The 221,026-nt window shown below is 53.5% G+C and carries 250 protein-coding genes, 3 tRNA genes and 7 pseudogenes (2 of these 260 running past the window's edge); 121 read left to right on the forward strand and 139 right to left on the reverse strand.

The genetic code is table 11. The features are described from left to right. Window positions 1-233, reverse strand: the 5' end (the start) of a protein-coding gene (gene glnA / locus SIB58_RS05990; protein WP_066906366.1) for a type I glutamate--ammonia ligase. 1,189 nt of this gene lie to the left of the window's left edge; only the first 233 of its 1,422 coding nucleotides appear in the window; the start codon lies at window positions 231-233; its stop codon lies beyond the left edge, outside the window. Between the two features lie 214 nt (window positions 234-447). On the opposite strand from glnA, the gene SIB58_RS05995 reads away from it, so the two are divergent. Both SIB58_RS05995 and SIB58_RS06000 read left to right on the forward strand, forming a co-directional pair. Then, window positions 448-972, forward strand: a complete 525-nt coding sequence (locus SIB58_RS05995; protein WP_066906617.1) for an allophycocyanin subunit beta — start codon at window positions 448-450, stop codon at window positions 970-972. A gap of 111 nt (window positions 973-1,083) precedes the next feature. Further along, the gene (locus SIB58_RS06000; RefSeq protein WP_067325683.1) at window positions 1,084-2,262 is read left to right on the forward strand and encodes a pyridoxal-phosphate-dependent aminotransferase family protein; all 1,179 of its coding nucleotides are present in this window, start codon (window positions 1,084-1,086) and stop codon (window positions 2,260-2,262) included. Here SIB58_RS06000 and SIB58_RS06005 read toward each other — a convergent pair. Next, window positions 2,204-2,677 (reverse strand): nucleoside deaminase, encoded by a 474-nt coding sequence (locus SIB58_RS06005; RefSeq protein ID WP_067325680.1) that lies wholly within the window; start codon window positions 2,675-2,677, stop codon window positions 2,204-2,206. The two genes, SIB58_RS06000 and SIB58_RS06005, sit on opposite strands and share 59 nt — an antisense overlap. A gap of 96 nt (window positions 2,678-2,773) precedes the next feature. On the opposite strand from SIB58_RS06005, the gene SIB58_RS06010 reads away from it, so the two are divergent. Then, window positions 2,774-4,222, forward strand: coding sequence for a pyridoxal phosphate-dependent decarboxylase family protein (locus tag SIB58_RS06010; RefSeq protein WP_066906615.1), 1,449 nt, complete (start codon window positions 2,774-2,776; stop codon window positions 4,220-4,222). A 90-nt stretch (window positions 4,223-4,312) separates the two neighbouring features. Here the strand turns inward: SIB58_RS06010 and SIB58_RS06015 are convergent, their stop codons facing one another. Genes SIB58_RS06015 through SIB58_RS06030 form a run of 4 tightly spaced genes read right to left on the reverse strand, consistent with a single transcriptional unit; the run spans window position 4,313 to window position 9,123 of the window. Continuing rightward, window positions 4,313-5,911, reverse strand: coding sequence for a YcjF family protein (locus SIB58_RS06015; RefSeq protein ID WP_066906359.1), 1,599 nt, complete (start codon window positions 5,909-5,911; stop codon window positions 4,313-4,315). Next, on the reverse strand, window positions 5,908-8,067 hold the full coding sequence (locus tag SIB58_RS06020; protein WP_066906357.1) for a transglycosylase domain-containing protein: 2,160 nt from the start codon (window positions 8,065-8,067) through the stop codon (window positions 5,908-5,910). The genes SIB58_RS06015 and SIB58_RS06020 overlap by 4 nt, the downstream gene beginning before the upstream one ends. Next, window positions 8,048-8,536 carry a signal peptidase II gene (gene lspA, locus SIB58_RS06025; RefSeq protein WP_066906613.1) on the reverse strand — a complete coding sequence of 163 codons (489 nt, stop codon included), beginning with the start codon at window positions 8,534-8,536 and terminating at the stop codon, window positions 8,048-8,050. The genes SIB58_RS06020 and lspA overlap by 20 nt, the downstream gene beginning before the upstream one ends. Window positions 8,537-8,550: 14 nt before the next feature. Then, window positions 8,551-9,123 (reverse strand): biotin transporter BioY, encoded by a 573-nt coding sequence (locus SIB58_RS06030; RefSeq protein WP_066906611.1) that lies wholly within the window; start codon window positions 9,121-9,123, stop codon window positions 8,551-8,553. Window positions 9,124-9,179: 56 nt separating this feature from the next. On the opposite strand from SIB58_RS06030, the gene SIB58_RS06035 reads away from it, so the two are divergent. After that, entirely contained in the window at window positions 9,180-9,479 is a 300-nt protein-coding gene (locus SIB58_RS06035) for a DUF3148 domain-containing protein (RefSeq protein WP_067325677.1), read from the forward strand. Here the strand turns inward: SIB58_RS06035 and SIB58_RS06040 are convergent, their stop codons facing one another. Then, a complete protein-coding gene (locus tag SIB58_RS06040; RefSeq protein WP_082823296.1) occupies window positions 9,480-10,760 on the reverse strand; it encodes a M16 family metallopeptidase in 1,281 nt (426 codons plus the stop codon). Next, window positions 10,757-12,046 (reverse strand): M16 family metallopeptidase, encoded by a 1,290-nt coding sequence (locus tag SIB58_RS06045; protein ID WP_067325671.1) that lies wholly within the window; start codon window positions 12,044-12,046, stop codon window positions 10,757-10,759. Before SIB58_RS06045 ends, SIB58_RS06040 begins: the two co-directional genes overlap by 4 nt. Before the next feature lie 24 nt (window positions 12,047-12,070). Between SIB58_RS06045 and SIB58_RS06050 the strand changes: the two genes are divergently transcribed. From SIB58_RS06050 to SIB58_RS06100, 11 genes are all read left to right on the forward strand, one after another. Beyond that, window positions 12,071-12,805 (forward strand): phycocyanobilin:ferredoxin oxidoreductase, encoded by a 735-nt coding sequence (locus SIB58_RS06050; protein WP_067325668.1) that lies wholly within the window; start codon window positions 12,071-12,073, stop codon window positions 12,803-12,805. 68 nt (window positions 12,806-12,873) lie between these two features. Continuing rightward, on the forward strand, window positions 12,874-13,713 hold the full coding sequence (locus SIB58_RS06055; protein ID WP_369818628.1) for an HlyD family efflux transporter periplasmic adaptor subunit: 840 nt from the start codon (window positions 12,874-12,876) through the stop codon (window positions 13,711-13,713). Next, window positions 13,710-14,882, forward strand: a complete 1,173-nt coding sequence (gene devC / locus SIB58_RS06060; RefSeq protein WP_066906347.1) for an ABC transporter permease DevC — start codon at window positions 13,710-13,712, stop codon at window positions 14,880-14,882. Before SIB58_RS06055 ends, devC begins: the two co-directional genes overlap by 4 nt. Before the next feature lie 4 nt (window positions 14,883-14,886). After that, entirely contained in the window at window positions 14,887-15,612 is a 726-nt protein-coding gene (locus tag SIB58_RS06065; RefSeq protein ID WP_066906345.1) for a DevA family ABC transporter ATP-binding protein, read from the forward strand. A 35-nt stretch (window positions 15,613-15,647) separates the two neighbouring features. Continuing rightward, window positions 15,648-15,803 (forward strand): hypothetical protein, encoded by a 156-nt coding sequence (locus tag SIB58_RS06070; protein WP_006850288.1) that lies wholly within the window; start codon window positions 15,648-15,650, stop codon window positions 15,801-15,803. Window positions 15,804-15,892: 89 nt separating this feature from the next. Next, on the forward strand, window positions 15,893-16,825 hold the full coding sequence (locus SIB58_RS06075; RefSeq protein WP_066906343.1) for a glycosyltransferase family 2 protein: 933 nt from the start codon (window positions 15,893-15,895) through the stop codon (window positions 16,823-16,825). 135 nt (window positions 16,826-16,960) lie between these two features. Then, a complete protein-coding gene (gene rpsB, locus SIB58_RS06080) occupies window positions 16,961-17,677 on the forward strand; it encodes a 30S ribosomal protein S2 (RefSeq protein ID WP_066906341.1) in 717 nt (238 codons plus the stop codon). Window positions 17,678-17,765: 88 nt separating this feature from the next. Beyond that, on the forward strand, window positions 17,766-18,425 hold the full coding sequence (gene tsf, locus SIB58_RS06085) for a translation elongation factor Ts (RefSeq protein WP_066906340.1): 660 nt from the start codon (window positions 17,766-17,768) through the stop codon (window positions 18,423-18,425). A gap of 44 nt (window positions 18,426-18,469) precedes the next feature. Continuing rightward, window positions 18,470-19,582 carry a hypothetical protein gene (locus SIB58_RS06090; protein ID WP_231857019.1) on the forward strand — a complete coding sequence of 371 codons (1,113 nt, stop codon included), beginning with the start codon at window positions 18,470-18,472 and terminating at the stop codon, window positions 19,580-19,582. Beyond that, window positions 19,543-22,077 carry an ATP-dependent DNA helicase RecG gene (gene recG / locus SIB58_RS06095; RefSeq protein WP_066906336.1) on the forward strand — a complete coding sequence of 845 codons (2,535 nt, stop codon included), beginning with the start codon at window positions 19,543-19,545 and terminating at the stop codon, window positions 22,075-22,077. The genes SIB58_RS06090 and recG overlap by 40 nt, the downstream gene beginning before the upstream one ends. Window positions 22,078-22,139: 62 nt before the next feature. Beyond that, window positions 22,140-22,868, forward strand: coding sequence for a M15 family metallopeptidase (locus SIB58_RS06100; protein ID WP_066906334.1), 729 nt, complete (start codon window positions 22,140-22,142; stop codon window positions 22,866-22,868). On the opposite strand, the gene SIB58_RS06105 is transcribed toward SIB58_RS06100, so the two are convergent. After that, window positions 22,841-24,610, reverse strand: coding sequence for an NADPH-dependent assimilatory sulfite reductase hemoprotein subunit (locus SIB58_RS06105; protein ID WP_066906607.1), 1,770 nt, complete (start codon window positions 24,608-24,610; stop codon window positions 22,841-22,843). The genes SIB58_RS06100 and SIB58_RS06105 overlap by 28 nt on opposite strands. 115 nt (window positions 24,611-24,725) lie before the next feature. On the opposite strand from SIB58_RS06105, the gene glyS reads away from it, so the two are divergent. Further along, complete coding sequence (gene glyS, locus SIB58_RS06110) at window positions 24,726-26,885, forward strand: glycine--tRNA ligase subunit beta (RefSeq protein ID WP_066906332.1); 2,160 nt, start codon at window positions 24,726-24,728, stop codon at window positions 26,883-26,885. Between the two features lie 46 nt (window positions 26,886-26,931). Here glyS and chlP read toward each other — a convergent pair whose 3' ends face one another. Then, on the reverse strand, window positions 26,932-28,305 hold the full coding sequence (chlP, locus tag SIB58_RS06115) for a geranylgeranyl reductase (protein WP_066906330.1): 1,374 nt from the start codon (window positions 28,303-28,305) through the stop codon (window positions 26,932-26,934). A gap of 107 nt (window positions 28,306-28,412) precedes the next feature. On the opposite strand from chlP, the gene SIB58_RS06120 reads away from it, so the two are divergent. From SIB58_RS06120 to SIB58_RS06160, 9 genes and pseudogenes are all read left to right on the forward strand, one after another. After that, complete coding sequence (locus SIB58_RS06120) at window positions 28,413-29,165, forward strand: M15 family metallopeptidase (protein WP_067325665.1); 753 nt, start codon at window positions 28,413-28,415, stop codon at window positions 29,163-29,165. Window positions 29,166-29,349: 184 nt separating this feature from the next. Further along, a pseudogene (gene typA, locus SIB58_RS06125) lies at window positions 29,350-31,151 on the forward strand (translational GTPase TypA). Continuing rightward, the gene (locus SIB58_RS06130; protein WP_066906324.1) at window positions 31,148-31,507 is read left to right on the forward strand and encodes a DUF309 domain-containing protein; all 360 of its coding nucleotides are present in this window, start codon (window positions 31,148-31,150) and stop codon (window positions 31,505-31,507) included. Before typA ends, SIB58_RS06130 begins: the two are co-directional and overlap by 4 nt. 120 nt (window positions 31,508-31,627) lie before the next feature. After that, window positions 31,628-32,017, forward strand: coding sequence for an LptA/OstA family protein (locus tag SIB58_RS06135; protein ID WP_066906322.1), 390 nt, complete (start codon window positions 31,628-31,630; stop codon window positions 32,015-32,017). Further along, on the forward strand, window positions 32,014-32,742 hold the full coding sequence (lptB, locus tag SIB58_RS06140) for an LPS export ABC transporter ATP-binding protein (protein WP_066906320.1): 729 nt from the start codon (window positions 32,014-32,016) through the stop codon (window positions 32,740-32,742). The genes SIB58_RS06135 and lptB overlap by 4 nt, the downstream gene beginning before the upstream one ends. Further along, complete coding sequence (locus SIB58_RS06145; protein ID WP_082823294.1) at window positions 32,739-33,905, forward strand: LptF/LptG family permease; 1,167 nt, start codon at window positions 32,739-32,741, stop codon at window positions 33,903-33,905. The genes lptB and SIB58_RS06145 overlap by 4 nt, the downstream gene beginning before the upstream one ends. Window positions 33,906-33,954: 49 nt before the next feature. Then, window positions 33,955-34,911, forward strand: a complete 957-nt coding sequence (gene ccsB, locus SIB58_RS06150) for a c-type cytochrome biogenesis protein CcsB (protein ID WP_066906318.1) — start codon at window positions 33,955-33,957, stop codon at window positions 34,909-34,911. Between the two features lie 465 nt (window positions 34,912-35,376). Further along, window positions 35,377-35,784 carry a nuclear transport factor 2 family protein gene (locus tag SIB58_RS06155; protein WP_066906315.1) on the forward strand — a complete coding sequence of 136 codons (408 nt, stop codon included), beginning with the start codon at window positions 35,377-35,379 and terminating at the stop codon, window positions 35,782-35,784. A 323-nt stretch (window positions 35,785-36,107) separates the two neighbouring features. Further along, window positions 36,108-36,347: a hypothetical protein gene (locus SIB58_RS06160; RefSeq protein ID WP_066906313.1), complete on the forward strand. Its 240-nt coding sequence runs from the start codon at window positions 36,108-36,110 to the stop codon at window positions 36,345-36,347. A gap of 822 nt (window positions 36,348-37,169) precedes the next feature. Here the strand turns inward: SIB58_RS06160 and SIB58_RS06165 are convergent. Beyond that, entirely contained in the window at window positions 37,170-37,328 is a 159-nt protein-coding gene (locus SIB58_RS06165) for a metallothionein (RefSeq protein ID WP_074159289.1), read from the reverse strand. A 184-nt stretch (window positions 37,329-37,512) separates the two neighbouring features. On the opposite strand from SIB58_RS06165, the gene SIB58_RS06170 reads away from it, so the two are divergent. Beyond that, a complete protein-coding gene (locus SIB58_RS06170) occupies window positions 37,513-37,737 on the forward strand; it encodes a DUF3104 domain-containing protein (RefSeq protein ID WP_414494903.1) in 225 nt (74 codons plus the stop codon). Between the two features lie 482 nt (window positions 37,738-38,219). On the opposite strand, the gene SIB58_RS06175 is transcribed toward SIB58_RS06170, so the two are convergent. Further along, complete coding sequence (locus SIB58_RS06175) at window positions 38,220-38,648, reverse strand: hypothetical protein (RefSeq protein WP_156486562.1); 429 nt, start codon at window positions 38,646-38,648, stop codon at window positions 38,220-38,222. Window positions 38,649-40,746: 2,098 nt separating this feature from the next. Between SIB58_RS06175 and SIB58_RS06180 the strand changes: the two genes are divergently transcribed. From SIB58_RS06180 to SIB58_RS06210, 7 genes are all read left to right on the forward strand, one after another. Then, the gene (locus SIB58_RS06180) at window positions 40,747-41,181 is read left to right on the forward strand and encodes a hypothetical protein (RefSeq protein ID WP_066906303.1); all 435 of its coding nucleotides are present in this window, start codon (window positions 40,747-40,749) and stop codon (window positions 41,179-41,181) included. Between the two features lie 230 nt (window positions 41,182-41,411). After that, window positions 41,412-41,768: a hypothetical protein gene (locus tag SIB58_RS06185; protein ID WP_156486561.1), complete on the forward strand. Its 357-nt coding sequence runs from the start codon at window positions 41,412-41,414 to the stop codon at window positions 41,766-41,768. Next, window positions 41,765-42,028, forward strand: coding sequence for a hypothetical protein (locus SIB58_RS06190; protein ID WP_067325662.1), 264 nt, complete (start codon window positions 41,765-41,767; stop codon window positions 42,026-42,028). The genes SIB58_RS06185 and SIB58_RS06190 overlap by 4 nt, the downstream gene beginning before the upstream one ends. Before the next feature lie 166 nt (window positions 42,029-42,194). Beyond that, window positions 42,195-42,509: a hypothetical protein gene (locus SIB58_RS06195; RefSeq protein WP_066906297.1), complete on the forward strand. Its 315-nt coding sequence runs from the start codon at window positions 42,195-42,197 to the stop codon at window positions 42,507-42,509. 1,254 nt (window positions 42,510-43,763) lie between these two features. After that, complete coding sequence (locus tag SIB58_RS06200) at window positions 43,764-44,195, forward strand: hypothetical protein (RefSeq protein ID WP_156486560.1); 432 nt, start codon at window positions 43,764-43,766, stop codon at window positions 44,193-44,195. Window positions 44,196-44,495: 300 nt separating this feature from the next. Then, a complete protein-coding gene (locus tag SIB58_RS06205) occupies window positions 44,496-45,197 on the forward strand; it encodes a prolyl hydroxylase family protein (protein WP_156486559.1) in 702 nt (233 codons plus the stop codon). Window positions 45,198-46,100: 903 nt separating this feature from the next. Then, the gene (locus SIB58_RS06210) at window positions 46,101-46,673 is read left to right on the forward strand and encodes a tetratricopeptide repeat protein (protein WP_067325659.1); all 573 of its coding nucleotides are present in this window, start codon (window positions 46,101-46,103) and stop codon (window positions 46,671-46,673) included. Between the two features lie 131 nt (window positions 46,674-46,804). Here the strand turns inward: SIB58_RS06210 and SIB58_RS06215 are convergent, their stop codons facing one another. The 6 genes from SIB58_RS06215 to SIB58_RS06240 all read right to left on the reverse strand — a co-directional run bounded on the left by SIB58_RS06215 (window position 46,805) and on the right by SIB58_RS06240 (window position 52,576). Then, window positions 46,805-47,347, reverse strand: coding sequence for a hypothetical protein (locus SIB58_RS06215; protein ID WP_067325656.1), 543 nt, complete (start codon window positions 47,345-47,347; stop codon window positions 46,805-46,807). A 631-nt stretch (window positions 47,348-47,978) separates the two neighbouring features. Continuing rightward, window positions 47,979-48,872: a homoserine O-succinyltransferase gene (locus SIB58_RS06220; RefSeq protein WP_066906285.1), complete on the reverse strand. Its 894-nt coding sequence runs from the start codon at window positions 48,870-48,872 to the stop codon at window positions 47,979-47,981. Window positions 48,873-48,888: 16 nt separating this feature from the next. Further along, window positions 48,889-50,217: an O-acetylhomoserine aminocarboxypropyltransferase/cysteine synthase family protein gene (locus tag SIB58_RS06225; protein WP_067325653.1), complete on the reverse strand. Its 1,329-nt coding sequence runs from the start codon at window positions 50,215-50,217 to the stop codon at window positions 48,889-48,891. A 52-nt stretch (window positions 50,218-50,269) separates the two neighbouring features. Next, window positions 50,270-50,947 (reverse strand): hypothetical protein, encoded by a 678-nt coding sequence (locus SIB58_RS06230; RefSeq protein ID WP_066906282.1) that lies wholly within the window; start codon window positions 50,945-50,947, stop codon window positions 50,270-50,272. Window positions 50,948-51,014: 67 nt separating this feature from the next. Next, window positions 51,015-51,959: a transglycosylase SLT domain-containing protein gene (locus SIB58_RS06235; RefSeq protein WP_369813415.1), complete on the reverse strand. Its 945-nt coding sequence runs from the start codon at window positions 51,957-51,959 to the stop codon at window positions 51,015-51,017. Window positions 51,960-52,000: 41 nt separating this feature from the next. After that, the gene (locus SIB58_RS06240) at window positions 52,001-52,576 is read right to left on the reverse strand and encodes a DOMON-like domain-containing protein (protein WP_066906280.1); all 576 of its coding nucleotides are present in this window, start codon (window positions 52,574-52,576) and stop codon (window positions 52,001-52,003) included. A gap of 1,164 nt (window positions 52,577-53,740) precedes the next feature. Between SIB58_RS06240 and SIB58_RS06245 the strand changes: the two genes are divergently transcribed. From SIB58_RS06245 to SIB58_RS06255, 3 genes are all read left to right on the forward strand, one after another. Further along, window positions 53,741-54,028, forward strand: coding sequence for a Nif11-like leader peptide family natural product precursor (locus SIB58_RS06245; RefSeq protein ID WP_082823292.1), 288 nt, complete (start codon window positions 53,741-53,743; stop codon window positions 54,026-54,028). A gap of 340 nt (window positions 54,029-54,368) precedes the next feature. After that, the gene (locus tag SIB58_RS06250) at window positions 54,369-54,899 is read left to right on the forward strand and encodes a hypothetical protein (protein WP_156486558.1); all 531 of its coding nucleotides are present in this window, start codon (window positions 54,369-54,371) and stop codon (window positions 54,897-54,899) included. Window positions 54,900-55,262: 363 nt separating this feature from the next. Beyond that, the gene (locus SIB58_RS06255; protein ID WP_066906274.1) at window positions 55,263-55,463 is read left to right on the forward strand and encodes a hypothetical protein; all 201 of its coding nucleotides are present in this window, start codon (window positions 55,263-55,265) and stop codon (window positions 55,461-55,463) included. Between the two features lie 21 nt (window positions 55,464-55,484). Here the strand turns inward: SIB58_RS06255 and SIB58_RS06260 are convergent, their stop codons facing one another. Then, entirely contained in the window at window positions 55,485-55,634 is a 150-nt protein-coding gene (locus tag SIB58_RS06260; RefSeq protein ID WP_197461105.1) for a hypothetical protein, read from the reverse strand. Between the two features lie 41 nt (window positions 55,635-55,675). On the opposite strand from SIB58_RS06260, the gene SIB58_RS06265 reads away from it, so the two are divergent. The 3 genes and pseudogenes from SIB58_RS06265 to SIB58_RS06275 all read left to right on the forward strand — a co-directional run. After that, window positions 55,676-55,735 carry a hypothetical protein gene (locus SIB58_RS06265; RefSeq protein WP_369813417.1) on the forward strand — a complete coding sequence of 20 codons (60 nt, stop codon included), beginning with the start codon at window positions 55,676-55,678 and terminating at the stop codon, window positions 55,733-55,735. 326 nt (window positions 55,736-56,061) lie between these two features. Next, entirely contained in the window at window positions 56,062-56,295 is a 234-nt protein-coding gene (locus SIB58_RS06270; RefSeq protein ID WP_066906272.1) for a Nif11-like leader peptide family natural product precursor, read from the forward strand. A gap of 229 nt (window positions 56,296-56,524) precedes the next feature. Further along, window positions 56,525-56,716, forward strand: a pseudogene (locus SIB58_RS06275) (Nif11-like leader peptide family RiPP precursor); the annotation flags it as partial. Between the two features lie 355 nt (window positions 56,717-57,071). Here SIB58_RS06275 and SIB58_RS06280 read toward each other — a convergent pair. Continuing rightward, window positions 57,072-57,275, reverse strand: coding sequence for a hypothetical protein (locus SIB58_RS06280; RefSeq protein WP_066906270.1), 204 nt, complete (start codon window positions 57,273-57,275; stop codon window positions 57,072-57,074). A gap of 186 nt (window positions 57,276-57,461) precedes the next feature. On the opposite strand from SIB58_RS06280, the gene SIB58_RS06285 reads away from it, so the two are divergent. After that, window positions 57,462-58,085: a hypothetical protein gene (locus tag SIB58_RS06285; protein ID WP_066906268.1), complete on the forward strand. Its 624-nt coding sequence runs from the start codon at window positions 57,462-57,464 to the stop codon at window positions 58,083-58,085. 121 nt (window positions 58,086-58,206) lie between these two features. Further along, window positions 58,207-58,515 (forward strand): hypothetical protein, encoded by a 309-nt coding sequence (locus tag SIB58_RS06290; protein ID WP_067325647.1) that lies wholly within the window; start codon window positions 58,207-58,209, stop codon window positions 58,513-58,515. A gap of 213 nt (window positions 58,516-58,728) precedes the next feature. Here SIB58_RS06290 and SIB58_RS06295 read toward each other — a convergent pair whose 3' ends face one another. Further along, entirely contained in the window at window positions 58,729-59,526 is a 798-nt protein-coding gene (locus tag SIB58_RS06295) for a hypothetical protein (protein WP_156486555.1), read from the reverse strand. 568 nt (window positions 59,527-60,094) lie between these two features. Between SIB58_RS06295 and SIB58_RS06300 the strand changes: the two genes are divergently transcribed. Further along, a complete protein-coding gene (locus SIB58_RS06300) occupies window positions 60,095-60,688 on the forward strand; it encodes an MAPEG family protein (RefSeq protein ID WP_414494715.1) in 594 nt (197 codons plus the stop codon). Between the two features lie 147 nt (window positions 60,689-60,835). Here the strand turns inward: SIB58_RS06300 and SIB58_RS06305 are convergent, their stop codons facing one another. Further along, window positions 60,836-61,984: a phosphotransferase enzyme family protein gene (locus tag SIB58_RS06305; protein WP_066906263.1), complete on the reverse strand. Its 1,149-nt coding sequence runs from the start codon at window positions 61,982-61,984 to the stop codon at window positions 60,836-60,838. A 108-nt stretch (window positions 61,985-62,092) separates the two neighbouring features. On the opposite strand from SIB58_RS06305, the gene SIB58_RS06310 reads away from it, so the two are divergent. Then, on the forward strand, window positions 62,093-63,283 hold the full coding sequence (locus SIB58_RS06310; protein WP_067325641.1) for a metallophosphoesterase family protein: 1,191 nt from the start codon (window positions 62,093-62,095) through the stop codon (window positions 63,281-63,283). Beyond that, a complete protein-coding gene (locus tag SIB58_RS06315; RefSeq protein ID WP_066906259.1) occupies window positions 63,274-65,937 on the forward strand; it encodes an AAA family ATPase in 2,664 nt (887 codons plus the stop codon). Before SIB58_RS06310 ends, SIB58_RS06315 begins: the two co-directional genes overlap by 10 nt. A 24-nt stretch (window positions 65,938-65,961) precedes the next feature. On the opposite strand, the gene SIB58_RS06320 is transcribed toward SIB58_RS06315, so the two are convergent. Next, the gene (locus SIB58_RS06320; protein WP_066906257.1) at window positions 65,962-67,503 is read right to left on the reverse strand and encodes a hypothetical protein; all 1,542 of its coding nucleotides are present in this window, start codon (window positions 67,501-67,503) and stop codon (window positions 65,962-65,964) included. Window positions 67,504-67,929: 426 nt separating this feature from the next. Between SIB58_RS06320 and SIB58_RS06325 the strand changes: the two genes are divergently transcribed. Next, a complete protein-coding gene (locus SIB58_RS06325; RefSeq protein ID WP_066906253.1) occupies window positions 67,930-68,187 on the forward strand; it encodes a hypothetical protein in 258 nt (85 codons plus the stop codon). On the opposite strand, the gene SIB58_RS06330 is transcribed toward SIB58_RS06325, so the two are convergent. Further along, a complete protein-coding gene (locus SIB58_RS06330) occupies window positions 68,184-68,480 on the reverse strand; it encodes a SemiSWEET family sugar transporter (protein ID WP_066906251.1) in 297 nt (98 codons plus the stop codon). The two genes, SIB58_RS06325 and SIB58_RS06330, sit on opposite strands and share 4 nt — an antisense overlap. A gap of 194 nt (window positions 68,481-68,674) precedes the next feature. On the opposite strand from SIB58_RS06330, the gene SIB58_RS06335 reads away from it, so the two are divergent. The 3 genes from SIB58_RS06335 to arsS all read left to right on the forward strand — a co-directional run bounded on the left by SIB58_RS06335 (window position 68,675) and on the right by arsS (window position 71,700). Next, entirely contained in the window at window positions 68,675-69,259 is a 585-nt protein-coding gene (locus SIB58_RS06335) for a glutathione S-transferase family protein (RefSeq protein WP_066906249.1), read from the forward strand. Window positions 69,260-69,348: 89 nt separating this feature from the next. Further along, the gene (gene stpA, locus SIB58_RS06340) at window positions 69,349-70,554 is read left to right on the forward strand and encodes a glucosylglycerol 3-phosphatase (protein ID WP_067325772.1); all 1,206 of its coding nucleotides are present in this window, start codon (window positions 69,349-69,351) and stop codon (window positions 70,552-70,554) included. 192 nt (window positions 70,555-70,746) lie between these two features. After that, a complete protein-coding gene (arsS, locus tag SIB58_RS06345; RefSeq protein WP_067325769.1) occupies window positions 70,747-71,700 on the forward strand; it encodes an arsenosugar biosynthesis radical SAM (seleno)protein ArsS in 954 nt (317 codons plus the stop codon). Here the strand turns inward: arsS and SIB58_RS06350 are convergent. Continuing rightward, window positions 71,693-71,992 carry a cell division protein SepF gene (locus tag SIB58_RS06350; RefSeq protein ID WP_414494718.1) on the reverse strand — a complete coding sequence of 100 codons (300 nt, stop codon included), beginning with the start codon at window positions 71,990-71,992 and terminating at the stop codon, window positions 71,693-71,695. The genes arsS and SIB58_RS06350 overlap by 8 nt on opposite strands. Window positions 71,993-72,008: 16 nt before the next feature. Between SIB58_RS06350 and SIB58_RS06355 the strand changes: the two genes are divergently transcribed. Further along, a complete protein-coding gene (locus SIB58_RS06355; protein ID WP_067325636.1) occupies window positions 72,009-72,503 on the forward strand; it encodes a hypothetical protein in 495 nt (164 codons plus the stop codon). A gap of 8 nt (window positions 72,504-72,511) precedes the next feature. Here SIB58_RS06355 and SIB58_RS06360 read toward each other — a convergent pair whose 3' ends face one another. Further along, complete coding sequence (locus tag SIB58_RS06360) at window positions 72,512-72,964, reverse strand: Fur family transcriptional regulator (RefSeq protein ID WP_066906243.1); 453 nt, start codon at window positions 72,962-72,964, stop codon at window positions 72,512-72,514. Between the two features lie 301 nt (window positions 72,965-73,265). Here SIB58_RS06360 and SIB58_RS06365 point away from each other — a divergent pair, with 301 nt between their 5' ends. Next, window positions 73,266-73,478 (forward strand): hypothetical protein, encoded by a 213-nt coding sequence (locus SIB58_RS06365; RefSeq protein WP_066906241.1) that lies wholly within the window; start codon window positions 73,266-73,268, stop codon window positions 73,476-73,478. Here the strand turns inward: SIB58_RS06365 and SIB58_RS06370 are convergent. From SIB58_RS06370 to SIB58_RS06405, 8 genes are all read right to left on the reverse strand, one after another. After that, the gene (locus SIB58_RS06370) at window positions 73,462-73,851 is read right to left on the reverse strand and encodes a hypothetical protein (protein ID WP_231884125.1); all 390 of its coding nucleotides are present in this window, start codon (window positions 73,849-73,851) and stop codon (window positions 73,462-73,464) included. The two genes, SIB58_RS06365 and SIB58_RS06370, sit on opposite strands and share 17 nt — an antisense overlap. A gap of 425 nt (window positions 73,852-74,276) precedes the next feature. After that, on the reverse strand, window positions 74,277-74,981 hold the full coding sequence (locus SIB58_RS06375; protein ID WP_067325767.1) for an ROK family protein: 705 nt from the start codon (window positions 74,979-74,981) through the stop codon (window positions 74,277-74,279). Window positions 74,982-75,341: 360 nt separating this feature from the next. After that, on the reverse strand, window positions 75,342-75,584 hold the full coding sequence (locus tag SIB58_RS06380; protein ID WP_156486554.1) for a hypothetical protein: 243 nt from the start codon (window positions 75,582-75,584) through the stop codon (window positions 75,342-75,344). Window positions 75,585-75,870: 286 nt separating this feature from the next. After that, entirely contained in the window at window positions 75,871-76,323 is a 453-nt protein-coding gene (locus tag SIB58_RS06385) for a hypothetical protein (RefSeq protein ID WP_066906237.1), read from the reverse strand. Window positions 76,324-77,755: 1,432 nt separating this feature from the next. Beyond that, the gene (locus SIB58_RS06390) at window positions 77,756-77,908 is read right to left on the reverse strand and encodes a Nif11-like leader peptide family RiPP precursor (RefSeq protein WP_231884124.1); all 153 of its coding nucleotides are present in this window, start codon (window positions 77,906-77,908) and stop codon (window positions 77,756-77,758) included. A gap of 2,707 nt (window positions 77,909-80,615) precedes the next feature. Then, a complete protein-coding gene (locus SIB58_RS06395) occupies window positions 80,616-81,011 on the reverse strand; it encodes a hypothetical protein (RefSeq protein WP_156486553.1) in 396 nt (131 codons plus the stop codon). Between the two features lie 515 nt (window positions 81,012-81,526). Continuing rightward, a complete protein-coding gene (locus SIB58_RS06400) occupies window positions 81,527-81,778 on the reverse strand; it encodes a hypothetical protein (RefSeq protein WP_156486552.1) in 252 nt (83 codons plus the stop codon). A 1,030-nt stretch (window positions 81,779-82,808) separates the two neighbouring features. Continuing rightward, window positions 82,809-83,060 carry a Nif11-like leader peptide family natural product precursor gene (locus SIB58_RS06405; RefSeq protein ID WP_067325619.1) on the reverse strand — a complete coding sequence of 84 codons (252 nt, stop codon included), beginning with the start codon at window positions 83,058-83,060 and terminating at the stop codon, window positions 82,809-82,811. Between the two features lie 61 nt (window positions 83,061-83,121). On the opposite strand from SIB58_RS06405, the gene SIB58_RS06410 reads away from it, so the two are divergent. Together SIB58_RS06410 and SIB58_RS06415 are read left to right on the forward strand one after the other, a co-directional pair. Further along, the gene (locus SIB58_RS06410) at window positions 83,122-83,262 is read left to right on the forward strand and encodes a hypothetical protein (protein ID WP_156486551.1); all 141 of its coding nucleotides are present in this window, start codon (window positions 83,122-83,124) and stop codon (window positions 83,260-83,262) included. Window positions 83,263-83,524: 262 nt separating this feature from the next. Continuing rightward, the gene (locus tag SIB58_RS06415; RefSeq protein ID WP_156486550.1) at window positions 83,525-83,752 is read left to right on the forward strand and encodes a hypothetical protein; all 228 of its coding nucleotides are present in this window, start codon (window positions 83,525-83,527) and stop codon (window positions 83,750-83,752) included. 379 nt (window positions 83,753-84,131) lie between these two features. Here the strand turns inward: SIB58_RS06415 and SIB58_RS06420 are convergent, their stop codons facing one another. The 9 genes from SIB58_RS06420 to SIB58_RS06460 all read right to left on the reverse strand — a co-directional run bounded on the left by SIB58_RS06420 (window position 84,132) and on the right by SIB58_RS06460 (window position 88,412). Then, a complete protein-coding gene (locus tag SIB58_RS06420) occupies window positions 84,132-84,323 on the reverse strand; it encodes a Nif11-like leader peptide family natural product precursor (RefSeq protein ID WP_067325610.1) in 192 nt (63 codons plus the stop codon). Window positions 84,324-84,558: 235 nt separating this feature from the next. After that, window positions 84,559-84,810 carry a Nif11-like leader peptide family RiPP precursor gene (locus SIB58_RS06425; protein WP_074162585.1) on the reverse strand — a complete coding sequence of 84 codons (252 nt, stop codon included), beginning with the start codon at window positions 84,808-84,810 and terminating at the stop codon, window positions 84,559-84,561. Between the two features lie 176 nt (window positions 84,811-84,986). Continuing rightward, window positions 84,987-85,259, reverse strand: a complete 273-nt coding sequence (locus SIB58_RS06430) for a Nif11-like leader peptide family RiPP precursor (RefSeq protein WP_067325607.1) — start codon at window positions 85,257-85,259, stop codon at window positions 84,987-84,989. A gap of 416 nt (window positions 85,260-85,675) precedes the next feature. After that, complete coding sequence (locus SIB58_RS06435) at window positions 85,676-85,825, reverse strand: Nif11-like leader peptide family natural product precursor (protein WP_082823287.1); 150 nt, start codon at window positions 85,823-85,825, stop codon at window positions 85,676-85,678. Window positions 85,826-85,992: 167 nt separating this feature from the next. Further along, entirely contained in the window at window positions 85,993-86,235 is a 243-nt protein-coding gene (locus SIB58_RS06440) for a Nif11-like leader peptide family natural product precursor (RefSeq protein ID WP_067325605.1), read from the reverse strand. A gap of 232 nt (window positions 86,236-86,467) precedes the next feature. After that, a complete protein-coding gene (locus tag SIB58_RS06445) occupies window positions 86,468-86,707 on the reverse strand; it encodes a Nif11-like leader peptide family natural product precursor (protein WP_414494905.1) in 240 nt (79 codons plus the stop codon). After that, window positions 86,673-86,894: a hypothetical protein gene (locus tag SIB58_RS06450; RefSeq protein ID WP_231884122.1), complete on the reverse strand. Its 222-nt coding sequence runs from the start codon at window positions 86,892-86,894 to the stop codon at window positions 86,673-86,675. The genes SIB58_RS06445 and SIB58_RS06450 overlap by 35 nt, the downstream gene beginning before the upstream one ends. Before the next feature lie 229 nt (window positions 86,895-87,123). Then, window positions 87,124-87,618 (reverse strand): hypothetical protein, encoded by a 495-nt coding sequence (locus SIB58_RS06455; RefSeq protein WP_067325600.1) that lies wholly within the window; start codon window positions 87,616-87,618, stop codon window positions 87,124-87,126. A gap of 272 nt (window positions 87,619-87,890) precedes the next feature. Next, window positions 87,891-88,412 (reverse strand): ferritin, encoded by a 522-nt coding sequence (locus tag SIB58_RS06460; RefSeq protein ID WP_414494907.1) that lies wholly within the window; start codon window positions 88,410-88,412, stop codon window positions 87,891-87,893. On the opposite strand from SIB58_RS06460, the gene SIB58_RS06465 reads away from it, so the two are divergent. The 5 genes from SIB58_RS06465 to SIB58_RS06485 all read left to right on the forward strand — a co-directional run bounded on the left by SIB58_RS06465 (window position 88,411) and on the right by SIB58_RS06485 (window position 91,919). Further along, window positions 88,411-88,791, forward strand: a complete 381-nt coding sequence (locus SIB58_RS06465) for a hypothetical protein (RefSeq protein ID WP_197461104.1) — start codon at window positions 88,411-88,413, stop codon at window positions 88,789-88,791. The two genes, SIB58_RS06460 and SIB58_RS06465, sit on opposite strands and share 2 nt — an antisense overlap. Further along, entirely contained in the window at window positions 88,739-88,942 is a 204-nt protein-coding gene (locus tag SIB58_RS06470) for a hypothetical protein (protein ID WP_074159389.1), read from the forward strand. The genes SIB58_RS06465 and SIB58_RS06470 overlap by 53 nt, the downstream gene beginning before the upstream one ends. Before the next feature lie 662 nt (window positions 88,943-89,604). Next, entirely contained in the window at window positions 89,605-89,799 is a 195-nt protein-coding gene (locus SIB58_RS06475; protein WP_156486549.1) for a hypothetical protein, read from the forward strand. 420 nt (window positions 89,800-90,219) lie between these two features. Continuing rightward, window positions 90,220-90,357: a hypothetical protein gene (locus SIB58_RS06480; protein ID WP_082823286.1), complete on the forward strand. Its 138-nt coding sequence runs from the start codon at window positions 90,220-90,222 to the stop codon at window positions 90,355-90,357. Window positions 90,358-91,721: 1,364 nt separating this feature from the next. Further along, window positions 91,722-91,919, forward strand: coding sequence for a DUF6998 domain-containing protein (locus SIB58_RS06485; RefSeq protein WP_066906200.1), 198 nt, complete (start codon window positions 91,722-91,724; stop codon window positions 91,917-91,919). 81 nt (window positions 91,920-92,000) lie between these two features. Here SIB58_RS06485 and SIB58_RS06490 read toward each other — a convergent pair whose 3' ends face one another. The 6 genes from SIB58_RS06490 to SIB58_RS06515 form a co-directional block, all read right to left on the reverse strand. Further along, a complete protein-coding gene (locus SIB58_RS06490) occupies window positions 92,001-92,345 on the reverse strand; it encodes a hypothetical protein (protein ID WP_156486548.1) in 345 nt (114 codons plus the stop codon). 322 nt (window positions 92,346-92,667) lie between these two features. Continuing rightward, a complete protein-coding gene (locus SIB58_RS06495) occupies window positions 92,668-92,841 on the reverse strand; it encodes a hypothetical protein (protein WP_197461090.1) in 174 nt (57 codons plus the stop codon). A gap of 88 nt (window positions 92,842-92,929) precedes the next feature. Continuing rightward, window positions 92,930-93,691, reverse strand: coding sequence for a pirin family protein (locus SIB58_RS06500; protein ID WP_067325592.1), 762 nt, complete (start codon window positions 93,689-93,691; stop codon window positions 92,930-92,932). 381 nt (window positions 93,692-94,072) lie between these two features. After that, a complete protein-coding gene (locus tag SIB58_RS06505; RefSeq protein ID WP_066906196.1) occupies window positions 94,073-94,276 on the reverse strand; it encodes a hypothetical protein in 204 nt (67 codons plus the stop codon). Between the two features lies 1 nt (window position 94,277). Continuing rightward, complete coding sequence (locus SIB58_RS06510) at window positions 94,278-94,490, reverse strand: hypothetical protein (RefSeq protein ID WP_066906194.1); 213 nt, start codon at window positions 94,488-94,490, stop codon at window positions 94,278-94,280. Between the two features lie 68 nt (window positions 94,491-94,558). Next, window positions 94,559-94,672 carry a hypothetical protein gene (locus SIB58_RS06515; protein ID WP_369818621.1) on the reverse strand — a complete coding sequence of 38 codons (114 nt, stop codon included), beginning with the start codon at window positions 94,670-94,672 and terminating at the stop codon, window positions 94,559-94,561. A gap of 256 nt (window positions 94,673-94,928) precedes the next feature. On the opposite strand from SIB58_RS06515, the gene SIB58_RS06520 reads away from it, so the two are divergent. Then, the gene (locus tag SIB58_RS06520; protein ID WP_066906190.1) at window positions 94,929-95,228 is read left to right on the forward strand and encodes a DUF3303 domain-containing protein; all 300 of its coding nucleotides are present in this window, start codon (window positions 94,929-94,931) and stop codon (window positions 95,226-95,228) included. Between the two features lie 632 nt (window positions 95,229-95,860). Continuing rightward, window positions 95,861-96,403, forward strand: coding sequence for a DUF4236 domain-containing protein (locus SIB58_RS06525; RefSeq protein WP_066906186.1), 543 nt, complete (start codon window positions 95,861-95,863; stop codon window positions 96,401-96,403). On the opposite strand, the gene SIB58_RS06530 is transcribed toward SIB58_RS06525, so the two are convergent. Further along, window positions 96,404-96,619 carry a hypothetical protein gene (locus tag SIB58_RS06530; protein ID WP_156486546.1) on the reverse strand — a complete coding sequence of 72 codons (216 nt, stop codon included), beginning with the start codon at window positions 96,617-96,619 and terminating at the stop codon, window positions 96,404-96,406. Between the two features lie 317 nt (window positions 96,620-96,936). Between SIB58_RS06530 and SIB58_RS06535 the strand changes: the two genes are divergently transcribed. The 11 genes and pseudogenes from SIB58_RS06535 (at window position 96,937) to SIB58_RS06585 (ending at window position 103,094) form a co-directional block, all read left to right on the forward strand. Further along, window positions 96,937-98,109 carry a site-specific integrase gene (locus tag SIB58_RS06535; RefSeq protein WP_067325589.1) on the forward strand — a complete coding sequence of 391 codons (1,173 nt, stop codon included), beginning with the start codon at window positions 96,937-96,939 and terminating at the stop codon, window positions 98,107-98,109. 54 nt (window positions 98,110-98,163) lie between these two features. Then, window positions 98,164-98,571, forward strand: coding sequence for a hypothetical protein (locus SIB58_RS06540; protein WP_231884118.1), 408 nt, complete (start codon window positions 98,164-98,166; stop codon window positions 98,569-98,571). A gap of 39 nt (window positions 98,572-98,610) precedes the next feature. Continuing rightward, window positions 98,611-99,735, forward strand: a complete 1,125-nt coding sequence (locus SIB58_RS06545) for a hypothetical protein (protein ID WP_414494724.1) — start codon at window positions 98,611-98,613, stop codon at window positions 99,733-99,735. Between the two features lie 110 nt (window positions 99,736-99,845). Beyond that, entirely contained in the window at window positions 99,846-100,082 is a 237-nt protein-coding gene (locus SIB58_RS06550) for a Nif11-like leader peptide family natural product precursor (RefSeq protein ID WP_066907236.1), read from the forward strand. Between the two features lie 201 nt (window positions 100,083-100,283). After that, on the forward strand, window positions 100,284-100,523 hold the full coding sequence (locus SIB58_RS06555; protein ID WP_067325525.1) for a Nif11-like leader peptide family natural product precursor: 240 nt from the start codon (window positions 100,284-100,286) through the stop codon (window positions 100,521-100,523). A gap of 222 nt (window positions 100,524-100,745) precedes the next feature. Continuing rightward, a complete protein-coding gene (locus tag SIB58_RS06560) occupies window positions 100,746-100,973 on the forward strand; it encodes a Nif11-like leader peptide family natural product precursor (RefSeq protein WP_066907713.1) in 228 nt (75 codons plus the stop codon). 186 nt (window positions 100,974-101,159) lie between these two features. After that, entirely contained in the window at window positions 101,160-101,429 is a 270-nt protein-coding gene (locus SIB58_RS06565; protein WP_066907241.1) for a Nif11-like leader peptide family natural product precursor, read from the forward strand. A 151-nt stretch (window positions 101,430-101,580) separates the two neighbouring features. Next, window positions 101,581-101,835, forward strand: a complete 255-nt coding sequence (locus SIB58_RS06570) for a Nif11-like leader peptide family natural product precursor (RefSeq protein WP_066907244.1) — start codon at window positions 101,581-101,583, stop codon at window positions 101,833-101,835. A 160-nt stretch (window positions 101,836-101,995) separates the two neighbouring features. Continuing rightward, a complete protein-coding gene (locus tag SIB58_RS06575) occupies window positions 101,996-102,274 on the forward strand; it encodes a Nif11-like leader peptide family natural product precursor (RefSeq protein ID WP_066907247.1) in 279 nt (92 codons plus the stop codon). Between the two features lie 285 nt (window positions 102,275-102,559). Then, window positions 102,560-102,643, forward strand: a pseudogene (locus SIB58_RS06580) (DUF4236 domain-containing protein); the annotation flags it as partial. A 4-nt stretch (window positions 102,644-102,647) separates the two neighbouring features. Then, window positions 102,648-103,094, forward strand: a complete 447-nt coding sequence (locus SIB58_RS06585; protein ID WP_066907250.1) for a hypothetical protein — start codon at window positions 102,648-102,650, stop codon at window positions 103,092-103,094. On the opposite strand, the gene SIB58_RS06590 is transcribed toward SIB58_RS06585, so the two are convergent. After that, entirely contained in the window at window positions 103,095-103,310 is a 216-nt protein-coding gene (locus tag SIB58_RS06590) for a hypothetical protein (protein WP_156486535.1), read from the reverse strand. It lies immediately after the preceding gene. An 85-nt stretch (window positions 103,311-103,395) separates the two neighbouring features. Between SIB58_RS06590 and SIB58_RS06595 the strand changes: the two genes are divergently transcribed. Further along, window positions 103,396-103,581: a hypothetical protein gene (locus SIB58_RS06595; protein WP_066907255.1), complete on the forward strand. Its 186-nt coding sequence runs from the start codon at window positions 103,396-103,398 to the stop codon at window positions 103,579-103,581. A 7-nt stretch (window positions 103,582-103,588) separates the two neighbouring features. After that, window positions 103,589-103,852: a DUF1651 domain-containing protein gene (locus tag SIB58_RS06600; protein WP_066907258.1), complete on the forward strand. Its 264-nt coding sequence runs from the start codon at window positions 103,589-103,591 to the stop codon at window positions 103,850-103,852. Between the two features lie 29 nt (window positions 103,853-103,881). Here SIB58_RS06600 and SIB58_RS06605 read toward each other — a convergent pair whose 3' ends face one another. The 12 genes from SIB58_RS06605 to SIB58_RS06660 form a co-directional block, all read right to left on the reverse strand. Continuing rightward, a complete protein-coding gene (locus SIB58_RS06605; RefSeq protein ID WP_066907261.1) occupies window positions 103,882-104,130 on the reverse strand; it encodes a hypothetical protein in 249 nt (82 codons plus the stop codon). Window positions 104,131-104,334: 204 nt separating this feature from the next. Next, complete coding sequence (locus SIB58_RS06610; RefSeq protein WP_066907265.1) at window positions 104,335-105,000, reverse strand: hypothetical protein; 666 nt, start codon at window positions 104,998-105,000, stop codon at window positions 104,335-104,337. Next, window positions 105,001-105,237 (reverse strand): hypothetical protein, encoded by a 237-nt coding sequence (locus tag SIB58_RS06615; protein ID WP_231857056.1) that lies wholly within the window; start codon window positions 105,235-105,237, stop codon window positions 105,001-105,003. 36 nt (window positions 105,238-105,273) lie between these two features. Next, window positions 105,274-105,528, reverse strand: a complete 255-nt coding sequence (locus SIB58_RS06620) for a hypothetical protein (protein WP_066907271.1) — start codon at window positions 105,526-105,528, stop codon at window positions 105,274-105,276. A 454-nt stretch (window positions 105,529-105,982) separates the two neighbouring features. Next, the gene (locus SIB58_RS06625) at window positions 105,983-107,071 is read right to left on the reverse strand and encodes an AAA family ATPase (protein WP_066907274.1); all 1,089 of its coding nucleotides are present in this window, start codon (window positions 107,069-107,071) and stop codon (window positions 105,983-105,985) included. After that, a complete protein-coding gene (locus SIB58_RS06630; RefSeq protein ID WP_066907277.1) occupies window positions 107,068-107,673 on the reverse strand; it encodes a hypothetical protein in 606 nt (201 codons plus the stop codon). Before SIB58_RS06630 ends, SIB58_RS06625 begins: the two co-directional genes overlap by 4 nt. Further along, complete coding sequence (locus tag SIB58_RS06635) at window positions 107,673-107,906, reverse strand: hypothetical protein (protein ID WP_156486534.1); 234 nt, start codon at window positions 107,904-107,906, stop codon at window positions 107,673-107,675. Before SIB58_RS06635 ends, SIB58_RS06630 begins: the two co-directional genes overlap by 1 nt. A 416-nt stretch (window positions 107,907-108,322) precedes the next feature. Beyond that, a complete protein-coding gene (locus tag SIB58_RS06640; protein ID WP_066907280.1) occupies window positions 108,323-108,553 on the reverse strand; it encodes a hypothetical protein in 231 nt (76 codons plus the stop codon). Window positions 108,554-108,608: 55 nt separating this feature from the next. Beyond that, complete coding sequence (locus tag SIB58_RS06645; protein ID WP_156486533.1) at window positions 108,609-108,764, reverse strand: hypothetical protein; 156 nt, start codon at window positions 108,762-108,764, stop codon at window positions 108,609-108,611. 187 nt (window positions 108,765-108,951) lie between these two features. After that, entirely contained in the window at window positions 108,952-109,212 is a 261-nt protein-coding gene (locus SIB58_RS06650) for a hypothetical protein (RefSeq protein WP_066907283.1), read from the reverse strand. Continuing rightward, window positions 109,209-109,445: a hypothetical protein gene (locus tag SIB58_RS06655; protein WP_231857057.1), complete on the reverse strand. Its 237-nt coding sequence runs from the start codon at window positions 109,443-109,445 to the stop codon at window positions 109,209-109,211. Before SIB58_RS06655 ends, SIB58_RS06650 begins: the two co-directional genes overlap by 4 nt. A gap of 418 nt (window positions 109,446-109,863) precedes the next feature. Continuing rightward, window positions 109,864-109,937 (reverse strand) — tRNA-Pro (locus SIB58_RS06660). A gap of 156 nt (window positions 109,938-110,093) precedes the next feature. Here SIB58_RS06660 and SIB58_RS06665 point away from each other — a divergent pair. The 4 genes from SIB58_RS06665 to SIB58_RS06680 all read left to right on the forward strand — a co-directional run bounded on the left by SIB58_RS06665 (window position 110,094) and on the right by SIB58_RS06680 (window position 113,451). Then, complete coding sequence (locus tag SIB58_RS06665; RefSeq protein ID WP_066907287.1) at window positions 110,094-110,516, forward strand: hypothetical protein; 423 nt, start codon at window positions 110,094-110,096, stop codon at window positions 110,514-110,516. A 96-nt stretch (window positions 110,517-110,612) separates the two neighbouring features. Beyond that, entirely contained in the window at window positions 110,613-111,296 is a 684-nt protein-coding gene (locus SIB58_RS06670; RefSeq protein ID WP_067325522.1) for a hypothetical protein, read from the forward strand. A gap of 365 nt (window positions 111,297-111,661) precedes the next feature. Continuing rightward, window positions 111,662-112,408, forward strand: coding sequence for a hypothetical protein (locus tag SIB58_RS06675; protein WP_066907293.1), 747 nt, complete (start codon window positions 111,662-111,664; stop codon window positions 112,406-112,408). Between the two features lie 203 nt (window positions 112,409-112,611). Next, complete coding sequence (locus tag SIB58_RS06680; RefSeq protein WP_066907296.1) at window positions 112,612-113,451, forward strand: mechanosensitive ion channel family protein; 840 nt, start codon at window positions 112,612-112,614, stop codon at window positions 113,449-113,451. A 236-nt stretch (window positions 113,452-113,687) separates the two neighbouring features. Here the strand turns inward: SIB58_RS06680 and SIB58_RS06685 are convergent, their stop codons facing one another. The 4 genes from SIB58_RS06685 to SIB58_RS06700 all read right to left on the reverse strand — a co-directional run bounded on the left by SIB58_RS06685 (window position 113,688) and on the right by SIB58_RS06700 (window position 115,138). Then, window positions 113,688-113,915, reverse strand: coding sequence for a Nif11-like leader peptide family natural product precursor (locus SIB58_RS06685; RefSeq protein WP_067325520.1), 228 nt, complete (start codon window positions 113,913-113,915; stop codon window positions 113,688-113,690). A gap of 173 nt (window positions 113,916-114,088) precedes the next feature. Then, a complete protein-coding gene (locus SIB58_RS06690; RefSeq protein ID WP_066907302.1) occupies window positions 114,089-114,352 on the reverse strand; it encodes a Nif11-like leader peptide family natural product precursor in 264 nt (87 codons plus the stop codon). 162 nt (window positions 114,353-114,514) lie between these two features. Then, the gene (locus SIB58_RS06695; protein ID WP_074159307.1) at window positions 114,515-114,802 is read right to left on the reverse strand and encodes a Nif11-like leader peptide family natural product precursor; all 288 of its coding nucleotides are present in this window, start codon (window positions 114,800-114,802) and stop codon (window positions 114,515-114,517) included. Window positions 114,803-114,907: 105 nt separating this feature from the next. Next, complete coding sequence (locus SIB58_RS06700; protein WP_066907305.1) at window positions 114,908-115,138, reverse strand: DUF1651 domain-containing protein; 231 nt, start codon at window positions 115,136-115,138, stop codon at window positions 114,908-114,910. Between the two features lie 287 nt (window positions 115,139-115,425). Between SIB58_RS06700 and SIB58_RS06705 the strand changes: the two are divergent. Both SIB58_RS06705 and SIB58_RS06710 read left to right on the forward strand, forming a co-directional pair. Further along, a pseudogene (locus tag SIB58_RS06705) lies at window positions 115,426-115,622 on the forward strand (DUF3104 domain-containing protein). Window positions 115,623-115,735: 113 nt separating this feature from the next. Next, a complete protein-coding gene (locus SIB58_RS06710; protein ID WP_156486532.1) occupies window positions 115,736-116,530 on the forward strand; it encodes a hypothetical protein in 795 nt (264 codons plus the stop codon). A 165-nt stretch (window positions 116,531-116,695) separates the two neighbouring features. Here the strand turns inward: SIB58_RS06710 and SIB58_RS06715 are convergent, their stop codons facing one another. Continuing rightward, window positions 116,696-116,923 carry a hypothetical protein gene (locus SIB58_RS06715; RefSeq protein ID WP_156486531.1) on the reverse strand — a complete coding sequence of 76 codons (228 nt, stop codon included), beginning with the start codon at window positions 116,921-116,923 and terminating at the stop codon, window positions 116,696-116,698. A gap of 515 nt (window positions 116,924-117,438) precedes the next feature. Here SIB58_RS06715 and SIB58_RS06720 point away from each other — a divergent pair. After that, on the forward strand, window positions 117,439-117,708 hold the full coding sequence (locus SIB58_RS06720; RefSeq protein WP_066907316.1) for a Nif11-like leader peptide family natural product precursor: 270 nt from the start codon (window positions 117,439-117,441) through the stop codon (window positions 117,706-117,708). A 187-nt stretch (window positions 117,709-117,895) separates the two neighbouring features. After that, the gene (locus SIB58_RS06725) at window positions 117,896-118,180 is read left to right on the forward strand and encodes a Nif11-like leader peptide family natural product precursor (RefSeq protein WP_066907319.1); all 285 of its coding nucleotides are present in this window, start codon (window positions 117,896-117,898) and stop codon (window positions 118,178-118,180) included. An 833-nt stretch (window positions 118,181-119,013) separates the two neighbouring features. On the opposite strand, the gene SIB58_RS06730 is transcribed toward SIB58_RS06725, so the two are convergent. Next, window positions 119,014-119,901 (reverse strand): ecdysteroid 22-kinase family protein, encoded by an 888-nt coding sequence (locus SIB58_RS06730; RefSeq protein ID WP_255355640.1) that lies wholly within the window; start codon window positions 119,899-119,901, stop codon window positions 119,014-119,016. Between the two features lie 811 nt (window positions 119,902-120,712). Here SIB58_RS06730 and SIB58_RS06735 point away from each other — a divergent pair. Both SIB58_RS06735 and SIB58_RS06740 read left to right on the forward strand, forming a co-directional pair. Beyond that, window positions 120,713-121,600 (forward strand): hypothetical protein, encoded by an 888-nt coding sequence (locus SIB58_RS06735; RefSeq protein WP_067325511.1) that lies wholly within the window; start codon window positions 120,713-120,715, stop codon window positions 121,598-121,600. 273 nt (window positions 121,601-121,873) lie between these two features. Next, a pseudogene (locus tag SIB58_RS06740) lies at window positions 121,874-122,659 on the forward strand (transposase). On the opposite strand, the gene SIB58_RS06745 reads toward SIB58_RS06740, so the two are convergent. From SIB58_RS06745 to SIB58_RS06765, 5 genes and pseudogenes are all read right to left on the reverse strand, one after another. Continuing rightward, entirely contained in the window at window positions 122,540-122,866 is a 327-nt protein-coding gene (locus tag SIB58_RS06745) for a hypothetical protein (protein ID WP_197461089.1), read from the reverse strand. The pseudogene SIB58_RS06740 and the gene SIB58_RS06745 sit on opposite strands and share 120 nt — an antisense overlap. 11 nt (window positions 122,867-122,877) lie before the next feature. Beyond that, the gene (locus tag SIB58_RS06750) at window positions 122,878-123,123 is read right to left on the reverse strand and encodes a Nif11-like leader peptide family natural product precursor (RefSeq protein WP_066907329.1); all 246 of its coding nucleotides are present in this window, start codon (window positions 123,121-123,123) and stop codon (window positions 122,878-122,880) included. 210 nt (window positions 123,124-123,333) lie between these two features. Then, the gene (locus tag SIB58_RS06755) at window positions 123,334-123,573 is read right to left on the reverse strand and encodes a Nif11-like leader peptide family natural product precursor (protein ID WP_066907331.1); all 240 of its coding nucleotides are present in this window, start codon (window positions 123,571-123,573) and stop codon (window positions 123,334-123,336) included. Between the two features lie 319 nt (window positions 123,574-123,892). After that, window positions 123,893-124,069 (reverse strand): annotated as a pseudogene (locus SIB58_RS06760) (Nif11-like leader peptide family natural product precursor); the annotation flags it as partial. 152 nt (window positions 124,070-124,221) lie between these two features. After that, window positions 124,222-124,479 carry a Nif11-like leader peptide family natural product precursor gene (locus SIB58_RS06765; RefSeq protein WP_066907334.1) on the reverse strand — a complete coding sequence of 86 codons (258 nt, stop codon included), beginning with the start codon at window positions 124,477-124,479 and terminating at the stop codon, window positions 124,222-124,224. A 138-nt stretch (window positions 124,480-124,617) separates the two neighbouring features. On the opposite strand from SIB58_RS06765, the gene SIB58_RS06770 reads away from it, so the two are divergent. After that, window positions 124,618-124,896 carry a DUF3104 domain-containing protein gene (locus SIB58_RS06770; protein ID WP_369818619.1) on the forward strand — a complete coding sequence of 93 codons (279 nt, stop codon included), beginning with the start codon at window positions 124,618-124,620 and terminating at the stop codon, window positions 124,894-124,896. A gap of 130 nt (window positions 124,897-125,026) precedes the next feature. Beyond that, a complete protein-coding gene (locus SIB58_RS06775) occupies window positions 125,027-125,332 on the forward strand; it encodes a hypothetical protein (RefSeq protein WP_156486528.1) in 306 nt (101 codons plus the stop codon). Between the two features lie 574 nt (window positions 125,333-125,906). Here SIB58_RS06775 and SIB58_RS06780 read toward each other — a convergent pair. From SIB58_RS06780 to SIB58_RS06800, 5 genes are all read right to left on the reverse strand, one after another. Then, window positions 125,907-126,182 (reverse strand): Nif11-like leader peptide family natural product precursor, encoded by a 276-nt coding sequence (locus SIB58_RS06780; RefSeq protein WP_066907340.1) that lies wholly within the window; start codon window positions 126,180-126,182, stop codon window positions 125,907-125,909. A 190-nt stretch (window positions 126,183-126,372) separates the two neighbouring features. Continuing rightward, window positions 126,373-126,621, reverse strand: a complete 249-nt coding sequence (locus tag SIB58_RS06785; protein ID WP_066907343.1) for a Nif11-like leader peptide family natural product precursor — start codon at window positions 126,619-126,621, stop codon at window positions 126,373-126,375. Between the two features lie 267 nt (window positions 126,622-126,888). Then, the gene (locus tag SIB58_RS06790) at window positions 126,889-127,134 is read right to left on the reverse strand and encodes a Nif11-like leader peptide family natural product precursor (RefSeq protein ID WP_066907346.1); all 246 of its coding nucleotides are present in this window, start codon (window positions 127,132-127,134) and stop codon (window positions 126,889-126,891) included. A 545-nt stretch (window positions 127,135-127,679) separates the two neighbouring features. Beyond that, window positions 127,680-128,063, reverse strand: a complete 384-nt coding sequence (locus SIB58_RS06795) for a response regulator (protein WP_066907349.1) — start codon at window positions 128,061-128,063, stop codon at window positions 127,680-127,682. Between the two features lie 57 nt (window positions 128,064-128,120). Continuing rightward, window positions 128,121-128,192 (reverse strand) — tRNA-Lys (locus SIB58_RS06800). A gap of 197 nt (window positions 128,193-128,389) precedes the next feature. Here SIB58_RS06800 and SIB58_RS06805 point away from each other — a divergent pair. The 7 genes from SIB58_RS06805 to SIB58_RS06835 are packed head-to-tail and all read left to right on the forward strand — an operon-like array spanning window position 128,390 to window position 133,959. Then, the gene (locus SIB58_RS06805; protein ID WP_067325508.1) at window positions 128,390-128,923 is read left to right on the forward strand and encodes a gamma carbonic anhydrase family protein; all 534 of its coding nucleotides are present in this window, start codon (window positions 128,390-128,392) and stop codon (window positions 128,921-128,923) included. 60 nt (window positions 128,924-128,983) lie between these two features. Further along, window positions 128,984-129,106 (forward strand): photosystem II protein Y, encoded by a 123-nt coding sequence (locus SIB58_RS06810; protein WP_066907355.1) that lies wholly within the window; start codon window positions 128,984-128,986, stop codon window positions 129,104-129,106. Window positions 129,107-129,163: 57 nt separating this feature from the next. After that, window positions 129,164-130,540, forward strand: coding sequence for an FADH(2)-oxidizing methylenetetrahydrofolate--tRNA-(uracil(54)-C(5))-methyltransferase TrmFO (gene trmFO, locus SIB58_RS06815; protein WP_067325505.1), 1,377 nt, complete (start codon window positions 129,164-129,166; stop codon window positions 130,538-130,540). After that, window positions 130,521-131,474, forward strand: coding sequence for a cation transporter (locus SIB58_RS06820; RefSeq protein ID WP_066907359.1), 954 nt, complete (start codon window positions 130,521-130,523; stop codon window positions 131,472-131,474). Before trmFO ends, SIB58_RS06820 begins: the two co-directional genes overlap by 20 nt. Before the next feature lie 28 nt (window positions 131,475-131,502). After that, complete coding sequence (gene crtH / locus SIB58_RS06825) at window positions 131,503-133,053, forward strand: carotenoid isomerase (RefSeq protein ID WP_231857058.1); 1,551 nt, start codon at window positions 131,503-131,505, stop codon at window positions 133,051-133,053. 57 nt (window positions 133,054-133,110) lie between these two features. Beyond that, complete coding sequence (locus tag SIB58_RS06830) at window positions 133,111-133,395, forward strand: hypothetical protein (RefSeq protein ID WP_066907361.1); 285 nt, start codon at window positions 133,111-133,113, stop codon at window positions 133,393-133,395. A gap of 3 nt (window positions 133,396-133,398) precedes the next feature. After that, on the forward strand, window positions 133,399-133,959 hold the full coding sequence (locus SIB58_RS06835) for a hypothetical protein (protein ID WP_066907722.1): 561 nt from the start codon (window positions 133,399-133,401) through the stop codon (window positions 133,957-133,959). Here the strand turns inward: SIB58_RS06835 and SIB58_RS06840 are convergent. Next, entirely contained in the window at window positions 133,934-134,698 is a 765-nt protein-coding gene (locus SIB58_RS06840) for a response regulator transcription factor (RefSeq protein WP_369813423.1), read from the reverse strand. The two genes, SIB58_RS06835 and SIB58_RS06840, sit on opposite strands and share 26 nt — an antisense overlap. Window positions 134,699-134,775: 77 nt before the next feature. Between SIB58_RS06840 and SIB58_RS06845 the strand changes: the two genes are divergently transcribed. Together SIB58_RS06845 and SIB58_RS06850 are read left to right on the forward strand one after the other, a co-directional pair. Then, window positions 134,776-135,045 (forward strand): DUF6761 family protein, encoded by a 270-nt coding sequence (locus tag SIB58_RS06845; RefSeq protein ID WP_066907364.1) that lies wholly within the window; start codon window positions 134,776-134,778, stop codon window positions 135,043-135,045. 12 nt (window positions 135,046-135,057) lie between these two features. Then, complete coding sequence (locus tag SIB58_RS06850; RefSeq protein ID WP_066907367.1) at window positions 135,058-135,924, forward strand: alpha/beta fold hydrolase; 867 nt, start codon at window positions 135,058-135,060, stop codon at window positions 135,922-135,924. Here the strand turns inward: SIB58_RS06850 and grxD are convergent, their stop codons facing one another. Genes grxD through SIB58_RS06870 form a run of 4 tightly spaced genes read right to left on the reverse strand, consistent with a single transcriptional unit; the run spans window position 135,925 to window position 137,823 of the window. After that, window positions 135,925-136,248, reverse strand: coding sequence for a Grx4 family monothiol glutaredoxin (grxD, locus tag SIB58_RS06855; RefSeq protein ID WP_066907371.1), 324 nt, complete (start codon window positions 136,246-136,248; stop codon window positions 135,925-135,927). A gap of 30 nt (window positions 136,249-136,278) precedes the next feature. Then, window positions 136,279-136,512 (reverse strand): BolA family protein, encoded by a 234-nt coding sequence (locus SIB58_RS06860; RefSeq protein ID WP_066907374.1) that lies wholly within the window; start codon window positions 136,510-136,512, stop codon window positions 136,279-136,281. A gap of 56 nt (window positions 136,513-136,568) precedes the next feature. Then, entirely contained in the window at window positions 136,569-137,102 is a 534-nt protein-coding gene (locus SIB58_RS06865) for a hypothetical protein (protein WP_066907376.1), read from the reverse strand. 25 nt (window positions 137,103-137,127) lie between these two features. Further along, window positions 137,128-137,823, reverse strand: coding sequence for a lysophospholipid acyltransferase family protein (locus tag SIB58_RS06870; protein ID WP_074159308.1), 696 nt, complete (start codon window positions 137,821-137,823; stop codon window positions 137,128-137,130). 134 nt (window positions 137,824-137,957) lie between these two features. On the opposite strand from SIB58_RS06870, the gene SIB58_RS06875 reads away from it, so the two are divergent. Both SIB58_RS06875 and SIB58_RS06880 read left to right on the forward strand, forming a co-directional pair. Further along, complete coding sequence (locus SIB58_RS06875) at window positions 137,958-138,704, forward strand: pyridoxine 5'-phosphate synthase (RefSeq protein WP_066907727.1); 747 nt, start codon at window positions 137,958-137,960, stop codon at window positions 138,702-138,704. Continuing rightward, window positions 138,704-139,024 carry an MgPME-cyclase complex family protein gene (locus tag SIB58_RS06880; protein WP_066907379.1) on the forward strand — a complete coding sequence of 107 codons (321 nt, stop codon included), beginning with the start codon at window positions 138,704-138,706 and terminating at the stop codon, window positions 139,022-139,024. Before SIB58_RS06875 ends, SIB58_RS06880 begins: the two co-directional genes overlap by 1 nt. Before the next feature lie 77 nt (window positions 139,025-139,101). On the opposite strand, the gene SIB58_RS06885 is transcribed toward SIB58_RS06880, so the two are convergent. Further along, window positions 139,102-139,902, reverse strand: a complete 801-nt coding sequence (locus tag SIB58_RS06885; RefSeq protein WP_066907382.1) for a hypothetical protein — start codon at window positions 139,900-139,902, stop codon at window positions 139,102-139,104. A gap of 37 nt (window positions 139,903-139,939) precedes the next feature. On the opposite strand from SIB58_RS06885, the gene SIB58_RS06890 reads away from it, so the two are divergent. Genes SIB58_RS06890 through SIB58_RS06900 form a run of 3 tightly spaced genes read left to right on the forward strand, consistent with a single transcriptional unit; the run spans window position 139,940 to window position 141,229 of the window. Further along, window positions 139,940-140,659 (forward strand): TerC family protein, encoded by a 720-nt coding sequence (locus tag SIB58_RS06890; protein WP_066907385.1) that lies wholly within the window; start codon window positions 139,940-139,942, stop codon window positions 140,657-140,659. 4 nt (window positions 140,660-140,663) lie between these two features. Continuing rightward, window positions 140,664-140,999: a DUF6464 family protein gene (locus tag SIB58_RS06895; RefSeq protein WP_066907388.1), complete on the forward strand. Its 336-nt coding sequence runs from the start codon at window positions 140,664-140,666 to the stop codon at window positions 140,997-140,999. Then, on the forward strand, window positions 140,996-141,229 hold the full coding sequence (locus SIB58_RS06900; RefSeq protein ID WP_369813424.1) for a hypothetical protein: 234 nt from the start codon (window positions 140,996-140,998) through the stop codon (window positions 141,227-141,229). Before SIB58_RS06895 ends, SIB58_RS06900 begins: the two co-directional genes overlap by 4 nt. Before the next feature lie 107 nt (window positions 141,230-141,336). Here SIB58_RS06900 and SIB58_RS06905 read toward each other — a convergent pair whose 3' ends face one another. Beyond that, window positions 141,337-141,537 (reverse strand): hypothetical protein, encoded by a 201-nt coding sequence (locus SIB58_RS06905; protein WP_231857079.1) that lies wholly within the window; start codon window positions 141,535-141,537, stop codon window positions 141,337-141,339. On the opposite strand from SIB58_RS06905, the gene SIB58_RS06910 reads away from it, so the two are divergent. Beyond that, window positions 141,445-142,587: a DEAD/DEAH box helicase gene (locus SIB58_RS06910; protein ID WP_231857059.1), complete on the forward strand. Its 1,143-nt coding sequence runs from the start codon at window positions 141,445-141,447 to the stop codon at window positions 142,585-142,587. The genes SIB58_RS06905 and SIB58_RS06910 overlap by 93 nt on opposite strands. Before the next feature lie 25 nt (window positions 142,588-142,612). On the opposite strand, the gene fmt is transcribed toward SIB58_RS06910, so the two are convergent. From fmt to SIB58_RS06965, 11 genes are all read right to left on the reverse strand, one after another. After that, window positions 142,613-143,620, reverse strand: a complete 1,008-nt coding sequence (gene fmt, locus SIB58_RS06915; RefSeq protein ID WP_067325503.1) for a methionyl-tRNA formyltransferase — start codon at window positions 143,618-143,620, stop codon at window positions 142,613-142,615. Window positions 143,621-143,644: 24 nt separating this feature from the next. After that, window positions 143,645-145,012: a TldD/PmbA family protein gene (locus SIB58_RS06920; RefSeq protein ID WP_067325500.1), complete on the reverse strand. Its 1,368-nt coding sequence runs from the start codon at window positions 145,010-145,012 to the stop codon at window positions 143,645-143,647. Window positions 145,013-145,014: 2 nt separating this feature from the next. Continuing rightward, complete coding sequence (locus tag SIB58_RS06925) at window positions 145,015-146,463, reverse strand: TldD/PmbA family protein (protein WP_067325497.1); 1,449 nt, start codon at window positions 146,461-146,463, stop codon at window positions 145,015-145,017. Further along, window positions 146,463-147,545, reverse strand: coding sequence for a magnesium-protoporphyrin IX monomethyl ester (oxidative) cyclase (gene acsF / locus SIB58_RS06930; RefSeq protein ID WP_067325586.1), 1,083 nt, complete (start codon window positions 147,543-147,545; stop codon window positions 146,463-146,465). Before acsF ends, SIB58_RS06925 begins: the two co-directional genes overlap by 1 nt. Window positions 147,546-147,617: 72 nt before the next feature. Further along, the gene (locus SIB58_RS06935; RefSeq protein ID WP_066907737.1) at window positions 147,618-148,136 is read right to left on the reverse strand and encodes a DUF2996 domain-containing protein; all 519 of its coding nucleotides are present in this window, start codon (window positions 148,134-148,136) and stop codon (window positions 147,618-147,620) included. 681 nt (window positions 148,137-148,817) lie between these two features. After that, window positions 148,818-149,321: a hypothetical protein gene (locus SIB58_RS06940; protein ID WP_066907400.1), complete on the reverse strand. Its 504-nt coding sequence runs from the start codon at window positions 149,319-149,321 to the stop codon at window positions 148,818-148,820. After that, on the reverse strand, window positions 149,318-149,926 hold the full coding sequence (locus SIB58_RS06945) for a flavin prenyltransferase UbiX (RefSeq protein WP_066907403.1): 609 nt from the start codon (window positions 149,924-149,926) through the stop codon (window positions 149,318-149,320). The genes SIB58_RS06940 and SIB58_RS06945 overlap by 4 nt, the downstream gene beginning before the upstream one ends. Beyond that, window positions 149,923-152,289, reverse strand: coding sequence for an RNB domain-containing ribonuclease (locus SIB58_RS06950; protein WP_066907406.1), 2,367 nt, complete (start codon window positions 152,287-152,289; stop codon window positions 149,923-149,925). Before SIB58_RS06950 ends, SIB58_RS06945 begins: the two co-directional genes overlap by 4 nt. Before the next feature lie 121 nt (window positions 152,290-152,410). Beyond that, the gene (locus SIB58_RS06955) at window positions 152,411-152,716 is read right to left on the reverse strand and encodes a TMEM165/GDT1 family protein (RefSeq protein ID WP_066907409.1); all 306 of its coding nucleotides are present in this window, start codon (window positions 152,714-152,716) and stop codon (window positions 152,411-152,413) included. Between the two features lie 42 nt (window positions 152,717-152,758). After that, the gene (locus SIB58_RS06960) at window positions 152,759-153,088 is read right to left on the reverse strand and encodes a TMEM165/GDT1 family protein (RefSeq protein WP_066907412.1); all 330 of its coding nucleotides are present in this window, start codon (window positions 153,086-153,088) and stop codon (window positions 152,759-152,761) included. After that, window positions 153,088-153,456, reverse strand: a complete 369-nt coding sequence (locus SIB58_RS06965) for a YkgJ family cysteine cluster protein (protein WP_066907415.1) — start codon at window positions 153,454-153,456, stop codon at window positions 153,088-153,090. The genes SIB58_RS06960 and SIB58_RS06965 overlap by 1 nt, the downstream gene beginning before the upstream one ends. Before the next feature lie 135 nt (window positions 153,457-153,591). Between SIB58_RS06965 and psb30 the strand changes: the two genes are divergently transcribed. Beyond that, window positions 153,592-153,699, forward strand: coding sequence for a photosystem II reaction center protein Ycf12/Psb30 (gene psb30 / locus SIB58_RS06970; RefSeq protein WP_074159310.1), 108 nt, complete (start codon window positions 153,592-153,594; stop codon window positions 153,697-153,699). On the opposite strand, the gene SIB58_RS06975 is transcribed toward psb30, so the two are convergent. Together SIB58_RS06975 and recJ are read right to left on the reverse strand one after the other, a co-directional pair. Continuing rightward, on the reverse strand, window positions 153,678-155,042 hold the full coding sequence (locus SIB58_RS06975) for a chloride channel protein (protein ID WP_066907418.1): 1,365 nt from the start codon (window positions 155,040-155,042) through the stop codon (window positions 153,678-153,680). The two genes, psb30 and SIB58_RS06975, sit on opposite strands and share 22 nt — an antisense overlap. After that, complete coding sequence (gene recJ / locus SIB58_RS06980; RefSeq protein WP_066907740.1) at window positions 155,039-156,934, reverse strand: single-stranded-DNA-specific exonuclease RecJ; 1,896 nt, start codon at window positions 156,932-156,934, stop codon at window positions 155,039-155,041. Before recJ ends, SIB58_RS06975 begins: the two co-directional genes overlap by 4 nt. Window positions 156,935-156,997: 63 nt before the next feature. On the opposite strand from recJ, the gene SIB58_RS06985 reads away from it, so the two are divergent. The 3 genes from SIB58_RS06985 to SIB58_RS06995 are packed head-to-tail and all read left to right on the forward strand — an operon-like array spanning window position 156,998 to window position 159,088. After that, window positions 156,998-157,777 carry an HAD-IA family hydrolase gene (locus tag SIB58_RS06985; RefSeq protein ID WP_369813425.1) on the forward strand — a complete coding sequence of 260 codons (780 nt, stop codon included), beginning with the start codon at window positions 156,998-157,000 and terminating at the stop codon, window positions 157,775-157,777. After that, window positions 157,774-158,112, forward strand: coding sequence for a DUF565 domain-containing protein (locus tag SIB58_RS06990; protein ID WP_066907421.1), 339 nt, complete (start codon window positions 157,774-157,776; stop codon window positions 158,110-158,112). The genes SIB58_RS06985 and SIB58_RS06990 overlap by 4 nt, the downstream gene beginning before the upstream one ends. Window positions 158,113-158,128: 16 nt before the next feature. Further along, window positions 158,129-159,088 carry a kinase gene (locus SIB58_RS06995; RefSeq protein ID WP_066907746.1) on the forward strand — a complete coding sequence of 320 codons (960 nt, stop codon included), beginning with the start codon at window positions 158,129-158,131 and terminating at the stop codon, window positions 159,086-159,088. Here SIB58_RS06995 and rpmF read toward each other — a convergent pair. After that, window positions 159,052-159,228 (reverse strand): 50S ribosomal protein L32, encoded by a 177-nt coding sequence (gene rpmF / locus SIB58_RS07000; RefSeq protein ID WP_066907424.1) that lies wholly within the window; start codon window positions 159,226-159,228, stop codon window positions 159,052-159,054. The two genes, SIB58_RS06995 and rpmF, sit on opposite strands and share 37 nt — an antisense overlap. Before the next feature lie 87 nt (window positions 159,229-159,315). Between rpmF and ftsH the strand changes: the two genes are divergently transcribed. After that, on the forward strand, window positions 159,316-161,178 hold the full coding sequence (ftsH, locus tag SIB58_RS07005) for an ATP-dependent zinc metalloprotease FtsH (protein WP_066907749.1): 1,863 nt from the start codon (window positions 159,316-159,318) through the stop codon (window positions 161,176-161,178). Continuing rightward, window positions 161,175-163,985, forward strand: coding sequence for a UPF0182 family protein (locus tag SIB58_RS07010; protein WP_231857060.1), 2,811 nt, complete (start codon window positions 161,175-161,177; stop codon window positions 163,983-163,985). The genes ftsH and SIB58_RS07010 overlap by 4 nt, the downstream gene beginning before the upstream one ends. Window positions 163,986-164,042: 57 nt before the next feature. Here the strand turns inward: SIB58_RS07010 and SIB58_RS07015 are convergent, their stop codons facing one another. After that, window positions 164,043-164,636, reverse strand: a complete 594-nt coding sequence (locus tag SIB58_RS07015; RefSeq protein WP_066907427.1) for a peroxiredoxin — start codon at window positions 164,634-164,636, stop codon at window positions 164,043-164,045. Window positions 164,637-164,788: 152 nt separating this feature from the next. On the opposite strand from SIB58_RS07015, the gene SIB58_RS07020 reads away from it, so the two are divergent. Both SIB58_RS07020 and SIB58_RS07025 read left to right on the forward strand, forming a co-directional pair. Beyond that, a complete protein-coding gene (locus SIB58_RS07020) occupies window positions 164,789-165,085 on the forward strand; it encodes a hypothetical protein (protein ID WP_066907430.1) in 297 nt (98 codons plus the stop codon). Between the two features lie 51 nt (window positions 165,086-165,136). Beyond that, window positions 165,137-165,210: transfer RNA gene (locus SIB58_RS07025), tRNA-Met, on the forward strand. A 103-nt stretch (window positions 165,211-165,313) separates the two neighbouring features. On the opposite strand, the gene SIB58_RS07030 is transcribed toward SIB58_RS07025, so the two are convergent. From SIB58_RS07030 to SIB58_RS07055, 6 genes are all read right to left on the reverse strand, one after another. Then, window positions 165,314-166,306 carry a peptidoglycan DD-metalloendopeptidase family protein gene (locus tag SIB58_RS07030; protein WP_066907433.1) on the reverse strand — a complete coding sequence of 331 codons (993 nt, stop codon included), beginning with the start codon at window positions 166,304-166,306 and terminating at the stop codon, window positions 165,314-165,316. A 108-nt stretch (window positions 166,307-166,414) separates the two neighbouring features. Then, window positions 166,415-166,909: a tRNA (cytidine(34)-2'-O)-methyltransferase gene (locus SIB58_RS07035; protein WP_066907436.1), complete on the reverse strand. Its 495-nt coding sequence runs from the start codon at window positions 166,907-166,909 to the stop codon at window positions 166,415-166,417. Then, window positions 166,906-167,457, reverse strand: a complete 552-nt coding sequence (gene cobU / locus SIB58_RS07040; protein WP_066907439.1) for a bifunctional adenosylcobinamide kinase/adenosylcobinamide-phosphate guanylyltransferase — start codon at window positions 167,455-167,457, stop codon at window positions 166,906-166,908. Before cobU ends, SIB58_RS07035 begins: the two co-directional genes overlap by 4 nt. Then, the gene (pxcA, locus tag SIB58_RS07045; RefSeq protein ID WP_066907442.1) at window positions 167,450-168,598 is read right to left on the reverse strand and encodes a proton extrusion protein PcxA; all 1,149 of its coding nucleotides are present in this window, start codon (window positions 168,596-168,598) and stop codon (window positions 167,450-167,452) included. The genes cobU and pxcA overlap by 8 nt, the downstream gene beginning before the upstream one ends. A gap of 7 nt (window positions 168,599-168,605) precedes the next feature. Further along, complete coding sequence (gene psb32, locus SIB58_RS07050) at window positions 168,606-169,283, reverse strand: photosystem II repair protein Psb32 (protein ID WP_156486544.1); 678 nt, start codon at window positions 169,281-169,283, stop codon at window positions 168,606-168,608. A 31-nt stretch (window positions 169,284-169,314) separates the two neighbouring features. After that, window positions 169,315-169,722: a tellurite resistance TerB family protein gene (locus SIB58_RS07055; protein WP_066907755.1), complete on the reverse strand. Its 408-nt coding sequence runs from the start codon at window positions 169,720-169,722 to the stop codon at window positions 169,315-169,317. A gap of 34 nt (window positions 169,723-169,756) precedes the next feature. Between SIB58_RS07055 and SIB58_RS07060 the strand changes: the two genes are divergently transcribed. Continuing rightward, a complete protein-coding gene (locus SIB58_RS07060; RefSeq protein WP_369813426.1) occupies window positions 169,757-170,455 on the forward strand; it encodes a cofactor assembly of complex C subunit B in 699 nt (232 codons plus the stop codon). Here the strand turns inward: SIB58_RS07060 and lptC are convergent. Continuing rightward, window positions 170,385-171,572, reverse strand: coding sequence for an LPS export ABC transporter periplasmic protein LptC (gene lptC / locus SIB58_RS07065; protein ID WP_066907451.1), 1,188 nt, complete (start codon window positions 171,570-171,572; stop codon window positions 170,385-170,387). The genes SIB58_RS07060 and lptC overlap by 71 nt on opposite strands. Continuing rightward, window positions 171,572-173,116 carry a methionine--tRNA ligase gene (metG, locus tag SIB58_RS07070; RefSeq protein ID WP_066907758.1) on the reverse strand — a complete coding sequence of 515 codons (1,545 nt, stop codon included), beginning with the start codon at window positions 173,114-173,116 and terminating at the stop codon, window positions 171,572-171,574. Before metG ends, lptC begins: the two co-directional genes overlap by 1 nt. A gap of 188 nt (window positions 173,117-173,304) precedes the next feature. On the opposite strand from metG, the gene SIB58_RS07075 reads away from it, so the two are divergent. Then, complete coding sequence (locus tag SIB58_RS07075) at window positions 173,305-175,071, forward strand: FAD-dependent oxidoreductase (RefSeq protein ID WP_066907454.1); 1,767 nt, start codon at window positions 173,305-173,307, stop codon at window positions 175,069-175,071. Here the strand turns inward: SIB58_RS07075 and SIB58_RS07080 are convergent, their stop codons facing one another. From SIB58_RS07080 to rpmG, 3 genes are all read right to left on the reverse strand, one after another. After that, a complete protein-coding gene (locus tag SIB58_RS07080) occupies window positions 175,072-176,955 on the reverse strand; it encodes a ribonuclease catalytic domain-containing protein (RefSeq protein WP_231857061.1) in 1,884 nt (627 codons plus the stop codon). It lies immediately after the preceding gene. A gap of 159 nt (window positions 176,956-177,114) precedes the next feature. Next, entirely contained in the window at window positions 177,115-177,336 is a 222-nt protein-coding gene (gene rpsR, locus SIB58_RS07085) for a 30S ribosomal protein S18 (protein ID WP_006041316.1), read from the reverse strand. Window positions 177,337-177,374: 38 nt separating this feature from the next. After that, window positions 177,375-177,575 (reverse strand): 50S ribosomal protein L33, encoded by a 201-nt coding sequence (gene rpmG, locus SIB58_RS07090; protein ID WP_066907761.1) that lies wholly within the window; start codon window positions 177,573-177,575, stop codon window positions 177,375-177,377. Window positions 177,576-177,703: 128 nt separating this feature from the next. Here rpmG and pheT point away from each other — a divergent pair, with 128 nt between their 5' ends. Continuing rightward, window positions 177,704-180,160: a phenylalanine--tRNA ligase subunit beta gene (gene pheT / locus SIB58_RS07095; RefSeq protein ID WP_066907460.1), complete on the forward strand. Its 2,457-nt coding sequence runs from the start codon at window positions 177,704-177,706 to the stop codon at window positions 180,158-180,160. On the opposite strand, the gene rlmD is transcribed toward pheT, so the two are convergent. After that, the gene (gene rlmD, locus SIB58_RS07100; protein WP_066907464.1) at window positions 180,129-181,529 is read right to left on the reverse strand and encodes a 23S rRNA (uracil(1939)-C(5))-methyltransferase RlmD; all 1,401 of its coding nucleotides are present in this window, start codon (window positions 181,527-181,529) and stop codon (window positions 180,129-180,131) included. The genes pheT and rlmD overlap by 32 nt on opposite strands. Before the next feature lie 80 nt (window positions 181,530-181,609). Here rlmD and SIB58_RS07105 point away from each other — a divergent pair, with 80 nt between their 5' ends. Beyond that, the gene (locus tag SIB58_RS07105) at window positions 181,610-182,104 is read left to right on the forward strand and encodes an allophycocyanin subunit alpha-B (RefSeq protein WP_066907466.1); all 495 of its coding nucleotides are present in this window, start codon (window positions 181,610-181,612) and stop codon (window positions 182,102-182,104) included. Between the two features lie 677 nt (window positions 182,105-182,781). On the opposite strand, the gene SIB58_RS07110 is transcribed toward SIB58_RS07105, so the two are convergent. Further along, window positions 182,782-183,864 carry a ribbon-helix-helix protein, CopG family gene (locus SIB58_RS07110; RefSeq protein WP_066907472.1) on the reverse strand — a complete coding sequence of 361 codons (1,083 nt, stop codon included), beginning with the start codon at window positions 183,862-183,864 and terminating at the stop codon, window positions 182,782-182,784. Window positions 183,865-183,899: 35 nt separating this feature from the next. Then, the gene (locus SIB58_RS07115; RefSeq protein WP_066907475.1) at window positions 183,900-185,543 is read right to left on the reverse strand and encodes a DUF3370 family protein; all 1,644 of its coding nucleotides are present in this window, start codon (window positions 185,541-185,543) and stop codon (window positions 183,900-183,902) included. A 111-nt stretch (window positions 185,544-185,654) separates the two neighbouring features. Here SIB58_RS07115 and SIB58_RS07120 point away from each other — a divergent pair, with 111 nt between their 5' ends. After that, entirely contained in the window at window positions 185,655-185,837 is a 183-nt protein-coding gene (locus SIB58_RS07120) for a hypothetical protein (RefSeq protein WP_066907764.1), read from the forward strand. Here SIB58_RS07120 and SIB58_RS07125 read toward each other — a convergent pair. Genes SIB58_RS07125 through SIB58_RS07135 form a run of 3 tightly spaced genes read right to left on the reverse strand, consistent with a single transcriptional unit; the run spans window position 185,819 to window position 188,295 of the window. Next, complete coding sequence (locus SIB58_RS07125; protein WP_067325494.1) at window positions 185,819-186,412, reverse strand: sigma-70 family RNA polymerase sigma factor; 594 nt, start codon at window positions 186,410-186,412, stop codon at window positions 185,819-185,821. The genes SIB58_RS07120 and SIB58_RS07125 overlap by 19 nt on opposite strands. A 49-nt stretch (window positions 186,413-186,461) precedes the next feature. After that, on the reverse strand, window positions 186,462-187,358 hold the full coding sequence (locus SIB58_RS07130; protein WP_066907481.1) for an ATP adenylyltransferase: 897 nt from the start codon (window positions 187,356-187,358) through the stop codon (window positions 186,462-186,464). Then, the gene (locus SIB58_RS07135; RefSeq protein ID WP_066907484.1) at window positions 187,351-188,295 is read right to left on the reverse strand and encodes a SpoIID/LytB domain-containing protein; all 945 of its coding nucleotides are present in this window, start codon (window positions 188,293-188,295) and stop codon (window positions 187,351-187,353) included. The genes SIB58_RS07130 and SIB58_RS07135 overlap by 8 nt, the downstream gene beginning before the upstream one ends. A gap of 24 nt (window positions 188,296-188,319) precedes the next feature. Here SIB58_RS07135 and SIB58_RS07140 point away from each other — a divergent pair, with 24 nt between their 5' ends. Then, entirely contained in the window at window positions 188,320-189,048 is a 729-nt protein-coding gene (locus tag SIB58_RS07140; protein WP_066907487.1) for an SDR family NAD(P)-dependent oxidoreductase, read from the forward strand. On the opposite strand, the gene SIB58_RS07145 is transcribed toward SIB58_RS07140, so the two are convergent. Next, the gene (locus tag SIB58_RS07145) at window positions 189,030-189,437 is read right to left on the reverse strand and encodes a DUF2237 family protein (RefSeq protein ID WP_066907490.1); all 408 of its coding nucleotides are present in this window, start codon (window positions 189,435-189,437) and stop codon (window positions 189,030-189,032) included. The two genes, SIB58_RS07140 and SIB58_RS07145, sit on opposite strands and share 19 nt — an antisense overlap. A 111-nt stretch (window positions 189,438-189,548) precedes the next feature. Here SIB58_RS07145 and SIB58_RS07150 point away from each other — a divergent pair, with 111 nt between their 5' ends. After that, entirely contained in the window at window positions 189,549-189,779 is a 231-nt protein-coding gene (locus SIB58_RS07150; RefSeq protein ID WP_066907493.1) for a hypothetical protein, read from the forward strand. A gap of 27 nt (window positions 189,780-189,806) precedes the next feature. On the opposite strand, the gene SIB58_RS07155 is transcribed toward SIB58_RS07150, so the two are convergent. The 3 genes from SIB58_RS07155 to SIB58_RS07165 form a co-directional block, all read right to left on the reverse strand. Next, window positions 189,807-190,079 (reverse strand): DUF4090 family protein, encoded by a 273-nt coding sequence (locus tag SIB58_RS07155; RefSeq protein WP_066907766.1) that lies wholly within the window; start codon window positions 190,077-190,079, stop codon window positions 189,807-189,809. Between the two features lie 45 nt (window positions 190,080-190,124). Then, window positions 190,125-193,751 carry a methionine synthase gene (gene metH, locus SIB58_RS07160; RefSeq protein WP_067325583.1) on the reverse strand — a complete coding sequence of 1,209 codons (3,627 nt, stop codon included), beginning with the start codon at window positions 193,749-193,751 and terminating at the stop codon, window positions 190,125-190,127. Between the two features lie 83 nt (window positions 193,752-193,834). After that, window positions 193,835-194,752, reverse strand: a complete 918-nt coding sequence (locus SIB58_RS07165) for a branched-chain amino acid transaminase (RefSeq protein WP_066907496.1) — start codon at window positions 194,750-194,752, stop codon at window positions 193,835-193,837. 72 nt (window positions 194,753-194,824) lie between these two features. Here SIB58_RS07165 and cobN point away from each other — a divergent pair, with 72 nt between their 5' ends. After that, window positions 194,825-198,598 (forward strand): cobaltochelatase subunit CobN, encoded by a 3,774-nt coding sequence (cobN, locus tag SIB58_RS07170; protein WP_066907499.1) that lies wholly within the window; start codon window positions 194,825-194,827, stop codon window positions 198,596-198,598. Between the two features lie 9 nt (window positions 198,599-198,607). Here the strand turns inward: cobN and SIB58_RS07175 are convergent, their stop codons facing one another. The 6 genes and pseudogenes from SIB58_RS07175 to uvrC all read right to left on the reverse strand — a co-directional run bounded on the left by SIB58_RS07175 (window position 198,608) and on the right by uvrC (window position 204,314). Continuing rightward, entirely contained in the window at window positions 198,608-199,171 is a 564-nt protein-coding gene (locus SIB58_RS07175; RefSeq protein WP_066907503.1) for a hypothetical protein, read from the reverse strand. Window positions 199,172-199,198: 27 nt separating this feature from the next. Further along, the gene (locus SIB58_RS07180; protein ID WP_067325580.1) at window positions 199,199-199,855 is read right to left on the reverse strand and encodes a PHP domain-containing protein; all 657 of its coding nucleotides are present in this window, start codon (window positions 199,853-199,855) and stop codon (window positions 199,199-199,201) included. Window positions 199,856-199,970: 115 nt separating this feature from the next. Beyond that, window positions 199,971-200,534, reverse strand: a pseudogene (hemJ, locus tag SIB58_RS07185) (protoporphyrinogen oxidase HemJ); the annotation flags it as partial. A gap of 35 nt (window positions 200,535-200,569) precedes the next feature. Next, window positions 200,570-202,084, reverse strand: a complete 1,515-nt coding sequence (locus SIB58_RS07190; protein WP_369813427.1) for a cryptochrome/photolyase family protein — start codon at window positions 202,082-202,084, stop codon at window positions 200,570-200,572. Continuing rightward, window positions 202,060-202,326 (reverse strand): hypothetical protein, encoded by a 267-nt coding sequence (locus SIB58_RS07195; RefSeq protein ID WP_156486543.1) that lies wholly within the window; start codon window positions 202,324-202,326, stop codon window positions 202,060-202,062. Before SIB58_RS07195 ends, SIB58_RS07190 begins: the two co-directional genes overlap by 25 nt. Before the next feature lie 29 nt (window positions 202,327-202,355). Further along, the gene (uvrC, locus tag SIB58_RS07200) at window positions 202,356-204,314 is read right to left on the reverse strand and encodes an excinuclease ABC subunit UvrC (protein ID WP_066907513.1); all 1,959 of its coding nucleotides are present in this window, start codon (window positions 204,312-204,314) and stop codon (window positions 202,356-202,358) included. Between the two features lie 62 nt (window positions 204,315-204,376). On the opposite strand from uvrC, the gene coaD reads away from it, so the two are divergent. Together coaD and SIB58_RS07210 are read left to right on the forward strand one after the other, a co-directional pair. Then, window positions 204,377-204,874, forward strand: a complete 498-nt coding sequence (coaD, locus tag SIB58_RS07205) for a pantetheine-phosphate adenylyltransferase (RefSeq protein WP_066907516.1) — start codon at window positions 204,377-204,379, stop codon at window positions 204,872-204,874. Further along, window positions 204,871-205,800, forward strand: a complete 930-nt coding sequence (locus SIB58_RS07210) for a hypothetical protein (protein ID WP_066907519.1) — start codon at window positions 204,871-204,873, stop codon at window positions 205,798-205,800. Before coaD ends, SIB58_RS07210 begins: the two co-directional genes overlap by 4 nt. On the opposite strand, the gene dacB is transcribed toward SIB58_RS07210, so the two are convergent. From dacB to SIB58_RS07245, 7 genes are all read right to left on the reverse strand, one after another. After that, complete coding sequence (gene dacB / locus SIB58_RS07215; protein WP_066907522.1) at window positions 205,745-207,043, reverse strand: D-alanyl-D-alanine carboxypeptidase/D-alanyl-D-alanine-endopeptidase; 1,299 nt, start codon at window positions 207,041-207,043, stop codon at window positions 205,745-205,747. The two genes, SIB58_RS07210 and dacB, sit on opposite strands and share 56 nt — an antisense overlap. Further along, window positions 207,040-207,555, reverse strand: a complete 516-nt coding sequence (locus tag SIB58_RS07220; RefSeq protein WP_066907525.1) for a DUF4330 domain-containing protein — start codon at window positions 207,553-207,555, stop codon at window positions 207,040-207,042. Before SIB58_RS07220 ends, dacB begins: the two co-directional genes overlap by 4 nt. A 46-nt stretch (window positions 207,556-207,601) precedes the next feature. Continuing rightward, window positions 207,602-208,297, reverse strand: coding sequence for a DUF1995 family protein (locus SIB58_RS07225; protein WP_066907528.1), 696 nt, complete (start codon window positions 208,295-208,297; stop codon window positions 207,602-207,604). 46 nt (window positions 208,298-208,343) lie between these two features. Continuing rightward, window positions 208,344-209,504, reverse strand: a complete 1,161-nt coding sequence (locus SIB58_RS07230; protein WP_066907531.1) for a cysteine desulfurase family protein — start codon at window positions 209,502-209,504, stop codon at window positions 208,344-208,346. Window positions 209,505-209,511: 7 nt separating this feature from the next. Further along, the gene (gene dapF / locus SIB58_RS07235; RefSeq protein WP_067325492.1) at window positions 209,512-210,612 is read right to left on the reverse strand and encodes a diaminopimelate epimerase; all 1,101 of its coding nucleotides are present in this window, start codon (window positions 210,610-210,612) and stop codon (window positions 209,512-209,514) included. A gap of 392 nt (window positions 210,613-211,004) precedes the next feature. Then, complete coding sequence (locus tag SIB58_RS07240) at window positions 211,005-211,322, reverse strand: hypothetical protein (RefSeq protein ID WP_231857063.1); 318 nt, start codon at window positions 211,320-211,322, stop codon at window positions 211,005-211,007. A 216-nt stretch (window positions 211,323-211,538) separates the two neighbouring features. Beyond that, complete coding sequence (locus SIB58_RS07245) at window positions 211,539-211,706, reverse strand: hypothetical protein (RefSeq protein ID WP_156487675.1); 168 nt, start codon at window positions 211,704-211,706, stop codon at window positions 211,539-211,541. Window positions 211,707-211,947: 241 nt separating this feature from the next. Here SIB58_RS07245 and SIB58_RS07250 point away from each other — a divergent pair, with 241 nt between their 5' ends. Together SIB58_RS07250 and leuS are read left to right on the forward strand one after the other, a co-directional pair. Continuing rightward, window positions 211,948-212,169, forward strand: coding sequence for an Hfq-related RNA-binding protein (locus tag SIB58_RS07250; RefSeq protein WP_066907536.1), 222 nt, complete (start codon window positions 211,948-211,950; stop codon window positions 212,167-212,169). Window positions 212,170-212,239: 70 nt separating this feature from the next. Then, window positions 212,240-214,876: a leucine--tRNA ligase gene (leuS, locus tag SIB58_RS07255; RefSeq protein ID WP_067325578.1), complete on the forward strand. Its 2,637-nt coding sequence runs from the start codon at window positions 212,240-212,242 to the stop codon at window positions 214,874-214,876. A 7-nt stretch (window positions 214,877-214,883) separates the two neighbouring features. On the opposite strand, the gene SIB58_RS07260 is transcribed toward leuS, so the two are convergent. Continuing rightward, window positions 214,884-216,482, reverse strand: a complete 1,599-nt coding sequence (locus SIB58_RS07260) for a glucose-6-phosphate isomerase (protein WP_067325490.1) — start codon at window positions 216,480-216,482, stop codon at window positions 214,884-214,886. Window positions 216,483-216,633: 151 nt separating this feature from the next. Here SIB58_RS07260 and SIB58_RS07265 point away from each other — a divergent pair, with 151 nt between their 5' ends. Next, window positions 216,634-217,389 (forward strand): helicase DnaB, encoded by a 756-nt coding sequence (locus SIB58_RS07265; protein WP_414494763.1) that lies wholly within the window; start codon window positions 216,634-216,636, stop codon window positions 217,387-217,389. Window positions 217,390-217,406: 17 nt separating this feature from the next. On the opposite strand, the gene SIB58_RS07270 is transcribed toward SIB58_RS07265, so the two are convergent. The 3 genes from SIB58_RS07270 to SIB58_RS07280 are packed head-to-tail and all read right to left on the reverse strand — an operon-like array spanning window position 217,407 to window position 220,344. Then, window positions 217,407-218,324, reverse strand: coding sequence for an N-acetylmuramoyl-L-alanine amidase (locus SIB58_RS07270; protein ID WP_066907545.1), 918 nt, complete (start codon window positions 218,322-218,324; stop codon window positions 217,407-217,409). After that, entirely contained in the window at window positions 218,306-220,003 is a 1,698-nt protein-coding gene (locus SIB58_RS07275) for a M61 family metallopeptidase (protein WP_067325488.1), read from the reverse strand. Before SIB58_RS07275 ends, SIB58_RS07270 begins: the two co-directional genes overlap by 19 nt. Beyond that, window positions 220,003-220,344, reverse strand: a complete 342-nt coding sequence (locus tag SIB58_RS07280) for a DUF1257 domain-containing protein (RefSeq protein ID WP_066907551.1) — start codon at window positions 220,342-220,344, stop codon at window positions 220,003-220,005. Before SIB58_RS07280 ends, SIB58_RS07275 begins: the two co-directional genes overlap by 1 nt. A gap of 9 nt (window positions 220,345-220,353) precedes the next feature. Here SIB58_RS07280 and purN point away from each other — a divergent pair, with 9 nt between their 5' ends. Further along, window positions 220,354-221,026: the 5' portion of a phosphoribosylglycinamide formyltransferase gene (gene purN, locus SIB58_RS07285; RefSeq protein ID WP_066907553.1), read on the forward strand. 14 nt of this gene lie beyond the right edge of the window; the window shows 673 of its 687 coding nt (coding positions 1-673); it begins with the start codon at window positions 220,354-220,356; its stop codon lies off the right edge, out of view.

Genomic DNA, 221,026 nt, shown 5'->3' on the forward strand with positions numbered 1-221,026 from the left:
CATGCTGTTTCGGGGTCGGGAACCATGGCCATGTCGGAAGCGTTGATCGCCTTCCAGCCACGGATGGACGAGCCATCGAAGGCCAGGCCCTCCGTGAAGGATTCAGGCTCGATCAGGTCCTGACAGACAGTGAGGTGCTGCCACTTGCCGTGCAGGTCCGTGAACTTAAGGTCGATCAGCTCGATGCCTTCATCTTTGATCTGACGAAGCACGTCCTGGGCGGTTTTGGCCATGGCGGGGTATGGAGCCCATAGAAATCGCATCGACCGTAGATATCGATCCGTAGCAGTTTTGTATCAACGAGCACCTTTTTGCCTTCCGTTTCCCTGGGTGGCTTCAGGGGCGCTCTTGGTAACCGTTTCTGTCAGATTGCTGTGATCGCCTTTGCTGGAGCAGGTTTCAACGCGTTGTCGGTGTTACCTTCCAACCAACGTGGACAGGGCTTGCATGCGCGATGCCATCACCGGACTGATCGGTCAGTACGACCAGCTGGGGCGCTATCTCGATCGCTCTGCGATCAATCGCATTGAGTCTTACCTCGATGAAGCGGATGTTCGTGTCCTCGCTGTTGAAATCATCAACCGTGAGGCCTCCGAGCTTGTGCGTGAAGCGAGCCAGAGACTTTTTCAGGCGGATCCCGAGCTGTTGCTTCCAGGCGGAAACGCTTATACAACCCGCCGCTTGGCTGCCTGCCTGAGGGACATGGATTATTTCCTGCGTTATGCCAGCTACTCCTTAATTGCCGGCGACAGCACCATTCTCAACGAGCGGGTTCTGAACGGACTGGATGACACCTACAAGAGTCTGGGCGTTCCAACCGGGCCGACCGTCAGAAGCATGGTGCTTCTGGCTGATGTTCTCTGTGAACGCCTTCTCAACGAGGGTGTTCGTCAGGATCGCTGCGCTCTTGTGCGTCAGCCTTTTGAGCACATGGCCTCCGGTCTTGCCGCCAGCGACGTGCGTCAGCGCTGATCGAAAGTCTCTGAATCATTTCAAGCGGCTTCGGAGTGTCCGTTCAGGCCCAATTTTTGACCGATTGATGCGTAGGCTTCTCGCCATTGATTTCCGGTTCCGGCTCCGCCGATGACGCACCCTCACCTGTCGGTTGACCCGTGCCATCGATGCTCCATCGGTCCGATTGACACACCCGACCGCTTGTTGCTGGGTCCCGGCCCCTCCAACGCTCATCCCACAGTTCTGCAGGCCCTGGCGCGTACGCCGATCGGTCACCTCGATCCGCTTTATGTGGAACTCATGGGTGAGGTTCAGGAGCTGTTGCGCTACGCCTGGCAGACCGACAACCGCCTGACGCTGCCGATGAGTGGTACGGGTAGTTCAGCCATGGAAGCCACGCTGGCCAACACGGTTGAACCCGGTGACACGGTTCTGGTAGCCGTGAAGGGTTATTTCGGCAATCGCCTCATGGATATGGCGGGTCGTTACCGCGCCGATGTTCAGGTGATTGAGAAGCCCTGGGGTGAGGCTTTCAGCCTTGAGGAGATCGAAGCGGGGATCAAGAAGCACAAGCCTGCGATCCTGGCGATGGTCCATGCCGAAACCTCAACTGGCATCTGCCAGCCGATGGAAGGGATCAGTGATCTGTGCCGTGAGCATGATTGCCTGTTGCTGCTCGACACGGTCACCTCCCTCGGAGGCGTGCCGCTCTACTTGGATGCCTGGAAGGTTGATCTGGCCTACAGCTGCAGTCAGAAGGGTCTTAGCTGCCCTCCGGGTCTTGGTCCCTTCACGATGGGACCGCGGGCAGAGGCCAAGCTGGCTGCCCGTCAAGACAAAGTTCCCAACTGGTATCTGGATGTCTCTCTGTTGAACCAGTACTGGGGCAGCGACCGTGTGTACCACCACACCGCTCCGGTGAACATGAACTTCGGCATGCGTGAAGCGCTTCGCCTGCTTTCCGAAGAAGGCTTAGACCAGGCCTGGGCGCGTCACCGTCGCAATGCCGAAGCCCTCTGGACTGGTCTTGAATCACTCGGACTGGAAATGCATGTGCCGGAAGAGCTGCGATTACCAACGCTCACCACGGTTCGCATTCCCGAAGATGTGGATGGCAAGGCTTTCTCCTCTCACCTCCTCAACACCCACGGCATCGAAGTTGGAGGAGGACTGGGTGTGCTCGCCGGCAAGATCTGGCGGATCGGTCTGATGGGTTACAACTCCACACCTGAAAATGTGGATCGTCTGCTCAATCTGTTCGAGACCGAGCTGCCCCGCTTCCGGCAGAACGCTGCCGTCGCTGCCTGAACCAGCGTCCCAAAAGAGCGGATGCTTCAAGCGCCATCACGCCTCCCGTCACCTGCATGTGATGGTGAGCGCTGGGGTGTTTGGAGAGATCAATCGTGCTTCCAAGACCACCCCGTTTCGGATCGTTTGCTCCGTAGATCACCCGACCAACGCGGGCCTGCACCAGAGCTCCCGCGCACATTGGGCATGGTTCCAGCGTCACGATCAGGGTGCACTGGTTCAGTCTCCAGTCGCCGAGAATCAAGGATGCCTGGCGCAAAGCCACGAGTTCCGCATGTCCGAGTGGATCTGAAGCCCACTCGCGCCGATTGCTGCCGTGGCCGATGCAGCGTCCTTTCGCATCCAGCACCACCGCGGTGACAGGAATCTCTCCCGACTCACCAAGCTGCTCAGCGCGTCGGAGCAAGCGTTCCATCCAGGCGTGGATCTGGGCGTTTTCCAGCTCGACCGGTGTCAGTCGCTCGTCCACCCCAATCGTGCAGAGGCGTCCAATGTGCCACCGCAGGTGAGAATGGCTGTTCCTTCCGCGCCCTCCTTGTTCGGATCCTCCAGGACTTCATCGGCGGCATCGACTGCGACCGAACTGTCCGCATTTGCCTCTTCAGATGCACTGGATCCGCAGTTGCAGCGGTTCCTGGAGGACGCCAGCGCTCGTCTGTGTGAATGGCTCGGGTCAGCTTCCCAGCGATCTCCGCTGCCGGCTTTGCGGTTGCTTCCAGAGGCTTTCCCCGAGCAACAGGGGGTGGGTGCGGATCGCCTGCTGGACGACCTTCAGCAGTTGATGGATGGTGCTTACCAGCCCAACCATCCAGGAGCCCTTGCGCATCTGGATCCTCCTCCCAACACAGCATCGATCGCTGCAGAACTGATCTGTGCCGGACTCAACAACAATCTGCTGGCGGAGGAGCTCTCACCGAGTCTCAGTCAACTGGAGCGTCAGCTCTGCAGCTGGTTCGCTGCCCGTTTCGAATTGCCTGATGGCGCTGGCGGTGTCGCCGCGAGCGGTGGCTCCCTCAGCAATCTCACCGCCCTGGTCACCGCTCGACATCGGATGGGGCTGGACCATGACCCCAATGCGGTGATTCTGATCAGTGATGACGCTCACGTGTCACTTGAGAAGGCTGCAAGGGTCATGGGGCTCAGGCCTGACGGCATTCGACGTGTGCCTGTTGATTCCCAGGGATGCATGCGGATTGCAGATCTGCAAGAGCATCTGCAGGGGCTGAAGCAGCACAACCGGCCCTGCATCGCCGTGGTGGCGACGGCGGGCACGACCGTGCGTGGAGCCATCGATCCAATTCCTTCCCTGGCTCAGCTCTGCAGGGACCAGGGTCTGTGGCTGCACGTGGATGGTGCGATTGGCGCTGTCTTTGCCCTCTGTCCTCACACTTCGCAGCTGATGGCAGGGCTTGGCCAGGCTGATTCCATCACGGTGAATCCTCAGAAGCTGCTCGGAATCGCCAAGACCTCCTCTCTGCTGTTGGTGCGTGATCAGTCAGCTCTCCAGGAGACATTTCATACTGGGCTTCCCTACATGGAGCCCGCCTTCGCTGTTGCCCATGGCGGTGAACTGGGCCTGCAGGGAAGTCGTCCCGCTGAGATCCTCAAGCTCTGGCTTGGGTTACGACAACTGGGTGAGCAGGGGATCAATGCTGTGATCGAGAAAGCTCTGTTGAGACGTCAGCGTCTGGAACAGGGTCTTGATCCTGCGGTCCTGGAGATCACCTCAGGCCCGCTGCATCTGCTCGCCTGCGCTCCGCTTGGAGCGGATCCAGCGCGTTGCGATCAATGGACAGCTGCCGTGCGAAAACGGCTGCTCGATCGGCAGATCATGGTGTCCAGACCAGTCCATCAAGGACGGCATCGCATCAAAGTTGTGCTGGGCAATCCCCACACCCCCAATACGCTCATCGACCAACTGGCTGCCGACCTGAACGACTGTTCACGGGAGCTGGTGTGATGCCTGCAGCTCAGAACAAGCGGGGTCGCTGGGTTGCAATCGTCACCGGGACCATGTCGGTGCTGATTGGTGTGTTGTACCTCGGTCTGATTACGGTGCTCGATAGCCGCGGTCCGATGCGTCCTCCGCCGCCCGAGGCCCTGGCCGGGGCGGAAGTCGTTTCTTGGCCTCCTGCTGCAGAGGCTCCACCACCCGTTGCAATGCCGCCTGCAGAAAGTCCTGAAGTGAGCGATCCCGTCGGTTGAGTTCGTAGTGGTGCTGAACCACGTCCTGCACTCCGCCATCGCCCCAGTCCTGGTCCTGCTGGAAATAGGTCATGAAACTGGCGCCCGCAATTCTGGTGAGCCAGCCTGCCGCCACACCCTGCACCGCCCGCCCGAGCAGCAGGGTCGGCAGGTTCACGCTCAGCGCGGTACCGATCAAAGCCACTCCGCCTTTGACCACCCCCAGTCCAGCAAGGGTTCTGCCCACCGAAACTGCCAGTTCCTGGGCCCTGCTGCGGGTCAGCTGGATGCCATACACCGCTCCCACCTCCATCACCATCTGGGCATTCACAGCAGCGGTGCCGAGTAAATCCACTCCGGGCAGTGGTGTTGCAGCGACGACACCAGCACTGATCCAGGTGTAGCGATCGATGATTCGCCGGGCTTCGTCCGAACGCTGACGGTCGAGCAGATCCCGACCAGCGGAACCAAGATCCCTGCATTGCAAAAGGATGTTGTCGGCCAGCAGTTCCTCTCCATCGGCATGAAGCACTGCGGCCAGCCGTCTCACCAGCAGCCCGATTTCGGCGGGTGGCTGAACGGGACGCTGCCCGGGTCGGGGCAGTGACTGGGGGCTTGCACTGGCGGGAATCACATCCTCGGGTTGAAGCCATTCCGAGCAGCGTCGCTTCAACAGCTGCAGAAGCCTGCGTTCCTCTTCTTCACCGCGCAAGTCACATTTATTGAGCACCAGCACTAGACGTTTGCCCAGTCCCGACAGGCTCTGGATCACCTCCAGCTCGCTCTTGCGCAGATCGCCATCAACCACAACGATCATCAGATCCGCTCTGCTGGCTCGGCGCCGTGCCTCCTGCTCGCGTCCCCGTCCTTCCTGGCCTGCTTCAAGGATTCCGGGTGTATCAACAAGAAGCACCCCTCTTTCCAGACCTTTGAGCCGGAGTCGGTAGCTGCGACTCTCGCCGGTGGAGCCCATGGCAGCACCGACATCGCCGACAATCTCCTTGAGCAGGGCGCGGATCAGAGACGTTTTTCCACTGGAGCCGGTGCCGAACACCACAAGCACGAGATCCCCGCGTTCGAGTTCCCTGGCGACCCGTTGCCGTTCCTGCAGGAGAGACTGACGAGCCACATCGTCCTGGAGTCGTTCCAGCAGGCGATCCACACTGGACAGGCTTTGTTCCGCTGCATCCCTGCTACTGGTTGGTGCCGGTCTGTCCTTGGGCGATGAGGTGTTCTGACGCTGACGCTGTGTGCGCCACTGACGCAGCCATGGCAGGCCGACCTGAATCACCACAGCCACGAGCAAAACGGTGCCGATCAGCAGCACAGGGCCGACCAGCCAGGGCGGCAGCCAGTAACTCAGATCCCAGAGCAGGTTTCGGATTCCCTGCAGCACCAGTCCAACCACCATCAGGGCGATCAGACCAGCGGCACCAAACAGAATCCAACGCGTCGATCCCCTCATCTTCCGTTGAGCCCACCTCGTCCCGCCGCGCGGATGATGTCAGCCCAGAGCGATGCCGCAAGGGCGCTGGAGCTGCTGGAGGGGCTGTTGTCGTCATTGCCGAGCCAGATTCCCAGCACCCAACGGCGCGAGGGTTCATAGCCCACGAACAGCAGATCCCGGCCTTCATTCGTTGTTCCGGTCTTGCCCCCTTCCTGTCCTCCTAGCGATGCAGCGGTGCCGGTGCCGTTGCGCACAACCGCGCGCAGCAAAGACTGCATCTGCTCTGCACTGTCGCCCCGGACAGCCTGGCGTCCAGGATTCAGACCCCGCTGATCGTCGCCGGCGAGGCTGCCGCAGCCTCGCAGCTTGTCATTGCGACAGGTTTCCGCATCAAGCAGCCGACGAATCGTATTGGGGGGCTTCCATTCACCCTTGTTGAGAATGGCCGCATAGGCTCCGGTCAGTTCGATCAGTCGCACTTCGCTCTGGCCCAGTGCAAGACCTGGCACCGGATCAAGCGTTGTGGTGATGCCAAGGGCCCTGGCCTGGCGAACAACCTGTTCAAGCCCAACCCGCTGGGCTAGGCGCAGAGTCGCTGTGTTACTGCTCGATGCGAAGGCTCTGGTGAGGCTGAGGCGACCTCTGCAGCTGCTTTCAAACCGCTGGCCTCTCCAGTACAGAGAACTGCAGTCGATCGTTTCGTTGGGTTTGATTCCCCGTTCCAGGGCGGCCAGATACGTCATCAGTTTGAACGTGCTCCCTGGCTGTCTCAGGGCCATGGATGCGCGGTTGAACTGACTGAACCGGTAGTCCCGTCCGCCGGCGATCGCCAGGACCCCTCCTGTGCTGCTGTCGATCACCACGGCGGCCCCCTCACTCACGCCGAGTCCGCCGGCATTGCCGATCAAATTGCGCAGTTGTCTCTCCACCACGGACTGCAGCACGGGGTCAAGGTGGGTTTCGATCAGAAAATTCCCTTCCGCGGCCACCTCCGGGCCCACCATTGCTGTTAGATCCCTGCGCACTTGATCGGTGTAGAAGGGGGCTGAGCGTGTCAGCGCAGTCCTGCTGCAGGCCGTGGGTGCCAGTTGGATGGGTTGACGTCTCGCCAGACGAGCAGCATCGAGTGATAAGCGACCGGAATCGGCCATCTTGTTGATCACGCGGTTGCGGGCTTCTAGGGCCCGCTGAGGATGACGGCAGGGGTCGTGGCCATTGGGTGATGGCAACAGTCCAACCAGCAGAGCGGCCTGTGCAATGCTCAGATCAGCTGCTGATTGATCAAAGAAGGTCTGTGCGGTGTCTTCAAATCCCCATCCCACCCCGAGGTACACCCTGTTGAGATAACTCAGCAGCAGCTCCCGTTTGCTGAAACGGCTTTCCAGCTGCAGCGCCACAAGCAGCTCACGCCATTTACGGCCCAGGGTGTCACCTTCACCGACCAGTTCCGGGTAGAGGCTTCGAGCCAGTTGCTGGGTGATGCTGCTGCCACCTTCGAGAACCTTTCCCCCGGTGAGGTTGACGGCGAAAGCACGCAAGCTGCCGACTGGGTCAACCCCTGGATGCCACCAGAAGCGGTTGTCCTCGCTGCTGAGCAAGGCATCGATTAACAGCGGAGAAAATTCGCCAAGGCTGTTCAGTTCGCGGTGGCGATTGGAATCCACCGATTTGAGCGGTTTGTTGTTGCCGTCGTAGATGGCGAGCGGTCCGCGAATGCTGGCCAGTCGTCCACTCACCGGCACGTTGAGCGAGGCATGGCCCAACAACAGTCCTGCTCCGCCCAGACAGCACAGGATTCCGATCCCCAGAGACCGCTTGATCCGCTGATGCCGTCGTTGACCAGGTCTCTCAAAGTCAATCCAGGGGCTATCGGCTTCATCGGTCGGGGCAAAACTGATGCGATCGCCGTCCTGGAGCTCCAGCTGTTGCACACGTCGGCCCTTCCACCAGAGTCCGTTGGTTGAGCCTTGATCCTTGAGAATCCAGTGCTGGCCTTGCTTTTGTAGAAGTGCATGCAGGCGGCTGACAGCCGCATGGTCAATGCAGATCTCCATGTCTGGATCACGTCCAATCCGATATCCCTCGCCATGCAGTTGCAGCGTGCGCTCAGCCCGACCCTGCTGATGAACCGTCAGCAGGGCCAATTTCCTTGGCTCAGCCGTCGCTCTGCTCATTTCTGTTGTTGAAGGCGTCGATGGCGAAGCAGAGCACTGCCAGGTTGATGGCGACATCAGCCCAGTTGAAGATTGGAAACTGGATTGGCACGAGTTCGAGGAAATCGGTCACATGACCGAGCCGCCAGCGGTCGATGCCATTGCCGATGGTTCCTCCCAGAAGAAAGCCGAGGGCCAGTCCCATCCAGAGACCTCTCCGAATCTTTCGCCAGATCCAGATGCTGACGCCGATGGCAACTGCCAGGCTGAGAATCCCCAGTACCAGGGAGGAATCTCTGAACAGACTGAATGCAGCCCCAGTGTTGCGCACAAGATTCAGTTGCAGCAATCCAGGAATGAAGGGCATCGTCTCTCCAGGAAGGAGGATGCCTCTGGCCCAATGCTTGCTGAGCTGATCCAGCACCACCATCACCACGCTGAGTGCGACGACGCTGCCGCGTCGCATGCTTCGGGCTGGACGGCTGTTCATGGCATGGTTCCGACTCATTCCATCCAGAGCACGCGACGGCTCACGCGAGCGATCAGTCCAGCAGCGCAACACAGGGCCAGCTGTGCAGCCAGGGGGCCGAGGCTGTAGCTGAAGACAAGGTCGATCAGGGGTTCATTCCAGCGATTCAGCGCTGCCCCAAGAGCAAGATTGAGCAGACCACAAACCTGGATGGTCAGCAGACCTGCCATGGCTGCGAGGGTGAGTCTGGCGATGTCATTCATGCCGTTCTGCTGGGCCAGTCGTCCGGTCAACCAGGCGGCGGGGACGAATCCCGCCAGGTAACCGAATCCAGGATTCAGCACATAGGCGAAACCGCCACCTCCGTGGAACACAGGCAAGTCAACCAATCCGATCGTCAGATAAGCCACTGAAGCGATGACTCCCGCTCTTGGGCCCGCGACAAGGGCGCAGACGAGCAGTGCCGGAACCTGCCAGGTGCTGGGCAGACCAAGCACGGCGGGAGGCAATTCGGGCAGAGGCAGCAGCAGAGCAGTCGGAATCAGGCTTCCGACGAGGATCAGAAGCAATCCGGCAAGAGCGCCGCTCCAGGTGGACAGTGCCCGCACGGGCAATCGTCAGCTCGCACCATCCTGCTGTAAGAGAGAGGCATTGCCCAGCAGAGATGTCCGTTTCAATCGGTGACCAGGTGCGACTGGTTCGCCCCCAGACCTTCCTCAAGACAGCTGATCCGATGCCGATGCTCAGGCCTCCCGATCTTGTGGCCCACGACGAGATCGGCAGGGTCATGGCACTACTACCGGCGGAAACGGCGTCAGTGCGCTTCGCCAGAGGAACTTTTCTGCTGTCGATCGAGCAACTCACGCTCGTCAACGAAGACTTGAACAATGCTTCGGATCAGGACGCTGCATCTGACTCAGATGCTCCATCTGAAGCCCGGGGTTCTTCAGATCCAGGCAACTGATCAAGGCTCGGCGCCCGCAGCAAAATCGCTCAGGCTCCACTGCTTCTCCAGTGATGCAAGCGTTACCTCGGGACCGCACAAGCTGAGCTGAGGACTCTGCAGATGGCGGCGTGCCGCTTCACGCAGATCAGTGCCTCGCAGTTGTTCCAGTTGGTTCAGGCAGCTCTGGTCATGGTCATCAGGTAGACGCAGACCACGCAGTTGCGCCCGCCGCTCGGCCCTCTGGCCTGTGGTCTGGGAGCCGTGAGCCAGTTGCCCCCTGAACTTGGCCTTGGCCAGATTGAGATCGAGCTCGGAAATGGTGAGCTCCATCAGCTCGGACCAGCTGCTGATCAGGAGTTCGAGTGACAGTTCTGCCCTGTCGACTCCGGTTGAGGCATGCATCACGAAGGGTGCCGCGCCAGCGCGCGCCGGGTGATGGACACCCACGTCGTAGGCGACGCCATGTTCCTCTCGAAGCCTGCGGAACAACAGGCTGGACATGCCTGATCCCAGGTGAGCCTGCAGCAGCCTCAGAGCCAGGTCGTCCGGGTGACCGTGGGGCAGAGCGGCTTGACCCAGCATCAGCACCACCTGTTCGGTGGCAAGGGCTTGGAGGCTTAATGACGAGCTCTTGCCAGGATCCAATTCAGGTGATTCTTGGATCGTGGTTCCGGGTTCTTCGCAGCTGAACCGGGTTTTGGTTGTGCCGAGCCACTCCTCCAGTCGCTCCTTGGCTCCCTCAGGAATGGTTCCGGACAGCGCCAGCACCGAACCCCGGCTCTCGAGATCTGCAGCAAGACAACTCAGCTCTGCTTTTTGAAGCTGTTCCAGATCGACACCGATCCCAAGGGGATCGTGTCCGTAGGGCCCCCTGCCATAGGCCAGCTGCCTCCAGCCATCAAAGGCGCGATGGAACGGATCCTCTTTCTGTCTCTGCAGGGCCTGCAAGCTCAGGTCTTTTTCCAATTCGATCTGTGCTTCGTCCAGGTGGGGCTGGCGCAGCATCCAGCCAAGAGCAGGCAACAGACGATCGGCATCAATGTCACGGCACTTGAGACTGATCAGAATCCCGTCCTCATGGGTGTCACAACGAAGACCGGCCCCGCAGCCTTCAACCAGATCCGCAAGCTGCAGATGATCGACAGGGCCACATCCACGGCTGAGTACCGAACCCAATAGCTGATGACCTCCCCTCTGCCCCCGAGGATCAGCACTGCTTCCGCGCCGGATCCAGAGTTTGGCGGAGAGCACCCCGGTCGTGGTTACAGGATCAAGAACAAGATCACAGCAGGAGCTCAAGCGTTGTCCTCCGATCGGGCAATCAGGGTGAAGCTGTGCTGGGGTTGCAGCAGGGGCATGACCCTTTCCCGCAAAGCTGATGCATTCCAGTGCAATAGATCCTGAAGCGGAGCCAGAAGGTCTCGGTGCCTTCCCCAGAGTGTTTGTGAACCGGCACTGGCGGCCACAGCTCCAGGGGCTTCAAGGCTGAAGCGATGACCGTTTCCAACCAGTTGCATGGCGCGATGCAATTCCTCATCGGTGATTGCAGTGGTCAAGCTGCTGTCCAGCTCTCGGTGGATCTCGGTCTCGACGCGCTCGATCTGATCTTCGGGGCAACAGGCCTCAAGCATCACCAGGCTGCCCTGTTCCAGCGTGGTGACATCCATGTCGATGGATTCAACGATCTGAAGCTCTTCCCGCAGCTTTTGCACCAGTCGGCTGCGACGACCCTCGGCGAGGATTGTGGTGGCCAGATCAGCTCCGGCGATCGCCAGCTGATCGTCTGCAGAGGCAACCGGCCAGATCATCATCAGCCGCGCAGCTTCCAGTCGAGGAAAGCTTCGGCATTCCCGACCGCTGCGAAAACTCAGCGATGGTCGTGTTGTCCTGTTCAGATCTGAGTCTCTGACCTTGTCAAGCGCTGCAAGGGGGCTATCGAGCACGTGGCTGACCAGATCCTTCTGAATGGTTCCGGCCACTGACAGGCAGCAGTTGGCTCCCTGGTAGCGGCGTTTGTGGTAGCAGCGCATTCCCCCCGGGTTCATCTCTCGCAGGCTGTTTTCCCAGCCGAGGATGGGTCTGCCGTAGCAGTGGGGAGCACAGCAGAGTTCCAGCAGGGTCAGCAGCACCTGATCATCGGGCTGATCCCGATACTGGGCGATCTCCTCGAGCACCACGTCGCGCTCCATCAAGAAACAGTCCTGCTCCAGAGCCGGATCCAGAACGAGATCCAGCAGTAGATCTAGTGCTTTGTTCGATTCCGCGCTGGGCACAAGCACGTGGTAGTGCACATCATCGAAGCCTGTGGCTGCATTACTACTGCCTCCCAGTGCCTCAATTCTTCGATCGAATTCCCCTGGCCCCATGCGTCGACTCCCCTTGAACACCATGTGCTCAAGGAAATGAGCGATGCCCTCCTCGCCGCTTCTCTCCCAGGCGCTTCCCCCCTGGCACCAGAAATCCAGACAGGTGAGGGCCGCGTCGGGGATGGCGGCTGTCACAAGGTTGCTGCCGTTGGCAAGTGTGCGGTGTTCGAGCACCGGACCGGATGGGATCGCAGTCAGGGTCCCGTGGCAAAGTCCCATTCTGTGCAATTACGGATCGGATTGATGCCTGCGTCCCCGAGCGGTCAGGAGTTGCATCCGCTGGTGATGGCTATGGCTGCTCGTATCCGTCAGTGCAGGAAAGGCTTCCCGGAGCTCAGTCCACTCGGTTTGTCGAGTGACCTCGAGGAGATCATCGGCACCCTCGACGGTGAGGATCTGTTTATCCGTAACGAGGTGCATTCCTGCCGAGGACTTCGCAAACTGCACCTGGAGATCGCACGACTTGGACTCGGGCTCCAGATTCTTCATTGTGTCTTCTTCCCCGATCCTCGCTTTGATCTGCCGGTGTTCGGTGCCGATATCGTCGCCAGCCCCGCAGGGATCTCCGCCGCCATCATCGATCTTTCCCCAGTCGGGGATCAGCTGCCAGAACGCATTCAATGTGGGCTTGAAGCCGCTGTGATTCCTGCCTTCCAACAGGTGCGAGAACTTCCCACCTGGGCGACGATTTTCTCGCCGTTCGTGCGATTCATCCGCCCTGTCAACCAACAGGAAGAGGATTGGTTTGTGGAACTGGTCGACGATTACCTCCAGGTTCTGGGTGATGCCGTGCAGGCCGCGGAGCCCGATGACCCCAGCGCTCCTTCTACTCTGGCCCGATATCACGGACAGGTGTCCTATTGCCGGCAACAGAAACGCAACGACAAAACGCGGCGGGTTCTGGAGAAAGCCTTCGGGACGGTATGGGCGGATCGGTACATCGAGGAGCTGCTTTTCGACGAGCCTCTGTGCCCCTGAGCGGATTGGGTCGGATCTGGCTCGGCGTTGGTGCTCTGGCGGTCCTTGCTGTTGCTGGTGGAATTCTGATGCTGCGCCGTCCGCAACCCCTCACCCCTGTCGCAGACGCGGAGCAGCTGGCGACCCGACAGCCGGAGTCTGTTGCAGCCCTTGGAAGTCTCAGGCCCGCAGGTGAGGTGCGTCGTCTGGCTGCGCCGGTGAGCGGTTTTGGTGGCTCACCGAGGGTGTCGTCGCTGCTGGTCAAGGAAGGCGATCCGGTTAGCAAAGGACAAGTCCTCGCTGTATTCGACAACAGGCCGAAGATCGAAGCGGATCTTGCCTCATTCAACGAGAAGATTCGCAGTACCGAGATAGAGATTCCTCTGAAGAAAAAGGAGGTGGCCCGTATTGCCCAGGCTGCCCGGCAGGGTGCGGCGAAAGTTGTTTTGCTCGAGGAAAAACAGAATGAACTCACCATGCTTGAGCGCAAAAAGGTGGAGTTGATCGCCGAGCGCAGAAAGCTTGAAGCTGATCTGAACGACAGCGAACTTCGTTCTCCAATCGATGGCACTGTTCTCAAGCTTCGTGCCCGGGTGGGTGAGCGTCCTGGGGCTGAAGGTGTCATGGAAGTTGGAGCCAGTCAGTCGATGGAGGCTCTAATCGAGGTCTATGAGTCGGACATCAATCGCATCAAGGCTGGAGAGCCCGTCATTCTGATCAGTGAGAACGGCGGTTTCGAGGGAGAGCTTCGGGGAACGGTTGAGCGCATCAGTCCTCAGGTTCGTCAGCGACAGGTGTTGTCCACGGATCCCACCGGCGATGCCGACGCCAGGATCGTTGAGGTCCTGGTCAGGTTGGATCCAGAATCCACTCAGCGCGTATCGAGGCTGTCGGGCCTGAAGGTGATCGCCCGATTCGGGTCCTCATGATCGGCCGCTTCCTGAGCGGCCGACGAATTCCACTGGCTTCACTGATGCTGGTGCGTCAGCCGGTTCGTCTGGCTGTTGCGCTGGCCGGAATCAGTTTCGCGGGAATTCTGATGTTCATGCAGCTGGGATTCCGCGACGGACTGTTCGATGCCAGCGTCACCGTTCATCGACTGTTCGATGCCGACATTGTTTTGATCAGTCCACGCTCGACCAGTTCAGTGAGCATGGCTGGTTTTCCTCGACGCCGTCTGGTGCAGGCCATGGCATTGCCTGAGGTCGAGGGCATCACGCCGGTGCATTGGAACCTGTTGCTCTGGCGTAATCCCAAGACACGCGGCACCCGTTCAATCCTTGCTCTCGGCTTCGAACCGGGGGATCCTCTGTTTATCGATCCGACCCTGGCTCCCAAGGCCCAGGTATTAACCCAGAAAGGTCGGGTTCTTTTCGACGAAAAGTCGAGGCCTGAGTTTGGTCCCGTCGCCGAATGGTTCCGCTCAGGACGAACAGTTGAGAGTGAGATTTCAGGGAAAAGGGTGCGTGTGGCCGGTCTGATCGAGCTCGGCAGCTCCTTCGGTGCCGATGGCAATCTGCTCACAAGCAGCGAAACATTCCTCGATCTTCTTCCCAACACTCCACCAGGAAGCATCGAGGTTGGACTGGTTCGTTTGCAGCCTGGCTCGGACCCCGAGGCAGTGGTGGAGAAACTCAACGCCCTGCTACCCGAAGACGTCACTGTCTTCACCAAGCAGGGTTTCATTGATTTCGAGCAGAACTACTGGCGCACCAGCACTTCCATCGGTTTCATCTTCACGCTTGGTGCTGCCATGGGCTTTGTTGTCGGCTGCGTGATCGTCTATCAAGTGCTGTACTCCGATGTCAGTGACCATCTTCCTGAGTACGCCACTCTGATGGCCATGGGCTACAAGCTCAGAACCCTTCTGGGTGTGGTTGTACGGGAGGGACTGCTGCTCGCTCTCTTCGGGTATTTGCCGGCTTACGCAGCCGGGCAGGGGCTTTATCTGTTGGTCAGAAGTGCCACGGCGCTCCCCGTGGCCATGGATTTCAGCCGTGCAATGACGGTGTTCAGCATGATTCTGGTCATGTGCATGGCATCGGCAGGTCTGGCGATGCGCCGTCTGGTAGATGCCGATCCGGCGGAGATTTTCTGAGGCCATGACGGTTCTTTCCCATCCAGCGCAACAGCAGGGAGCTGATCTGATCAGCACAGTGAGGATCGAAAACCTCAGCCACTGGTATGGGCGTGGGTCAACGCGACGACAGGTGCTTCAGTCGGTTGATCTTCAGATCGCAGCTGGTGAAGTGGTGCTGCTGACCGGTCCATCAGGGTGTGGCAAGACCACCCTTCTGACTTTGATCGGCGCTCTTCGTCAGGTTCAGCAGGGTGATGTGCGCGTGTTCGGTCAGCAGCTCCAGGGTGCCGGCCGGGGACAACGACAGCTGCTTCGCCGCAGGATCGGCATGATTTTTCAGGGTCATAACCTCCTGCGCTGCCTCACCGCCGAGCAGAACGTGCAGATGGGAGCCGATCTGCTCGAGGGTTTCAGTTACCGCGGTCGCCGTGATCAGGCCAGGGAGTGGCTCAGGGCCGTGGGACTGGAGGATCACCTCAGCAAGCTTCCTCAGGACCTTTCGGGAGGCCAGAAACAGCGCGTGGCCATTGCCCGGGCTCTGGCGGCCAGGCCCCAGCTGTTGCTTGCCGATGAACCCACGGCAGCGCTTGACAGCAGCACCGGTCGGGAGATCGTTGAATTACTGAAGCGTCTTGCTCGCGAGCAATCCTGTTCCGTGCTGATGGTGACTCACGACCCGCGCATTCTTGATGTTGCTGATCGGCTGGTGAAAATGGAGGATGGCCGTTTGCTTCAGGCCATTGAGTAAGTTGGGGTGAACATCAAGAAGTTCCGGATTCAAGAATGGCCAAGCGCAGAAACCTCAAGAAGGAAAAGCAGGAGCGCAACCGCGCTTATGCGCGCAAATTCAAGAAGCGCAAGATGCGCAACGATGGCCGTGGTGAAGGCGCCGGCAATGGTGTGACAGGAACTGCCAACAATGGTGGAGCCGCCGACTGATCGTTTTCCCATCAACCTGATCTGAGAGGGGCTGAGGCCCCTTTTTTCTTGCCTTTAGGCTGGCTCACTACGGCTCACCGAGCGGGCGGATGTTCATCAGCGTCGTCATTCCCACCTACAACCGACGCGACATCCTCGAGAAATGTCTGCGTGCTCTGCAATACCAGAACGCCTGTGACGAGATCGATGACTACGAAGTGGTCGTTGTGGATGACGGATCCACCGATGGCACGCCCGACTGGCTTCGAACATCTGCGGCGACTTTCGCCAGGGTGCGCTTGATCGAGCAAAGTCATGGGGGGCCGGCAGAGGGACGCAACCGTGGTGTTGCCCACTCCCGCGGCAACGTGATCGTGTTCATCGACAGTGATCTGGTCGTGACACCGACATTCCTGGCCAGTCATGCGCGAGCGCTTGCAAGGCAATGGCAGCGGTCCGGCAATCGTCTCTGTTTCACCTACGGCGCGGTGATCAACACCGCTGATTTCGAGAATCCAACCGGAGAGCGTCACAAGTTGCGTGATCTGTCCTGGGCTTATTTCGCAACCGGTAATGTTGCGATCGATCGACAGGTGCTGGAACGGTCCGGCCTGTTCGACACGGGATTCAGGTTGTACGGCTGGGAGGACCTCGAACTCGGTGAACGGTTACGTCAGATGGGAGTGCAGCTGGTGCGCTGTCCTGAAGCCGTTGGTTATCACTGGCATCCTGCCTTTCGCCTTGCGCAGATCCCCGACCTGATCAGGGTCGAACGCGAGCGCGCCCGCATGGGGCTTGTGTTCTACAGAAAGCATCCGAGTCGACGGGTGCGAATGATCATCCAGTTCACTTGGATGCATCGGCTGCTGTGGGGGCTGCTGACCTTGGGAGGTTTGCTTAACGAACGCACTCTGAGGCCCTTGCTGGCTTGGTTGATCCGCCTGGGTCAACCTTCCCTGGCACTCGAGCTGCTGAGACTTCCGCTCAACCGGATCGGTGTCGAGGCTTTGTATCGAGAAGCGCGTCAGGCAGGGCTGTCCTGAGCCGGTGCTTTGTTAAATTCGCCGGGTACCTTCAAACCACACACCTGTCTGTTTCGGGTGCTGGTTGTGATCTGAACCTCGGTTCATCACACCATCCCTGACAGGTGGAGGCGAACCCGAAACCTCTAAACAACCATGGCTGTCGTCACTCTCGCCGAGATGATGGAAGCTGGTGCCCATTTCGGTCACCAGACCCGTCGCTGGAATCCCAAGATGTCGCGCTACATCTATTGCGCGCGCAACGGAGTTCACATCATTGACCTCGTGCAGACCGCTGTCTGCATGAACAACGCCTACAAATGGACACGGACTGCGGCCAGGAGCGGCAAGCGGTTTCTGTTCGTCGGCACCAAGAAACAAGCTTCCGAAGTCGTGGCTCATGAAGCTGCACGTTGTGGCGCTTCCTATGTGAACCAACGTTGGCTGGGTGGAATGCTCACCAACTGGACCACGATGAAGGCCCGGATTGACCGCCTCAAGGATCTGGAGCGGATGGAGTCCAGCGGTGCGATCGCCATGCGCCCGAAGAAGGAAGCAGCTGTGCTTCGCCGGGAGCTGGATCGTCTTCAGAAGTACCTCGGCGGTCTGAAGAACATGCGCAGACTCCCAGATGTGGTGGTCCTGGTGGATCAGCGTCGCGAGACCAATGCTGTGCTCGAGGCCCGCAAGCTCGACATCCCTCTGGTGTCGATGCTTGATACCAACTGCGACCCCGATCTCTGCGAGGTGCCAATCCCTTGCAATGACGATGCTGTGCGTTCAGTGCAGCTGGTGCTGAGCCGCCTCGCTGATGCCATCAACGAAGGTCGTCATGGTTCCAACGAGCAGCGTGGCTCCGACAACCAAGGTTGAGTCGCATTAGCCGCTAAGTTCACGCCGCCCTCCCGTCCGAGCGGGAAGGCGGATCTTTTTGTCCCAACGTCCTTCACCAACACATCCGATGGCTGCTGCCGTATCCGCCAAGCTCGTCAAGGAACTCCGCGACAAGACCGGCGCTGGAATGATGGACTGCAAGAAAGCTCTTGCAGCAACCGATGGTGATGCCGACAAAGCTGTTGAGTGGCTTCGTCAGAAAGGTATCGCCAGCGCTGAAAAGAAATCTGGTCGTACTGCTGCTGAGGGAGCCATCGGCAGCTACATCCACACGGGTGCCCGTGTCGGTGTGCTGATCGAAATCAACTGCGAAACCGATTTCGTCGCGCGTGGCGACATGTTCCAGGAGTTGCTGCGCGACGTTTCCATGCAGGTTGCTGCCTGTCCTGGTGTGGAATACGTCACCACCGATGAGATTCCTGCTGAGATCCGTGAGCGCGAGAAATCGATCGAAATGGGTCGTGATGATCTGGAAGGCAAGCCTGAGCAGATGAAAGAAAAAATTGTTGAGGGCCGCATCAACAAGCGCCTCAAGGAACTGGCCCTGATGGAACAGCCTTTCATCAAAGACAGCTCCCTGACCGTGGCGGACCTCGTGAAGCAGACAGCAGGCAAGATCGGTGAAAACGTCAAGGTGCGTCGATTCACCCGCTACACCCTCGGAGAGGGCATTGAGATTGAAGAGACCGACTTCGCTGCAGAAGTCGCTTCCATGTCGAAAGGCTGATCTTGACGGGATTACCGGGGAGTCGTCACGCGCACGATCCAGGCGTGCAACTTGCACGTCTGCAAGAGCGGTGTAACTCACTGGCTCCACTTCTTTACAGAGAGCAGGCCCAGTATCTGGAACTGGTGCGTCGGATTTTGCCTATCGCTGTCAAAGCGGCGATCCGCCACCTGCTCTGCTCGCTCTCCCCTCTGCAACGCGCATCGCTCTCAGAGCGTCAGACGTTGTTGCAGCAACGGATCGATGCACTCGTTCAGCGTGCTTCATCGATGATCACTATTGAGCAGCTGCTCGTTCTGGCCGCGCGCCTGCAGGATGAAGAGCGGCGATCCCGCATCCAGCAGTTTCAGAATCTCGCCGATCGTTCCTCCAGCAGCGTTGAGCCAGCTGTGACTGAAGCACCATCCCCAGGCATTGAGCTGGGACTGGATCTGCCGCTGGAACGCCCAGATCTGCTGGAGGGTCTGCTGCCGAACGATCCTCGCTCGACGGCTGATGATCTGGTGGATCGTTCCGATGTCAAGGAGACTCAGTCACTGACATCAGCTGATTCAGGGTCCGAGATGTCCGAACTGGAGATCCTGCGATCGCTGTTCGTCATGGCCGGTGAATCTCTGGAACAGGGAGAGTCCTCCCAGGAGCTGCAGGGCGGTCCTGAACCAGACGAATCCCATCTGGACCCGTTGGCTCAGTCGAGCGATCAGTTGATGCCTTCGACCGCAAGCGGCCTGTTGAGTTGGATGGATTCAGTGGATTCCGCCTTGATCCGCAGGCTGCGCAATGTGTCCCATGCTGTGAATGTTGAGCTGATGCGAGCGGGGGTGACACGCAGCCTGCTTCCCATACAGCTTCTGGATGCCGTTAACAGTGGTCAGCTGCCATCCCAGTCGGCACCCTCCAATGTGCTGAGACTGACCCTGCCTCTGTCGATGGTCGTTGACGACCAGGCGATAGACACCGCCTGCATCTTGATGCGCCCATCCGAGCTTGAGTTCGATGACCATGCTCTGAGACGCAGTCGCAGTCGCCTGCGCTTGCAACGTCGTGATCTAGGCACTTTGCTGCTGAAGGAGCGACACTGGCAGCGTCGCGCCAGTGTCCGAGAGGTCCAGAATCATTGGTGGCCCAACCAGCCGGAAACTCCTCAACTCAGTTGAATGCCGGCCTGGACTACCAGGCTCTGGAACGGTTTCTGGTATGGATCCGACCCCTGCAGCAGGCGCTGTCACTCGAGGTTGAACGCGGCTTCAGCAATCTTCAGGGCCGCAATGAACGCTTTCACAGCTTCATGCAGCGCGAGCTGGCAACTCCTCCGCAGATTCCTCTGCCTGGCGATATTCCCCCTCGTCTTCAGGCTTTGGCGGAGGGATTCGCTAACTACGCATCCCTGGATGATCCAGCTCGCCGCCGACAGGTCACGCTGGTCAGGCAGTGGCTTCATGCCCTGCGCCAGCGGCTGGAACCATCAGCACCCATGGCTCCACCGCGTCTGAAGGTTGCGCAACGATCCTCGTCGTCTTCTCCATCCACTCAGGCCGCACCGGGTCTTGACAGTCCACTGGCTCAGGTGAAAGGCATTGGGCCGAAACTTGCTGAACGGTTGGCCAGCCTCGGGCTCCTGTTGGTGCGTGATCTGATCCTCCACTACCCCAGGGATTACGTCGACTATTCGGCGCTGCGACGAATAGATGCCCTTGTGCCGGGTGAAACAGCCACGATTGTGGCCACCGTGCGTCGCTGCCACGGCTTCACCAGTCCGCGCAATCCCAATCTGTCGATCATTGAGCTGCAGCTTCAGGATCCGACAGGACGTATCAAGGTGACCCGTTTCCTGGCTGGAAAGCGGTTCAGTAATCCCTCTTATCTGCATGGTCAGACCCGCCAGTATCCCAATGGCGCCACAGTTGCTGTCAGTGGCCTCGTCAAAAGCGGGCCTTATGGAATCAGTTTTCAGGATCCACTGATCGAAGTGATGGAAAATGCTCAAGCACCACTTCGTTCCAGCCGCATCGGCCGACTTCTGCCTGTGTATCCGCTCACGGAAGGGCTAACGGCGGATCGCTTTCGTGCACTGATCGAACGCGTCCTGCCAGCGGTGCGTCTTTGGCCGGAGCCTCTTCCCAGGGTGCGGCGCGATGCTCGGCAGCTGCTCAGTCGCGATCGGGCCCTGGTGGCGATTCATCGTCCTGAGTCGTCCGATCAACTTCAGCAGGCCAGGCATCGCCTGGTGTTTGATGAGTTTCTGTTGCTGCAGCTCGGCTTGATGCAACGCCGCGCGGCGTTGAAGCAGCGCTCCGCCCCCTCCCTGACCAGCAGCGCATCGGATCGTGATGGGTTGCTGGGTCGGTTCCTGGCGATGCTGCCATTCGAATTCACTGCTGCGCAGCAGCGGGTTCTGGCGGAAATCGAGGCGGATCTGAACCGGCAGGAACCGATGGCTCGACTGGTTCAGGGGGATGTGGGCAGCGGCAAGACTGTCGTGGCAGTGGCTGCTCTGTTGCGAGCCATTCAGGCCGGATGGCAGGGGGCAATGATGGCTCCCACCGAGGTGCTCGCTGAGCAGCACTACCGCAGTCTCTGCGGCTGGATGCCAGCTCTGCATGTCAGCGTTGAGCTGTTGACGGGTTCGACCCCTCAGAAACAACGCCGCAGGATCCTCGCTGACGTTGGTTCAGGTGCTTGCAAAATTCTGGTCGGGACCCATGCCCTGCTGGAGGATCCGGTGGCTTTCTCCCGTCTTGGCCTGGTGGTTGTGGACGAACAGCACCGTTTCGGTGTGCGTCAGCGCAACCGTCTGCTCGGCAAGGGGTTGCAGCCTCACCTGCTCACCATGACGGCAACGCCGATTCCCCGCACCTTGGCGCTCTCCCTGCATGGTGATCTGGATGTGAGCCAGATCGATGAATTGCCGCCTGGACGGACGCCGATTCGCACCGCCATGATCACCGGCTCGAATCGACACGAGGCCTACGACTTGATCCGGGACGAGGTGGACAAGGGCCAGAGGGCCTATGTCGTGCTTCCACTGGTGGAGGAGTCCGAAAAGATGGATCTGCGTTCTGCTGTGGATGTGCACAGGCAGCTGACCGATGAGGTGTTTCCTGATCTTCAGGTAGGACTCCTGCACGGACGTCTCGCCAGTGCGGACAAGCAGGCCGTGATCAGAGCCTTCGCTTCAGGGGAGACCAAGGTTCTGGTTTCAACCACCGTGGTGGAGGTGGGAGTGGATGTGCCGGAGGCCAGCGTGATGGTGATCGACCATGCCGACCGTTTCGGCCTTGCGCAGCTGCATCAGCTGCGGGGTCGTGTCGGTCGTGGCGCGGCTGCCTCCCATTGCCTGCTGATCAATGACAGCCGCAACCCCCTCGCCCGCCAACGGCTGGAGGTTCTGGTGCGCTCCACCGACGGTTTCGAGATCGCTGAAATGGATCTGCGGCTGCGTGGACCTGGCCAGGTCCTTGGCACTCGTCAATCCGGCCTGCCGGATCTGGCGCTGGCAAGCCTGGCTGATGATGGATCGGTGCTTGAGGAAGCGCGCGAAGAAGCTGCAGACATCCTGCGTGAGGATCCCGAGCTCAGGGAGTACGCCGTGCTCAGGCGTCTTCTCGATGAGCAGCGCAGTCGTGTGACATCGTCGGCTCAGCTCAACTGAATCGCATCGGTTCGCTGCTGAGGATCTCCCCATACGATGGCTGCCTTGCGCTCTGAGATCGGATGCGTCGTCCCTGGAGCGATGTGGTGATCGACGATTGCGGTGAACCGCTTGTGTCGCTCAAGCCTCGCTTTCTGTGCCTTGAGCCCCATCCCTATGCCTGCGTGGGAGCCCCTTATGGCGAGGATGCCGATCCCTATCGATTGCGCTCCGGCGTTCTGGAGCGTCTGGTTGCTGCGCAGACCCTTCTTTCGCTGCGCCCTGACCCGGAGGTCGGCACGGTGCAGCTGGCGATCTTTGATGCGTGGAGGCCGATTCGTGTCCAGGCCTTCATGGTTGAGTACGCCGTTCAGGAGCAATGTCGCTCACAGGGCATTGATGCCGCCGACCCTTTGATGGCTGCAGCGCTTGAACAGGTGCAAAAGGATGTGGCCCGGTTCTGGGCTCCTCCGAGTCCGGATCCCTGCACACCGCCTCCTCACAGCACCGGTGCAGCTGTTGATCTCACCCTTGCGGACTGCTCTGGAAATCCACTGGAGATGGGTGGTGACATCGATGCCATCGGCGATCAGTCGATTCCTGATCACCATGCTGAGGAAGCTGGGGCGAACCCTCGCAGTGAGGCGGCTCTCTGGCACCGTCGTCGCTGTCTGCTCAACGAGGTGATGTCCGAGGCTGGTTTTGCCAGACATCCCAATGAGTGGTGGCACTTCAGCCACGGTGATCAGCTCTGGGCCTGGCAACAACAGACCCCAGGAGCGATCTATGCCTCTGTTCCTAGTAGCTGTTGAACCAACTCGTCTCCGAGTCGGTTGACATGAGCTCCGAAACTGCGCCTCACTCCGCACTGTTTCCAGCTGATCAGCAAGGGCTCCAGCGTTGATTCCAGTTGATCAAGGGGCATCTTCTGCAGGAACGGCCTGGCGAGGACCTGAAGATTCGGAGTCCCACCCAACCAGAGCTGATATTGATTCAAACCACTGCCCACCAGAGCCAGTTCGGCCATATAGGGACGGGCGCATCCATTGGGACATCCGGTCATGCGCACCAGCACCGACTGGTCGATGCCCAGTTTCTGCAACAACGCATCCAGGCGGTCAAGCACCTCGGGGAGAATCCTCTCAGCCTCTGTGATCGCCAGCCCGCAAGTGGGTAGGGCTGGGCAGGCAATTGCATGACGTGCCAGCGGGGCTGGTTCGCCTGGAAGCTCAAACCCAAGTTCTGCGAGTTCCTGCTTGATCGATGTTTTCTGTGCGGCACCGATGTTGCAGAGCAGCAGATCCTGATTGGCCGTCAGGCGGATTTCCAGCTGATAGGTCTGCACAATCTTGCGCAAGCCATTTTTCACCGCACCCTCGAGACGTCCACACATCATCGGAAGTCCGACGAACCAGAGACCTTTCTTCTGACGGTGCCAACCCAGGTAGTCCTGGAGCTTGGCAACCGGTTCCTGGCGGAGGCCCTTCAGTTCACCTCTGAAGTAGTTCTTCTTCAGTGTTGATCTGAACCAGGTGATCCCCCGCTGATGCAGGAGATATTTCATACGGGCATGCTTGCGGACTTCACGATCTCCGTGATCCCTCTGCAGAGCCATGATCGCCTGCAGCAGATCAAAGATGTCTTCAGCCTTCACGTAACCCAGCATGTCGGCGGTTCTTGCAAACGTGTCCTCCTGGTTGTGGGTCCGGCCCATCCCGCCCCCCACATAGACATTGCAGCCTTTCAGTGCTCCTGAGGCATCGGCAAAAGCCACCAGTCCGATGTCCTGTGTCAGCAGATCAACGGAGTTGTCGCCTGGCACGGTGACGGCAACCTTGAATTTGCGGGGCAGGTAGGTGTCCCCGTAGAGAGGTTCGGCTCCGCTGCCGGAAAAGACGCCTCCCTTCTGCTGACGGCTGCGGGCCTTACGTACGGTTTTGGCTGGCTGAAAGCGGTAGCTGTGGTCGCCGTCAATCCACATGTCCAGGTAGGACCCCTCCGCTGCTTCAGGACTGAGCAGATCAGCGATTTGATCAGCGAGTGCCCTTGCTGCCGGGTAGGCACCCTTCTCGAACGGCGCAGGGGGTGCCATCACGTTACGGTTGATATCACCGCAGGCGGCCAGGGTTGACCCCAGATTGGTGATGATCGTGCCGATCACGGTCTTCAGGTCACCCTTAGGCACCCCGTGCATCTGAAAGGCCTGCCGCGTTGTCGCACGCAGGGTGCCATCGCCGTACTGGTCGGAGAGGTCATCGAGAGCGGCGAACAGGTCAGCAGGAACCCGGCCACCTGGATTGCGCAGGCGCAGCATCATCTGCCAGCAGCGCACCTTGTCGGTTTTGCGCAGTTCGCGATGGTTCTGCTGATAGCTGCCGTGAAATTTCAGTAGCTGAACGGCATCTTCACTGAAACGGATGTCCTCGTTGAGCAGTTCCGACTGCAGCGGTTCGCGCAGATGACCGCTGTAAAGCTTCCTTTTCTCAGCTTTTGAGAGCGCTGTGTCGATGGACTCCGTGCGCGCTGCAGGCCCATCCAGCACAGAAGCCACCATGGCCTCCTGCGCATTGGATGTGGCTGTCAGTCCGTCGCTCACACGTGCACCGTTGTTGCATTTGAAACTAGCGAAGCGGCGTCTCATAAAGTCGCCACCTGCATTGGCACGTGGAGTGGCAAACACGTTTCTGCTCGAGATCGGCACCGAGGAACTACCGGCCGATTTCGTGCGCTCAGCGCTTCAGCAGCTGGAGCGGCGTGTCCGCACTGATCTGAAGGAACTGCGGCTCGACCATGGAGCGCTCACGGTGACGGGAACACCACGTCGTTTGCTAGTTCAGATCAGCGATCTCATCGATTCACAGCCTGATTTGGAGGAGGATCGCAAGGGCCCTCCTGTGTCCCAGGCTCTTGTTGACGGCCAGCCAGGACCGGCTGCTCTTGGTTTTGCCAAGCGTTGCGGCGTGGACCCCTCGCAGCTTGAAACCCGGGATACGCCCAAGGGTCCATGTCTGTTTGCTCGCGTCTGCACCCCTGGTCAGGCGAGCAATGTTCTGTTGCAGGACTTCATCCCCCAGTGGATCGACAGCCTTCAGGGGCGTCGGTTCATGCGCTGGGGAAGCGGAGAGCAGCGGTTCAGTCGACCTGTGCGCTGGCTTGTGGCGCTGCTGGGTGAGGCCCTGATTCCTGTGACTCTCGACGCCTCTGATCCTCTTGTGCGCAGTGGTCGTCACAGTCGAGGCCATCGTCTTCATGACTCGCTCGCTGAGTTGAAGTCTGCGGATCAACTCCCATTGCGTCTTGCTGAAGCCGGTGTGATGGTGGACCGCGATCAGCGTGCCGAAGTGATCCGCAGCTCCATTGCTGCCGAGGCCGCCTCCTGCGGAGGTGAGGCTGATTGTCCGGAAAGCCTGTTTCAGGAGCTGGTGGATCTGGTGGAAGCCCCCCTCGTGCTGAAGGGTGAAATCGCAGATCAGTATCTGGATTTGCCCCCGGAAGTGATTGTCACGGTGATGCAGTCGCATCAACGCTATGTCCCCCTCAGGCAACCGAACACGACTGCCGATCCGCTGCAGCTCAGCGCTCGAACCGTCTTGAGGTCCGATTTTCTGCTTGTCGGCAACGGATTGCCTGATGCCTCCATGACGATTGTCAGCGGTAATCAGCGAGTTCTCAGTGCCCGTCTTGCGGATGCTGAGTTTTTCCTCAACGTTGATCGCCGTCAGCCCAGCGAGCAACGGCGTCAGGAGCTCGATCGCGTCACGTTCGCTGAAGGTCTCGGCAGCCTGCTGGATCGCACTGTGAGGATCAGTTGGGTGATGGACCAGCTGGTTCAGGCCCTCGCAACCAGCGACTCACTGGCAGACCATGGACGCCGTGCAGCCCATCTCTGCAAGAACGATCTTGTCAGCCAGATGGTGGGTGAATTCCCAGAACTGCAGGGGCTGATGGGCGGTAAATATCTGCTCGAAGAGGGGGAGCACCGTGATGTTGCCTTGGCAGTGGCGGAGCACTATCAACCCGCTGGTGCGGGGGACGCACCCCCTTCCAGCGATGCCGGTGCCCTGCTGGCGCTGGCCGAGCGCTTTGAGCTTCTGCTCAGCATTTTCGCCAAAGGTCAGCGCCCGACGGGTTCGTCCGACCCCTATGCGCTCCGACGCGCCGGCAATGGGATCGTTCAGATTCTCTGGGACCGTGGCTGGCGGCTGCCGTTGCAGACGCTGCTGACCACAGCGGCAGATCACTGGGCAGATCTGTTCCCGGCGTTTCAGTTCGATGCCGCTGGTCTTGCCAATGATCTGGGCCAGCTGTTGCGGCAACGCATGGTGTCTCAGTTCGAGGAGGATGGTTTTCCTCCTGACCTTGTGCAGGCAGTGAGCGGAGAGGGGGTGAGCAGCGCCCGTCTGCTTCAGGATCCGGTCGATGCCCGTGAACGACTTTTATTGCTGCAGGAACTGCGGGATGGCGATCGGCTTCAGGCCGTTCAGGCAGTGGTTCAACGCGCATCCAAACTTGCTGAGAAAGGTGATCTCGACACCTCTCAACTGGTTCCGGGATCAGTGATCGAAGCCTCGTTGTTCGATTCACCCAGTGAGTCTGATCTGCTGAACCAGTTGCAGACGCTCGGGCCGCTAGCTGAGGCCTGTGATTATCGTGGCCTGGCGTCTGAGCTTCAGGGTGCTGCCAGAGCGCTTGAAGCCTTCTTCGACGGTGAGAACAGCGTGATGGTGATGGCTGATGACGATGCTGTGAGACGCAATCGTCTGAACCTGCTTGGCGTCCTGCGCAATCAGGCTTCCGTTCTGGCGCGTTTCGACAACATCCAGTTCTGAACAAGCGGCTGATCTCAACAGATGATGAGCTCAGCCGCTGATGGGATCAGCTGGTGGTGACCTTTGAACGCTCTTCGCCGCTTGAGGCGTGGTCTTCATTGCTTTGCGATTTGATCGCCTGGGCCGCTTCCTCCGCCAGGAAGTCACCGTCTGTGCGTCCCACCGCTGAGGGAACAGACCCGTAGTTGGACGGTGCAAGGGCCTGACCGCGCAACAGGCTGCCAACCGTGCGCAGGGTGAGTTTGACCTGCTGCCAGGGATTCATCATCACCACCCGCTTGTACAGGTAGCTGTCAAAGGTGAGCTTCTGAACATCGCGGTCATCGCACATTTCCACGAAGGCTTCCCGGGCGGCGTCGTTCCTGTAGAAAATCCTCTGGAGTATGTCGAGCACCGCATATGTGGCGCCGTACTTCCGGTCCCAGCGCTTCAGGTAGGTCGACTTGATCTGCTTTTCCGTGGGGATGCGGCTTCCATTCGCGGAGATCTCCACGATGGCTTCCGCACACATCCGTCCGCTCTTGGCTGCGAAGTAAATCCCTTCGCCGGAGCTCTTGGTGACATAGCCAGCGGCGTCGCCAACCAGGGCCATTCGACCCACGACCCGTCTTGGACGGGGATGTTCGGGGATGGGATGGGCTTCGACCTTGATCACCTCACCCTTGAACAGACGCTTGCGTGCACGCTCACGAATCCCTTTCTGAAGGCCTTTGATCAGCGACTGGTTCTGCTGCATCGTTCCTGTTCCCACAGCAACGTGGTCGAACTTGGGGAACACCCAGGCATAAAAATCAGGTGAGACGTCGGTGCCCACATACATCTCGGCGAGATCCTCGTAGTAGGTCATCTCCTCGGCAGGCAGCTTGATGCGTTCCTGGAAAGCGATCGCCACGTTGTAATCACCGGCATCCATGGCCTTGGCGACGCGGGAGTTGGCACCGTCAGCGCCAATGATCAGATCCACCTCCAGAGTCTTCAGCTCTCCGGTGGGACCACCATTGCTGTAGTCGGCGTAATGCAGGGTGTATGGGCCCTGACGATTGGTTCCGGTATCAATTTTCTGTACGAGCGCATTCACGAGAGTCGCCCCTAGCTCGGCGGAGCGGTTGCGCAGGAAGGCATCAAAAACCTCACGACGACACATGCCGATGTAGGCATCGTTGTCGTAGCCGAGTGGATCCAGCCTGATGTCCACCTCCTTGTTGGAGGGGGAGATCATCTTCATGTTGCGGACTTTTCGATCGATGATCGATTCGGGAAGTTCGAATTCCTCGACCATGCAGAGTGGGATCGCTCCTCCACAGGGCTTGGCATTGTCGAGTTTGCGCTCGAACAGCCATGTGTTGATGCCAGCTTTTGCAAGCACTTCAGCGGCGCAGGATCCGCTCGGACCTCCGCCGATGACAGCAACTCTCAGCATCTCAGCACTCTCCGCTGGACTCTAAATCGAAGCTACACCGCAATCAGTCCTTACGCTGCTGGTACTGGCGCACCCCCTTACGATCGAAACATCAGTGAGGTGTTCTTTTGTCCCGGGCTGTCGCAACCCGAAGCAGGAAGCGTGACAGCAGCCGCGATGACATCCCCATCGCCCGCCGCAGGCGTTCCTCACAACCGAAGCGTGGGAGTGGTCTGGGACTTCTGCTCGCCTGTGGAGTTGTCTTCTCACTGTCTCTGGCCACGGTGCTGTTCCTTCCGGAGCTGCTGCCCTTCGGCTCCAAGACCCAGGTGGTTGAGGGCATTGATGAACAGCCAGGCCGTGATGGTCGCCTGCTCGGTCATTTCCCCTATCCGGAGGCGATTGTCGATCAACTGGTGCCAGTGGAGGCGGGAATTGAATTGCATCGAGATGCCGCCATTTCACTCGATGCCATGCGTCGTGCCGCTGCAGCCGATGGTGTTGATCTGAGGTTGCTGAGCGGTTATCGCTCCCAGGACCTCCAGAAAAGTATTTTCTTCGACGTCAAATCCGAGCGCAATCAAACCGCTGCGGAGCGGGCCAAGGTTTCGGCTCCACCTGGGTATTCCGAGCACAGCACCGGCTATGCCGTCGACCTCGGTGATGGAGACGACCCGGCCACGAATCTGTCCACTTCTTTTCAGCAGACCTACGCCTTCAGCTGGCTTCAGGATCATGCCGCTAGCTATCACTTCACGCTCTCTTTCCCTGCTGTGAATTCGCAGGGTGTCAGTTATGAGCCCTGGCACTGGCGTTTTGAAGGTTCAGCAGATGCATTGCGTAGGTTTGAACCCGCACGTCGCCTGGCCAACGGGGGTTGATGGTCGTGATTGACGCTGATCCGACTGTCGGTCAGCACAGCTGGATTGCTCTGATCTGGAGCTTTGAGCCGGAGCAACCTTCATCCAGACCGTCCACATCGACCCGAAACGATCTCACGTTGAGATAGGGTGCGTCGACTGCGCCTGCGGGCGCTCAGAGACATTCCGCCCCCTACAGACCCCTATGAGCGCCCAGCAAAAGGCGATTCGCAATATCGCGATCATCGCCCACGTTGACCATGGAAAGACGACCCTGGTCGACTCACTGCTGGCCCAGTCAGGCATTTTTCGTGACAACGAAGCAGTTCCCACCTGCGTCATGGATTCCAACGACCTGGAGCGCGAGCGCGGAATCACCATCCTTTCCAAAAACACGGCTGTCACCTACAACGACACCCGAATCAATATTGTTGACACCCCAGGACACGCTGATTTCGGTGGTGAAGTCGAGCGTGTGCTCGGAATGGTGGACGGTTGCCTTCTGATCGTTGACGCCAATGAAGGTCCGATGCCTCAGACACGATTCGTGCTGAAAAAGGCACTCGAACAGGGTCTGAGGCCCATTGTTTTTGTGAACAAGATCGATCGTGCTCGGGTTGATCCTGAGACTGCTGTCGACAAGGTGCTTGATCTGTTCCTCGAGCTGGGCGCCGACGACGACCAGTGTGATTTCCCTTATCTATTCGGAAGTGGCCTGGGCGGATTCGCCAAGCCCGACATGAAAACCGAGAGCGACACCATGCGTCCGCTCTTCGATGCGATTCTGCGCCATGTGCCACCTCCGGTGGGCGATTCCACCAAACCTCTCCAGCTACAGATCACTACGCTTGATTACTCCGATTTTCTTGGTCGGATCATCATTGGCCGTGTGCACAACGGCGTGATCAAGCAGGGTCAGAATGCTGTTCTGATCAAAGATGACGGCAACCTCAAGAAGGGGAGGATCAGCAAACTGCTTGGTTTTGAAGGTTTGCAGCGGGTTGAAATCGCTGAAGCCAGTGCCGGTGATCTGGTGGCTGTGGCCGGGTTCGACGAGGTCAACATCGGCGAGACGATTGCCTGTCCCGATGAACCCAAGGCTCTGCCACTCATCAAGGTTGATGAGCCAACCCTGCAGATGACCTTTGTGGTCAACGACTCACCCTTTGCAGGCAAAGAAGGCAAGTTCGTGACCAGCCGTAGGTGCGAGACCGTCTCCAGCGAGAGCTGTTGACCAACGTTGCACTCCGGGTTGAAGACACGGATTCACCTGACAGATTTGCAGTGAGTGGTCGCGGTGAGCTGCACCTCGGCATCCTCATCGAAACCATGCGTCGCGAGGGTTATGAATTCCAGGTGTCGCAGCCCCAGGTGATTTTCAGGACCATCGACGGCACACCCTGTGAGCCTGTCGAGACCCTTGTGATGGATGTTCCTGAAGCAGCTGTGGGAAGTTGCATTGAAAAACTGGGATCACGCAAGGCTGAGATGCAGAATATGGAAACCAGTTCTGATGGGCGAACACAGCTGGAATTTGTTGTTCCTTCACGGGGCCTGATCGGTTTCCGCGGTGAATTCATTCGCGCCACCCGTGGTGAAGGGATCATGAGCCATTCCTTTTTTGAATACCGGCCAATGACGGGTGATTTCGACACCCGCCGCAACGGTGTTCTGATCGCATTTGAGGAAGGAACTGCCACCTTCTATGCCCTCAAGAACGCTGAAGATCGCGGGCAGTTCTTCATTGCCCCGGGCACCAAGGTCTACAAAGGCATGATCATCGGCGAGAACAATCGCCCTCAGGATCTAGAGATCAATGTTTGCAAGTCGAAGCAGCTCACCAACATGCGTTCCGCCGGTGCTGAAGAACTCGACACCCTGCAGGCTCCCGTGCAGATGACGCTCGAACGCGCCCTTGAATACATCGGTCCCGGCGAAATGCTCGAGGTCACTCCGGAATCGATTCGTCTGCGCAAACTGCCTGCGAAGAAGATGGCCAAGCGTTGAGTCCGGCTGACGATCCCCGTTTCCCGCTGGCTCTGGAGCTGTTCAACTCCGGAGCCTGGTACGAGGCCCACGATGCCTTTGAGGAGATCTGGCACGAACAGATCGATCCCGATCGCAAGTTGATTCAGGCGATTGTGCAGATCGCTGTCGCGCATGTGCACCTCGAACGGGGCAATACACGAGGAGCCACCATTCTTCTCGGTGAGGGTATCGGTCGCCTCAGACCCTCATTACCCACTGCTCTGGGGCTTGACCTCACGGCGTTGCATAAGGCGGTCGCTGACCGCCTGAGCGCCCTTCAGTCCGGCTCGGACCCAGAGGTTCTTCCGCCACCCCGACTGCTTGCAGCGGAGTGATTCGTGGGACTATGACACATCCTTTCCTCAGCGCCTGGACCGATCGTGTTCCTTCCGTTTCGGCGATCGACAACTGTGCTCCGTGGTTGCTTGAGCTTTTGCGCGGGTCTGGTTCTTGCCATGGCAGGACCTTCGCTGGCACAGGAGTTTGTCGCGCCTCTGGAGGGTTCACCGTCGGACGATGGTCTGATCACCATCGAATCCGACAGCCAGACGGCTGACAACATCACGGGTGTGGTCACCGCCATCGGCAATGTCCGCATCGTTTACCCCTCGCGCGGAATGGTGGCGACGTCCCGTCAAGCTCAGTACTTCAGTCGCGAGGGCCGCCTGGTGCTGAGTGGTGATGTCGACGTCGTGCAGGAAGATGGCAGCTCACTCAGGGCAGAACGTGTGACCTACAACCTTGAGGATGAACGGGCTGTGGCTGTACCGCCGAGTGGCGAGCAGGTTCGCTCCACCATGATCCTGCGCCCTGATCAGCCAGCGCAGACCCCGCTGACGCCATGAGTCTCAGTCTCAATCGGGTCTCTCTCTCCCTGGGAGGTCGACCTCTGGTGAAAGACCTCACGCTGACGCTGGAACCGGGTGAAGTGATCGGTCTTCTAGGCCCTAACGGTGCTGGTAAAACCACAAGTTTCAACCTTGTCATCGGCCTGCTCAAGCCCGATCAGGGAGAGGTCTTGATGGATGGACATCCCGTTGCCAGCCTCTCGATGCCTGAGAGGGCACGACTCGGGATCGGTTATCTGCCCCAGGAACCCAGTGTTTTCAGACAATTAACGGTGCGAGAGAACCTGGAGCTCGTGCTGTCACAGACCGGTCTTGCCAAGCCTCAGGCCCGTGAACGCCTGCATCAACTGATCGACGATTTTCATCTGCAGCCGTTTCTGAATCGCAAGGGTTTCCAGCTGTCCGGTGGCGAACGTCGTCGTTGTGAGGTGGCCCGTGCCCTGGCGGTCGGCCTTGAAGGACCGCGTTATTTGCTGTTGGATGAGCCCTTTGCCGGTGTGGATCCTCTGGCAGTGGCTGACCTGCAGCAACTGATTCAGGCGTTGCGTCAACGGGGGATGGGAATTCTGATCACCGATCACAACGTGAGGGAAACCCTGTCCATCACCGATCGGGCCTACATCCTTACGGACGGCAGCGTTCTGGCTTCAGGGCTCTCGGATCAGGTGGCATCGGATCCTCTGGTGCGCCGTCATTACCTCGGCGAGGGATTTCAGCTGTGATTGAGGCTTTGATTCAGAGAATTCAAACTCAACTGCGCAGGATTCCGCTCCTCGATCGCTGGCTGCTCGGCGAGTTGATCGGCCCCCTTCTGTTTGCCATCGCCATGTTCACAGTGCTTGCCATCACGGTGGGGGCGCTGTTCGAGCTGGTTCGTCTGATTTCTGAAAAAAATCTGCCTGTGCTGATTGCCATACAGGTGTTGTTGCAGCGTCTGCCCAGCTTCCTGGTTCTTTCTTTCCCGATGGCCACCCTGTTTGCCACGTTGCTGGCTTATGGCCGACTCTCCAGCAACAGTGAACTCACAGCCTTGCGCAGTGTTGGTGTCACCTCAACACGCATGATTATTCCTGCGTTGGTGCTGGCTTTTCTGATGACCAACCTCACCTTTCTGTTCAACGACGTGTTGGTGCCGCGCAGTAACCGGTTGGCGGAAGTGACCCTGAGCAGTGCTCTTGGCAGGGCTATCTCCACTGAGAAAGGTAACAACATCATCTATCCACGCTTTGGGCGTGTGCAGGAACCTGATGGTTCGTCCAGCAAAGGTCTGCTTCAGCTCTTCTATGCGGGCAAATTCGAAGACGGAATCATGACCAGGGTCACCCTGCTTGATTTCTCCAGGGTCGGCTTCACTCAGATGTTGCTGGCTGAAAGAGGCCAATGGAATGAACAGGAAGCGAAGTGGGAATTTTTGAATGGTCAGATCCTGACGTTGACCCCATCAGGAAGCACCACTTCTGCCGATTTCGATCGGTATTTGTACCCGCTTAGTGCAGCACCGATCAGGATCGCCCAACTGCCGAAGGATGCACGCAACATGACCGTGGCTGAGGCGTTGCAGGCCGAGCAGTTACTTCAGAACTCCGGTGATTTGAAGGGCGCAAGGAAATTACAGGTTCGAATCCAGGAGAAATTCACTTTTCCCATGGCGTGCCTTGTTTTCGGGTTGATTGGAGCAAGCCTTGGCTCTAAACCAAATAATCGAACCAATCGAGGTCAGGGTTTTGCGCTCAGCATCGTGATGATTTTGACGTATTACCTGCTTGCTTCAAGCTTCAGTGCACTGGGTGTCAAAGGAACACTGACACCAATACTGGCTGCTTGGAGCCCGATCCTGATCTGCCTCGGCGGTGGCGGTTTCTTACTCAGACAGGCCAGTCGATGAGCCAGACCGTCAGAATCAACACCAGTGAGTCCTCTGCTTGAGGTATTGGATGGGCTTTTCCGGTCTGGAAGCGATCGTCTCCGAACCCGTTCTGCTTCTGGGTCTGATGGCCTTTGCGCTCTTGCTGGCAGCACTCCCCTGGAGTTTCTGGGCTCTGTCCAACGGTCGTAGCTCGAGCGGTGTCCGCTCACTGATCGCACTGTCCAACCTGTTTCTGACCGCCCAGCTTGTGCTGCGCTGGTGGCAATCCGGACATTTTCCGATCAGCAACCTCTACGAGTCACTTTGTTTTCTTGCCTGGGCCTGCACACTCACCCAGCTCCTGGTCGAACGCAACTGGTCCTCGCCACTGGTGGCAGCTGCCGCCACACCGATGGGGCTTGGCTGTATCGCCTTTGCGAGTTTCGCACTCCCTGACCAGCTCCAGCAGGCATCACCACTTGTGCCTGCTCTGCGCAGCAGCTGGCTGGTGATGCATGTGAGTGTGATCATGGTCAGTTATGCGGCACTCATGGTGGGTTCACTGCTCTCCGTTGCGGTGCTGCTGACAGACCGTGGAGAGGAACTGGAACTCCGCAGCAGCTCCATTGGAACCGGCGCTTATCGGCGACCAAAGGTTTTGGCCACAGAAGGAGGTGTTGCTGTGCAAAATCCACCGGAAGTTCAGCTTTCATCCATTCATTTCAGTCGCACTGAACAGCTCGACAGCCTGAGCTATCGCACCATCACGGTTGGTTTTCTGTTGCTCACAGTGGGCATCATCAGTGGTGCCGTCTGGGCGAATGAGGCCTGGGGAAGCTGGTGGAGCTGGGATCCAAAGGAAACCTGGGCGTTGATTTGTTGGCTGGTGTATGCCGCCTATCTCCATACCCGTCTCAGTCGCGGCTGGCAGGGTCGTCGTCCGGCACTGGTTGCGGCATCAGGTCTGGTGGTGATTGTTGTGTGTTACATCGGGGTCAATCTGCTGGGCATCGGTTTGCACAGTTATGGATGGTTTTTCGGATAACCGCTAAACACTAGGTTTCTCTGTTGTTACGCCGTTGTTACCGCTGGATTTCCGTGTAAATCAGTGATTTTATTTAGTCTTGTATGTCAGTACAGTAATACAGTCTCTAAAAGAAGTGAAACCATTTAAATGGTTTACAAAATATTGGTGCCAGGGCATCTACGTTTGCTTCACATAAGCAATCACTAAGTTGCGCATAGGAATCGTTGATTTGCGCATAAGACATACAAAGTGAAGCATAGGCAATCACTATGCTTTCTTATTACTTTGCCTCTTATTTCCTAAGTGGGACTGCATCCTCAAGATGTTCCTTGTGAAGTCGTTCCAATTCACCTTTGGATTCAACAGGTCTATACATGCTTCGTTCCTTCCAGTTTCCGCAACGATACGAGCCTTTTCATGGAGCGCTGGGCATCATGAAGACACGACGCATCCCACTGATGCCTCGACATCCCAGGAGTCCCGATGGCCATCAATCCAGAGACAGTTCGCCGCATCTTCTCGCCTCTCGAGTCAGGTGATGGAGAAAAGTTCTTCGAATGTGTGGCAGAGAATGTTGATTGGACGGTAGAGGGCACCCACCCGCTGGCCGGTCATTATCAATCGAAGAAAGAGTTTTACAGCCATACCTTTGCGCGACTCAACAATCTTCTCCAAGAAGGCACTCAACTTCATGTCCAGAATGTGCTCACCGATGGTGATTGGGCAGTCGTGGAGTTGCGCTCCTATGCCTTCGCAAAGAGTGGAATGCGCTTCGATAACCGGTACTGCTGGATTGTTCGCTTCAACGACACAATAATTGTTGAAGTTAGGGCGTATCTTGATTCCGCACTGGTCCAAAAACTAATCGATGACAACGAGACCTCTGCCTGAGTTCATGACATCGCACTCAACAGCACATAAACAAAGGCAACAAGGGAATCAGCAGCTGCTTTTCACCACTTTCCTACCGAAGCCTTCAATGTACACACAAACCAATTAACCAAAATGCAATACGACCCCTCCGCTTCAAGCGTAACTATCGACTATGTAGTCAAAACAACAGGCGATGTTTGGTTTGAAGCCAACGTTGGTAACTCAGATTCCCCCAATTACTCTGACGAAACCACTAAAATTGCTGCTCTCGCAGCTTGTGCAAATCTCTCACCTAATGGTGCGGAGTTTGTTGCTGTTTAAATCTACCCCCTTTTATTCCCATGTATAGCAAGCAATTCCTCGCGTCCAAACTTAATGAAGCTTTTAAAGAATATCAATCTCTTGAACATCAATACAACCAAATTCAGCAAGAGCTTCAGATGAGACAAGGTGCTCTTAAAACCCTTCAGGAACTCGTTAATAAGTCAGCTCAAGAACAAGTTTCTAGTGATACCGACTCTGCGCCTGTTACTTCAATTGGCAGTGCTGCTGAGAATGTAGAAATGGAAGATGTTGCCTGAATTTACATCAGCTCATACTCTAATTCTTCGCACTTGTCTTGGCAAAGGTTAGCCTCAATATCCCTTTTAATGAAATAAGTTCCTTTCGGACCATGCTATTGAGTAAAGTTGTTTATGTTCTTCTTTCTGCCTAGTACTTTTCTCATTACTTCTCTGCCATCGTTTTTTGTATATTCAACTAGTTCCTCGCCCTCAATTTTTAGTAGTGTTTTATGCGAAGGTGGCCCTTGCTCTATATCTAGTATGCCCTCTCTCTTAGACACGCATTCTGACGCTATGGCAGGACTGCTATAACGAGCACTTGTGGCAGTAGTCATATAAAATGAATATACATCACTGTTATTCTTGATTAAGTAAAGAATCCCGCGCGTGCTCATATACTGAGCCAGTCTAAGATTTTTACGACACTCAGTATTTCCAGCTTTTTGATTCTTTCATTCTTGGTCCAGCTGAGCATTAGCATGCAAAATACCTAATGCCAAAGTCATCATCAAGTAAAAGACTTTCATTATTCTTCTCCACAAATACAGATAGCTGCACAAGCTTCTAGCTTCTTACAGACAATGGGATGAATAGCACTTAAGTATTGCCAAGCATCCTGTTCCTCCAAGAGCTGTCTCAAGTCCCCATAGGACTTATGGGATAAGTCACTCCAATACAACTTCTCTGCTTGCTGTTGGTTCAAGGTGACTCCGGCTACCTTGTCACCCTCGCAGTGACGGACCAGAGATGCATCCCCCAAACGAGTGAAAGGTTTCCCATCCATATAAAAAGCCCCACTCACATGAGTAGGGCAACATTTCTTGCTGTGTTTTTTAGAACTCAGCAGCAATCACAGCTATTGCAGCACTGCTCACCGTTGGCGTGGCCGTCTGCACATGGTTGTGAGCAGAACAACTTCCCATCCTTCTCAACTGCATTTTGCTGAGTCACAGTGCAACCACAGGGTTCACAGGCACAGACTGGGTTCGAGACAGGCATGAGCAATCCTCGTTTCTCCCTTCTTCATAAGCCCGGAAGGTGACCCACCGCATCCCCCAATCGGGTGACAGGTCTCCCATCCAGGGTTAGAACAGAGCACCAGTACGCTTGTTCTGTGAGTAGCGAGAAGCCCTCTCTTGTTCCTAGTCCCAGTGACTTGCTTTCTCCACCAGCGTTCCTTTCCGTGAAACCAGGTGATTTCGTCATTGTCGAGGTTCAGCCAATAGGTGCCATGGCAAAGACTGATGACTGGTGGATGGGTCAGGTGGTGTTTTGTGAGGGTGGCGCGAGGAATCCTGAAGTGAACTCCCTATTCCAAATTGCGGATGTCGATGACGGTTCAATCAGGTGGGTCTGTGCTGATGAGGTCACTCATGTCCTTCACGGGTTAGATGGAATCAATCTCTGATGAGGGTTGGGTAAACCGTCAGTTTTGAACTCTCGCTCCTCAATCGACAGTTTCTAGCTTGACTTTGTCACTGCAGAGTTGACGACCTACTGAAGCAGGAAGTGGTACTCCTGCTTCCTTTTCTGGTTCTTCAATCTAGTCATGCTCTATCTGTTGATTGCTTTTACTTGGATTGCGGTGTTCTTCGGCATCTACAGAAGCGAGAAATAACCGTTCAAAACGGGTTGACGCGTAGTTCCAGCCTCCTTTTCTTATATCAGTAAATTAAAAGTTCTGTGTAGTTTCTACTTTACGAGTCTTTACTTCCGCTCCCTGTTGTATTCTACTGAATTTATAGGTAGAGCGAGGTGATTACATGAATGTCAACTGGTTTGGCACGGTGATGTTGATTTCGATAATTGCTGCCGTTACTTACATAGGGTTTAAGGAAGGTCATTCGACCCTTAGTTAGATGAGTGACTGCTGAAATTGTTCTGGTGAGCTCAGAAAAGGTTTCCTGTAGGTTCCTGGACAACGGTGCATGTCCCAAAGGCGTTCACAACAAGTTTCCAGTCCTCGTCGAGTGGTAATCGTTTAGTGGGTTGAGACATTGTCAGTTGTTCGAAGGCAACCTGCCCGCCTGTGCCTTCTTCCTCTACTCTCGAAATCTTGAGGATGGTGACATCAGCAGGAGGTGCACCTTCCAGGAAGGTTATGTGTTTCGGGTAGAAACCTGCTGAGGTTCCAGTTTCACGATTCCATCGTGCTATCCCCCGCGTGTTGATATGTACCTTATGTTTCAACATTTCAGCCTTAGCTAATGGCACAACCTTGAGATTGACTCTGTCCCTGATATGTCCCCATGTCTCTTGGCACTCCAGGTAAACGACTCCGTGTGCTTGAACGGCAACTGGAACCGTAAGGGCGGACAACACTAGTAGAGAACTGAACAACCTAATGGTTTGATTCGAATGTGTTGCAGAGACTGCTACGTACCGGGTTTACTCCAGAGGTGTCGGAGCGAACCAGTCCTTATAAACCAGTCCTAGTTCTCTGTCTTAGTTCCCTTCATCCCCCATATGGGTGATAGTCCTCAGAAGATATGACTTTCGATTGTCTCTCCTGCCTGGTCTACAAGCTTGATTGACTCTGCATCCTGTATCTCCTCTATCGCCTTCTCATATGCTTCTCTTGCATCACTTAACTCACTAAAGGTTCCATAGTCGTAGTCCACAGAACCGTCTCTGTAGGTGATTGAGTAACTCATTCCACGACACTACAGGTTCCTACTCCCATACTCCCCACTACTCAGTCCTTTGCTGAGTGATTCGATACATTCTCCTATCCCTGCCACATTGCAAAGAAAAAGAGGGTGGTCATCCAAACACCCTCTCTCGCTCACTGCTATCTGTTGCCAACCCTCATGTTAGTAACTGTGCGTTCCATCGATGGAACACACTTGTATTTATTCAGGCTCTATAACCAGTAGCTATGAAATCTCTACTGATTCTTATCGTTGACACTACAAGTATAACAAGAATGTAGTGAGGTGTTAAGTCGATGTGAGGTCAGTATGGGTTCGAATTCAGATAACCGTCTATCAGTGTTAGAACAAAGTATTGACTGCTCTGGTTATTCTTCTGGAATGAAGAAACCAATCGAGTGGGTTCCAACCAGGCAAATGGCAGAACTCTTATGTTGCCACCGAAACACCCTTTATAGACTCAAGAATGCAGGGTTCCTTCTTTCAGGTCGGCACTACATCAAGTTGAATCCGTTGTCACCTCGTGGCGACTTCCTCTGGAATCCGATTACAACTCTCATCAAGATGGGCAGGGTATAACTCCGCCCAGAATCGTCTGTAAGGGATTCCAGGTGTCTTTGCCTTCCTTGGTGGTGTCGCCACTGCCTGAGAGTTTCCTAGAGGTGTCCATTAGATTGGAACTCTGAAATGGCAATAAATATACTGTATTTTATATGCCACTTAATGTCAGAGATTGAGACTTACTTCCATCAAGTAGAGACAAGAATGTACTTCAATCGTCTTCTAACCGAACGAAGCAAACTCAATGCGCGAATGGAAGAAGAACAGCCGCTGCCAGTTGTGATTACTGACTGATTGATAAGCCCCGCTTTGCTCGCTATCGTCTGGGATATCAGCGTTGCTTGGCGTAAGCACCTGTAGAGAGAGCGTTTACACGGTGTTGTTACGGTGCCCAAAACCCCAATAGGCAATGGATATACTAGAGATTGCTGGTTTTTTGGATAACCAGTAAACACCGGGCTTGGGTTTTTGGCAGTTATTGCCACCCGCTTGATTGTAAGGGGAAACCGTCTTAGGGGTTGTTCCTGTGTACTTTTTGGCAAGACCAAGGACTTCTGAGATCGTTGAAGTGATCCCCTGCAGTGGCCTGGAGATCTACGTGCACAAGTGAAGGAGTTGCCTTGGAGTCAGGAGATACGACAAGAACGCTGGGCGATACATCACTCGATCAACTGGTAAACACACAGTTGAAGAGGTTCGTGCATGGGTGCTGGAGAACCTTCCGTTGATCTTCGGTGAGGAGTTACAGGAGAGGGGTTGGGGCACCCCTATGACCAATGGGTATTGATGATTAACTAAGTGATGTGATGAGTGAGGGGTAGGGGCCACTCACAACAGTTGTTTGTAGTGGTCACACACAAGAGCATGAGCCATACACCACACCACTAGTGGCATTTTTCTTGATGTTCTTAACCAGGTTTGTCATTGTATTTGAGAAGTGTTTCGGAGAAGAAACAAGATGTCAGAGATTATCTCCGCACCCACCTGATGCACATCCGCCAAACGGGCTGCACCGGAGTGTTTTTAATAAGTCTCTTACTGAGGTCTTCTCATATCTTGCATAAGTTATAAACTTCATATCCACCCCCAGCCAGTTAAAACTGACCTCTTAGTTCCCTCAAACCCAAAATTTTTCCGGCCAGCATTTCTGCCCCAGACCTGTTTAGGTGGTAGATGGAATTGAGAGTCGTCTCTAGCCTGTGAATATGAAATACCTCAACCTCTTCGGAGTCTTTCTCCTTTCAGCATCACCTGCCATTGCTGAAGACATTATCTATTTGGAATGTGATGTAAAAGCGACTGAAACTACTATCCAGGTAAGCACGAATGAGATTTTGGAGAAGAGAGACTTGGTAACTGTAGGTTATTACAAAATAGATACCATCAACAGCCGACTCACCAGTGATAATTCAGGTGATTGGGAAGACGCAACTATCGCCAATGGTATTGCCACAGGTCAGTTCAATGAAGTTGAAAATGGAGTGACTGTTGTAGGTAAGGCATTGATAGAGATTTCTCCTCCTGGAGTCTTTAACATGCAATACACTGCTTCACAAGGTGATATTTTATTGAAAATGGTGATGACGGGTACTTGTCAAAACACTGATAGAGAAACTGCTGAAAAGGGCATGAATCAATGAAACTCCCAGTTTTCCTTACAAGCCTTTGATGCAGTTATTGCAATGAGAAGGGCGATTGAGCTTGATGTGCCGATCAATCTCTAACTCTATTCTTACCCCCCATTGGGTACTGCAAACAAAACTGTAATACCCATAGCAACCCAGCTCTTATATCTGAGTGCCCAGGATTACATACTCCCTGAACTATTGAGGTGGTAGATGGAAAAGAGAGTCGTTTCTAGCCTGTGAATATGAAACACCTCGCCCTCTTCGGTGCTTTGCTCCTCTTAGCATCACCTGCTTTGGCTGATGAGAAGTATAGAAGTGGAGTCTTTGTGAAAGAAAAGTATAAAATGACCTTTCATCCTTATCGCAATACAGAATACAAGTATTCTGTTTCAGTGATTAAATCAACATCTGTCAAAGATGAGAATGGTGATATTGTTCCATCTACATTTGATATTGATTGCGAGACAGGTGAGGTGGATACATTTATTTTGGCAATGGGGAGAGGACTTTCACATGCCTATATCGATGATGTCCTTGATTATTATCTGTTTGAGTTATGCACTCGTAATGGTTACCAAGGATACTCTCACAAGCAATGAAAATTCCACTTCTTCTCTCAACCCTGCTACTCACAGCATCACCTGCCGTTGCTCAAGATAATGATCAAAACAACTGCATAAGGAATAAGGAAAGTGAAATGCAAAGGTATGAAAAAATATATCGAACTGTTCATCAACAAGTGTTAAATCCGGAAAATATGGTCGAGACAGCAAGGCAAATGGAGGAGGCAGGTCAACTATGTCAAGACTTGAGCCAAGCTGAGAAGAATGGCATTGCTTACAAATTGATGACAGATTAACTTACTCAAATGAAAAGTCAGCTTGAGGTGTATAAAAACCTGCCTGACTGCTCAGAACTTCAAGAAGACAAACGACAATGAAATGCCTTCCACTCCTTGGAGATCTACTCCTCTCAGCATCATTTGCTGTTGCTCACGACTTCGTTTATTTGAAGTGTATGTCGAAATGACACGCACCTATGAGTATCCATTGAAGGATCAAATTGTTTTGGAGAAGAATTCACTAGTTGAATACTTTAAAGTTGATACAGCGAATAACAGGATGATGATGGCAAATACGGCTGAATGGACGCAAGTAAATATTGTTGATGGTGTTGCTATTCAGAATACCGATGTGGTCGAAGATGGTTGGACTCACAAAGGCTACTCATCCATGCAGATCTCTCCTCGTGGAGAAGTGGATGCGGATGCTACAACTTCCAATAATGAAGGATCAATGAGAGTGGTTGTAAAAGGTTCCTGCCAAAGCTCAGATGCTTAAGCCTTTCAGAAGGCATTGCAAATCCCAAAACCTCCACTATTTGAACAGGATTTAAGCGATGAATGATCCACTCTCGTTGATTAGTCATCGTCTGCTTCGGCTAAAGCAATAAACCATTCTCTTAGTTGTTTCGGGGTTCTGATTCCTATTTGTGTCAAGCCCTTTACGAGTTGTTTGCAGTCACGAGGACTCAGATAAATCTCTGTCTGTATCTGCAGAAGCTCGTCGTACAGACATCTCTGTTCGTCTGTTAGATCTTTATACCAGTACCAGTCAGTAAGCACATTTCAGACCTCTATTGGTCTCATTATCAGCTCTCGGGTTTGTGCTGTCTTCCCCCATTCATACCAAAAACGGCACCAAGCTTGGCTCTATTGGGGGAATAAGGATCGATTGATCCCTTGGTTTTAGTGTTGGTACATTAGCGAAATTGCACGTGTAGTCGATTGTTAGTAAATTGGACTCTTGTTTTATGCTTCTGATGTTGGAGCTTAGTCATCGCAGTAGCCTAATTTCGATCAAAGTAATGAACGGAATACATATCAACAAATTCACCTGCTCGGTCTTTCCCCTCTAAGTAGACTTCTTTCCATCGACCAAAAGAACCCATTCGGATGGTTTGGTTAAACTGTTCTAATGCTTCTGCATGGGTCTCAAAGGTGTCGACCTCAACCAGGAGATTACCATCACTGAGATTAACAACGTAACAGGCTCTTCTCATGTTTGATTCTGTCATGAATTCTTGTGATAATTGAGGAAATTAAAGACCTGTGACCTGATTACAGTGGATGGCTCTGCAGTCTCTTATAGCTGCTTTTGCGATGGATGCGTGGTAGGCGTTTCAGGTCATGATAAATCACGTACGAGTTGTGAAGCTCTCCAATCAATTCACGATATTGACTGTTTTGCCGACATGACTTAAGTCTCAATAGAGCAGTGAAAGTGAATCATAATGGCATCTGCGTAGGCGAAAGATGTGTACGAATCGTTATTGAATAACACCACACAGTTGATGGTTTAATGCAAGATTCCATTAAATATCTTTGAAATAAATCACAATGGAATAAATTGTAGAATCTCCTTTGACCGAACCACTTGCTAGGAGGTCTTGGCGTATAGGATGTAATCTTGATGGCTTTGAGTTCCGATGTTGATGACTAATTAGTCATCTTGATTGTTTCAGTCTTGATACTGGATGATGATATAACTTGCATTGAGTTTATAGCTTGTAGGATATGTCGCCGAGGTTTCAAGATGCCTGAGAACAACAAACTGCAGTCAGCTGAATTTGAATTTTCTGGAGAAAATTTTTGCCTTATGAGAGAGTCAACCGATGATCGGAATTATATTCTTTATATGGAAGACAATGGAAAATGGGTAGAGATGAGCTGGCAAGGCTATTTTGAAGACGGCGACATTAATTCTTTGAAAATGATTGAAGAGATTACGCAGAAAATCGTCGAGCAGGATGATTGGCTTCCTGATGCCGAAATGCCATCAAAGCCATTTGCTTATTACGAGGAAGGTCATATTTATTCTTTCTTAAATCGGAAAAATGAAAGAACGGTGGAGGTCGAAGCGGCTTGTTTTGATGAAGCTTCCAATATTATGTTTGGTGATGGTGAGTATGACCCTAATGACTGGAAGTTAGTGTTGATTGATCAAGAGCCGATCACTCAAGCCTAATCACAAAAATCTTTTTACATATGTTATTACATTTGTTTTTTGGAAGCCTTTTCTGTGACTTTCATGGGCAAATCTAAGAGTAGAAAATTCGTGCCATATTGGTATTGGATTCTGAGTAGTTTGACTATAGAAGTTACTTTCGTGTGATGAAGTAACTATCAAATTTTTTCTCTCCTGGGGTAAGTCATTATGTTTTCATTTGCTGATCACGTTTGCTATAAAGACTGTATCTTTTCTGCTGGTGCTCATACGGTCAGTTCAACCGTATGAAGCTAGATTGATTCATATTTGAGACAAATTTTGGGAGATCAGCGTTCTAGCTTCTATGACTCTTCAACTTGGAAAGAGTGGTCTGAACTCGCAATTACCAAAGCAGACAACGCAAACAGAGTTTCGCGAGTCAATACAAGCTTGGCCCAGATCTATGAGATTTCTGGGTTTCTCTCAGAGCTTCAATGCAGTCGGATCATTATTGCGATCAATACCAATTTGCGCTCTTCCTATGCAACCGGTTTTGGTGGAGCAAGAACAAGCCGAACGTGTGAACTTTGGCGGGTTGAGCCTGAATTGAGTCAAGCCTTGGACTGTCAGATTGCCGAACTGATGGGGGTACATCCAAGTTATTCTGAGCCAATTCAGGGGCAAAGGTATGATCAGGGTGAATTTTTCAAACCTCATACTGATTATTTTTCTCCTTTATTCATTGATGACTTTGAGAAGCATACAGCGGTCGGTGGCCAGAGAACCTGGACAGTGATGATATATTTGAACGATGTCTATGAAGGAGGGCAAACTGTATTTCATAGACTGGATAAGTCATATCAGCCAAAAGCTGGTTTGGCGCTTGCTTGGAACAATCTTTATGCTGACGGCAGGCTCAACCGAGATACACTTCATGAGTCGCTTCCGGTTCTTGGGGGATCGAAATGGGTGCTCACCAAATGGTTTAGGGCTCGTCGAGGTCTCAATAGTTTAAGACCATCACCTTTTGATGAAGATTGAAATAGCGTTGGGAAGTAGTGAGCAAGTTATTTTGCAAGTGATTATTCATATGCTACTTTGCCCCAATCTTTAATTTCAATCTCTGGTTCATTGCAACCAAATTAGTTTTATCATTAATGACTTTTCAGCTCTTTTCAAGTCCCTTTTAGTCTGCAGATTATTTTTCAATTGATCGTTCTAGGCATTATTCGATGACACTCACGGTAACGCCTTCACTTTGTAGGTGCTTCTATGCGGATTTTTTATTCCCATTGCCGCGCGACTGCAAGAGATGGGGTTCTGAGCATTACCATGTGCTGATACGCGAGTTTCTTTTGTTATTTCAGAGCTAGCAAATTGTCCTTGAGTTTTCCAGACTAGTTTCGAATTGATTGATAAGAAGATTCTTCTTTTGGTGTGATTTGTGATGGACAGATCTCGTACAAATTAGTTTTAAATTAATTTATTTGGGCATGTATCACATGGATGCGAACTGTGAGGATGCGTTTATGCCGCTGCAGAGAATGAAGGTGATTTCTGTTCGAGGTGAATTAAGCTTCCGTTTGTTGAGATTGCTTTACTCGAAGAGTATCCCAGTTTGCCTCTTCTTTTCGTTTTTTACTCAATTTGAAGTCGACTAAGCTTCTTTAAATAATGACTATGTTATCCCTTCTGCGGCAGTAGGGGATGAAATAATTTACTAATGTTACGGGATCGCTCTTTCTGTATTTTCAAGAATTTTTTAAATGAAATTGCCGTTTTCGTGCGATCTATCTACGTTCACGTGCATAGTGTTCCATTATTTTTGGTTAGGTGTTATTAAGCCCTTGCTTTGATACTGCTCGCAGTAGCGTCATATTGTTCATGCCTTAGAGTCTCAGATAGGCGATCCCTGAGATCATTGATCATCGCCTTCAGAGTTGGTTGGTTTACTCTCTTGTTCCCGGTGACTACGCTGGGAGCACTGAGACTTGTCAGCAGATGTTCTTTCGAAACGTTGGTGTTGCGTTAATGATTTGTTTGATGACCTTTGTACCTCCAAGCCTTGCTGCGAATGTTGATTCCTATCTGCAAGCTGGAGTTGAAAAATCTGAATCCGGTGATTACAGAGGTGCACTGATTGAATTCAACAAGGCTATCGAGCTGGATCCAACGAATTCATCTGCGTATCAATATCGTGGTGTTGCTAAAGCTAAATATGGTGATTTTGAGGGTTCAATTATCGACTACAGTAAATCTATAGAGCTTGATTCAAGTAGTACCGAATCCTATGCAAATCGTGGTATTGCAAAAGCCCGTTCCGGAGATGTCCCGGGAGCTGTCCTTGATTTTGATGTTGCTATCCATATGAATCCTGATGATGGCAATGCCTATTTTAATCATGGTATGGCAATGGAAATGTCTCATGATCTTCAACATGCATGCCTGGATTGGAATCAAGCAGTTGAGCTTGGAGATCAAAAGTCAATAAGTTTCTTGATAAAATATTGTCAATAACAAAAGCCTAAAGCAATTGCAAATTTTGTCTTAAGGATTGTTTCAGAGTTGATTATTCGATATATCAATAGTTATGAGTAGATATAGGGATTGTAATTGATCAAAATTAAAGTGAGAAAAGAGTACAGATATTAGTTTGATTTGAAGAGTTCAGAAGCCATATCCCTATAGCCAGATAAATTGCGTCCGGGAACACGCTTGTTGGAGCGGATCGAATTTCCAGGACGTAGTGCCTCCGGAGCGAAATTGACGAGAACCAGCTCAGGTTTATCTGCTTCAGCTGCGGCAAGTTCTGCCGCGATGGCTTCAGCTGTGGTCAATGATGGTTGTTTGCTTGGCAGCAATTCAACTGAACCAGTTTCGGTAGTCCCCTGTTCAAGCTTGTTTGAATCACTGGTCTGAAGCTCTTGGGTTTCGTTGGAAATAGTTGAACCAGCAGTGATTTCTGCTTCTGAGACTGAGGATTTAATGGTTTCTGTTGCTTCTGCTGTTGCTGCAGGTTGTAGCGGGCGTAAGAGAACAACGCCCACACCAAGAAGTAACAAAGAAAGCGCCGTTGCTGGAAGTCCCAGGGCGCGACCCTGGAAATTCCACAGAATGGACGAGCCTGTTAAACCCAGCACGCCTGCGATTGCGAGTAGCGGGCCAAGAAATTTCAGAAATAAATTTTTCATCCGTTGATTATGGCGGATTTAATCCAGTAACCGTGAGTTTAATTGATGGGGTTGTGGCCAACACTTTGCATCTTGGCCCACAAAGACCCATCTGAAGGTTCAGAATTTGTCTTGTGTTTGCTGTTTCTGCTCTTGATGTATCAAAGCAATCGTTCAGAGCTGTATTCTGCGACCTGTAAGTTGGACGTTTCGGTTTCTGAATCGTTCCAGTTGATATTTTTTGCTCTTCTGTGGCTTTCGATTATTGCATTGAGGTTTGCGTTTCATGGTTACGAAGGGAACTTCGTTCTTGAGGTGTTGTCTTTATTCAGAGGATGTTGATCAAGTTGATGCGGGTTTTACGAGGAGGACAATTATATGTTCTAGCTTTGTTCAGAATCCTCGTTCATGCTGTTCTCGCAATTGTAGTCGTAATTTCTGATATCGAAGGATTGCTTTCTCCTTGGTCAGGTGCGGAAAGAGAGCTGATGCTTCCTGTTGACTGACGGGTTCCAATAACCAATCGTCTTGTTGCCTGGGTGCAATGTCTCTGCCCAAACGCTCCCATCGTCGTTGGTTGGGAAGCCAACCGAACCATCGTCTGCGCCATTGACCAAATATTTCAAGAGGATGCATGGTTACTGTCTTTTAATCACGCTTGAAAACTCACGCGTTGATAACAGAACCACAGCCATTGCTGAAAGAGAAGGTTTCGATGCGATCTCCACAGTGTTTGAGGATGATCAGCGTCAAAGTTTTGTGGTGGTGGAACATCACCCCGGGCTTTGTCTCTTTCCATCTCCGCCAGAATTCTGTCAACATTGTATTCGGGATGTCCAAGATGCATGAGTTGTCGTTGATCTGGCGTTTCGAAAATTGTGTAACCAACTGATTCTCCATGTGCCAGTAATCGCAGACGTCCCTGACGTTGAGCTGCCTCCATCGCGGTATCTGGAAGCGTTGCGTAGCGACTTTGTGGACAAAGGAATTGATCATTTTGTGTTCCCATCAGCGAATGGCCGGGCACAAGGCTGCGCATTGGAAACACCCCGAACAGTTTTTCCTGCAGTGCCACCTTCCTCACTCCAGCCAGATAAGCCAGCGCAAATCCCGCCCAGCACAAGCCAAGAGTGCTGGCGCAGCTGACACGGGCTTCATTAACAAGATTCACAAATTCAGACCAGTACGTGACATCCTCGAAATTGAGGTGTTCAACGGGTGCACCGGTGATGATCAATCCATCCAGAGGCCCCTTGGCATTGGCCTCTTCCCAACTCATATACAGGTCATCGAGGTGTGATTGGTCCCAGCTCTTGTAAGCATGAGTCTGTAGCCGAATCCAGATCGGTTCGATCTGAAGCACTGAAAGTCCCAGTGGATGTAACAGATTGAATTCGTACTGTTTTCCCAGCGGCATGATGTTAAGTATTCCGATCCTTAATGGTCGGATGTCCTGGCGTTCTGCCTGTTCTGGTTTGATCCAGGAAATGCGATTGCGCTCAACGGCTGTGATCTTGTGATAATTGGCTGGGAGGATCAGTGCCATGTCACAACCTCTCCAATTAGGCTCCTGTTGCCAGGGCCTGATCGAAGTCAGCCTTGATGTCATCAATGTGTTCAAGCCCCACTGACACCCTGACCATGGTCGGAGTCACACCTGCCGAAGACTGCTCACTTTCACTCAGCTGCTGATGAGTGGTGGATGCGGGATGGATCACCAATGTCTTGGCATCTCCCACATTGGCTAAGTGACTCGCCAGTTTCAGGCTGTTAATGAACCGCACTGCGTCGTCATAGCCGCCATTCAGCGAGAACATCAGCATGCAGCCCATGCCCCGTCCCGTGAGGTATTTCTTGGCAGCTGAATGATAGGGATCGCTGCTCAGGCCGGGATAGCTGACGCTTGTCACCTTCGGATGCTGTTGCAGCCATGTGGCAAGTTCCATCGCGTTTTGGGCATGGCGTTCAACACGCAGGCTCAGGGTTTCCAGTCCCTGCAGCAGCAGGAAGCTATTGAACGGACTCAATGCAGGGCCCCAGTCACGCAGTGATTCCACCCGGGCTCTCAAGGCAAAAGCAATATTGCGATTGTCAGGTAGCCCCAACATTTTGCAGACGTCACTGCCGAAGCCGAACGCATCCCAGTGCACAAGACCGTGATAAGCGGGGCTTGGCTGGCTCATCAGCGGGAATTTGCCGTTGCCCCAGTTGAAGGTCCCCGCATCCACAATCACACCACCCAGACTCGTGCCATGGCCACCAATCCATTTGGTGGCGCTTTCCACCACCACATCAGCACCATGTTCGATCGGTCGCAGCAATGCACCGCAGGCGCCAAGGGTGTTGTCCACGATCAGAGGAATACCTCGTTCCTTGGCCAGAGCAGATAGACCTTCAAAATCGGGTATATTAAATCGCGGGTTGCCCATGGCTTCCACATAGATCGCCTTGGTGTTGTCATCAATCTGTGTCGCAAAGCTGGCAACATCGTCTCCTTCGGCGAATCTGACGTCGATTCCGAGTCGTGGGAACTGAACCTTGAACTGGTTGTAGGTCCCTCCATACAGAAATGATGTGGACACGAAATTGTCACCCGCCTGCATGCAGTTGGTGACGCTCAGGAACTGTGCTGACTGACCTGATGCTGTGGCAAGCGCAGCTACGCCTCCTTCAAGAGCAGCCACCCGCTTCTCGAAGACATCCGTTGTCGGATTCATCAGCCGGGTGTAGATGTTCCCGAATTCCTTCAGAGCGAACAGATTGGCTCCGTGTTCCGCGTCGTTGAAGACGTAGGAACTGGTCTGGTAGATCGGCACCGCCCTTGAATTTGTGGTGGGATCAGGGACCTGTCCCGCATGCAGTTGCAGGGTCTCAAAGCGCTGATCCGTCACGGCAATCGCAGGGAAGTCACCTTATTTCTAGCGTTGCAGCGATCGGACGACCTCAGTCCGCGTCTGGATCAGGCTTGTCTGTTTCCGCCAACGAGGGAAGGGTCTGTCGCAATAGTGGTGTCAGCCTGTTGCGCACTTCGCTGCGGAAGGAATCGACCGTCTCGCCCAGCAACACCGGATAGGGCTGGTCACCGCTCTGCTCACGGAGATGACGCCACTTGCTGTTTTCTTTTTCTTTGAGTTCCATCAGTGCGGCCTGAAAATCATGGCTGCGTAATTGCATTTCTTCGCTCCCCAGAGCAGCTGCCTGTTCAGCCATCTGCTCTCGGAAAGCATCGAAGCTTTTGGCTTTGATGGTGTCGGGCAGACCCAGGACCGGCTGATAGTGATCCAGAAGACGCAGTTCTTCCTCCAGGAGAATGGCCCACGCCCCCTGGGATCCTTCAGTCAGTTCCATTTGGGACTGAGCCGTGTTCATGGCATCTAGGTGGAAACGTAGCCAGCGGTAGTAAGACTTGTCTTGCGTGTTCTTTTTGACGGCTGCTTTACCGGTTGCCAGCACAGGCAGGGCCGCTTCGGCTTTGCGCAGAAAAAGCCGATCCTCACGTTCCAGGTTCATGGCTCCCCAGCGCTGCCGATACTCCCAGAGTTCCGCGTAGCGATTCACATCGTCGGCGGACCAGCCAAGGCCAGCCAGTTCATCGGCGCGATGGGTAAGTTCTTTTGCCACGCAGCTTGTTGAGTCCTGATTCCCGAAGCGTAGATGCCGGGGGATCAAAGACCAGGGTTGATTGCTCTCACATTGGCGGCGCGCTGTGACGGTTTCGTTGCAGATAGGCGTTGACCGCAATGGGTTGTGGTTGCTCATAACCCTCATGCAGCCAGAGGTCACCAGCGGAGGAGGCGTAATGGATCTGCCATTGGTGAAGACTCCGGTAGGTCAGTGGTTCTCGTTTGAGGAGTGCCGCGTAATGAAGCACGGCTCTCCCGTAGTGATCGCTGTTGTTGTAGCCCCACAAGCCACGGCGGATGTCCTTGAGACCTCCACGTCGGACGAGATAGCGAGCTGCAGCATGAATGGAATCCCATGGGTCACGGATATTGCCGCCATTACCGATGCCCGGCTCTGACCAGGTGGTGGGTAGAAACTGCATCGGTCCCTGCGCATTGGCTACAGAGACGCCGTCGATTCGCCCCATTCCTGTTTCCACCAGATTCACTGCGGCCAATACGGTCCAATCGATTCCTGTGGCTGCCGATGCACTGCGGTAAGCCTCGAGTAATTGATCCGCCGGTGCTGGAGTCTTGATCCTCCAGGCTGGCAGTGTGGAAGAGGCAGGACCGCGATGCATCGCCAGAAACTCTCTGCGCGCAGCGATGTGCTGGTCAAAGACCCAGCGCCAGCGTGGATCCAGTTGAATGCGAACGTCTTCACTCAAGGCCTTGCGTTTGGACAGAACCCTGTAGATCACCTGTTGTTGATGGGCAAGCGCAGCGAGGTTTTGTTCAGACAGCTCAGGAATGATCAAGGCAGTCTCGATGTCGACAATCAGCTCGGCGATTTCACTTGGCTCCGTCGGCACCAGCGGGTAGTGCCGCCCATTCGGGGCAACGGGCAGGTCTGTCCGGTTTGGCAGGATCGGGATTGAGGCGCTGCTCGAGGTCTGAACTTCAGCTGTATCTGTGCTTGCAACCGTCTTGCAGGCCACTGTGATCGGACTGAGCAAGACGGGGATGCTCAACAAACAGCGCACCCAGATCCTGGTGTTACGCAAACGACTGTTCACCAACACAGGAAACCTCTTCGGTCATGGAAGTCTGGCTTGTCTCCCGGATGGTTCAGAGCCCAGTAGCTGAGGCAGCCGCTTTGGTCTTCCAGAACCATGGTCAGGGCGATTTCAGGAATCTCTGTGTGCTGCCACCACGGCTTCAATGGTATCCGAATGGTGCAGAGGCAACCGACACGATCCATGCTGAACTTCACAACAGGGGCCTTGGCCAGAGGGTCCGCCATGCCACCCATTCGGTAATCGCTGAACTGGTAAAGGTTCCAGTCTCCGTTCGGAGAAACATTCATCTCCCAATACCTTTTCGCACCCGGACGAGCCAGAAAAGCTTCGAAGCAGGTATGGCTCCACAGGTTGTCCAGTCTTTGCGCTGAAGTATGTGTCTTGCCGGTGTTCAAGGCGAGGCAATCGATGGAGCTTGTGTTCAGCTTTGGGCTAAGGCTGAAGCTCAGTTCAAGAGGGGCATTTTCTTTCCAAACAAACTCCGCCATGGCGAGCACTGCTGGACATTGATCAAAGTCGAAGGGAATCAGTGGGCAGACCTGCCTCACCATCACCGGATGTCTTCCCACGCTCTAAACCCCTGTTGCTGCAACGGCTTTAGATCTCAACGTCGGTTTTAGTTCTTGATTTGGTTCTTGAATGGCCGTTTCGCTTGTTGCGCTGAGGTCAGCTTCGCACCGTCGACAGACCTGGGAAAGCCACACTTCACCGCTTGATTTCGCACATGGAAATCGCCTGGTCTCATGGCTGATGACCGCTGCTGATCGGATCAACGACGATGGTAGGGAGGAGCACCTCGCATTGACCCCATAGAGGAAGGCTTCTCTCCCATCTGGTAATGCCATGCTTTGCATACATCAGTGGCAGTGGGCTTCAGTGAATAACATCCGAGTGCCGTTGAACTTGCTGTTTGCGCAAGTTGGGTTGTCTTCAACCACAGCCTTCGATTCAGGTTGCTTGAACAGGCGAGCAAGAGTGCAAGTCCCTTCCCCGCCGTCATGCTTGCCATAGTCGGAATCTCACACGATGCGAAATGTCTGAACGGGGAGTGGTTGTCCGCAGGAGACATCGCCTTTTGGTTATGGCGACAGCTCCTGATTTCCTGATGCGGTAAAGGGTGGTGCCAGATCCTTATTCATGGAAGTTTGAATGGTTCCTGCGGTTCTCCTGGATTTCTTTCATCTCTTCAAAACACCGGGGGAAGTGATTCTCTGATTTTTTGTCTCACACTCATGCGTATAGTGATCATTGCCCGGAACTTAATTGTTTTGGATCGAGCATTTTCCGATAGCAAACCACCATCAGTGGTATTGAATTGGGGGGAGTATAAGTTTTATCCCTGTAAGTTTTCTCACAATGCTCTGGGTGTATTCTTTGTAATCCTCGTATCATCAGGGCGTTCAGTGAGCATTCTTTATCTGTTAATTGCGTTCACTTGGATTGCTGTTTTCTATGGCATCTTAAAGAATGAGAATTGATATTTACTCCAGTTGTCCAAGACTTTCCTCTCTATGTTGATTCGAAACAAGAGGAAGTTTCATCGCAATGAAAAACGTCGAAGAGTCCACTAGGTAGGCTGCTTTTCTTGGCTGCTTTGAATACTTGCAATCGCTAAACGCGGAAAAGGAGTGAAAAGGCTAAATTCTGGACGACAATAGGCTAAATAAAGAACACTGTTGTGGCTTGAATATCACCAAGAAGAGATAGCAGTTTTTGCTGTACGGAACTAAGAGATGGAGTTTTTAATGTCCAACGATCAACTTATGGCATTTATGGAGAAGGCTTTGGCTGATAAAGGCCTTCAGTCAAGGCTCAAGGATGCTTCAAGTCCGCAGGTTGTCGCTGAAATAGCAAAGGAGCTCGGTTACTCAGTTCCCGTCGATGATCTGTATGCGGGTGATTCTTTGTCAGCAGAGGAGCTTGAGGGTGTTGCCGGTGGTGGTGGAGCAGGGAGAAGCTGTTCTGTTGGATGCGCTTGTAAGGTGTCCTGGGATATTGAATTGGGATATCCTCAAAAATGAGTTTGTAAATTTGCAGTTTTCAGATAATTACTTGTAGCACAATAAATGTTTATGTTCTTAATGCTTGAAATAATAGTGTAGTTGCTGGATTGTCATGATAAAAGTCAGTAAAGTTGAGATCGGAACCAATGTCATAGTGGTTGTTTCTTGTAATAGTTGCCTCCTGCTCAAAGATCTCACCTTTAGCTCTCACCTCAAAGCTGTCAACAAATATATTTTTAACAAAGAAGGGCTTTATCGCATAATCTTTGCGTAGACCAACCAATTGAACTTACAGGCTTAATCTTGAGGTCAACTTATTGATTATCGAAGTATGCGAATAAGCAACTTTTTTATTTAATTGAAAATCGGTCTTTTATATTGGTTCGATCAAGAGATAGCCGCAAGCATAATCCCACCTCCCTACGCAAAAAACCTTGAACCAATGACTAACCCTTCAAGTGCGGCGTTTTTCATTGTCCAGGAGCCTTTGTGCGATCTGATTTTGCATCATTTGAAACATGGGTTGAAGCTGAACCAAAAGTCGACGATGCTGATGGCAGTGGCAAAATTGCAAATGGATGGAATTTGGATTGATTCATATTGGAAGGGGGTGATATCAGGTGCTATACCGTCACTTATTACAGTGGTAGGAGTGATTTTCATAGAACTGTACAGAGGAAAGGTTAAAAAACTAGAGAGATCTCAAAAAAAACTCAGTGACGAGTGGGATTTCTTTTATCGCCTAGAAGAGCTCTACATAGACCAGCTTAAAGAGTGTGGCTGGAAGAATAAACACAAAGTAATTAAAGACGAACTGCGTAAGCGACTAAGGAATGATGACAAAGGTGGTGAGATTCGTTCTCCCGCTGATAAACGTAAATCTATTTAAGCACTTTACAAATACATTTTTACCAACGAGATCTGCGTTGTCTCACCTGATCATTCCTGTATCCATATAAGCGCTCTAAAAGAGGTTATGCGCGCGGAATCACCGGATGCTCTCCGCCGCAATGGATGACCTGGCCGATCTACCACTCTTTGTCAGCCCTTTCACCGCTCAGATCATCGTGTTTGACGATCTGACAGTGATGCTTGGGGTTACAACCGAAAAAACGGACGCTCTGTCTCTTGTGAGCTGTAAAACCCGTGTTCAATCGACACGCCTGTAAAAACAGGACATCGGTACTGGTTTGGATTGAAGAGTGATGCTCGGCTCCACCTGGCTAGTAATGAGATAGCTCATCACATCGCCATGTACGAATTTCTTTTGGTCGCTCAGCTTCTGGCTCAGGATTCTTCGTTCCAGCAGTGGGTGGATAGTCGTCCTCCTGCAGAGCTCTGTCAGCTTTACTCAGAAAAAATGATTCCCGACACGATGCTTCCCGGAGGACGTGATTCGAGCCCATGTGGCACCGAAACCTTCGACAACCCCATGGATTACGTGACCAAATAGGGCGATCCATCAATACGCCTGTCAAGCCCGATCCAGCACCTTTTCATCAGTTGCCATCTGCTCTAGCTCCATGGCACGTCCAGCCCGGTTGGCCCAGAGTGCGCCCTGCCGGTCGCTGCTATGACTGCTGTTCAGATCTGCTACCCATGTCCCTAGAACAACTCTAGGCATTCTTCAACAAGGTCAAAGGTGATTCCAATCTTCAAGGCAAGCTGAAAGCTGCAAAGTCACCTGAAGATGTTGTAGGAATTGCTAAAGAGCATGGACATTAATTTACTGCTGATAAGATCAGTCTGCTTAGTGATGAGGAACTGGAGGGCGTGGCTGATGGAGGCACCGGTATGGGTGGCGTATTTGGCTGTAAGTAACTTCAACGATATAGCATAAAAATGTTTGCGACATTATATGTAGCCAAGTATATAGAGCTTGTTTGGCTAGCTACCTCTAAATCTCTACAGTTGCACGAGCTTAAAATTCCTGAATTTGCATGATAAGCTAATAAAAAGAGTTCAATGCTTGGTGCGATTGAGCGAATCAATTAATAGCTAACGTTCTTTTAGCAAGCCGTTGCTATAACCGTTCAAGACTCCCGATACCCATGTCAGAAGAACAACTCAAGGCATTCCTCACCAAGGTCAAAGGCGACTCCAACCTTCAGGTGAAACTAAAAGCAGCAAAGTCACTTGAAGATGTTGTAAGCATAGGTAAAGAACATGGTCATGAATTCACTTCTGATAAGATCAGTCAGCTCAGTGAAGAGAAGTTAGAAGAAGTGGTTGGGGGAAATAAAAGCCACTATTATTGCGAACCTATACCAGCACCCTTTGCTTAAAATTTCTTCAAATTAAAATATCATTCTACTCATCAAAGTCCCTACCGCTGCACTGGTTTTTATCGTTTCAATGGATTGACTAATCCCATAAATTCCTCCAACACCTGGCACGATTGAGCGCAATGGAATTATTCAAAGTTGCCGCAGCTGACTATTGCTAGTATTGTAAAAATACTAAATACCCCTGTTAGAAGAGCAACTCAAAGCTTTCCTTTAGAAGGTCCAAGCTGACACCAGCCTTCAGGAAAAGCTCAAAGCTGCAGCTGATTCTGATGCAGTTCTTGCGTTTGCCAAGGAGGCTGGGTTTAGTGTTTATGCTGATGACTTAATTGAAAAGATAGAGCTCACTGAAGAGGAACTGGACGCTATTTCCGGGGGCGAATACACAGGAAATGACACGGGTCCCACGAATATGTATTGAGTATGTCATATTCCTAAATGTCCAGAATGGGCTGCCTCCAAAGGCTGAATACTTCGCCTAAACATCCCAGCCTAACCATCGAATACTAAACTGTAAATATCCTGGCCCATCTACTTATCAAAGCCCCGCCACAATGGGTTTGATTTCTTCAATAGCCTGATTAATTTCATTAAATAGTTCCCAATACCTGGCATGATTGATCGCAATTGATCAGAGATGTTCAAGCCTCAATCACAATTCATGCTTCAATCGACTAGCCACTTCAGAAAAGACTTTTGATCAACAGTCGCATCCACCGTGCTGCCTGAGCACCGGTCGATCGTTTGACCCGGGGGGGGGCAGACATTGACTATGGTCAGGTCCCGAAGCCATTCCAACAGGCCTTTGCCATCACAAGCAAGCGCAGTGCTGTGACCAGGCTGGGCTTCTCTCCATGATCGAAGTTGACCAGGATTTCGCCGGGTCGATCGGCAATGGCGGTACGTTGCTGGAGCGCCTTAACGGCACATTGGGCATCCGGTGTCTTCCTCTTCTCTCCGCTGGCAAAGCTCCCAGGCAAATGTCTCAGACGCAGTCACCTAATCCAGCATCAAGGCTTCCACCTCGGCCTCCTGAAGGCTGTTGTGCGTTCATCTCTGTGATTGATGGCCTGTCTCGTTGTTTCTGTTGAGTGGTTCCGTCCGGCCTCTCGAGATCGGCAGATTAGGGCCATGGTCAGAATGGGAGTAAGGGCAACCGACCAGAGATGAGTTTGAGAGAACGCTTTGCTGATCTTTTGATTCGAGCTGCCTGCCGTATCGCACCACCCGTCAAATCCGATGAAATCAGGGAGATGACGCTGCGGTTGGAGCCAGAACAGGAGGGTGAATCCCTCATCGACTCCACTTGTGCGGATGCTGCCGATCTGCCTTCGGTGGAACCCTTATCGCTTGATCAACGCGTGATCAGTCGCTCAGTCAAAACCCTCAAGGCTGAAGCGATCAGTTCCCTTGCCACCCTTCATGCAGCCCACTTAGTCGGTGCATCCGTCTGGGACGAAAGGCGAATCGCTGCTCGGATCAATGCCGCCTCTGGTATCAAAGCTGCCAGTCCTGAAGTGCTCGCTGAGATCGAAGGTCTGGCAGTGACCTGGCAAAACGATCTCTCAGCCATCACCAATGCTTTGCAGCAGGTTGCTGCCATCAGTTGCCCAGAAGCACCGATCTCTCAGGACCTTCGACTGGAGGGAGAAGAGCAGGACCTTGCAGCAGACCTCATTGAGTCCTGTTCAGTTGAGCTCACTAGGCATCAGTTGGAACTGGCCATCCCTCAGGACGACAACGATGAGCAAGAACACAACGATGAACAAGAACACAATCATGAGGTCTGATTTGTTGATTTCAGCTCCCAGGAGTAATCTCTGTGCTGCGAAAGCTGTTCGAGGGGGGTGACCCAACTGAAGTTGGGGCGAGTCGGCCTCGATTGAGACTGCATTGAGTCATTGTGGTTTGATGCCTAACAAGGAATACAGGATGTCAAAAGCTGCTGGACTGGATGTTTGTTCCCATCAATACAGAACAGCCAGGAGCTGGTTGATCGCTGCTGCTGTCGAGATTGTGCTTGATCATTGTTCAGAGGACGATCGAGCGCGCTTGAAGCTGATTGCAGCTCCAGAAGTACAGAATTCTGAAGCAATGATTCCCGAATTCAACGAAGAGATGAATCAATATACTGATCTTGTTCTGCAGCAAGCGATCGCGACTATCTCTATTCTCATCTCAAAGAATTACAATATCAGTGTTATGAAAAAAGAATTTTAAATCGGGCGCCATTGGACTGGTTGCATTGAAGCAGCATTTGAAATAAGAAAGACCATTCCAGAATCTCAAGAAATCAGCTTCTCTTTACTGATTTCAGAGTGTTTCTTAACTTGCTTGGTTATTAGTCTGATGTCTCAAGATACTGAAGTCAGCTCAATTACAGAGAACAATATATACAGGTTATACCCACAATATGGGTTTGTTTTGGTTGGCTCAGGTTGTCAGGTAATGGCGAACGGAGACCACTCCCACACTCACCAGAACACCAACGAAAGCTTTAAAGAAGTCTTTGGCAAGCTGATTGAATGCTGCCAATGGAGTTGAAACTTTTATTCGGACTACCAAGGCCAATTCGCGGCCAGCCAGCAAGCCAAGAAAGACCCATGTGGTGCTCATCGGAATCACGGAGAAGCTAAGTGCCCGTGTAAATAAAATTGTTCCAAATACTAAGTCGCAAAGTGTTGCTGACCTGATATAATGAATATTAGCCTTTCTACGAATAATCTTTTGTACAGGTCCTCCACCCCATGCGAAAATCAATGCAATGGAACAGCAGATTACAAAAATACTGATTAAAAGTTCAAAAAAACTGAGTTTTCTTGGCAGGTAAACATAGAAGCTGGCTGCATTCTGAATCATCCACTGACACCATAGCCAGGCAGTACTGAGCCATTGAAGAATTAACCACCGTCGTGGTAGCTGATGGCTGTCCTGTGGATTGACGACAAATCGTCGCTCGAGAATCCATAACGCCACCCCATAAACCACAGCTGAGGCCATCAGCGCGAAGACTCCGCCGAAGATTGATGTTGTAATCAGTGCAGATGTTTGTATAGGTGAAAAAGCAGCCAACACGAGGATAGAAGTCCCGATCGGTGCAGCCCACCAGGTAAGAGCCGCCACGGTCAAGGGTGGGATCAGATAATAAAAAGTGAAATTACCTGGCAATGGGAACTGAGATAGCAGTCCCCAGGCAGGATCATCTCCATATTTAAACCAGCCGAAAATCAATATAAAGGTTGTTGCTAAACAGATCCATATCACCTGAAGATGAATGGATGTTCTTCCACGATTACTGAACAGAAAGGTGCCTAGGGTCTGTAGAGAATCATTGGCGGTGCAGGCTGCTACGACGAGAGCAAAGCCAAGATCTGAAAAATTTGGCTGTTCATGCTTTATTATTTGGCCAGATTGAACAAGCCTTTAGGAAGCTAAATGCATACAGAATAACCTTGTTTTCTTAATTGCTTAATTATAATAATAGATCCAGTTTGCAAGTGCAAAGGGGCTAAGGCTTGGGTATGGGATTCCAATAAATTTGGTGTAATAACATATTATAGCGAATTTAATTGAGAGACTTCATGATAATATTTTTGACCAATTAATGTCAGGTTCAGGACTGGACGATGATGCCAACACTCTGTTTGGGATTCCGCAGCCAGGTCTTTGTAATGGCTGTTGAGTAGGTGATTACTTCATTACCAGTTCTTGCTGTTATCAGGTTTTTAAAGTTCTATTCCTCCATAGACGTTTTGGTTCGCTGTCACAGTATTGATGGTCAATAGTGTAACCCATGAAGATGGTGCTGACTTTGGCAAAAAAGCAGGCAAGCGTATTACGTGGCATAGGACTGGGATTGTTGATTTCGTTTTTCCTGGTTCTCTACGGCATCATCTTTAACCCATTCTCTGGTCCTGAATTGGAGACGTTTGATGAGAAGCTTGTTGTGTTTGGTAGGTGTTTGCTGATCCTATTGTTTGTGCTCATTTTATCTATTGCAAGAATTGCTAGGTACCGCTTCTTTTCTAGTGAAGATATAGATTCGACTGCGGTTGCAGCACCATCTTCATCACTTTTATGCCCCCAATCCATTCTCCAGAACACTCTTGAGCAAACGGTGCTTGCTAGGATTGTGTATTTTTTATGGATCTTGATGACTCCCTCTGCGTGGTTGTCAGTACTTCCTCTCTCTGCTGGTTGCTTCCTTGTTGGACGGATATTGTTTATCGCAGGATTCCGCAAAGGCGCTGCTTCGAGAGCCATCGGTTTTGCCTTGACGTTTTACCCAACAGTCATTCTGTTTTTGTTGTTGTCATCAGTGCATTACGTTCTCTACGCTGAAGTCCTTTTGAAAGCTGTGAGTCCTCCTCGGCAAAACTCAATCTGTTGGTAACGATAAGAACAAAATTATTTTTCTTTGTTTAAACATTTTTGTTTATATCACCCTATCTTTGATCAAGGTCTGATCTAAAGGGTGAATCATGTGGATCTTATCGACTTCAACCTGAGATGATTCATCATCACTGGAAGATGCTCCATCTCACAATTCTTGCGATAATTCGTCGATCAGGTTATTCAGTTCCCTCCACTGATTTTCGATCGATTGCGTGAGTGCAAACTGAACCTCAGCACGATCAAGATTGTGTTGAGGCCTTGTTGTGCGGAAATAACTGTCACCGGAAAGATGGTCTGTCAGAAAGCGGATACCGAGCTCAAGGGGAATCAGACGAATGCAATCAGGCATATAGCGGAAATCCTCCGGAGTGAGGAATGATCGGCCCACGGACAGATAACCCTCAAGGATTGCCCGGCAAAGATCCAAATCAAAGCTGACGTTCTGGGCATCGAGAGCCTCTTCGCCCGATCGATTACAGCAGGAACGCAGACAGTCACCGATGTCGTAATGAACAAGGCCCGGTTTGACTGTGTCGAGGTCGATCAATCCCACGGCTTGTCCGGAGGCGTTATCGATCATCACATTATTGATCTTCGGATCTCCGTGGATTGGTCGCCGCTTCAGTTCACCTCTTGCACAGGCCTGCTCAAGAACGTCGATCCCTGCCCTTCGTTTCTCGATGAAGGAGACAGCATTGGCGATGCGATGGCTGTTTCGAGCATTCGCCCTGGAGAACACCAGGTCGAATTCGGCAAGGTATGCCGGGGCAATGTGGAAATTTTCCAGCGTGTCAGCCAGTTCGTCAGTGGCCAGATCACTGATCAGGTGATGAAACATGCCCAACCCGTAACCCAGTTCGCGGGCATGCAGGTCGTCTTGAATCACATCCGTCGTGGTGGCTGCACCGATGTGGGTGATGGATCGCCAGAATTCACCCTGATGCTCTACCCAGTGTCCGTGGGCATCGAGAGTCGGCAGAACTTTGGGAACCTCCCAGCGTCGGCCCAGGAGTTCCGGTGGTTGTTGGGCAAGACGCTGTTCAACGTGGTTGCCCAGTTTGAGCAGATTGCTCATCACCAATTCAGGTTGTTCAAACACTTCAGTGTTCAAACGCTGCATCACGAAGGCTGATCGTGATGCACTGCGGTTCAGTGTCACAAGAAAAGTGTCGTTGACATTTCCTGACCCAAGCTGGCTGATCCCGTCGATCTGTTCTGGCGGGTGGAACAGTCCAGCGATGGTCTCCAGGATCGAGTTGGAGCTGGAGAATGGGGAGGGCACGTCGAATCGCATGGGTCTCATCACGAAACATGCCGTGTTCTTCGGCCACTGCCAGCAATGAGTGTGCGGAAAATCAGGCGGGAAGGCGGCAGCATGGTGAGTGATATCTGAACGGCACGGGTGCCACGAATCCTTCACACCGCCGACTGGCAGGTCGGCAAGCCCTATCGCTGGATCGAAAACTCGCAGAAACAGGCTCGTTTGCAGCAGGAGCGTGTTGATGCGGTTCTAAGAATTGCTGAGCAGGCCAGTCAGCAACAGGCGGAGGTTGTGCTGGTTGCTGGTGATTTGTTCGACTCGAGCACTGTGGCCGCTGACATGGTCATGGAGGTGCTGGAAGCGATCGGATCGATCCCATCACCTGTGGTTGTGATACCGGGCAATCATGATCACGGCGGAGCCGGTGGCATCTGGAGGCGTGAAGATCTGCTCGGGCAGATGCGGCAGCGTGCCGCCAACCTCCAATTGCTGCTCAAGCAGGAACCGGTCAGTGTTGCTGGGATCACTCTGTTGCCATGCCCATTGCTTCGGCAGCGGGAGAGCCGCAGCCCGTCTCTCTGGCTTGATCAGCTCAACTGGACTGAGCTCGATTCTCTGCAACCCCGTGTTGTTCTGGCCCATGGCTCGGTGCAGGGTTTCGGTGGCGAAGCCCAGGTGAATCAGCTTTGCCTCGATTCCCTTCCCCGGGATCAAATCGATTACATCGCTCTCGGCGACTGGCATGCGCTGATGGAGATCGATCGCAAAACCTGGTACAGCGGCACACCGGAACCCGACCGCTTCCCGAGCGGACCCGATGACCTGAGGTCACAGGTTCTGCTGGTTGATCTTGAGAGAGGTCAACAGCCGATCGTGAAGGTCCAGTCCACCGGTCGAATGCGCTGGCATCGGATCACCATGACGCTCAACGGCGATGCCGATCTGGCCCGCTTGGAGCAACAGCTGGCCGAGTCTGTCGGCAGTCGCGTAGGGCGCGACCTGTTGCGGCTTGAACTCAACGGTCAACTGGGTCTCCAGGGACACCTTCAGCTGCAGGACCGTTTGGCGCTGCTCAGTCAACAGCTTCTTCACCTGCGTCTGCGGGGCAAGCTGCACCGTCAACCAACTGCCGAGGAGAGGGATGAGCTGCTGCTTCGGATGGACAGCCCCCTGGTCAGCACGATCGCTGCTGGTCTTCAGGAGGAGCTGCAGAGCAATGCTGATCCTCTGGTTGAGCAGGCTTTGATCGAATTGCATCGTCTTTGTGCCAGGGATTCACTTGCAACGGTTCCAGTTGCCACGCACCCTGTGACTACCGACTCATGCGCCTGATTCGCTGCCGGCTGGAAAGCGTTCGCCGTCATCGAGCTCTGGAGATTCCCTTCGCTCCAGGGCTGACCCTGATTGGTGGTGCCAATGAATCCGGCAAAAGCTCGCTTGTGGACGCGATGCATCGGGCTCTGTTTGTGCGCGCCTCTGCCACCGGAGCTGCCATTCGTGATCTGAGATCTGCCACACATGCAGGCCATCCGCAGGTGGAAATCGATTTCGATGTCGGCGGGCAGCGTTGGTCGTTGTTGAAATGCTTCAGCGGTGCCGGCGGAACCTGCCGCCTCAGCCGAGCTGGTCAGCAGGTTTTGCTCGGTGGAGATGCCGAGGATCAACTGGCCGCTCTGCTTGGAGTCGAGGAGATCATCGGCAGCCGCCAGGTGAACCGTGTGCTTCCCACCCGTTGGGCACATCTCTGGGTGATGCAGGGACTGGCCGGTCGCAATCTGCTGGAACTCAGTGGCGAGCACTATGACCTCAAGGGATTGATCACGGCTCTGGAGGGACAGGCGGAGCAATCGCTGCAGTCGCCGATCGACCAAAAGGTCTTCAACCAACTTGAACAGCTTGTGGCCTCCAGTTTCACCAGTCGCGGTGTGAAACAGAACAGTGAACTGTGGAAACGTCGGCAGGAGCTGCAGCAGGCTTCTGAACGCAAGGCTGAAGCACAGGATCGCCTGCTCAGCTACGAAACGGCCTGCATCGAGCTGGATGCGAACGAGCAGGCTCTAGATCAGCTGGAGTGTGATGCACCAGAAGTGCAGACGCTGCGTCGGAAGCTTCTTTCACTGAAGGATCTTCAACAACAGTTAGCCCCGCTGCGTCTTCAGCAGACCCAATGGCAGCAGCAATTCAGTGTTCTGAATCGTCTGGCGCAGGAGATGCAGGCTGCACAAACAACGATGAAGGCGCATCGACTGGAGCTCGGTGTGATGAACGAGTCCGCAGAAACTCTTGCAAGCAATCTCGCTCGACAACGGGGTGCTTTCGAACAACTCGACCGCAAACGTCAGGCGCTTGAGGAGCGTGGCCATGCTCTGCGACGTTGTCAGGATCAGCAACGGCTTCAGCAACGCATTGAGAGCATTCGTCGTCAAAGCGATCAAAGGACCAAACTGGAACAACAGCAATCTGTGCTCAAACAACAGCTGATGCAATTACCAGGGCGTGATGCCAACGCTCTGGCTGCCTTGCAGGCTCAGCAATCTCAGCTTCGTGAGCTGGATATTCGTTTGCAAAGCATGGCATCCAGGATCGAATTGCAGTCTTCAGACACGACTGTGCGTCTTGATGGTGAACAGCTCAGGCAAGGCGACGTTGCACAAAGGACGGGGGCTTTCCGAGTCGATGTCGGTGAAGGTGTCACCCTGCTTGTCAGTCCTGGTGAAGGAACAGGCCTGTCTTCACTGTTGGCTGAGAGGGCACGATGTGAGGCTCAGTTGGTGCAGAACCTCAAACTCTGGGGGGTTAGCAACATTGAAGCTGCGGAGGCTCAGTTGCAGGAACGTAAGGAGCTTCAACATCAGCTCGCTGTTCTCGAAGCACGTCTTCGCCAGCTGATGGAGCAGCACCGGAGCGAGCAGAAGGGTGGTGAAACTCTTGAACAACTCGATCAGCAGCTCGCCGAATTGCAACAACATCAACATGAGCCAGACCTTGCCGCGGAGGAGGATCTCGAGCAGGCCTTGAACAATTGCCGCAAGACCTATCAATCAGTCCAGGAACAGGTTCGCTCTCTGCGTTCCGATTGTGATCGTGCAGAACGTGAACAGAACGGACACACCAAGCAGCTTCAGGAGCTGCAGATTCGACTGGAGCGTCAGGAGGCACGGCATGCTCAGCAGCTTCAACAGCAACACGAGATCGAGAGACGGCATGGCCCAGCCAACACAATCGCCGACGATCTCAGGAAGCTGTCTCATCAATGTGAGCAATTGCAGGACCAACTGCTTGTGTTGAGTCGTGATTGTGGCCTCAATGTCGACGCCGACGTTGAGACATCACTGTCTGCATTGGATGCCCGTGAGCTGAAGCTCAATCGTCAGCGTACGGATCTGAGCCGTGAACGCGGCTCATTACTGGAGCGCTGCGAACGTCTCGGAAGTCGGGAACTGCATGCAGAACTGGAGGAAGCTTGTAATCGTCTGGAGTTGGCCCAGCAGGCAGAACAACAGGAGACCCAGCTGGTTGAGGCACGCGTGCTGCTTCTCAAACGATTTCAGGAAGCACGCGCCGATCTTTCACGGCGCTACTCAACACCACTCAAGTCCAGCATCAACCGTTTCATTGCTCCATTTCTGCAGAACCCCGGCGACAGCTCTGAGCTCCGCTTTGATGCCAGCGATGGTCTGAAGGATCTGCGTCTTCAACGTTCAGGTCAGACCCTCGAGTTTTCACAACTCAGCGGAGGACTCAAGGAACAACTGAATGCCGCCGTTCGCCTGGCCATTGCCGAGACCCTGCGCGATGGCCATGATGGCTGTCTTCCTTTGCTGTTTGATGACGCCTTTACCAACAGCGATCCATCGCGACTGGAAGCGGTGGGCTGCATGCTCCGGCAGGCTGTCGATCTGGGTCTTCAGGTGGTGCTTCTGAGTTGCGACCCTGATCCCTACCGAGAGATTGCTGATTCAGTGATTGATCTCGATCATCACTGATGTTCTGGAATGGGTGGGTGCTGCTCAGAGTGCGTTTTCGATCACATTCATGGCTTTGAGGTAAGCCGGTGGTTCGTCGGCTGTCTCTGATTCCTCGATGCCGTTGTCATCCCGAATCAAGCGACGGGCGTTATCGGCAATCACGGCATTCACCAGTAGATCCATCGCTTCTGGTTGATCAAGGTTCTGGATTGCTTCTGCATAACGCCGACTGTGGGTGGGTCGTACCGATTCCTGGCAGTAGGTCGATAACTCCCGGCTTTCGGTCATCACCGAAAACGCCACATCCTTGGTGGTGGAATTTCCATAGATGGCCATGTAGAGCAGGTTCACCATCGAAGCGTCATGAGCGGGAATGGCGTACTTGCGCACGATCTGTGGCCAGTAGCGCAGCGACTTGAGACCTTCCAGCCCCCCCTTGCGCAGACCTGCCTGTTCACACCAGTTCTCCAGCTCTTCCATTGAGTGCGGACAGCGATTTTCGGCTCGCATGTGTTCTGCCAACACCTGCCCTGCATGGAAATTACGGGTCGGCGTTCCCGAAACCGGCAACATCATGCTGCCGCGAACATCAGCCACCATGGCTGTGAGTTGCGCAAAGGTGTGGTCGCGCACCTTCTCCATGTCTCCGCCGCGCACCAGAGCGGCCTCGATTCTTTGGACGCCATACCCGAGCTCTGTCAGGGCAAACGGTTGGCGGTTGTAGAGCCTTTGGCGATTGCGCCTGGCCATTGACACCGTGGCTGCCTGATCCAGGCACTGGTCCAGCAAAAGCGTCAGCAGGGTTGGAAGCACGCCGGGGTTGTCCTGGTGGTAGGCGTATCCGAAGCCGGCAAACACCGACGACATGTTTTTTGCTGCCTTGATGTACTGCCCCTCGATGTTGTGAACGCCAGCTGAGACCTGGATGTTCGGGGACAATCGATCCAGCATTCGTGCTCCAAGCAGTGCTGTCAGGGCGTTGGGATGGCAAAAGTTGGCCGTGAAACTGTCGAGAGGATTGCGCAGAGCGCCATGGCGGTGAAACCCTGAGAAAAAGCCCAGGCTCGGTACTTTTTCGCACAGCACATACGACTCGTTGGCCAGGTTGTCATGGCTGAACGATCCGGCCAGACAGGCCAGGACGACATGTTGGCGCCCCAGTTGATCCCGGAGTTGAATCGCTTCAAGCAGGTCTTCTTCCACATGGTTGCTGTTGGCACTGAGCACCACCAGCTCGCAGCGCCTGAGCAGGTCAGCCAGGGTGTTGGGCTGACGTCCGCCATCGCCTGGATGGCTGCCCATCCGCTCCATGACGGCAACGTGTTTCGGGTCCATGCCGTCTAAATCAGACTGCGAGAACGCACCGAGCAGCTCACGCTCAGGTCGTGGGGCCAGCAGCAGATTGTCCTCGTCCTTCTGCTGCATGGCGCAGTTGTAGGCGAGAGAAGCGGGGTAAAGCCCCACGCTGTAGAAGCCGACCTTTCCGGTTTCCAACTCCCAGATTCGTTGACGAACCTGATCTCTGTCGAGGCTTGGAGGAAAGAAGCCGTTTGAGTTCAACAGTGCCGCAGTGCTGAAACTCATTGCAATAACTGAGAAAATTTTGGTGAGCAAGTGGTCGAGGCTGGATTTGGCTGCTGAATTACAACGCTCTCTTGGGCGGATTCATGGCTTTGGAGGAAACAGTTGGATCTGTTTGTTCAGCCTCGGCACTGCCCCATTATCTGCGCTCAGGTCTGGGGGAGCTTCTCAGATCCCGCAGGGATACAGCTGTGACAGTCCCAGGCGACAAACCGGCGACACTGCGATCAGCGAGGTTGGCGAATGGCTCGCTGACTCCATAGGAATGAATTGATACATTGATTTGTGCATTATTGAAAACCGAATCTGTGCCCTCAATTGAGCCCCCTGAGTCAAAGAGTTGTAAGTCTCTGCGATTAAGCTGATCGATCATGGTGTTGATGCCTTAGCGTCACTTCCATCACTGTTGTTGTATTTTATTTTCGAGTGATGAATAGTCTTGAAATGGAAAATGAGATCCGTACACTGCTCGGGAATTCAGATATAGGTTTATTAGAGGGTCTTTTGGTGGACTCGGCAGACTGGGGTGTCAATATTAGAATGACCTTAAATAATGAATTTGTCGAAGTTGATCTGATTAAAAACTGGGATGGATTTGAAATGATCTTGCTCGACGATCAGAAAAGAGACTCGATTCAAATTGATGAACTTCAGGATATTCTTCAGATTCTAAAAAGTCACTACTAAACTTCTTTGGAAGCGGGTTTTGGTTCCTTTTCGAAGCTGAATTTCATCGCCAGAATGGCCAAATTTAACGTCAATGTACACGCATTTGCGATCATCACCGGTTTGGCCTCAACCTGATAGCCATAGATCACCCAACATAGACAGCCAGTGCTGAAGGTCAGTAACAAGGCATAGGAAACGTCTTTCGCTGATTGGGTTTTCCAGGTTTTGACGACTTGTGGCAAGAATGCGATCGTTGATAATGTTGCCGCTGCGAAGCCGAACAATTCTGAAGAACTCAAATCGAATTGCATTTGCAAGATATCTTTTGATTATGGTTCAGGATCTGATGAGGTTAGCTCAAGGCTTCAACTGTCTGTACGCGCAACCAGAATTGTCAATCATAGCGTTGGGTTTTACAGGACAGCAAACAAACTCATGTCGTGTCCTGACGCACCTTGAAACATGACCTGTTCATTGCCAGCATTGAATTTTGTTGAAGTGATCCATGGCTTTAAAGCTCTTCGGTGGTCCCAGAACACGAGCCAGCATGCCTCGCTGGTTCATGGAGGAGAAAGCGATCGACTACGAGCTGGTGGAACTGGACCTTCAGTCGAAGCAGCATCGGCATCCTGATTTCCTTGGTATCAACCCATTTGGAAAGTTACCCGCGCTGATCGACAGCGACGTGCTGCTTGAGGATGGATCACCCCTGAAGTTGTTTGAAAGTGGTGCAATCCTGCTGCATCTGGCCGAGCATTACAGCGGCGAGATCATCACGCCAGCACAGCGAGCCCTGACCAGCCAGTGGGTGTTGTTTGCCAACTCAACTCTTTCCATTGCTTTGTTCGTTCCCTCCAATCGCGAGCGTGAATTCCCACGACTCATGGAGACGCTCAATCAGCAATTGGATCCTGAACGTCCTCTCGTTGGTGAGTGTTGGGGAGCAGCGGACTGTGCTGTTCAGGCTTACCTCAGTTACCTGCCACTGTTTTTTCCTGAGATCGATCTCAGCCCTTATCCCGTCGTTCAGGCAGTGATTGAGTGCACAAGTCGACGTCCGGCCTACAGGTTGGTCATGGGTTGTTCCTGAACTGTGATCATCCTCTTTGTTCATGTTGATTGGCGATTCAGTCAATGCATGGGAAGGTGTGCAAAATGACTGCGGTAACCCTGGTTCGGATGGATCTCGCTTCATTGCATCGGGAACTCGTTGACAGTCCTGACCTGTTGATTGTTCAGGATCTCGATGGGGTCTGCATTCCACTGGTGAAGGATCCCCTGACCAGGACCCTTTCTCCGGAATACGTGCAAGCCGCTGCCCGATTACGAGGCAGTTTCGCCGTGCTCACCAATGGTGAGCACGAAGGTCGTCGTGGAGTGAATCGTCTGGTTGAAACGGCACTCGGTGACAGTGCAACAGCGCGCAGCCATGGCCTCTACCTACCTGGTCTTGCCGCTGGTGGAGTGCAGCTCCAGGATGAATTCGGCCATGTCACGCATCCAGGAGTCAGTGAGTCTGAAATCAGCTTCCTGGCTTCCGTCCCGGAGCGGATGAAGGCTCTGATGAGTTCCATGCTTCCTGCCTTGATGCCGGAATTGAACGATGAGCAGCTTGCCGTTGAGCTGGAGCTGGCTGTTTTAGACACTCAGCTCTCACCAACCATCAATCTCAACCACCTGTTCAGTCGAACCCCTGACGATGTTGAGCATCAGCGGCGATTGCAGTCAATGCTGGAGTCGCTCATGCAGCAACTGATGGCGATGGCTGTGGCCGAAGGGCTTCAGGACTCCTTCTTTCTGCACGTTGCTCCCAACCTCGGGCGCGACTCCCTTGGCCATGAACGGCTCAAGCCAGCCGAGCAGGGCAATGTCGGCAGCACCGATATCCAGTTCATGTTGCGGGGAGCTATCAAGGAAGTCGGGTTACTGGTCTTGATCAATCGCCATATCCAAGCGCGCACAGGCACCGCGCCTCTCGGTGAAGAGTTCAACGTTCGAACCGCACCCCACGACCATGCATCGCTGCTTGCCCTGTGCAAACAACGGATACCCGTTGATCAGATGCCTCACCTGGTGGGCGTCGGTGACACCGTTACTTCAACAATCAACCCTTCGGGGGATGGCTGGTTGCGAGGAGGCAGCGACCGCGGTTTTCTGACTCTTCTTCAGGAACTGGGATGCAGCTTTGGGCGTCCAAACCGGGTTGTGCTTGTCGACAGCAGTGCGGGAGAAGTGGACCGTCCTTCTCTGGCTGATGGTTCGCTGGCCGGGATCAGTGATCCCGAGGATCCCCTCCATTTCGATGTCTGCATTCCTGGTGGTCCAGAGGCCTATGTGAACTGGTTTAGCGGTTTATCCAAATCTCGCAGCGAGCTCACAGCTTGAAATGGTTCTGACTGGATGAACGAGCTGTGACCATCACAGCTGCGTCGATGCTTCGCTCAGCTGGCCCGGGTTAGGTCTTCCTGCGGACTCAAGCTGATGTCTCAAGATTGCTTGAGTTAAGTCGTCGGTTTCCTAAGCAGCGGGTGTTTGGCCAGAATTGCAACAGGTCATGGCTCAGATCGCTTTCCGACGTTGACATCAACCTTTCCAGCAACGCTGAGATTCCCCCCCGTTCGCCGAGGCAAACTGACCACCCTGCAGGTCAATCTCGGTTATCGCTGCAATCAGACCTGCAGTCACTGTCACGTCAATGCGGGTCCCTGGAGAAAGGAAATGATGGCCGGGGAGCTGATTGATCTGATCCCTGAGGTGCTCGCCCGGCTTGATCTTCGCTGTCTGGATCTCACTGGCGGTGCCCCGGAACTGCATCCACAGTTTCGTGAGCTTGTTTCGGCGGCCAGGACGCTTGGCGTTGAGGTGATTGATCGCTGCAACCTCACGATCCTCAGCGAACCCGGATTCGAGGATCTTGCTGAATTTCTGGCGAGCATGGGAGTGAAGGTGGTTGCATCTCTTCCCTGTTACGAGCAGGAGAGGGTGGATCTGCAGCGAGGCCGAGGCGTTTACGAGCGAAGCATTGCCGGTTTGAAGCAGTTGAATCAGCTGGGGTATGCCCAACCAGGATCGCCGTTGCAGCTGGATCTGGTCTTCAACCCAGCAGGTCCTTCGCTTCCGCCGGCTCAAGAAACCCTGGAAGCTCAATATCGGCAGGCGTTGTCATCCAGCCACGGGATTTCGTTTTCTCACTTGCTCACGATCACCAACATGCCGATCCAACGTTTCGCGCGCGATTTGCAGCATCAGGGTCAACTTGAGCCTTACCAGCAGATTTTGCGAGATGCGCATCGACCGGAAAACATCAATGCAGTCATGTGCCGAAGCCTGATCAGTGTGAGTTGGACCGGTGCCCTTTACGACTGCGATTTCAACCAGCAGCTGGATCTTGCATCCAAGTGCGGACCACGACATCTGCCTGATCTACTCAGCGCAGCCGACGGACTGATGGATCAACCGATCGCTGTCGCAGATCATTGTTTCGGGTGCACAGCTGGCAATGGCTCCAGCTGTGGTGGTTCTCTCAGTTGAGCGTTACCTGCACCCCGGCTGGCGTCATCAGGAAAACGTGTTCTCCCAGACGATGTTCCTCACCGTCGACGGCACTAACACCACCGGAAACGAAATCAGCGGTGCGTTGTGCCTGGGCCCTGTCCATGTCACTGAGATCAAGGACCACCGTTTTCTGACTGCGAACGGCCAGAACGGCTGACATCCCTTCCGTCACGGTCTGCGGACGGATCACAAGCAACTCCTGTGATCGCTCTTGAGTGAATTGATTCATTACTCTCAGCCTGGCGAGGCTGGAGGAAAGTCGCAGCAACCGTCACGATGCAGTGATGACTAAATCCTCCTCACCTGATCCGGCTCCCGCTCACTGCGGCAGTAAGCCCAAACGCTTGGCTGTCGGAATCGCTCCTCTCGGGACTGTCTCAATCGGGATCGTTCCCATGGGCGTGATTTGTATTGGCATCGTTCCGATGGGGGTTGTCTCCATCGGTGTGGTCGCCATGGGTGTGATCAATCTCTCAATCGTTGGGATGGGCTTGCTGGCGATTGGAGCCAACACCATGGGGGTCTGGACGGTAGGGCCGATGAGCATGGGGTTGGTGCAGATCGGTGCTCGAAGCAGTCATGACCACAACAGCCATCACCAAAACAGCCAAAGCAGCAGCGATGCTGACGCTGCTTTAGAGGATGATCCCCGCTTCATGGCCTATCCCACCAAGACTGAAGCTGAAAAACAGGCCAGGCTGATCGGCTGTGAGGGAGTGCATCAGATGGGAAGTCACTGGATGGCTTGTGCTGAGCATTCAACGAACCATCACGAGTGAACAACCGCTCAGCGGCACTCTTGGCAGATTCCACGCACGTTCAGGCTGGAGTCGATCAGTTCAAAGTCGAACTGCTTGCAGGCATCACGCCCAGCCTGAAGAACCGGCTCATTTTCAAATTCCTCCGTTCGACCGCAGCGCACACAGACAAGGTGATGGTGGTGAATATGTTCGGCGTCGGCCAGCTCGAATCGGCTGCCACCATCACGGAGCTCCAGTTCCTGGAGAAAATCCATCTCCACCAACAACCGCAGGGTGCGATAGATGGTTGCCAGGGAGACTTTTGACTGATTGTCGACAAGCTGACGGTGGACCTCTTCCGCACTGAGATGGCTTCCGCTGCCGATCTCTTCAAAAAGATCTAGTACCAGTCGCCTTTGTGGCGTCATACGACGCCCTTCTTGGTGAAGCCCCTTCTTCAGAGTTCCGGTCGCTTCAGCAGAAGAGGTTGCAGGCGACATGCAAACCGAATGCGGTGTTTCTCAATAGTACGCACTATTGAGAGTCAACACCAGTGCTTGTTGACGAGTTGGTTCCTCCTTTGGCTGGTCTTCAATGTGACTTCTGATACGAACAAGCCGTTGAGCCGGGCCATCAGGGGCACTTTGCAGAGGTGCTGGAGCCATCGTTGCGGCCGTTCATTGCAATCGATTTGACATCGGCCTTAACAAGCCTCAACAGGTTGCTCAGGAGCATGGTGGCAAACCCGATAGGCTGTCTTTCCGTTCGAGGAAAAGAGTGTCGGTCTCCTGGACGGTGCTAATGCGCTTCTTTGCGAGCGGCCTTTTCCTGCTGGCCCATGGTCTGCTCGTGCTTGAGCACATAGCACTGGGTACAGCTCTGCATGGCGTTGCCGAAGTTTTTCTGGCTCCCTGGGCGCTGCGCCATCGTGCCTGGGACCTGATTGTGATAGGTCTGATTTTCTGTGTGTTCGACCTGTGGGGAACCCTGAGACTGATCAATGTGCTGGGTTGAGGGTCACGGATTCCATCCACCAACGGGCAACACGGCCAGCCTGATCAGGCTGACTGGCTGGAACAGTCACCACCACAAGCCTTTTGTTGCTGCGCTGATAGTCATAGCGGCAGTACCCCACACCTGTTCCTGAACAGGACGCCAGTGACGAAAGCTGGTTACCCGCCAGCTGTTGTTCAAAGTTGCGAGCTGGATCCACAGGAGCCGGACTCCATCCAGTTGAAGTGAGCGTCTGATCAACAACCAGAATTGATTGACCAGCCTGGAGATCAGGCGGTCGTGGTTCTGCTTTCAGATCAAGCCACATTCCGGACATCATGAGGCCGGAAAAGACCAACAACCAGCGCATAACCGAGCCCGTTTCTTCAGGCATAGCCATGGATCTGGATCTGGTGCCACGATTCAGCGTTGATCTTGCTCCGCCTCTCTGGCACCAACGATCAGAGCGGCAAGAAAGGGCAGAACCGCAATGGCTGTAAGGAATTCCATTGGTGATGTCCTAGTCACCAGAATGTTGCTTGATGTAAAGGCCCTCTGCGGTTTCAACGGATACCGCTTTGTGGAAAGCAAAAGCAGTGCTTAGTTGTGCAAACAATCGAATGATGCCGAGCAATAATGATTGAATATAGATAGTTGTATCTGCATAACAATCAGCATTCGTTTATCAATAGGTCTTCAAAAAACCTCTAAATTAGATTTTTAATCGAAGAGTTATTGGATGCGCAAAAACATTCAAGAATATTTTTTATCACTAAGTCCTTTGGTAGAGAGTTATAAATTATTGAATGGTACACAAGCTTAGTGACTTTCCCATAAAAAATAACCTCCCAGGACTCCTGCTTTATTAGAGTGCAAGATTACTTCATTGGAGAATTCAAAACCTTTTAGAAGCTTGCTGTTGCCACCACCCAAATGCAGCAAATCCCAATTCCAGATATGCTTTGTTGTTGAGATCACTCTTTCAACACGCTTAATCCATTTGTCTTTTCCAATCACTTCAAGGGCTGCTCTGCCAACGTAATCCTCATAGGTTTTGCTTTTTTTAAACAGATGATGCGCAAGTTCGAGATTGGGTACAAGACTTCCATCAACAAACAAGGCTGAACCCATCCCTGTACCAAGTGTCAAAACCATTTCAACACCCTCTCCAGAAACACAACCATATCCCTGAACATCCGCGTCATTGGCCACACGTGTAGGTTTGTGCAATCGTTCCTGCAAGAGGGTAGCTAAATTGGTGCCCGGCCAATTGATATCTAAGTTGGCAGCTGTCTCAATAATTCCATTCCGCACAACTCCTGGAAAACCCACAGCAATTCGATCAAATCCGGGTACTTGAGTGGTTAATCCTTCGATCACCTCAATGATCGCCTGTGGTGTTCCAGGATGAGGGGTTTCACGACGTTGTCGGTCGCAGAGCTGACTTCCCTTTGAATCGACAACAATAAGCTTGACTCCAGTTCCGCCAATGTCAATACAGAGTGTGTCTGGTGATTCCTTCATCCTAAATTCCTGTATTGAGTACATTCTATGCAAGAAAAGTGAACTTTTCAAGCATGGTGAGATCTTTAAAATATATGCGGTATAAAGTCGTCAATAGAATCGTTAATTTGTACTCATGCGTTATTTAATGTGCTTGTCTTATGAAGGCCAAAACAAGCTGTCCAATGCACGCCATTGATTTGCATTTAGTGTGCAAAATTACACAATCTGAATGAAATAGATGTATTAATTTTTTCACCAGCGAAAATGGTCAATTCTTTGGTTTGACGAAAGATGTATAATCTAACGGGTGCAAAAAACTCTTTTATTTGAATATATAAAATTCTTGCAAAAGCAATAAAATGACAGGCCCTAGGTGTGTCAGGAATGTTGTTGCTCACAGTTTCTTTTGAGAAATTTAGAGCGATTGGCTTCAGTCCAGTTTGATTGTCGTGCTTGCTCACAAAGTTCGTTCAAGCGACGATTCAGATTCTCTTGGCTGTGAATATCATTTCTGATACTACGCACATAAAGCGATCCAGTGAATAACGCCACTGCAATGGCACTGAACACAGCAATGGATTTTAAAAATTTTTCCATGATGTTTCTATACCAGTAGTCCACCAGTTTGAATCCATTTTCGCTGCATGTGAAATAATCAATTGAAGTGAAAGAATTTCAACAAGAGTCCCTGCAATGTCAATGTGATTAATGGGAAGGAGTACGAACACGTTATTGAAACGACATCCCAGTTGTAGCATGATTTGACTGCGATGCTAGGTTGGGCGGGAATGGTATTTAACAAGATGATGAAAATACTCTCTCTCTCGTCGTTGGATGTGGCAGAGGAATTGTCTTGTGGGATCCAAGTGAATGTTTATGAACAGGTATGTTATACATTATTTTAAAATTAATCCAACTCAGTGATTGGCGATTGAACAAAGTTACTCAATATTCCAATAAATCGATGCATCGAAACAAGTGCGAACAGCACTGCAGTTAGATTGCACAACCAACCGAGAAGGTAGAGTGAAAAACCTATTGGCCAATTGGTAGTTAAGTTGTAATGGCTAAAAAATGCATCCAGTGCTGCGTCTACAGCAGCGTAAAAGGTCGCGATGTACATTGTTCCGGCTAGTTGAGCTGCTTTGATACCAGCTCTGTGCTGTGAAGTGGATAAGAGTGCTCTACTGGTAACCATTTGAAGATTAGCAAACATGAAAAAAGCAACAAATAAAGTAAGATTTGATAATTGTCTGACGACAAGCACTTCTCGTGACTCAATGACTAAATAGCCAATGCCAACAATGGGAAATAGAATTCGCAGAACTGTAAAAGCTGCGTTGATGATAAGTGGATTCAAAAGACAAATTGGCTCATGTTGTACTTCTAGCTACATTTGAATATTGCTGCGTGGGTAATTTAACTATTTTTATGCTCGTTTGCTTAAGAAGATTAAGTAGGTTCTGATGCTTGTACATACTTTGATTGTATTAACCTGGCATAAGGGTTTCTTTATTGAGAGTGAAAAAATGCAAACCAAATAATATTAAATAATTTTCAGCAAATACAGGATTTTTAGAGGTAGATTAAAGATACAGACTAATCTTCAAATGAATTGTTCGTCTTTTTATGGATATAAAAGGCGTAAGGTACAATTATTCTTCTCCAGTTCAGCAGATCATCATTTAAATCATGGCTCTTATTACTTGAAAAAATGACTTCTTCGGAAGAGCTGAGACAGTTCTCTGATCATGAGGCTTCTATCCCCATGAGTTTAATGAGCGATGGTCTATTTGTGATAACAAGTGCAATCTGTAAACATATCAGAATTACATTCAAGGCCTATGATTTGCCTGAATACTGGCTCTGCCTGCGATGGTTGGGAAATAATGAGAACAATTAAAAGTATTTTTCTGCAGTAACTTCAGAAATTGGACCTTGTTGAATTGGTCCAGTTATCCCCGGCCCTTGCGCTGTTGGAATGTCACTATCCGCACAACAATTGAACGTTCTCCAAAGACAACCTACTCCACCACTAAGCAACTCAAGTTCTTCAGGACTGTAATCCTTGAGAAGATCAACCTCAAATTCATATTGTTGCTCCTTAGCAAGATCAATAACTTCCTGCGAGGCCTTTGCAGCACTAAGCTTTTACTAAGACTAATGTCTTCTTTCACTTTTTCTATAAATGCTTTGAGTAGTTCTTCGGACATTGATATAGACTCTTTTTAATTGTCATAGTATAAGTTGAGCGGATGTCTTGGATTGATAAGGTTTTTTAGCTATGAATGATTATTACACATTATAATTCAATAACAGGACAGTCGAACATCAAAGCAATTTCTATTTAATTCAGCATTACAGGAATGGAGTCGCAATTAACTTCACAAATGTCCTACAAGAAGTATTTGGTACTGTTATTGTTGTAATATATAAGAACAGTGACTATTGTTTGCGCCAGTTATGTCTATAAGGGTTGTTAATTGGTAAATTCTAAAATGATGAATTCATTGAAATGAGCAAAGCCTTCTAATTCGCGATTATTACTTTTATATTGACAACTTGTCGGCATAAATACTGTCTATTTGATAATATTGATGTGGCTTCTTGATAAAACACCTATAATAAAAATTGCAAAAATTGACGATGATAAGATATAGATTTTGAAAGATTTGATCTACTGCTAATAATAAATAGTTGACATAATGAATATAGAAAAGCAAAGTAAAAATTTATAAAAAATGTGAAAACTTTTCCTGAAAGTGGTAGGGATCAACGGTTTGCGAATCAATTCAGCAGGCTGAGAAAAAGGAAATCCCGCAACCTCCTGAAACTCCTTCGAGTTCTGCATCAGTCAGTTGGCGAAACTTGTCAGTAGTAAATTCGTGACCATGTTCTTTTGCTAAAGATACAACTTCTTCCTGAGACTTTTTTGCCTTAAGCATTCTCCTGAATGCCGCTGTCAGCTCGAGCCTTTGACAGGAATGATTTGAGTGATTCTAGTGACATGGAAAAACAAAATCTAATTACATAGTCAAAATTTGCAGGAATGCCATTAATTGGCACTTGATTTTTTAAGATTTAGATTTGAATGGGGTTAACTGCTGAGGAAGCCGAAGATGGTACATACAATCAAAGGTTTTATAAGTAAGATGTTCTGTGTGTCAAATTTATTGATTTTGGCTTGCGAAAGTTAGTTCGACAAATTTCAATTTTTCATGGCTGCTTTTGATGAAGGGAGTTACACATTTGGCGCAGCCTGAGTTGGTAATTCCAAATACTACTGTTGTTAAGCGTTGTCCACCAACCTGACCTTCAACTCTTTAAAGATTAAATGCTGAACTTGTAATTGAACACCTACAACTTTCCTTTGCAACAGTATTACCTCATACTCAAATTTGGTTGTTATCAACTTCTGATAAAGAGTGGCGTTGTTATTTAATGCTGAAGAAGGGTTTGGGCTTATTCTAAATTTATTGATAGAGAGGCGCTTCGCAGGTCGTTGAAATAGTAGATTATGGATCATCGATATACCATCAAATGCTTAAATGCGTATTCGTTTGAACTCATTGAGAAGAAATCCATAGCATACGTACAAATCAAATTTATACGGAAAATGTTAGGTTGCAAAAGCCCGCAGTCTTGCTGGGTGCTTTTAAAAAAGTAAGAAAAATAATTTTCAAATGATTGTATGGCTTCGGTTAGCGCAAATCTGCCAGTGAGGTTAGATGATTTTTTCTTTATGGCTAAGAAGGCTGTCCTGGAATTGTGTATGGCAGTCAATCTCAATGAATACTTCCAGCAAGACGTTGATCATGCCGATGACATGGTGCTTTGGATAAAACAGTAAAACCTCATGGATGAATCAGGTCAATCCTTAAGGTTGGATACTTGGTGATTCAACCAACCATTTTGTCCCAGAGCTCTTGTTTGGAATTCGTGTGATAAGTGTAGACGGAAGTACTGATCTGTTGTTCAAGATCATTCACAGTCAATTCAATGTTCAGAGCCTGCCCAAAGGCCTTGATGAGAGCCATGCATGGGATGATCTGGGTGCTGGCGCCCTTCTGCGTAATACAACCTTTCAGCTATAAGATCATCGACCATAGGGTCTGTCGATGATTTGAAGGAGTTGGTCATCATGACAATGGATGCAATGAGTGAAGTGAACATCGCTTTAAAAAGTGAAGATTTGGGTTATTGCCCCAATTGACTCTTTCAAGATCGCAGCCTTTCTGGTGAACTCCACTGCACAGCATTGGTGCAGACGCCAAGAGATTCTGGTGATCATCTGGTGAATGGCTCAGGATCTAATGCTTAAATGAGCTCTGAGCACAACAAAGCCGCTGACAAAGATCACATGTATTGGGAGTCCCGCCTGGACCATGATCGATTGCTATTAGAGTGATGAATGAAAAGTAGCAGATAAAACTATTTAGTTATTTCAGAATATTAACATCAAACTAATCAACACAACCTCTCAATGGTTTGAAGATAGTGTTGCCATTTTTCTCGTTTTTTAGCGATTGATTTCCCTGTGGATAGAGAAAATAATGCCATAAGCCACCACGTTTGTCTACATAACTTCTGTCACCAAAACTTTGCGAGGAAATAAGTTTATACATCTCGGTCAGTCCATCGGACCATTCAATTCTTAATTCATGCTTGGTTGGATAAAAAGTACAGTCTCCGGCCTTTTTGCCATTGTATTTGCAACAGCTGTTCTCGTACCCATGTCCTGATGCTGGTATAGATGATAAAACGACTAACGTTATCTTGCCAAGGATTGAGTAAAGTACTTTCAAAACCGTTTGTAAGTGTTTGTTGACTGTAATCCTTTTCCATCATCGTCGCTGATGACGTAGAAGCAGTAAATAATCACGGAAATTGATGTTACTAGTTGATCAGTCAATTTAGCTCGCCACCTATGTGATATGAAATTTACGATTTTTGATTATTAAATTTGTTGATTGCGACTATTTAGAGAATAATATTCATAGTATTCTTAGGAAAGCATGGTGTGAAAGTTTTGCCAAGGCCTAATTCAAATAGCCTCAATTGTTCAAATGCTTAAAAGTTTGTCCGCCAAGCCATCCTTGCGAAGCAGCAAGGAAATCATCATTATTTGTCACTGGTACTGTACAGACAGTTGTGGTCTTCATCTTTCAATAATGTTGGCCAGGCGAGCAACTAATGGATTCTTTCGCTTAGACGGGCAGATCAGCTAAGGAGTCCGTTTCCTGTGAATTGTGGATATGTCAGTGGCGTTGGATTAGATGCACTGCCCCTAGAACTCTGGCATACAAGAAGCTGCTGATCAGCTGCAACAGCCGGAGGCTATTTAGTCAATTTATCCAGTCAAGGCTAGGTGAACTACTCTTAGCGGGGTTGAATGCTTAACCAAACTCCTTTTTTACACAACGTTTGGAGATGTGCAGCGCATCATTGGTGCCCAACGCCGACACAACATTGAAGCCGCTCGCCTGATGAACAATGCAGTCTTCGCCAGTGAGCAAGCCTGAAGCCTGCAACCTGCGGTCCTTCTTTCAGTGCTGCGTCCTCATGATTTCGACCATTGGTCAGACGACGCGTGGGGGAAGACTTTTGGCGGTCGAAATTTTTTTGATCGTGTCATTCACTGGGGGACCGTGCTTAGAGCGCCCTGAAGAGCTGCGGCACTTGGTCGTAAAGAACGGGACAAGTGGTTCCGAGTCGTGGTTGATCTATCAGAAGCCGATGGGCGGTACCAAAGGCCAAATAACCGAACCGAGGCGACTGCATCCGCTGCTGCTGCGGGATAGGCCCCCCAAGGCGATCGACTGGTAGCTGCAGACCTGGGTGCAGATCAATGAAGAGTTGCCGCCGTTGAACCGTGAAGGAGAGGGTGGGCAGGCGCTGGCACCTATCTGCGCAGGTGTGAGGCGTGGAGAGAGCTACGCAATCAGGCTGAAAGTCAGGGTGAACAGCTGACGCCGTGCAGCTTCCGGCATCGATACGCCAGAGGGATGCACCCAGCAGGCTTACCCATCGCCAACACCAGCGGGGCAATAGACCACACCATTGACGTTCACCAGCAGAGCTACGCGAGGTTCAAGTCCAAAGCAATGCTTGAACTGATGTAGTCGATGAACGCCTGACTGGTTACTTCTGTCAGCAGGATATTCAATCGCCCTACGCATCCCTGCTCATAGGGAGCCTGCGTGGCCAAGCAAACCTCCACCCAGCTGAATTGCCGTTGCTGGGTCTGGTTCCGTGGTGGGCTTGGTGTTGCGTCGTTCTGGGTGAGCGGGTTCTAAGCAGCGCCGTCTGTGCTGGGTTGCGTTCGGATCGAACCAGGTGATGATGTGTTGTGCCGTTTTGCGGACTGGCGACTGAAGTTTCAGGAGCCAGAGGCTCTGCAAGTTGGCCCTAAGATTCCAGTAAACGCCGTTTGGAAGATCACGCCAACGTAACCGAGCTGCCCCCGTTTGAACCGGGTTGATTCTTCGGGGCATGAGTTCGCCGCAGTATCGAAATGCACTTTTCGTGCCGATTCTGTCCCCGGCTTCCTTGGCTTTGATGTCTCACGCGCTCAGCAATGAGCAGGTATGCCGGTTGCGAGCAATTCTTTCGACGTCTTTGTTTGCACAGCCGAGAACCAGGATTGAGCCAACCGCAATGGCGGCGACGGGTGCAAAGCGTTTCATCGGCAGATGGTGGTAAGCCTCTCTGTCATTGCACCGGAAGCAGTTGATCCGCACCCCACAAACGTATGGAAGTCGCTTCAGCACGTATAGATCCAGCCAATCAGCCGCTGCTGTACTACCTTCGAGCAAGTGTCTGCAGAGTGCTGAGGCGGTGATGTTTTCCTCTTCGCTGTGGAGAGCTTCATTGGCCTGAAGCTGACTCCAGCATTCACGCTCCAGGACCTCGACTTCCGCTTCTGCCCTTGCCTTTTGTCCTGGTGGCCTGCGTCAGCACTTTGGAGGCAACAGCGCAGCTTCTGCATCAGCTGACTCATCAGAACAAGCGCGTCCTGAAGCGATACGCAGACCCGTGTATCAAGTGCTGAGTGCTCTGTCATTGCCTCCAGCTCTTCACGGAGGCGACCAAGAGAGCGGAGCATTGCTGACGGTATCAGCCGCGGTTCAGCGTCCAACTGCTCGTCTTCGAAGGCGATCAACAGCACCCGCCTGTGCAAGCTGAATTGCTTCAGCTATCAGCCCATCACTTCCAGGCGCTGCTGCTATGTGCTCGTTTTCTGCATCTTCTACAGCGATCATCCTCTTGGCATGCCGTTCATCATCACCAGAGCAGACCATCGTGTTCTGAAGACGCTTCTGATTGGCGCCGTCTTCTAATACCTTCAGCTGTGCTTCAAGGCTCTTCTCTCGCGGCTGCTGGACCTCAGCAACAAATTCAGGATTGTGATTCCAATAATCAGCCTGCACCGCAGTACTCAGCTTCTCTCCGACCAGGAGCTCACTCAGAGTTGCAATAGAAAGCGATCCACCAGCAGCAACGCCTCATCTTGCCGCCTGCGCTGGGTCTGATTCTGCAATTGCTGCTTGCAACATTCCCCCAACAGATCCACTCTTTCCGAATGGATTACTAGGGCTGATCTTGCTTGAATCAATATCTGCCATCTTGCGAGCACGATTCACTAACTAAATCTGCTTTGGAGTCATTTGATGTGGGCTGCAAAGTCATAAATAACTATCTCATTATAAAAACCAGGTTATATTTATCTCTGCTCAATTGCACTCAATCGTGCCACATATTGAAGTCTCCTTTGTGGGCTTTTGAGTGCAATTGAATTAATATGAAGCACGTACGGCAGGGTGGTCTTTAGGTTACTAATAAGACTCAAGGTCCCCATTTATTTTTAAATTTATTTGTTAAAACACAAAATATGCTGGGGATATACAAACCACCGCCTGAAACTCCTTCTAACTCCGCTTCCATGGGCTGACTGCACTGATTAGCGGTATATTCATGGCTATGCTCTTTACCAATACCAATAACATCTTCAGGTGAGTTAGCTGCTATTGGTTTCTCCTGAAGACAGGAGTCGGGTTTGACTTTTTCGAGAATGGCTATTAGCTGTTCTAGGTACATGGGTAGCTGGTGTCTTCAGCTGTCATAGGAACGGCCTCATTGACCATTTTGGGGGTCTCTCATGAAATTCACCACAGATTCACCAGTGTTTGAAGTGGTGGATTCAGAGCATCCAAACGATCGTGGATGGAAACAGCACAACGACATGGAACCCATTACTGCCACCGTCGTCATCGTCGCTCTTGTGGCACTAGCTTGCTGATCGTCACCACCAGGGCTGACAAGGCACCGAATCGCCTGACTTCTGCATGGTGTCCTAGGCTTCGGTGGCAAGGTGTCTGTCAATGTGGCTGGCGACAGTGAGCTTTCAGCCCACAGCGTTTTCCCTCATATCAGTCCACGTGATCCGATGCGCATTGAGCGAAACGATACCGGTCAAGTTCCTTTGCTGGCACTATTGGTAATATTTGTGAGATGTTTAATTGCTTAAAAGGAGCTATCTTGACAAATATCAAAAGCTCCTTATGGCTAATAGCGGAAAATCACTTGAACTAAAATTTGCTTTCTACACACTTGCTGCGACTGTCCTTGTTGCAATTTGGACGTTTGCTTGCAATTTAATTAATACAACCTTCGCAATAGTCAATCCCATCGGCCAAATCATTGTTGCCCTGGTCGTTGGCTTTCTGGCGTTTAAGTTATTCATGCTTATTCGAGAACAGGCTAAACGTAAATCTGATCATGCCAGCTAGCTACTTATTAGCGGCTTCACTTGGATGGACAAATTTTATCAGTTATAACCCTAAGAAGAATCAACTCTACTGAAATCATTGGGAGCATTTATTTATCAACCAAGCAAAAACGATAAGAGCAATCAATGTCGGAACAATACCTATCAATTTACCAACATAAAATATAAAGAGTATCAAAGCAAAGAGGATTACTACTTTGCCAGTAGTAGTAGACAAGAGCTTATTCCACTTAATCTTTTTCCCGCTACGGCAGTTCTTTGTCATAAGAAGCAGGTCTGTTCAGCAGTCATAGCAACTATATGCTGCAGCGTCAGATTTTTTCTTTGTCAAAAGGCACCAATGGGATAACCCATTAAGGGCACATCTTCTTCATGCCACTTTAATTGCCACCAGCCACACCTTCAAGCTCATCTTTACTGAGCTGACTTAACTTGTTAGCAGTGAATTCATAACCGTGTTCTTTAGCAATGCCTACAACATCTTCAGGCGAGTTAGCTGCTTTTAGTTTCTGCTGAAGATTGGAATTACCTTTGACCTTGGCCAGGAATGCCTTGAGTTGTTCTAGGAACATGGATAGCAGTTCTGTTCAGCAGTCATAGCAACAACTTGCAGCAGTGTCACTAGCAAACAGTGACCGTGCTCAATTGTGCCAGACATGGCGACGAATTTAATATTTTTAGAAGCTGCTTTATGGGATAAATCAGGATATTGAAGAATTGAAAAGCCTCTACGACTGCAAAGGCCTTGATAAATAAAGTACAGTTCTTTTTCCTTATCCTTTCCTAGCATTAGCAGGCTTAACGGTATCAGTCATCGATCAAGGTAACATCTTCATCTGTACCATATCTAGTAAAACAATCAATGCAAGCACCCCCAGCAGCTCTTTCCAGCTCCTCTTCTGAAATCTCGTTCTGAATGTCATCAGAATAAATACTAAACCCAGCCTCTTTCGCAATCGCAAGAGCTGCATCAACATCAGCGGCTGCTTTGAGCTTTTCCTGAAGGCTGGTATCGTCCTTGACTTTTTCTAAGAAGGCTTGGAGCTGTTCTTCTGACATATGTATGAAACTTGCTAAGTAACCTTAGCAACAGTTTGCCGTAGTGTCTTTGGCTAATACTTACTGTGCTCTATCGTGTCTGGTATTAAAGGGTTATTTATGAGATTAATTAGGCTTTTGAAAAAAATTAAAGCTTCTGGGGTTTCAGGGGCTTTGATTATGTAAGCTCCTAGAGCTCATGATTTCCTGCATATTCTTTTAGATACCCTATAGGATTTACAGAATTTTCCTGGAAAATTGGTATAGCTAAAACCTTCCGCCACGCCTTCAAGTTCATTTGAAGAGATCTCGGACTGAGCGTTCTCAATGTCGTCAGAAAAAATACTTAGTCCAGCGCCTTCGGCAATTGCAGTAACAGCATCAACATCAGCAGCTGCTTTGAGTTGCTCCCGAAGAATTGTGTTGCCGTTGACGTGAGCCAAGAAAGCTGTGAGTTGTTTTTGTGTCATGGATCTAAGGAATGAATGTTTGGGGGTGCTGCCCCCTCGACTCCTTCAAGATCACAGACCTTCTGGAGAATCTCACTACACAACTTTGGTGCAGAGTCCAAGAGGTTCAGGTAAGCTTTTGGTATTGCCGCAGAAAGTTTCCACTACTTAGGTAAGTAAGGCATCCGACTCTCTGATATCTGCTCAACTGCGCTTAATCGTGCCAGGCATTGCTGGCTGATTGGTGGTATTATTGGGATTGAAGAAATGAAAAGCCCCTGTCATGCAGGGGTTTTCAGGGCGTAGGCTATGAGTTATGTGGCGAGGCAATTTAATCCTTCGCTTTATCTAGGTCTATCCAGACTCACATTACAACACTCCTTGGTATCATCATAACATCCACCTCCAGTTGCGCCTTCCAGCTCCTCTTCACTGAGCTAGTTGATCTTATCAGCTGTTAATTCATAACCTTGTTCTTTGGCAATACCTACAACGTCATCAGGTGGCTTAGCTGCTTTTAGTTTCTCCTGAAGATTGGAATCGCCTTTGACTTTGGCGAGGTATGCCTTGAGTTGTTCTAGAGCCATGGGTATCAGGACTGTTGATTAGCCATAGCAACGGTCTACTGCAGTGTCTTTGGTTAATAATTACTGCGCTCAATCGTGCTAGGTATTAAAGGGTTATTGATGGTCTTTTTAGTGTAATTGACCAAATAAAAATTCTTGCAATGGCAGGGGATCTTATGAGTAAAATTCTAATATCTTTCATAATCCTTACATCCGAAATCAGTCAACGTTTCATCATCTGAACCGCCAGCCGCACCTTCCAGCTCATCATCTGAAACTGTCGTACGAACGTCATCAGCAGAAATCAAGAACCCAGCCTCTTTCGCAATTGCAAGAGCTGTGTCAACATCAGCTGCAGCTTTCAGATTCTCCTGAAGACTGGTGTCTGCCTTGACCTTTTCAATGAACGCTTTGAGTTGATCCTGTGACATGTCAATCAGGAGTGTTTAATGATTATAACAAAAACATCTTCTAGCGCCTCTAACTGTCCATCAATACACTCAATTGTGCCAGTCATCGAAGACTGATTTGTGAGGTTAATTGAGAGATTGAAACAATTAGAATTCGCTCTGGCAGAGGAGGTTTTGATAATGACTAAAGAGGGCTATCGTCCACACAAACCCAGGATCTGCAGTGAATTTATCCTACCGCCTCAGCCGGGCTCTAACACATTGGGTTCAAATTCGTACAACCGCCACCAGCCACGCCTTCCAGCTCCTCTTCACTGAGTTCAGTTATCTTATCAACAGTGAATTCGTGACCATATTCTTTAGCGATAGTCACAACATCCTCAGGTGACTTTGCTGCCTTCAGTTTATACTGAAGCGTGGTTCTGCTTTGACCTTTCCTTAAAAGGCTTAGAGTTGTTTTAGGGACATGAGTGACTGGCCAGTACAGAAGAATTAGCCATGGCCAGCAGCAGGGTCACCCGTACCCCGGGCACCATCCGGACCGGTCTTGCCAAGTGGGGCTCCAGTAGCGGCAACTCTTGATCAAGTGATCGCCCTGCTGGAGCTGTTGCTGCCTGAGGTTGCAGGCCATCATCGATCCAGTGGGCATCCACGCCATGGGCGAAGTGCTGACAAGTCAAGCAGATCCGAGCTCCCTTCCAAATCTACGTGGAACCAATTTATATTCAACATCAGTACAGAAACGAGTAGATGCAAGTTGCAGGCCCTTCATGACAAAGCATGCTTGGCTCTCGGGAGTATGCATCAAGGGGTATGGGGCACTTGTGCTGGTAGCAGTCGCAAAGTTCTGATGCTGTGTGTTTTGTGGTTGCCGAAGTCTGATGATCATTTCATGGAGCTCAATGAAAGTTACTTGCAGTGAAGTTCAATGTCTCTGATGTAAGCATCTGTGGGTGTTTTTTCGATTGCACGTGCTTCAGCTTCCAGATGATATTGGCTTCGATCATAAAATTCTTTCAAATTCTTTTTATCGGACTGAGTTAGCTTGGAAAATACTGTCTTTTTGCTTAGAACGGGGAGACCTTTGTTACAGATTTGCTGAACGGCATGCCACCCCTCGTGCCTGAGTGTCTCAATAAGTGCCTCGGAGTGATGTCTGATGTTTTGTTGACACAAGAAAATAGTTCGTTGTTCCGGTTTGTACACACCAAGCAACCCCTGTCTTGTGCAGGCGCCTGAGTTGATTCGTTTCCAGACGATACGTCCTCCTAAGCGTTGAATACTTATCTCGATTTTTTTAATTTCCGAAGAGGAAAATCCATGGTTTCTCCTGATGACCTGCCTGGTGGCTGAGGCTGGAATAGCGCAAAGCATCAACCCAGCAAATATGGGGAGAAACCTCATGGCTTAGAGCCTAATGAGTCTTTGATGAGTAACATCCTATACCCGTGCTGCGCTCCAGGCTTCAGCGCTGTTTGTTGTGACCAGATGAAGATCGTTCAGCATCAACCGAGCTGTCGATGAAAGCGATGCGCAATTGTGACTTGCGCTCATTGAAGAAGGGGCGGTCAGGAGAGTTCGGAAAGGCTTTCGGAATCACCCGATCGACAATCAACAGCCCCGCACTGGGCGGGGCTGTTGAGGTCGATTGGGAGGTGGGATTTTGCGCTGATTGATCAGCCCTCGAGCTTGGCGGGCTCGGCCTCGCCTTCCCTCAGTTCGGCGTCGATGATCATCACAGCAGCAGGGTTGCCGGCAGCGAACTTGACGCGGCCCAGCAGATAGGCGGCTTCGTGCTCAGAGAGACGTTGGGCGTCAACGATGGCATCGAGGAACACCGTGGTGCGGCGGTCAATGTCCTTTTCTGCAGTGTTGTAAAGCTGCAGCACCGAGGCGGTGACATCAGCTTCCATGCGGAAGACGTTGGCGATCACCTGCTCCACGCCAGTCCACTGCTGACGAGGTGGTTCGATCGTGTCGAGCACAGGGCGCTGACCTCTGGAGATCAGATAGTCAGCGAACTTGGCAGCGTGCTGCTCTTCTTGCTTGGCTTCATCACGCAGATGCTCGGCAAAGCCGGTCAGCTCACGCTCAGCGAACCAGACAGCAGCAGCGAAGTAATCAGCAGCTGACTGACGCTCAAGGTTGAGATGCGCTTCCATCAGATCGAGCATTTCAGCCGACATGGGCTCAGCCATGGCCCGGCCTGCAGGACCGGTGGGGACATTGATGGGGGCTTGGATTTGTGAAGCTGTCATTTTGCTTTCCTTTGGGAGGGATGAATCAGTTCTACATCACAAAAGAGCGAAAGATATGCGTAAAAACCGAACATTAGTGAATCAAAATATGCTTTTGAGAATCACATTCAAGAAACCTAAATATGTAGTTGAGAATCACATTCAAGAGCGCGGGCTTGCTGCTGAGAATCAGTTTCGATTGGTCGATATTGAGTGTTCGGTTAGCCACCAAAGAAATGACGTCCTGAATGCAATAGACCGGATGAGTTGTTACCGAGAGTTGTGTGATGACTGCAGTTTTACTTTTATGCGACTGCTCACTTTGCAAGCGCAGCGTTGAGGAATCGCGATCAATCAGGGTTGGCGGGCAGCATTTCTGCTCTAAGTCCTGTGCCAAGGGGCATCCCAACATGGAGCCATGTGATGGCGAGCGGAACGGCTGTAACTGCGGAATTGGAGAGTTGGAGCTACTTTTTGCGGCTACCGATTAGTTCAGAACCAGCTTTGGGTCGTTCCGAGGCAACAAAACTCACCAAGAATTCACCAAACCTTTGCTGGAAACTAATAACAACGCTGAGATCTAGAGGCCAATATTTAAAAAGACTTAAAAATATTTCTATGATTACTAATGCAATTCTCATATCAATCCCATTTGTTGTGGGATTTATGTTCGACTTCATCGTCGAGGCTTTCGAGACCACGAAGAGTCAGCCCACAAGTGACACCTCCATGGAAGAAGACAGCAGGGCCAGGTTGGTACCGATGGATCAGAGACGACCTGGCTCGAACCGGTTTGCTGTCAAAGCTCATCTCCATGACGACTTGAATCCTTGTTCTGATAGACTGCCAGCGCGAGTGAACTGATGACTGTCAACAGTTCAATGACATGAGCCCAATCGCTGTCCCACCACATAGCTCTGCCTCAGAGTTGTTCAGTATTCATCAGAAGTCGGTGGAGAAGTAGTCACCAGAGGGGAAAACCGAATGATTCAGTGGGGCTTACGCGCCATCAGCCAGGATTGGCAGGTGACCTTCAAAGAGCCAGTAGACATGAAGGTAGGACTTGAGATGTCTGCTGATGCTCAGTGGGATCGGCTGGTGCCCGTCGATCCCAGATGAACCAGATGGACTTCAGATTATTAAGGCTCGACTGATGAAATTTCTGAAAACCATGGGGCAAATCCTGCTCATCACCGGTGTGTGGTGCGGCAGCGTCTTGGGTGCCTTGTACCTAATCGAACGCGATCGCATGCGGGAGACAGGCTTGCTGAGTAGCCCTAAGCAATGTCAGGAAGCAACTGAACAAACGGCACGACGAGCAGTACCACGGGCCGCGAAACGACAGTGATCACTTCTGTTCCCAGAGCAGGCACAGCTGGGCGTTGTCCCATTCGAGTGAACCTTGGCCGTCATTGACTAACTGGGCAGCCCTGCGTCGTGCCGCAACAAGCACGACGACTTGCCCGGGAGTGATCAGGGGTCCGGGCTTGCCGTCACGCGATCACCTGCGCCTTAAAAGGTGTCGCATTGAGAGGTTGGACTCTCGGCGGATGATGAATTTTGGTGTTGCTGCCGACCTGATTGCCGCACTCGTCGCGTTTGCCACCGTTTCTCTTTTGTCAGAGGAACCCCCCATGGAAGATCACCTCTACGGTCCGTTTTCGGCTATGCATAAGCGCACGCTAAACCGTACCTCGAGGGTCGGTCGTCCCCCTGTTTGAAGCTTTTGCGAGGCATAGAACAGAAGTGTTCCAACCAGGTATTAACCATGACGAAAGATCTCATCCAGTGCAAATACAACACCGTCTGTCAGTGCACAGTCGAGCCTGTAAAAGCCGTGATGCGCGGCGGCAGAACCCTCTGCTGTGAGCCGTGCGCCGATGGTCGTGGCTGTGGTTGCCGTTGACGGCCTGACTCCTCACACCACAAAGCCCTGCGCTTTGAGTGGGGCTCTTTTTTGAGCCGACGATTTCTAAGCATTCTGTTTCTTTCTGCCCTCGCGCTATTTCAGCCGCTTCTCCAGAGCCTCCAGTCGATCAGTTACGGATATCCGCTTCACATTCCGCAATAATCTGCTTAGCATTGGATGCACGACGAAGATTCCATGTTTGGTACCACAGACCTCCTAGTTCTGATACTCAGTTTCGGAGCTGCTTGCTTTACCCTCAGCCTCTTCAAAGCAGCTCGCCCAGCTCGGTGATCTGCTGATCGTTCAGGTTGATATGGACGGCTTTGATTGAATCTCTGAGAGAGTATTTACGCTCTAAGAGCAGTTTAAGATCATTGAAAGCTTTGCATTTTTCTCTATCAGCTGCGTTTTTCTGATGCAGGTTTCATTCATATCAACTGTTCAGTAATGGATGTGGCCAACAACTTTTCAAGTAGATAGAATCCTCTAATTCAACAACTAATAATAATTGGATTCATTTATATAGGTTGCTCCATAGACTTTTCCTAGTACATCAGTTACGAACACCTTACTTCGTGAAAAATCTGTAGCTTCCGGAAGAGGCATTGAGCGATCATTTTTCTCCACAATGGTTGACACCTCTTCACCCGCGCCAACCCTCAATGGAGCCCCCCGGTGACCATCAAAGAATCGCTCTCCGCAGACTTTTCCCGCAAAAACGACTCTCACTTTACTGATTGTCATGGGTGTTCTGCTGTTGTTTTGAACAGTTACCCTCAGAAAGGCCTGACTTCCCCAGCGTCGCCCCGGATTGAAATTAAACCTGGAAACAACTCGTAATCTGTGTCGGTCACGACCGGATACATACCAGCTGAACGCAAGACAAAGAGCAGTAAAAGCCAGAGCAAAAAGGGTAATCCAGAGAAATTGCTCTGTTCGCAAATCAATCAGCTGACGGCTTAACCCAATCTATTCAATTCTCGTAACAGGCTGGGCTCGCTCCGACACGCTGAACTGCATGAATTGGTGTGTAAAGTCCTGGCCACGAATAGAGTGAAGCCTGGGAGACCATGCAGAAATCAGGCGGTTGGAAACGCTGTCAGCCCAGGTGGTGACTTTGGCTCGGATGGGGGATGTGTCCCGGATCAATCCGGGTGAGGTTGTGATGGGAGAAATTGCCTGATGGACAAGACAACCAAAGGCTTTGTAATCGCTGCCTGCGGCGTTGTGATTGCCATTTCTCTGGTCTGGATTGGATCCCAGCTCAGATGCTCATACGTCAAGCATTTGGCTTGGAATTTTCCAGGGCCCTTATCGTCCAAAGCCGATTCGGACTGGCTTCATGGGTGCCCTGAGGACAGATGAACGCCGAAGCAATTCAACGTCTGGTGCCAGAACTGTTCAGGGTTATCGCTGAACTGGAAGCCGCAGCTCTTGGCAGGCACTTCACGGCTGATGCTCATCTTATCGGAAGCATCGGCGAGGTCATCGCGGCAGATGGCTACGAGCTAAACCTGACCACTGCCAGCACCAAAGGCATCGACGCACACGATGCTTAAGGTCGAGCCGTTGAAAATCAAGTGTACCGGCAAAAACAAAGGCGTTGCCCTGCGTGGTTATGAGCCATCAGCAGGACGAGTTCAAACAGGGTTGGTTTGGCCCACGCACTGATGGTGAACGAACGCGCCAGCTTCGATCTGATGCCGCACGGCTAGCTGATCAGCAGCAGGGGTTGATCTGATGGCTAAAAAGAATGATCTTTCTCCGCTTGAACAAAAGGTTTTTGATGCTTGGCTTGGGCCGATTGGAATTATGTCCGGCGTATAGAAAATGGCTTCGGTAGCGGTCCCGCAGAAGCCGTTCGCGTCAGATATGAACATGCCCTGCTCGAATTGAACAAAGCTCGACGTGAGCAGCAGGAAGAAAACGGAGGAACAATCAAATGAGCATGAGATCAAGGCTTCTGAACGACGTGGTGGATCCACCCACGATCGAAGTTAACGGGGGAGGCAACGAAGACAGGGCGCCTGTCGAACCTGCTGCTGATGGGGGCATTAGCGGCTTGATTCTTCCAACTTTGTGGAAAGTTCTGACCGACACTGCAGAGGAGGTGCCAATCCAGAGCTCAATGACTGAGCTGAATGAGCATTTGGAAGACAGTCCACGTTTCAGACGTGGACAGATTTCTTGTGAACTGTCTGATCTCCAGCGGGTGCTTGAAGAGAGCTCACACCAATCGACAGGCGACGAAACAGTGTCTATTCCAGTTGGAACAGTCGTGATCCTTGCTCACTGTCTCCTCAGGCATCAGCCGTATACAGAAAACTTAGGTGAACTGTCGTCATCCACTCTCTGCCGCAGTTCGTGCAGTTTGAGCAATAATCGTTGCCGCCCGAGATAATCCCGATTCGAGAGGCTTTCCAGCTTCTTCGACAGGATCTCGATTTTCTCCGCCAATGTGCGGAACACTTTCTCAGTCATTGCTTGGATCTCTCCTGAGCGAGTTGATCGATCAAGTGAAACCACTTGGACTGTGGGAGCCGTTGTGCGTCGAATTCAGTGTGCAGGGTTAGCTCAATCCAAATAGGAGTAAGTCGGTTTGATTGCTCAAGGAGTGGATTTGGTTGATCTCTGCTCGGGTTGGATGAAATCCAAGCCCATCGCCTTGGCAAAGATTTGCAGCGGTTCCACCTGAGATCGAGATCGCGCCGTTGAGCATCTGAATCCAGGCCTGTGGATAGGAGAGTTCTGGAAGTTGGATGCTTTCGCCTTGGGCAAGCCGTAGGCGCCAGAGCTGAATCGGTCGTTCAATCGCCATGGCTTTGCTGTTGTTTGGATCCTGCACTGGGATCCATTCCTGATCGGTTAGGACAATCTTTCTTTGCTCATAGGCGGGATCGAGTCCTTGTTGGCTGGGTTCGACCCAGATCTGCAGCAAACGGCAGGGTTGGTCGCTTTGATTGATTTCGCTATGCATGATTCCGGTTCCGGCGCTCATGCGCTGCACATCTCCGGCCTGAATGACGCCATGGCTTCCGGCCGAATCCTGGTGTTGGAGTTCCCCCTCGATCATCACCGTGATGATCTCCATGTCGCGATGGGAATGCATACCAAATCCACGACCGGCAGAAATCGTGTCGTCATTGATGACGCGTAGAGGCCCGAAGCTCATCCAGTTGGGATCGTGATGACCCGCGAAGGAAAAGCTATGCCATGACTCGAGCCAGTCAAGAACGCTGTGAAAGCGTTCTTGGGCTGGACGGAACACCAGTGCTGCATGTGCTGCTGTTGAGATGGCTTTCATCGGTGTGCTGGGTACAGGAGGCTGCATTGGTCGCTAGTGACATCACTCTGTGCGATGCAGTTTTTGTATTGCTGCGAGTTGTTGTGGGCCACAGCAGCAATTGCAGCGGCAGAGACCAGTGCCAACAGAGTGGCGACAGCGATGCCACCAGCCCAAGAGCCTGTGTTTTTGGTTGGTTTGTCCATCAATTAATTCCTCCCATCACAACTTCGCCCCGATCGTTCGGGGACACATCACCCGTTCGGGCGAAAGTCACCACTTAAGCGGGCACCGCTTCCAGCCGCCTGACTTCTGCTTGGCCTCCCAGGCTTCGATGGCGGTGTGCCTGTCGTGGCCTGGGCTACATCTACATTGCTAGTGATGAAAACCACTAATAACTGGTCACTCTTTTCTCAATGGAGAAATATCTCATTCTGAAGCATCAAGACGCTTCACTTCCTCTACAAACTTTTCTCCACTGTGAGAATGCTCCCGATGTTTTTCGTTGGGATGGCAGTGTCGTTCTTCTGCACTGCCTTGCTTCAGCGGCTCTTTCTCTCGATGTACAGGATCAAGACGTTCAAGATCAGCTTTGTTTGGGCGTCTGCCGGTTTGATGATGTTCGTTACTCATATCAGTTGCTCTCCCTGCGAAATGAGGTTGGCCCCTGTTCCTTCATAAGTTCACTTGTTTCGTTATCAATTTTCTTGAGTGCTTCATCTTTAATAGTATCTGATGATAAGTGATTTACGCTGCGATTTCGCTCTACTTCGACGTTAAGCGAACCAGCTTTAGTGCGATGTTGCTGATCACTCTCGTGACGCTTCGCATCTTGGCTCTGATTCATAGGGGTGAATTCAACTCTCCATTACATAGCCAAACCTGAATCCACTGCCCCTTTCTTCTCAGAGACCTCTAAGAGATGCCAGTAATTTGCTCGTCCATGCCCAGAGCTTGTGGTTTACAACGCTTCCATCCGCCTGACTTCTGCATCGTTTCCCAGGCTTCGATGGCGTTGTGGCGCAGCATTCTGCGGATGACTGGCTGCCACTATCGCGTAATGGACTGGTTTCAACGACAACCCACTGCGCATGCTGCGTTGGCATGTCGTTGCGGAATCGGCAGACCTTCTGTTCCTGGTCATTCATCAACCAGCCGACACCGTTCTTCGGTGCATGTCTGTCGACAAGTGGGCGGTCCTTGTTCGGCATCGTTGAAGTCTGGACACCACACTCATCGAAGCGGGGCATCTCAGGCGAGGATCCCGTTGTTTTCAGGAATTGAAATGGCACGTTTCATGATCCACTGGTGTGCACCCGATCCCACCAACGAGAAATACACACAGGCAATCGTGGATTACATCAAGGGCGGAAAGCCCATGGATGAATACACAGGTTTCAAGGTGCTGGCACGTCAAATCCACCCTCACCTCGGTGGAGGCGTACTGCTGGTGGAAGCCGACAACCTGGCAGCAGTGCAGAAGCACACCTACCCCTGGACAAAGGGACTCGGCGTCACTGCGACGATTACCCCTGGTCTCAGCGATGATGAGTACGTCGAGCTTGAAGAGAGCATGGCCAGCTGATTGAGGGGCCTGAGATCGACATTTGAACGACCCGCCTGAAGCCTGCCCATCAAGCGAATGACCGACTGCTTAAAAGGCAGTCGGTCGATCATGAAACGAACTGGAGCCACGGCCCGAAATGTCTCCAGTTTTGTCCCTTTCGGGGATATCCCAGGTCGACCTCTGCACCATAAAACCCTGTCATAGCCCTGAGATCCCTTGCCACGACTGGAGTATTTTTTGCCTTCTAAGCAGGCGCTCGGCTGGGCTGATGGACATGGCCCGAATGGGTGATGTGTCCCGGATTGATCCGGGTGAAGTTGTGATGGGAGGAATTGCCTGATGGACAAGACAACCAAAGCCTTTGTGATCAGCACTTGCAGCGTTGTCATCGCTGCTCTGCTGGTGTGGATCGGTTCGCAACTCAGGCAGACATATCTGTTTGAGCAAGCCCGCATGGTGCGCATTCGAGCGAATGAAGAGCAAGCCAGACAGAAGCAACGTCAATTCCCCTGCGATCGAAGGGCTTCTGAAATTTTTGGATATGGCGGAGGTGCGTATGAGAAGACACAACAAAGTCTTGCTGACAATCTCAAAAGACATAGATGGGTTGATCGGTGCGTGACATCAACCGCGCTAGTGGATGAGGTCTGATGGGATTCAGATTCAGAAAACGCACCCGACTGTTTCCAGGCCTCAACCTGAACTGGAGTAAGAACGGGCTGAGTTCCATCTCGATCGGTGGACCCGGCGCCAGCTGGAACATCCCTATTGCTCGTGATGGCCAGACCCGAACCATGGTGGGACTGCCTGGCACTGGCTTCAGCTACTCCCAAGAGGGATCCGGCAAACGTGCGTCCGTACGGGAGCGTCAGCAGCAGCAACGGCCATCGCCGCAATCAACCTCCACCGAGGCAATCATTCAGGAAGTGATGGCCACGCTCTGCGGTCCGGATCACGTTGGAGACGCGCTCTGGAGACAAGGCCTCGTTGATCACGTTCTTGAGTTCGACAACACGCCTAGGCCTGTCCGCGAAGCCGCACTGCCGATCAAACCACCGGAGTCAGCAGAACTCCACATGCGCCGTGCTCATGTTGCAGCAGCAACCCGCAGGGCATCGCTGGAGATCATTCATGCCGTGCAAACAGTCCTGGCCTGGACAGAAGACCAAGGGTGGTCAGCGCCTAACGACTGATCACACCAGCTCCACCGCACTGGCCAGCACGCATCGTCTACCCAGCTGCTTCATCCCATCAAGGCCAAGCACAATCAACGCACTAAACGTAATCGCCTCATACTCGCTCCACTCCTCTTCAGTGAACTGATCCGTCATCCGCATCCACTGCCCTTCGTGCCAATGGTCCTCAATCGCCTGCATGTCGCTCACGAGATCAACAGGTGATGCAGTCATTCACCATCAATCAACGGCACACAAATTACCGCTGGCCACCAACACCGCAACCATTGCCAACCAGCGGACCACTGAGGGGCGGTTTGCGCACATTTTGCGCACAGCCTTGATTGCTAATCTCTGAGAAATCAGTCGGGGCGACAGGATTCGAACCTGCGACCTAGTGCTCCCAAAGCACTAAACAAACGAAGTCGTGAAGGTGAAGCGGTCCCTAAAATTAAGTCTATCACTGGTATTAGGCGATAACAGGTGGCAAGAGCTGCTATCTAAAGCTTGACCGTTTGCACACAATAGGGGTAGCAACTGGTCAAAGCGCTTTGCCCCGCGTCAGCTTCAGCGACACCTGGATCAAGCCTTTCAGGGAGCAGGTCAGGACTTCCTGCGAACCTGGATGGAAGGTGCTCAATAGTCGCGGGAACATGCGCCTGCAGGTCGTAAACGTCGGCTCAGTGATGCTCCCTTACGAGTGGAGCCTGAAAGGATCAACCCAAGCCCTTCCACGCATTCAACAGATTTACAAGCGGTGGAATGGTGGACAGATCACGCTGGCAGCCGCTGCTCAGACTGCAAATACAAGCAAAAGCAAACAGACCCTGAATTTCAACCAACTGATTGATAGTTATCGCGAATTTGTCCCTAACGCAGGCGACAAGACTTGGGCGAAGTTTTATCTGCCAGTGCTCCAGAATTGTGCTGCGCAATTTGAAGGCCGACCACCAGTGGATGGTGAAGCTCTTTGCATCGCCTGTTTGCAGCAATGGGAACAGGGATCACGAATTCGCCAGATGAGCCGTCAAAAGCTCACCAATTTTCTGAACTGGGCGGTGCAACGCGGGCATCTGAAGCCGATCTACCGCCCACCAGCAAAGCTGCCTGAAACACTTAAGCCCAATCGTATTGGCTACCCGCTGGAAGACACGCAGATCCTGGCGTTGCTGGATTCACTGCCTGAAGGACCGGACCATGATCGCTGGCGTTTTGCAATCCAGCTCTGTGCTGTTTATGGCCTGCGGCCTGAAGAGCTGCGCCATTTGGTGGTGAAGGACGGTGCAAATGGTCCTGAGCTGTGGACGATCTATCAGAAGTCGATGGGCGGCACCAAAGGCCAAAAGACAGAACCGAGACGACTGCATCCGCTGCTGCTGCGAGACATGCACGGCAAGCCGATCGATTGGAAGCTGCAGGCCAGGGTGCAGATCAATGAAGAGCTGCCACCGCTGAACCGCGAAGGTGAAGGCGGGCAGGCATTTGGCACCTATCTGCGCAGGCGTGAGGCATGGAACGGGCTACGCAAGCAAGCGGAGAGTCAAGGCGAACAGTTGACGCCCTATTCGTTCCGCCATCGCTACGCCAAGGGCATGCACGCGGCAGGTCTGCCCATCGCCAACATCAGCGAGGCAATGGGACACACCATTGAGGTTCACCTGCAGAGCTATGCGCGGTTCAAGCCAAATGCAACGGCTGAACTGGTGGATGCGATCAACGTCTGATCAGTCCGAAAAATCGGTTCCGACAGAATGAAATGTTGATCTGATCGCATTTCATTGGCTGACGCCTCACCCCGCACAATCCAGCTGTCGCCATGGCAACGCAAAGTTGCTGGCTTGGTGCAGAGCGTTGACGAGCTCAACACTCTGGTTCTCGCGGGTGGCCGGGGCGGAGGCAAATCAATCCTGCTGCTCTGGCTCGTCGGTTACTTCGCATTGATCAGCGGTGATTCATTCAATGCTGTGCTGATTCGGCGTGATTTGGCAGGCCTCTCCAAGCTGGAAGACCTGCTGTTTCAACAGATCCCGACGCTGATGCCGGGGTCGAAGTATTTGAAGGCCAAACGCACTTGGAGGCTCAGCAATGTCGGCACCCTCAAGCTGATCCACATGGACGCGGGCGATGCGTTCAACAAAATTCAGGGTGAGGATCTAAGCCATATCTTCTGGGACGAGCTGGGGTAGGAAGCCGATCCGCAGGTGGTGCTCAGAGCTCGTTCGTCGATGAGGACAACGGATCCAACGGTGGAGCCGAAGTTCATCGCAACGGCCAACCCGCTAGGTCCTGGCAGCTGGTGGATCAGGGATTATCTGGTCACTAAGGCGATGCCGAACCGCATCTTCACTTGTGAGTTCTTTGGAGCTCAACCTGCGGTCTGGATCAAGTCCACGCTCAGAGACAACCCCTATCTCTCCAACCCCGATCAATACGAGAAGGAACTGCGGGCCAGTTGCTTTGGCGATGAATCCAAGATTGCCGCTGAGGTGCTGGGCGAATGGGGGCAAATTACTGCTGGATTCTTTGGCTCATGCCTGAGCATTGAAAAGTCAATGCTGACCGGTGATTTTCAGATCCCGTGGTATCCCGACAAAACCGGATCGTTTACCGAGAAGACCAAAGCCCACTGGTGCTGGATCGGTGGCGACTGGGGCACGGCAAGCCCTGCATGCGTCGTGCTCATGTGTCAGATCCAGGAGCCAATGATGGACGGTGATCGCCATATCGCCAGGCGCAGTTGGGTCTGTGTGGATGAGGAATACGTCTGTTCGATTCAGCCAGACGGATCAAAGGAATGGAACCGCGGCGATCGTTCATTGACTGCACCGCAGTTTGTGGAGCGTGTGAAAAACCTCTACATGCGCAATGGATTCACGAATTGGGTGATTCCTCATCGCAGGGTAATTATGGATTCTGCAGTTACCGCTCAGCTTGGTTTTGGCGGTGCAAGTGATCCAGTGACATTGAGCACTGAATTCAAGAAATACGGCTGGGAGGTTACTGGTTCACCTAAATCAAGCCGTGCAGTGGGTTGGCAACTGATGAAATCGTTGCTGTATCAGGCAGGCAGTGATGAGCCTGGGTTGTACATCTCAGAGCGGTGCGAAAGCTTGTGGGCGACGTTGCCTTATTGCATCAGTGATGATCGCAATCCAGAGGATATGGAGAAAACAGCACCGGATCATTCTGCTGATGCTGTGAGATATGTATTGACTGCCGCAAATCAAGCTCAGCACAGCTATCGGCAATCACAGCGAAGTGGGGCGCATCCACTGATGTGGGGCGCTGAAGAGAAGCGGAGACGATATGTAGGAGGTGTGCGGACGTTTAAGCCAATGCTAATTCGTTGAGGGATTAAAACAGAGGGCTACCGAAACGGGGGAGTTAGGCGGGTGGAAGAGGTGCCCGCCTTGGTGGTGATTCAGATCAGTGCTATGACATTTGTACTTGCCAGTCACCCATGTCTCTAGAACAACTCAAGGCATTTCTCTCTAAAGCCAAGGACGACCAGTCCATTCAGGAGAAACTAAAAGCAGCTAAGTCACCTGAAGATGTTGTAGGTATTGCTAAAGAACATGGTCATGAATTCACCGCTGATAAGATCAATCAGCTCAGTGAGAAAGAGCTTGAAGTTGCGGCTGGGGGTGTTGGTGGTGTCTGCGGAGCTTTCACCTCCGAAGCTAATGGTACTCCTTAGGGAAAGTTTTGAAACCCTGTCAACTGCTTCACATCCTTCCCACCAAAGCCCTGCATGCTGCAAGGGTTTTACTTCTTTGGTTAACTTGAAAAATGAGCTGATAAATAAGCCTTTAATACCTGGCACGATTGAGCATGGTAAATATTAATCAAAGACGTTGCAGCAGAGCGTTGCTATGACTGCTTAAAAGACCTGCTAACCATGTCGGAAGAACAGTTCAAAACCTTCCTAGAAAAGGTCAAAGGCGACACCATGCTTCAGGAGAAGCTCAAAGCAGCTGCCGATGCTGAAGCTGTGGTTTCGATTGCGAAAGAGGCTGGGTTTATGATTTCTGCTGATGACGTTCGGACCAAGATTTCAGATAAGGAGTTGGAAGGTACAGCTGCTGGCAGATCAACTTATGACTGTTGCACAGACGAGCACCACCAGACTTTGTGCTAAAAAAGCCTTATAAACTGATTTTTAATATTATTTCTCGTGCCTTTATTACAATGTAGCCTACGCCCTCAAACCCCCTGCAACTTCACGGGCTTTTTATTTTTTCAATCTCGCCAATAATCCCACAAATCAGCCTTCAATGCCTGGCACGATTGAGCGCGGTAATTGTCAGACAGAGACACTGCGGCAGACCGCTGCTATGACTGCTGTAAAGACCTGCTACCCATGTCCCTAGAACAACTCAAGGCATTCCTCGCCAAAGCCAAAGGCGATTTCAATATTCAGTATAAACTAAAAAAAGCTAAGTCACCTGAAGATGTTGTAGGTATTGCTAAAGAACACGGCCACGAATTCACTGCTGATAAGATCACTGATCTCAGTGAAGAGGAACTGGAAAACGTGGCTGGCGGAATTTGTCTAGTGGTCCCTACCATTTTTGTTGTAAAGCTCTGATTCTTACTTTGACTACTGACGATTCTACTTATCAAACCCCTGCTACCGTAGGGGCTTTTTACTTCTTCAATCTCGTCAATAAGCTCATAAATCAGCCGCCAATCCCTGCACAATTGAGCGCAGTAATTATTAGCCAAAGACACTGCAGCAGACCGCTGCTATAACAGTTGAAGACTTCAGATACCAATGTCAGAAGAGCAACTCAAAGCCTTTCTCGAAAAGGTAAAAGGCGACACCAGCCTTCAGGAGATGCTCAAAGCCGCTGCTGATCCAGACGCAGTTCTTGCGATTGCAAAAGAGGCTGGCTTTAGTATATCTGCTGATGACTTGAAGGCCTTTTCAGAACTTTCAAAAGAAGAACTAGAAAACGTGGCTGGTGGTGGCACTGATGTAAATCATTGTTACTTCGCAACAGCATACGGACCGCACACATGCTCAGGAGCCTGTGCAAAATAAAATCATATCCAATATGTGAGCTTATTCAAGACTATTCTGCCATAAGGATCACACATAAGCCTTGAATATCTGGCACGAATGAGCGCAGGAATTGTTAGCCAAAGATCCTGCAGAAGGCCATTCCTACAACCGATAAAGACTCCCGACAGCCATGTCAGAAGAACAACTCAAAGCCTTCCTGGAGAAGGTCAAAGCAGACACCAGCCTTGAGGAGAAGCAGAAAGCTGCTTCGGATGCTGATGCAGTAGTTGCTATTGCAAAGGCTGCAGGGTTCACGATCACCACAGAAGACCTAAACTCTCATGGACAAAATCTGACTAGTGATGATGAGCTTGAGAGTGCGGCTGGTGGAACAGCTTGCGCTTTACGAGTGGGAACTGTGTTCATAGGCTCTTGCTGGAACTAAAAGCCTACTCATCAAAGCCATAAGGGGTTTGTTATTTCTTCAATCACCCCAAAAAGACCATCAATCAGCCTTCAATACCTCGGACGATTGAGCGCAGTAATTATTAGCCAAAGACACTTCAAGATATCGTTGCTATAACCGTTCAAGACTCCCGACACCCATGTCAGAAGAACAGCTCAAATCATTTATTATGAAGGTTCAGGGAGACGAAAATCTGCAAGCGAAACTCAAAGCAGCAGCTAATCCTGATGCTGTGGTCTATATGGCTAAGGAAGCGGGATTTAGTATTTCTGCTGATGACTTGAAAAACGCTCAATCAATAATTTCTGACCAAGAGCTAGAAAGTGCAGCTGGAGGAGATTTGCACAGCGTTTGTGGGTTCTCAGCATGTGGCACGTGTGGGCTTGAGGGTACATGTCTAATATGTGAAGATACCTAATCTTTCAGTTTAATTAGAATTCCAGTCTATGGTTTTATTTACAGCTTACACGCCTAAATTCCATGCATATACAGGATATTTTTACTTCTTCAATCATCCCCAAAAAGACCATCAATCGGCCTTCAATGACTGGCGCTAATTATTTTTCCGTTGTCATCGTTTAACCCGTTAAAAAATGACAAAAATGTCTCAGGCTATGTCTCAATAACGCCCGCCGCTGCAACCCCCCTCATCCTTCCTGAGGGGTAGGGGTTAAAGCCTCAACACCCCTACGCCATCAACTTCATGCCATTTCGCTTCCGCAAACGAACCCGACTCTTCCCAGGTCTCAACCTGAACTGGAGCAAGAACGGGCTCAGCAGCATCTCCATCGGTGGACCCGGATCAACTCGGAATATTCCTGTTGCTCGTGATGGCCAGACCCGAACGACTGCCTGGCACTGGCCTCAGCTACAGCTCAGAGCGATCCGGCAAACATGCGTCCGTACGGGAGCGTCAGCAACAGCAACGGTCTGCACCACAGACCACATCAACAGAACAGATCATTGATGAAGTGATGGCCACCATCTGCGGGCCTGAATCCATTGGGGCCGCGCTCTGGAGACTAGGCTTGATTCATCGCGTCCTTGAGTTCGACAACACACCGCGCAACGTCCGCGAAGCTGCACTGCTGATCAAATCTCCGGAGAGCTGTGAGCTCCACCTGCGCAGAGCTCGAGGATCAGCAGCGACGCGGCGGGCCTCCCTCGAGGTGATCAGAGCTGTTCAAACAGTGCTGGCCTGGACAGAAGACCAAGGGTGGTCAACGCCTAGCAACTGATCACACCAGCTCAACAGCTCCCTCAAGTAGGCATCGCCTACCCAGCTGCTTCATGCCATCAAGGCCAAGCACAATCAACGCGCTCATCGTGATCGCCTCGTGCTCGCTCCATTCCGCTTCGCTCAACTGCACCGTCATGCGCATCCACTGCCCTTCGTGCCAATGATCCTCAATCGCCTGCATGTCGCTTACTAGATCAACAGGCGCTGCAGTCATTGAGAAGCCGCTCAGAGGCTCACAAGTTACCGCTGGTCACCATCACCGCAAGCGTTACCGTGTGTGGCATGTGAACGCGTCAGAGATGGGCTCGGTCAAGCACCTGCAACAGCATCAGTACAAGGTGCCAGAGGGGCAGGAACCACTGAGCAAGAAACCCATCGGTGTGCGGCTCTATGAATCCGACGATGCAGCAGTGCGGGCCATGGGCAAAGACGGCACGCGGTTCGTTCGCGAAGCAGTGCATCAGGCACTGATCGATCAGCAGTAGTCAGCCAATGCCAAACAAGGACCGCCCACTTGTAGACAGACATGCACCGAAGAACGGTGTCGGCTGGCTGCTGAACACGCAAGAGCAGAGGGTCTGTCGCTTCCAGAACGACATGCCAACGCAACACGCGCAATGGGTCGTTGTGGAGACAAGGCCATTACGGGGCGGTGGTCAGCCTGTGGTTCGCAGGATGCTTAGGCACAACGCGATCGAGGCCTGGGAGACCATGCAGAAGTCAGGCGCGTGGAAGCGGTGCCCGCCTAGGTGGTGAATAAAAGCAATGCAGGTTTGATGAATGTTTTAATTTTCTAGAAACTTGTTGGGAATATATTTTTTGCACTCAGAGAGATCCTTGGCAAATTGATTGGAGACAATAGTTGCAGTCTTAAAGCTTGTATGGTCAGCCAAGGTTTGCAATCTTGCGAGGAACATTCTTTTTGTGCGTGCTTCCGTAGCGCCTACTATTTCTAGCATACATAATGCCTTCATCTCTTTATGGACTTGCCCCGTTTTGTATGTTTCATTAAGCTTTTTGGTGATAACTTTCATGGTTTGACTTCCCGGCTCTACGTGTGCTTAAGCAGGTACTGCTGATAGAAGTAAAGCAGAGATGAACGAAATGATTTTCATAAACTCCTCCCATTGATTGAATGCGTCTGGAGTCACCGTCGCTGAAAGGGTGGTAAAGGCACATCCCCAAAACGGGTGAGCATCCCCACGGCGGAAGCATGTTTGCCGGAATGCCAGAGAGTTTCATCGTTTTTTGATTCTGATTATTTCTTTCTTTACTTTTCCAGTTCTTAAATTTCTCCACTCATCAGCAAGGACTTGTGTGTAAATAACAAGCTTTCCAGGTGGATCGAGCTTGGCTGAAACTCTGTACTTGCCCGAGCGCTTAAGTACAACTGGTTTATTTAGAACGGCGAAATCATCACTGGTGCAACCAAACAAGCTGTTACGGATAGCCCAGATTGTATTGTTTTTGTCGATATAAAAGCGGGCGTCTTTAACGTATTTCGGAAATTTGCCTCCAGTTAAATGATTGGGGCGAGAGTGAGACTGGTAGCCACGTCCAAGATTTTCCACATATTGAGCTTTATTCCACTTCTCTAAGCAGGCTTTTTGTAATGCCGCTTTTCTATTTTCCTGTTCTGCGAATGTGTTTTTAAGTCCCTGAAATAAGTCTGCAGACACTGGCAGTGCAAGGCTCAGAGCGGCAATGCTTGCTGCCAATGCGGCGGCAGATGTTCTAATCGGGTTCATTTGTTTTGGATAGCTCCGGTGGTGCCTGATGCGCATCCCCCAGACGAGCGAAAACACCTCATTGACGGACCACTGGTGATCGATTTGCAAACCCTTTTGCACACAGCGGCGCAGAAACGCAGTGTGTGACTGGCTGACGCATTGCTTATCCAGCAATCACACATCTAAAACCTGCTGATTCCACTGCTCTGCAGAGAGCTTGCCCTGCGCATCGCCCTGCTGAATGAAATCCTTCACGACATTGACCTGAACGGCCTGGACACCGGCATCAGGGCTCAACTGGTTGTTCAGCTGGCGAGCACGGCGATCGTGATGCGTTGACAGTGCACGGAGCAAGGCAGGATCAACGCCTTCTGTTTTGGTGACCTTCACCTGCTCCTGCCCATTGGGCAAGCGGATGATTTCACGCACAATCCGGCCATTTCTGCGCTATTCCTGGATTTCTTCACGCATCTCACGCTCACTAATGTTCCAGCGCTCTTCGCTGATTGCCATGCGCTCATTCAGCGAAAGCTTGTTAACCGGATGATTCCGAGCGGATTGCTGAATGTATTGGCTGACGCGTGCCTGTGTGCAGTCAAGTTCCCTGGCAATGTCCCACTGCGTCACGCCATTTATATGTAATTGCCAAGCACGATTGCGCTTAATTTCTGCTTCTTTTCTCTGTGAAAGTGGCGCAGGCATGATGTTAACAACTCAATCTAGTTTGATTTTATAAGGCGTTATAAGTCATGGTGGCCAAACTCCCCGTTCACGGTGCGGATGAATAATGCTCGCGCACGCGTTGTAAGGGAAAACTTGGAAAAGGTAGGAGAGAGAGTAGTGAGGGACTGAAAAGAGGGTATTGGAAAAGAATTGGAAAAGGGGTTGGCAACTAATCAGCACCCACTCTTTTCCAACCCTTTACCAAGAGTTTTCCAACGACTTTTCCAACCCCCCGATTTCCCGTCATCACTGGGATCTTTAGGGGCTTTTCCAAAGGGAGGGTCTATACGCGCGAAGCGATGACGAAATAGAGCCAGATAGGCCGTCCACCGGCTGATGCACGTTTAGTGCGATCAATGCCACAACGCAGCTCATAAAGCTTGATCAGAGCCTGTCTTGCGCGTTCATTAGAGACCTTGAACTCAGCAGCAACCTACTGAGCGGTCCAGAGCCCGCCTCTGACCGTCAGAAGGTCTTTGACCTCATCTCTGAACAACCGACGCTCTTCAAGGGACTCTGTTTGGCCCTGGATGCCCATTAGCTCCCAGGAGTAGTCCTCAATAGATCCTTGGAGATTGAAGACGGTACCGAAGTCCTGCATTCCGCTGCGAGCTTTCAGGAACTCCAAGCAGAACTCATCGGATCGTGCGCCTTCATCTTGTGAGGGGTAGAGCCCCCAGCAATTAGAGGTGCCATTGAAGAGAAAGGCGGTGCCATAGAGATCGTTCTTGGAGACCCGGCCACGCTTTTGGTTTTCTGGCTTCTTGAGGTGATGGGAGAGAAAGAACGACGTGCCGTAACGGGAGGCGATGGTGTTGAGCTGATAGAGCCAGATCCCACATTCCGCATCGTTGAGAGAGACACCCCTACCGGCGAAGATCCTCATCAATGAATCTGCGAAAACAGCCTGTGGCTCGTACAAACGGATCTCAGCTTCCATTTCTGGAATCATTGATGGGCTGAGCTTCCAGCGGGGCAAGAACCGTGACTCATCGGGCTGCAGGCTCATCCGCCTGAATTTGTTGATCGCGTCGGTGGGTGATTCATCGATTTGATAGATCAAGGCTGTGCCTTGCGTGATCTTGAAACGTCCTGCGAAGTTTTCACCAGTGGAGATGGCTTCTGACATCCGGTAAAAGAGAGAGGTCTTGCCGCCGCTCCCTTCGGCTCCAACGAGGGTTAGCGAACCGTTGGCGGAGAGATCTTCAATTGAGGCCTCCTTGCCGGTGTCGAGCTGCATTAGCTCTGCAAAGGACGTGGGTGCTGGTGTCTCCTGCTCTTCCAGCAGATCCATCACGGCCTGCTTGTAAGCATCTGGACTGAGTCCTAATTCCGTTCTGAGGCTTGCCTGAGCGATGGTGCGTGCGGCTGGCGTCGGTAGATCATTGATTGCGGCAATGCCGTCTTTCAGGTTCTTGAGGGTGTCGTTGGCGAGAAGAATGAAGCCAGGCGTTTCTTGGTTATTGCCCGTAGGAAGTTCAAAGACTTTGGCCAGTTCTGCTTGATCTGGAGAAAGTGTCATGGGCTTGCCTCCAGCTCTCGAACAACCGCGGGGCAAGGAAGACCGAATTCGTTCTGTTGAAACTGTCTGAAGTCTTCGGCAATGAAGGCGAGAGATTTGAGCTGAGCTTCGATGCGTAGACGATGCAGCTGTGATAGGTCGTCGTGATCTCTCCAGATGGTCCTTAGGTAAGGGCGAAGTGCTGCTGCTTTGGCCTGCGCATCAGATACGGCTGCGCAGGCTGATTGGAATTGGTTAGGGGTGCAGGTGTAGAGGTCTTGAATGTTCCATGCCTCGTCGTAGGCGTCGTGGAATTGATTGAGGATGTGCGCCCATTGAGAGCGTTTGGTTTGGCGGGATAGAAGCTCTTGAGCGGTATGAGGGGTGCGTGTTGTGGTGGATGGACGCTCTAGTTCTCTGTGAGGCCGGAAGACGGCTGCTGAACCGCTAAAGCCGCCGCGATGGTGGATGAATGCCCATTGGGCACCGTTGATGGTGATGGTGTCACCAGGGCGTAGATCAGTGCCGGTATGGCAGAGAACGACTTCATCGTTGAATCTGCAATCGGCGTCTTTGACCCTGGAGCAAACGGGGCAGGGCGTGCGCTTGTTGGAGGACTGCATTAAGAACCTCCAAAGCCTTTAACTGAGCGTTGTGCCTTGCCACGCAGCCGTGAGAAATGCTTCATGCGGTTGCAGGTGCCGTTAGCTGTGCTGGAAGCGAGAATTCTTTCAGTTTCTACGAAATCACGCTTTAGTAAGTTTATATGGGATTCAACAAGTTTCTTAGCTTTATCAAGATTGTGGTATCGACTAAATACAAGGAAGTTTTTAGGGTGATGATCAAAATCGCTCAACAGACCTTCAAACGAATTAATGGCAAATCTGATGCCTTCAACTTGATCGTTTCTTTTAATTTGGTCAAACTTTGTCCATAGTTCATCTGTCGCACGATCTAGATCAACTGTTATTTTCGCGTCAATACCATAATCAACAGAACCATTAGATCGGGCATACTAATGAATACGACCACAGAAATAGCCCTCTTCCATTAGTTCGGGCTTGAATTTATCTACTTCACCACTTATCCAAAGGTGATCAACACGGGCATCAGGAATTCATTCAGTATCTAATGCTGAGAACCCATCCCAAATCCTCACCTTGGCGTTACAAACAAGAATGTTTGTGAATCCATCATTGGTTGGCCGTTTTGAGGCCGTCCTCGACTCAACGTAGGCACACTGATTTTCAAATGGAGCTAGTTGAGATCTCATCAGCCCGCCTCCCAAGTATCGAGCTGATCGATGACGGTTGTGCCGCGTTGATCTGCGATCTGTCTGATGGCGCAGAGCAGTGCAGCGAGCTTGAGATCGTTCTGCACGTCGGCTTGAAAGCCGTAATCAGGCACTGCAGGGAGTGGTTGAGCAAACCGTGCTGCAGCTGACTGCGTGAGAGCTTGTATCTGGGCGTTGTCGGTTGACTGCCGACCTTTGATAGATTTCATTGGTTAAGCAAGTTGTATGGAAACCGCCGACGGTGTGATGACCTGAGGCGGTTTTTTATGCGGATTCAGAAAGGACTACGGAACGCGCTAGGCCAAGCAGATGCCGGGTTGATTCACCAACTGAACGAAGGCCATGCTCTTCTCTGTAATCCTCGATGTACTGACGTAATTCGGGTTCAATGACGCAGGACAGACCAACACGCGGCGGCATGTACGTGGTAGACGCTGGAGCTGCCATTTCAAGCTGATAAGCGAGGTTGGTAATGGCAGATTAACGACGGGATATGGGAATCAAAACTCCCTAATTTGCCGCCAATTATTGGTCATGACAGCTCTAATCACCTGTGATCACGTTTTGACACTTGACGGCAAAAGACGCGAACAAATTACAAGCCTTTTCACTCTTTCGATACGTCTGTTCGTAACTGAATCAGCAGGTCTGCATGTTGCAACCGCAGACGCCTTGCCTTCAGCACTGCTGCAGGCAGACCAGGCCAATCGGCATCGTTGCCAAACAGGATTTGGTCATCTGTTCCACTCCAGTAAGCGGTCGCGCTGCACCTCTCTTCCAAAGCAATGCTCTTCAAAGCCTTGTGAAGCTCAAGGTCAAGATCAACCGTGAAGCGAACTGTTTCTTGCTTGTGCTTGATTCCGATCATGACTGCACCTCAGCGATCAGTTGATCAAGATTCGATTCGTCGTAGGTCTCAATCGAATCCGCGCGGCTCTTGCGCTTTGCCGTAACGCGCTGATCCTCTTCTTGCACTGCCGAGATCGTCAGCTCAACTAGGTGCTTGCGGATTGCAGCGATGTCGTAATGCACAGGGCCACGAGAACTGCCCGTGGCAAAGATCCAATGCTGTCCAGGCAGGAGCCTGCGCTGACGGCGCATAAGGCGAAGGGTGCTGTTTTCGAGACCAAGAAACTCTTGAGCTTCCTACTCTGGCACCCAGTGTGGGGTTTGATTCATTGCAGACAGACAGTGATCCTGCAACACGCAATCAGTGCATGTTCAGGGGGTCGTTTGAACTGTTTGTGCCTGCCTGCAATCGACTTGTCGCTGCCTATATGACAGGAGAGTTTCGAAGATTGCGGTTATCGGAGATCGTTAGATCAGATAGGAAGCAGATCTGGTCACACCTTCGCGGTTGGGCTCATTTTTAAGTGGTCCTCTCCGTACTGTGATCATATCCATCTTGAGGCGGAATCTGGCAAGAACTGCCAAAAGTCGTGTGCAAAACACCGCTAGGTGTGGTGCCGGTTGCACACCGTTTGCACACAGTCTTGATTGCTAATCTCTGAGAAACCAGTCGGGGCGACAGGATTCGAACCTGCGACCTAGTGCTCCCAAAGCACCCGCGCTACCAAACTGCGCCACGCCCCGTTACCCCCACATAGTAGGGCCTGACGGGGATCTGGCTGAAACAAGCTGCCGCAGTGGGTTTCCTTCTTGTGTCAGGTGTGGTCAGATAGGCGCAACTGACAGCCCGTTGTCACTCGTTTGTCACTCGGCTGTCACTCGCTTTGTCACTCGCCTTCAATGCCAAGCCGCAGCCATGCCCCTGACTGGGTGCTGGGACTGAGAAACCAGCTAAGAGCCACGGTGGGCACCGCTTATCGGGTGGGTGAGCAGCGGGGAAAAGCCAAGCTGGACGTCCGTTTTGCTGATGGCAGCAGGGTTACGGCAGTGCTGCCCGTGAAGTGGCTGCCTGCCCAGGCTGGAGCAATCCAGCGATCCGTTGAGGCCATCTCCCAGGCCATCGCTTCCGGTCGCACACTCAATGAAGCCCTGGATCTACAAACAGGTGAGGCGATTGCTGCCCCGGAGAGAGTGAAGTCATCAGCTCCATTGATTCAAATCTGGGAAGACTTCGGCCAGTACAAGGTCAAACAGACCGGTGAAATTAAACAATCAACCTGGGAGACCGTTTACGCCAAACGCAAAGCATCTGCCCAGGGCTGAAAATGCGATCGATGCCGAAGCCCTGCTGCTGGAGATCGGCAAAGCATGTAGCCCGGAGCCCGCAGCCGTCAGATTGCCTGCCAGCACATTGCAGCGATGCTCAAGTGGGCCGTTGGCAAAAAGTTGCTGCCTGCTGATCGCTGGACCCCGCCGCTGGATCTGAAGCCGTTTGTCGGCACCAAGGTGGGCAGCACTTCACAGTCGGTCCCGTTGACCGATGAGCAGATCCTGGCCCTGCTGGATTCGCTGCCGAATGATGCGGCAGGCAAGCGCTGGCAGTTTGTTTTCCAGCTGCTGGCCACCTATGGCCTTCGCCCAGTCGAAGTGTTGCATCTGGAGATCAGGCCAGATGGTCTGTGGTGCAACTACCAGAAGCGATCTGGTGGAGGGACTACTAAGCCTCGCAGATTGAAGCCTCTGCATCCTGAGTGGGAAACTGACTGGAATCTGCTCGAGCGCATCGCTGCAGATGAGCCATTTCCACCTTTCGGAGGCGGTGTTGCTGATGCTGCAAGGAGATACCTCGACCGGCAGCAAGGCTGGATCCCTTTGAAAGCCCTTGGCGTCACCAGTTATGGATTTCGTCATGGCTACGCGCACAGGGCTCACCAGCAATACGGACTAAGCGTGAGGGTGGCGTCTGCACCGATGGGTCACAGCAACGAAACCCACCTACGGCACTACGGGGCTTGGGTTGATCAGGACACTGTTGATGCTGCTTTTGAGGCGGGAATCCGTTATCGAGATCTTCTGAAGGGTTCAGTCCCCGCCAGTTTTTGACACTGCTCAGCACACCACCCTCACTGTCAGATTTATTACTTAGGTGAGTTGAGTTACTTGACTACCTGAGTTAAGTCGTTGCATCATCCGATCACTGGGAGAAAAACCCAGTCACCTTTAACAAAGGTGTCCCACCCAGCTGGAGCCAAGGCTGGGTCTGCGACTGAGTTCAGATCACAGAACGAAGTCGTTAAGGCAACTTGCAATCGACGTCGGAGCAGCTTCATGCTGGAAAACCGGCGCCCCATACGGAAGGGGTGAGTGGGTGAGAGTCCCCGTCCGTCCTCCAGATCAGGAGGTCCAGCACTAAGCAACGCGGCAACAAAGCAAACCAAACCCAACTAACTCAAGGCCGCGAGCCTGAGGTGGTTTCTGTTCCCGCTGCTGACTCACTGATGAATGATGATCGCTGGTTGCGAACCAGCGGAGCCGTTAGTGCTCTGAGCGTTTCACGCGCCACGCTGCTTCGCCGAAAAGTTGAGCAGGTCAATGCTGGGCTGGCAGAGCTCTCAGAACGTTTCGGCACCAGCCCCGACGTGACGGCAATGACTGAGTGGAACGCTGCAAGCAGCGCCATCTACGCAAGGTCGATGCTGCTTTCCGAGGAAGTTGCTGGAATGCAAGCCACCGTTAGCGATCTGCTTGAGCGAACCACCGCCATGGCAGAAGCTACAAAGACTGGTGAGCAGCTCCAGAAGCAGTCACTGGCATTGCTGAAAAACAATCAAGAGCAGATCAACGGCTCCTTTGCGACGTATCGCCGCGCATTGGCAGACCTGCAGGAGCAAACCAACGACGCCAGCCGTTCAGTCGGTGCTCTGAACACTGCTGCACAGGACAACCGAGAGATCATCGCCACTGCGGCAAACATCACGGAAGAGGCGATCAACATCGCTGGCCTGGAGGCAAAGAAGGCAGTCGACGAGGGCATGGAAGACCTGCTGAGCATCCTGTCCCTGGCACTAGAGGTGATGGGCATCAACGAGAAAGCTCTGGCCCTGCAGCTCAACACCGATGAGTTTGCCCCCAACCGAGGCGTCTTCCTAATTCGTGAATATCTGCGCAGGGTGAAGGACATCTACACGGCCAAAGGTAATGCCAGGAACAAGTAGTAACCCTTCATTTCAGAGCGAGGTCTTTAACCGATTATGTCTTAATGATGGGTGAGTACGTTATGAGAAGACCAGGTGAATATGATTCCTTGCCAATAGATATAAAATACAGAGTTGTTTCGTATTGTTTCTGGCTGCAAAAATTCAAATGACGTGCAGGAACGTGTTGAGTTATTAATAGTTGTATCTTTGCATTCCTTTTGATGTTTTTGCTAGGGGCCTCTTCTGCCCTGTCGTTCTTTGACAGTGCAGAAATTTCGGCAATTATTATTTCATTTTTATTTAAACTGGCGGGAGCTGTCGCTTTATGGATCGCCGGAGGCTGGCTGATCGGCCTGTCTTTGCGGGTCATGCGCCAGTCTTTAAAGAAATGGGCTCTCGACCCGACAGTCGTCAGATATCTCCTAAATATTCTTGGTGTCACCCTCAGGGTGGTTCTTGTTGTTGCAATCCTTGGATTCTTTGGAATTCAAACTGCAAGTTTCGCCGCACTCCTTGCTGGTGCTGGTGTTGCAATTGGCGCTGCTTGGAGCGGCATGCTCGGAAATTTCGCAGCAGGCGTATTTCTCCAGGTGTTACGCCCAGTCTCTACGGGAGATTATATTGATGGTGGTGGAGTTGAAGGAACAGTCAAAGAGGTGGGGATGTTCGTTACTTCGATTACTTCAATTGACAATGTTATTCATTACGTCCCCAACGGAAAACTCTTTAACGACACAATCAAGAACTATTCCGCCAATCCTTATAGGATGGTAGAGCTTGTTGCTCAACTTGATAACAGTGCAGACGTTGCACAAGCGATCAAATTATTGAAGGAAGGCATTAAATCTGTTCCGAACCAAATGGACGGTGTAGAAGCTGATGTCGAAGTCCTGGAATTCAGTGAACGTGGTCCTCGATTGGCGGTACGGCCTTACACTGACGTTACTAACTATTGGCAGGTTTACTTTGACACCAATCGCATGATTGTTGAAGTTCTAGGAAAAGCTGGCTTCCCCGTGCCTCGAATTCCAGTTGCAATGCAAGGTAGTTCTGTAAATTGATTTTTTGAAAGTGTGGTCAATTAATCTGGGCTTGACCTCACGATTCTCAAACTCAAAATCCATGAGGATCGGCAGTGGATTTAATTATTCTGAGAAACCATCAATACTTGGTGGCATGAGTGTGAGGGCCGGCCCATAAAACAGTGCCTAGGGATCCCTGCAGGCCATAACGATTCATCGGTGCTCAGGCGTCCCGGTGGATCGGGCTGCTGCTGAACGAGTATTGGCCGGAGTTGCTAGTTGATTGGTACCATGCTTCCTCCGGCACCCCACGCCAAGCCGCCTGCCACGCCTTTTAGCTGATCTTCGCTGAGTTCAGTCACCTTATCAGCAGTAAATTCGTGACCGTGTTCTTTAGCGATCCCTACGACGTCTTCAGGGGTCTTTGCCGCCTTTAGTTTGTCTTGAATGGACTGGTCATCCTTGGATTTGGCGATAAAAGCCCTGAGCTGTTCTATTGACATAGGTGTCAAGTCTTTTAATTATTTATAGCAACGGTCTGCCGCGGTGTCGTTAGCTAATAATTACTGCGCTCAATCGTGCCAGGTATTGAAGGCTGATTGTTGGTCTTTTTGGAGTGATTGAAGCAAAAAAAGCCCCCTCGGGGCTTTGATGAGTAGGCTCACAATCACCGCACCTAGTGTGACATTGGACAAGGCGGGAGGCATTGTCCGATGGCTCCGTACTCAAAGCTCTGATTGGCTCCACCAGCCACGCCTTCCAGTTCCTCTTCAGAAAGCTCTGATTGAGCCTTCTTCAAATCGTCAGTAGAGATACTAAATCCAGCCTCTTTCGCAATAGAAATCACAGTATCGGCATCCGAAGCTGCTTTGAGTTTCTCTTGAAGGCTGGTGTCACCTTTGACCTTTTCTAGAAAGGCTTTGAGTTGCTCTTCTGACATGGGTATCGGGAGTCTTTAACGGTTATAGCAATGGTCTGCTGCAGAGGCTTTGGCTAATACTTACTGCGCTCAATCGTGCAAGGTATTGAAGGCTGATTGATGCGGTTAGTCAGACGATTGAAGCAATCAAAAACCCTTGGGGCTTTGGAATGAGTAGGCTATTCACTTTGGACAAACTGCTAGCATCTTGGTACAACACTTTAACGTCATAATTAAGGTACTACAAGGATTGTAAAATGTTACGCCGTGACCTCCTCCAGCCACGCCTTCAATTTCTTCGTCTGAAAGCTCTGATTGAGCGTTCTTCAAGTCGTCAACAGAAACACCAAACCCAGCCTCTTTCGCAATCGCAAGAACTTCATCAGTATCAGCTGCAGCTTTGAGCTGTTCCTGAAGGCTGGTGTCGCCTTTGACCTTTTCTAAGAAAGCTTTGAGCTGTTCTTCTGACATGGGTGACTGGCCAGTACAGAAGGCTTAGCCATGGCAGGCTGCAGCGTCACCTGTACTCCGGGCACCATCCGCCCTGAAATGAGTCGAACTATCGGCCTTTAATCATCAGGCAGCGTTAGTCAGAGTCCATCCACAGCGTTGAAGCTCTTTCCAAAGAGCAACGGCATCCTCGTAACGCATGTACCGGCGTGTCTTCAGAAGCGGAGGATGACCTTCTGGCATGTCTTTGATGTGATCAACAATCACAAAGACATCATTTGTTGAACCAGTGGGGCTTGGATCGGAAAGGAAGCTGACCGTCTGGCAGTTATTCGCAATGGTCAGCAAGCCTTTCATTTGACGCGGTCTCGACAAATAAAAGCTACAACTGCTTGTATGTATCGGGTGACACTTGGTCGCCAAATGAGAGTCCTTGGATCGCTAGGCGGGCTCTGCAGCGTCTCCCGTACTCCGGGCACCATCCGGCATGGTCTGTCCAGGTAGGGCTCCAGTGTCACCGCGCTGCAGCCCTGGGCAATCGTGGCTAGTACTGGTGTCCTAGTTTTGTGGGTATGTCGGTTGACCACGGGTTTTACAGCTCACCCGAGTCAGAGAGGCCGGTGTTTTTGGACGTGGCTCCAGGCATGACGGTGATCGTGCGCCATGACCTTCTGACCGGAGAGAAGGATGACAAGGATTGGTGGATGGGGCAGGTGATCCACTGCGGCGGCGCTGCCCGTGATCCCTCTATGCACACCTGTTCCAGATCGCTGATGTGGATTCAGGCGTGATCCGCTGGGTCAATGCTGATCTGGTGACCCACATCCTTCCTGCGATCTAAGGGCGGTGTGACCAACCTCACAACCCTCCTTGAGGCAGGTCATCAAGTCAGCTGTCGAATGCGGAGATGGTGTGGCCATCGAGAGGAAACAAGCCTCCACCGCTTTCAGATCCATGCCTCATTTCGTGACCTTCGACGTCGTACCTCGACCCGAAAAGGACAGCTTTGGAAGCTTTGAGCCGAGGCATGCAAAGTTGCAGGAAGCTTCTACGAATGATGACCTGACCGGTCGGAAGGGTTTGAACTGGAGTGAAATCTGCGATGTAGGTACCTCGCTTAGACAGGCAGATGAGTTGACCGGCAGCTTTGATACTCGTGAAGTGAAACCCGTTGAGATTGGACAACCACCTGAACTAGCAATTGGCGGTCTCAAAGGTGGGCAAGAAGGAGAAGAACTGTTCCCAACCGATAGTGACCTCAACGATGTGGTGATCGGCGTTAAGGAGAAGGTCGGTGGCACTTTTGCTTTTGAAACGGGTGTCCCTGTTGAGGGATTGCATGACTCTGTTTATTGCGTCACCGCCGGTTGTGGTCAAAACACCCCTATTAGCACGGTTCAACCCGTTGAAGAGCCCCCTGGGATCGTCATCGATACAGAAGCTCCCTCGATGTCGATGCATCAAGGCGCGATGAACAGTGTTTGGGGCCAAGATTTAGCTGGAAACCTTCGTGATTTAGCTGGGAACGTTCGTGATGCAGCTGGAAATACTTCTAAGAGATACCGTCTTGGCCCCGGAGCTACTTTCGAAGACATAACCGAAACCTTCAAGCCAGTCCCTGGCATGCACAGCTTCGCTGGATCGCTCAGCCCTGTTCCTGGAGATAGCGACACTGCTGGACCACTTTGCAAGAGCTACCTGGAACCACAATTCGGTTGGGGTGAGATTTGCGATGTCGGCCTTTCCTGAGCCACAACGTTTCAACGCAATGCCCCGGTCTCATGAGTGTGGCTTTTCAGTGGTGATCCGCTGGGTCAACGCTGATCTGGTGACGCACATTCTGCCGAGGGAACCAGGGCAATAAAAAGCCCCGTACTTTGCGGGGCCGATGAATTTCATCGATGCCTTGGCAGCTCAGGCGTCGGCCATCTCCACGGCCGGCTCATCGAGCTTGAAAGAGAGGTGCAGCTGGTGCATCCCAATCACCTGCAGGCCACGGGCGCAACCACCAGCCAGGTTGCACTGAATGTGCTCCCGGTCCTCTGGGGTCAGAAGGGGGTTCTTCAGCTCGTGGATGTGCACGTGGATCTCGTCATTCACCGCAACACCAGCATCAAGAAGTCGGGTGAAATTAAAGATCATTCGAGCAGTGCAACGGCCCCAATTCTTGCCCTGGAGCTGAAGTGGTGCATGGATCAAAAGAGTTAGCCCGAAGAGGCAGATAGTCAGTCCCAAAGAGGCAAAAAGTCAGTGAAAACCTGTGCGCTGGATCAGATCTGAGCAATTTGCACCTGAACCTCCTGAAGTCTTTCCTGTCTCAATCCCCCAAAACCGTTGCACTGCAGTCGATCTCAGCGATTTAAAAAGCCTCTATAGCACAGATTTTGGAGACAATTTTCTAACATTCTTCTAACAGGGCCATTTCACAAAACTCAACGCAGAGTTTTTGATTGATGCCTACTTTGGGCAAACCAATTGCATTGACTGGCTTTTAGGGGAGTACAAGAGCACGTAATCATCGCCAAGAGCATTAAGCCCAGTTTGCTCGTGCAGAAACCGTCCGAAAGGTCCTGAAACCGAACCTCGACGGACGGTCGCTCCACTTCCATGCGTGATCCAGCGGGAATAGAACGAAAAGGTCCCACTCGGAGACACCCATGACTCAAGAACAACTCAAGGCATTCATCGCCAAAGTTCAAACCGATACTTCACTACAGGAACAGCTCAAAGCAGAAGGTGCAGACCCTGTTGCTATTGCCAAAGCTGCTGGTTTCGCGATTAGCACAGAAGACTTAAAAGCAAATCCCCAAGACTTGTCTCAGAGAGACCTTGAAAGTGCAGCTGGTGGAGCTAACTCCTGCGATATCTTAACTGCTATCGTATGGGATTCGTATATGGGAACCTGTTTTATTTGTAATAAGCACTAAATATGTGTAGTAAATGTGATGTGTGAGCCTACTCATCAAGCCCCTGCGCAGGGGCTTTTTATTGCTTCAATCACCACAAAAGGAGCATAAATTAGCCTTCAATGCCTGGTCCGAATCAGCGCAGTAAATATTAGCCAAATACGATGCAGTATATCGTTGCTATAGTTATTATGAACTCTCGTTAGCCATGTCTGAAGAACAACTTAAAGCCTTCCTCGAAAAAGTCAAAGGTGATTCCAGTCTTCAGGAGAAACTCAAAGCTGCTGCTAATTCCGATGCAGTTCTTGCGATTGCGAAAGAGGCTGGGTTTAGTATTTCTGCTGATGACCTAAACCAGGCTCAACTAACGCTTTCTGAAGAAGAGCTAGAAGGGGCGGCTGGAGGTAGTGAAACAAATTGCGGCTATCCAACAAAGTTTTGCATGGTGTGTGCAACCTGTGAACACCGAGTTGTTTATACCCAATGTCAGTAAGTTGTTAAAAGCCTACTCATTGCAAAGCCCCTGCCTCCGCAGAGGTTTTATTTCTTCAATCACCCCATACCCACCATTAATCAGACCCAAATAGCATCCGATACCTGGCACGATTGAGCGTAGTTGAGCAGAGATAGTCAGGGCTTAATTAGCAATCAAGTCTGCAGTCAACTAGCAACTCCGGCCAATACTCGTTCAGCGGCAGCAATCAACTCCGACTCCCTGGCGTCATCCAGCCAGGGCTAAGCAAGAAATAGGCCCTTGTCACTCGTTGTCACTCCTTTTAAGTGACTGATCGCTCAAAAGCGTTGGTGCGACTGGGTTGGGTCTTGGCTCATGGCGTGCTCCCAAAGCACCCGCGCTACCTAACTGCGCCACGCCCCGTTACCTGCACATACTAGGACCTGACGGGGATGTTGCCAAAACCTGTTGCTGCACAGGGTTTCGCTCTCCTGTCAGATATGATCAAAAAACACCATCCGCAAGCTTTTTATCGCAGCTTTGTCGCTAGCTCACAACTTTTTTCGCTAATTGTCTATGGCTAGGCATAGCCATTTTCCTGACTGAATTCTGGGCCTCTAAACCAGCTACGTTCAACAGCCTCCCCCGCATACAAGGTGATGGAGCAGAAATTATTAAGCAGATTGAGCATGATTCTCCAGACTGCTCAGAGGCGAGGTTAAATCGTATCGCTACACCCTACTTTCTCTTGTTTGCTCGTTCGTTCTATACCAGCTTGATAATGATAGAAAGCGGGTGAATTTAAAAATACTAAGGTTTTTGTCCTGAAAGTGTTAACTTTAAAACTCTAACTCGGAAATGCGGTTGGCCATTTATAAGATCTCAGATAGATTCAATTCAACTGATGCTTCTATGTGGCGAAAGATAAAGCATTCAGCTAACTGTGCTTCCTTGGCGTTCTTGAAGTTAGGTCCACCCAGCTCTGCAAAAGCCTTGATCGGAGCAGAAAGACATGCAAGAGAAGCCAATCGAACATCACTATACGCTTCAGAAAAGGAATAATTTTTCACTCCTAATGAAACTAAATGTGAGTGCCAGTGTGAAACAAGATCCTTAAAGTGACCGTGCCTTTCAGCGGGGGGCTCGCTACCAAGAATTAAAAAAGCAACGTCTATTGCAGCAGCACTAATAGTGACTGTCTGCCAATCAATGATGAGAATATTAGGATTATTCTGATCATTGTTGTCGATCAACAAGTTATCTGCTCTCAGATCTCCATGGACGATAGTCCGTGGACATTTTTGGAGTCGGCTAAAAATCTCATCATGACGCATGACATATTCATCTAACAAAGCTGTTGCTTCTTTCCCAATCCGTAGCCCGTAACATTCTTTGAGGTTTGACCACGAAGGCTGAGGATCCACACGAAACCAGAAGTCATCGGTTGGAAGCCATGGGTAAGAATATTGATCGCAAACCTGCCAGCAATCAGCATGCACACAAGCAATAGCTGAGAGTGATGCTTTTACTTCTACATTATTTAGACCATAAACCTGATCACCATTTTTCATTTGTGATAGATCCTCCATTAGGATCCAACCCTTTCCACCCTGCGAATACGAAGCGAAAATCTTGGGCAATCGACCGTTTACATGGGGGCTGATATGCCTATAAAATCCACTTTCTCTGTCGAAAGCCTTTGATTTTCTCCAACTGAAAAAAACTCTGGTCGGTTTGTATGTATTTTTAGAATGATAGATTCGGGCAAGCTATCATTCTTTTCTGAATATTTTGGAATAATACGAAAAATCCTAGAAAGAAACCCTGTAGACTCGCCAATAGGCTCGAGCTTAAGATCAAGAATCACCTGATACTTAATAAAGCCTGACTGACGTAAAACTGCTGTTAGCCAAGAAGAATTAACATTCAAGGGATTTTCAATTATTTGATTCAAACCGCTGATGTATAAAATGTATAACTTCTATTTTAAGACGGAACCATGATTTTTGACAAAAACTGTTTATCTTAAATATTTAGAGGTCTAAGTTATAACAAGCCGCTGTTCTATCGAGAGTGATAGGGCTTTGACAATTGCGATTTCAAGGCATCACCGCTTCCCTATAATTTTTGTCTTCTTGCAAAAACTATTTATCAATAAATATGTTATAAAGAAAATCTTTTATTCAGTATTTTAGTAAGGGTTACAGGTGTGCAAACCCAGCCTTACCTCGGTGAAGCTGCTGATTAAGGGCTCCTATACGCCCCACCAGCCTACAACAAAAACTTTCAACTATTAAGGACAGAAAACCAAGGTAGTTATTCCAAGGTAGGTATAAGACAATAGACTTAATCCAACGCACATAAGATAAGACTGGCGAGTTCATCATCACCAACTCCGGCCCGCCGGCCAGCGCGATTTAATAGAAATTTTTTCTAAGAAATGGCCGCACCATCGATACCCCGCAGAATCATTGAAGGCAATGCTGCACTTCACACAACAGTATTCAAGTCAATGGTGCACGTCTTTTAGTAGCAAGACCAGATCCAAGCAATATCAGAGGAAACAGATCCATGCTGAAAGTCACCCACCGCGGCGAAATTGTGCAGTTGCAGGTCACCAGCTGGGAAGTTCCCGACAGCATTCCGATCGATGGCCGAAAGGCTTGGATCGAAAGTCAGCACCGCGAGGCACAGCTGCCATCAGCGGCAGAAGCAGAACGCCAACGACGTAAGCGTGAACTTCTCAACGCCAGGATTCAGCAGCAACAGACTCAGGACACCATCGGTCAGCTGCAGGCTGATGTTGAGCAGGTCAATGCTGGGCTGGCAGAGCTCTCAGAACGTTTCGGCACCAGCCCCGACGTGACGGCAATGACTGAGTGGAACGCTGCAAGCAGCGCCATCTACGCAAGGTCGATGCTGCTTTCCGAGGAAGTTGCTGGAATGCAAGCCACCGTTAGCGATCTGCTTGAGCGAACCACCGCCATGGCAGAAGCTACAAAGACTGGTGAGCAGCTCCAGAAGCAGTCACTGGCATTGCCGAAAAACAATCAGGAGCAGATCAACGGCTCCTTCGAGACGTATCGCAGAGCTCTGGCTGACCTGCAAGCCCAAACGAACGACACCAGCCGTTCAGTCGGTGCTCTGAACACTGCTGCACAGGACAACCGAGAATTGATCGCCACTGCAGCCAACATCTCAGAAGAGGCGATCAACATCGCTGGCCTTCAGGCAAAAAAAGCGGTCGACGAGGGCATGGAAGACATGCTCGCAATCCTGTCTCTGGCACTAGAGGTGATGAGCATCAACGAGAAAGCTCTGGCCCTGCAGCTCAACACCGATGAGTTTGCCCCCAACCGAGGCGTCTTCCTAACTCGTGAATATCTGCGCAGGGTGAAGGACATCCACAGCGGCAAGGGCAACGCCAGAGATGCCGACATCGAAGGACCGCTGCTTTGACCTTCAATGCAAAAGAGCTACATCAACCCGATATTGGGGATTGATTAGTGGCATGAATGCGGGGGCCGGTCCATAAGGCAGTGCCTAAGGGATCCCTGCAGGCCATAACGATTCAACGGTGCTCGGGCGTCCCGGTGGATCGGGCTGTGGCTGGCTTGAATTGAAGTTGTCCAGACCACAGGGTGCACTTGCAAATCAACGTCAGGGAATCGTTATTGACCAGGTATCACCACAAAGATCAATGCATGTTCGGCTTATGAAGCCGAGATTCATTTGGGTCGCTTACAACGTGTTTTACATCAGGGATACTCGTTTCATATCACCTTGAGGTGCAACAGCCGTCAGTTTTTGATTGCGAAAGGATTGAGGCGTGATGTGCTGCTAGCAGTGCTTGCCAAGGCACAAGCCAAGGTGCCGCATAAGTTGCATGCCGTTTGCTTGATGGCAAATCACCTGTATTTGTTTCTGCGTCCTGATGATGCACGCCAACTGCCAAAGCTGATGCACTGGTTTGGCTGGTATTCAGCGATGGCACTCAACCGCTTGAGTGGTCGTTGCGGGCACTTCTGGTAGGCAAGGTATTACGCCACTGCCATCGCAGCGAAAGACCACAGGCGAGTGGTGAATACCTTGCGGTATATCCACGCCAACCCGAAAGCAGCTGGAGTGCGTAAGGATTTTTATGACCCCTATTCCAACTACGGGCACTACGGCAGGTTGGCGAGTGATGGCAACAGCGAATGGCACCCCAGCTTTCTGCAACTGGCATCAAGCCTGAAGGGATGCTCCAGGCGATATGAGCGGTTCTGCCTGAAGTATCGCCATCACAGCAAATGGGCAGCTAAATGCCATTGGGGCTCAAGGATGCTGAAGCGATTGGTTGGGAGCAGTAGAAGCAAGCAAAAACGGGTCTCACCAGGTCGACAGCAACTCCCATTTTCAATTGATGTTCGGCTCAATCAAATCCCAGAGGAGTGGCATCAAGTTGCGGTGAGATTTAGACGAGCCAATGGCATCCGTGATGGTGATAGGGAGCAAAGTATTTGGCAGTTGCGTTGAGGGGATATGAATAGATGTAGGACTAAAGAAAGCTGAGGCTTTGTTTGCTCTGCCTTGTATTTTTTGTGGATGGATTAGGCGACTAGATGGGTGAACGCTTTGGCTGTTTTGTGGATAATGGTGCCAGGTATTGAAGGCTGATTGTTGGTCTTTTTGGAGTGATTGAAGCAATAAAAAGCCCCTGCGTTTGCAGGGGCTTTGATTCATCATTCAATATACTAAATTCGCAGCCAGCCAGTACAGCCGCCAGCCAACGGGGAATTCGTTAGACAGTGGCCGCCGCCAGCCACGCCTTCCAGTTCCTCTTCACTGTGTTCAGCGATCTTATCAGCAGTGAATTCGTGGCCGTGCTCTTTAGCGATCCCTACGACGTCTTCAGGAGTCTTTGCTGCCTTTAGTTTGTCTTGAAGACTTTTGTCGTCTTTGACCTTCTCAAGAAAGGCTTTAAGCTGTTCTAAGGACATGGGTGTTAGGCTTTTTTGCAGTTATAGCAAGTCCGCTGAAGTGTCTTTAGCTAATACTTAATGCACTCAATCGTGCCAGGTATTGGAGGCTGAATTATGGGATTATTCAGACTATTGAAGTAATAAAAAGCCCCTACGACAGCAGGAGGTTTGATAAGTAGAATCTTACGAGAAATCTATTAGCAAGAAAATATCTTCGGGAATCTCAGACTATCCACAGTTGGGTGGTCTGCAAGTGATAAAGGTAGGTATGACCGCACGGAGGCCCACAGCCACGCCTTCCAGTTCCTCTTCACTGAGTTCAGCGATCTTGTCAGCAGTGATTTCGTGGCCGTGCTCTTTAGCGATCGCTACGACGTCTTCAGGAGTCTTTGCTGCTTTTAGTTTATCTTGAATGGTCTGGTCATCCCTGGCTTTGGCGATAAAAGCCTTGAGTTGTTCTTCTGACATAAGTATCTGAAGTCTTTAACGGTTATGGCAACACCCTGCTACAATATCTCCAGTTAATAATTACTGCGTTACTGCGCTCAATCGTGCCAGGTATTGAAGGCTGATTTGTTGGCTGTTTGGGTGATTGAAGAGACAAAAAGCCCCTGCCGCTGCAGGAGCTTTTGATGGATTAGTTTAAAGGGTGTTAAGTAGACTGCTAATCAGTAAGTTCAGCACAGCCAAGCCTAGGATTAGCGCCGCACTGCGGCACGCAGCCAATGGTGTTTAGCGTATAAGCGCAGCGCCAACAATTGACAGTTTTGGACCAGGTTCCCCCAGCTCAAACCTCAAGCTTTACATCAGACAGGTTTTGGCGATGAATGTTTAAGTCATCTGCGGTAATGGAGAAGCCTGCAGCCTTTGCAATAGAAACAATATCAACTCCTTCTGCCTTGAGCTGTTCCTGCAGTGAAGTATCGGCTTGAACCTTAGTGATGAATGCTTTGAGTTGATCTTCTCACATGTGTTTCAGGAGTCTTTGATGATTATAATGACATACGGAAACTGTAGCTGAGAAAGTTTTGATTGTCTCTAGGGAGTGATCTGACTAACCACCAATGTCCATGCAAGATACACATTTGGGTTGCAAATAACTCCAAAATTTTAGCTTTAATCGTCACACCGAGTGTATATACCAGAGGTGTAATAGTAACAATGTTTATTATCAGAATTACCTCCACTCACGTTTTCAAGTTCTTCTTCTGAAAGTTTTGAAAACGTCTGCAATTCATCAACAGTAATACTAAATCCTGCTTCTTTCGCCATCGCAAGAGCTGCTTCAACATCAGCAGCAGCTTTCAGCTTCTCCTGAAGACTGGTGTCGCCTTTGACTTTCTCCAGGAATGCCTTGAGTTGCTCTTCTGACATGGGTGACTGGCCAGTACAGAAGGCTTAGCCATGGCCAGCTGCAGCGTCACCCGTACTCCGGGCACCATCCGGCCTGGCCCTTCTAAAAGGAGCTGAGCAGACTCTCCCATTCAGGACTAGTACTGGTTTCCTAGTTTTGTGGGTTTGTCGGTTGACCACGGGGTTTACAGCTCACCCGAGTCAGAGAGGCCGGTGTTTCTGGATGTCGCTCCAGGCATGACAGTTGTCGTGAAACACGATTACCTGCCGGGCGAAAAGGCCGACAAGGATTGGTGGATGGGGCAGGTGATCCACTGCGGTGGTGCTGCCCGTGATCCCTCCATGCACAACCTGTTTCAGATCGCCGATGTGGATTCAGGCGTGATCCGCTGGGTCAACGCTGATCTGGTGACGCACATCCTTCCCGGTACCGACTAAGGCCAAGTTGGTGCCGGTCGATCCACGCTGACCCAGATTGATCCGGCTTATGCCAACACCCAGGGAGACGATTAGTTTCCGTGCTTATGGAGAGCCCTCGTGGCAGCCAGCAAGCCACTGGAGAGCCGAGATGAGAAACATACCCAATGCTCTGCCTGCACTGCTGTTGGCTATGGGTGTTTTCTTTAATCCAGTTTCTGCCTATCCGACCGAGGCGTGGTTTGAATTGCTGATCGACAAGATGTGTGAGCTCACCGCGGAGAAAGGTCAAGTCGGTGAGGTGGGAACAGAGTCGGTGGATTACGTGCTCAAGCAAGGCTATGGACCTGAGTTCACCGCATACGCCTTGTCAGCTGGCGAGCAAGGTTTTGGTGTGGCAATAGCGAAAGGTCTTCTTGCAACCTGTCCAGATATTTACCCAACTGACCCGGATTGATCCTGGTGGTAAATCCGCTACATGAAGTCCAGCGTACCCATTGGTTGGGCGCATTGCTGTATCTGGTTCTGTACATCCATCGCCAGTCATTCCGAGGGCCTCTGAAACTGGGTCTCATTCGATAGCGCCTGTGCTGTACACCACGAGGGAGATAGGACTTCGCGATTTGAGCGGCCTCCTGAGGTTGAGGTCCCTGCTCGATCAACAGAGCTTTGGCATTCGTGACAGAGCCAATGCCCAGCGTGAGGAAAAGGGTGTAGACGAAGAGTGACTTGATCGACATGGCTTTAAGAAGTGAATGTGTGGGGTGTTGCCCCCTCGACTCCCTCAAGGTCACAGCCCTTCTGGTGAACCCCACTACACGGCACTGATGTAGACCCCACGAGGTTCTGGTGCGCTTCTGGTAAATAGGTCAGAACTAAGTCAACACCTAGTTGAGCAACGCCTTGACCAGATTGATCTCTGCTCAACTGCGCTCAATCGTGCCAGGTATTGAAGCTTGCTTTGTAGGCTTTTGATGGTTCTTAAGATCAACCAAAGCGGACTATCAGTTCTTCCAAATTTCAAAATTCAGCTATTTCTTGCAACAATGCATAGTACGATCAGCACACGCAGTCACAAGGGTGGAAACGAAATCCCAAGTTATATCCCCACCCCCAGCCGCGCTTTCTAGTTCTTTATCGGAAAGTTCTGATTGAGCCTTCTTCAAATCGTCAGCCGAAATACTAAACCCAGCCTCCTTGGCAATCGCAAGAACAGCATCAGCATCAGCCGCTGCTTTGAGCTTCTCCTGAAGCGTGGTGTTGCCTTTGACCTTCTCTATGAATGCCTTGAGTTGTCCCTCTGACATGGGTATCGGGTCTATTCAGAAGTCATAGCAACGACCTGCTGTTGTATCTTTGGTTAATATTTACTGCGCTCATTCGGTCCAGGTATCGAAGGCTGATTTATGGGTTGTTAGGCCGCTAAGGCAATAAAAAGCACCTAAGATAGCAGGGACTAAGCATATCTGATTAACGACTAATTTGCAAACGACGACATTAAAGTTGGCAGTTGGCTCCTCTAAATGTACAGTTTTCTGATTGTATAGTTGATTGAAGCGCCCCGCCCAAAACAACTTCTAGCTCCTCCTCGCTGAGCTGACTGATTTTATCAGCAGTGAATTCATGACCATGTTCTTCGGCGATAGACACGACTTCATCAGGTGTCTTTGCTGCTTTTAGTTTTTGCTGAAGGCTGGAATCACCTTTGACCTTGGCAAGAAATGCTTTGAGTTGTTCTAGGGACATGGGTATCAGGTCTGTTGAGTAGTCATAGCAACGGTCTACTGCAGCAACTTTGGTTAATCTTTGGTTAATATTTACTGCTCTCAATCGTGCCAGGCATTGAAGGCTGATTTGTAAGATTAGTCAGGCTAATGAAGAAAGGGTTGCAGGGGCTTAGATGAGCAGTCCGGGGTTAGCAGGGGGGTGCTGAGAATGATAGGAGCAGCAGTACGGACAGCAAAGTTCGTCACACTGCAATATATGTTCATTTTCGGCACACTCCAGCGCCGGTCAGCAATACCTTCCTTTACATTCTGTTACGCACTTTGTGCAAGTCCCATCTTTCCCTCCAGCAGCAGCTCTTTCCAGCTCCTCTTCTGAAATCTCACTTCGAACGTCATCAGCAGAAATCATAAACCCAGCTTCCTTTGCAATTGCAAGAACAGCGTCAACATCAGCTGCTGCTTTTAGTTTCTCCTGAAGTCTGCTGTCACCTTTGACTTTCTTGAGGAAAGCCTTGAGTTGCTCTTCTGACATGGGTATGAGGTCACTTAAGTAGTCATAGCAATGTTCTGCTGCAGATTTTTGGCTTATAATTTCTGTTTTTATTTGTGCCAGCTGTTACCAGACGATTTAGACTTTTATTTGAACTAATAAAGAACAAAAATCCCGTGCCATTGTAGCCAGGGTTTGATTTTTAAGCCTAGGTGAATTCACTGCATCAACAGTATGCATTAACCCACTCTTAGGCACTCCAGGAATCGATGACCATTCCTCTTCAGACAGGTCGACTATTTTTATATGTTGGCTTTTAGCGTTTCCTGCCAGGCTTCTATGTGTCTCGCATCAGCGGCAGCTTTTGCTGTATCTTCTGGATAAAAGGGCTTTAACTACTCGCGCTTTGCATGAGTTGTTTGCTTTTAACCTGAATTCAGGCGGAGCCTGATTTCGCCTCTGCCTGATTGTTCACTCAAGCCCAGGAGCATTGGGATCGAGAGAAATGAACTCAAATTGGTATTGATAATTAATTTAAATTCTTCACCTGGTCTCCAGGTCTAAGTTTTTCCCTTGATTGATGCGATTTAAGTTGTACTTCTTGGAGTTTTGAGATGTCGATCCAGCAGCTCAGGAAGACGCTCAAAAAGATCCGGTTTGACAACGTAGTCAACCGCACCATTGTCCATTGATTCCTGCCGCTTGACATCGTCATTGAATGCTGTGACGACAAGGATCGGAACATTCTCTGTGCGCTCGTTTAGATGTCGCAGACAGGTCAGTCCATCCATAACCGGCATCATCAGATCGATGAAGATGAGGTCAATCTCTTCTGCCTCCAAGCAATCGAGTAATTCCTGACCGCTGCTGCAAGCGACAGGGTGTACACCTTCATCCAGCAACTCTTCCGCAATCAGACTGCGAAGACGCGGATCATCATCGACAAAAGCGACCCGTGGTTTTTCATCCATGGTCAACTCTGGTCAGATGTCCCAATCATCACTTGGGTCCCAGCGGTGATGGTGAAGTGGGTCGCCTGAGATTCGAACTCAGGACCAATCGGTTAAAAGCCGAGTGCTCTACCGCTGAGCTAGCGACCCTCACTTGAGCCGGAACAACCGATCCGGAACAGGCTGTGCCCTCAAGCACCCAAGAAAAATATCACCCTGACCCACCGTCGTCCACGAGCTCTCCTGAATCGAGGTCCGCTTGAATTGGCTTGAAGATGTGGTCTGATCTGGTCAGGCGTTGATCTCAACCGCTTGAATCGGCATTCCGAGTTCAGGACTGTGAACTGATGAATGGTTCGCCCAATCGAGACTCGTTGAACATTGGTTCTCCAAGGATTGATCCTCAGGCCTGGGTTGCTGATAGTGCTGTTGTGATGGGAGACGTCGAGATCGCTGCAGGTGCAAGCCTTTGGCCGACTGCCGTGGCGAGGGGTGACATGTCAGCCATCGTGATCGGACCAGGCAGCAATGTTCAGGATGGTGCCGTTCTTCACGGTGATCCTGGATCGCCAGTGTTGATCGGATCCGATGTCACGATCGGCCATCGCGCAGTGGTTCATGGAGCCACCCTCGAAGACGGTTGTCTGGTTGGGATCGGAGCGATCGTTCTCAACGGTGTCACCGTTGGGGCAGGCGCGCTGGTTGCCGCCGGTGCAGTTGTGACACGTAATGTTCCACCCCGCAGCCTGGTGGCCGGTGTGCCCGCTCAGGTGAAACGCGAACAGAGCGATTCAGCAGTGCTTGAACAGAAACAGCACGCGGTTCACTACGCCCATCTGGCTGCCAAGTGGGCTGAAATGCTGCAAAACCAAACGGACTGACGCTTTCGATCCTTCGTTGCGCATGCATTCATTAGGATTTGCCGACCATCCCTAGAAACCATGGACCTTCGCGTCGTCATCGTGGCAGCTCCAATCCTGATTGCCCTGGGCTGGGCTGGTTACAACATCAGCCGTGCTGCCGTCGGTCAACTGCAAATGATGCTCAAGCGCGGAGAAGTCTGACCCTTTTGATCACTTCTGTACCGATCGATAGGGTTGAGATCGGTTGATTGATCTTTCTTGAGCGTCGGACCCGTCGTTGTCATTGGAGCCGGTTTGGCCGGTACCGAAGCTGCTTGGCAGGTTGCGCAAGCGGGGGTGCCGGTCCATCTGGTCGAAATGCGCCCGCTTAGAAGATCCCCTGCTCATCACAGCAGTGAATTTGCTGAGCTTGTCTGTAGCAACAGCTTTGGGGCTCTCAGCAGTGACCGCGCAGCTGGTTTGCTGCAGGAGGAACTGCGTCGACTGGGTTCATTGGTAATCCGAACCGCAGATGCTCATGCAGTGCCGGCAGGTGGTGCATTGGCTGTTGATCGCGGACGCTACAGCGCCGCCTTAACAGAGATCCTTCAGCAGCATCCTCTGATCACGATCGAACGTCGTGAACAGATGGATCTGCCTGACGCAGATCAAATCACGGTCCTGGCGACAGGCCCGCTGACCAGCGATGCACTGGCCCATGAACTTCGCGCCTTCACAGGCCGTGATGACTGTCACTTCTTTGATGCTGCAAGTCCGATCGTCGATGGTGAAACCATTGATATGAAAAAGGCTTTCCGAGCCAGCCGTTACGACAAGGGCGACGCTGATTACATCAACTGCCCGATGGACCAGCCTCGTTATCAAGACTTTCGGGCAGCGCTGCTGAGCGCCGAACAGGCTGAACTGAAGGACTTCGAAAAAAACAGCGCCACTTTTTTTGAAGGGTGCTTACCGATCGAGGAACTTGCACGCCGTGGTGAAGACACCATGCGCTATGGACCGCTGAAGCCGATTGGTCTCTGGGATCCACGCTGGGGTGATGTCAACGATCGGGATGTGCGACGTGCCAGACGTGCCCATGCCGTTGTCCAACTGCGTCAGGAGGACAGAGACGGCCGCCTCTGGAATCTGGTTGGTTTCCAGACAAATCTCAAATGGGGCGAACAGAAACGGGTCCTGCGCATGATTCCAGGTCTTGAACAAGCTGAATTCGTGCGCTTCGGCGTGATGCATCGCAACACCTTTCTCGAGGCCCCTGAGCTGTTGCACCCCACCCTTCAGTTCAGAACGCGTGAACGTCTTCTCGCCGCTGGGCAGATCACGGGTACTGAGGGGTATGCCGCTGCAGTTGCGGGTGGCTGGCTTGCGGGCACCAATGCAGCTCGCCTGGCTCTAAGACAAGCCACGTTCGATCTGCCTCCCACGAGCATGATTGGAGCGCTCACCCATTTCATCAGTGAGGCCCCATCGGGCAAATTTCAGCCGATGCCTCCCAACTTTGGTTTGTTGCCTGCTCTGCCTGAAAGGATCAAAGACAAACGCCGTCGCTATGGCGCTTACCGGGACAGAGCACTGAATGATTTGCTGCTAGCTAGACAGAAGCAGGAGTCTGTTGATGTCGCCTGTCCTGCCTGAAGACCGGCTGATTGAGCGCCGATCGCTGAAGATCGGTGTTTATGCCAGCGCCCTGATGGCGGTGGCAGGTGTCTGCGTTCACTTGATTTCAGGCTCATACGCTTTATTGCTGGATGGCCTCTATTCAGCGGTGATGGTGGGTTCTGGCCTTGTGGCCGCAAGGATCAGTCGCAACGTCGTGCGACCGCCAGATCGCGCCTATCCCTTCGGCTACGACGGACAGGAAGCGTTGTACGTGCTCTTCCGTTCTCTGCTGCTGATGGGGGTGCTTTCTTTTGCTGCGATTTCAGCTCTCAGCACCGTGATTGATTACGCCTACGGAGTTCCCGTGAGCTCTGTTCGCCTCGGGCCTGTCGCGTGGTATTCGATTGCCATGGTGGCCACCTGCTGGGGGCTTGCCTGGCGCCATCATCATGACTGGTGCAGGACAGGGCGTCACTCCCAGATCCTGCTCACCGAAGCCAAGGCAGCACGGCTTGATGGACTGATTAGTGGTCTGACTGGTCTGGCATTGCTCGGGGCACCGTTGCTCAATGGCACGTTGCTGTCCGGTCTGATTCCGGTCACCGACTCGTTACTGGTGCTGGTGGTGAGTCTTTTGGTGTTGCGCGAGCCCTTACAGGGCTTTCTGATCGCTCTGGGACAGGCAGCGGGTGCCTCGGCCGAGACCGATCTGATCCGCAGCACCCGGCTCGCCCTTGAGGATCTGCTGGCAGGTCTGTCTTGCTGGCTTCTTGATCTCACGGTTTATCAGGTCGGTCGGACGGCCTTTGTGGTCGTTTATTTGAATCCAAGTCAACCGATGGACGGAGGCGCCATCGACCTGATCCGTGATCGCATCCAGCAGCGATGTCAGTCCCTGCTCAACTGTCCTGTTCGTACCGAAGTGATTCTGACCGCAACTCCACCCTTCGCTGCAGCCGGTGTTTCCTAGGGTCTAAGGCTGCAGCAATTTCTGAGGTGTGGCCGTGAGCTCAAACCCAGACTGGGATGTGATCGTGATCGGCTCAGGTATTGGAGGGCTGGTGACTGCATCTCAGCTGGCTGCCAAAGGGGCCAGAACCCTGGTGCTTGAGCAGTACCTGATTCCAGGAGGTTCAGGTGGCAGCTTTCAACGCAGGGGTTACACCTTCGACGTTGGTGCTTCGATGATCTTCGGATTCGGCGAGCACGGGCACACCAATTTGCTCACGAGGGCTCTTGCCGATGTGGGGCAGAGCTGCGAGACGGTGCCAGATCCGGTGCAACTGGAATACCACCTCCCTGATGGTCTGACCATGGCGGTTGATCGAGACTATGAGGGATTCATCGCCAGGATGAGCGCCAGATTTCCCGATGAAGCGAAGGGGATCAGAGCCTTTTATGACACCTGTTGGCAAGTCTTTCGCTGTCTTGATGCCATGCCGCTTCTCTCGCTTGAGGATCCGGCCTATCTGGCCAAAGTCTTTTTCAGGGCACCCCTTGCTTGCCTGGGACTGGCTCGCTGGCTGCCTTTCAATGTGGGGGATGTGGCTCGCAAACACATCCGCGATCAGGACTTGCTTCGGCTGATCGATATGGAGTGTTTCTGCTGGTCGGTGATGCCAGCCGATCGCACCCCCATGATCAATGCCGGCATGGTCTTTTCCGACCGCCATGCCGGCGGCATCAATTACCCCAAGGGTGGCGTCGGGACGATCGCCGAGAAGCTGGTGGCAGGTCTTGAAGCTCATGGTGGCACCATCCGCTATCGGACCCGCGTCAAGAAGGTGCTGATCGAACAAGGTCGTGCCGTCGGCGTGATCCTTGCCGATGGTCAAGAACTCAGAGCCAGTCGCATCGTGAGCAATGCCACTCGCTGGGATACCTTCGCTGGAGAAGGTTCACCGGAGAGCACGCTGGTCACAAAGGATCACACGCCTGCAGCCGAATCCACCTGGCGTCGTCGTTATCAACCTTCCAGTTCGTTTCTTTCAGTCCACCTCGGGGTAAGGGCAGATGTTGTGCCCGAGGGGTTCCACTGCCATCACTTGTTGCTGGAGGACTGGAATGAACTTGAAGCCGAGCAGGGAGTGATCTTTGTTTCCATTCCAACCCTGCTGGATCCATCCCTGGCTCCTGAGGGTCGGCATATCGTTCACTGCTTCACCATGAGTGATATCCAGCACTGGAACGATCTGAAGCCCAAGGAATACAGAGCCAAAAAGCAGCTTGATGCGACCCGACTGATCCAGCGGCTCGAGTCAATTCTTCCGGGTTTATCGCAGGCCATCGAACTTCAGGAGGTCGGAAGTCCTCGTACCCATCGTCGCTTCCTCGGGCGGATGGGCGGTTCCTATGGACCAATTCCGGCAGGTCGACTGCCGGGGCTGCTGCCGATGCCGTTCAATCGAACGGGTTTGAACGGTCTCTATTGCGTTGGAGACTCCTGCTTCCCGGGCCAGGGATTGAATGCGGTTGCCTTCAGTGGCTATGCCTGCAGCCATCGCATCGGAGCGGATCTCGGTCTGAATCCCTGGGCCCTTCCCGCCTGAATCTGACCACATGAGACCTGATCAGCTGTTTAGGGTCAATCTGAGAATTTCATCGCCATGGCATCAGCTCCTCAACCCAGTTCTGCTGAACTTGCGCGCTACCTGGAACAACGCGGTGAGCTGGGGAAGCCCTGGATGCTGCAGATGCTGCGACTCTCAAAACTGAAGGAAGCGCGTAACCAGATGACCCCTGAGACCTACCTCAAATCAATTCAGGAGGCCCATGCTGACCTCATGCGTCTGGGTGAATTCTGGAAGGGTCGAGAACAAGAAGTCTTCAACGGTGATTACCGCCCCAACGATGTCATCGAGCCATTGCCGGGTTCACCGGAGGATCGCTGAGTGATGCCTGCCGCGCTTCAGGAGCGGTTTCGACTTTCGCCGTTGATCAGGTGGACTTTGATCAGCGTTTATCTGGCTCTCGTTCTGCCGTTGCCGTTGATGGCACCTCCAGGGTTGAAGCTCAGCCTCTGGGTTGCTGCACCGATCGGACTGGCACTGGTGCTGGCCATGCTCAGTGAGCAGGTGAACGTGGATGAAAACGGGATCAGCGTGGGCCATCCCACTTGGTGCAACTGGTTGATCCGTCGTGGTTGGCAGCTGCAGTGGGATGAGATCAAGCGGCTGGTTCCCGTCGGCACAAGCCAGGGAGGAAAGGTTTATTACCTCACCACAACCGACCAGGGTCAACGGCTGCTTCCGCAACGCCTCGAAAAGTTTGATCGTTTTCTCTCAATCATTGAGCAGAGAACGGGTCTTAAGACAGCTTCGATTCGACGGTTAACTCCACCCTGGACCTACCAGCTGCTGTTTGGTCTGGCGCTTGGCATGCTGATCGTGGAATCCGCGGTAGCCATGGGCGTCGGATACGGGTGGATTGTTATTCCGGAAGGTTATCCAGGCTGAATCGGTAGCCCTGCTGACGAACGGTGGTAATGCCACCACCCTCACCAAGACCGGCCTGTTCAAGTTTGCGTCGGAGCGTCAAGACTTGTGTGTCCACAGAGCGTGGGCCGCCGCTGAAAGGAGGCCAGGCCATTCTCAGAAGCTCCTGTCGGCTGCGCACCATTCCAGGTGGCATCAGCAGTGCACACAACAACGCGAATTCGCGAGGGCTGAGTTCCACCGGTTGCTCGCGCAAGGTCACCTGCCGAAGAAGCAGATGCACCTCAAGGGGGCCAACGGCAACACGTTCCTGAAGTCCGCTACGGCCTCGCTTGAGCAAAGTGCGACAGCGAGCCGCCATCTCTTCAAGACCAAAGGGTTTCCGCAGCACGTCATCCGCGCCGTCATCAAGCAATCCCACAACAGGTTCAGCCCCGCTGCGGGCTGTCAGCACAATCACCGGACAGCGCAATTGCTGGCCAAGTCTCAGGGCAGAACTCTGTTCCAGCAGTTCAGCACTTACCAGCAGGTCCGGAGACTGCTCCTGGCAGAGCTCAAGGGCTTCCTGCGATGACGACACCGCAGCAGTGAGATGGCCGTCCTGGCGCAGACGCTGAACAAGGACGGTTCTCAGTGTCGGATGAGGTTCAACAACAAGAACACGTGCGGGTTCTCGAGAAGGAATCGCGGGAACAGTCAGTTGCTGCACAGGAGCCTGACCGGTTCCATGGGCGAGGAGATCGCGGGAGGAGGAGGTCACAAGGCGTCCGAAAGCCGTCTTACGCTAATGCCATTCCTAAGGCACGCTGGTAACAGAGGCTGCCGTCCTCACCAAAGATGACATCTCTTCAGCACCCGGAGGCCATTCGCCACTTCCAGGCGCTCTGTGATGCCTGCCAGGAACTGACGACTCGCTATCACGGCCCATCCGAGCTTCGCCTCTATGCAGACGGCTACTTGCACGCTCTGCGCAGAACTGGTGATCTCGACCCAAGGGAATTGTCCAAGCTCGAGACACTGATTGAACGCTGGATTCTGGATCCATCCAGTTTCATCGGTCCTGACGGGGATGTGAGCGCTCTCTACAGACATCCGAATCAGTATTGAGCCTCTGCGGTCATGGGCATCAATCGCCATTCACTTGAGGCGGTCAGAACGGTCAGCGTCAGCGGAGGGCAGATCGAGCTCCGCTGCTACCGACCTCACTGCGACGAAGCTGCTGATCGGGTTCCACTGCTGCTCACACACGGCGGTCCGGGTGGTTCAAGTGTTGGGCTCTATGACGCTCTGCACCCCCTCGCAGACCAACGACCGACGATTTTCTACGACCAGCTGGGGTCCTTTGCATCACCAGCTGATCTGTCGCCTGAGCAGATGACCCTGAAGCGCTTCGCGACGGAGCCGCTGCGCATCCTTGATCAGCTCAGAATGCCCCGTGCCCATGTACTCGGACATTCATGGGGTGGTGCCGTCATGACGCAGTTCTGCCTTGATCATCCAGATCGAGTCAAAGCCCTTTTGCTCTCATCTCCTCTGTTGTCCACACAAAGGTGGATTGCCGATTGCAATCGATTGACTAAAAACATTCAACTGGAGCTTGGGGGATCAGTACATCTGGAAGAGGAATTTGAACGTCGACACTTCTGTCGTTCTGCGCGGGCATCAGATCAAGATGCTTTGCGTTGTGAACGTCAACGAGGGAACCACAAGCTGTACACGCAGATGTGGGGGCCGAGTGAATTCCAGCATCACGGAATGCTCAGCGACCTTGACCTATTTCCAGGCTTTCAGGATCTTTCGAATCCAACGCTACTCATCTGCGGTGAATTCGACACAGCAACGCCACAAACCATGCAGGATGCACGATCAGCAATTGGTGAATGTGCACAATTGGAAGTGCTCAAGGATGCAGGACATAAAACCTACATTGATCGCAACCAGGCATTAGTTGAGCTGATCAACGATTTTCTGATTCAACTGGACTGATCAGCTGGCCAGAGCGATCTCCAACTTCTCCTTAAGAGTGCCCTCGTTGTACATCTCGATAAGAATGTCGGAACCACCCATAAATTCGCCTTTGACATAGACCTGAGGGATTGTGGGCCAATCGGAAAACTCTTTGATCCCCTGACGAACTTCGGGATCCGAGAGCACATCAAAACTCTCAAAGCTCACACCAAGTGCATTGAGTATCTGCACAACATTGTTGGAGAAGCCGCACTGTGGCATCAACTTGGTGCCCTTCATGAACACGAAGATCGGGCTCGACTGGATCAGGCTCTCGATGCGGGATTGGGTCTGTGAGTCCATGGGAATCGGGCGATGAGAGAAAGAGGTGAATCAGTTGGGTGTGGAGGTGTTGAGAGCAAGGGCGTGAATCGCCTCAGAAGCCAGCTCCTCCCGCAAGGCTCGGTAAACAAGCTGATGTTGCCGGATGCGGTTGAGACCGTCGAAGGCAGTCGACACAACACTCACCTGAAGATGATCACCACCACCGGTGAGATCCTCAACGCTCACCTGCGCATCTGGGATAGCGCGACGAATTGCGGAAGAGACGGCGTCAGGCTGAACCACGGAACAGAGCTTGAACTCAATTGATGCTGGCAGATGGATGTCGCGTGTGACTCAGATCACTCACCAGCGCTCGCGCCCCGGTAGGGGGTATCGACGAAGCCGAGTTCGAGCAAACTCTGATAAGCCTTCTGACCTTCCGGCTTGGCTGGTGTCATCAATCGAACAACTTCAACCAGCACAGGCACAGCAATTTCGGGCTGTCCCTGCCGGCGGAAGAGCGCTGCAAGACGGAGGTTTGACTGAGCGAGCAGGGCCAGTGCTGCACGTCCCTTGGTATCCATTTCCCTGGGGATCCGGGCATCGAGACCACGGAATGATCCAGAGAGATCGCGGTAGAAGGCCAGAAGTTGCTTGGACGCTGTCCTGGCGTTGTCGTAATCCTTCTTGGCCTGAGCCAGGTTGCCGGATGCCACTGCTGCATCTCCACGCTGAATCAAGGCTTCAACGGACGAGACGTTGAATCCCGATCCACTTGAAGCAAGCACTTTGGTGGTGGATCCTGATGGATCTGATTCCGACTGGGCCAATGCAGGGGTGATGCACAAACCTGCAGTAAGGGCAAACGCTGTGCAAAGAAGGCGGGTGCCCATGAAACCAAACTTGAATGCGCGGACTTTAAGTGCAATTCAGCGGTCGTCCGATGGCCTCTCGGGCCGCTTGTTCAGCCGTATGCATCCGCTCGGCCAGCAGATGATTGAAGCGAAGGGCCTCCTCCTTGCCCTTGCCATCAACAAACAAAGGTTGGCCAAAACAGATTGCTGAGCGGCTGCGTGGACCTGGAACAGCAGGGTTGTAGGCAAGACCAACAGGGACAACCTGCACATCGATCCCACGCCGATGAGCCAGTTGTGCCAGTCGGACTGGTCCCTGTTCCAACGTGATTGGTGCGTCTGTTCTCCTGATGTGTCCCTCAGGAAAGACAACCAGCTGCTGACCGCTCTCAAGCAGGTCGAGAGCGAATCTCAGGGTTGTCAGCGAAGGTTTGTCTTGGTCGACCGCGAAACAGCCCAGGCGATGCAGAAACCAACCCTGCAATCCGGACATTTCTGTTCTTGTGACCATGAAACGGCAGTCACGCCCAGTGATCCGTCGTCCGGCTGCCATGGGGATCATCAGGGCATCCCAACGGGCTCTGTGCGTTGGAGCGAGAAGAACCGGACCATCCTTCGGAAGGTTCTCAGAACCAAGAACGATTCTGGCGCGTAGGTAATGAAGAGCCATGTCCTGGGTCAAAAACATGGCAAGCGGCGCCCAGAAGGGATCGATCCCCGTGTCGAGGGCAGATGAACGCTTCGTCAGGCTGCTGGACACCGCCTCGAACTAAAAATCCACTCATGAGAAATTACCGGGGAAGACCCAGCAGCAAGGCCTCTGCTGGGCAGTTGATCCTTCGGCCGCATCGGATCACGTGCTGAATAGGATTCACGCCTTTGCAACAACTGATCGTGGCCAGCCTCGGGGTGAATATCGACCACATCGCCAATGTCCGGCAGGCCAGGCGCACCGTGGAGCCCGATCCTGTTCCCATGGCTCTGCTGGCAGAACTGGGAGGAGCTGACGGCATCACCGTTCATTTGCGTGAAGATCGTCGTCATATCCAGGATCGTGATGTGGATCTGCTCAGGCAGACAGTCCGCAGCAGGTTGAATCTGGAAATGGCGGCCACGGACGAGATGGTTGAGATTGCTGTACGGGTCAAGCCTGACATGGTCACGCTCGTGCCAGAACGACGTGAAGAGGTCACCACCGAGGGTGGGCTGGATGTGGAAGGTCAGCTCCCGCAACTGAAAAAAATGGTGCAGAGACTGCATGACAAAGGCATCCCCGTCAGCCTTTTCGTGGATCCGGATCAGTCGCAGCTGACGGCCAGTCGCGATGCGGGAGCACGCTGGGTTGAACTGCATACCGGCACCTACGCAGAGGCCGTATGGACTGAACAACCCAGTGAGCTGGCACGTTTGACTGAAGCCACGGCTTTCTCCCGTTCCCTCGGTCTGCGCGTCAATGCAGGCCATGGCCTCACTTACCAGAACGTGGAACCAGTTGCGGCTATCGAGGGAATGGAGGAGCTGAACATCGGCCACACGATCGTGGCCCGTGCACTGGCTGTGGGTTTGAAAACCGCAGTGAGTGAGATGCGCTCCCTGGTTCAGAATCCACGCCGTGAGCCCTTGTTCGCCAGCAAAAGTTGATGACCACCTATTACTTCGTTGCAGCAAGCGAGCGATTCCTCACAGAGGAGGAGCCCCTGGAGGAAGTTCTCAAGGAAAGGCGGCGCAACTACAAAGAAAACGGCAAGGAAATCGACTTCTGGCTGGTTCGCCAACCTGCCTTTCTCAATGCAGAGGAGATGAAGACGGTCCGTGATCAGCTGCCGCAGCCCGCTGCGGCTGTCGTTTCCACAGACTCGAACTTCATTACTTTTATGAAATTAAGGCTTGAGTTTGTTCTTGATGGATGTTTTGAAGCACCCAGCGCTGAGATTCCAGATGCCATCGCAACGGCTGATTGAAAACTTTTCAATCCTCATTGATGGAAAGAACCGCAACTCTCCAGCCTGCTGTTTGAGTATTCATCAGAGACAAGAGATTATGAATTAAGCAGTTTCTCTTCAAGCATCATGTTAAAACCTAAAAGTTGTTCGTCACTGAGCTGCTGCCTTGAGCTGGCCTGGAGGTTCTGGTTCAGAAAATCCTTGGCCTGTTGCTGACTCCACTGCAGACGTTTGAGAATTTCATCGCCCTGTGTGACTAAATCCGATCGACGTAAAGGAATCTCCGCGTGCATGGGATCACTTCCTGGAGAAAGCACACGAAGACGTTTCAGATACGACACAAGATCACTGAAGCGTGTGAGCCGATGGCGACTTGCATGGCCGAAGGCTCGCTCGAGATAGATCTTTTCACTGTCGCGATCCCATCCCACCCTTTGAAGTTCGAGGTCAATGGCGGTGAGCTCCTCACTCCAGTCCTCTGGATCAATGGGTGCTTCGCTGGGTGCTTGAGGATCTGGCCCCCTCTCAACCATTGAGGAGGCATCAACAGGAGGAGTTAACTGGGGCGGCATGGACTGCAGGACCTGCATGGGTTCCTCGGAAGCCGTTATCTCTGGCGGGGCGACGCGCTTGATCGGCACGGGCTGCTTCGAGCCAGCAGTCTTAGTCTTGCTCTCGATGCTTGTCTCAGCGGACGTGATCGCTGCCTCCTCGGCTGCGGGTGGCTTTGAGGAACTGAACCTTGAATGAAGTCGCTCGAGAGCCTGATCCTCTGCCTCTGTGACGCTGCGACCCTCACCGAGAGAGCTCCCGAGCGGTGTGGTTCCCTCATAGGCCTCAACGAGAACAACGCATCGGTCGGCACTGATATGGCAGAGCTGGGCGTGGGTTCGCATTCCACTAATCAATGTCTTCCATTTCTAGGCTGTAGATATGGATACAGCTGCCCTCTCATCACTCACGGCCTGGTTGGATGGCGTTGACCAGCTGGGTGAACTGCTGCCGCTGTTGCCGGTCCTTATTACACTCGAGTTCATCTTATCCGCTGACAATGCGATTGCATTAGCAGCAATCGCACGAGAACAACGTGATCCCAGACTGGAACGTCGAGCGTTAAATCTCGGCATTGTGATGGCGTTCGGTTTGCGCGTCGGACTGATTTTGATGGCGCAATATGTACTTGCTTTTCCTCCGATTCAGCTCATTGCAGGCGTTTATCTGCTCTGGCTCTGCTTCAGTCATTGGAATTCTTCAACGGATCAGATCAGCGAAAAATCACAGGAAACATCAACTAACCCAATTCGTTTCAGTCGAACGGTGTTGACCCTGGCGATTACCGATCTCGCCTTTTCGATTGACAGTGTTGCTGCAGCGGTTGCGATCAGTGATCAGTTGCTACTTGTATTGACGGGTGCCTTGATCGGAGTGGTCGCTTTGCGTTTCACCTCAGGACTCTTCATTCGATGGCTGCAGATTTATCCACGACTGGAAACGGCCGGCTTCCTAGCCGTGGGATTTGTTGGTCTCAAATTGATGGTGATAACGGCTATGCCGACGCTGCATCCATCAGAGCTGCTGACTCTTGCGGCTGTGATCGGCTTGATGATCTGGGGATTTTCACTGCGTGAATCTCCTGCAGCAGAGGAGTCCTAAGCTGATGCTCGTGGAACTCAGACAAACCGGCAGCGAGCAACTGCTTGATCGTGTGGAGCTGGATGAGCCACCTTCCCCAGGACGTTGGTTCCTTCACGAAGACAACAGTTTTCTGGTGATGCAGCGCCGTCATCGTTACCGACTCCATTCCGGTCATTACCAGTTGAGTTCAGTCGTGTTGATGGTGAAACCTCAGAAGCGACCTACCGATGCACGCTGGTTTCAGCATGGATGGGTCATTGGAGATCCAGCCTGTCGTTTCAATGCCCGAAGTCCGCTGATGCGCTGTGCCGTGATTCCGGAAGGCCCATGCGAGCGTTGCAGTCACTGGTCCGCATGACATCAATGAAACGAGAGCGTTGTTGGGTCTGGTTTCGTGGTGGTCTGAATCAGAGGTCCCATTGGCAAGGCGGCTTTTATGCCACCACAGATGAACAGGAAGGTGTTTTGATCCAACATGGCAACTACCGCGATACCAGGGTTCCCGCTTGGCGAGTGACGCAGCAGGAACCCTCCGATCCACATGCTGCTCCAGAGATTCCTGAAAATGCCGTCTGGAAGATCTCCTAATGCGCTCTGCTCAGGCCCTTGCAACTGTCAAAGAGCGGGTTTTGGCCGCCTCCTAGGGTGAAAGATTCGGCTCCATCACGATCGTCGAGTCCTCTGTCACGGTCAATTCACAGGTCGGTTTCGAAGACCTGGGACTCGGAGAACCCCTTCTCAAGGCGCTGAGGGAAAAGGGGTACATCCACCCGTCGCCGATTCAGGAACAGGCCGTTCCAGCGGTGATCCGTGGTCGCGACGTGATGGCGGCGGCACAGACCGGTACTGGCAAAACTGCTGGATTCACCTTGCCGATGCTCGAACGACTTCGACATGGCGGACGCTCTCGTCGTGGTCAGGTGAGGTCGCTGGTCTTGACACCGACCCGTGAACTGGCTGCTCAGGTCCACGAGAACGTGCGTGCTTACGGGCATCACCTTCCCCTGCGCAGTGATGTGGTGTTTGGCGGAGTCAAGATCAATCCGCAGATCGAGCGACTGCAGGGCGGTGTGGATCTGCTGGTGGCGACACCGGGCCGACTGCTTGATCTCCATCAGCAGGGTGTTGTGCATTTTGATCAGTTGGAATGTCTCGTGCTGGATGAAGCGGATCGAATGCTTGATATGGGCTTCATCCATGACATCCGCAGATTGATTCGGCTGATGCCCGAGCAACGACAGACCCTGCTCTTTTCCGCCACGTTCAGCCCACCGATCCGAAAGTTGGCAACCGGATTGCTGCATCAACCCCTGCAGATTCAGGTCACACCGGAAAATCAGACCGCACGTTCCGTTGAGCAGGTCGTTCACCCCTGTGACATGAAACGGAAATCGGACCTTCTGAGTCATCTGATCAGAAGCGGGAATTGGCGTCAGGTTTTGGTGTTTTCGCGGACCAAGCATGGAGCCAACCGGGTCGCGGAGAAACTCAGCAAGGAAGGACTAGAAGCGGCCGCGATCCATGGCAACAAGAGCCAGGGTGCTCGTACCCGAGCCCTTCAGGGCTTCAAGCAGGGCAGTGTGCGGGTGCTTGTGGCGACCGACATTGCTGCACGAGGAATTGATATCCAGCAGTTGCCGCACGTGGTCAACCTGGATCTTCCCAACGTGGCGGAGGATTATGTCCATCGCATTGGTCGCACCGGGCGCGCCGGTGAAACCGGTCATGCCATTTCGCTTGTTGCCGCTGAGGAATCCCTCCTCCTGAAGGCAATTGAGCGACTCACAGGCGAGGCGTTGCGCAAGGAACAGGTGAAGGGATTCGAGCCAACGATTTTGACGGCACCACCCCTGGACCTTGGCGGTGGTAAACGGCGCAGTCATCAACGCAGCAACCAGCGCACTCGTCGCAGCACTACTCCCGTATCACGCCAGCGCAGACGCTGAACAGTGCCATGGGAGCTCTCGATCATCAGCCGAGCGTGTCGCCCGCAATGGCCTGCAATTGCTGAACGAGAGCCCGACCATTGCTTCGACTCTTCCCTTCCAGTTGTGCTTCACGAATCAGCAGCGGACAACCCGAACTGCTGACCACCAAACCCTGCTCATTGCTGTCCAGAACAGTTCCAGCCTGATGTTGACCGGTGGGCCAGCGGCCAAGCAACTGTTGTGCGCCGGGGCTGAGCTCGTCTCGAAGCCTTTCAATCAGCGGTTCAGAGGCCAGCAGTTTCAGTCTCTTTCCCTTCCAGAAGGTCATTGCACCTGGATACAGGCCCATCACTTTGCGATGGATTGCCAATGCTGAAGCGGACCAGTCGACCTGGTAGTCACTCTTGACGAGCATCCGCGCGTAGCTGACGTCAGGTGCCTGGCAGCGCAGGCCCAACCTGCGATGTCGCTCCTGTTCCGTCCCGGGTCCTGCGGCCTCAATCCGTGGGATCGCCTCCACCATCAGCTGCGCTGTGAGTTGGCTCAGTCGTGCTCCGAGTTGATGCGCGTTCTCAAGCAATCCGATATCGAGCTTTCGTTCCATGAGGACTGGACCGGTGTCCAGTCCTTCCTCCATCGCCATCACACCTACTCCAGTCTGAACATCACCCTCAAGGATGGACCATTGAATTGGGCCAGCTCCCCTCCACCTGGGCAGCAGGGAGCCATGGCCGTTCCAGCAGCCGAGAGGTGGCTGAGTCAAGACTTCGGTGGGCAGTATCTGTCCGAACGCCACCACGACAGAAAGATCAGCTCCGAGATCAGTAAGCTCTTGTTGACAGGCATGATCACAGCGAATTTTTTCCGGGGTGTAAACCTTCAGACCGAGTTCCAGAGCCCGTGCTTTCACAGCTGATGCCATCAGTTGTTTACCGCGCCCTCGACGACGATCAGGCTGAGTGACAACTCCGACAATCTGATGCCCTGCCTTGTCCAGTGCATCCAGTGTGGGCACTGCATAAAGGGGAGTTCCCCAGAACAGGATTTTCACGACCAATGAATCAGCCCTGACTGGTCAGGCTTCACCGGTGATCGCCAAACCATCAACCCATACGTAGGGACTGACACCTTCATGGGTAATAACGGATTCAGGTTCAAGATGCACGATCGAACGTAAGAGTTCGCGGATGTCTCCAGCCACAGTTGCTGCTTCAACGGAAATGCGCTCGCCACCTTTGACAAGCCAACCGTCGAATGGCAGGGAGAACGCTCCTTGACTGGCTTTCACACCGGCATGCAGGGCACTGAGACTTTCAATCAATACGAAGCTGTCAGGAGTGGTGGTGTGGTCAAGATGGTCGGCTCCTGTGCTCATCGACGGAGTGCGACTGACTTCAAACCAGTCGGGACCAACAGACACCTTGGCACCCATCCCTGCGTGACCTGTTGGCTCCACTCCGAAATGCCGTGCAGTGGCTTCCGAATGTAGGAAGTTCTCCAGGCATCCCTCGCGAATCAAGGGAAGGGCTCGAGTTGGCGTTCCTTCTCCATCGAAGGGCATCGCTCCGACATGGGCAGGATGCAGACCGTTATCGGTGAGATTGAAGAAAGGAACAGCTAGTTGATCACCTATCGAGTCTGCTTTGCTGAGACTCAAACCATCAAGAACGGCACGGGCGCTGAGCATGCTGCTGAATGAACCAATCAGATCAAGAAAGGCCTCAGGCGTGAAACACACGAGGTAACGACCGGTGTCGATCGGCTGATAGTTGAGATGGCTGATGGTGCGTTCTGCCGCTTCATTGATGCACCCCTCAACATCAAGATCGCGGCTGCCTAGAGCTATTCGGACTGCTCCACCGCTGCGTGGTTTGCGACCGCTTTCCTCAGCGCGAGCCATCAGGAAAATGCTCGCCTGAGTGCGCTGAGCCTGTCGCAAGGCACCTTCGCTGTTCAGGTAAATGCGTTCACTACTGCCCTCATTCATGGCGTTGTAGGGGAGCGTGCCGATCGCCGGATGACGACCCAGCAGTTGTTTTTCAGCATCCAGAAGTTGATTCAGAAGACTCTGAATACCCTGAGCATCCTGAAGCGGGCGGTGCAGATCCGGCTCAGGTGCAGTGGCGAGAGGGGAAAACCCAGGAACATCATCTGGATTCCCAAAACCACTTGCCTGGTGAGCACCCATCAGCGCTTTTTCCAACCCTGAATCGGAAAGATCAGAGGTACTTGTGATGCCAACCAACCCCTGTTGATTCCACACTCGAATGGTGATCGAACTGCGTTGTGAAGCTTTCAGCTGCTTGGCCTCACCACGGTCAACCTGGACAGAGGCGCTGCTGCTGCGACTGGCGCCCAGGTCCCATCTCGAAATTCCTTCACGGCTGGCCAGCGATTGGAGTTGATCCTGAAGTGACCTGACATTGAGTGGTGCATTGGCCATGATCAACGACCTCCCACGGTGATTGAATCCACTTTCACGTGGGGCTGACCCACGGTCACAAACACGCTGCCACTGACCGATCCGCAGTACCCGGCAGCCAGCTCAAGGTCATCAGCACACATCGAGATCCTGGGCATGACTTCCTTGGCATCGCCGATCAGCGTGGCGCCTTTGACTGGTTGGCCAAGTTCACCGTTTTTGATCAGGTATCCCTCTTCCACAGAGAAATTGAACTGACCGGTCGCACCAACGCTGCCCGCCCCCATGGACTTGCAATAAAGGCCATGGTCAACGGAACTGATCAGATCATCAATACTGTGAGGGCCTGCGGCGATGTAGGTGTTGCGCATGCGGCTTGCAGCAGCAAAACCATGACTCTGTCGACGACCGCTGCCAGTACGGGCATGCCCTGTACGCATTTCACCGGCTCGATCACTGAGGAAACGTTGCAGGATTCCGTTCTCAATCAGGACGGTTTTCTGCGGCTCCATGCCTTCGTCATCCATGGAGATGGATCCAAAAGCACCACCACTCATGCCTTCATCGATTGCGGTGACGGCTGAATGGGCAATGCTTTCACCGATGCTGTCAGCAAAAGGTGTAGAGCCACGTTCCACCTGAGTGGTTTCAAGCAGGTGACCGCAAGCTTCATGGAAGATCACACCACCGAAGCGGTTTGCCAACACCACGGGCATCTGGCCACCGTCGACGTAATCAGCCCGAAGCATTTTGACAGCACTGTCACAAACCTCCTGAGCCGAGGCATCAACGTTCCAATTGCACAAATCATCAGGACGATCGGTGCTTCCATAACGACGGGCGATGCTGGAGCGATGTTCACCATCGGCAGCCAGCACACTCAGGCCACTGGACTGATGCAGCCTGATGTCACGGGCAAACGTTCCATCACTGGCTGCCACAAGAACCTCCTGCCAGTCGCGAGCGAAGCTGCCCCGACGCACGTCGAGATGCTGCCCACGCTTCTCCAGACAATCGGTGCCCTCCAGCAGTCGCTGAGTGATCGTGACCAGGTCAGGAGTGTTGCCCAGCCAATTGTTTTTTGAGGACCCGTAGTCACGAAGTGAACCGAGCCCATCAAATCCGCCAGAGCTCGCAAGCGTGGAAGTATTGAGCTGGAGCATGGCCAGAGCCTGCTGAAGAGCGTCTTCCAGCCCTTGATCACTGAGATCATTCGTACTCACGAAACCGTCTCTACCGGACCGAAACACGCGGATTCCAGCTCCCATGCCGAATGACGGACTCACGCTTGTGATCTTGTCCTGTTCAGCTAAGACACCGAGATGATCCGTACGTTCAAGAAACACTTCAACCAGATCTGCTCCGGCACTGACACCGATATTCAGCAAAGAATCGAGGCGCTGACGCCAAGGATGGTGGCCTGGGTCCAGATCATTGAACCCAGCCAGAGACTTTTGAAGAGTTGACTGCATCAGCGAACACTGGGCTGATAGTTTTCGCTGCGAATAGGTGACATTAAGAAGAGAGATACCATCTGTGCACCGTTAGCGATCCAGTGTGGAAGCTTACGCACAAACTTAAGAGGTTTTGGAGCCGAACTCTGATCGACAGATTCTAAAGACTCGTTGTTGACGATAATTTTTTCCAGGCGTGCGTAGAAACGGGGATTCTTCACATCAAGAACTACCGGGAACACCCGAGCGGATGTTTCGTTGGTTTTGTCAATGACCATTCGGTCATATTCACGAGCATCTAGACCAAGAGCCTCATAAAACTCCTTACGAGCTACATCTCTGACGTACATTGTGGCGAAGACGGCCAACAGAAAAAAGCGACACCACAGTCGAGCGCGAAGACCACGGACGGTTTCCGGTTGCGATTTCATCAGCGCATCAAAGAAATCGCCATGGCGATTTTCATCTTGACACCAATTTTCAAAAAAGTTGAAAATAGGGAATATTTTGCTTTCAGGATTTTTTTCAAGATGCCTGAAAATAGCGATGTAGCGCCAATAACCAATTTTTTCAGAGAGATAAGTCGCGTAGAAAATAAATTTTGGTTTGAAGAAGGTGTATTTCTTATTGGCAGTAAGGAATCCAAGATCCAATTGGAGTCCAAAATCACTCATGGATTTGTTGAGGAAGCCAGCATGTCTGGCTTCATCCCTGGCCATATGCGCAAAGCATTCAGCAAGCAGGGGATTCTTTGCCTTGATACGACGGCTCAGCTCCTTGTAAAGAAGAAAACCTGAAAATTCAGAAGTACAACTCTGTTCAAGGAACTCGATGAACACGCGACGCGTCTCCGGGTCGAGTTTGTCTGCTGCACCGTCGAATTCCTCGTTGCGAACAAAGTGGTGGCGGTTGTAATCCTTGCGGAATTCCTCGCAGATCGCTTCGAGCTCAGCCTCATTGGGCCTAAGATCCATCTGCGCCATGGCTTCAAAGTCCGTTGTGTAGAAGCGCGGAGTCAGGATTGTGTCCTTGACCGGATCTTTTACAGCGACTCCGGAACCCCCGGATTTTGCGTCATTCACAGCGGTGGGAGGCACCATCAGATCCAACGTGTGTCTACTGCATCGTAAATGCAGTCCAGACTCAGCTGGGGCTAGGTGTAACCCATTGGTTCAGTTGCCCCCGAACCACTTCTGGCCATTGAGACGTTGAAGCAAACGGGATTCAAGCAGAGCCTGGTTGATGCGTTTCTCATCGATCAGGAATGATTCCAGCAGGCTTGGATCTGAACCGGATTCAGCAAGGGCAATCGTTTTGCCAGACGTGATCGAATCGGATTCGAAGCAGAGCCAGAACCGTCGCCCTGCGGGCAATTCAGCTTGAACCATCCAACAAAGACCACCCACAACCGGTCGTTCTCCCTCAACCAGCAGGAGACTGATCGGCGCTTGCTCGCGTTCTGTCAAGGATTTGGTCAGTGATGGCAGCAGATCCTCCTGGATGAAGTTGGCAAAAGGCTTGTCCTCTGGTTTGGGCTTTGGAGCAGGTTTTGCGGCTTTGACCGGTTTGTCCGCACTGTCTGGTTTGGAAGGTTTGGCTGTTTTGTCAGTTGCATCAGCCTTCGTGGCCTTGTCGGCAGCTGCATCAGGACTGGCCTTATCAGCTTTGACGGCGGCAGTCTTCTTCTGCACCGGGTCTGACTTCTCCGCTCGATCCGATTTGGAAGCTGATTCAGTCTTGGCGGGCTTATCGGCCGGTGCTCCAGCTGCTTCGACGTTCTCCGTCGTTTCTGATTTGGATGCTGCTTCGCTCTTGACGGGCTTGTCTGCTGCTGACGCAGGCTCGATTTTCTCCGCCGTTTCTGGTTTGGATGCTGCTTCGCTCTTGAGGGGCTTGTCCGTTGCTGCCGCAGGCTCGATTTTCTCCGCCGTTTCTGGTTTGGATGCTGCTTCGCTCTTGACGGGCTTATCTGCTGCTGCCGCAAGATCGATGTTCTCCGCCGTTTCTGGTTTGGATGCTGCTTCGCTCTTGAGGGGCTTGTCCGTTGCTGCCGCAGGCACGATTTTCTTCGCCGCTTCTGATTTTTCCCCTGCGTCGGTCTTGTCGGACTTGACCGCTTCTGTCACAGGCTCGACGTTCTCTGTTGTTTCTGCTTTCGCCGCTTTTTCACTCTTGGCGGGCTTGTCCGATGCTGCCGCAGGTTCGGTTCTGTCTGAGGAGACAGTCGCGTCGGCTTGCGCTGAACCTTCAGCACCTGCAGCCGATGCCGGCACTTCAGGCGTTTCGGGCTTGGCAGGAGTGTCGGGGGTTTCGCTCACCGGACATCAATCGTTCGCGGGACTGTAGACAGCCCAGGGGACTTCTCACCAGCTTCACCAATCTGCCGGAATCGGCTGATCCCAATCATCAGCGACTGTTGTTGAGGTCTGAGCAGGATTGGAGACAGCCTGCTCCTTCAGATCCGACTGAGCAACGTTGTCCTTCGAAGTTCGGCCCGTCCGAATCACCCTGAAGGGAACAGAGACGGTGGGTGCAGGTTCTCGCAGGTCTCTCTCGGGCCAGGGCATCGTTGCGGCTGCAGCGGCAGCACGCTCACTGTCAAGCTCTGGAGATTCTTCTTGCCATGAATACGGTCGTCGAACCTCCCGTTGAAGTGTTTGTTGAGTTGACGATCCGGCCGCCAGGACAGCACCAGATCCGAGGACGGCTCCAGATGTGGCGGCCACAGCCATCCATACGCCAAGGGGAAGTCTGGGTAGTTCCCAGGTGAGGATGCGAAGACTGCCTGTCTTTCCGAGGTTGAGACCGCCGACAAGCAAGGTGAGCAGTAGCGGTAAAAGAGAAGGGATCAGCAACAGGCGTTGTAGAGCGGTCATGACTGGGGTCCCTGCCAACGCTTCTGATCCGTAAGCGTTTCCCCTAACGCGTCAAGGAGCCTCATCACCAGAAAATCGAGCATGTCGTCGATGCTTTCAGGCTGGGTGTACCAGGCCGGTATCGGCGGCGCAATTTTTGCTCCTGCTTCTGCAAGGGTGGTGAGGTTGCGCAGATGCAGCAGGTTCCAGGGCATTTCCCTCGGTGCAATCACCAGAGGACGCCCTTCCTTGAGATGGACATCAGCACAGCGCTCGAGCAGGTCCCCTCCGAGTCCAGCCGCCAGACGACCAACTGTTCCCATCGAACAGGGCACAACAAGCATGCCTTTGGTGGGAACGCTGCCACTGGCGACAACAGCTGACTGATCGTCCCAGCGATGACAGATGAGTTGACCTTCCTTGACGCCAAGCCGATCACGCCAGAAGCGTTCCTGAAGTCTGGGATCCACAGGAACAGAGATCGATCGTTCCGCTCGCCAGACTCCATGGGCGCCACGACTGACAATCACATGCACACTCAGATCACGGCGCAACATCGATTGCAATGTGCGTTCAGCCAGCTGTTGAGCGGAGGCCCCGCTGATGCCGATCACATAGGGAATCATTCCTCGCTCACAGCCACCGGCATGGGATCGTCAGAAACAGGGGTCGTGGCAGGAACCACTTCGAGGTCTATCTGATTTCGAAGAACATCAACCTTGAGAACTTTTACCTCGACGGTGTCGCCCAACTGATAGACACGCCTGCTTCTTCGGCCAACGAGACGATTTTGCCTTGATCGATATTCATACCAGTCATCATTCAATGAACTGACATGAACAAGACCTTCCACCATGGAAGGAGCAATTTCAACAAAAAATCCGTAGCTCTGAACTCCACTGATCACACCAGTCTGATGCTGATTGAGCATCGGCTCTGCGCTGCGAGCCTTTGCCATTGCAAGAAGATCCCTTTTCAGCTCCTCAACCTGGCGACGCCGAACATTCAACCTCTGCACGGTGCGTTCTCGGATCATGTCAATGATTTTCTGCTCTTGAGAAGCCGTAAACAAAGGCCAGCTCACTGAGGCTTCAACACCTTTTTCACCCAGTTTGACTTTGTTTTTCTGACGCACAGTTGGGCGATCTTTCCCGTCATTGAGCAGGGAACAAAGCACCTGCTGGTTCATCAGATCGGCCTGATGCAACGTTGGGCAACACCATGGTGCAAAAGGATTGAGATGATGCTTGTCCGATCCATCATCCTCGCGGTTACCAGGACCTTGATTGGGCAACTGATCTGCAACGGACTCGCCGGATGCCTCTCCAGAATTTGCAGAACTGGATTCCTTTCTGTTCACTGAAACCCGATAAAAACTCTCTGGTAAAGCCTGCTTGAGTTGAAGATTGAGCACATGGCTCGAATCACTGCTCGCCAAAGCCATGGCCAATTCGGAAGGAGAGGGTGCTCCGTCTTCGTCCAATTCAAGAGGAACGTCCAGGCCGACAGCAGCCTTGGCCACGTCATTGAGAGCAGCATCATCCGGCGCTGGAGCATCAAGAAGAATCGCTGGCAAACCCAGTTGGCGACTGTGCTCTTCCCAGACACGGTCGGCATTCCTGATGAGCACGGACAGGATCGAATTAGGGCAACTGGGGTTAAGTGGCATCGACCAGCTCTGACCATCACCATCGGGCGACACGCTGTTGAGATCTCCCAGATCATCAGCTTGAGCACGCTTCAGATCCAATTCGATTCGACCCTCTCTTCGTTCAGCTTCTTGCAACTTTGTTGCACAGAAAATGAGTGTTTCCAGCTGACCAATCTGGTCTTTGATCGACTTCAGAGCGACAGGAACTGCTCTGGACTTCGGTTTTCGAGATTCCAGAGCATGGAGGGCCCCAGCATTCACTTCAGCAACAGGGCGAATCCGACTCAGACAAAACTCCCAGTTGCGCCATTCACCGTCGGGACCCATATCCAAACGCAGTGACACTGCGTCTTGAACCTCCCCGACTGAGAAGCAACAGGCTTTAGCAAGAGCAGGGCTCAGCAATGGCATCCAGTGCCCACCCAGACAGAGGCTTTCCGATTGATTGAGAAGCCACTGGTCGTAACTATTCCCCGGGCTTAGACGTTCAGCAACAGCGGGGGCATGAATCCAAAGACGAGTACCACCGTCGTGAGGGATGACATGCACAGCTGGAAGAGCTGGAGCACCATCAGCAGTCCAGCCGCTGATGATCAGGGCGGGCTGGTCACTCAGGTCTTCACGTTTCTTGGCTGAGGGTGCCTTGAAACTGGCACGAGGTGGAGCCGGTCGCTGATGAAGATTGGCCTTGGTGAGCATCAGCTCGCGGTCTGCACCGGAACCGCCATCGAGGGGAAGCGATCGTGCAACGTGTCCACGTGCCGGAAACTGTGCGATCGGATAGCGATCCAGCACCACCTCGGCAACAGCCATGCCGATGGGTTTTTCTGCATGGGTGGCGTCCTCTTGAGACAATTCAATCGACGCCAACAAACGGTCGTCGAGAGGAACGGCGATGACGCGTTCATCCTGTTGTTCCACCGACGCAAGCAAGCTTGTGGTGGCTCGCTCAAGAATGCATTGCACGCCCCCTTCAGGAGAACGACGCCTACCTCCCTCACGTGTCAGCCTCACAAGCACCCGATCGCCGTTCCAAGCGTGATTGAGCTGGTGATCACGGATATAGATATCGTCTCCACCGTCATCGCGAATCGCGAAACAGAACCCCTTGCTGCTACAGCGAAGGCGCGCTTCGACCAGATCGTCAGCGGCACCCTTGCTGATGCCTCCATCGCTGTCGAGAGCAAGAATTCCCAGCCTTGATAGACCTTGAACAGCGAGACCGAGCGAATGTTTCTCGGCGCGATTGGTGAGCCGGAGGATTTTTTCAAGCTTGGCAATCTCCAAGTTGCCCTCATCGGGAACCTGATCGAGCAGGTCAGCGACCGTGAATTTCATCGGAACGGTTGATGGGAACCGGCCTTCAGGACCGGGAGGGGGCATCTCGGGTGCGCGTGCAGCGGAAGACCGAGCTTTCCCTCGATTGTTCAATCCTAAGGGCCCCTGGTGCTCCCCAGATTCAGTCGTCGGCAGTCGCTGTTGATTCCGCACCACTGAGAAGTGGCCAGAGCAGTTTCAGACCAATCGCCAGAAATCCGAGCGATGCCATGAGCTGTAACCAGTCGGCGGGAACAACGCCAGAGAGTGATCCACCTGCTATGGCACCGATCAGACTTGCCAAGACGAGCGCTGATGATGAGCCGAGGAACACGGCAAAGGGGCGGTTGGACGTACCGCTGATCGCCACTGTGGCGAGTTGGGTCTTGTCCCCGAGCTCTGCCAGGAAAACCGTGGCGAACGTGGAAAGAAGCAGGGTCAGATTCATGTCAAGACAACGTCTAATGGCAAATGGATCAAGGGAAGACTTCTAAAAAGGGTTGGCAGCGATCAACGACTGCAGTGCCTGGGAACCAAGCCACAACCCAAGTCCCAACATCAACAGTCCGGCCATCTGCTCGAGCCGTTCTGGTTGCATCACGGTTGACAGCCAACGTCCCACAAGAACGCCAACCAGGCTGGAGCAGATCAACGCCAGAGCAGCACCACCGAACACAAGCCAGGGTTGACCCGATTGTGCGGAAAGCAAAAGTGTGGCGAGCTGGGTTTTATCGCCAAGCTCGGCAAGGAAAACCGTTGTGAAGGTTGTCAGGAGGACAGTCGTGAATCCAGGACGTTGTGTGGTGCCGGAATCAGTCATCACAAAGGTTCCGATGAGCGGATAAGACGTTCGAACTTACGCAGTTCCCTGCTGCGGCCGCCATGAACTGAACGGATCTGTTGTCGGCAGCAAGCGATCGCAAATGAGTCCGCGTGATCAGCGGCAATACCGAACAAGTCGCAGAGACTGCTGACGCGGCAGAAATCCGGACGGGTCTCATAGATCCGACAACGTCTGGATCCACTGTCGAAATGAATGCACCAGCCATCGTCACCCACCATCGACAGGTATTCCTTCTGCTGAAGAGGATCAAGAGCCTCCACTGCTTCTGGGCGTTCCTCAGGTGCCAGTCGGCAACAGGCACCGCACTGGTCCATGCAGGACCACTGCTGTTCAGGACGTGTCATAAGACCTCCTCGTAACCATGTTCAGTGGATTGAGGCTGTGACAAGCCATCACAGAGGTTGAGTTCGAGCTGTACGGGAGGGGGGCATTCCTCGTAGCCTGCATAAGGCAACATGCCCCTTATTTGCTTCCGTTTCATGGGACTCGATTTCCACCTGATCGCCAATTTCGCGGCACTGGCTTTGATTACCTTGGCCGGCCCCGCAGTGATCTTTATTCTCTTCTACCGCCGTGGTGCTCTCTGAAGTTTGCTGAGTCCGTGATACACCGGATCTCTGCAGACCAGGCGTCCGGTGTAGGCAGCCAGCACTGAAGCGAGAACCACACCAGCAAACAGCTGTTGATCTCCGGCCAGTCTCCAGGCGAATACGATTGAAACAAGGGGTAGTTGGGTGGCTCCGGACAGTCCTGCAGCAAGACCCAACCCGATGCCGACCTGTGAGCTGATTCCTGCCACTGCACAGATCGTGTAGCCGAGAACGGCACCGAAAGTCAGAGAAGGATCAATCAAGCCGCCAGGCACTCCAGGGCTTAACGCGAGCATCGGTCCAATCACCCTGACCAGTGTGATCCAGATACTGGTGAGCCCACTGATGTAAACCTGATCATCACCCATGGCATTGGGCATGCCCTGTTCGATGAGCTGCCGCACGAGCGCTTCGCCATCTGAAGTGGAGGTTCCCCAGCTCAACAGTGCAAGAACGGTCAATCCCCCACCGAGATAGAGACCTGTCCGCAGAGGTTTTCTTTTGATCACAGGGGCAAGACGTCCGGTCAGCCAGACCAGGCCCTTATTGAAGAATCCACCAACGAGTCCGCAGACGATTCCGATCGGAAAAGCAAGCATCAGTTGCTCCACTTCCGGTAGAGCGACGTTGAGAACACCGAGTCCAAACATCGGTTCTCCTCCGATGTTGGAGAACCCTGCAGCGGCCACGCTGATCACCAGCGCTGGCCAGATCGTCACGATCGAATAGTCGGCGGTGAGTTCTTCGAGCATGAACACGGCTCCAAGCAGAGGCGTGTTAAAACCGCCGGCCAGACCCGCCCCCCCACCGATTGCCACAATCTGCCGTTCACTCAGAGAAGGCAGCCAGTTGCGAAAGCGTCGGTGGCAGGCCCTCGAAACTGCAGCACCGAATTGAACAACCGGACCCTCCCTTCCGAGCGGAAACATGGCGATGGTGGCTATGGACCAAAGAACCCCGCGCTGCACTGTTCCTGGTGCTGCCATCGCTTTCGGCAGTTGGGAAGGGTCCTCTAATCCATTCATGGTGGATGGAATGCCTGAGCCTGCACCGGCTTGCCAGGGACCACGCTGAAGCAGCAGCAGAATCGGCATCACCACGAGAGGCAAGAAGGCGACAACCACCCCCCTCCAGCTCCAACCTTCATCGGCGGAGGTCGGCATCAAGGCATACAGATGATCCTGCACACCATCAACAAGGTTCAGAGGCAGACATGCCAGTCCGATCAACACTCCGACCAGAACGAGACCGATGAAATGCCGCACAACGCCTTTGAGCCGGCTCTGTGACGGCAGCGTTCCCGGAATCAGGACTGGTTCGTGACGACTATCCGGACTCATGGGCGTAAACCGAGGCCGATACAAGCCTCCTGAAGTAAAGCTGCAACGTAAGGGTGTGAGGCGCGACTGTCGTCGCTTTCCAGCACACCCTCGCGATTGACCCGGCTCACCAGTGACTTGCCCTCTGGATTGGTCAACTCAAAGCTTGTGTTGTCGATGCGCTGGACGCGGTAACTGCCGCGCAAACGACGCAGTTCCATCACTTCCAGATGGGGACGAAGAGCCTGGATCTCCAGCTGAAAACGGGTCTCACCACGCCAGTGATTCTGAGTGAGGGTGTACATCGCATCGATGATCTGACTGAGCACAGCCGTTTCAGGCCAGCGCCAGACAATCGCCTCACGCTCCACTCCGTTCTGTTCAAGTTTCAGCCGTAAGTGACCTCCGCGCAGGGACTGTTGGTCAGTGATTCGGCAAGCGCGTGACCAGAACAGAGGTTTTGGATGACCAGCCCCGAAAGGTTCCAGCCTTTGCAGGGCTTGCCAGAAAGAATGATCAATTTGATCGAGCTCCAACAATGCTTCGGGTTCCACCAGCAGATCCTCACCCCGGCCCTGCAACCATTGCGTCGCTAGAGCGTTGAGGGCCTGATGAAGTGCAGTGACAGCAGGGACCTGAACGGTGAATCCACCTGCGGCTGGATGGCCTCCATGCCGTTCGAGAAGATCACTGCATTGCTGCAACGCACGATCGACAGCGAAACCGTCAGGTGCACGCACCGAAGCGCGCATGCGTCCTTCGCCGTCACTGGCAAGAAGCGCTGCGGGTCTTTGATATCGCTCAACTAGACGTGCGGCAACGATGCCAATCACCCCGTGATGCCAATGAGCCTGCGCAAGCAACAGAAAGGGAGGTAAAGGTGATGGATCACTTTCAAGCAATGCAACAGCCTCCGCTTCGATCGCATCACAGAGCTCGCGTCGCTGACGATTGAGTGCGTCGCACTGACGGCCGAGCTCGAAGGCGCGATTGGGATCATCAGCTGTGAGCAGGTCAACCACCAGGGAGGGTTCACCGATGCGGCCAACCGCGTTGATTCTCGGTGCCAGCTGGAAACCGATGTCGTCAGCACGCAAAGGACGGTCTCCAAGCCCGGCCAGTTGCTGCAGAGCCTGAACTCCGGGGCAGCTGCTTCGATGTAGATGACTCAGCCCTTCCCGCAGCAGGGTTCGATTAGCTCCGGTGAGTGGTGCCATATCGGCCACCGTTCCAATGCAGAACAGATCCCTTGCTGTGGTGATCGCATCAGGTTTCTTCAACTCCTCCGCCAAAGCTCTGGCCAACACATAGGCCAGTCCCACCCCTGCCAGACCCCCATAAGGAGAGTCCTTCGGAGTGGTTGCAGGATGAATCAGAGCAAGTGCTGTCGGACGGTTGGCAGGAAGGGTGTGGTGATCAGTGAGGATCACTTCGACGCCCAGTTCTGAAGCCTTCTGCAGAGCTTCATGAGCAGCCACACCGTTGTCGACCGTCACCAGCAAACGGACGCCCTCTGCATGAAGCTGCTCAACCATGCCGCTGTTCAGACCATATCCATCGGCCATTCGGCTTGGAATCGCCGCTTGTGGAGTGGCGCCCATGGCCTCAAAAGCACGCATCAAAAGAGCAGTGCTGGTCATGCCATCGGCGTCATAATCGCCACAGATGGCGACTGTCTCCTTGTTGAGGCATGCCGTTTTAAGCCGTTTGAGTGCCGGGCAAAGCTCAGGGAAATGATCATCTGCTGCCGGCAACGGTTGATCGCTGAGAAGCAACATCACCTGCTCAGGACTCTGGAGTCCTCGTCTGAAGAGGACTGCTTTCAGAGCCAATGGAAGATTCACTGAGGGCAGTGGGTCACCCTCGATCGGTCGTGGGAGTCGCCACTGCTGATCCCGGGCGCCCGCCACCATGCCGAAGGAAATGATTGGCTGCATTGTGGGTCGTCGTCGCCTCAAAAGCGATCGGTCAAGCTGGTGCACGATCGGATCACCGACATGACCCGTTTGCAGGCTGTTTTCTGGGATGTGGATGGAACGCTTGCTGACACCGAGCTGAATGGCCATCGCCAGGCGTTCAATCAGGCTTTTGCAGACTGTGGCCTCAGCTGGAACTGGAATGAGCAGCTCTATTCCGAATTGCTGAGCATTCCTGGAGGACGACAGCGGATGCAGTCCTACGCGCAGCGAGTGGGAGACACGCTTGATGCTGAATTACTGGAACGATTACGTCGATCAAAACAACAGCACTATCTCAAGGTCGTTTCTTCCGGAGCCATCACTCTGCGACCTGGTGTCAGTCGACTTCTGCATGAACTCAACCGAGCCGATGTGCAGCAGTGGATTGTGACCAGCAGTGGAGAAGCCTCGGTTCTTGCATTAATCGAGTCTTTTTCAGGTGAGCTCACCGGAATTTTTGAGGGAATGGTCACTGCCGATGACGTGTACAGGCACAAACCGCATCCTGACCCTTATCAACTGGCTCTTGATCTCAGTGGATCAGATCGTGCCTCTGTTGTGGTTTTTGAGGATTCAACCCCTGGACTGCAGTCAGCCCGTGCAGCCGGTCTGTGCTGTGTCCTGACCCCATCCCCATGGGACAGAGAGCTTGAAAACAGCCAGCAGCATGCTTCAGCCGTGATCGATCAGCTCGGAGAGGATGAGCAAAAGGCAAGAATCTTCAGTGGACCCCCTTGTGCAGAAGGTCTGATCACGCTGGAGTATCTGGAGTTGCTGCTTTCGGCCACCTCGCGATGACCCTTCAGGCCACTCGCTACGAGCAGTTGCAGCGGCGCATCGGCAGGCTATTGAACCAAACCCTGATTGGCCCGTGGAGACGGCGCAGTGTCGGGGTTCTCGCTTTGCTGTTCGGCTTCATCATCGGCAGCAACGTGACGATGATCTGGTTTCAGAGGTCCGGTCAGAACCGTCCTGTAGCGGTGCTGGTGATGGTGCTCATCATTGAACTGATCGTGCGCCTGCGCAGCAAAGTGCATCCCGGACCGTGGCCACTCCCCTGGCTAGCCCTCGACAATTTGCGCATCGGCACGGTCTATGCCGTTGTGCTTGAGGCTTACAAACTTGGATCCTGATCGCCAAAGCGATTCCATGCCCCAGCGGGTCCCTGACGGTCTGCTGCCTTTGCTTGCAAACCTGGATTGGTCCAACGTTGAGGACTGGTGGGATCGATGGGAGCGCGTCGGCGGCCTCAACCTGGCCAGAGATCAATGGTCGGTGCCGGTTGTTGATGGCTGGGTTGCCTTCGTTGGTCTGCCATTGCTGAGCCGAGTTGAGTCGGCTCTGCATTGTGGAGAGCGTGTGATCCTTGGTGTCAGCGCCCTGCCTGGTTGCGGCAAGTCAACCCTGTGCAACTGGGTCAAATCAGCGTCTCAACAACTGGGTTGGCCGGTGGAACATCTTTCACTTGATGATTTCTACTGGCCCGCGGAGCTGCTGGACAAAAGGATGCAAGGCAATCCCTGGTCTGTGCCGAGAGCTCTTCCGGGCAGTCATGACATTGATGGGCTCCTGCAATCGCTTGATGAGTGGAAAACAAACGGGCAGATCACAGCTCCACGCTTTGACAAATCACTTCGCAATGGCCGGGGAGATCGATACGGAAGCAGCAGTTCACGACCACAAGTGGTGCTGATGGAAGGTTGGTTTCTGGGGGTCTCCCCGCTCCCCTCGATTGAAACCGAAATCCTTGAAGGGTTATCAGAACAGGAGCTTTCTTGGCGGTCCAGAGCCGTTTCCTTACTCGCTGAGTATCAAGAGATCTGGGCGTTCCTTGATGACCTCTGGCATTTGCGAGCTGTTCGAAGCGACATGTCCTCTCGCTGGAAGCAGCAGCAACTGGTCACTCTGGAACAGCAAAGCGGTGTGGGCTACCGCACGAGCGACCTATCAGACTTCAACCGCATGGTGCTTGCCGCATTGCCACCGAGTTGGTTACGCAACCTTCGCCTGAGCAGTGCTGTGATGGATCTCACGGAATCACGCGACGTGCGTGAGATCCATGTGCTGAACACTCAGCTTTCAGCCTCGTCCTCTTCAGCAACGGGATAGACGAAGCCCTGAGCACGGCCACTCAGCACAGACTTGCCAATGGAGAGAGCACGCTGAGCCGCAGTGGCAGCCTTGGCCTTCCAGACAGCATGACGCTGGTTGCGCTTGCTTTTTGAGGTTTTCTTCTTCGGGACGGCCATCGCGGGCGGTTCACTGCCAAACAGCCATGATCCACTTCGAAGAGGCCACTCGTCAAATCGCTAGTCTTTGTGCAACGCATCAGCGGTGTGAGTTCAGAGCAGCCGACCCAGTCAGAACAGGGAACTCCAGCGCCCAAGTCAAAGCCTGAGGAGCAACAGAAGAATCCGTTCGCCCTGTTTCAAAGGCAACCGGAGGTGAGCTACAGCACCCTGCTGAAAGAAATTTCCTCCGGCTCCGTCAAGGAACTGGTCCTGGTACCTGCTCGCCGTCAGGTGATCGTCACCTATTCCGATGGCAAGCAAATCACAGTTCCGGTACTGGCGAATGATCAGCAGATCCTCAGAGTCGCCGAAGCATCGGGTACACCACTGAATGTCAAGGATGTCCGTCAGGAACAGGCACTGGCCGGACTCGCTGGCAATCTCGCCCTAATCGTTCTGATCGTTGTCGGGCTGTCATTGCTGTTGCGACGTTCTGCCCAGGCTGCCAACAAGGCGATGGGGTTCGGACGTAGCCAGGCAAGAACCAGCCCTCAGGACGAAATCACAGTTCGCTTTGAAGATGTCGCCGGGATCGGTGAGGCCAAGGAAGAGCTGCAGGAGGTCGTCACTTTCCTGAAACAGCCGGAGACCTTCATCAAGCTTGGAGCCCGGATACCTCGCGGTGTGCTGTTGATCGGTCCACCCGGCACCGGCAAAACTCTTCTTGCCAAGGCGATCGCAGGTGAAGCAGGTGTTCCATTTTTTTCCATAGCAGCCTCTGAATTCGTTGAATTGTTCGTAGGGGTCGGGGCCAGCAGGGTGAGGGACCTGTTCCGAAAAGCCAAGGAGAAAGCTCCTTGCATCGTGTTCATCGATGAAATTGACGCTGTCGGTCGCCAGAGAGGAGCTGGGATTGGCGGCGGAAACGATGAACGCGAACAAACCCTGAATCAGTTGCTGACCGAAATGGATGGATTCGCCGACAACTCCGGGGTCATCCTTCTTGCAGCGACAAACCGTCCTGATGTTCTGGACACAGCACTCATGCGGCCAGGACGGTTCGACCGACGGATTCAGGTAGGCCTTCCCGATCGCCGCGGTCGGGAATCGATACTCGCTGTGCATGCAAGAACACGTCCGTTGTCAGACGAGGTTTCGCTCGCTGACTGGGCTTGCAGAACCCCTGGTTTTTCAGGCGCCGATCTGGCGAATCTTCTCAACGAGGCAGCCATTCTCACGGCTCGTCATCAGTCGTCCTTCCTCGGTAACAGAGAACTTGAGGAGGCACTGGAGCGCATCACCATGGGCCTGACTGCCGCCCCACTCCAGGACGGAGCAAAAAAGCGTTTGATTGCTTATCACGAAATCGGCCATGCCCTGGTGGCTGCGCTGACTCCCCATGCCGACCCGGTCGACAAAGTCACTCTCTTGCCCCGCAGTGGGGGTGTTGGAGGGTTCACCCGTTTCTTCCCTGACGAGGAAATCATTGACTCCGGTCTCGTGACCCGCGCCTATCTGAGAGCACGACTGGTGATGGCCCTGGGGGGTCGTGCAGCGGAGATTGTCGTTTTCGGAGACTCTGAGGTGACACAGGGCGCCAGCGGCGATCTCCAGATGGTGTCCCAACTTGCGAGGGAGATGGTGACGCGTTTCGGATTCTCTGATCTGGGCCCCGTTGCTCTTGAAGGTCAGGACCAGGAAGTCTTCCTTGGACGGGACCTGGTCAACACCAGGCAGTCCTATGCCGAAAGCACCGGCCGAGAAATTGATCGCCGAGTGCGTGCGCTGGCACAAGAAGCACTGCATCAGGCCATTGATCTGCTCCAGTCGAGGCGGCAGCTGATGGATCGTCTTGTTGAGGCACTGATTGAGGAAGAGACCCTGCAGTCCGATCGTTTTCACGTTCTGGCAGGTATCGACGTACCCAGCAGGAGCTCTAGCCTGGATCAGTTGCCGGCTGGGGCTTGAGCCTGCTCAAACGGGGCCTTCCCTTCCTATTGAGTCGATCAGCGGTATGGCTGCTGCTGGCGTTTCCCGCTTTCTGGCTGTTCGCCAGACTTCAGGTTGAGTGGTCGTGGTTCTCCCAGTTCGGGCATGAAGGGATCTACCTCCAGCGACTGGGCTTTCAGGTTCTTGGTGCTGGGTTAGCACTATTGCTGGTGCTGCTCACCGCCTGGTGGCGACACCGATGGATGCGGGCCTATGTCCCCACACCACGTGGAGAGATCCCAGCGCTGCGAGGGGGCGTCTATTCCCTTTCATTGCTCGCCTGCCTCTCAATCCTTCTCAGCGTTCTTGCCATCACGACACGGCTGGCTTGGTTGGCATGGAAGCAACCTTTTCTGCTGGCCCACTGGTGGAGTGTTCCGTTTCAACCGGAATGGACCGTTCTCATCATTAGCATTCTGCTGATCCTGCTGATCACGATTGGCCTTGGACGCAGGCGACGCATCAACCTTGCCTTCCTTTATGGAAGCCTATGCATCTGTGTTGTGGCAGGTCGGAGCTGGGGGCTCTGGGCACTGGCTATCACGATTCCTGATGCAGGATCGACGGATCCACTGCTGGGCGCAGATCTCAGTTTCGGATTAGGTCGCTTTTCAGCAATCGCGCTGGTCCTTGAGCTGTTGTTGCTGCAGATCCTGCTGACGCTGAGCACGTCGGCCTGGAGTCGCCTGACCCGGCCACCCTGCCTGAGTGACTGGGGCTTTCCAGGCTGGAACACCCAGGAACGTGCATTGCTGCGACCTGTACTGGCACTGCTGCTGCTGGTGCTAGCTGCACTCACATGGCTTGTGCGTCATCAACTGCTCTGGACCCAGAGCGGATTGGTTGCCGGTGCTGGCTGGCTTGATATCCATTTGAGGCTGCCTCTGCGGCAGTGTGTTGCACTTCTGCTGGTGCTGATGGCCGGGACCTTTGTGCCATGGCCGGGAGAAAGACAATTCCCTCGACGACGGCTGAGAACAGCACTGTTCACTCTTGCTTTGGTCGCCGTCCTCGCGGAACTGCTGCTTTCGCCGATTGTTCAGTGGATCGTGGTCCGCCCTAAGGAACTGCAACTCGAAACTCCCTACATCAGTCGCTCAATCTCAGCCACACGTCAGGCCTATCAACTGGATTCCATCAAAGCCCGGGGCAGCACGCCAACTCAGGAGATCAGTGAGCAGGACCTGGTCAAAGGAGCAAGCACGCTGCAAAACATCAGGCTCTGGGACAGCCAACCGATGCTGGACACCAATCGTCAGCTGCAACAACTGAGGGTTTACTACCAATTCGCGAATGCATCCGTTGATCGATATCCGCTCCATGAAGAAATCAATGAAAACCAACAGGTGATCATTTCAGCGCGCGAATTGGACCAGGCTGCACTTCCAAAGCGTTCGCGAACCTGGCAGAACCGTCATTTTGTTTTCACTCATGGTTTTGGCTTCACACTGAATCCTGTCAATACACGTGAACCTGATGGTCTCCCGGCTTACTTCATCAGCGACCTGGGACAATCCACACAAATTCAAGGAAATGAGTCGCTGGGTATTAGCAAGGAAGATGTTGAGCGTGAAGTACCGATAGGCCGAGCCGCTCTTTACTTTGGAGCCCTGCATTCCCCCTACGCAGTAGCACCCACACGCATCGAGGAATTTGATTACCCCGAGGGTGATGACAACACCTACAACCATTACTCAGGGTCAGCTGGTGTCTCGCTTGAACATCAGTGGCAGAGGATTACCGCCGCGACTTACCTTGGTGATCCCCGCTTTCTAAACACAGGAGCTCTGACCACTGAGTCTCGATTGCTTCTGAGGCGCGATGTCAAAGAAAGAGTCAGAACGCTTGCACCATTTCTTGATCTGATGGGAGATCCTTATCTTGTCTCCGTTCCCATCGATGATGCTCCCAGTGGCTATCAGCAAAGTCAGCACCAATACTGGATTGTTGATGGATTTACATCATCAAGAACAGTTCCCTATGCAGCAACGCTTCCTGACGGTCGACCTTTGCGATATCTCCGCAATTCTGTGAAGGCAGTTGTTGATGCCTATAACGGCACAGTTCATCTTTACATCAATGAACCGAATGATCCGATCATTCAAGCTTGGGGCAATGTTTTCCCATCACTGTTTGAATCCTTGCAAGAGATGCCTGCCAACCTGAAACGACACTTGATGGTCCCTAAGGCACAGTTTGAATTGCAAGTTCAGCAACTGCTGCGTTACCACGTTACTAATCCTCGAATTTTTTACAGCGGGGATGATGTCTGGCAAGTACCGATGGAGTTGTACGGAAAGAATCAGGTTCCCGTAGCTCCCTACCGCATCACCGCACAGATCAAACAAAGTCCAAGTTCAGAGTTTCTTTTACTTCAACCGCTCACTCCACTCGCACGTCCTAATCTTTCAGCCTGGTTGGCGGCACGTAATGATGGTGAGCATTATGGAGAGCTTGTTCTGCTGCGATTCCCCAGCGATGTTCCAATTTTTGGCCCTGAACAGGTCCAGGCACTGATCAATCAAAATCCTGAAATCAGTCAGCAGTTCGCTCTCTGGGATCGGGCAGGCTCACAGGTTGTACAAGGAAATTTACTTGTCGTACCTGTGGGTGATTCGCTTTTGTATGTGGAACCGATTTATCTTCGAGCTCGGCAGGGAGGGCTGCCGACATTGACAAGAATCGTGGTCAGCGATGGACGTCGCGTCGCAATGGCAGCTGATCTGGACAATGGTTTGACGACACTCCTCAACAAGCGAAGACAGGAAACAAAGGAAACGCCATAAAAAAAGGTCCGCTGCAGGCGAAGCGGACCTAGAAGACAGCCAAGGAGGTTGGGCGACTCAGTTGATCGCAGCGAAAAACTCTTTGCTGCCAACGGGGTCAGGCTTCATGGTCTTTTCACCTGGAGTCCAGTTTGCAGGGCAAACCTCATCTGGATTTGACTGCACGTACTGGAAGGCCTGCAGAACGCGCAGGGTTTCATCGACGTTGCGCCCAACAGGAAGATTATTAATGGTTGAGTGCATGATCACACCCTCGGGATCAATGATGAATAATCCACGCAGTGCAACACCTTCATCTTCGTCGAGCACGTTGTAGGCAGTTGCAATCTCTTTCTTAAGGTCGGCCACAAGGGGATAGTTGATATCACCAAGACCACCCTGGTTTCGTGGGCTCTGGATCCATGCCAGATGGCTGAACTGACTGTCTACAGAAACACCCAGAACTTCGGTGTTTTTGGAGGAGAAATCTGAGTAACGATCACTGAATGCGGTAATTTCAGTGGGACACACAAAGGTGAAATCCAGCGGATAAAAGAACAGCACGACGTATTTACCGCGATACTGCTCGAGGCTAATTTCCTTGAACTCCTGGTCAACCACTGCTGTAGCAGTGAAATCGGGAGCCTTTTGGCCCACGCGCAGCGAAGACATGTTGGTGATGCGAGGTTTGGCAAGGAAGTGAACAGGCCTAGGTCGTAGTCGTTCCGACTTCCAATTGCTCGCGACAAGTTATCACGGCTGACCTGAAGACTGCGGGACAACAGGGCTTCTGTCTGAGCATGTCCCACTCTTATTATCGACGGATGATTCACTCCTCCATGAGCTGGGATCCAGCGCTTCTCCGAAAATTCAGCAGCACCGGTCATTTCCGACTGCTGAATCAGGTACGAAGTGAGCTGAGCAGCCAACCGCTCGAACGTGATCCGAACACAAGGGCACTGCTGCTCAAAGCTCGACCGCACCGTGGCCAACCAGTGAGACAACAACGGCGTCCTAATGCGATTCCCGAGGGTCATGTCGCATTGACTGATGATGTGGCAACAGCGCAGTCATCTCCCAAATCCTTCAGAGAACGTCTCAACGCCATCGAGATGCGCTAGCTCTTCAGGACATCCCAAGATGTATGATGGTTACTGGCCTGATGGCCTTTCGTCAGAGTAGCTCAGCTGGTTAGAGCACAGGATTCATAACCCTGAGGTCGAGAGTTCAAGTCTCTCCTCTGACATTTATTTTCAAAAAAAATATATAAAACAATTTATTATTGTCTAAATAATAATATTCAATTTCAAAATATATGTCTTAGAAACTGACCCGATGTGTCAGTGCAATCAGACACGGCGCGCAGGAAGCATGGCCATTGGATCAAGGGCGGCACCACCTGGACGACGAATCTCGAAATGAAGATGAGGGCCTGTACTACGACCGGTGCTTCCCATCAAGGAAATACGGGAGCCCTGGGGGACCATCTGACCTTTTCTGACCAGTAGACGACTGTTGTGGGCATAACGTGTGGAGGAACCGTCTGAGTGGGACATTTCGACGAGATAGCCGTAACCACTGCTCCAACCTGCATACGCAATCACACCGTCCTTGGCCGCCAGAATCGGAGTGCCGACATTGTTGGCGATGTCGATGCCCTTATGCATCCGACCCCATCGCCATCCGTAACCGGAGGTGAAAACACCTTTTGTCGGCCAGATGAAGGACTGAGAAGCATGAAAGTTGTCAGATCCTGAGAAGCCAGGAAGATCGGGCCAGCTCGCACCGCCTGATCTCAAAGGACGAATTCCCAGCAAAGGACGTGCTTTGGCAACCCTGACCTTGCTACCGGTGACCAACATCCGGGAAAGCTGAACACCAGGGTTGAGATCCTTCAATTGTTGAAGAGTGATGCCATGGTCCCTGACGAACGAAGACAAGGACTGATCTGACTTGATCTCAACCACATCTTTCGGAGTTGGTGGAGAACTCAGAGGAGCAGTGGTGCGCAGTGAACCAGGAACAAATCGGGATGAATCAGCGACATCACCACGACTGGCTTCAGGTAGAACCAGCCAGCTGCCTTCCTTGAGGATGGCCCCGGTTGACTGTTCATTCAGTTCTGATAGCTCTTTCAAAGAGAGATCAAGCTCTCTGGAAATCACACTGAGATCGCTGTCTGCTGCAAGCTCGACCCAGATCAGAGAGGTGACATTGGGCAATGCAGAGAGGAGCTGCTGCGGGGTGTAGTGGTCGGAATCGGCATACCCTGAAAGCTGTGAAACCGCGAACAGCGCACTGCTGGAAGTTATCGCGGTAACAGCTAAGAAAAGGGGCTTCATTCAGGCATGCTTGAGGATGATTCCCGATGGAGCCGCCACAACCCGGGATTCGGCTGAAAGTAGCGAGCGGAAAACGTCCCCGCAAGGGCTTTCGTGGCAGATCTCCAATTACCACAACTGAAGCTGCCATCCGGCGTGATAACTGACGATTCCGCAGGCGACGGACAGGTTCAGACTGCGAACACCTCCGCGACCATCATCCGCCGCGCTGCATGGCATCGGAATGGTGAGAATTTGATCGCACTGAGTCCTGATCGGATCAGGCAGTCCGATGTCCTCGCGTCCGAACAACAGAACATCACCCTGCTGAAAACGCATGGTCTGAAGGGTCTGCCCACCGCGACGGCTGCAACCAATCAAGCGTGAAGGCTGAGGAAGACTGTTCAGAAACTGATCGAAATCCTGATGGACGGAGAGATCAACAAAGGGCCAGTAGTCCAGCCCAGCACGCTTGAGATGACGGTCATCAATCGAAAATCCGAGTGGCTCGATCAGGGCAAGAGGTAAGCCGAATGCTGCACAAGTCCGCGCGATGCTGCCGGTGTTGGGTGGAATCCTGGGTTCAAACAGAGCAACCCTTAATGGTGTTGGAGCCAAAATCATCCCTGGGGCACCGGACATCCAAGTGCATGGAGGTCAAGAGCCCTTCCCTGGACAACGAGCCAACTTGCTGAGGCAATGGTGTCCAGCTGTTGAGCGAGTTGACCTTGACGATCACGAAATCGTCCACCGATGGCCGTTGCTGGCACCACTCCCCAGCCTGTCTCCTCAATCACCAGAACCACGGGTCGTTGTCGCTGCTGAAGGCTTTTGATCAGATCGGCTTCAAGTTGCGCCCAGTCATTGGGGGACGCTTCAAGATGCCACGCCGTAAAGGCTCCCAGAGCATCGACCAAGACGGTGTGATTGGTTGGAATCGTGTCCAGAGCCAACGACAGATCGGCTCCACTTTCAATCACCTCCCAGTGCGGGGGACGCCGATCACGATGCAGCCGTATTCGTTGCTGCCATCCACTGTCATCAGGACGTGAATCGGATGTCGCGACGTAGCTGACAGGACTGTGTTGAGCAACCAGATGTTCGGCCCAGCGACTCTTGCCACTTCGGCTGGGACCGCAGACAAGGACAAGTCCATCTAAAGGCTTAACCACCGCCGTTCATACCGCGCAAGGTGGCCACAGAGGACGGGCTGACACGATTGAGATAACGGAAGATCCAATACTTGAAGATGGTGGCAAGGATCACTGGGAACGTGGCAATGAAGAGAAGGATGAAGTTCTCTCTTGCTGGGAAGCCGAAGTGATTGGCGATTCCATCCAAAAGAACGGTCCATCCCTCAGGACTGTGGAAGCCAACAAAAATATCGGTGAACAGAATGATGGCGAAAGCCTTGGCTGAATCACTGAGTCCGTAGACAGCTTCATCAAAGAATCCACGCAGCACTCTCAGTTCTTCGCGACTGAACAGACACACCACAACGAATGCCACCGTTGCAGCAAGATCCGCCAAGACGTTTTTCACTGCATGGGTGCTTTCCGAGTCAGCCTCTTCTTTTAATTCCTCGGCTTTAGCAGAGAGTTTCTGCTGAAGTTCCTCCTGAGTGGGAATGGAATCACCGCGCAGAAGTGCATCAAATTCAATCTCAGCCTTGTAAACCCTCAGTTTTTCAACAGCCTGTTCCTCGAGTTGAGGCTTTGGATAGCTCAGGAAAGGAAGATCTGGGGCGAAGTGATCAACAGCTGGACTGATGATGTAAGTGCGGCTGACCTGTTGGACCAACAACGGCACAAGAATCAGCAGGAGCAACACCTTCAGGGAAATCAGAGTTGAATCCCTGCGACGTCGGAAACCTGCCACCAGCGTTGCTTCCGCTGCAGGATTGAGCTGACGACGCAATGTGTCAAAGATGCCTAGCAGGGAGCGTGGCAGAGGATCAGGGGCTCGACTGATCGTCGGCGCTGACGCTGAACGTCTGGGGTTGTAGCGGTTGACAACGCTTTCAATCAGTTGAAGCTGCCTGAGTTCCTGAGTATCAAACTGTCCACGCTGATACTCAAGTTTATCGAGTGATGAGCGACAGACGTTAATGGCGGCCCTGAACTTACGAAGGATCGTGGCCTGAACAGTTGCTGGAACGGAGAGCTCAAGATCTGGACGAATTGGGCGGTCGCCGTAATATTCAAGTTCGAGACTTTGAATCAGAAGCGCGGCTTCGTAACCACGATCCAGTTCTGAGTTCACATTGAAAGATTTGGTTCCGCCGAAGGTCCCAAGCCAGTTACGTCCTGCCATCGTGTCGTTAGCTGGAGAAAATCCACCAGGTCGCCATTGGTACTATGGTGCCGACGACAAGAAGAACGACAACCCATGTGAAGGCGTTGCTGCTTTCAGTCTCTTCAGCGGTTGGGATATTCGTAGGGTTGGCGACGCGTTCAAGCTGCACTGGTGGACCAGGGTCCTCTCCCCCGTTGAGAACAACTTCGATTCGGCTGATTCCGTCAAGGGTGGCCTGTCGAAAGCGATCCCCATCGCGTAGGGGCTGACTCATGGTGGTCCGCCCTGTACTGCGCAACAGGGACTCTGGTAATTGTTCAAGCAACTCCTTGGCCGCAACCACTGTCGCCTGCTTGCTCTGAGTTTCCTCGAGGAAGAACAGCAATGGGCGGTCAGTCAGGTTGGACTCCTCCCCCCAGCGATCAAGAAGTTCGTCTCCAAAACCGGAAAGACTGAGTCCATAGTCGAGTCGTCGCAATGTCACCAAACGGGCATCGACGTGGAACTGATTCAAGTCCTGCAAACGCGTGCTGATCTCATTCCTGCTGGCTCTGCTCAGCACATCAGCTGAATCCAACACAACTTCATCGGGCAGAGCCGGCGGAAAATCCTGAGCAGACACTGCCAGCGCCGCTGGGACCGCAAGCAAAAGACAGAACAGAGCAGACAGAATCCCTCCGACGAGGTGGTTCAGACGCTTCATAGTCATGGGCATTGAGGCTGCCAGTCTGCCTTTAGGTGGAAAGGCTGTCTCGATGTAAGGCCGTGATGGCCTCCATCACGGCAACAGCACGGCCGTCAGGAAGTGACAGACGCTCACAGAGTTGGTTGAGGAACAACTGTTCTGCAGGAGAAACATCCCTATCGGCATGCGTGAGTTGTACCGCCACAGCCAATGCCGTCTCCTGCTGGATGGGAGTCAGTGCTGGCAGTGCCTCAGTCACCAGCTGATTCACCCCCTGTTCGCGGAGTGTGACCAGGAGCCGATCGAACAGGGCACCCATCTCCTGTTCCGTTCGATCTTTGTAGGGAGTGCGGTACTCCAGTGATCGTCGCAGCGCATGGGCTTCCTCACGACCAAGGGTGCCGTCGCATGCCACCGCAGCGAGTGCGATTGAGGCAAAAGCTTCTGCGTCCGTCATCACCACTGGTCAGTGCTGCCCCATTTGAGCAAGAGTGAGCTCTTCTGACCGCAGGACTCTCGAGACCATGCCAGGCTCCGCGCGACTCTGCCTGATCTCCGGACTGCTGGTGCTGGGTCTTGCCATCTTCAACGCTGTAACTGCAGGGACGTTCACGCCCGCCTTGCAGCGAGCAGAAGTGCTGTCCGGGATGGCGGCGGTTGGTTTGATGCTTGTTGCGGTGCTCTGGACCAGGGCTGTCCCACGCAATCCCAAGGCAGTCAACCTTGAAGGCGAACAGGGTCTGGAAATCACCGCAGGACTCCCCGAAAGCCTGCGCACTGAACTGGCCTGGGGGAGCCACCAGTTTCTGACGGCAACTTCGGCCGCCACGATCCTGGTGAACTGGGACGAGACGGTCCTGCTCAGACGAGGTCTGATCACCAAGGATCCATTTTCTCCGGGTGAAATCTGTCGACGCAGTACTGAGCGACAGGCCCTGGTGTCCCTGGTCAGAACCGCGCTATACCCTGGTCGTCAGGAATTTGATGCTGTTCTGCCAGGTCTGCCGGCGGTGATGGTTCAACCACTTGGACAGCGTGGCTGGATTGTGCTCGGTGGCTGGTCAGAGCGATGCTTCACCCGCTCCGATGAACGATGGCTGGCGGGTTGGGCAGAACGACTCAGAACTCAACTGGAGCTGATTTCCGTGGACGGGGACTCTCATCCTCAGACTGATCCGAAGGGAACCTGACCTGGGATTCCACCTTTCCTCCTGGAGCGGTAAAGGTGATCCTGCCTTTTTCACCAACCTGACCCGCCAGCTTGCTGGCGCGGGTCAGCTGGTCATTGGCGTCACGTTTTAACAGCACATTCCCTTCCGCAAGGACCTCCTCAGTCCCCCAGTTCCAGCGACAGGTGGTCGCATCGAGCGCTTCTCCGGGCTGTTCAATCCTGCAATCACCATTGATCAGAACCGTGTTGTCATTCAACTCAGCCTGAAACGCTTTGCCAAAGATCCTGGTGCGATCCAGTTCCGCTTCGAAGGGTTGATCGCTGCGCACAATCTGAGTTCGGAAATTCCAGGTGGTGTCCTGAGCCTTGAGAATCCCCTTCTGGCGTGGCATCTGAACAATGACCGGAGCCATCACCATCAGATCACCAACTTGCGTGTTGCCCTGAAGACTCATGCCCTGAAGCTGCTCAAGCACCGTTCCTTCCTGGTCACGACGCTGTGCCAGAACAGGGCCTTCGGCATTCAGCAGGCCGGAATCGAGATTCCACTGAGCGAGGCCGGTTCTGAGTGTTGTATCCGGCTTGGATGGATCGGAGTCTTCGGACCAACGCTCAAGCCTGACGACACCCTTGAGAGTCAGGTCGTTGGAGGTCTGGAGTAGCTGCGCTTCACTGGCACTGATCCGGGACTGCTTGTCCGTCGCTCTCGGACGCTGCTCGATGAGCAGGATCCCCTGCTGCGGACGCCAACGCAGACGGTCTCCCTGAATCAGAAGATTGGAACCGTTGAGTTGCTGCAGCCTGACATCACCTTCAAGCAGGATCTGTTCGCCATCGTTGACGACGAGGGCCAGATCCGACTGCACCCTGAATGATGGTTTTCCCTTCCTGTAGAGAACACCAACAGGCTGGCGGGCACGAACGAGACGACGATTGAGCTCATAACGAGCTTCAGGACTGTTCAGACTCCAGTCCATCAACCCTTGCTTGGTCTTCTGTTCGAGTTTCAGCGATCGAAACACGAAGGGTGGCGACTGAAACGTTGATGTGGGTTTCTCACTGACACAACCTGTCAGGAGCAACAGGGTGATCAACAGACCACCCCTCAGGTGACCGAAGGCTTTGGTCAAGGTCATCAGAGTGGTGATTCGAGCTCGAGCCTCTGCATCACAGGTTCCGGTTGAGGCAATGGCGAGCCGGGAACCAGACTCCCCCAGTTCAGATGTTCCTTCCACGATCCTGAAATCGGGCAGAGACCCAGCTGGGCGAGGATACGTTCACTGAGATCCGGCACGATCGGCTGCAGAAGAACGCCCACAATCCGGGAACATTCCAGAACGGCATAAAGATCTTCACCAACCTGCACTTCCTGACCTGGTTGCTTCATCTGACTCCAGGGAGCCTGTTCGTTGAGGAAGCCATTGGTTTCGATTGCCAACTGAAGCACCGCTTCAGCAGCTTTTTGGAAGTTGAGCTCCGGCATCGACATCCGAACCTGCTGAATCGTCAGCTCTGCTTTGCCGCGAAGAGCATGGTCTTCGCGAACACTCATATCCACAGGAGGCAAGGCATTCTCAAACCACTTCCTGGACATCGATGAGGTGCGGTTGAGCAGATTCCCGATCGTGTTGGCGAGATCGTTGTTGACCAGATCCACAAACCGTTGCTGCTGGAAATCACCGTCATCACCGAACTGAATGTCGCGAAGGAGATACCAACGCACTGCATCAGTACCGCAGCGCTGAAGCAACAGTTCAGGGTCCAGCACATTGCCAAGGGATTTGCCCATTTTCTGACCTTCGCGAGTCAGGAATCCATGGCCGAAAACGCTCTTGGGCAAGGGCAAGCCTGCCGACATCAGCATCGCTGGCCAGTACACGGCATGAAAACGCAGGATGTCCTTGCCGATCACGTGAACGCTCACCGGCCAACCGGCACTGCTGAGACGATCCAGATCCACTGGACCTCCATCATCCAGCAGAGCTGTCAGATAGCCGAGCAGCGCGTCAAACCAGACGTAAAAGGTATGACCGGAGTGGCCAGGGACCGGCAGCCCATGGGAAACATTCACCCGTGAGATTGAGAAATCACGCAGGCCACCGGCCACAAAATTTTCAACCTCCTTCCGGCGACTCGGCGGAGCAATGAATCCTGGCGTTGAGATCAGTGACTCGATTGGCTTTTGAAACTTTGAGAGACAGAAAAAAAGGTTCTCTTCGTCGCGCCATTCAAGAGGCTTGCGGTGAGTCGGACAGCATGGAGAGTCAGCATCAGCAGGGTCGTCCTTGAATTCCTCGCAGTCGACGCAGTACCAACCCTCCTGATGGCCGCTACGGATGTGACCTGAGGCTTCACAGCGATTGAAAAACTCCTGAACTAAGGGCAGGTGACGCTCGCTTGTGGTTCTCACAAAACGGTCATTGCTGATCTCCCACCGTGACCAGAGATCGATGTATTCCTGGCTGATCAGATCACAGTGGTCCTGAGGGCTGATCTTGCGCGCCTCAGCCGTGCGCTGGATCTTCTGACCATGCTCATCCACCCCGGTGACAAACAGAACCTGTTGTCCCTCAAGGCGCTGGAAACGAGCCAAGGCGTCACAGGCAATGGTCGTGTAGGTACTGCCGAGATGGGGCTTGGCATTAACGTAGTAGAGCGGGGTTGTGAGGCTGTAAGTCATCGCTTCGGCGCTCTCCTTTGGCCCCTGGCTCTGGGGCTGGATCTTAACGACCCTCTTTCCAGGTCCCTGATCGAGCGATCCCGCAGCCTGGCGCATGCGACTGCATGAGATCTGATCCAGCTGCATGCTTCTCAAGCAAACAATCTGCAGACTGAGGGCACCTTCCTCATACGGGAACGGAAAGGACCATGACCGTCAGCATTGATTCGGTGGATGTGTTGGTCTGGGGAGGGGGAACTGGCGGCACGGCAGCAGCGATTCAGGCAGCCCGTGGCGGTGCCTCCACACTTCTGCTCACCCCAGGTGCATGGCTGGGCGGAATGGTCAGTGCAGCGGGTGTGTGCTGTCCTGATGGCAACGAACTGAGCCCATGGCAGACGGGGCTTTGGGGAGCTTTTCTGCGTGAACTGGAACAAAGTGAACCGGAAGGACTGGACCACAACTGGGTGAGCTGTTTCGGCTACCGACCACTGACGGCGGAGTCGATCCTTCAGAACTGGCTGCATCAGGAGTCCAGGTTGCTTTGGTGGCCTGATTGCCAGCTCCTGAGCGTTGAGCGTGCAGGCTCTCTGATCACCGGCTTGCGCATTGAGGTGGATGGAGAAATCCGCAGGGTGACGTGCCGCGTTGCCATCGATGGCAGCGATCGAGGAGATTTGCTGCCTTTGGCGAATGCACCGTTCCGTTTCGGCTGGGAAGCCAAGGAACACTGGCAGGAACCCAGTGCACCATCTCAGCAACACCTGAGCACGGATCCCTTTTTCAGAGATCAACCCGTACAGTCACCCACCTGGGTGGTGATGGGACAGCTTCAGAGCGATCAGCTTCACGATCCGCGACTTCAAGGTGATCAACCGATTGGATCACAACTACCCGATCCTTTTCGCGGGGCCTCTGACACATTCGGACTGGAAAAAACCATCACCTACGGCCGCTTGCCATCAGGACTGGTGATGCTCAATTGGCCATTGCACGGCAATGACTGGCACCGAGGACTGGAGCGAGCATTTCTTGCTGATCCAGTCCAGGAGGCTGCACTGTTCAGCGAGATGCAGAACCATAGTCTCTGCTTCGCTGATGAGTTGTGCAAAGCCACTGATGGATGGCTGCAGCTTGGCCAGGCCTTTCCCAGCAGTGCTGCAAGCCCTGCGCCCTGGATTGCTGCCATGCCTTACTGGCGCGAGGGCCGGCGGGTGGTTGGTCGCACCACCGTGATTGAACAGGATCTGCTCCCCTTGACTGAGGGTGTTTGCTGGTCTGGTCCACCTCTCAATGACAGTGGAATTTTGCATTCAATTGCGGTGGGCAATTATGCCAATGACCATCACTACCCAGGCGATGACTGGCCATTGGCTCCCAAAAGTTGCCGTTGGGGCGGTCGCTGGACAGGGACACCCTTCTGCATCCCTTTCGGAGCCCTGCTGAGTGATGCAATCGACAATCTGCTGATGGCGGATAAGGCTTTCAGCACGAGTCACATGGCCAATGGCGCCACCAGGTTGCAACCGTTGATCATGAACATCGGTCAGGCTGCAGGAGCCGCTTCCGCTCTCGCCTTGGAATCAGACCTGCAACCTTCTGAACTGCCGGTGCGCAGCCTGCAGAATCGACTGATCGGAGACGACAGGGCACCAGCAGCAGTCGCACCACTCTGGGATACACCCTGGCATCACAGCCAATGGTTGGAGCGGCAGACAGCAGCCCTCGATCGCAGACCTTTGGCAGCAGCCCTTCCCGAGACATTGGACTCAGGCAGATCTGTGCACGCCATGGTCAGTCCAGACGGTGAGGGTGCCTACAGCATCCAACTCCAGGACGCTGAGTCCTGCCAGTTGATCACGCTGGAACCCGCCGTCAACGCAAGGCTTCAGAGGCTCGACAAGCCGACAAGCGTCATGGTTCAAGGCAGCCATAACCCCTGGGGAGGATGGTTTAGGACCTCCTCAATACGCTGATCAACGAGCCATGGCAAGCAGTCTGAGTTGATCACACTGAGAATCGACTTGATCGACTCTCAGCAAAAGAGCGTCTCCAGGCAGCGATCCCGCAGGGCACTCAGCGGCAACATCCATGGCCAGTTCATCAAGACGAACCAATCCCAGCCGGTCCTGAGGTCTCAGCCAGCGCAGGAAATCCACAGGCCATTGATGGCTCTGATGACGCTCGAACCAGACCTGTTGCCAATGACGCTGATCTTCCCTGGAGATCGTCAGACCTTCGCGCACAGCTGAATCAAAGCTGTTGATCAGGTCCTGCATCAACTCCTCGCTCAGTGGGCTTTCAGCGTTGATCACAGCAGCAATCTGGCGTTGCACGACAAGATCGCCGTAGCGCCGGATCGGCGAGGTGGCCTGGGCATAGGCATTGAGACCAAGGCTGAAATGAGCTGAGGGTTGAGTTCCCATCAGACCTCGGCTCAGGCAACGCTTGATGGCAGCAAATCGAACGGCACCATCCGGTAGCTGCTCAAGCTCAGTTGCCGAGGGAAGCTCGGCGGGAAGCTGACTGCGATAGGGCAAAGCCAGATTGTGAGTCGATCCGAATCGGGCTGCAACGGCACCAGCGAGGATCATGGCTTCAGCCACCATCGTCCTGGAGGCACCCGGCTCCGTGACCTGCACGGACAGCTCGCCATCACGACAACGGATACGACCTTCCGGCAAGTCCATCTGCAGCGCGCCCTGATTGGTCCGCCAACGGCGTCGCCGCTCCAGCAGCTTGTGAAGATCAGCTAGATCCGCCTCTTCAGGTGGAGCAAAATCAATCAGCTCATCCGCATCGTCATAGGTCAGGCGGTATCTGGGGGTGACCCAGCTGCGCAGGATCCCGAAATCGCTGATCTCGCCGTTCTGATCGAGATCCACCCAGGTGCTCCAGGCAGCGTTGCGTCGACCTGTTCTGAGACTGAAGGGCCCGGTGGAGAGCTCGGCCGGGAACATTGGAAGATTCCCCCTTGACAGATAAAGACTGCTGCCTCGGCGTCGAGCCTCAAGATCCAAGGGTGAACCCTCGGGGATCAATCGACCTGGATCGGCGATATGGATCCAGAGACGTTCGGATCCGTCTCGACGACGCTCCAGAGCGATGGCATCATCAATGTCACTCGTCTCAACATCATCAATGGTGACGCAGACCTGAGCTGTGAGGTCAAGTCTGTTCTCGTCTCCCGGAAGCTGCGCATCACTGTTCTCGACAAGCTGCCTGGCTTCAAGCAGCAGATGCTCACTGAATCCGTCGCTCCAGGGTGTGCCAGCGATCGATGCCAATTGATGTTCGTCCCACTGTCCGAGCTGAATCAGCAGATGCCGGAGCTCCCTGGGATTGGCTTCAATTCGAGCGGTTTGGAGTGACTGCAACAGCTGAGCATCGAGCTGGATCGCTTCAGCACCTTCACCGACCAGCTGTTGCAGAGACTTGATCCACTGCTGGTGCACACAATCAAGCGTGTCGAGCACCAATGGTTGAGGCGCTTTCAAGAGTTGCAGCCATTGCTTGCTTCGCCGCTCAGCTTTGGCCTGTACCCGGCGTTCAGCGCGTCGGTTGCGGATCTCGGAAGCGGGCCTTGCTTGAACCGCACCCTGCTTCCAGCGGAAAAAATCCTGGTCTGCATGCAAAGCCAGCCAACAGGCAGCTTTGTTAACGGCAGCATCGATACCGCAGGCCAACTCGGCAAATCCAGCAAGATCAACCGTCTCACCTGACTCCAGGATCAGGACCCATGCTTCGCCCCAATCGCGACAGCTGGGACTGGATTGATCAAGATCCTGCTGGCTGAATGTCCATGGAAAAGCCCCCAGCCGAGCTGACGGATCAACGTCGCCAGGCAGGGGGTGAATCAAATCGATGGCCCGAGCTGGAACAACCTGTTCCTTGCCTCGAAAACCAACACTTAAACGACGTTTACTTCCCTGAACGGCAAGTACTACCGCAAGTTGGGATGATTTGAGGTCGCTGATGCCGACCAGATCTCCCGGTTTGCAATCAACAGTGGCCAGGAATCAACCCTCGGGGTTCACGAAAGGCAGTAAAGCCACTATCCTTGCGCGCTTGACAGCATTCGTGAGATCACGTTGCTGCTTTGCGGTGAGGCCAGTGAGACGGCGAGGCAGGATCTTGCCGCGCTCTGTGATGAATTTCTTCAGCAGATCCACATCCTTGTAATCGATGGGATCGCCGGGCTTGATTGGAGAAAGGCGCTTCTTGAAGAAGGAGCTGGACATGAATCAGAAACGATTGGAAAACTGGATGAACAGCAGACTCACTTGATCTCTTTGTGGAGAGTCATCTTGTTGAGTTGCGGGCAGAACTTCATCAGTTCCAGCCTTTCAGTGGTATTCCGACGATTTTTCTCGGTCGTGTAGCGAGACACACCGGGAGAACGCTTTTCGGAAGCGGGAACGGACCGGCATTCGGTGCACTCAATGGTGACAACGATCCGGACGCCCTTGTTCTTGGCCATAAAGGACGTAGCGCCGCAGTTGCGAAGCGAAATGACAAACATCCACTTTACAGGTCAACCTCACCCCACTCCAAGCGTCCGGCAGTGATTGCGAGTTCGTAGGATCACGCGCTGACTTCAAGCTCCCGATGCGGGTTTCTCTGTCCTGGCTGCAGGATCTGGTGCAGGTGAATGAGCCCGCGGATCAACTGGGTGAACGGTTGTCGATGGCTGGTTTTGAAGTGGAGGAGCTGGAGGATCTCTCACTGCTTGCCCAGGGTGTCGTTGTTGGTGAAGTCGTGGCCTGCGATAAGCATCCCAATGCCGACAAGCTCAGTGTCTGCAAGGTGAATGTGGGTGCTGACCAGACCCTGCAGATCGTCTGCGGAGCCAAGAATGTGCGTGCAGGCATTCATGTTCCCGTTGCCATGGTCGGGGCCGTTCTTCCTGCCGTGAACCTCACGATCAAAGCAGGAGAACTGCGTGGTGTGAGCAGCGAGGGAATGATCTGTTCGCTGTCAGAACTGGGCCAGAGCAGTGATGTGGATGGGATCGCCATCCTTGAGGATCTCCTCCCTGGCTTGCCATCTCCGGGAGAACCCGTGGCGCCATCCCTGGGTCTCAACGACAGCGTCCTCGAACTCGCCATCACAGCCAACCGTCCTGATGGTCTTTCGATGACAGGCATTGCCAGGGAAGTGGCTGCGCTCACAGGAGCAGCGCTTTCTCTGCCCGAGGCAGCCGCTCCATCAGAGACCCAAACGCTGGCAACCGATCAGCAATCCACAGCTGCCATGCAGGCCGGTGGCCTTTACGGCCTGACTGAAGTCAGGGGCATCGATGGCTCATCACGCTCACCGCAATGGTTGCAGCAACGGCTGACCCGTGCCGGAGTGAATCCTGTGAACGCCGTGGTCGACATCACCAATCTTGTGATGCTTGAACAGGGCCAACCTCTGCATGCCTTCGATGCAGATGCACTGGAGTCACTCTGCGGAACAGCGATCAATGCAGCGGATTTTGGTCTGCGGCAGGCACGTGAACGGGAGTCGTTCACAGGGCTGGACGGACGCGAGATCGAGCTGGATTCCCGCGTTCAAGTGGTGACCTGCCGGGATCGTGCCGTCGCCGTGGCCGGTGTGATCGGCAGTACCGAAAGCGGCGTCACCGATAGCACTCGCAGAATCTGGCTGGAATCAGCCCTGTTCACTCCAGCCTCAGTACGCAACGGCAGTCGAGCCACAGGACAGCGCACCGATGCCAGCAGTCGTTACGAGAAAGGTTTACCCAGGGAAGTCACCCTGATCGCAGCAGGCCGCGCTCTGTCTCTCTTCAGGGAAATGCTTGATGCTGAGATCGGCGAAACCTGGGTTTGTTCAGCAGAACAGGCAGAAGATCCGGTCGTAACTCTGCGTCGCCATGCACTTCATCGACTGCTTGGACCACTCGACTCCACGGACAGCAGTGCTCTACCTGAGTCGCTTGCTGATGCTCAGGTCGAGGCCTGTCTCGCAGCTCTCGGTTGCGATCTCTCTCGCTGTGCCGAAGGATGGAAGGTGGTCGTTCCCCCATCGAGGCGAATGGACCTGTTGCGTGAGGTTGACCTGATCGAGGAGGTGGCACGACTGGTGGGATTTGATCGCTTCCAGTCCCATCTCCCAAGCCCGCTCCAGCCCGGTCAGCTGACGCTCATCCAGCAGGCGGAACGACGCTTGCGTCAGCGTCTGAGCGCCTCAGGACTTCAGGAAATCACCACGTTGTCTCTTACAGGGGCGGATGAAGCCGATCCCACGCGCATTGCCATCAGCAACCCTCTGTTGACGGAGACCAGTCATCTGAGGACCGCTCTCTGGAAGGAGCATCTTCAGGTTTGTCAGCGCAACCTTCAGGCCTCACAGCCCGGATGCTGGGTGTTCGAGATCGGGCATGTGTTCAGTTCAGACGGCGCAACGATCGATCAAGAAGCTCGGCTTTCGGGGGTGATCTGTGGGGAACGTCGCCTTTCGCGATGGCAGACCAGCGGCAAGCCACAACCTCTCAGCTACTACGAAGCCAGGGGTTTACTCACCACGGTTCTGAATGCATTGGGAATCGAGTCCCAGGATCGTCGGCTCAGCGATGATGAGCGTCTTCATCCAGGCCGTGCCGCACTTGTGCTGGTTGAGGGTCGCCCTCTTGGCAGCTTCGGCCAGTTGCATCCTGCTCTGTGTGAAAGCCATGAGCTACCAGCTGAGACCTATCTCTTCGATCTTGAACTGACACGCCTGCTGGAGGCAGCCACCCGCAGCACTCGCTGGAGTCCGCAGTTCAAGGCCTATTCCACCCTGCCTTCGTCGGAAAGAGATCTGGCCATGGTTGTTCCGCGCAGCCTGGCGGCAGGTGATCTTCTGCAGGCCATCCGCAAAGCCGGCAAACCACTGTTGGAGTCGGTCGAATTGATCGATCGTTTTGAAGGCGGACAGCTCGACTCCGATCAGTGCAGTCAGGCGTTCCGCCTGCGCTATCGCGGCAAAGACAGCACACTCACCGACGACATGATTCAGCCTGTGCATGAGAAGGTGCGCAAGGCACTGGTCAAGCAGTTTCAGGTGCAGTTGCGCAGTTGAACCTCGACATCAACACAAGACATTCCAGGTGGGAGGTCTGAGGGAAGAAATCCATCGGCTGAACGCGCTCAATCCGATAAGGACCTGACTCTCCCGCCAGATGTTTGAGATCTCTCGCCAGAGTTGCAGGATCACAACTCAGATACACAAGTCGCTGTGGTGGATGGTTGAGGATCATGGCCAGGACGGTGGGCTCCAGACCCTTGCGAGGTGGATCAACCACCAGAGCATCGTGCATTGGCAAAAGAGCGTGCAGATGCCGAGCCACATCGCCATCCAGAAATTGTGTCGTGTTGAGCCTGTTGCGTGCTGCATTACGCCCGGCATGGCGCACGGATGCAGGGCTGATTTCCAGTCCGGTGACACTGTGGCCAGCAGCAGCAAGCGGTAAAGCAATCGTGCCGATGCCGCAGTAGGCATCAATCACGCGTTGATGCGCCTGCGCGCGGCTGAGCCAGTCGCGGATCTGCTCCACCACCCGTTCTGCACGAGGTGTGTTGACCTGAAAAAAGGTGGTGGTTCCAAGCTCAAGAGACAGAGCACAAAATCGCTCCTCGATCGCATCCTGACCTTGAAGGCAAATGGTCTGCTCCCCGAACACAGCATTGCTGCGTTTCGGTTGCAGATTGAGCGTCACACCCTTCAGCTGGGGCCAGCGACGCATCCACACTGCGCTCAACGCCTCAACGCCTTCCAGCGACCGGGTGGCGGAAATCAAAGTGATCAGCACCTCACCGGTTCGCACGCCGATTCGCAATCCCAGGTGGCGAAGACCAGGCTCACCCTGGAGATCTGAATCCATCGGCCAGCGGGTTGATTCCAGATCCTTTTTGATCGGAGCAATCAAGGCATCCAGTCGAGGATCCAGAACTGGGCAGTGGTTGAGATTGACGATGCGATGACTGCCACGCTTGTAGTAACCAAGACGCACCCTTAGCCCATCACGACGGACTGGAATCAATGCCCGGTTTCTGTACCCCAGTGATTCCCGATCGGGACTCACCAGGGCGTTGACATCAGGATCCAGCTGGCCGATGCGAGTCAGCGTGTTGGTCAGTCGCTCCTGCTTCCAGGTGTTCTGTGCCTCGACCGAAAGATGCTGCAGGGAACAACCACCGCAGTCACGGGCAAGAATGCACGGAGGTCGACGAGCATGGGGAGATGAGGAGATGATTTCCACTCTTCGGGCCAGCCACATCCGCCTCTGACGTTGCTGGACTTTGACCTTGGCCTCTTCTCCTGGCAGCAGCTCGGGGACAGCGATCACCCAGCCATTCCAGCGGGCCAGGCCACGCCCCTGCTGATCAAGATCCTCTCCAACAACATCAATAGTCTGTCCCGGATGCAGTGTTTCATTCATCGCTGTCATTGCAATGGCGTAACACCCCTCAGTTCCAACCCATGGCTGGGGTTCATGCCCCTTAAACTGTTCTCAGCATGCCAGCCGTCATGAGCGTTGTAAGGGATCTGATCCTCCAGGCGGATGACGATCTGCGTTACCCGAGCAGTGGTGAACTCCGCTCGATGGTCGAGTACCTCAGTCAGGGTGCCGTACGTCTTGCGGTAGTCAGGATCCTCACGGACAGCGAAAAAAAGATTGTTGATGAATCGGCTCGGCAGCTGTTCGGCCTTCGACCTGAATATGTCGCCCCTGGTGGAAATGCCTATGGGCAGAAGCAACGGGCTCAGTGCCTGCGTGACTACAGCTGGTATCTGAGGTTGGTCACCTATGGGGTTCTTGCAGGCAGCACCGAGATGATCGAACAGATCGGCCTGATCGGTGCCCGCGAGATGTACAACAGCCTCGGTGTTCCCATGCCTGGAATGGTGGATGCCATGCGTTGCATGAGAGAGGCCTCGCTGGTTCTTCTCTCGGAAGAACAACAGAAAATTGCAGGTCCATACTTCGATTATCTGATCAAAGGAATGCAGACCAGCACCTGATTGTCCCGCTGACTGGACCATTGCCTACCCAAACCTGCTGACCCCCCAGTCGTCAAGACATTTGTCTCAGATAAGAAGCATGCCTGGACTCGTGTTGTTTCTTAATTGAGACTCGCAACTTTGCTTTATGGCTGTTTGCGCCGGCCCCTCACCTGGCTTGCGCAAGGTTTACTTGTCGCACATAAGACTAAAAACAAGTCTTGAACTGGTTTCATTCAAGGCAGGTGAGACTGCTGAGCATTTGATGGCAGGAGCCGGCTGGTTGAGCTTGCCCGTCGAGCATGTCCGGTCGCATGAAGCGAGACCAAGCCATCCTGGCCGTGTCCAAAAATCATTGCGTCACTGTGTCAATAGCAGAGACGCAAATACCAAAAACCCAGCTCTAACTGGCCTTAAGCGTCACCAGATCATTCTCTGGACAGGCTTAACGGCGCACTGGACATCACTGCATGCATTCGAACTCTGCTGATTTGGCGGAGATCATCAAAACTTCGACACATCGGATCCAACCAGTAATCACAGCAAGAGTGCAAATAAAACGATGGGAAAAAATGATCTTGATAGAAACTGCTGATCAGTTTCTTGCTGAAACCTGGCATCAAAGAAATCAGGGCCAAAGCGTATTAATAATCTCAACTGAGATCATTGATGAGTCCAGGAACAATTCTCCTTCAAGACTACTGAGACATCTCCTTTTGGCGATACAGCTCTTTGAGCATCTGATAGGCCTCGTTGAGGCGGCGCATGGCATCGGTTGAACCTCCCGAATCAGGATGTACTTCAACAGCCTTGCGTTTGTAGGCGTCGCGAATCGCACGCAATGTCAGGGACTGGCCAGCCTGCGTGGGCAATTCCAGTTGTTTGAGTGCACCATGCAGCGTCATCGTGGACTCGAGTGTTTGGAAGGAGGTGACCTTGCGGCTGCGCTTGAAGCGACTGACAAAGCGACGAATCAACGTTGGGATCCGATCTGGAACTGAAGCACTCGCAAACGGATCCTCCAACACCGCGGCAGCAACAATCACCTGCTCGAAGCGAGGGGAAGGAACCATCCAGCTTTTGCAGAATTCAGTCATGGAGTGATTGACCTGACTCCAAGTGAATGTGCGCCCCTCGGATCCATCGATATGGGGCCAGATGTCACGAGCCATCCACAACATCACAGCCTCCATAACGGTTGGACCTGGATTAGAGCCATAAAGAGTGAGCCAATGGTTCAGGGCAACTTCAGACCAATCCTTGATCTGTTCATCACTGATCACCGGCACAAGCGGAATTTCCGTGCTCGGTTGCCTGCTTGGCGTCAGGCTTTCGCGAATCGCGTTGCTGCGCTTGCGAACAAATCCGGGCAGATCAATACCACCGCCAACGGTTGCTGCATTGCGTGTCGGTGGTTGGGGAGAGACGGGGCGATCCTGCTCATTGTTGGTCGTATTCAGCCCACCGGCTGAGCCAACCAGAACGATGGCTCGATCCTCGTCGTATTGAGGTTGCTGGATCGGTTCTTTGACAAGAGAAGCCTTGGATCTCTCCTCTGCTTCAGAAGCCGTTGATTCCGTTGAACCCTCGGGAGACTGGTCAGCCAGCGGATCCAACTGTGCGCCAGGGGCATCATCCTGATCAAGATCGGGATGAAAGATTTCCTCGAGCAGCCGACGAAGGCATTCCCCCCTGGAACGGGTCTTCCAGTCCTTGCGAAGCTGATCAATCTGGTCGACGAGCTCCTCGGGTAATTCCAGGCTGATGCGCTTGCCGCTCATAGGGCTGTGTCGTTCTGACCGTCAAGCAGGTGTGATCATCGACCCTGCAGGCGACGCAACCATTCCTGTTGAGCACGGATCGCCTCACGGTATCGCTGCTCGAGGCTGCTGTTCACTCTTGACGGCATGATCATGGCAGGAGGCATGGAATTGGATCCACCCCTCGGAGCAACAAGCAGCGGAGGCGGTGGAGGTGTGGTTCTTCTCACAGGCTGCAGAACAGGCCTGGCAACAGGTGCAACAGGCTTCGCGTCCGGAGCAGGTTGAGTGTTAACAGCCGGCGGGGCCACCTCTGGCTTGACCTTGCGGGTCTTCGCTTCAGCTTGCGCCTTTCTTGCAGCTTCCAGCATCTGTTCTCGCTGACGCAGCATGGCCAGCTGAGTGACTGGGACCACGCTGAGCAGATGACCCGGCGTGGCATCGGCTGGATAAACAACACTCACAGTGACAGGGTTGTTTGCTCCACGCTTGAGATCAAGATCCGCGATCGAAAGGCTCTGTCCGGAGCGCATGCCGACATGAACTTCTTGATAACCCTGATCAGTTTTAATGCCGATTGACCCACGGAAGGCCGTGAATGGTGAGCGACCTGAGGCAACAGGATGACTGAGAACCAGCTCATGAGCACCCTCACCCGCAAGATTCAGGTCAACATCAAAACGTACTCCATATGTACCAACGTTATTGACTGCTGAATCAACCATTCGTGTGCTGAGTTGATTGACCTGAATGTCACGAGTGCCGAAATGATGCTTTCGCGTGCTGGTCAAAGGCACATGCAATGAACCCTGAGACAGATCATGCTGAATTGAGGCTTTGTACTCATCACCAAGCGCAACTCCTGCAACGCGGGAGAATACCTGGCCTGACTGAATCTCACGAATGCGATTGAGATAAATTCTTCCAGGTGCAAGTCGTCCACCATCAAGCACAGCAATCAGTGCACGTTCGTCCTGAGTTTCTTCTGCTGCAATCACAGCCATCTGAAAAGGCCCATCACTGCTGCCACGCAGTAGGCCGTTCATGATTCCACGCGCAGGCAAAACACTGCTCACAATCACTTTGCGACTGTTCGGAGGAATAACGACTTCTCTTGAAAGCTTGCGGTCCAATTCGCCACGAAGAATCTGGACTGCCGTCGCATCACCAGGGCCAGTGTTCCAGGGTCTGGGGCCCAGCGGCTTCACCCCCATCAGCTTATTGGGATGATAAGGAGCCTCAAAACTGTTTTTTACTGAACCTCTTTTGAATCGCAACGTGACAGGAGACGAACCGGGATTGATCGCAATGGCAGCAACAGTCAGCAGTCCTCGAGCTCTGCGGCCCCCTAGCTTGCTGGAATCCTGGGGATAGTATTTATGGTGCATATGAACACCAAATTCACCATTGAAAGTGAATGTGGTGTTCTTGAGTGGTTGATTGGTTTCGGCAGCGATTGAACTGCCCGGTGAGGTATCCACCAGGATGCCCGGGCCTTTAACAATCTCAGGTTGATTGGAGTGCAGAACGGGAACGTTATTGAAGCTGCCGTTCAGAGGCCTTGCTCGCTGACCAGCCATCAAAGGGACGTAGGCCTGCACGGGCCTTACAAACTCAGTCGAGAGCGTCCCAACCGAGACGCCAATCAGGACCAGCAGTGGGATTCGGTGAGACACTCGCGACTGGTGACTGGCGGCCATGAACAGGCTCAAGTTCCAAACTTAATCGCCAGAGGAAAAACCGCCAAGCATTTGCGGAGACGCGATAAACGGGCCGTTCTCGCCAGGATGGTGGGAGCTAACAACCCTCTGATGTTTCCACCTTTTGGCTGCTCACCCTGCGCAGATGGCGACTGGCAGCGTCATCATCAGGAACGCAAACTGCGCATGATGCGCTTCTGGCGTGATGGTCTCGAGCGTCAGATCGCTGCTGTGACGGCAGCCATCAGCACTCTTGAGCAGCAGATCGAACGGGATCAGGCCAGCTCCAGCTGAACTGACAGCTGTTGGCGCAGCTGGGCCAGTCCGCGCTTGACGCGACGCTGCACGGTCATGGCACTGACGCCGGTTCTGCTGGCCACATCTCGGAGACTCTGCCCTTTGAGGATCACCTCAACGACTGCGGATTTTTCCTTGCTAGGTAAATCATGGAGCGCCTGGGCAAGCTGTTGGCGATTTTCCGTTCGCTCCATGTCATTGCAGTGATCAGGCTCCTGACTGATCAGGTCATCCTCCAAGGGCAGAAACCGCCGTCGTTGCGTTGCCGCATTGAAACCTGCGCCGATGTCCCGATCACTGTCCTGTTCCGCTCGGGGAAGTCGAATGATTGCCGCTTTGTCGCGTAGATAGTGCAGGATCGCCCCCCTGATATGAGGACGAGCGAATGCCGAGAATGGAATGTCTCTCTGGCCTTCAAAGCGTTCAGCTGCCCTGAGTAAACCCAGTAATCCAACTTGTTGGAGATCGTCAGGATCCTGACCACTTTTGGCTGCATAACGCCTGGCCAACGGTTCTACAAGCCGCATGTGGTGCGCAACCCTTGCATTGCGTCTTAACTGCTGTCTGTTCATTGGTTGCCTGAAGAGGAGCTGATCGACTCCTTCAGACAGACACCGCTGATCAGCTCACTGCATCCGCGGAACCACTGAAACCGGGAACAACCTGCCTGAGCAACTGCTCACCGCCATGGCTCTGAAGCCAGGCCAGGTCGGATCGTTGTGTCGCCAACAGGTAACCAGCAAATCCCAGTGCATTGACACTGAACCCCCTGACCTGGTCTTGACTGCGCTTGATCAGCGCCATCCATGACTGCGTCAGCAACAGGTTGTAGGGAACAGCAGGAGGCTGTCGCGTGGAACGATCACCGAGCCCCAATTGCCAGGCAAGGGAGCGATAAAGGTCATGAAGGATGATCCCCTGGTCGTCTGGATTGCTCGACATTGGACGTTCAGCGATGACACAGCTGTCGACCAGCGGATCGGAGATCTGCCCGTCACATGTCGATACTGCTGGCATCAGCAGACGTTCCGTGAACCAGGACAGTCGCGGACAGATGCGCTCTCCGGGAGCACGGGGCAAGAGCTGAAGATGACGATGGGGCTGACTTGCTCCGGCTCTGGGACCGCTGTTGAAGAACCAGAGACCGGTGCTGTCGTTATCGACCTGCACCAGGGCACGCCAGTCATCAGGTTGAAGCCAGTGAATTTGAGAAGCCCAGTCCTGAGTGATCAGCAACATATGCCCTCGCTCAACGGGGTACTTGTTGAGAATCAGAACGTGATTGTTGTGAATCCGCTCCACCTCGAGTTGTGAATCCCATGGGAGAAAGGGATTTGGCTTGGGCCCCTCAGGTCTGTGGTGCTTGGGAAGAGCCGCATTCAGCTGACGCAGTTCGAACTGTTCCGCCCTGGGTCCTGAGAGCTCGATCGTGGAAGTACCGAGGGGAATCAGGGCTCCACAGTTCCTGGCCTGTTCGGAGCGCTCCAGCGCCTTCGACCAGAAATGCTTCTCACCCATCGGATTTGATCCTCGCCAGGGAGGCCCCGGCGTAGTACCTGCCAAGGATCTCGTTGAATCGAAGCCCCTGCTGAGCCAGCTCCTGAGCACCATGCTGACTCATGCTTGCACCGAGATGTCCATGTGCTTCATCGGAGATCTCCTGTGTGGAGGCATACAACGACTCAACCAGTCCACCCTTGAAACTCAACACCAGTCCCCGTGTCGCTTCAGTGGCCTGGATCGTTGACGAGCTGCTGCTGGTTCTTCCTGCGTAAGCCTGCCAGCGAGTCGTGTCTCCGAGGTTCCAGTCGTTGCTGGCGGGTCGGAGCATGTGTACGAGGCCGTAGGAGCGTGCGGCTACGGCCTGGGCCTTGAGCGCTTCCCCATTCCAGTGACTGGGCATTTCAGCTCCCACAACGGAGGCCACATAGCGTTCGAGGTTGATCTGGTTGATCGCGAGCCATCCCTTTCCCCTGTTGAGCAGGTGAATCGTTCCTTCATAGGCACGACCATTCACCAGCACCGATCCGCCGGTACTTCCGCAACTGAAAAGACCTGTGTTGGCCTGGATGAGCATCCTATTGAGAACACCTGGCTGAATGGGAGTCCCACCCTGCGTTCTGCAATCCGCTCCATCCTGGGTACTGACATTCCTTAACGGGCGCTGACTCAACAGGGCAATGCGCACCTGGGGATCAACGCTCTCACTCGGCGCTGGCACAGCAGGGACAGATCCGGCTGAAGGATCCAATCCTTGCTTCTCAGCTGGCTGGGCCGCTTGGAGCGGCTGCTTCTCACTGTCGAGTTGAGCCTCATCATCAAACAGTGCGCTGAGAAGAGCCTCTGTGTCTTGGCTCGCTGTGTTGAACCGCCCGGCACTGGTGGACCAGGCAATCATTGCGGCCAGACCCACACTCGCCGTCAAAGTCAGCAACAGTGGTCGAACGAGACGCATACCCGCTGAGACGGAGATGGAATCATGCCTGAAATCTGCTCCGAAAGCTGGCAGGGACGAGCTTTGGTGGTTGGAGGCGGCGGAATCGGGCGGGCATTGAGTTCGGAACTGGCACGCCGCCAGCCCTCACTGCTGGTGACGCTGGCGACCCGCCAACCCTTGTCAGATCGGGAGTGGAGCGTTGACCTGCAATCCCCGGACAGTCTCAGCCAACTGACCGAACAACTCAGTGATGACCCCCATCCTCTGAGGGTCGTGATCAATGCGACAGGACGTCTCCACAGTCCCTCCTATCAACCTGAAAAGCGGCTGCAACATGCCGAACAATCAGCTCTGCTGGACTCTTTTGCCATCAACGCAGCCGGACCTCTGCTGCTTGCCAAGTCAGTCGAGCCTGTTCTGAACAGAGACACACCCTTTCATTTCGCCAGCCTGAGTGCCAGGGTCGGCAGCATCGGCGATAACCGCAGCGGCGGCTGGTACGCCTATCGCGGCGCCAAGGCAGCACAGAACATGATGCTGCGCTCTCTGAGTCTCGAGTGGGCGCGACGTCTGCCGCTGGCGACGGTGACTCTTCTGCACCCTGGAACGACAGACACAGCCCTTTCGAAGCCCTTTCAGAGCTTTGTACCCAAAGAGAAGCTGTTCAGCCCTGAAAGGGCAGCAAGGCATCTTGTGGATGTCCTGATGCAGCAGACACCATCCGACACCGGTCGATTTCTCGCCTGGGATGGTCAGGCCATTCCCTGGTGAGCATGCTTTTTCAGGATCTCCAGGGGAATGATCTCAACAGTGCTGGATTCGGTGGAGTCCAGGAGAACAGGCGGAGCCATCCCATCCTCATGGGCTTCCTTCCAGCGAGGGGCACACACACACCAGTGATCTCCAGGCTGAAGACCAGGGAAACCAAACTCGGGCATCGGAGTGGTCAGATCATTGCCCTGGGCCCTGCTGTAGCTGAGAAAGCTTTCCGTCATCACGCAACAGACGCTGTGACGTCCGAGATCCCCCACATCTGTTCGACAGTGTCCATCTCTGAACCATCCGGTCATTGGTTGACAACTGCAGACCTCCAGAGGCTGACCTAGAACGTTCAGATCGATAGCCTGGACTTCGTTTTGGGGCGATGTTTCAGAGCTCATTACGCCATGCAATCCACGAGGAGTCTGCCGAAGGAGTGGCACATTGCGCGACAAGATGGTTGACGGATCCAGGGGGCGAGGCGTTAAAGGTCAATCAGTTATGCCTCCTCGATGGATTGGGAGTTCACTGAAGACGCAGCGTTCCTCGCCCTCTGCGACGCCTTCCGCGAGAGCGGGGAATCCTCGGCGATTGAGTTCCTCGCCAATGGTGAAGGAGCATTCCACTTTCAGGACCTGTCTCAGAATGCTGCGGGGGAGGGGATCGACCTCAGCGAATCCAGTGCCCTCGAGGAATTTCAACAGGAAGTGATCGACACGATGGAGAAGCTCTGCCAGGAATAATCCGCAGAGCTCCATCAGCGGCTTGGGTCAGCCGTAGAAGAAGCTGATCTCCTTAGCCTTCAGACCTTCCCATCCAGCATCGATCAGGCGCTGATTGAGCGTTGCCTGATCGAAATGTTTAGCGCCAGTTCTGACCACCCTGTTGCGCATCGATTTTCGGACTCCACTGCGCTTGCGCTGGCCCTCAAGCGTCATCACTTCCCTGTACAGCGTCAGCATCTGAGCAGGCAGAGGAGATCCATCCAGATCGATCCCTGCATTGATCGCCTCGTCGATGGCGCCGGGCCCACTGAGATCCATGGTGATGCGGTGAATGACAGCTGCAGTCTGCAACAGTGATTTGGCTCAGGCACTGAAGTAGCGGGCTTTGCTGTGCAACGCCACCAGTGCAGTGGTGCTCTGTTCCGGGTGCAGCTGGTCACCTTCATCCATGCTCAGGCCGACTCGTTCAGCGCCCAGCCACAGCAGCTGTTGCCGTGAATCCGCCACGTTGGGACAAGCCGGGTAGCCGAAGGAGTAACGACTGCCCCTGTAGCGCTGAGCCAACACATCTCTGAGCTTCATATCCTCGGGATCCGCAAATCCGCATTCACGTCTCACACGGGCATGGGTCCATTCGGCCAGGGCTTCGGCCATCTGGACGGCCAGTCCATGGAAGAAAAGGTAATCGCTGTAGGAATCAGACTCGAACAGCTGTTGAGCAAAGACTGACGCCTGTTCTCCCATGGTGACCGCCTGCATGGGCAGAACATCGCTGGGACCTCCCTCAACGAGGTCCCTGTAGAAGTCGGCGATGCAGTAGCGGTTGCCGCCACGCTGGCGTGGCAGTGAAAAGCGGCCAAGCTGACGTGATCCATCCTGGTCAAAGACCACGACATCATTGCCCTCACGCCCGCAGGGGAAATAGCCATAGGCAACTGCAGGGTGCAGAAGGCTTTCATCGATTGCGCGTTCAAGCCAGGCCTGCAGAACGGGTTCTGCCTTGGCTTGCAGATCAGCCTCATAGTCCTCCCGTGACTGACCTTTGACCTTGCGCATCTGCCACTGACCAGCGAACAGAGCCTGTCGATCGAGATAGGCCATCACCTCCGGCAGAGGTATTTCAGCGTCTCCCTGCAACACCTTCGGACCCAGGAACGAAGGCTGAACAGCTGCTTCCTCAGGCACCGTTTCCGATCGATCAAAACTGACAGGTACCGGGTCGACCTTGGCCTGCTTCAGCGTTTCGCTTGCCGTCGAATCATCGGTCGTTCCTGGATCCGAGCTGGAACCCGATTCACCCCCAAGCGACAGGCCCTCGGGGGTGCCGTTGAGGAATCCCTTTTCGTTGTCCCAGGAATCGGATTGACGAGCATCAACGAAAGCATCCATGAAACGCAGATCGGTAAATGCGTCCCTGCCATAGAGAACCTTGCCGTTGTACACCTCACTGCAGTCCTTGTTGACAAACCTGGGAGTCAGAGCAGCACCCCCGAGGACAACAGGAACGTTGATTCCAGCTTCATTGAATGCTGAAAGATTGTCTTTCATGAATGCAGTGGATTTCACAAGAAGTCCACTCATCGCGATGCAGTCAGCCTGATGTTTTTCTTGGGCAGCAATAATGGCACCAACGTCTTGCTTAATGCCCAGATTGATCACCTCATAACCATTATTAGTGAGAATGATGTCAACAAGATTCTTGCCGATGTCATGAACATCTCCCTTTACTGTGGCAATCAGGAATTTTGCCTTGGCCGACCGTTCGCTATCACTTTTCTCCATGTGCGGTTCAAGGAAAGCAACCGCTGATTTCATGGTTTCAGCGGATTGCAAGACGAAGGGAAGCTGCATCTGTCCAGAGCCGAACAGTTCACCCACAACCTTCATTCCATCAAGAAGAAAGGTATTCACGATCTCAAGAGGTTTGTAGTTCTCAAGACCCTTATTCAACGCTTCTTCCAGACCGATCCGTTCACCGTCAATGATGTGCTGCTTGAGCCGCTCCTCAACGGGAAGATCAGCCAAAGATGGGCCTGAGGAGCGGGCATCCTTGGTACTGACACCCTCAAAAAGCGTGGTGAGCTCTGCGAGTGGGTCATAGATGCAGACATCCCCGTCAAATCGTCGGGAATCGTTGATCAGATCGCGACAAACCTGCTGATGATCCTCCTCAATCTTGATCAGAGGCAGAATCTTCGCCGGAGAAACGATTGCGGCATCCATTCCCGCCTCACAGCAGTCGTGAAGGAAAACGGAATTGAGCGTAATCCTGGCCGCTGGTGAAAGACCGAAGCTGACGTTCGAGACACCGAGCAAAACGTGAACACCAGGCAGTTCACTCCGAATTCGACGAATCGCTTCGATCGTTTCAATGGCATTGCGCCGGTCCTCTTCGATGCCCGTTGAAATGGGGAGTGCGAGTGGGTCGTAAAATATTTCTCGAGCTGGAATACCAAACTCAACGGCATCTCTGTAAGCACGTTTTGCAATGGCGACTTTTTTCTCAGCCGTTCGCGCCATGCCTTCCTCATCAATGGTGCCGACTACCACAGCTGCGCCGTAACGGCGAGCCAGTTCAAGCACCTTGAAAAAACGCTCATCGCCATCCTCATAGTTGGTGGAATTGAGGATGCACTTACCCCCGGCAACTTTCAGTCCGGCCTCCATTTTCTGCCACTCAGTTGAATCGAGCATCAATGGCAGATTCACATTGGTGACCACACGAGTCACCAGCTCATGCATATCTTTCTCACCGTCGCGTCCCACATAATCGACATTGACATCGAGCACATGGGCGTTCTCCTTCACCTGCCCCCGTGCAAGACCAACAAGACCATCCCAATCCTCTTCATTGAGCAGTTCACGCACCTTTCTTGATCCGCTTGCATTCAGTCGCTCGCCGATGATCAGGAAGGAGTTATCCTGGAAATACGGTGTAGCTCCGTACAGCGAAGCTGCGGCCGGTTCATAACCCAGCTGCTGTCGTTCAAGGTGATGCGTCCTCACCTTCCTGTTGGCCGGTTTCAGTTCATCGGAGATTTCAGAAAGCGCTTTGATGTGGGCCGGTGTGGTGCCGCAACAGCCACCGATGACCTGAACGCCAAGATCCTCAACGAAGTGCATGAGCTGCATTTTCAGCTCAATGGGGGTAAGTCGGTAATGGGCAACGCCGCCGATGTTCTCAGGAAGTCCGGCATTGGGGATGCAGCTCACCACAAACGGCGAGTACTCGGCCAGATACTTGATGTGCTCCTTCATCTGCTCAGGACCGGTGGCACAGTTCAAACCGAGCACATCGATCGGAAACGGTTCGAGAATCGAGACCACTGCTGCGATATCCGAGCCAACCAACATGGTTCCCGTGGTTTCCATCGTTACGGACACCATCAGTGGCCGTCGTTGCCCACTAGCGGCGAAGGCATCCTCAACGCCCTGCAGCGCCGCCTTGATCTGGAGCACGTCCTGACAGGTCTCGATGATGAACAGATCCACATCACCGGCAATCAGACCTGCCGCCTGATCGCGGAAGGAGGCGCGCAGCGTGTCGAAATCAATGTGGCCAAGGGTCGGGAGCTTCGTGGTGGGCCCCATCGAACCAGCCACAAAGCGCGGCTTCTCTGCGGTGCTGTATTCATCAGCCATCTCACGTGCCAGTTGCGCTGCACGCTTGTTGAGAACAAAAGCCTGATCCTCGAGGTCGTATTCCGCCAGCACCACGGACGCCGCACCGAACGTGTCCGTCTCGATCACATCACAACCTGCCTCCAAAAACTGGCGATGCACGGCCTGAACCGCGTCAGGACGGGTGATCACCAGGTTTTCGTTGCAGCCCTCGAAAACTTCACCGCCGAAATCAGCAGCAGACAGATCCATCTGCTGCAAGGAAGTGCCGGTGGCACCGTCAAACACCAGAACAGGACGACTGGGATCGTGCAGTCGCTTCAGGAAGCGTGATGATTCAGTGATGGATTTGGTCTGAACTGCCTGCATCACCACTGATTCGGTCAGGTCATCCTAAGAAATGCTGGGATCAGAGCCCCGCTGCTGATGGCCTGAACAGGGACGCTGCTTGCTCAGCTCTCCAGTTCGATACGGGTGACCCAGTGGGCGTACTGCTCATCACGCCCCTCGGTGATCGCCACAAGCTTGGAACGGAGCGCTTCCATCAACGGTCTGTGGTGCGAGAGAATCGTTGATTCCAGCTGGCGGATTGGACTGATCTTGGCCGCTGTTCCGGTCAGGAACACTTCATCGGCGATGAACAGCTCGGTCTTGTCGACCGGCCGCTCGATCACCTCGATGCCCATGCCCTTGGCCAGTTCGATCACACTGGCCCGCGTGATCCCCTCGAGGATGTCCTGATCGACACCCGGGGTGATCAGCTGGCCGTCGCGGACGATGAACAGATTCATGCCGCTGGCTTCACTCACCTTGCCGCGGGTGTTCATCAGCAGGGCTTCATCAAAACCGCTGGCGACAGCCTCCGACTTCGCCAGCGAGCTGGTGATGTAAGCGCCGCTGATTTTGCCTCGCAACGGTAAGGAGCGATCCTCCTGACGAGTCCAGCTGCTGATGCGACAACTCACTCCATCCGGAGAGAGATAGTCACCCAGCTCCAGGCCATAGATCAGAAAATCGGTCTCGATGTTGTGCAGTCTTGGCGCGATGCCCAGATCACTCGTGTACACGAATGGCCTCAGATAAATCGGTGTGGTGGGCTTATTGGCATGAAGTATCGCTGTGAGAGCTTCCATCACGGTCTCTTCAGCGAGCTCAGCCATCAACAGATGGGCGCTCTGAGACAGCCGACGGGCGTGTCGGTCGGCACGGAACAGGAGCATTCCTCCCGGTTTGACGGGATCAGGAATGGCCCGCATCCCACCGAAGGCTCCAGTGCCGTAATGCAATGCATGCGTCGCCACCGACACCTTGGCTTCCTCGAAAGGAACGCAGCGTCCCTGAAACCAGGCGTAGGGAAGGAACTGATGCATCGCTGAGGGTCCGTTGACCAGATCTTCTCACCCGTCAGTTCCAGATCGTCTTGTCCTCTGGAGAATGGGGAGATGCACCGCCTAAGCAGCCTGCCAGGGGCCGACATCGATGGGCCGATCTCCTACGTGGAGCAACCCTCTGCGCCGGTGATGTTTCTCACCAGCGCCAGCTCGGACATTTCCGCCCTAGCAAGAGTTCTGGACAGGCCGAAGCAAGTGTTCTGGCAGAACAAGATCCGTGCACTGCCGCTCGATGCCCTCGACCATCCAGCCCAGATCGATCATTACCTGGCCGTCTGCACGGGCGAGACACAGCTGATCGTGATCAGATTGCTCGGTGGTCGCGGTCACTGGTCCTACGGCCTTGAGCAGTGCTGCTCATGGGGTTCACAACAGCCGGGGCGGCAGCTGCTTGTTTTGGCCGGCACTCCCGAACAGGACCGTGAACTGCATCCACTCAGCAGCCAGCCTGAGCCCTTCTGTGATGCCATGGCGCTGCTGTTGCGAGAAGGAGGAGCAGACAACCTGCAGCGTTGGCTCGACGGACTGCAATGGATTCTCGCCAGGGCAGCAGGCGCGGCATCTGCCACGGATCCACCCTCACTGACGCTGACGGCCAGCCCCGATCCCGACCCCTACGACTGGCGGCATGAAGAGGGGCCGACAGTCGGCGTGCTTCTCTATCGCGCCCATCGCCAATCAGCGGATGTTCACTGGTGCGATGTTCTGCTCGACGCCCTTCGAGCGCGGGGACTGGCCCCCAAAGCACTCTGGGTGAGCAGCCTGCGTGATCCGGCCGTACAGAGGGCTGTGAAGGACCTGTTCCGGCAGCAGTCGGTGGAGTTGGTGATCACCTCCACATCATTTGCGTCTGTTCAGTTCTCGGAAGCAGGTCTTGGTGCGCCTCTCTGGGATGAACTGGATCGTCCTGTTCTGCAGATGCTGAGCTCCGGACGTTCCCGTGACCGTTGGCAGAAGTCCTTTCAGGGTCTTGATCCGATTGATCTATCACTTCAGGTTGTTCTGCCTGAACTGGATGGTCGAATCACAACGCGCATTGGCGCCTTCCGCGAAGTGGACCACGCGGATGAGCGATTGTGCACGGCCGTCAAACGATTGCAGCCTGATGGCGCTGGTCTGAACTGGATTGCCGAACACGCCAGGGCCTGGGTCGAACTACGTTGCTCGAAAGCCGAAAACCGTTCACTGGCACTGGTCTTGGCGAATTATCCGCTCAGGAACGGCCGCCTGGCCAATGGCGTCGGTCTCGACACGCCTGCCAGCTGTCTCAACATCCTGCACTGGCTTCGCAAGGACGGATTCGACCTGGGTGAGCAGCTTCTCCCTGAGGATCCTGATTTCCTGATCCAACAGGTTCTCAACGGTCGAACCAACGATCCGGAAAGTCACACCAGGCCACCTCTCACCTACCTGCCGCTTTCTCACTACCAGCGCTGGTGGACATCGCTGCCTGAAGCCGCCAGGTCGCCGATCCTGCAACGCTGGGGTGAACCTGAGACAGCGGTCGATCTTGAGCCTCACGGCTTCCCAATCCACGGACTGCGATTCGGACGTGTGGTTGTTCTGGTGCAGCCCAGTCGTGGCTATGACGCCGATCAGCTCAGTGATCTGCATTCTCCGGATCTTCCCCCTCCCCATCGCTATCTGGCGCAGTACCTCTGGCTGCGGGAAATCCACCACTGTCAACTAATGCTGCATGTGGGCAAGCACGGCAGTGCGGAATGGCTGCCGGGGAAGTCAGTGGGCCTCAGTCCGAGCTGTGCGCCTGCGCTCGCGCTCGGTGCCATCCCCCATCTCTATCCCTTCATCGTCAACGATCCAGGCGAGGGGTCGCAGGCCAAGCGTCGTGGTCATGCGGTGATCCTGGACCACCTCACCCCTCCCCTCGGCAGGGCTGGTCTGCATGGACCGATGCTGTCCCTGGAATCACTTCTGGATGAATACATCGAAGCGAGGCAACTCGGCGCCTCCCGATGCGATCAAATCCAACAACAGCTGATCCAACAGCTGATCGATCTGAACTGGCCTTCGGTTGAAAGGATCCTGGCGAACCAGAGCTCATCAGCAGAGATCGGTGACCTGCTCGAGCAGGTTGAGACCTACCTGTGTGAACTCAAGGAAGCGCAGATCAGAACAGGCCTGCATCGCCTGGGGGAGCATCCACAACCAACTCAACTGGCTGAGTTGTTGCTGGCGATCGCCCGCTCCCCGGCGTCCGATCGTCCTGGACTCACCCAGTGGATGAGCCGCAGTGTCGGCCTGGAATGCGATCCCTGGAAGGACGAGGACGGAGCTTTGCTGTCCGATCAGGATCGGCAGATCCTGGAACGCCATGGCTGCCATCAGCCTCGGCGACTCAGTGATGCGGTGGAGTGGATCGAGACTCAGGCCGAACAGCTTCTGCTGCAGCTGATCGACGGCGAAAAATCAGATCAGCATGACCAGGCGAAACCACTGAACCACTGTTTTCAGCAACTGCTGAGCTCAGAAACCTTGCCTGGTCCACTCCAGTTCATCAAGACTGATCTCTGGCCCAGGTTGAAGCAATCGGCCAGTCATGAACATCAGGCCGTGCTGGCGGCCGCTGGCGGCCGTCGCATTGCCAGCGGACCCTCCGGTGCACCAACCCGTGGACGGGATGACGTTCTGCCGACGGGACGCAACTTCTATTCCGTGGATCTTCGTGGTCTGCCGACAGAAGCGGCCTGGGATCTGGGACGCCGCAGTGCGGAACAGCTGCTGGATCTCTACGAACTCGAGGAAGGGGAACCCCTGCGAAACCTGGCCTTGTCTGTCTGGGGGACAGCCACCATGCGCAATGGAGGCGAAGACATCGCGCAGATGTTTGCCCTGCTCGGCGTGCGGCCCATCTGGGATGGCCCGACACGGCGCATGGTGGACCTCGAGCTCATCCCCTTGACTGTGCTGGAGCGACCGCGTGTGGATGTCACCCTGCGCATGTCGGGATTGTTCCGGGATGCTTTTCCCCAACTGCTTGCCTGGGCCGATCGTGCGCTGTCGATGGTGGCTGGTCTGGAGGAAACCGACAGAGACAATCCCCTGGCAGCATTGACACGCCGCCAGGGGCCTCAGGCCCGTCTGTTCGGATCCGCACCGGGCTCCTACGGTGCTGGACTTCAGGCCTTGATGGACTCAGGTCAGTGGGAACGGCGTGATCAGCTCGGAGAGGCGTACCTGGCATGGAGTTCCTGGCGCTACGACGCTGAAGCGACAGCCCATTCAGACCGGGAAGGGCTGGAACAGGCTCTCCGGAACGTTCAGGTTGTGCTGCACAACCAGGACAACAGAGAACACGACCTGCTCGATTCCGATGACTACTACCAGTTCCAGGGGGGCCTGGCCGCTGCAGTGAACCGGGTCAGCGGCAAAGATCCGAAACTGTTCTTTGCTGATCATTCCCGAAGCGAACGGCTGAGGATTCATCGTCTGGATCGGGAGATCGACAAGGTGGTCCGCAGCCGACTGCTCAACCCTCGCTGGATTGAGGGAATGATGCAGCACGGATACAAGGGCGCCTTCGAGATGGGTGCAAGCCTCGATTACCTGTTTGCCTATGACGCCACCACCGGTGCTGTGCCCGATTGGTGTTACAGCCGAATCGCTGAAAGCTGGCTGCTTGATCCGGATGTCAGAGACTTCCTGCTGAAACGGAATCCATGGGTCATGAGAGACATGGCCGAACGTTGCTTGGAGGCAGCGACAAGGGGTCTGTGGAAAGACGCCGATCCCGCGCTGCTCGAAGCCATCAGACGCGTGTTGCTCGACTCTGAGCGAGCGGTTGAGGCAGGCAACTTCTGCGCCTGAGACGACGATTCATTTGTTGAGATCGCGCACCATTGACAGGAATGGGTCGATTGAACCGGGTTTGTTGCTCTTCTGAGCGCTTGAAGAGGAAGGGGAAGGCTTCGGTTCTTCCTTGGGTTTGAGCTCCTGTTTGCGGGCGAGGGGAGCAGCATCTGGAGCAGCGAGAGCGTTCACCCCTGCCTGCTTCAAAGCGTTCCCCTTGAGCCGCTCGTCGAGTTCCGATTGCGACATCGTTTCGGCAAAGGTTTTCTTCACCGCCTTGGGGACACCCGTATTGACGCTGACCGTTTCTTTTTTGACGACCTGATCACCAAGGCCCTCACTGCGTCGATCGACTTTCAGATCCGTGGCGTCCACCTCAGTGACCATCTCTTTCATGCCAGGACTGTCAAGGGTTCCTGGAAACGTGTGGCGGATGGTCTTGGACTCGCGCATGTAGTTGCGATCGCCAAACGATGAGGCGCTGTCGCTGTCAAGGAAAAAAGCCTCCTGTTTCGGCTTCTTGGCCTTGGGACCCTTTGGAGGCTCGTTTTGATCCGAGCCGGAATTAAGCAGACGATCGAAAAGGCCCATACCCGCAGACAGCGAAGTTTGTCGAACTTAGCGACCTTCTAGGTCCAAGCCGTGACTGTCTGTTCCACACGTACGCAAAAGGCCAAGGTTCTTCAAGCGGCGATCAATGGCTTCGCAGACCACGGGAGACCAGCTCCAACGGGGTTGCATGTCGTAGTCGTACCAGGCTTCACCTCCATCAAATCCAAGTTCTGCAGCGGCATCAATCAAATCAGCGAAGCCGACTCTGTAACGGCCTGGATGAGCAAGAATCGCCAGCCCTCCTGCCTCATGAATCGCCTCACAGACGCTCTCAGCTCTGAGAGCTTCACCCACTGCGGCATCACCGTGGTTGTAAACAGCGAGTGCCCTGTGGGCGGGTTCGAAACCGAGGGCAAGCACGTGGACAAGGCAACCACGCAGGATTGAACTGATTTCCATGCCACTCCAGAGCGTGGGGACCGTCTCTCCGAGATCACGCCGCTGCTTGAGCCAGTCCTGCATCGGTTGGAAGGACGCACTGGAATGGTGATCCGTAACAGACAGTTGGGTCAGTCCCTTGGCGGACGCCTGCCGGATCAGAGCAAGAGGTTCGAGACTCCCGTCACTGCAGAGGGTATGGCAGTGAAAATTGAACTGACCTGGACAGCTGTCCGGTCCAACTGTCTCCAGCACGGCCCTCAAAGGATGGTGATCAGCCGGCATGGGATGCCTTTGTGGAGGCTGCTTCGTTTCCAGCAGCACTGCCAGCAGCATTGATCGCTGAAGCTTCATGCGCAGCAGCCTCATGGACAGCAGCTTCATGGGCAGCAGCATCGCTAGCAGCGGCCTCTGCACGAAGCCGGCGCCAGCGGGCATAAAACTGAATCGAGCCCGCCATGAACACCACCAGCGCAACGATGAACCAGGTGGCTGCACTGGTGGGGAACTGGGTCTTGAACACCACCAGCATCACCACGATCACCAGCAGCAGCGTCGGCAGCTCATTCAGAGCCCTCAACTGTTTGCCATTCCAGGTGAAGGTTCCGGCCTGCAACTGAGCCATCACTCGGTAGCAAAAGGCGTGATAAGCCAGCAGAGCAGCCACGAAGGCCAGCTTGGCGTGCATCCAGCCCTGCTGAAGCCAAGCCGGCTGAGCAATCAACAAACAGATCGCCATCGACACCGCGACCACCATCCCCGGTGTCGTGATGATGTTGGCGAGGCGCTTCTCCATCAAGCTGTATTGCTGCTGGAACGGCACGCGCAGTTCGGGCTCCAGCTCTTCAGCTTCCACGTGATAGATGAACAACCTCACCAGATAGAAGAGGCCTGCAAACCAAACCACCACACCAACGATGTGCAGTGTTTTGAACCAGAGATAGGCCTCAGGAGGAAGCGACATCACAAGGGACGGTATGAATTGACCATAGGCAGGGTTCAGGTCATCGAGTCAAGGAATGCCTCAGCCCGGCGTTGATGAGACACCAAAACCTCCGGATCCATACGGTCCAGGTTGCGAGCCATCATCGCCAGCCGGAACTGGCCACGGAAGAAGTCCTCGTGTGTCTTGATGAAACTCCAGAAAAGTCCATCCCAGATCTCGCACCACTCTCCTTTGCGGTAATCCGACATCTTGCGCACGTAATTCGAGCCGGAGAGATAGGGCTTGGTCGAGAACAGCCCTCCGTCAGCAAACTGACTCATGCCGTACACATTCGGGACCATCACCCAGTCATAGGCGTCCACAAACAGCTCCATGAACCATCGGTAAACACGATTGGGATGAAAACCGCAAAGCAGCATCACATTGCCCAGAAGCATCAGTCGCTCGATGTGATGGCAATAACCGGTGTCCAGAGCATGCTGAATGGCGTCATCGATAGGAGGCAGACCGGTCGTGCCCCGATAGAAGGCTTCTGGGATGGGCCTGTCAACGAACGCCCAGAAGTTGCCGGTGCGCATCTCAACCCCGTGGCGCTTGTACATCGCCGCCATGAACTCACGCCAGCCGATGATCTGGCGGATGAAACCTTCTAGGGAATTCAGCGGCACATCACCCTCGGCGGCCCTTTCAAGGGTGCGATCAAGAACCTGCTGCGGTGTCAACAGACCGATGTTGAGCATTGGGGTGAGCACGCTGTGCCACATCACCCGATGCTGAGTGCTGATGGCATCCTCATAGGCGCCGAAATCTCGTAATCGCTGGCTGAGAAAGTCCTGCAGCCAGGCATCCGCGGACTGATGGTCCAGCGGATAAGCGAACAAATCCCACTGGCCGATCAGCGGCAGATTTTCCTGTTCCAGCTGCTGACGCGACCGATCCACGACAGCAGCGGAGCTGGCTTTCGGTTCCTGAGGAACAGCGATTCCTTTCGGCAGCTTTTTGCGGTTGTCGGCATCAAAACTCCAACGACCACCGACGGGACCGCCGTCGGTCTCGAGAAGAACATTCAGACGTTTGCGCTGCATCTCATAGAACTTGGCCATGAGCGGCTTGCGTCCGGCGGCGAAGTGCTCGTTGATCACCGCATCCGGCGTCAGCAACATCGGAGTTGAGCTGATCTCGATGTTGCAGCCGTTCAGCTCTGCAAATCGACGCAGTCGTTTGCTCAGCACATCGTCAACAGGATCCGCCAGATGGAAGTGCCTGTAACCGATGGCGAACAGAGCCTGGAGATGTCCATGCGTGTCTGGCGCCTGGTGATGGCGTCGTTCTAGAACTGTGAAGCCGCGTCCCCGCAGTCCTTCCGCGTAGACGGATAGGGAACATCGGTGCAGCAACAGCCGCTGACGATGCACCTGCATCGGCCAGCGCGGATCCGTGCCGAAGAAGAGCGGATCCTCAATCAGAGCCACCGGCCTGCCTGGCTGCAGGCTGGGATGGTCGGCAAACAGCTGATGCGGATAAATGACGGTGAGATCCAACCTCAACCCTCCCCGGCCAGACGACATGCACGTCGTCCGATGGATGTGGCATAGGCCCTGTCCACCGGACCTGACATGGGACTGAGCTGGCCTGCCCTGCAGTTCATCACGACCTTTTCTCTGTGACCCAGCTGGTCATTGAGTTTGAGCACGAGCTGCCAGTGATTCTTGGCACTGCGTGTGATGTCATCGGCGCAGACCGGCCCCGTACAGAGTCCTGGTGAGGCAATGACCGCAAGAGGAGAGATCAAACCGACCATAAGAAACATCCCCAGCGCTGCCAGTGTGAAAGCACGGATCATGGCGTCGAGGATCCCGGGTCTTGAATCTGCCCATCCTGCTCTGCATCCTGATCAGGGTGGAAAAAGCGATGGATATCTCGGGCCAGTGCCGGACCGACACCTGGCGCCTGAGCGAGGGTCTGCACCGATGCCAGCTGGATGGCGTCAATGGAATGGAAATGGGCCAGCAGATCCTTCACCCGTTTTGGACCCACGCCGGGGATATCAGACAGACGGGAGCGTTTCATCCGCTCACCCCGTTGCTGGCGATGAAAGCTCACGGCGAAGCGGTGAGCTTCATCGCGAAGGCGACGCAACAGAGCCACTCCGAGCTGATCCGGTTCACTCTCGAGCGGATGACTTTCACCCGGCAGAAAGATTTCTTCTCTCTGTTTGGCCAGGGAGCAGACGTTGAGATCCTCTTGGAGGTCCAGCTCTCTGAGAGCTTCCATCACTGCAGAAAGCTGACCTTTGCCGCCATCAATCATCACCACATCTGGCCAGTCGTTGAGACCATCGGTTTGCAGTGCACTTCCCCCCCTGTGACGCAGAGCTCCAACATCAACGCCTTCAGCCTTGGCACGAGCCCAGCGGCGGAAGCGTCGCCGCATGATTTCAGCCATGGCCATGAAGTCATCGCTGTGCCCGGACCTGATGCTGCTGCTGCGAATCTTGTACTTGCGATAGTGCTGCTTGGCGGGTAAGCCATCAATGAAGACCACCTGGGATGCAACCGCATCACTGCCCTGAATGTGACTGATGTCATAACCCTCGATCCGTCGAGGCGGCGAGGGCAGCTCCAGAAGCTGAGCCAGATCCTCGGTGGCGAGAGCCTGCTGCTCCTGACCCTGTTTCGCCCGTTGGAGCTCATAGTCGGCATTGCGCTGAACCAGTTCGATCAGATCTGCTTTCTGACGCTGCTTCGGGCAGTGAATCTGAACCTTGCGTTCGCGCTGTTCCGTCAGCCACTCCTCAAGCAGAGGCTGTTGGAGAAGTGGATGCTGAACCAGCAACTCAGGTGGAATCTCAACTGCATCCACCTGGCTGTAATGCTCCTCAATCACCCGCTGAAGGATCTGACCGGGATTCTGATTGGAGGCGTCAGCCATATATCCAAGTCGACCGACGAGCTTGCCAGCCCGCATTTGAAACAGCTGAACAGCGGCCAGCCGTTCATCGGCAGCCATGGCAATCACATCACGGCTGACGGAGGCATCGGGCAAGCTCATCTTCTGATCTGCAGTGAGCTGATCGAGTCCTTTGAGCTGATCACGCACTTTCGCAGCTGCTTCGAAGTCCAGACGTTCGGCGTAACGTTCCATCTGTTGATGGAGGAGTTTCTGAAGCTCATCACTTCGCCCCTGAAACACCATCGCCACTTTGCGCAGCGTGCGGTGATAATCCTCTGAACTGATCTGCTCCTGGCAGACCCCAGGACAACGTCCGATGTTGTAGTTCAGACAGGTGCGGTCCTGATGCAGTGGCCTAGGACGCTGCCTGAGTGGGAACACCCGCTTCACAAGGAACAACGTCCTTCTCAACAGACCCACATCGACATAGGGACCGTAGAAGCGATCCAAAGGACTTCGAAAGCGGCGACGCCTGGTGATGAAAATTCTCGGGTAGGCCTCACTCCATGTGATGCAGAGGTAGGGATATTTCTTGTCATCCTTGAGCAGCACATTGAAGTGCGGCTGCTGGTTCTTGATCAGATTGGATTCGAGCGCGAGGGCCTCCGCCTCGCTGTCGGTCACGATGAACTCAATCTCACAGATCTGACGCACCATCAAGCGGATGCGCGGGCTCAGATCGTGGCGGCTGCGGAAATAGCTGCGTACCCGGCTGCGCAGACTCTTGGACTTGCCCACATAAAGCAGACGATCCTCCGCGTCTCGCATCAGGTAACAACCGGGTTCGGTCGGGATTTCCTTCAGCCGACGTTCCAGGCGATCCGGTTGCTCGAGCAAGGTGGGCATGCCGAGAATCTAGGGATGCAGTTGTGCATAGGATCCGGCCAGCACCCGCGGAGGTTGTCGCGATGAAGGCCCTCTATCCAGGCAGCTTCGACCCTCTGACACTCGGGCATCTTGACCTGATCGAACGCGGATCATCGTTGGTGGAGGAACTGATTGTTGCGGTGCTTCAAAACCCAGGAAAGTCTCCCGCCTTCTCGCTGGATGAGCGACTTCATCAGATCCGTCATTCAACAGGTCATCTCAGCAATGTGAGTGTGATCAGTTTTGATGGTCTCACCGTTGAATGCGCCAGATCCAACAACACACAACTGATCCTGCGTGGTCTGCGTGCGATGAGCGACTTCGAATACGAGCTGCAAATCGCCCACACAAATCGGTCACTGGATCCGGATTTTGAGACGGTTTTCCTCAGCACGTCTGCTCACTACAGCTTTCTCAGCAGTTCCGTGGTGAAGGAAGTCGCCCGTTTTGGCGGATCTGTTGACCATATGGTCCCTCCGGTGGTGGCGGAGGACCTCATGAGGTTCTTTAATTCGGCTTTCCACCAACCTCAGCGATGAGCGAGATCCGGTTCTCCGTACTCGACCAGCTCGACCAGCTCGAGGAGATCGTGCTGGAGGGAAGTCGCATTCCCTTCAGTGGCGGAAGGCTCGTCAATGAGCAGGATGCTGTTGAGCTGCTAGACGCAGTCCGCGAAGCCATGCCCGCCCAGGTCGAGCAGGCCGATCAGCTGCTCCAGAAACGTGATGAGTTCATCTCCACAGCGCGCACTCAGGCCGACGACATCGTCAGCAAAGCCCAGCAACAGCGCGAACAGCTTCTTGCCCAGGCATCCATCCGTCAGGAAGCGGAGCGTCAGGTCAGCGAGATGCGTGAACAGGTTCGTCAGCAGTGCGAGCAGATGCTTCAGGGTGCTCGCCAGCAGTCCGCCCAGATGGAGCAGGACATGCAGTCAAAGCACGCGCAGCTCGAGCAGCAGTTCGCCTCCCGTCGCCAGCAGCTTGAGCAGGAGTCGCTGCAACGTCGCCAACAGCTCGATCAGGAGGCCAACGAACTCAAGCGGCAGCTCTCCGAACAGCATGAGCGCAACCGGCAGCAGTCACTCCAGGAACTCGAGCAGATTCGGGTTGAAGGACTGCGTCTGCAGAAGGAAGCTCAGACTGAAGCAGAGCGACTGCATCAGGATGCGTTGCAGTTCAGGCAGCAGACTCAGCAACAGTGTGAATCGTTGATTCAGCGCAGCCGTCAGGAAGCCGCGAATGTTCAGGACGGGGCAAACCGTTATGCCGAACAAACGCTCGGTGAGCTCGAACAGAGACTCAAAGAGATGGCACAGGTTGTCCTGGCCGGACGTCAGGAACTGGTGAAGATCCAGACAGGACGGCAGGAATCACCCGAGGCTGAGGCGAAGGATGGCAAGACCGTCCCGATTAGCCGAGCACGTCGGGCTGCCTCGCGGGTGCGACAGATGAGGGGCATGGGCTGAATCTCTGAACGGATCTAAGGATTTGCCCCATCACCGTGTTGGGGCGTCCAGATCCATTGGAAATCATGCTCACGTACCTGGGACCATCAACGGTCTGCAGATAACCGGAAATGCTGCGCACTCCGCTGATGGTTCCTGTCTTACCTCGAAAACGTCCGTCAAGAGTTGTTCCGCGATAAAGATTGCGCAGAGTGCCTCTGCGGCCCGCAATGGCCATGGAGGACTGGTAATACGCCGAGAATGGATGCTGATCCATGCGCATCAGCAGAGCGGCGATAGTGTTGCTCGTGACGCGATTGTTTCGCGAGAGTCCACTGCCATCAGCCACGCGCAACCCCTGAATTGGCAGACCCTGCTCATACATCCAGCGCTCTGTTGCACGGGAGGCCGCCCTGACGTCCCAGAGGCCTGAAGCCTGTCGCATCAGAACCTCTGCGGTGAAATTGTGGCTCTCCGTGTTGGCAAGGCTGAGCAACGCGTGCATGGGAGCGGAGTTCTCCTCGTGCAACACCACCGTGTCCTGCTGCACAGCTGAAATGTTTTCAGCAAGCGGTTGGCCCCTCTGGATCTGCACCGTTCCACCGCGACGAATCGCTTCCTGTTGAAACAGTCTTTGCAGTCGCGAGTACGGATCACTCACAGCACCGCCAACGGCATTGCTGGTGAGCGCCAAACGCGTGATCGGCGCCCCATAGGCATAACCACGATCAGCAGGGTGCCAATCGCTGGGCCACCAGTTGCTGCGAGGTTCTTCCCGCACCATCAGCTTCACATCCGAGACGGCATTGCCTCTGGCACCGCCTTGACGAAGCGCGGCAAGAACGAATCGCTGAAGACCTGCAATCCCGAGATCAGGATCTCCCTGACCGTTCAATTCCAATGAGCCATCTGGCCTCTGGATCAGACGGGTTTTCAAACGAAAATCCGGGCCGAGGCGATCGAGGGCGTAGGCGGTGCTGATCAGCTTTTGATTGGATGCAGGAATCCTTGGGACGGCACCGTTCACGTTGCCCAGAACATCTCCATCGCTGTTGAGAACGGTGACAGACCACACTCTCGCTTCGCTGCCGACATTGGTTCTGAGTGCCTTTTCAAGTTCCGGACACGAACGAGCCTGCTGCAGCTGCGGCAGTGGCTGCTCGGTCGGCGGCGGCGGGATGATCAGTGGAACTGCCTGATTGGCGGCCACCGGCATGGCCAGGGGTGTCAGGAGAAGTCCAGAGGTCAGGAGCATTGTTCTCATTGGACGGAAACTCCACTGACAATTCCGTTCACCCGATAGAAACGGCCTTCAAGTTCTACAGGAATTCCAACTTTTAGCTTTGTGCCTGCCATCACAACACCAGACGAGGTGACTGTGGCGTCACCCTGAAGAACAAAGCGGGCATCGAGCATGCCCTGGATCGTCCTGTTCGGGTCATCGGCCATCACAACGCTGCCATCAGGAAGAACGGAAGCGAGCTGGCGCCTGATGTCGTCGACCCTGATCAGTTGCACACTCCCAGCGGGCTGGTTGCGGATCACGAGGGAGGTACGACCGGATTTGAGAGCTTCCGCGATCAGTTGATCCGGGTCGGCAGCACTGGTGTTGCGGACATCCACAGTGACTTCCACTGGTTTGACCGCCCCGGTAGCCCTGGCGACCGTGTTGCTGAGCTTCGGACTCCACAAAACACCCCCGATAGCCACCAGGGCAACAACCGCGGCGGCGACGTCAATGACGGACATTGATCGAAGACGATCAGAGATGGCCATGGGAGTGAGCTCGGGATGGCAACACTAAAAGTGATGGGCCTGGGTATCAACCACGCAGATCATCAATGAAGCGATCCATCGCCCCAAGGGTCTGCCTTAAACCATCCCCCGCACTGGCAAGAGCTTCGTCAATCTGTTCCTGATCAGGACGGGCAGCGAATTGCTTGACCCATCGATATCCATCCGGATCCATGCGGAACAGTTCCCATTGCTGCTGACGTTCCTGCATCAGAGCACCTTGAAGAAAGGGTTCCAGATGAAAGGCCGATTGCCAGACGGACATGAATCCCTTGCGTCGCTGGCGAGCCACACTGCCGATACCGACAGCGGCGTCTTCCAGACGGCTGTTCAGCAGTACAACCGGTTCAAACCACTGACTACAGATCGCCTCAACCGTCTCGTAATCGCTGGGTTGAGCACCGACGATCAGCAAAAGATCACCACGTCCGGCCCAGGCAGGGTCACGTTGCAGCTGATTCAGATCAACGCAGCACTCGGCCAGTTCAGGTCCATCACGCTTGGCCAGGGCTGCCGCACCTGCATCGGGCCAGGCCAGCAGCAGACCGATGCCGCTGTCCTTCAGTGCCTGAGACAGACGGATTGCGGGTCCGAGCAGCCGAAGACCCTCGAACTTCCAGGTGATTTGCCATCGCCCACGACGCTTGGAGCTAAGAACCTCACTCAGAGCAACAAATGTGCGTTGTTCAGCTTCAGAGAGATCAGCGGGAAGAACGGCGCTCACCAGGCTCTGTTAGGTCGCTGGGGCGGAGCGTACAGCCGCTGCGTTATCAACTGCAGAGTGCCTGCTCGAGTCCTTGATGAAAGCGCTGGACGATCCCATCAAGGTCCTTGCGTTCAATCCAGGGCCCGAGGCTGATTCTGATGCTTGATCGCCGCATCGTGTTGGGAAGCCCCATGGCAGCCAAAACAGGGCTGTCGCTGTCCTTGCCGGATGAACAAGCACTGCCGCTGCTGACAGCCAGTCCGCATGCATCCAGAGTGCGAACGAGTCGACGACCTGAAACGGGTTGGCCGTTGTGATCGTTCACCAGCAGTGAAAGATGGTGAGGAAGCCGATCCTCTGGATCGCCGCAGACGATCAGACGTTGATCCCTGAGGAGGCTGTCGCGTAAAGCATCACGGAGATCAGCGATGCCGTGTCCTGATCGAGCGAGATCAGCTGGAGGACAGCACTCGATCTGATCCAGCGCAGCGGCCATGCCGATTGCCAGAACAACGGATTCAGTGCCACTTCTCAGGCCTCCCTCCTGACCGCCACCTGAGAGAAGCGGTTTCAGCCCGGAGCGAAGCGACTCGCGCGTCATCAGCAGTCCGATCCCTCTGGGGCCCCCGCATTTGTGAGCCGAGGAGCTGAGCAGATCGACAGGTAAATGCTTCCAGCTGGGAAGTGCCTGGCTCAGAACCTGGGTGGCATCGGTATGGATGACGATCCCCCTCGTTCTGCAAGCTTCTGCAACGGCGAGCAAGGGTTGAATCGTGCCGACTTCACCCTGACCCCATACCAACGAAACAATCTGAGTTGGTGGAGCCAGCAGTTGCTCGAGAAGTTCCAGCCTGATCCTGCCCAGCTGATCAACAGGCCATTCGGTCACCTCCCAGCCGCTCATGGCCAGCAGACGCGCAGCCCCGGAGACGGCAGGGTGTTCGACCGAAGAGATCACAAGCCGGCCTGGCGAACGGGAGGCGGCGAGCCCATGCAGCGCGAGATGGATGGATTCGGTGGCACCGGAGGTGAACACCACATCTCGGTGATCCGCACAGAGATTTGAGGCAATCTCAGAGCGGGCCCTCTCCAGAGCCTCAGAGGCTTTCAGCCCGAATCCATGAAGACTGGAAGGATTGGCCCAGGCCTGATCCTGGGTCTCGATCATGCGTTGAAGCACTCCCGGCCTGAGGGGCGCGGTTGCGCAGGCATCGAGATAGATCACACGTCTTTCAGGGTTGGCTGTCGCGTTGAAGACGCGAGAGAGTTCGTTGTTCCAGGGATTCAGTGGCGATGTTGATCATCGAATCCAGAGAATTGGAGGCAAGGAATTCCTGAACTCTTGACTGGGCTTCCTCTTCGGAACATGCATCAGCTGGTTGGCGCTTCTCGGACTCTCCGTTGGCTGTCTCGAGAGACGCCGCTGGTTCGACGATCGCGACCGATGCTGCATCTGTTGCTGAGATCTGAGAAGGGATGAGTTCAGGATTGAGAACGCCATCGAACACAGCAACGGCAGGACCAGTCATGAACACCGATGCGCCAGTCTTCTCCCAGCTGATCTGAAGAGGACCACCGGGCAGCTCAACAGTGGCCTCCCGATCGCTGAGTCCGAGCAGAACAGCCGCGACAAGCGTGGCGCAAGCGCCGGTGCCACAGGCAAGGGTGGGACCAGCACCTCGTTCCCAGACTCTGATTTCGAGCTGAGAACGTCCGTGCACCTTCAGAAAATGCACATTGGTCTTGGCCGGAAAAACCTCGTGGAACTCCAATGCCGCACCCCAGCTTTCAAACGGTATGGCGTCGAGATCGTCGACGGGCACGATTGCGTGGGGATTTCCCATGCCAACTGCCGCCAGCGCAAGAGTGTCGCGACCAAGGTTGAGTTCACCCACCGGAAGTCCGGATGCATCAGCGGTGAGAGTGGTGGGCACCGAGGCAGAATCAAGGAACGGAGCTCCCATATCCACGCGAATCTGACCATCGTTCTGAAGTTCCGGAATGATCAGACCAGCAGGAGTTTCGATCGCCCATTGACGACCGGGACCATCCCCGTCGCTGTCAGCGAGGAAGCGCGCAAGACAGCGAATTCCATTGCCACACATCTCTGCTTCCGAGCCGTCGGCATTGAAGATGCGCATGCGCAGCTCGGCATCTCCCTCCGCAGGCAGAGCCAGAATCAATCCATCTGCTCCAATGCCGAAGCGTCGATCGCAAAGACGTTGGACCCAGCCTGGATCGGGGCTGTGAATCTCAGCCGACAATTGCCCGGAACGGCCCTCCATCAAAATGAAGTCGTTGCCCAGCCCTTGATATTTGCTGAATGTCAGCATTCAGAACAACCCTGTGATAGCAACACGTTACAGGATTTCGAACACTGATATTCGCGTGTCAAAGGCGCTGCGCTCCTGTGAGTTGCGTTCCGGAGCAATGGTGATGAAAAAACCAGAAGCATGTGCGCAAGAGAAAACTTAAACAGCCCAAAGCTCAACACAACACCAGCTCTCAATCGACGCTGATCTTCACTTCACATCTCAACCTCTTGGATCGCGATTCAGCTTGCTGATGACAAAACAGCCCAGCCTCCAGGCATTACCACCAGAGGCCAAACCAAAACAGGCAGAACGCTCAACAAAAAATGTCTACAAAACCACTGTTCAACACGCGACATTGAAATGGCACCCGTGGCACAAAGTGCATCGACTGGAAAGCTGAGCGGTTTATATCAACTCTTCAATCTGAAAGTCTTCACAACAGTCCAACTCGCCATGATTTGCTCATCCTGCTCTTGATTACCGGTCAAATAGTCGCCCTCGTAACCAAGATACATCGTCCGATCAGCATTCAATTTACAACCTCTGTTGAATAACGTGTAGGACATGCCGGATTTGATCACTTCCCTTCTCGACTCCTCCTTCCACTGATAACAGAGTTCATCAGCCTCAGTGCTCTCCAGCATTGTCTTGGGCGACATGAAATATTGACAACCACCTGCGCAGACAATCAAGACCGCAAAACCTAAGAGCCTTGCCGGTGAAATCATTGCTATTCAGAAAAACAATAAAGCAGCTTAACCCAAATTTTCATCATTGCCATGATCGACTCCGAGCAGGACCAATCCGGAAAAATCACTCAAGCAGTCATCAACTTACAACTCCACGATCCCATCATTCATACGCCTTTAAATCCTTTCAATCAATCCTGAAGCATACAAACTACAGCACTCACTAAAAACGTCTTGACTCGCACATTATTCAGATCAAGGTGAAGTCCAGAACCCACTGTAAAACCAATCGTTGATAAATTCGTTGAGCTCCTCATCCGTTTGACAGCCGCTTTCCCTGACCAGCTCATCATCTGAATCCTGTTTGCGAATCTCATAAAAATCTTCAGGAGTGAAATCACCTTCATCCAATTGATCCAACATGGATGCCCACTGATTCGTGAGCGCGATGAGTAATTGTTCTCTTGTCTCAGGTTTTAAGTCCAAAAAAGTCCTTCATCAGTACTTCGAGGATGTTCTAAGAAGTGAGTTGTTGTTGCCAGACAAACGCCTCCCCGCTCTGCAGGATCAATTAATCCCATGAACCATGCATCCCACAGCCTGATTGACGTCGTCAAGCGTCTTTGCTGAAGTGCGGTAGTTATGCCTTTTTCATTTCCACACCATGGATTCAACGGGCTTTGATCCCAGCTTGCCCGGTATCCGATTGATCCAGTCATGGATTCGCGAGCAGCGAGTGCTCGGAATCGAGCTGAATGATGGCCGCAGATTGGATGGCCGAATCGCTTGGCAGGATCCTCAGTACTTCGCACTCCAACGGGACGACGGCAACGACCCCGTCTTGATCAATCGCCTGGCGGTGCTCACCATTCGTCCTCTTGTCTGAGCGACATCGGGGCTGCTGCCAGAGGAAGGCCTCAGGCTGTGTCACGATCTCACGCAGGTGTTCTCCTGATGTGACAGGCCCGCAGTCCTCATCCATGCCCGACTCCACCCCGGGGCTGTCCGATCGCTACGACCCCTCCCTCCTCGAAAAACAGTGGCAATGCAAGTGGGACCGAGAGGCTCTCTATCAAACCCAGGATCCCAGGCCTGAGCAGAAAGCGTTTTATGCGCTTTCGATGTTTCCGTACCCCTCCGGCAGCCTTCATATGGGGCATGTTCGGAACTACGTGATCACCGATGTGATTGCAAGAGCCCAGCGCATGCGTGGTGATGCTGTGCTGCATCCGATGGGTTGGGATGCCTTCGGGCTTCCTGCTGAAAACGCAGCGATCGAACGCAACGTGGACCCCGGCGTCTGGACAGACAGAAATATCGATCAGATGCGAAATCAACTCGGTCGCCTGGGGCTATCGATCGACTGGTCTCGAGAGCAGGCCACATGCCATGAGGACTATTACCGCTGGACGCAGTGGCTCTTTCTTGAGTTGCATTCAGCAGGTCTGGCCTACCAGAAGGAAGCAACCGTCAACTGGGACCCTGTCGACCAGACGGTGCTGGCCAACGAGCAGGTTGATTCCGAGGGTCGTTCCTGGCGATCCGGTGCGCTGGTCGAGCAGAAAAACCTGAAGCAGTGGTTTCTGAAAATCACCCAGTACGCGGATGCACTGCTCGAGGACCTGAATCAGCTGCAGGGTTGGCCTGAACGGGTGCGCACCATGCAGGCCAACTGGATCGGACGCTCCATCGGGGCAGAAATCGACTTTCAGGTGGTGGGTCACCACGACGCCACGATCACCGTGTTCACAACCAGAGCAGACACCCTATTTGGTGTCAGCTATGTCGTTCTGGCGCCTGAACATCCGTTAGTCGATGCTCTCACCACTGCAGATCAAAAAGAATCCGTCGAAGCATTCCGAGATTTGGTCAGCGATCTTTCGAATGATGAGCGCACGGCGGATGATCGTCCCAAACGTGGTGTCGCCACCGGTGCCGAAGCGGTGAACCCGGCCAACGGTCAGAGGATTCCGATCTGGGTTGCTGACTACGTCCTGGCGGGCTACGGAACCGGAGCAGTGATGGGTGTTCCCGCCCATGACGAGCGCGATTTCCTATTCGCACGAAAATATGAGTTACCCGTGCAGCGAGTGATCCTGGTGGATGGCGCTGATGAGCACCTCAACGATGGTGAGGCCTGGACAGGACCTGGAACCCTGGTCAACAGCGGAGACTTCGATGGTCAAAGCAATGACCAGGCCAAGCAGGCCATCACCGAACACGGCACAACCCAAGGATGGGCGCGAGCCAAGCGTCAATACAGGCTTCGAGACTGGCTGATCTCGCGACAGCGCTACTGGGGTTGTCCGATTCCAATCATTCATTGTCCGGACTGCGGCGCACAGCCTGTTCCAGCAGATCAGCTACCGGTGGCCCTGCCCAAAAACGTCAATCTGGCGGGCAAGGGTGGATCACCTCTTGCCGCATTGGATGACTGGGTGAATGTCCCCTGTCCAATCTGTGGAACACCGGCACGACGTGAGACGGACACCATGGACACCTTCATGTGTTCCTCCTGGTATTTCCTGCGCTTCGCTGATCCTCACAACTCCGATCGGCCATTCGACAGCGCAGCCGTCAAGCGATGGCTGCCCGTTCAGCAGTACGTGGGAGGCATTGAGCACGCCATCCTGCATTTGCTTTACTCGCGATTTTTCACCAAGGCACTGAGGGATCGCGGTCTGATCTCGATCAATGAGCCGTTCGAGCGGTTGTTGACTCAAGGAATGGTGCAGGGGGTGACCTACCGCAATCCAAGGACGGGGAGATATGTCGCCCCCGCTCAGGTGGCCGATCAGGGTGCTCCGACCGACCCCGACGACGGCGGAGAGCTTGAGGTGCTGTTCGAAAAAATGTCCAAGTCGAAGCACAACGGAGTCGATCCAGCACTGGTCATTGACCGGTATGGAGCGGACACGGCTCGGATGTTCATCCTGTTCAAAGCTCCGCCCGAGAAAGATCTTGAGTGGGATGACGCCGATGTGGAAGGTCAGTTCCGCTTCCTTCAACGTCTCTGGCGGCTGGTGGACAGCGTCAGCAAAGTGACAGCTCCGGATCAACTGCTGAGCGAAGACGCATCAGGTATTCCCGCAGAGCTGTCCGAATCGGAAACAGCGATTCGACGTGCTGTTCATCTGGCCATTCAGGCGGTGGGTGAGGATCTCAGCGGAGAGTTCCAGTTCAACACCGCGATATCGGAGTTGATGAAACTGTCGAACAGTCTTTCTGGAGCGGTGCTTGAGGCATCACGACCGGTGCAGGTGGAGGCGATGGAGGCGCTGATCAGGTTGCTTGCACCGTTTGCTCCACACCTTGCGGAAGAATTCTGGTTCCGACTCGGTGGACAGGGCAGTGTTCATCTCCAGGCCTGGCCTTTGCATGACCCTGAAGCACTCGTGCAGGACACCGTTGATCTGGTGATTCAGATCAAGGGAAAGGTCAGAGGAACCATTCAGGTTCCTGCTGAATGCGACAAAGACACACTGGAGGCCCTGGCGCTGGCCAGCGACGTGGCTGAGCGCTGGCTGGACGGCAAGCCCCCCAGGCGGGTGATTGTGGTGCCGGGGAAGCTGGTGAATCTGGTGCCTTCCTGACTGCCGATCAGGATTTGCTGAAACGCAGAGTGGCTGGTTTGTTCCAGTCACCTTGTGCCTGATAGCCGCGATTGTTACCGGTGAGATGACGCACAATCCAGAAGACGGCTTCTACCGGTCCCTCTCCAATCGCCTGATGAATCTCCACGACTGAGCGCGACACTCCATCGCTGAGCACCTCCTCCACCTGCCGCTGCAGTTTGAGGATCGCAGCTGCGGCCTTCTTACCGGCCTCAACTCCAGGCTGGTGATAAGCGTTGATGTTGACCAATTCACCGTAGAAGCCCACGGCACGCTCAAAAAGTGCAATCAGAGCGCCGAGGCGACGGGCATCGAACTGACGCATGCTGATGCTCAGACTCTGACGTCCTCCTTCGGTCAGTGCCGACCGGGTTCCCTGAACGAAGCCATCCAGAAAGTCCCCAGGCCGCTCACCGTTGATCTCGGGGATATCCTCAACATCCCGAAGAACTTCGATGAAGGTCACAAAGAAATTGTCGACACCATCTCGTAGTTGTTGAACGTAGGCGTGTTGATCGGTTGATCCCTTATTGCCATAAACGGCGATGCCCTGATGGGCCACATCGCCATTGCGATCGAGGCGCTTGCCGAGAGACTCCATCACCAGCTGCTGCAGGTAGCGACTGAACACCTCCAGACGGTCGCGATAAGGAAGCACCACCATGTCGCGCTTGCCCTTGCCTTCTCCCGCCGTGTACCAGGCTGCTGCCATCAGTGCAGCGGGGTTGCGGCGCACATCACTCTCGCGAGTGGCTTCATCCATCTGAGAAGCACCTGCCAGGAAACTGCGGATATCCGATCCGATCAGGGCGCCTGGGACCAGGCCAACAGCACTGGTGATGCTGGTACGGCCTCCGACCCAGTCGAACATGTCAAAGCGCTGAAGCCACTGTTCATCAACAGCCTGTTTGTCGAGCTTGCTGCCAGCCATGGTGATCGCCACAGCCTGAGCCGACCAGTTGCCTCCAACCGCTTCAAGGCGATGGCGTGCCTGCTCCATGCCGAGATGGGGCTCCGGGGTACCTCCGGATTTGCTCACCGTTATCACCAGGGTGGTGCGCAGAGCATCACCAAGGTCAGCAAGAGTCCGACTCATGCCGTTGGGATCCACATTGTCGAAGAAGTGGAAGGGAAGTCCTGCATCTTTGTCCTGAAGGGCACGGATCATCAGCAGGGGGCCGAGTCCACTGCCACCGATACCGATCCAGAGAACATCCGTGAAGGGTTGACCAGTCGGAGACTTGATCGCCCCGCTGATCACCGCCTTTCCGAACTGCTCGATCTCATCAATTTCGGAAGCGATGTGCTGACCAACGTCCGGATCAGGAGCCAGTTGAGGATGCCGCAGCCAGTAATGACCCACCTGGCGATTTTCGTCGGCATTGGCGATGGCACCGTTCTCAAGGGCTTTCATAGCCTCAAAAGCCTTCTCCAGCCTGGGCGTGAGCTCTTCGAGCTGGGCGTTGTTGAGGTGCATGCGACTGATATCCAGCCACATTCCGAGGTCCTCGTGATGCCAGAGAAGATCACAGAATCTCTGCCATTGAATCTGGGTATCCGTGGCACTGAAATCCGGAAAACTCATCTAATGGAGAGAACTCTCTGTGTCGAAGGTATCCACGATCCAGCGGAATGCCCATGAAATGAGACACCACGGCTAATCTCCGTCAATACTTCCTGACAGGCTCTGTCTCTGCTCCGCAATGGTCCCGAGAGCGATCACAAGCCTTGCAACTTTGGCCATCACGGCTCTTGCCGCCTCACTGGCGTTGAGGCCACCTCTGCCTGGCGTCAATGACCACAGCGAGCTGGAGAGGTCGACCTCTCCCCTGTCTCAGGACAGAGACCCCGACCCGACTGATTTCAGTGCCGAAGAGCTTGAACATCTGCAACGCCGATTCGGCGTTCACGGGCCTCAGACTCAACTGGCTCAGTTGTTCACACGCGGAGTGGATCAGCTGCAGCCACTGCGGGCCAACACTCTGTCGAGACTGAACAGGCTGAAACCGGTGATCCAGCGAGAAGCCGATCGCCATCGGATCAATCCGATGTTGATCACGGCCATTCTGTTTGATGAAATTCAGCACTCCAAACCAGGAGAGGATCTGCCCTTCGTCGTGCACTCAGGTCTTGTGGAGACCCATGGCCCTGCGCAACTCGGAATCAGTGAGCTGATTCACCAAGGGCGGCTTCCTGCCGATCCCACTCCCCAGCAGATCGCGGCTGCCCGTGACCTGCTGATGGAACCGGATGCCAACGTGGAGCTGCTGGCAGCGAAACTCGCGAGGCTCAAAGGGGAGCTCGGCCTGGAGCGTGAATCAATCCTGATTGCCAGCCGTTCCTACGTCGATGCCAAGGCCATCGCCACCCTGGCTTACTTGCATAACGGCAAACTTGATTATCCCGCCAGGGTGCTCCGCTACATGCAGGACCCTGCTTTGCATGGACTGATCTATTCCACTTTCCGTCCTGCACCGCTACCTGTGATCTGAACAGCAGCAGCCTTGGGCTACGACTGGCAGAGCCTGCCCAGAGCTGCAAGGCGATTCTGGAGATCGGACCAGGAAAAACTGCGGGGATCCGCCCTGGCTCCACCCAGGTCAACATGTCGGTGGGTTGTGATCGCTGCAGGATCGATCTCAAAGCGTTCCAGCCAGCCATCCAGTACAAGGGCAAGGGCGTCGTACTGAGCGGCCGTGTAACCGCTGTGGTCGCCATGGGTGCCATGCCCGTCATCCGGTGTTTCAAGACTCAGATGCAGGGCAAAGTTGTTGACAGAGCCATCGAACTCGGCATTGGTGACGGCCCACTCGCCGAGGAATGCTGAGTATCCAGCGCCATAAGCCCGCTTGAGTGGATCCACCACATCCACGATCGATCCATCGAGGCCAACCAACGTGTGGTAGCTGACTTGATCCTCATCACGGGGATGGGGGGTGAGGAATGTGTTCACCGCCGAACTGAGGGAATAGACCGTTTCATGCAGAACCACGACCCTTGGAGCAGGGTTGATGGCCTGGCCCCAGGGATTGCTGCGGAAGCGGTCTCCGTAGTTGGTTGGGTCGGCGGGAATCGATTGGCGCAGCTGAGGGAGTTTGCGGCGCTTGGCTAACAGTCGACTGCGCATCGACTGATCAATGCCCGAACACTGTTGGGCCAGAGGAGATGTCCAGGACTCAGCTTGCGGAGCATCGGGTTGCTGTCCGGGCAGGATCTTTTTCGGATCAGAGTCGCGAGCGACTTCATCAAGGAGATCCAACAGGGAAGGCTTGCGAGCGGTGCGTTCGGTGGACTTTTCCGCGGTGAATCCCACCAGCGACAGCACCAGCACCAGGGTGGATGTTGTCGCCAGCAGAATTCCAGCTCCTGGATGGCGAAGCAGGCCGATTGCCTTCTGCCACGCATGATTCAGATGATCTGGAACCATTGATCGCGGAGCAAACGAGCCTCCCTGGTCGCACCAGGGTCCCAGGCCAAGCGGTGTCGTTCCACTCCGGCCTTCTTCAGGGATAGCTCCGTGCTGGCGATCCGGCCACGACGGCTATAGAACACCTGACATTGATCAGCACCATGCAGCAGCTGCTGGCTGCGTTGCAGGTTTTGGCAACGCCAGTTTCGGATGGCCAGCAGTTCATCACCGGCGACCAGGCCAGCAGATTCAGCTGCCCCAGACGAGACCGTGCGAACAATCCAGACACTTCCGTCGTTTTCATGCAGGGTCCATCCCGCATCGGGATGAGCTGCCATCACAGGCTGGAGCTCGAGGCCCAGTTCCTTCAGACAGGACTCGACCGGTATCGAGCCGCAGTCATCCAACCAGGTGGGGAGTTGGGAAGCCAGTTCAGGCGAGGTGGAACCGATGACATCCATCAGATCCCGGCGCGTGTACCCCCGACCATGAGGACCCAGCCGTGACCACAGCAGACGCAGGCTCCGAGCCAGGGATCCACCCGCCTGGCGCAGGCGCACATCAAGACAGAAGGCCAGTGCGGTTCCCAGTTTGTAATAACTGATCTGACTGCGGGCATTCGCAGGGGACTGCTTGTAGAGGCGTACCCAGGCCTCCCGTGAGCTGTCAGCGAGAGACTGGATGCCTGTCCCTGGATTGAGAAGCACGTGAGAGAGATCCGCGGCCAGATCCTCGAGCAGATCCAGACGGCTGGAAAAACCTGAGAGCAGAGTCAGAGCCAGGTCGAAGTAGCTGGTGATGCCTTCAGCAAACCAGAGGCCCTCACTGATGACGGGCTTGTCGTAGCGATAGGGAACGTATTCGCTCGGCCGGAGTCGTCGAACGTTCCACTGATGAAGATATTCATGGCCGATCAGCTGCAACAAACTGCGGGTCCCTCCCTCTTCGAGTAAGCGTGTCCAAGGGAACTGCATGACTGAGGAGTTGTCGTGCTCCAGGCCTCCGTAACCCTGATCCAGAAGTTGCAGCACAAGCTGATAAGACTCTCGGGAAGGCGGGTCCGAGTCCATCAGAGTGCAGACCGACGAGCAGATGGCTTCGATCTCCGCTGGCAGCGTGCTCGACCAGCCACTAGGTGGAGTGCCGATCAACACCAGTTGATGAGAAATCTCCCTCACGTTCAGCGTCTCGACATGAAGCTCGCCGGCATGGACAGGTGCGTCGACCAGATGGTCGAAGTTCTCGGCCACAAAGGAGCCGTTGTTCTGTGGCAACGGACAAACCACAGACCAGGATGGGGGGAGCAACACCTGCAACAGGTGGCGATTCCAGCGTTGACCCTCCACCAACATCACCACTGCGGAAAGGCAGAGTGATGCGAACACCGGATCGAGGTGATTGGTGCGGACGGTCAGCTGCCTCGCTTCCAGCGCATAACGCAAGGTGATCGGTTCTGAAACACGGCATTGCAGCTCCCATGTCTCCGGTGATCGGCGACGGGGAACCAGGGGCTGACCTGCCTGCTCAACGGAGAGGCTGTGAAGATGCTGGGAGGGATCCCTGACGGTGTAGGAACCGGGGGTCCACACCGGCAGAGTCCAGGTCTGCCGAGATTGAGCTGGACTCCACTGGAGCTCGACCCAGAGAAGCTGTGAAGCGGGAGAACGGAGATCGAGCGCAACGTGAACGTCGGCCATCAGATGCCGGCGGTAACCGTCTCGGCTTCAAAAATCTCCGCCTGCCGCATGGCTTGGGTCATGGCGTAGCGACGCAAAACACGTCGCAGAACGGATTCGGTCATTCCCGAACCCTCAGGTGCGGCGAGGTCCGCCACTAGATCGAAATGGGGGGCATTGTCACTTTGTCTCCAGCCCAGCTGCAGACCGGAAGGATGCACCGCGGCGAGATCCACTGACTGATGACTGTCGAAGGAACTCACGACACCTCTCCGAAGGACCTTGAATCCTTCGCTGGTGAGAGCGATCTCAAGCAGATCGAGATCGGTCACCAATGTGGGCAGGATGGACAGATGGGACATGTAATCGGAATGCCCGCGCAATCTGACCCTAGCCAGACGGACAGCGAGTGTTACCCCGCGTTGATCGTTCCGACCATCGGGACATGGCCCAGGTTTGATTCACCCTTGCGACTGGGGGTGATGGCCTCAGGCACAGGCACAAATTTCGAGGCACTTCATGACGCCATCGCCTGCGGCGACCTCGATGCCCAAATCCATGTTCTGGTGGTGAACAATCCCGGCTGTGGGGCAAGCGAGAGAGCCAGCCGCCTGGGTATCCGCTGTGAGCTCCGAGACCACCGCCTCTTCGCCAGCAGAGAAGCCATGGATCAGGAGCTGGTGCGCACGTTCCAATCCGAGAACATTGAGGCCGTTGTGATGGCCGGTTGGATGCGCATCGTCACACCTGTGCTGATCGACGCGTACCCGGGCCGATTGATCAACATCCATCCATCCCTTCTCCCATCCTTTAGAGGCATGGATGCGATCGGTCAGTGTCTGACGTCAGGTGTGACCATTGCCGGTTGCACGGTGCACGAGGTGCTGAACGATGTGGATGCGGGGCCAATCCTGGCTCAGGCTGCCGTTCCAGTCCTTCCCGGTGACGACAGGGAGACACTCAAGCGCCGCATTCAGAGGCAGGAACACCGACTGCTTCCCTGGGCGACGGCCATGGCTGGGCAGCGCTGGAGATCAGCGAGGA

Source organism: Synechococcus sp. MIT S9504 (assembly GCF_047497135.1).
Lineage (GTDB): Bacteria > Cyanobacteriota > Cyanobacteriia > PCC-6307 > Cyanobiaceae > Synechococcus_C.

Excerpts from the sequence above, each read along its gene's own strand:
- SIB58_RS06190 (WP_067325662.1), top strand. The coding sequence starts at position 41,765 with ATGAAAATTCCACTTCTTCTCTCAACCCTGCTACTCACAGCATCACCT.
- SIB58_RS06625 (WP_066907274.1), bottom strand. The coding sequence starts at position 107,071 with ATGACACTTTCTCCAGATCAAGCAGAACTGGCCAAAGTCTTTGAACTT.
- SIB58_RS07250 (WP_066907536.1), top strand. The coding sequence starts at position 211,948 with ATGGATTCAACGGGCTTTGATCCCAGCTTGCCCGGTATCCGATTGATC.
- SIB58_RS07125 (WP_067325494.1), bottom strand. The coding sequence starts at position 186,412 with ATGAACAGACAGCAGTTAAGACGCAATGCAAGGGTTGCGCACCACATG.
- SIB58_RS06055 (WP_369818628.1), top strand. The coding sequence starts at position 12,874 with ATGCTGCGCCGTCCGCAACCCCTCACCCCTGTCGCAGACGCGGAGCAG.
- SIB58_RS06365 (WP_066906241.1), top strand. The coding sequence starts at position 73,266 with ATGCGCTTCTTTGCGAGCGGCCTTTTCCTGCTGGCCCATGGTCTGCTC.
- SIB58_RS06440 (WP_067325605.1), bottom strand. The coding sequence starts at position 86,235 with ATGTCACAGGATCAACTCAAAGCGTTCATTGAAAAGGTCAAGGCAGAC.
- SIB58_RS06330 (WP_066906251.1), bottom strand. The coding sequence starts at position 68,480 with ATGCAATTCGATTTGAGTTCTTCAGAATTGTTCGGCTTCGCAGCGGCA.
- SIB58_RS06835 (WP_066907722.1), top strand. The coding sequence starts at position 133,399 with ATGCCTGCCGCGCTTCAGGAGCGGTTTCGACTTTCGCCGTTGATCAGG.
- SIB58_RS06685 (WP_067325520.1), bottom strand. The coding sequence starts at position 113,915 with ATGTCAATAGAACAGCTCAGGGCTTTTATCGCCAAATCCAAGGATGAC.
- SIB58_RS06895 (WP_066907388.1), top strand. The coding sequence starts at position 140,664 with ATGCTCGTGGAACTCAGACAAACCGGCAGCGAGCAACTGCTTGATCGT.
- SIB58_RS06500 (WP_067325592.1), bottom strand. The coding sequence starts at position 93,691 with ATGCAGCCTCCTGTACCCAGCACACCGATGAAAGCCATCTCAACAGCA.
- SIB58_RS06410 (WP_156486551.1), top strand. The coding sequence starts at position 83,122 with ATGAAATTCACCACAGATTCACCAGTGTTTGAAGTGGTGGATTCAGAG.
- rpsB (WP_066906341.1), top strand. The coding sequence starts at position 16,961 with ATGGCTGTCGTCACTCTCGCCGAGATGATGGAAGCTGGTGCCCATTTC.
- SIB58_RS06650 (WP_066907283.1), bottom strand. The coding sequence starts at position 109,212 with ATGATCGGAATCAAGCACAAGCAAGAAACAGTTCGCTTCACGGTTGAT.
- SIB58_RS06050 (WP_067325668.1), top strand. The coding sequence starts at position 12,071 with ATGCCTGCGTCCCCGAGCGGTCAGGAGTTGCATCCGCTGGTGATGGCT.
- SIB58_RS06565 (WP_066907241.1), top strand. The coding sequence starts at position 101,160 with ATGTCAGAAGAGCAACTCAAAGCCTTTCTCGAAAAGGTAAAAGGCGAC.
- SIB58_RS06070 (WP_006850288.1), top strand. The coding sequence starts at position 15,648 with ATGGCCAAGCGCAGAAACCTCAAGAAGGAAAAGCAGGAGCGCAACCGC.
- SIB58_RS06735 (WP_067325511.1), top strand. The coding sequence starts at position 120,713 with ATGCTGAAAGTCACCCACCGCGGCGAAATTGTGCAGTTGCAGGTCACC.
- SIB58_RS06255 (WP_066906274.1), top strand. The coding sequence starts at position 55,263 with ATGTACGAATTTCTTTTGGTCGCTCAGCTTCTGGCTCAGGATTCTTCG.
- SIB58_RS06995 (WP_066907746.1), top strand. The coding sequence starts at position 158,129 with ATGCCCCAGCGGGTCCCTGACGGTCTGCTGCCTTTGCTTGCAAACCTG.
- SIB58_RS06725 (WP_066907319.1), top strand. The coding sequence starts at position 117,896 with ATGTCTGAAGAACAACTTAAAGCCTTCCTCGAAAAAGTCAAAGGTGAT.
- SIB58_RS06510 (WP_066906194.1), bottom strand. The coding sequence starts at position 94,490 with ATGAATCAGAGCCAAGATGCGAAGCGTCACGAGAGTGATCAGCAACAT.
- SIB58_RS06505 (WP_066906196.1), bottom strand. The coding sequence starts at position 94,276 with ATGAGTAACGAACATCATCAAACCGGCAGACGCCCAAACAAAGCTGAT.
- SIB58_RS06550 (WP_066907236.1), top strand. The coding sequence starts at position 99,846 with ATGTCTCTAGAACAACTCAAGGCATTTCTCTCTAAAGCCAAGGACGAC.
- SIB58_RS06480 (WP_082823286.1), top strand. The coding sequence starts at position 90,220 with ATGACGAAAGATCTCATCCAGTGCAAATACAACACCGTCTGTCAGTGC.
- SIB58_RS06245 (WP_082823292.1), top strand. The coding sequence starts at position 53,741 with ATGGAGTTTTTAATGTCCAACGATCAACTTATGGCATTTATGGAGAAG.
- SIB58_RS06185 (WP_156486561.1), top strand. The coding sequence starts at position 41,412 with ATGAAACACCTCGCCCTCTTCGGTGCTTTGCTCCTCTTAGCATCACCT.
- SIB58_RS06990 (WP_066907421.1), top strand. The coding sequence starts at position 157,774 with ATGACCCTTCAGGCCACTCGCTACGAGCAGTTGCAGCGGCGCATCGGC.
- SIB58_RS06890 (WP_066907385.1), top strand. The coding sequence starts at position 139,940 with ATGGATACAGCTGCCCTCTCATCACTCACGGCCTGGTTGGATGGCGTT.
- psb32 (WP_156486544.1), bottom strand. The coding sequence starts at position 169,283 with ATGAAGCGTCTGAACCACCTCGTCGGAGGGATTCTGTCTGCTCTGTTC.
- SIB58_RS06155 (WP_066906315.1), top strand. The coding sequence starts at position 35,377 with ATGGCCATCAATCCAGAGACAGTTCGCCGCATCTTCTCGCCTCTCGAG.
- SIB58_RS06920 (WP_067325500.1), bottom strand. The coding sequence starts at position 145,012 with ATGGCCAATGCACCACTCAATGTCAGGTCACTTCAGGATCAACTCCAA.
- SIB58_RS05995 (WP_066906617.1), top strand. The coding sequence starts at position 448 with ATGCGCGATGCCATCACCGGACTGATCGGTCAGTACGACCAGCTGGGG.
- stpA (WP_067325772.1), top strand. The coding sequence starts at position 69,349 with ATGGATCTCGCTTCATTGCATCGGGAACTCGTTGACAGTCCTGACCTG.
- SIB58_RS06785 (WP_066907343.1), bottom strand. The coding sequence starts at position 126,621 with ATGTCCCTAGAACAACTCAAAGCATTTCTTGCCAAGGTCAAAGGTGAT.
- rpmF (WP_066907424.1), bottom strand. The coding sequence starts at position 159,228 with ATGGCCGTCCCGAAGAAGAAAACCTCAAAAAGCAAGCGCAACCAGCGT.
- SIB58_RS06220 (WP_066906285.1), bottom strand. The coding sequence starts at position 48,872 with ATGGCACTGATCCTCCCAGCCAATTATCACAAGATCACAGCCGTTGAG.
- SIB58_RS06320 (WP_066906257.1), bottom strand. The coding sequence starts at position 67,503 with ATGAGTTTCAGCACTGCGGCACTGTTGAACTCAAACGGCTTCTTTCCT.
- SIB58_RS07280 (WP_066907551.1), bottom strand. The coding sequence starts at position 220,344 with ATGTCCCATCTGTCCATCCTGCCCACATTGGTGACCGATCTCGATCTG.
- SIB58_RS07120 (WP_066907764.1), top strand. The coding sequence starts at position 185,655 with ATGTTTCCACCTTTTGGCTGCTCACCCTGCGCAGATGGCGACTGGCAG.
- SIB58_RS07270 (WP_066907545.1), bottom strand. The coding sequence starts at position 218,324 with ATGGTTCCAGATCATCTGAATCATGCGTGGCAGAAGGCAATCGGCCTG.
- devC (WP_066906347.1), top strand. The coding sequence starts at position 13,710 with ATGATCGGCCGCTTCCTGAGCGGCCGACGAATTCCACTGGCTTCACTG.
- SIB58_RS06960 (WP_066907412.1), bottom strand. The coding sequence starts at position 153,088 with ATGACTGATTCCGGCACCACACAACGTCCTGGATTCACGACTGTCCTC.
- SIB58_RS06955 (WP_066907409.1), bottom strand. The coding sequence starts at position 152,716 with ATGAATCTGACCCTGCTTCTTTCCACGTTCGCCACGGTTTTCCTGGCA.
- SIB58_RS06670 (WP_067325522.1), top strand. The coding sequence starts at position 110,613 with ATGCTCAAGTGGGCCGTTGGCAAAAAGTTGCTGCCTGCTGATCGCTGG.
- SIB58_RS06900 (WP_369813424.1), top strand. The coding sequence starts at position 140,996 with ATGACATCAATGAAACGAGAGCGTTGTTGGGTCTGGTTTCGTGGTGGT.
- SIB58_RS06015 (WP_066906359.1), bottom strand. The coding sequence starts at position 5,911 with ATGAGGGGATCGACGCGTTGGATTCTGTTTGGTGCCGCTGGTCTGATC.
- lspA (WP_066906613.1), bottom strand. The coding sequence starts at position 8,536 with ATGAACAGCCGTCCAGCCCGAAGCATGCGACGCGGCAGCGTCGTCGCA.
- SIB58_RS06270 (WP_066906272.1), top strand. The coding sequence starts at position 56,062 with ATGTCAGAAGAACAACTCAAGGCATTCCTCACCAAGGTCAAAGGCGAC.
- SIB58_RS06810 (WP_066907355.1), top strand. The coding sequence starts at position 128,984 with ATGGACCTTCGCGTCGTCATCGTGGCAGCTCCAATCCTGATTGCCCTG.
- SIB58_RS06485 (WP_066906200.1), top strand. The coding sequence starts at position 91,722 with ATGAACGCCGAAGCAATTCAACGTCTGGTGCCAGAACTGTTCAGGGTT.
- chlP (WP_066906330.1), bottom strand. The coding sequence starts at position 28,305 with ATGCTGAGAGTTGCTGTCATCGGCGGAGGTCCGAGCGGATCCTGCGCC.
- SIB58_RS06720 (WP_066907316.1), top strand. The coding sequence starts at position 117,439 with ATGACTCAAGAACAACTCAAGGCATTCATCGCCAAAGTTCAAACCGAT.
- SIB58_RS06180 (WP_066906303.1), top strand. The coding sequence starts at position 40,747 with ATGAAATACCTCAACCTCTTCGGAGTCTTTCTCCTTTCAGCATCACCT.
- pheT (WP_066907460.1), top strand. The coding sequence starts at position 177,704 with ATGCGGGTTTCTCTGTCCTGGCTGCAGGATCTGGTGCAGGTGAATGAG.
- SIB58_RS06065 (WP_066906345.1), top strand. The coding sequence starts at position 14,887 with ATGACGGTTCTTTCCCATCCAGCGCAACAGCAGGGAGCTGATCTGATC.
- SIB58_RS06965 (WP_066907415.1), bottom strand. The coding sequence starts at position 153,456 with ATGACACGTCCTGAACAGCAGTGGTCCTGCATGGACCAGTGCGGTGCC.
- rpmG (WP_066907761.1), bottom strand. The coding sequence starts at position 177,575 with ATGGCCAAGAACAAGGGCGTCCGGATCGTTGTCACCATTGAGTGCACC.
- SIB58_RS06555 (WP_067325525.1), top strand. The coding sequence starts at position 100,284 with ATGTCGGAAGAACAGTTCAAAACCTTCCTAGAAAAGGTCAAAGGCGAC.
- SIB58_RS06695 (WP_074159307.1), bottom strand. The coding sequence starts at position 114,802 with ATGTCAGAAGAACAGCTCAAAGCTTTCTTAGAAAAGGTCAAAGGCGAC.
- SIB58_RS06745 (WP_197461089.1), bottom strand. The coding sequence starts at position 122,866 with ATGAATCAAAGCCCCTGCAAACGCAGGGGCTTTTTATTGCTTCAATCA.
- SIB58_RS06630 (WP_066907277.1), bottom strand. The coding sequence starts at position 107,673 with ATGCAGTCCTCCAACAAGCGCACGCCCTGCCCCGTTTGCTCCAGGGTC.
- SIB58_RS06035 (WP_067325677.1), top strand. The coding sequence starts at position 9,180 with ATGTCCGTTTCAATCGGTGACCAGGTGCGACTGGTTCGCCCCCAGACC.
- SIB58_RS06515 (WP_369818621.1), bottom strand. The coding sequence starts at position 94,672 with ATGCTGCGCCACAACGCCATCGAAGCCTGGGAAACGATGCAGAAGTCA.
- SIB58_RS06305 (WP_066906263.1), bottom strand. The coding sequence starts at position 61,984 with ATGCGATTCGACGTGCCCTCCCCATTCTCCAGCTCCAACTCGATCCTG.
- SIB58_RS06700 (WP_066907305.1), bottom strand. The coding sequence starts at position 115,138 with ATGAAAGGCTTGCTGACCATTGCGAATAACTGCCAGACGGTCAGCTTC.
- uvrC (WP_066907513.1), bottom strand. The coding sequence starts at position 204,314 with ATGCCCACCTTGCTCGAGCAACCGGATCGCCTGGAACGTCGGCTGAAG.
- SIB58_RS07110 (WP_066907472.1), bottom strand. The coding sequence starts at position 183,864 with ATGAGCGGCAAGCGCATCAGCCTGGAATTACCCGAGGAGCTCGTCGAC.
- SIB58_RS07130 (WP_066907481.1), bottom strand. The coding sequence starts at position 187,358 with ATGGGTGAGAAGCATTTCTGGTCGAAGGCGCTGGAGCGCTCCGAACAG.
- SIB58_RS06315 (WP_066906259.1), top strand. The coding sequence starts at position 63,274 with ATGCGCCTGATTCGCTGCCGGCTGGAAAGCGTTCGCCGTCATCGAGCT.
- metG (WP_066907758.1), bottom strand. The coding sequence starts at position 173,116 with ATGACTTACAGCCTCACAACCCCGCTCTACTACGTTAATGCCAAGCCC.
- SIB58_RS06905 (WP_231857079.1), bottom strand. The coding sequence starts at position 141,537 with ATGTCGAAGTCGTTCGAGCATCGGCAAGGTGAATCCAGCAGTTTTGCC.
- SIB58_RS06000 (WP_067325683.1), top strand. The coding sequence starts at position 1,084 with ATGACGCACCCTCACCTGTCGGTTGACCCGTGCCATCGATGCTCCATC.
- recJ (WP_066907740.1), bottom strand. The coding sequence starts at position 156,934 with ATGGTGGCGGGCGCCCGGGATCAGCAGTGGCGACTCCCACGACCGATC.
- SIB58_RS06940 (WP_066907400.1), bottom strand. The coding sequence starts at position 149,321 with ATGACCGCTCTACAACGCCTGTTGCTGATCCCTTCTCTTTTACCGCTA.
- SIB58_RS06975 (WP_066907418.1), bottom strand. The coding sequence starts at position 155,042 with ATGAGTCCGGATAGTCGTCACGAACCAGTCCTGATTCCGGGAACGCTG.
- SIB58_RS06945 (WP_066907403.1), bottom strand. The coding sequence starts at position 149,926 with ATGATTCCCTATGTGATCGGCATCAGCGGGGCCTCCGCTCAACAGCTG.
- SIB58_RS06420 (WP_067325610.1), bottom strand. The coding sequence starts at position 84,323 with ATGTTCCTAGAACAACTCAAGGCATTCCTGGCCAAGGTCAAAGGTAAT.
- rlmD (WP_066907464.1), bottom strand. The coding sequence starts at position 181,529 with ATGACAGCGATGAATGAAACACTGCATCCGGGACAGACTATTGATGTT.
- SIB58_RS07180 (WP_067325580.1), bottom strand. The coding sequence starts at position 199,855 with ATGCCGGCTGATCACCATCCTTTGAGGGCCGTGCTGGAGACAGTTGGA.
- SIB58_RS06260 (WP_197461105.1), bottom strand. The coding sequence starts at position 55,634 with ATGCCTAGAGTTGTTCTAGGGACATGGGTAGCAGATCTGAACAGCAGT.
- SIB58_RS06160 (WP_066906313.1), top strand. The coding sequence starts at position 36,108 with ATGTATAGCAAGCAATTCCTCGCGTCCAAACTTAATGAAGCTTTTAAA.
- SIB58_RS07155 (WP_066907766.1), bottom strand. The coding sequence starts at position 190,079 with ATGGATCTCAGTGGGCCCGGCGCCATCGACGAGGCGATCAATGCAGGG.
- SIB58_RS07055 (WP_066907755.1), bottom strand. The coding sequence starts at position 169,722 with ATGACGGACGCAGAAGCTTTTGCCTCAATCGCACTCGCTGCGGTGGCA.
- SIB58_RS06545 (WP_414494724.1), top strand. The coding sequence starts at position 98,611 with ATGAGGACAACGGATCCAACGGTGGAGCCGAAGTTCATCGCAACGGCC.
- SIB58_RS07145 (WP_066907490.1), bottom strand. The coding sequence starts at position 189,437 with ATGAGCTCTGAAACATCGCCCCAAAACGAAGTCCAGGCTATCGATCTG.
- SIB58_RS06435 (WP_082823287.1), bottom strand. The coding sequence starts at position 85,825 with ATGGCTCTAGAACAACTCAAGGCATACCTCGCCAAAGTCAAAGGCGAT.
- SIB58_RS07075 (WP_066907454.1), top strand. The coding sequence starts at position 173,305 with ATGACCGTCAGCATTGATTCGGTGGATGTGTTGGTCTGGGGAGGGGGA.
- SIB58_RS06865 (WP_066907376.1), bottom strand. The coding sequence starts at position 137,102 with ATGGGCACCCGCCTTCTTTGCACAGCGTTTGCCCTTACTGCAGGTTTG.
- SIB58_RS06195 (WP_066906297.1), top strand. The coding sequence starts at position 42,195 with ATGACACGCACCTATGAGTATCCATTGAAGGATCAAATTGTTTTGGAG.
- SIB58_RS06105 (WP_066906607.1), bottom strand. The coding sequence starts at position 24,610 with ATGGTGGCTTCTGTGCTGGATGGGCCTGCAGCGCGCACGGAGTCCATC.
- SIB58_RS06010 (WP_066906615.1), top strand. The coding sequence starts at position 2,774 with ATGGCTGTTCCTTCCGCGCCCTCCTTGTTCGGATCCTCCAGGACTTCA.
- SIB58_RS06715 (WP_156486531.1), bottom strand. The coding sequence starts at position 116,923 with ATGATCTTTAATTTCACCCGACTTCTTGATGCTGGTGTTGCGGTGAAT.
- SIB58_RS06620 (WP_066907271.1), bottom strand. The coding sequence starts at position 105,528 with ATGCCTGCGCCACTTTCACAGAGAAAAGAAGCAGAAATTAAGCGCAAT.
- SIB58_RS06820 (WP_066907359.1), top strand. The coding sequence starts at position 130,521 with ATGTCGCCTGTCCTGCCTGAAGACCGGCTGATTGAGCGCCGATCGCTG.
- SIB58_RS06165 (WP_074159289.1), bottom strand. The coding sequence starts at position 37,328 with ATGCCTGTCTCGAACCCAGTCTGTGCCTGTGAACCCTGTGGTTGCACT.
- metH (WP_067325583.1), bottom strand. The coding sequence starts at position 193,751 with ATGCAGGCAGTTCAGACCAAATCCATCACTGAATCATCACGCTTCCTG.
- SIB58_RS06285 (WP_066906268.1), top strand. The coding sequence starts at position 57,462 with ATGAGTTTGAGAGAACGCTTTGCTGATCTTTTGATTCGAGCTGCCTGC.
- SIB58_RS06590 (WP_156486535.1), bottom strand. The coding sequence starts at position 103,310 with ATGACTGCAGCGCCTGTTGATCTAGTAAGCGACATGCAGGCGATTGAG.
- SIB58_RS07165 (WP_066907496.1), bottom strand. The coding sequence starts at position 194,752 with ATGCATCAGTTCCTTCCCTACGCCTGGTTTCAGGGACGCTGCGTTCCT.
- SIB58_RS06465 (WP_197461104.1), top strand. The coding sequence starts at position 88,411 with ATGGCCCGGCCTGCAGGACCGGTGGGGACATTGATGGGGGCTTGGATT.
- SIB58_RS06710 (WP_156486532.1), top strand. The coding sequence starts at position 115,736 with ATGCCTCATTTCGTGACCTTCGACGTCGTACCTCGACCCGAAAAGGAC.
- SIB58_RS07140 (WP_066907487.1), top strand. The coding sequence starts at position 188,320 with ATGCCTGAAATCTGCTCCGAAAGCTGGCAGGGACGAGCTTTGGTGGTT.
- SIB58_RS07020 (WP_066907430.1), top strand. The coding sequence starts at position 164,789 with ATGATTCACTCCTCCATGAGCTGGGATCCAGCGCTTCTCCGAAAATTC.
- SIB58_RS07210 (WP_066907519.1), top strand. The coding sequence starts at position 204,871 with ATGAGCGAGATCCGGTTCTCCGTACTCGACCAGCTCGACCAGCTCGAG.
- SIB58_RS07035 (WP_066907436.1), bottom strand. The coding sequence starts at position 166,909 with ATGATTTTGGCTCCAACACCATTAAGGGTTGCTCTGTTTGAACCCAGG.
- coaD (WP_066907516.1), top strand. The coding sequence starts at position 204,377 with ATGAAGGCCCTCTATCCAGGCAGCTTCGACCCTCTGACACTCGGGCAT.
- SIB58_RS06525 (WP_066906186.1), top strand. The coding sequence starts at position 95,861 with ATGGGATTCAGATTCAGAAAACGCACCCGACTGTTTCCAGGCCTCAAC.
- SIB58_RS06370 (WP_231884125.1), bottom strand. The coding sequence starts at position 73,851 with ATGCCTGAAGAAACGGGCTCGGTTATGCGCTGGTTGTTGGTCTTTTCC.
- SIB58_RS06755 (WP_066907331.1), bottom strand. The coding sequence starts at position 123,573 with ATGTCAGAAGAACAACTCAAGGCTTTTATCGCCAAAGCCAGGGATGAC.
- SIB58_RS06885 (WP_066907382.1), bottom strand. The coding sequence starts at position 139,902 with ATGCGAACCCACGCCCAGCTCTGCCATATCAGTGCCGACCGATGCGTT.
- SIB58_RS06530 (WP_156486546.1), bottom strand. The coding sequence starts at position 96,619 with ATGACTGCATCACCTGTTGATCTCGTGAGCGACATGCAGGCGATTGAG.
- rpsR (WP_006041316.1), bottom strand. The coding sequence starts at position 177,336 with ATGTCCAGCTCCTTCTTCAAGAAGCGCCTTTCTCCAATCAAGCCCGGC.
- SIB58_RS07220 (WP_066907525.1), bottom strand. The coding sequence starts at position 207,555 with ATGGCCATCTCTGATCGTCTTCGATCAATGTCCGTCATTGACGTCGCC.
- SIB58_RS07195 (WP_156486543.1), bottom strand. The coding sequence starts at position 202,326 with ATGTTTCTTATGGTCGGTTTGATCTCTCCTCTTGCGGTCATTGCCTCA.
- SIB58_RS06300 (WP_414494715.1), top strand. The coding sequence starts at position 60,095 with ATGGTGCTGACTTTGGCAAAAAAGCAGGCAAGCGTATTACGTGGCATA.
- lptB (WP_066906320.1), top strand. The coding sequence starts at position 32,014 with ATGAGTCTCAGTCTCAATCGGGTCTCTCTCTCCCTGGGAGGTCGACCT.
- SIB58_RS06790 (WP_066907346.1), bottom strand. The coding sequence starts at position 127,134 with ATGTCAGAAGAGCAACTCAAGGCTTTCCTCAAGAAAGTCAAAGGTGAC.
- SIB58_RS06765 (WP_066907334.1), bottom strand. The coding sequence starts at position 124,479 with ATGTCAGAAGAGCAACTCAAGGCATTCCTGGAGAAAGTCAAAGGCGAC.
- SIB58_RS06020 (WP_066906357.1), bottom strand. The coding sequence starts at position 8,067 with ATGAGCAGAGCGACGGCTGAGCCAAGGAAATTGGCCCTGCTGACGGTT.
- dapF (WP_067325492.1), bottom strand. The coding sequence starts at position 210,612 with ATGCTGACATTCAGCAAATATCAAGGGCTGGGCAACGACTTCATTTTG.
- SIB58_RS06925 (WP_067325497.1), bottom strand. The coding sequence starts at position 146,463 with ATGCAGTCAACTCTTCAAAAGTCTCTGGCTGGGTTCAATGATCTGGAC.
- SIB58_RS06005 (WP_067325680.1), bottom strand. The coding sequence starts at position 2,677 with ATGGAACGCTTGCTCCGACGCGCTGAGCAGCTTGGTGAGTCGGGAGAG.
- SIB58_RS06780 (WP_066907340.1), bottom strand. The coding sequence starts at position 126,182 with ATGTCAGAGGGACAACTCAAGGCATTCATAGAGAAGGTCAAAGGCAAC.
- SIB58_RS06560 (WP_066907713.1), top strand. The coding sequence starts at position 100,746 with ATGTCCCTAGAACAACTCAAGGCATTCCTCGCCAAAGCCAAAGGCGAT.
- SIB58_RS06355 (WP_067325636.1), top strand. The coding sequence starts at position 72,009 with ATGACTAAATCCTCCTCACCTGATCCGGCTCCCGCTCACTGCGGCAGT.
- SIB58_RS06135 (WP_066906322.1), top strand. The coding sequence starts at position 31,628 with ATGGCAGGACCTTCGCTGGCACAGGAGTTTGTCGCGCCTCTGGAGGGT.
- SIB58_RS06520 (WP_066906190.1), top strand. The coding sequence starts at position 94,929 with ATGGCACGTTTCATGATCCACTGGTGTGCACCCGATCCCACCAACGAG.
- psb30 (WP_074159310.1), top strand. The coding sequence starts at position 153,592 with ATGGGACTCGATTTCCACCTGATCGCCAATTTCGCGGCACTGGCTTTG.
- grxD (WP_066907371.1), bottom strand. The coding sequence starts at position 136,248 with ATGGACTCACAGACCCAATCCCGCATCGAGAGCCTGATCCAGTCGAGC.
- acsF (WP_067325586.1), bottom strand. The coding sequence starts at position 147,545 with ATGGTGCCTCCCACCGCTGTGAATGACGCAAAATCCGGGGGTTCCGGA.
- SIB58_RS06750 (WP_066907329.1), bottom strand. The coding sequence starts at position 123,123 with ATGTCCTTAGAACAGCTTAAAGCCTTTCTTGAGAAGGTCAAAGACGAC.
- SIB58_RS07245 (WP_156487675.1), bottom strand. The coding sequence starts at position 211,706 with ATGTTGGATCAATTGGATGAAGGTGATTTCACTCCTGAAGATTTTTAT.
- SIB58_RS06880 (WP_066907379.1), top strand. The coding sequence starts at position 138,704 with ATGACCACCTATTACTTCGTTGCAGCAAGCGAGCGATTCCTCACAGAG.
- SIB58_RS07115 (WP_066907475.1), bottom strand. The coding sequence starts at position 185,543 with ATGGCCGCCAGTCACCAGTCGCGAGTGTCTCACCGAATCCCACTGCTG.
- tsf (WP_066906340.1), top strand. The coding sequence starts at position 17,766 with ATGGCTGCTGCCGTATCCGCCAAGCTCGTCAAGGAACTCCGCGACAAG.
- SIB58_RS06805 (WP_067325508.1), top strand. The coding sequence starts at position 128,390 with ATGAATGGTTCGCCCAATCGAGACTCGTTGAACATTGGTTCTCCAAGG.
- SIB58_RS06430 (WP_067325607.1), bottom strand. The coding sequence starts at position 85,259 with ATGACACAAAAACAACTCACAGCTTTCTTGGCTCACGTCAACGGCAAC.
- ccsB (WP_066906318.1), top strand. The coding sequence starts at position 33,955 with ATGGGCTTTTCCGGTCTGGAAGCGATCGTCTCCGAACCCGTTCTGCTT.
- SIB58_RS06690 (WP_066907302.1), bottom strand. The coding sequence starts at position 114,352 with ATGTCAGAAGAGCAACTCAAAGCCTTTCTAGAAAAGGTCAAAGGTGAC.
- SIB58_RS06570 (WP_066907244.1), top strand. The coding sequence starts at position 101,581 with ATGTCAGAAGAACAACTCAAAGCCTTCCTGGAGAAGGTCAAAGCAGAC.
- SIB58_RS06325 (WP_066906253.1), top strand. The coding sequence starts at position 67,930 with ATGAATAGTCTTGAAATGGAAAATGAGATCCGTACACTGCTCGGGAAT.
- SIB58_RS06215 (WP_067325656.1), bottom strand. The coding sequence starts at position 47,347 with ATGAAAAATTTATTTCTGAAATTTCTTGGCCCGCTACTCGCAATCGCA.
- SIB58_RS06640 (WP_066907280.1), bottom strand. The coding sequence starts at position 108,553 with ATGAAATCTATCAAAGGTCGGCAGTCAACCGACAACGCCCAGATACAA.
- SIB58_RS06045 (WP_067325671.1), bottom strand. The coding sequence starts at position 12,046 with ATGGGACTTTGCCACGGGACCCTGACTGCGATCCCATCCGGTCCGGTG.
- cobN (WP_066907499.1), top strand. The coding sequence starts at position 194,825 with ATGCACCGCCTAAGCAGCCTGCCAGGGGCCGACATCGATGGGCCGATC.
- SIB58_RS06470 (WP_074159389.1), top strand. The coding sequence starts at position 88,739 with ATGACTGCAGTTTTACTTTTATGCGACTGCTCACTTTGCAAGCGCAGC.
- SIB58_RS06495 (WP_197461090.1), bottom strand. The coding sequence starts at position 92,841 with ATGACTGAGAAAGTGTTCCGCACATTGGCGGAGAAAATCGAGATCCTG.
- SIB58_RS06200 (WP_156486560.1), top strand. The coding sequence starts at position 43,764 with ATGCCTGAGAACAACAAACTGCAGTCAGCTGAATTTGAATTTTCTGGA.
- SIB58_RS07260 (WP_067325490.1), bottom strand. The coding sequence starts at position 216,482 with ATGAGTTTTCCGGATTTCAGTGCCACGGATACCCAGATTCAATGGCAG.
- SIB58_RS07240 (WP_231857063.1), bottom strand. The coding sequence starts at position 211,322 with ATGATTTCACCGGCAAGGCTCTTAGGTTTTGCGGTCTTGATTGTCTGC.
- pxcA (WP_066907442.1), bottom strand. The coding sequence starts at position 168,598 with ATGGCAGGACGTAACTGGCTTGGGACCTTCGGCGGAACCAAATCTTTC.
- SIB58_RS06645 (WP_156486533.1), bottom strand. The coding sequence starts at position 108,764 with ATGCCGCCGCGTGTTGGTCTGTCCTGCGTCATTGAACCCGAATTACGT.
- SIB58_RS06845 (WP_066907364.1), top strand. The coding sequence starts at position 134,776 with ATGACATCTCTTCAGCACCCGGAGGCCATTCGCCACTTCCAGGCGCTC.
- SIB58_RS06290 (WP_067325647.1), top strand. The coding sequence starts at position 58,207 with ATGCCTAACAAGGAATACAGGATGTCAAAAGCTGCTGGACTGGATGTT.
- SIB58_RS06375 (WP_067325767.1), bottom strand. The coding sequence starts at position 74,981 with ATGAAGGAATCACCAGACACACTCTGTATTGACATTGGCGGAACTGGA.
- SIB58_RS06950 (WP_066907406.1), bottom strand. The coding sequence starts at position 152,289 with ATGAAATTCACGGTCGCTGACCTGCTCGATCAGGTTCCCGATGAGGGC.
- SIB58_RS07030 (WP_066907433.1), bottom strand. The coding sequence starts at position 166,306 with ATGAAGCCCCTTTTCTTAGCTGTTACCGCGATAACTTCCAGCAGTGCG.
- SIB58_RS07105 (WP_066907466.1), top strand. The coding sequence starts at position 181,610 with ATGAGCGTTGTAAGGGATCTGATCCTCCAGGCGGATGACGATCTGCGT.
- SIB58_RS06605 (WP_066907261.1), bottom strand. The coding sequence starts at position 104,130 with ATGAAAGTTATCACCAAAAAGCTTAATGAAACATACAAAACGGGGCAA.
- SIB58_RS06425 (WP_074162585.1), bottom strand. The coding sequence starts at position 84,810 with ATGTCAGAAGAACAGCTCCAAGCCTTCTTAGAAAAAGTCAAGGACGAT.
- SIB58_RS06075 (WP_066906343.1), top strand. The coding sequence starts at position 15,893 with ATGTTCATCAGCGTCGTCATTCCCACCTACAACCGACGCGACATCCTC.
- SIB58_RS06850 (WP_066907367.1), top strand. The coding sequence starts at position 135,058 with ATGGGCATCAATCGCCATTCACTTGAGGCGGTCAGAACGGTCAGCGTC.
- SIB58_RS07015 (WP_066907427.1), bottom strand. The coding sequence starts at position 164,636 with ATGTCTTCGCTGCGCGTGGGCCAAAAGGCTCCCGATTTCACTGCTACA.
- SIB58_RS06595 (WP_066907255.1), top strand. The coding sequence starts at position 103,396 with ATGGGCTCGGTCAAGCACCTGCAACAGCATCAGTACAAGGTGCCAGAG.
- SIB58_RS06415 (WP_156486550.1), top strand. The coding sequence starts at position 83,525 with ATGGCTAATAGCGGAAAATCACTTGAACTAAAATTTGCTTTCTACACA.
- SIB58_RS06460 (WP_414494907.1), bottom strand. The coding sequence starts at position 88,412 with ATGGCTGAGCCCATGTCGGCTGAAATGCTCGATCTGATGGAAGCGCAT.
- SIB58_RS06390 (WP_231884124.1), bottom strand. The coding sequence starts at position 77,908 with ATGCTTAAGGCAAAAAAGTCTCAGGAAGAAGTTGTATCTTTAGCAAAA.
- SIB58_RS06795 (WP_066907349.1), bottom strand. The coding sequence starts at position 128,063 with ATGGATGAAAAACCACGGGTCGCTTTTGTCGATGATGATCCGCGTCTT.
- SIB58_RS06830 (WP_066907361.1), top strand. The coding sequence starts at position 133,111 with ATGGCATCAGCTCCTCAACCCAGTTCTGCTGAACTTGCGCGCTACCTG.
- SIB58_RS06575 (WP_066907247.1), top strand. The coding sequence starts at position 101,996 with ATGTCAGAAGAACAGCTCAAATCATTTATTATGAAGGTTCAGGGAGAC.
- SIB58_RS07275 (WP_067325488.1), bottom strand. The coding sequence starts at position 220,003 with ATGGCCGACGTTCACGTTGCGCTCGATCTCCGTTCTCCCGCTTCACAG.
- SIB58_RS06680 (WP_066907296.1), top strand. The coding sequence starts at position 112,612 with ATGTTTTTGCTAGGGGCCTCTTCTGCCCTGTCGTTCTTTGACAGTGCA.
- SIB58_RS07135 (WP_066907484.1), bottom strand. The coding sequence starts at position 188,295 with ATGCGTCTCGTTCGACCACTGTTGCTGACTTTGACGGCGAGTGTGGGT.
- SIB58_RS06360 (WP_066906243.1), bottom strand. The coding sequence starts at position 72,964 with ATGTCGCCTGCAACCTCTTCTGCTGAAGCGACCGGAACTCTGAAGAAG.
- SIB58_RS06100 (WP_066906334.1), top strand. The coding sequence starts at position 22,140 with ATGCGTCGTCCCTGGAGCGATGTGGTGATCGACGATTGCGGTGAACCG.
- dacB (WP_066907522.1), bottom strand. The coding sequence starts at position 207,043 with ATGAGAACAATGCTCCTGACCTCTGGACTTCTCCTGACACCCCTGGCC.
- SIB58_RS06475 (WP_156486549.1), top strand. The coding sequence starts at position 89,605 with ATGAAATTTCTGAAAACCATGGGGCAAATCCTGCTCATCACCGGTGTG.
- SIB58_RS06455 (WP_067325600.1), bottom strand. The coding sequence starts at position 87,618 with ATGAGGTTTCTCCCCATATTTGCTGGGTTGATGCTTTGCGCTATTCCA.
- SIB58_RS07190 (WP_369813427.1), bottom strand. The coding sequence starts at position 202,084 with ATGTCGTCTGGCCGGGGAGGGTTGAGGTTGGATCTCACCGTCATTTAT.
- SIB58_RS07175 (WP_066907503.1), bottom strand. The coding sequence starts at position 199,171 with ATGGGCCTTTTCGATCGTCTGCTTAATTCCGGCTCGGATCAAAACGAG.
- SIB58_RS06335 (WP_066906249.1), top strand. The coding sequence starts at position 68,675 with ATGGCTTTAAAGCTCTTCGGTGGTCCCAGAACACGAGCCAGCATGCCT.
- SIB58_RS07150 (WP_066907493.1), top strand. The coding sequence starts at position 189,549 with ATGGATTGGGAGTTCACTGAAGACGCAGCGTTCCTCGCCCTCTGCGAC.
- lptC (WP_066907451.1), bottom strand. The coding sequence starts at position 171,572 with ATGACCTTGACCAAAGCCTTCGGTCACCTGAGGGGTGGTCTGTTGATC.
- SIB58_RS06405 (WP_067325619.1), bottom strand. The coding sequence starts at position 83,060 with ATGTACCTAGAACAGCTAATAGCCATTCTCGAAAAAGTCAAACCCGAC.
- SIB58_RS06775 (WP_156486528.1), top strand. The coding sequence starts at position 125,027 with ATGAGAAACATACCCAATGCTCTGCCTGCACTGCTGTTGGCTATGGGT.
- SIB58_RS06600 (WP_066907258.1), top strand. The coding sequence starts at position 103,589 with ATGCCAAACAAGGACCGCCCACTTGTAGACAGACATGCACCGAAGAAC.
- SIB58_RS06655 (WP_231857057.1), bottom strand. The coding sequence starts at position 109,445 with ATGCGCCGTCAGCGCAGGCTCCTGCCTGGACAGCATTGGATCTTTGCC.
- SIB58_RS06665 (WP_066907287.1), top strand. The coding sequence starts at position 110,094 with ATGCCAAGCCGCAGCCATGCCCCTGACTGGGTGCTGGGACTGAGAAAC.